This window comes from Ornithinibacter aureus (genome assembly GCF_009858245.1).
In the GTDB taxonomy this organism is placed as follows: Bacteria; Actinomycetota; Actinomycetes; order Actinomycetales; family Dermatophilaceae; genus Fodinibacter; species Fodinibacter aureus.
The window spans coordinates 1,375,609-1,600,405 of record NZ_VMSB01000001.1 but is presented as its reverse complement, the minus strand read 5'-3'; the positions used below and the strand labels follow the sequence as shown (position 1 = coordinate 1,600,405).

226 protein-coding genes, 1 tRNA gene and 4 pseudogenes (1 of these 231 cut by a window edge) are annotated in these 224,797 nt (G+C 70.5%); 146 read left to right on the top strand and 85 right to left on the bottom strand.

All coding sequences use genetic code 11. From position 1 onward, the window contains the following. Positions 1–35 precede the first annotated feature (35 nt). The 4 genes from rpsL (at position 36) to tuf (ending at position 4,433) form a co-directional block, all read left to right on the top strand. A complete protein-coding gene (gene rpsL / locus C8E84_RS07595) occupies positions 36–410 on the top strand; it encodes a 30S ribosomal protein S12 (RefSeq protein ID WP_159900938.1) in 375 nt (124 codons plus the stop codon). Beyond that, positions 410–880 (top strand): 30S ribosomal protein S7, encoded by a 471-nt coding sequence (gene rpsG, locus C8E84_RS07590; protein ID WP_159900936.1) that lies wholly within the window; start codon positions 410–412, stop codon positions 878–880. Before rpsL ends, rpsG begins: the two co-directional genes overlap by 1 nt. A gap of 122 nt (positions 881–1,002) precedes the next feature. Further along, positions 1,003–3,117: an elongation factor G gene (gene fusA / locus C8E84_RS07585; protein WP_159900934.1), complete on the top strand. Its 2,115-nt coding sequence runs from the start codon at positions 1,003–1,005 to the stop codon at positions 3,115–3,117. Positions 3,118–3,236: 119 nt separating this feature from the next. After that, a complete protein-coding gene (gene tuf, locus C8E84_RS07580; protein WP_159900932.1) occupies positions 3,237–4,433 on the top strand; it encodes an elongation factor Tu in 1,197 nt (398 codons plus the stop codon). A gap of 93 nt (positions 4,434–4,526) precedes the next feature. On the opposite strand, the gene C8E84_RS07575 is transcribed toward tuf, so the two are convergent. Beyond that, positions 4,527–5,126, bottom strand: coding sequence for a hypothetical protein (locus C8E84_RS07575; RefSeq protein ID WP_159900930.1), 600 nt, complete (start codon positions 5,124–5,126; stop codon positions 4,527–4,529). 506 nt (positions 5,127–5,632) lie between these two features. On the opposite strand from C8E84_RS07575, the gene rpsJ reads away from it, so the two are divergent. The 28 genes and pseudogenes from rpsJ to meaB all read left to right on the top strand — a co-directional run bounded on the left by rpsJ (position 5,633) and on the right by meaB (position 24,718). After that, positions 5,633–5,941 carry a 30S ribosomal protein S10 gene (gene rpsJ / locus C8E84_RS07570; RefSeq protein ID WP_012867945.1) on the top strand — a complete coding sequence of 103 codons (309 nt, stop codon included), beginning with the start codon at positions 5,633–5,635 and terminating at the stop codon, positions 5,939–5,941. A gap of 10 nt (positions 5,942–5,951) precedes the next feature. Then, on the top strand, positions 5,952–6,605 hold the full coding sequence (gene rplC, locus C8E84_RS07565) for a 50S ribosomal protein L3 (protein ID WP_159900928.1): 654 nt from the start codon (positions 5,952–5,954) through the stop codon (positions 6,603–6,605). A 5-nt stretch (positions 6,606–6,610) separates the two neighbouring features. After that, a pseudogene (gene rplD / locus C8E84_RS07560) lies at positions 6,611–7,195 on the top strand (50S ribosomal protein L4); the annotation flags it as partial. 212 nt (positions 7,196–7,407) lie between these two features. Then, positions 7,408–7,707, top strand: coding sequence for a 50S ribosomal protein L23 (gene rplW / locus C8E84_RS07555; RefSeq protein ID WP_159900926.1), 300 nt, complete (start codon positions 7,408–7,410; stop codon positions 7,705–7,707). Between the two features lie 18 nt (positions 7,708–7,725). Continuing rightward, positions 7,726–8,562 carry a 50S ribosomal protein L2 gene (gene rplB, locus C8E84_RS07550; protein WP_159900924.1) on the top strand — a complete coding sequence of 279 codons (837 nt, stop codon included), beginning with the start codon at positions 7,726–7,728 and terminating at the stop codon, positions 8,560–8,562. A 12-nt stretch (positions 8,563–8,574) separates the two neighbouring features. Continuing rightward, positions 8,575–8,856 (top strand): 30S ribosomal protein S19, encoded by a 282-nt coding sequence (rpsS, locus tag C8E84_RS07545; RefSeq protein WP_009775961.1) that lies wholly within the window; start codon positions 8,575–8,577, stop codon positions 8,854–8,856. Further along, entirely contained in the window at positions 8,856–9,254 is a 399-nt protein-coding gene (rplV, locus tag C8E84_RS07540) for a 50S ribosomal protein L22 (RefSeq protein ID WP_159900922.1), read from the top strand. The genes rpsS and rplV overlap by 1 nt, the downstream gene beginning before the upstream one ends. Next, complete coding sequence (gene rpsC, locus C8E84_RS07535) at positions 9,254–10,057, top strand: 30S ribosomal protein S3 (RefSeq protein WP_159900920.1); 804 nt, start codon at positions 9,254–9,256, stop codon at positions 10,055–10,057. Before rplV ends, rpsC begins: the two co-directional genes overlap by 1 nt. A gap of 2 nt (positions 10,058–10,059) precedes the next feature. After that, the gene (gene rplP, locus C8E84_RS07530; RefSeq protein ID WP_159900918.1) at positions 10,060–10,479 is read left to right on the top strand and encodes a 50S ribosomal protein L16; all 420 of its coding nucleotides are present in this window, start codon (positions 10,060–10,062) and stop codon (positions 10,477–10,479) included. Next, positions 10,479–10,691, top strand: a pseudogene (gene rpmC, locus C8E84_RS07525) (50S ribosomal protein L29); the annotation flags it as partial. The gene rplP and the pseudogene rpmC, both read left to right, overlap by 1 nt. A 47-nt stretch (positions 10,692–10,738) precedes the next feature. Next, positions 10,739–11,011: a 30S ribosomal protein S17 gene (gene rpsQ, locus C8E84_RS07520; RefSeq protein WP_159900914.1), complete on the top strand. Its 273-nt coding sequence runs from the start codon at positions 10,739–10,741 to the stop codon at positions 11,009–11,011. Next, positions 11,008–11,376, top strand: a complete 369-nt coding sequence (gene rplN, locus C8E84_RS07515) for a 50S ribosomal protein L14 (RefSeq protein WP_159900912.1) — start codon at positions 11,008–11,010, stop codon at positions 11,374–11,376. Before rpsQ ends, rplN begins: the two co-directional genes overlap by 4 nt. 3 nt (positions 11,377–11,379) lie before the next feature. Continuing rightward, positions 11,380–11,727, top strand: coding sequence for a 50S ribosomal protein L24 (gene rplX / locus C8E84_RS07510; RefSeq protein WP_159900910.1), 348 nt, complete (start codon positions 11,380–11,382; stop codon positions 11,725–11,727). 5 nt (positions 11,728–11,732) lie between these two features. Continuing rightward, complete coding sequence (gene rplE, locus C8E84_RS07505) at positions 11,733–12,293, top strand: 50S ribosomal protein L5 (RefSeq protein WP_159900908.1); 561 nt, start codon at positions 11,733–11,735, stop codon at positions 12,291–12,293. Positions 12,294–12,296: 3 nt separating this feature from the next. Beyond that, positions 12,297–12,482 (top strand): type Z 30S ribosomal protein S14, encoded by a 186-nt coding sequence (locus C8E84_RS07500; protein WP_145229691.1) that lies wholly within the window; start codon positions 12,297–12,299, stop codon positions 12,480–12,482. A gap of 142 nt (positions 12,483–12,624) precedes the next feature. Then, positions 12,625–13,023 (top strand): 30S ribosomal protein S8, encoded by a 399-nt coding sequence (gene rpsH, locus C8E84_RS07495; RefSeq protein ID WP_159900906.1) that lies wholly within the window; start codon positions 12,625–12,627, stop codon positions 13,021–13,023. Between the two features lie 11 nt (positions 13,024–13,034). Further along, entirely contained in the window at positions 13,035–13,571 is a 537-nt protein-coding gene (gene rplF, locus C8E84_RS07490; RefSeq protein ID WP_159900904.1) for a 50S ribosomal protein L6, read from the top strand. Between the two features lie 3 nt (positions 13,572–13,574). Continuing rightward, positions 13,575–13,949 (top strand): 50S ribosomal protein L18, encoded by a 375-nt coding sequence (rplR, locus tag C8E84_RS07485; protein ID WP_159900902.1) that lies wholly within the window; start codon positions 13,575–13,577, stop codon positions 13,947–13,949. Between the two features lie 43 nt (positions 13,950–13,992). Then, positions 13,993–14,643, top strand: coding sequence for a 30S ribosomal protein S5 (gene rpsE / locus C8E84_RS07480; protein WP_159900900.1), 651 nt, complete (start codon positions 13,993–13,995; stop codon positions 14,641–14,643). Further along, positions 14,643–14,825 carry a 50S ribosomal protein L30 gene (gene rpmD / locus C8E84_RS07475; RefSeq protein ID WP_035931789.1) on the top strand — a complete coding sequence of 61 codons (183 nt, stop codon included), beginning with the start codon at positions 14,643–14,645 and terminating at the stop codon, positions 14,823–14,825. The genes rpsE and rpmD overlap by 1 nt, the downstream gene beginning before the upstream one ends. A 2-nt stretch (positions 14,826–14,827) precedes the next feature. Then, on the top strand, positions 14,828–15,313 hold the full coding sequence (rplO, locus tag C8E84_RS07470; RefSeq protein ID WP_159900898.1) for a 50S ribosomal protein L15: 486 nt from the start codon (positions 14,828–14,830) through the stop codon (positions 15,311–15,313). Between the two features lie 171 nt (positions 15,314–15,484). Then, a complete protein-coding gene (gene secY / locus C8E84_RS07465) occupies positions 15,485–16,798 on the top strand; it encodes a preprotein translocase subunit SecY (protein ID WP_159900896.1) in 1,314 nt (437 codons plus the stop codon). After that, positions 16,798–17,358: an adenylate kinase gene (locus C8E84_RS07460; protein ID WP_159900894.1), complete on the top strand. Its 561-nt coding sequence runs from the start codon at positions 16,798–16,800 to the stop codon at positions 17,356–17,358. The genes secY and C8E84_RS07460 overlap by 1 nt, the downstream gene beginning before the upstream one ends. 606 nt (positions 17,359–17,964) lie before the next feature. Next, on the top strand, positions 17,965–18,471 hold the full coding sequence (locus C8E84_RS07455; RefSeq protein ID WP_159900892.1) for a hypothetical protein: 507 nt from the start codon (positions 17,965–17,967) through the stop codon (positions 18,469–18,471). A gap of 163 nt (positions 18,472–18,634) precedes the next feature. Further along, positions 18,635–19,489, top strand: coding sequence for a type I methionyl aminopeptidase (map, locus tag C8E84_RS07450; protein WP_159900890.1), 855 nt, complete (start codon positions 18,635–18,637; stop codon positions 19,487–19,489). Between the two features lie 186 nt (positions 19,490–19,675). Then, a complete protein-coding gene (locus C8E84_RS07445; protein WP_159900888.1) occupies positions 19,676–21,508 on the top strand; it encodes a methylmalonyl-CoA mutase family protein in 1,833 nt (610 codons plus the stop codon). Beyond that, positions 21,505–23,703, top strand: coding sequence for a methylmalonyl-CoA mutase (scpA, locus tag C8E84_RS07440; protein WP_159900886.1), 2,199 nt, complete (start codon positions 21,505–21,507; stop codon positions 23,701–23,703). The genes C8E84_RS07445 and scpA overlap by 4 nt, the downstream gene beginning before the upstream one ends. Before the next feature lie 10 nt (positions 23,704–23,713). Further along, entirely contained in the window at positions 23,714–24,718 is a 1,005-nt protein-coding gene (gene meaB, locus C8E84_RS07435; protein ID WP_159900884.1) for a methylmalonyl Co-A mutase-associated GTPase MeaB, read from the top strand. Between the two features lie 12 nt (positions 24,719–24,730). On the opposite strand, the gene C8E84_RS07430 is transcribed toward meaB, so the two are convergent. From C8E84_RS07430 to C8E84_RS07420, 3 genes are read right to left on the bottom strand one after another with little or no spacing between them, the layout of a single operon-like run. Then, on the bottom strand, positions 24,731–26,362 hold the full coding sequence (locus tag C8E84_RS07430) for a CPBP family glutamic-type intramembrane protease (RefSeq protein WP_159900882.1): 1,632 nt from the start codon (positions 26,360–26,362) through the stop codon (positions 24,731–24,733). A gap of 52 nt (positions 26,363–26,414) precedes the next feature. Next, positions 26,415–26,831: a type II toxin-antitoxin system VapC family toxin gene (locus C8E84_RS07425; protein WP_159900880.1), complete on the bottom strand. Its 417-nt coding sequence runs from the start codon at positions 26,829–26,831 to the stop codon at positions 26,415–26,417. Then, positions 26,828–27,100, bottom strand: a complete 273-nt coding sequence (locus C8E84_RS07420; RefSeq protein WP_159900878.1) for an antitoxin — start codon at positions 27,098–27,100, stop codon at positions 26,828–26,830. Before C8E84_RS07420 ends, C8E84_RS07425 begins: the two co-directional genes overlap by 4 nt. Positions 27,101–27,350: 250 nt before the next feature. On the opposite strand from C8E84_RS07420, the gene infA reads away from it, so the two are divergent. From infA to C8E84_RS07360, 12 genes are all read left to right on the top strand, one after another. After that, entirely contained in the window at positions 27,351–27,572 is a 222-nt protein-coding gene (infA, locus tag C8E84_RS07415) for a translation initiation factor IF-1 (RefSeq protein ID WP_159900876.1), read from the top strand. 31 nt (positions 27,573–27,603) lie between these two features. Further along, complete coding sequence (gene rpmJ / locus C8E84_RS07410) at positions 27,604–27,717, top strand: 50S ribosomal protein L36 (protein WP_006592630.1); 114 nt, start codon at positions 27,604–27,606, stop codon at positions 27,715–27,717. A 237-nt stretch (positions 27,718–27,954) separates the two neighbouring features. Next, positions 27,955–28,332 (top strand): 30S ribosomal protein S13, encoded by a 378-nt coding sequence (gene rpsM / locus C8E84_RS07405; RefSeq protein WP_159900874.1) that lies wholly within the window; start codon positions 27,955–27,957, stop codon positions 28,330–28,332. 92 nt (positions 28,333–28,424) lie between these two features. Next, on the top strand, positions 28,425–28,829 hold the full coding sequence (gene rpsK / locus C8E84_RS07400) for a 30S ribosomal protein S11 (RefSeq protein WP_159900872.1): 405 nt from the start codon (positions 28,425–28,427) through the stop codon (positions 28,827–28,829). Positions 28,830–28,864: 35 nt separating this feature from the next. After that, a complete protein-coding gene (rpsD, locus tag C8E84_RS07395; RefSeq protein ID WP_159900870.1) occupies positions 28,865–29,473 on the top strand; it encodes a 30S ribosomal protein S4 in 609 nt (202 codons plus the stop codon). Positions 29,474–29,656: 183 nt separating this feature from the next. Further along, positions 29,657–30,691 (top strand): DNA-directed RNA polymerase subunit alpha, encoded by a 1,035-nt coding sequence (locus C8E84_RS07390; RefSeq protein ID WP_159900861.1) that lies wholly within the window; start codon positions 29,657–29,659, stop codon positions 30,689–30,691. Between the two features lie 38 nt (positions 30,692–30,729). Continuing rightward, positions 30,730–31,482, top strand: a complete 753-nt coding sequence (gene rplQ / locus C8E84_RS07385) for a 50S ribosomal protein L17, sunset domain variant (protein WP_159900859.1) — start codon at positions 30,730–30,732, stop codon at positions 31,480–31,482. 213 nt (positions 31,483–31,695) lie between these two features. Further along, on the top strand, positions 31,696–32,562 hold the full coding sequence (truA, locus tag C8E84_RS07380) for a tRNA pseudouridine(38-40) synthase TruA (RefSeq protein ID WP_159904609.1): 867 nt from the start codon (positions 31,696–31,698) through the stop codon (positions 32,560–32,562). Next, a complete protein-coding gene (locus C8E84_RS07375; RefSeq protein ID WP_211675436.1) occupies positions 32,559–32,918 on the top strand; it encodes a hypothetical protein in 360 nt (119 codons plus the stop codon). The genes truA and C8E84_RS07375 overlap by 4 nt, the downstream gene beginning before the upstream one ends. Positions 32,919–32,951: 33 nt before the next feature. Continuing rightward, positions 32,952–34,646, top strand: coding sequence for an ABC-F family ATP-binding cassette domain-containing protein (locus C8E84_RS07370; RefSeq protein ID WP_159900857.1), 1,695 nt, complete (start codon positions 32,952–32,954; stop codon positions 34,644–34,646). A 61-nt stretch (positions 34,647–34,707) separates the two neighbouring features. Then, complete coding sequence (locus C8E84_RS07365; RefSeq protein ID WP_159900855.1) at positions 34,708–35,118, top strand: ester cyclase; 411 nt, start codon at positions 34,708–34,710, stop codon at positions 35,116–35,118. 179 nt (positions 35,119–35,297) lie between these two features. Beyond that, a complete protein-coding gene (locus C8E84_RS07360; RefSeq protein ID WP_159900853.1) occupies positions 35,298–38,426 on the top strand; it encodes a pullulanase X25 domain-containing protein in 3,129 nt (1,042 codons plus the stop codon). A gap of 108 nt (positions 38,427–38,534) precedes the next feature. Here C8E84_RS07360 and C8E84_RS07355 read toward each other — a convergent pair whose 3' ends face one another. The 3 genes from C8E84_RS07355 to C8E84_RS07345 are packed head-to-tail and all read right to left on the bottom strand — an operon-like array spanning position 38,535 to position 41,189. After that, positions 38,535–39,209 (bottom strand): LmeA family phospholipid-binding protein, encoded by a 675-nt coding sequence (locus C8E84_RS07355; protein ID WP_159900851.1) that lies wholly within the window; start codon positions 39,207–39,209, stop codon positions 38,535–38,537. A gap of 34 nt (positions 39,210–39,243) precedes the next feature. Further along, positions 39,244–40,548 (bottom strand): MFS transporter, encoded by a 1,305-nt coding sequence (locus C8E84_RS07350; protein ID WP_159900849.1) that lies wholly within the window; start codon positions 40,546–40,548, stop codon positions 39,244–39,246. Continuing rightward, the gene (locus C8E84_RS07345; protein ID WP_159900847.1) at positions 40,545–41,189 is read right to left on the bottom strand and encodes an ArsR/SmtB family transcription factor; all 645 of its coding nucleotides are present in this window, start codon (positions 41,187–41,189) and stop codon (positions 40,545–40,547) included. The genes C8E84_RS07350 and C8E84_RS07345 overlap by 4 nt, the downstream gene beginning before the upstream one ends. Before the next feature lie 260 nt (positions 41,190–41,449). Here C8E84_RS07345 and rplM point away from each other — a divergent pair, with 260 nt between their 5' ends. The 3 genes from rplM (at position 41,450) to glmM (ending at position 43,884) form a co-directional block, all read left to right on the top strand. Continuing rightward, complete coding sequence (rplM, locus tag C8E84_RS07340) at positions 41,450–41,893, top strand: 50S ribosomal protein L13 (protein WP_159900845.1); 444 nt, start codon at positions 41,450–41,452, stop codon at positions 41,891–41,893. Further along, positions 41,893–42,408, top strand: coding sequence for a 30S ribosomal protein S9 (rpsI, locus tag C8E84_RS07335; protein WP_159900843.1), 516 nt, complete (start codon positions 41,893–41,895; stop codon positions 42,406–42,408). The genes rplM and rpsI overlap by 1 nt, the downstream gene beginning before the upstream one ends. A gap of 126 nt (positions 42,409–42,534) precedes the next feature. Continuing rightward, a complete protein-coding gene (gene glmM / locus C8E84_RS07330; protein WP_159900841.1) occupies positions 42,535–43,884 on the top strand; it encodes a phosphoglucosamine mutase in 1,350 nt (449 codons plus the stop codon). 84 nt (positions 43,885–43,968) lie between these two features. Here glmM and C8E84_RS07325 read toward each other — a convergent pair whose 3' ends face one another. Genes C8E84_RS07325 through C8E84_RS07300 form a run of 6 tightly spaced genes read right to left on the bottom strand, consistent with a single transcriptional unit; the run spans position 43,969 to position 50,084 of the window. Beyond that, positions 43,969–45,357 carry a GH1 family beta-glucosidase gene (locus C8E84_RS07325; RefSeq protein ID WP_159900839.1) on the bottom strand — a complete coding sequence of 463 codons (1,389 nt, stop codon included), beginning with the start codon at positions 45,355–45,357 and terminating at the stop codon, positions 43,969–43,971. 11 nt (positions 45,358–45,368) lie between these two features. After that, positions 45,369–46,208 carry an MOSC domain-containing protein gene (locus C8E84_RS07320; protein ID WP_159900837.1) on the bottom strand — a complete coding sequence of 280 codons (840 nt, stop codon included), beginning with the start codon at positions 46,206–46,208 and terminating at the stop codon, positions 45,369–45,371. Beyond that, positions 46,205–46,891, bottom strand: coding sequence for a carbonic anhydrase (locus tag C8E84_RS07315; protein WP_159900835.1), 687 nt, complete (start codon positions 46,889–46,891; stop codon positions 46,205–46,207). Before C8E84_RS07315 ends, C8E84_RS07320 begins: the two co-directional genes overlap by 4 nt. Before the next feature lie 15 nt (positions 46,892–46,906). Further along, the gene (locus tag C8E84_RS07310; protein WP_159900833.1) at positions 46,907–47,404 is read right to left on the bottom strand and encodes a beta-class carbonic anhydrase; all 498 of its coding nucleotides are present in this window, start codon (positions 47,402–47,404) and stop codon (positions 46,907–46,909) included. Continuing rightward, on the bottom strand, positions 47,404–49,122 hold the full coding sequence (locus C8E84_RS07305; protein WP_159900831.1) for a fumarate hydratase: 1,719 nt from the start codon (positions 49,120–49,122) through the stop codon (positions 47,404–47,406). Before C8E84_RS07305 ends, C8E84_RS07310 begins: the two co-directional genes overlap by 1 nt. After that, on the bottom strand, positions 49,119–50,084 hold the full coding sequence (locus C8E84_RS07300; RefSeq protein WP_246196840.1) for a carbohydrate kinase family protein: 966 nt from the start codon (positions 50,082–50,084) through the stop codon (positions 49,119–49,121). Before C8E84_RS07300 ends, C8E84_RS07305 begins: the two co-directional genes overlap by 4 nt. A 90-nt stretch (positions 50,085–50,174) precedes the next feature. Here C8E84_RS07300 and C8E84_RS07295 point away from each other — a divergent pair, with 90 nt between their 5' ends. Continuing rightward, a complete protein-coding gene (locus C8E84_RS07295; protein ID WP_246196839.1) occupies positions 50,175–50,732 on the top strand; it encodes a DUF4245 domain-containing protein in 558 nt (185 codons plus the stop codon). 15 nt (positions 50,733–50,747) lie between these two features. Here C8E84_RS07295 and C8E84_RS07290 read toward each other — a convergent pair whose 3' ends face one another. Continuing rightward, the gene (locus C8E84_RS07290) at positions 50,748–51,005 is read right to left on the bottom strand and encodes an exodeoxyribonuclease VII small subunit (protein ID WP_159900829.1); all 258 of its coding nucleotides are present in this window, start codon (positions 51,003–51,005) and stop codon (positions 50,748–50,750) included. Positions 51,006–51,015: 10 nt separating this feature from the next. Then, positions 51,016–52,251 (bottom strand): exodeoxyribonuclease VII large subunit, encoded by a 1,236-nt coding sequence (gene xseA, locus C8E84_RS07285; RefSeq protein WP_159900827.1) that lies wholly within the window; start codon positions 52,249–52,251, stop codon positions 51,016–51,018. Between the two features lie 131 nt (positions 52,252–52,382). On the opposite strand from xseA, the gene C8E84_RS07280 reads away from it, so the two are divergent. Continuing rightward, positions 52,383–53,399, top strand: a complete 1,017-nt coding sequence (locus C8E84_RS07280; protein ID WP_159900825.1) for a 4-hydroxy-3-methylbut-2-enyl diphosphate reductase — start codon at positions 52,383–52,385, stop codon at positions 53,397–53,399. Between the two features lie 33 nt (positions 53,400–53,432). Further along, positions 53,433–55,793: an ATP-binding cassette domain-containing protein gene (locus C8E84_RS07275; RefSeq protein WP_159900823.1), complete on the top strand. Its 2,361-nt coding sequence runs from the start codon at positions 53,433–53,435 to the stop codon at positions 55,791–55,793. Here the strand turns inward: C8E84_RS07275 and C8E84_RS07270 are convergent. Beyond that, positions 55,756–56,955, bottom strand: a complete 1,200-nt coding sequence (locus C8E84_RS07270) for a DNA recombination protein RmuC (RefSeq protein ID WP_159900821.1) — start codon at positions 56,953–56,955, stop codon at positions 55,756–55,758. The genes C8E84_RS07275 and C8E84_RS07270 overlap by 38 nt on opposite strands. 53 nt (positions 56,956–57,008) lie before the next feature. On the opposite strand from C8E84_RS07270, the gene C8E84_RS07265 reads away from it, so the two are divergent. From C8E84_RS07265 to C8E84_RS07245, 5 genes are all read left to right on the top strand, one after another. Further along, complete coding sequence (locus C8E84_RS07265) at positions 57,009–58,016, top strand: serine hydrolase domain-containing protein (protein ID WP_159900819.1); 1,008 nt, start codon at positions 57,009–57,011, stop codon at positions 58,014–58,016. A gap of 9 nt (positions 58,017–58,025) precedes the next feature. Further along, positions 58,026–58,532 carry an NUDIX domain-containing protein gene (locus C8E84_RS07260; RefSeq protein ID WP_159900817.1) on the top strand — a complete coding sequence of 169 codons (507 nt, stop codon included), beginning with the start codon at positions 58,026–58,028 and terminating at the stop codon, positions 58,530–58,532. A gap of 157 nt (positions 58,533–58,689) precedes the next feature. Next, positions 58,690–59,775, top strand: coding sequence for a redox-regulated ATPase YchF (gene ychF / locus C8E84_RS07255; protein ID WP_159900815.1), 1,086 nt, complete (start codon positions 58,690–58,692; stop codon positions 59,773–59,775). Between the two features lie 278 nt (positions 59,776–60,053). Next, positions 60,054–60,299 (top strand): type II toxin-antitoxin system Phd/YefM family antitoxin, encoded by a 246-nt coding sequence (locus tag C8E84_RS07250; RefSeq protein WP_048548370.1) that lies wholly within the window; start codon positions 60,054–60,056, stop codon positions 60,297–60,299. Then, complete coding sequence (locus C8E84_RS07245) at positions 60,296–60,553, top strand: Txe/YoeB family addiction module toxin (RefSeq protein ID WP_048548373.1); 258 nt, start codon at positions 60,296–60,298, stop codon at positions 60,551–60,553. The genes C8E84_RS07250 and C8E84_RS07245 overlap by 4 nt, the downstream gene beginning before the upstream one ends. 568 nt (positions 60,554–61,121) lie before the next feature. Here the strand turns inward: C8E84_RS07245 and C8E84_RS18510 are convergent. Beyond that, positions 61,122–62,343, bottom strand: a pseudogene (locus C8E84_RS18510) (IS256 family transposase). Positions 62,344–62,657: 314 nt separating this feature from the next. Here C8E84_RS18510 and C8E84_RS07235 point away from each other — a divergent pair. Both C8E84_RS07235 and C8E84_RS07230 read left to right on the top strand, forming a co-directional pair. Next, complete coding sequence (locus C8E84_RS07235; protein WP_159900813.1) at positions 62,658–63,035, top strand: hypothetical protein; 378 nt, start codon at positions 62,658–62,660, stop codon at positions 63,033–63,035. A 270-nt stretch (positions 63,036–63,305) separates the two neighbouring features. Beyond that, positions 63,306–63,500, top strand: coding sequence for a hypothetical protein (locus C8E84_RS07230; protein ID WP_159900811.1), 195 nt, complete (start codon positions 63,306–63,308; stop codon positions 63,498–63,500). Between the two features lie 752 nt (positions 63,501–64,252). On the opposite strand, the gene C8E84_RS07225 is transcribed toward C8E84_RS07230, so the two are convergent. Both C8E84_RS07225 and C8E84_RS07220 read right to left on the bottom strand, forming a co-directional pair. Beyond that, a protein-coding gene (locus C8E84_RS07225) for an IS3 family transposase (protein WP_159899933.1) occupies positions 64,253–65,439 on the bottom strand; the annotation gives its coding sequence in 2 pieces (ribosomal slippage) (positions 64,253–65,152 and positions 65,155–65,439; 1,185 coding nt in all). A gap of 51 nt (positions 65,440–65,490) precedes the next feature. After that, positions 65,491–66,378 carry a chymotrypsin family serine protease gene (locus tag C8E84_RS07220; RefSeq protein WP_159900809.1) on the bottom strand — a complete coding sequence of 296 codons (888 nt, stop codon included), beginning with the start codon at positions 66,376–66,378 and terminating at the stop codon, positions 65,491–65,493. A 588-nt stretch (positions 66,379–66,966) separates the two neighbouring features. On the opposite strand from C8E84_RS07220, the gene C8E84_RS07215 reads away from it, so the two are divergent. Further along, complete coding sequence (locus C8E84_RS07215) at positions 66,967–68,076, top strand: IS110 family RNA-guided transposase (protein ID WP_246196838.1); 1,110 nt, start codon at positions 66,967–66,969, stop codon at positions 68,074–68,076. Between the two features lie 257 nt (positions 68,077–68,333). On the opposite strand, the gene C8E84_RS17795 is transcribed toward C8E84_RS07215, so the two are convergent. Then, the gene (locus C8E84_RS17795) at positions 68,334–68,876 is read right to left on the bottom strand and encodes an AAA family ATPase (RefSeq protein ID WP_211675432.1); all 543 of its coding nucleotides are present in this window, start codon (positions 68,874–68,876) and stop codon (positions 68,334–68,336) included. A gap of 14 nt (positions 68,877–68,890) precedes the next feature. Continuing rightward, positions 68,891–69,025: pseudogene (locus C8E84_RS18505) on the bottom strand (hypothetical protein); the annotation flags it as partial. A gap of 158 nt (positions 69,026–69,183) precedes the next feature. Between C8E84_RS18505 and C8E84_RS17790 the strand changes: the two are divergent. Continuing rightward, entirely contained in the window at positions 69,184–69,420 is a 237-nt protein-coding gene (locus C8E84_RS17790) for a hypothetical protein (protein ID WP_211675430.1), read from the top strand. A gap of 196 nt (positions 69,421–69,616) precedes the next feature. On the opposite strand, the gene C8E84_RS07205 is transcribed toward C8E84_RS17790, so the two are convergent. Genes C8E84_RS07205 through C8E84_RS07195 form a run of 3 tightly spaced genes read right to left on the bottom strand, consistent with a single transcriptional unit; the run spans position 69,617 to position 72,233 of the window. After that, positions 69,617–70,045: a VOC family protein gene (locus C8E84_RS07205; RefSeq protein ID WP_159900807.1), complete on the bottom strand. Its 429-nt coding sequence runs from the start codon at positions 70,043–70,045 to the stop codon at positions 69,617–69,619. 48 nt (positions 70,046–70,093) lie between these two features. Beyond that, positions 70,094–71,026 (bottom strand): cation diffusion facilitator family transporter, encoded by a 933-nt coding sequence (locus tag C8E84_RS07200; protein WP_159900805.1) that lies wholly within the window; start codon positions 71,024–71,026, stop codon positions 70,094–70,096. Between the two features lie 22 nt (positions 71,027–71,048). Further along, entirely contained in the window at positions 71,049–72,233 is a 1,185-nt protein-coding gene (locus C8E84_RS07195) for a threonine aldolase family protein (RefSeq protein WP_159900803.1), read from the bottom strand. Positions 72,234–72,318: 85 nt separating this feature from the next. Here C8E84_RS07195 and C8E84_RS07190 point away from each other — a divergent pair, with 85 nt between their 5' ends. Further along, positions 72,319–73,233, top strand: coding sequence for a universal stress protein (locus tag C8E84_RS07190; protein ID WP_159900801.1), 915 nt, complete (start codon positions 72,319–72,321; stop codon positions 73,231–73,233). Between the two features lie 29 nt (positions 73,234–73,262). Here the strand turns inward: C8E84_RS07190 and C8E84_RS07185 are convergent, their stop codons facing one another. Beyond that, positions 73,263–74,072, bottom strand: coding sequence for a PIG-L family deacetylase (locus C8E84_RS07185; RefSeq protein ID WP_211675428.1), 810 nt, complete (start codon positions 74,070–74,072; stop codon positions 73,263–73,265). A gap of 43 nt (positions 74,073–74,115) precedes the next feature. Here C8E84_RS07185 and C8E84_RS07180 point away from each other — a divergent pair, with 43 nt between their 5' ends. From C8E84_RS07180 to C8E84_RS07170, 3 genes are all read left to right on the top strand, one after another. Continuing rightward, positions 74,116–74,961, top strand: coding sequence for an NAD-dependent epimerase/dehydratase family protein (locus C8E84_RS07180; RefSeq protein ID WP_159900797.1), 846 nt, complete (start codon positions 74,116–74,118; stop codon positions 74,959–74,961). Between the two features lie 30 nt (positions 74,962–74,991). Continuing rightward, on the top strand, positions 74,992–77,142 hold the full coding sequence (gene malQ, locus C8E84_RS07175; protein ID WP_159900795.1) for a 4-alpha-glucanotransferase: 2,151 nt from the start codon (positions 74,992–74,994) through the stop codon (positions 77,140–77,142). Between the two features lie 85 nt (positions 77,143–77,227). Beyond that, positions 77,228–78,154: a hypothetical protein gene (locus tag C8E84_RS07170; RefSeq protein WP_159900793.1), complete on the top strand. Its 927-nt coding sequence runs from the start codon at positions 77,228–77,230 to the stop codon at positions 78,152–78,154. Positions 78,155–78,234: 80 nt separating this feature from the next. Here the strand turns inward: C8E84_RS07170 and C8E84_RS07165 are convergent, their stop codons facing one another. The 9 genes from C8E84_RS07165 to C8E84_RS07125 form a co-directional block, all read right to left on the bottom strand. Then, positions 78,235–79,587 carry a cyclic 2,3-diphosphoglycerate synthase gene (locus C8E84_RS07165; protein ID WP_159900791.1) on the bottom strand — a complete coding sequence of 451 codons (1,353 nt, stop codon included), beginning with the start codon at positions 79,585–79,587 and terminating at the stop codon, positions 78,235–78,237. An 82-nt stretch (positions 79,588–79,669) separates the two neighbouring features. Then, on the bottom strand, positions 79,670–80,407 hold the full coding sequence (locus C8E84_RS07160; protein ID WP_159900789.1) for a type 1 glutamine amidotransferase: 738 nt from the start codon (positions 80,405–80,407) through the stop codon (positions 79,670–79,672). Between the two features lie 6 nt (positions 80,408–80,413). Then, positions 80,414–81,142 carry a VIT1/CCC1 transporter family protein gene (locus C8E84_RS07155; RefSeq protein ID WP_159900787.1) on the bottom strand — a complete coding sequence of 243 codons (729 nt, stop codon included), beginning with the start codon at positions 81,140–81,142 and terminating at the stop codon, positions 80,414–80,416. Continuing rightward, the gene (locus tag C8E84_RS07150) at positions 81,135–81,443 is read right to left on the bottom strand and encodes a 4a-hydroxytetrahydrobiopterin dehydratase (protein WP_159900785.1); all 309 of its coding nucleotides are present in this window, start codon (positions 81,441–81,443) and stop codon (positions 81,135–81,137) included. The genes C8E84_RS07155 and C8E84_RS07150 overlap by 8 nt, the downstream gene beginning before the upstream one ends. A 75-nt stretch (positions 81,444–81,518) precedes the next feature. Further along, positions 81,519–82,685, bottom strand: coding sequence for an ABC transporter ATP-binding protein (locus tag C8E84_RS07145; protein WP_159900783.1), 1,167 nt, complete (start codon positions 82,683–82,685; stop codon positions 81,519–81,521). Positions 82,686–82,689: 4 nt separating this feature from the next. Next, entirely contained in the window at positions 82,690–83,700 is a 1,011-nt protein-coding gene (locus tag C8E84_RS07140) for an ABC transporter ATP-binding protein (protein WP_211675425.1), read from the bottom strand. 4 nt (positions 83,701–83,704) lie between these two features. Beyond that, the gene (locus C8E84_RS07135; protein ID WP_246196837.1) at positions 83,705–84,676 is read right to left on the bottom strand and encodes an ABC transporter permease; all 972 of its coding nucleotides are present in this window, start codon (positions 84,674–84,676) and stop codon (positions 83,705–83,707) included. Further along, positions 84,673–85,683: an ABC transporter permease gene (locus C8E84_RS07130; RefSeq protein WP_159900781.1), complete on the bottom strand. Its 1,011-nt coding sequence runs from the start codon at positions 85,681–85,683 to the stop codon at positions 84,673–84,675. Before C8E84_RS07130 ends, C8E84_RS07135 begins: the two co-directional genes overlap by 4 nt. Positions 85,684–85,788: 105 nt before the next feature. After that, positions 85,789–87,465, bottom strand: coding sequence for an ABC transporter substrate-binding protein (locus C8E84_RS07125; protein ID WP_159900779.1), 1,677 nt, complete (start codon positions 87,463–87,465; stop codon positions 85,789–85,791). A gap of 250 nt (positions 87,466–87,715) precedes the next feature. Between C8E84_RS07125 and typA the strand changes: the two genes are divergently transcribed. From typA to C8E84_RS07100, 5 genes are all read left to right on the top strand, one after another. Next, a complete protein-coding gene (gene typA / locus C8E84_RS07120; protein ID WP_159900777.1) occupies positions 87,716–89,611 on the top strand; it encodes a translational GTPase TypA in 1,896 nt (631 codons plus the stop codon). An 81-nt stretch (positions 89,612–89,692) separates the two neighbouring features. Then, positions 89,693–91,486: an ABC transporter substrate-binding protein gene (locus tag C8E84_RS07115; RefSeq protein ID WP_159900775.1), complete on the top strand. Its 1,794-nt coding sequence runs from the start codon at positions 89,693–89,695 to the stop codon at positions 91,484–91,486. Continuing rightward, positions 91,483–92,361, top strand: coding sequence for an N-acetyl-1-D-myo-inositol-2-amino-2-deoxy-alpha-D-glucopyranoside deacetylase (gene mshB / locus C8E84_RS07110; protein ID WP_246196836.1), 879 nt, complete (start codon positions 91,483–91,485; stop codon positions 92,359–92,361). Before C8E84_RS07115 ends, mshB begins: the two co-directional genes overlap by 4 nt. Then, positions 92,358–92,855, top strand: coding sequence for a flavin reductase family protein (locus C8E84_RS07105; protein ID WP_246196835.1), 498 nt, complete (start codon positions 92,358–92,360; stop codon positions 92,853–92,855). The genes mshB and C8E84_RS07105 overlap by 4 nt, the downstream gene beginning before the upstream one ends. Beyond that, a complete protein-coding gene (locus C8E84_RS07100; RefSeq protein ID WP_159900773.1) occupies positions 92,852–94,585 on the top strand; it encodes a VanW family protein in 1,734 nt (577 codons plus the stop codon). Before C8E84_RS07105 ends, C8E84_RS07100 begins: the two co-directional genes overlap by 4 nt. A gap of 18 nt (positions 94,586–94,603) precedes the next feature. Here C8E84_RS07100 and C8E84_RS07095 read toward each other — a convergent pair whose 3' ends face one another. After that, positions 94,604–95,635 (bottom strand): GNAT family N-acetyltransferase, encoded by a 1,032-nt coding sequence (locus C8E84_RS07095; RefSeq protein ID WP_159900771.1) that lies wholly within the window; start codon positions 95,633–95,635, stop codon positions 94,604–94,606. A gap of 21 nt (positions 95,636–95,656) precedes the next feature. Here C8E84_RS07095 and fdxA point away from each other — a divergent pair, with 21 nt between their 5' ends. The 3 genes from fdxA to C8E84_RS07080 all read left to right on the top strand — a co-directional run bounded on the left by fdxA (position 95,657) and on the right by C8E84_RS07080 (position 98,529). Next, a complete protein-coding gene (fdxA, locus tag C8E84_RS07090) occupies positions 95,657–95,983 on the top strand; it encodes a ferredoxin (RefSeq protein ID WP_159900769.1) in 327 nt (108 codons plus the stop codon). A 16-nt stretch (positions 95,984–95,999) separates the two neighbouring features. Further along, the gene (gene dapC, locus C8E84_RS07085) at positions 96,000–97,148 is read left to right on the top strand and encodes a succinyldiaminopimelate transaminase (protein WP_159900767.1); all 1,149 of its coding nucleotides are present in this window, start codon (positions 96,000–96,002) and stop codon (positions 97,146–97,148) included. A 94-nt stretch (positions 97,149–97,242) separates the two neighbouring features. After that, on the top strand, positions 97,243–98,529 hold the full coding sequence (locus C8E84_RS07080) for a citrate synthase (RefSeq protein WP_159900765.1): 1,287 nt from the start codon (positions 97,243–97,245) through the stop codon (positions 98,527–98,529). A gap of 21 nt (positions 98,530–98,550) precedes the next feature. Here C8E84_RS07080 and C8E84_RS07075 read toward each other — a convergent pair whose 3' ends face one another. Continuing rightward, the gene (locus C8E84_RS07075) at positions 98,551–99,045 is read right to left on the bottom strand and encodes an Lrp/AsnC family transcriptional regulator (protein WP_159900754.1); all 495 of its coding nucleotides are present in this window, start codon (positions 99,043–99,045) and stop codon (positions 98,551–98,553) included. An 89-nt stretch (positions 99,046–99,134) separates the two neighbouring features. On the opposite strand from C8E84_RS07075, the gene C8E84_RS07070 reads away from it, so the two are divergent. Continuing rightward, positions 99,135–100,340 carry a trans-sulfuration enzyme family protein gene (locus C8E84_RS07070; RefSeq protein WP_159900752.1) on the top strand — a complete coding sequence of 402 codons (1,206 nt, stop codon included), beginning with the start codon at positions 99,135–99,137 and terminating at the stop codon, positions 100,338–100,340. 44 nt (positions 100,341–100,384) lie between these two features. On the opposite strand, the gene C8E84_RS07065 is transcribed toward C8E84_RS07070, so the two are convergent. Beyond that, positions 100,385–101,275 carry a hypothetical protein gene (locus C8E84_RS07065; RefSeq protein ID WP_246196834.1) on the bottom strand — a complete coding sequence of 297 codons (891 nt, stop codon included), beginning with the start codon at positions 101,273–101,275 and terminating at the stop codon, positions 100,385–100,387. 21 nt (positions 101,276–101,296) lie between these two features. After that, positions 101,297–102,229, bottom strand: a complete 933-nt coding sequence (gene dapD / locus C8E84_RS07060) for a 2,3,4,5-tetrahydropyridine-2,6-dicarboxylate N-succinyltransferase (RefSeq protein WP_159900750.1) — start codon at positions 102,227–102,229, stop codon at positions 101,297–101,299. A gap of 55 nt (positions 102,230–102,284) precedes the next feature. Here dapD and dapE point away from each other — a divergent pair, with 55 nt between their 5' ends. From dapE to C8E84_RS07015, 9 genes are all read left to right on the top strand, one after another. After that, entirely contained in the window at positions 102,285–103,379 is a 1,095-nt protein-coding gene (gene dapE / locus C8E84_RS07055) for a succinyl-diaminopimelate desuccinylase (RefSeq protein WP_159900748.1), read from the top strand. Between the two features lie 95 nt (positions 103,380–103,474). Continuing rightward, the gene (locus C8E84_RS07050; RefSeq protein WP_170296304.1) at positions 103,475–104,179 is read left to right on the top strand and encodes an LOG family protein; all 705 of its coding nucleotides are present in this window, start codon (positions 103,475–103,477) and stop codon (positions 104,177–104,179) included. Positions 104,180–104,188: 9 nt separating this feature from the next. Then, positions 104,189–104,488 (top strand): DivIVA domain-containing protein, encoded by a 300-nt coding sequence (locus C8E84_RS07045; RefSeq protein ID WP_159900746.1) that lies wholly within the window; start codon positions 104,189–104,191, stop codon positions 104,486–104,488. A gap of 4 nt (positions 104,489–104,492) precedes the next feature. After that, positions 104,493–104,924, top strand: coding sequence for an SRPBCC family protein (locus tag C8E84_RS07040; RefSeq protein WP_159900744.1), 432 nt, complete (start codon positions 104,493–104,495; stop codon positions 104,922–104,924). Then, the gene (locus C8E84_RS07035; protein WP_159900742.1) at positions 104,921–106,957 is read left to right on the top strand and encodes a glycosyl transferase; all 2,037 of its coding nucleotides are present in this window, start codon (positions 104,921–104,923) and stop codon (positions 106,955–106,957) included. The genes C8E84_RS07040 and C8E84_RS07035 overlap by 4 nt, the downstream gene beginning before the upstream one ends. Beyond that, positions 106,944–108,239 carry a hypothetical protein gene (locus C8E84_RS07030; protein WP_246196833.1) on the top strand — a complete coding sequence of 432 codons (1,296 nt, stop codon included), beginning with the start codon at positions 106,944–106,946 and terminating at the stop codon, positions 108,237–108,239. Before C8E84_RS07035 ends, C8E84_RS07030 begins: the two co-directional genes overlap by 14 nt. Positions 108,240–108,374: 135 nt before the next feature. Beyond that, a complete protein-coding gene (locus C8E84_RS07025; RefSeq protein WP_159900740.1) occupies positions 108,375–108,548 on the top strand; it encodes a DUF3117 domain-containing protein in 174 nt (57 codons plus the stop codon). A gap of 91 nt (positions 108,549–108,639) precedes the next feature. Beyond that, positions 108,640–110,172: a leucyl aminopeptidase family protein gene (locus C8E84_RS07020; protein ID WP_246196832.1), complete on the top strand. Its 1,533-nt coding sequence runs from the start codon at positions 108,640–108,642 to the stop codon at positions 110,170–110,172. Beyond that, positions 110,169–110,525, top strand: coding sequence for a hypothetical protein (locus C8E84_RS07015; protein WP_159900738.1), 357 nt, complete (start codon positions 110,169–110,171; stop codon positions 110,523–110,525). The genes C8E84_RS07020 and C8E84_RS07015 overlap by 4 nt, the downstream gene beginning before the upstream one ends. Positions 110,526–110,534: 9 nt before the next feature. On the opposite strand, the gene C8E84_RS07010 is transcribed toward C8E84_RS07015, so the two are convergent. Then, complete coding sequence (locus C8E84_RS07010; protein ID WP_159900736.1) at positions 110,535–111,170, bottom strand: O-methyltransferase; 636 nt, start codon at positions 111,168–111,170, stop codon at positions 110,535–110,537. 137 nt (positions 111,171–111,307) lie between these two features. On the opposite strand from C8E84_RS07010, the gene sigE reads away from it, so the two are divergent. Genes sigE through C8E84_RS06990 form a run of 4 tightly spaced genes read left to right on the top strand, consistent with a single transcriptional unit; the run spans position 111,308 to position 114,407 of the window. Next, positions 111,308–111,931: an RNA polymerase sigma factor SigE gene (gene sigE / locus C8E84_RS07005; protein WP_246197052.1), complete on the top strand. Its 624-nt coding sequence runs from the start codon at positions 111,308–111,310 to the stop codon at positions 111,929–111,931. After that, positions 111,928–112,479 carry an anti-sigma factor gene (locus C8E84_RS07000; protein ID WP_159900732.1) on the top strand — a complete coding sequence of 184 codons (552 nt, stop codon included), beginning with the start codon at positions 111,928–111,930 and terminating at the stop codon, positions 112,477–112,479. The genes sigE and C8E84_RS07000 overlap by 4 nt, the downstream gene beginning before the upstream one ends. Beyond that, positions 112,476–113,864 (top strand): S1C family serine protease, encoded by a 1,389-nt coding sequence (locus tag C8E84_RS06995; RefSeq protein ID WP_159900730.1) that lies wholly within the window; start codon positions 112,476–112,478, stop codon positions 113,862–113,864. The genes C8E84_RS07000 and C8E84_RS06995 overlap by 4 nt, the downstream gene beginning before the upstream one ends. Before the next feature lie 48 nt (positions 113,865–113,912). Next, on the top strand, positions 113,913–114,407 hold the full coding sequence (locus C8E84_RS06990) for a twin-arginine translocase TatA/TatE family subunit (protein WP_159900728.1): 495 nt from the start codon (positions 113,913–113,915) through the stop codon (positions 114,405–114,407). Positions 114,408–114,433: 26 nt separating this feature from the next. On the opposite strand, the gene C8E84_RS06985 is transcribed toward C8E84_RS06990, so the two are convergent. From C8E84_RS06985 to C8E84_RS06970, 4 genes are read right to left on the bottom strand one after another with little or no spacing between them, the layout of a single operon-like run. Further along, positions 114,434–115,567 (bottom strand): Mrp/NBP35 family ATP-binding protein, encoded by a 1,134-nt coding sequence (locus C8E84_RS06985; RefSeq protein WP_159900726.1) that lies wholly within the window; start codon positions 115,565–115,567, stop codon positions 114,434–114,436. 10 nt (positions 115,568–115,577) lie between these two features. Continuing rightward, positions 115,578–116,126 carry a DUF1003 domain-containing protein gene (locus tag C8E84_RS06980; RefSeq protein WP_159900724.1) on the bottom strand — a complete coding sequence of 183 codons (549 nt, stop codon included), beginning with the start codon at positions 116,124–116,126 and terminating at the stop codon, positions 115,578–115,580. After that, a complete protein-coding gene (locus C8E84_RS06975) occupies positions 116,119–117,414 on the bottom strand; it encodes a magnesium transporter MgtE N-terminal domain-containing protein (protein ID WP_159900722.1) in 1,296 nt (431 codons plus the stop codon). Before C8E84_RS06975 ends, C8E84_RS06980 begins: the two co-directional genes overlap by 8 nt. Positions 117,415–117,451: 37 nt before the next feature. Continuing rightward, positions 117,452–118,027, bottom strand: a complete 576-nt coding sequence (locus tag C8E84_RS06970; protein WP_159900710.1) for a hypothetical protein — start codon at positions 118,025–118,027, stop codon at positions 117,452–117,454. Between the two features lie 93 nt (positions 118,028–118,120). Here C8E84_RS06970 and C8E84_RS06965 point away from each other — a divergent pair, with 93 nt between their 5' ends. The 3 genes from C8E84_RS06965 (at position 118,121) to C8E84_RS06955 (ending at position 121,191) form a co-directional block, all read left to right on the top strand. Further along, positions 118,121–119,206, top strand: coding sequence for an HpcH/HpaI aldolase/citrate lyase family protein (locus C8E84_RS06965; protein ID WP_159900708.1), 1,086 nt, complete (start codon positions 118,121–118,123; stop codon positions 119,204–119,206). After that, on the top strand, positions 119,203–120,075 hold the full coding sequence (locus C8E84_RS06960; RefSeq protein ID WP_159900706.1) for an HpcH/HpaI aldolase/citrate lyase family protein: 873 nt from the start codon (positions 119,203–119,205) through the stop codon (positions 120,073–120,075). The genes C8E84_RS06965 and C8E84_RS06960 overlap by 4 nt, the downstream gene beginning before the upstream one ends. Before the next feature lie 102 nt (positions 120,076–120,177). After that, positions 120,178–121,191, top strand: coding sequence for a L,D-transpeptidase family protein (locus tag C8E84_RS06955; protein ID WP_159900704.1), 1,014 nt, complete (start codon positions 120,178–120,180; stop codon positions 121,189–121,191). A gap of 15 nt (positions 121,192–121,206) precedes the next feature. On the opposite strand, the gene C8E84_RS06950 is transcribed toward C8E84_RS06955, so the two are convergent. The 3 genes from C8E84_RS06950 to C8E84_RS06940 all read right to left on the bottom strand — a co-directional run bounded on the left by C8E84_RS06950 (position 121,207) and on the right by C8E84_RS06940 (position 124,712). Next, entirely contained in the window at positions 121,207–122,256 is a 1,050-nt protein-coding gene (locus C8E84_RS06950) for a Gfo/Idh/MocA family protein (RefSeq protein ID WP_159900702.1), read from the bottom strand. A 28-nt stretch (positions 122,257–122,284) separates the two neighbouring features. Further along, positions 122,285–123,139 (bottom strand): serine protein kinase RIO, encoded by an 855-nt coding sequence (locus C8E84_RS06945; RefSeq protein ID WP_159900700.1) that lies wholly within the window; start codon positions 123,137–123,139, stop codon positions 122,285–122,287. Positions 123,140–123,323: 184 nt separating this feature from the next. Beyond that, positions 123,324–124,712 carry a cytochrome P450 gene (locus tag C8E84_RS06940; protein WP_159900698.1) on the bottom strand — a complete coding sequence of 463 codons (1,389 nt, stop codon included), beginning with the start codon at positions 124,710–124,712 and terminating at the stop codon, positions 123,324–123,326. Positions 124,713–124,860: 148 nt separating this feature from the next. Between C8E84_RS06940 and C8E84_RS06935 the strand changes: the two genes are divergently transcribed. Then, entirely contained in the window at positions 124,861–126,057 is a 1,197-nt protein-coding gene (locus C8E84_RS06935) for an acyl-CoA dehydrogenase family protein (RefSeq protein WP_159900688.1), read from the top strand. 9 nt (positions 126,058–126,066) lie between these two features. On the opposite strand, the gene C8E84_RS06930 is transcribed toward C8E84_RS06935, so the two are convergent. Then, positions 126,067–127,461 carry a D-alanyl-D-alanine carboxypeptidase family protein gene (locus C8E84_RS06930; protein WP_159900686.1) on the bottom strand — a complete coding sequence of 465 codons (1,395 nt, stop codon included), beginning with the start codon at positions 127,459–127,461 and terminating at the stop codon, positions 126,067–126,069. 336 nt (positions 127,462–127,797) lie between these two features. Here C8E84_RS06930 and C8E84_RS06925 point away from each other — a divergent pair, with 336 nt between their 5' ends. After that, positions 127,798–128,352, top strand: a complete 555-nt coding sequence (locus C8E84_RS06925; RefSeq protein WP_159900684.1) for a YflT domain-containing protein — start codon at positions 127,798–127,800, stop codon at positions 128,350–128,352. 9 nt (positions 128,353–128,361) lie between these two features. Continuing rightward, positions 128,362–129,102 (top strand): PIG-L deacetylase family protein, encoded by a 741-nt coding sequence (locus C8E84_RS06920; RefSeq protein WP_159900682.1) that lies wholly within the window; start codon positions 128,362–128,364, stop codon positions 129,100–129,102. 24 nt (positions 129,103–129,126) lie between these two features. Here the strand turns inward: C8E84_RS06920 and C8E84_RS06915 are convergent, their stop codons facing one another. Further along, entirely contained in the window at positions 129,127–130,629 is a 1,503-nt protein-coding gene (locus C8E84_RS06915; RefSeq protein ID WP_159900680.1) for an aminopeptidase P family protein, read from the bottom strand. A gap of 54 nt (positions 130,630–130,683) precedes the next feature. On the opposite strand from C8E84_RS06915, the gene C8E84_RS06910 reads away from it, so the two are divergent. Both C8E84_RS06910 and C8E84_RS06905 read left to right on the top strand, forming a co-directional pair. Next, positions 130,684–131,730 (top strand): DUF2332 domain-containing protein, encoded by a 1,047-nt coding sequence (locus C8E84_RS06910; protein ID WP_159900678.1) that lies wholly within the window; start codon positions 130,684–130,686, stop codon positions 131,728–131,730. Continuing rightward, positions 131,727–132,749 (top strand): serine hydrolase, encoded by a 1,023-nt coding sequence (locus tag C8E84_RS06905; RefSeq protein WP_159900676.1) that lies wholly within the window; start codon positions 131,727–131,729, stop codon positions 132,747–132,749. The genes C8E84_RS06910 and C8E84_RS06905 overlap by 4 nt, the downstream gene beginning before the upstream one ends. 1 nt (position 132,750) lies before the next feature. Here C8E84_RS06905 and glpK read toward each other — a convergent pair whose 3' ends face one another. Continuing rightward, a complete protein-coding gene (glpK, locus tag C8E84_RS06900; protein WP_159900674.1) occupies positions 132,751–134,268 on the bottom strand; it encodes a glycerol kinase GlpK in 1,518 nt (505 codons plus the stop codon). 277 nt (positions 134,269–134,545) lie between these two features. Here glpK and C8E84_RS06895 point away from each other — a divergent pair, with 277 nt between their 5' ends. From C8E84_RS06895 to C8E84_RS06875, 5 genes are all read left to right on the top strand, one after another. Then, positions 134,546–134,722 carry a hypothetical protein gene (locus tag C8E84_RS06895; RefSeq protein ID WP_159900663.1) on the top strand — a complete coding sequence of 59 codons (177 nt, stop codon included), beginning with the start codon at positions 134,546–134,548 and terminating at the stop codon, positions 134,720–134,722. Positions 134,723–134,732: 10 nt separating this feature from the next. Continuing rightward, positions 134,733–135,176, top strand: a complete 444-nt coding sequence (locus tag C8E84_RS06890; RefSeq protein WP_159900661.1) for a hypothetical protein — start codon at positions 134,733–134,735, stop codon at positions 135,174–135,176. Positions 135,177–135,226: 50 nt separating this feature from the next. After that, the gene (locus C8E84_RS06885; RefSeq protein WP_343041491.1) at positions 135,227–135,832 is read left to right on the top strand and encodes a MaoC family dehydratase; all 606 of its coding nucleotides are present in this window, start codon (positions 135,227–135,229) and stop codon (positions 135,830–135,832) included. A gap of 30 nt (positions 135,833–135,862) precedes the next feature. Next, positions 135,863–136,711, top strand: coding sequence for a PHP domain-containing protein (locus tag C8E84_RS06880; RefSeq protein WP_159900657.1), 849 nt, complete (start codon positions 135,863–135,865; stop codon positions 136,709–136,711). Between the two features lie 64 nt (positions 136,712–136,775). Next, positions 136,776–138,365, top strand: coding sequence for an IS1182 family transposase (locus C8E84_RS06875; protein WP_159900655.1), 1,590 nt, complete (start codon positions 136,776–136,778; stop codon positions 138,363–138,365). Between the two features lie 209 nt (positions 138,366–138,574). Here C8E84_RS06875 and C8E84_RS06870 read toward each other — a convergent pair whose 3' ends face one another. From C8E84_RS06870 to C8E84_RS06835, 8 genes are all read right to left on the bottom strand, one after another. Then, positions 138,575–139,534, bottom strand: a complete 960-nt coding sequence (locus C8E84_RS06870) for an electron transfer flavoprotein subunit alpha/FixB family protein (protein ID WP_159900653.1) — start codon at positions 139,532–139,534, stop codon at positions 138,575–138,577. Then, complete coding sequence (locus tag C8E84_RS06865; protein WP_159900651.1) at positions 139,531–140,304, bottom strand: electron transfer flavoprotein subunit beta/FixA family protein; 774 nt, start codon at positions 140,302–140,304, stop codon at positions 139,531–139,533. The genes C8E84_RS06870 and C8E84_RS06865 overlap by 4 nt, the downstream gene beginning before the upstream one ends. Continuing rightward, positions 140,301–142,817, bottom strand: a complete 2,517-nt coding sequence (locus C8E84_RS06860; protein WP_159900649.1) for a GcvT family protein — start codon at positions 142,815–142,817, stop codon at positions 140,301–140,303. The genes C8E84_RS06865 and C8E84_RS06860 overlap by 4 nt, the downstream gene beginning before the upstream one ends. Before the next feature lie 205 nt (positions 142,818–143,022). Next, positions 143,023–144,639 carry a BCCT family transporter gene (locus C8E84_RS06855; protein ID WP_159900647.1) on the bottom strand — a complete coding sequence of 539 codons (1,617 nt, stop codon included), beginning with the start codon at positions 144,637–144,639 and terminating at the stop codon, positions 143,023–143,025. 172 nt (positions 144,640–144,811) lie between these two features. Beyond that, complete coding sequence (gene betT, locus C8E84_RS06850; protein ID WP_159900645.1) at positions 144,812–146,845, bottom strand: choline BCCT transporter BetT; 2,034 nt, start codon at positions 146,843–146,845, stop codon at positions 144,812–144,814. A gap of 46 nt (positions 146,846–146,891) precedes the next feature. Next, positions 146,892–148,616, bottom strand: coding sequence for a choline dehydrogenase (gene betA, locus C8E84_RS06845; RefSeq protein WP_159904588.1), 1,725 nt, complete (start codon positions 148,614–148,616; stop codon positions 146,892–146,894). A gap of 8 nt (positions 148,617–148,624) precedes the next feature. Beyond that, positions 148,625–150,130, bottom strand: coding sequence for an aldehyde dehydrogenase family protein (locus C8E84_RS06840; protein WP_211675423.1), 1,506 nt, complete (start codon positions 150,128–150,130; stop codon positions 148,625–148,627). A 94-nt stretch (positions 150,131–150,224) separates the two neighbouring features. After that, the gene (locus C8E84_RS06835; protein ID WP_159900643.1) at positions 150,225–151,007 is read right to left on the bottom strand and encodes an IclR family transcriptional regulator; all 783 of its coding nucleotides are present in this window, start codon (positions 151,005–151,007) and stop codon (positions 150,225–150,227) included. A 47-nt stretch (positions 151,008–151,054) separates the two neighbouring features. On the opposite strand from C8E84_RS06835, the gene purU reads away from it, so the two are divergent. Further along, a complete protein-coding gene (gene purU / locus C8E84_RS06830) occupies positions 151,055–151,942 on the top strand; it encodes a formyltetrahydrofolate deformylase (protein ID WP_159900641.1) in 888 nt (295 codons plus the stop codon). Positions 151,943–151,993: 51 nt separating this feature from the next. Here purU and C8E84_RS18345 read toward each other — a convergent pair whose 3' ends face one another. After that, positions 151,994–152,128 (bottom strand): hypothetical protein, encoded by a 135-nt coding sequence (locus C8E84_RS18345; RefSeq protein WP_281348920.1) that lies wholly within the window; start codon positions 152,126–152,128, stop codon positions 151,994–151,996. 127 nt (positions 152,129–152,255) lie between these two features. Between C8E84_RS18345 and C8E84_RS06825 the strand changes: the two genes are divergently transcribed. After that, positions 152,256–152,690 (top strand): hypothetical protein, encoded by a 435-nt coding sequence (locus tag C8E84_RS06825; protein ID WP_159900639.1) that lies wholly within the window; start codon positions 152,256–152,258, stop codon positions 152,688–152,690. Positions 152,691–152,725: 35 nt separating this feature from the next. Here C8E84_RS06825 and C8E84_RS06820 read toward each other — a convergent pair whose 3' ends face one another. After that, positions 152,726–154,111: an L-serine ammonia-lyase gene (locus C8E84_RS06820; protein WP_159900637.1), complete on the bottom strand. Its 1,386-nt coding sequence runs from the start codon at positions 154,109–154,111 to the stop codon at positions 152,726–152,728. Between the two features lie 15 nt (positions 154,112–154,126). Then, on the bottom strand, positions 154,127–155,566 hold the full coding sequence (locus C8E84_RS06815) for a trimethylamine methyltransferase family protein (RefSeq protein WP_159900618.1): 1,440 nt from the start codon (positions 155,564–155,566) through the stop codon (positions 154,127–154,129). Positions 155,567–155,701: 135 nt separating this feature from the next. On the opposite strand from C8E84_RS06815, the gene C8E84_RS06810 reads away from it, so the two are divergent. Genes C8E84_RS06810 through C8E84_RS06785 form a run of 6 tightly spaced genes read left to right on the top strand, consistent with a single transcriptional unit; the run spans position 155,702 to position 161,852 of the window. Further along, positions 155,702–156,469, top strand: a complete 768-nt coding sequence (locus C8E84_RS06810) for an IclR family transcriptional regulator (protein ID WP_159900616.1) — start codon at positions 155,702–155,704, stop codon at positions 156,467–156,469. Further along, on the top strand, positions 156,466–157,131 hold the full coding sequence (locus tag C8E84_RS06805; protein ID WP_159900614.1) for a corrinoid protein: 666 nt from the start codon (positions 156,466–156,468) through the stop codon (positions 157,129–157,131). The genes C8E84_RS06810 and C8E84_RS06805 overlap by 4 nt, the downstream gene beginning before the upstream one ends. Further along, positions 157,128–158,042 (top strand): dihydropteroate synthase, encoded by a 915-nt coding sequence (locus C8E84_RS06800; RefSeq protein WP_159900612.1) that lies wholly within the window; start codon positions 157,128–157,130, stop codon positions 158,040–158,042. The genes C8E84_RS06805 and C8E84_RS06800 overlap by 4 nt, the downstream gene beginning before the upstream one ends. After that, on the top strand, positions 158,039–160,015 hold the full coding sequence (locus C8E84_RS06795; RefSeq protein ID WP_159900610.1) for an ASKHA domain-containing protein: 1,977 nt from the start codon (positions 158,039–158,041) through the stop codon (positions 160,013–160,015). The genes C8E84_RS06800 and C8E84_RS06795 overlap by 4 nt, the downstream gene beginning before the upstream one ends. Before the next feature lie 8 nt (positions 160,016–160,023). After that, positions 160,024–160,635 (top strand): DUF1638 domain-containing protein, encoded by a 612-nt coding sequence (locus C8E84_RS06790; protein ID WP_246196829.1) that lies wholly within the window; start codon positions 160,024–160,026, stop codon positions 160,633–160,635. Between the two features lie 41 nt (positions 160,636–160,676). After that, the gene (locus C8E84_RS06785; RefSeq protein ID WP_159900606.1) at positions 160,677–161,852 is read left to right on the top strand and encodes a DUF2207 family protein; all 1,176 of its coding nucleotides are present in this window, start codon (positions 160,677–160,679) and stop codon (positions 161,850–161,852) included. On the opposite strand, the gene C8E84_RS06780 is transcribed toward C8E84_RS06785, so the two are convergent. After that, positions 161,849–162,733, bottom strand: coding sequence for a homocysteine S-methyltransferase family protein (locus tag C8E84_RS06780; RefSeq protein ID WP_246196828.1), 885 nt, complete (start codon positions 162,731–162,733; stop codon positions 161,849–161,851). The two genes, C8E84_RS06785 and C8E84_RS06780, sit on opposite strands and share 4 nt — an antisense overlap. 43 nt (positions 162,734–162,776) lie before the next feature. Then, a complete protein-coding gene (locus C8E84_RS06775; RefSeq protein WP_159900604.1) occupies positions 162,777–163,640 on the bottom strand; it encodes a methylenetetrahydrofolate reductase in 864 nt (287 codons plus the stop codon). A gap of 80 nt (positions 163,641–163,720) precedes the next feature. Between C8E84_RS06775 and C8E84_RS06770 the strand changes: the two genes are divergently transcribed. Further along, positions 163,721–164,623, top strand: a complete 903-nt coding sequence (locus C8E84_RS06770; RefSeq protein ID WP_159900602.1) for a RecB family exonuclease — start codon at positions 163,721–163,723, stop codon at positions 164,621–164,623. Further along, positions 164,613–165,167 carry a GNAT family N-acetyltransferase gene (locus C8E84_RS06765; protein ID WP_159900600.1) on the top strand — a complete coding sequence of 185 codons (555 nt, stop codon included), beginning with the start codon at positions 164,613–164,615 and terminating at the stop codon, positions 165,165–165,167. The genes C8E84_RS06770 and C8E84_RS06765 overlap by 11 nt, the downstream gene beginning before the upstream one ends. On the opposite strand, the gene C8E84_RS06760 is transcribed toward C8E84_RS06765, so the two are convergent. Beyond that, on the bottom strand, positions 165,157–165,390 hold the full coding sequence (locus C8E84_RS06760; RefSeq protein WP_159900598.1) for a hypothetical protein: 234 nt from the start codon (positions 165,388–165,390) through the stop codon (positions 165,157–165,159). The two genes, C8E84_RS06765 and C8E84_RS06760, sit on opposite strands and share 11 nt — an antisense overlap. A 75-nt stretch (positions 165,391–165,465) precedes the next feature. On the opposite strand from C8E84_RS06760, the gene C8E84_RS06755 reads away from it, so the two are divergent. From C8E84_RS06755 to C8E84_RS06745, 3 genes are read left to right on the top strand one after another with little or no spacing between them, the layout of a single operon-like run. Next, complete coding sequence (locus C8E84_RS06755; RefSeq protein ID WP_159900596.1) at positions 165,466–166,383, top strand: LysR family transcriptional regulator; 918 nt, start codon at positions 165,466–165,468, stop codon at positions 166,381–166,383. Between the two features lie 42 nt (positions 166,384–166,425). After that, positions 166,426–167,199, top strand: coding sequence for a ParA family protein (locus C8E84_RS06750; protein ID WP_159900594.1), 774 nt, complete (start codon positions 166,426–166,428; stop codon positions 167,197–167,199). Positions 167,200–167,254: 55 nt separating this feature from the next. Next, on the top strand, positions 167,255–168,307 hold the full coding sequence (locus C8E84_RS06745; RefSeq protein WP_159900592.1) for an NAD(P)-dependent alcohol dehydrogenase: 1,053 nt from the start codon (positions 167,255–167,257) through the stop codon (positions 168,305–168,307). Between the two features lie 515 nt (positions 168,308–168,822). Here the strand turns inward: C8E84_RS06745 and C8E84_RS06740 are convergent. Continuing rightward, positions 168,823–170,361, bottom strand: coding sequence for a DEAD/DEAH box helicase (locus C8E84_RS06740; RefSeq protein WP_246196827.1), 1,539 nt, complete (start codon positions 170,359–170,361; stop codon positions 168,823–168,825). A 180-nt stretch (positions 170,362–170,541) separates the two neighbouring features. Here C8E84_RS06740 and C8E84_RS06735 point away from each other — a divergent pair, with 180 nt between their 5' ends. Continuing rightward, the gene (locus tag C8E84_RS06735) at positions 170,542–171,210 is read left to right on the top strand and encodes a ferritin-like fold-containing protein (RefSeq protein WP_159900588.1); all 669 of its coding nucleotides are present in this window, start codon (positions 170,542–170,544) and stop codon (positions 171,208–171,210) included. A gap of 88 nt (positions 171,211–171,298) precedes the next feature. Here C8E84_RS06735 and C8E84_RS06730 read toward each other — a convergent pair whose 3' ends face one another. The 3 genes from C8E84_RS06730 to C8E84_RS06720 all read right to left on the bottom strand — a co-directional run bounded on the left by C8E84_RS06730 (position 171,299) and on the right by C8E84_RS06720 (position 172,585). Further along, entirely contained in the window at positions 171,299–171,568 is a 270-nt protein-coding gene (locus C8E84_RS06730) for a GlsB/YeaQ/YmgE family stress response membrane protein (protein ID WP_159900586.1), read from the bottom strand. A gap of 48 nt (positions 171,569–171,616) precedes the next feature. Beyond that, entirely contained in the window at positions 171,617–171,838 is a 222-nt protein-coding gene (locus tag C8E84_RS06725) for a DUF3107 domain-containing protein (RefSeq protein WP_159900584.1), read from the bottom strand. Between the two features lie 126 nt (positions 171,839–171,964). Beyond that, entirely contained in the window at positions 171,965–172,585 is a 621-nt protein-coding gene (locus C8E84_RS06720) for a TetR/AcrR family transcriptional regulator (RefSeq protein WP_159900582.1), read from the bottom strand. A 94-nt stretch (positions 172,586–172,679) separates the two neighbouring features. On the opposite strand from C8E84_RS06720, the gene moeB reads away from it, so the two are divergent. From moeB to C8E84_RS06700, 4 genes are all read left to right on the top strand, one after another. Next, positions 172,680–173,852 carry a molybdopterin-synthase adenylyltransferase MoeB gene (gene moeB / locus C8E84_RS06715; protein ID WP_159900580.1) on the top strand — a complete coding sequence of 391 codons (1,173 nt, stop codon included), beginning with the start codon at positions 172,680–172,682 and terminating at the stop codon, positions 173,850–173,852. A 122-nt stretch (positions 173,853–173,974) separates the two neighbouring features. Continuing rightward, positions 173,975–174,637, top strand: a complete 663-nt coding sequence (locus C8E84_RS06710; RefSeq protein WP_159900578.1) for a dihydrofolate reductase family protein — start codon at positions 173,975–173,977, stop codon at positions 174,635–174,637. Between the two features lie 151 nt (positions 174,638–174,788). Then, positions 174,789–177,872: an ATP-dependent helicase gene (locus C8E84_RS06705; RefSeq protein WP_159900576.1), complete on the top strand. Its 3,084-nt coding sequence runs from the start codon at positions 174,789–174,791 to the stop codon at positions 177,870–177,872. Continuing rightward, positions 177,869–181,165 (top strand): ATP-dependent helicase, encoded by a 3,297-nt coding sequence (locus C8E84_RS06700; protein ID WP_159900574.1) that lies wholly within the window; start codon positions 177,869–177,871, stop codon positions 181,163–181,165. The genes C8E84_RS06705 and C8E84_RS06700 overlap by 4 nt, the downstream gene beginning before the upstream one ends. Here C8E84_RS06700 and C8E84_RS06695 read toward each other — a convergent pair. Beyond that, complete coding sequence (locus C8E84_RS06695; RefSeq protein WP_159900572.1) at positions 181,131–182,441, bottom strand: phosphotransferase; 1,311 nt, start codon at positions 182,439–182,441, stop codon at positions 181,131–181,133. The two genes, C8E84_RS06700 and C8E84_RS06695, sit on opposite strands and share 35 nt — an antisense overlap. A gap of 41 nt (positions 182,442–182,482) precedes the next feature. On the opposite strand from C8E84_RS06695, the gene nudC reads away from it, so the two are divergent. Next, complete coding sequence (nudC, locus tag C8E84_RS06690) at positions 182,483–183,436, top strand: NAD(+) diphosphatase (protein ID WP_246196826.1); 954 nt, start codon at positions 182,483–182,485, stop codon at positions 183,434–183,436. A 14-nt stretch (positions 183,437–183,450) separates the two neighbouring features. Here nudC and C8E84_RS06685 read toward each other — a convergent pair whose 3' ends face one another. Continuing rightward, on the bottom strand, positions 183,451–183,720 hold the full coding sequence (locus tag C8E84_RS06685; protein WP_159900568.1) for a mycoredoxin: 270 nt from the start codon (positions 183,718–183,720) through the stop codon (positions 183,451–183,453). A gap of 131 nt (positions 183,721–183,851) precedes the next feature. Between C8E84_RS06685 and C8E84_RS06680 the strand changes: the two genes are divergently transcribed. The 6 genes from C8E84_RS06680 to C8E84_RS06660 all read left to right on the top strand — a co-directional run bounded on the left by C8E84_RS06680 (position 183,852) and on the right by C8E84_RS06660 (position 188,067). Next, the gene (locus C8E84_RS06680) at positions 183,852–185,987 is read left to right on the top strand and encodes an ATP-dependent DNA helicase UvrD2 (protein ID WP_159900566.1); all 2,136 of its coding nucleotides are present in this window, start codon (positions 183,852–183,854) and stop codon (positions 185,985–185,987) included. Positions 185,988–186,144: 157 nt separating this feature from the next. Further along, positions 186,145–186,384, top strand: a complete 240-nt coding sequence (locus C8E84_RS06675; protein ID WP_159900564.1) for a hypothetical protein — start codon at positions 186,145–186,147, stop codon at positions 186,382–186,384. Between the two features lie 256 nt (positions 186,385–186,640). After that, entirely contained in the window at positions 186,641–186,925 is a 285-nt protein-coding gene (locus tag C8E84_RS06670; protein ID WP_159904582.1) for a WhiB family transcriptional regulator, read from the top strand. Between the two features lie 35 nt (positions 186,926–186,960). After that, on the top strand, positions 186,961–187,092 hold the full coding sequence (locus C8E84_RS18340) for a hypothetical protein (protein ID WP_281348919.1): 132 nt from the start codon (positions 186,961–186,963) through the stop codon (positions 187,090–187,092). 169 nt (positions 187,093–187,261) lie between these two features. Continuing rightward, a complete protein-coding gene (locus C8E84_RS06665; RefSeq protein ID WP_159900562.1) occupies positions 187,262–187,834 on the top strand; it encodes an HhH-GPD-type base excision DNA repair protein in 573 nt (190 codons plus the stop codon). A 5-nt stretch (positions 187,835–187,839) separates the two neighbouring features. After that, complete coding sequence (locus C8E84_RS06660; protein WP_159900560.1) at positions 187,840–188,067, top strand: hypothetical protein; 228 nt, start codon at positions 187,840–187,842, stop codon at positions 188,065–188,067. Between the two features lie 11 nt (positions 188,068–188,078). Here C8E84_RS06660 and C8E84_RS06655 read toward each other — a convergent pair whose 3' ends face one another. The 3 genes from C8E84_RS06655 to C8E84_RS17645 all read right to left on the bottom strand — a co-directional run bounded on the left by C8E84_RS06655 (position 188,079) and on the right by C8E84_RS17645 (position 190,406). After that, complete coding sequence (locus C8E84_RS06655) at positions 188,079–189,416, bottom strand: ABC1 kinase family protein (RefSeq protein ID WP_159900558.1); 1,338 nt, start codon at positions 189,414–189,416, stop codon at positions 188,079–188,081. After that, positions 189,413–190,024, bottom strand: a complete 612-nt coding sequence (locus C8E84_RS06650; protein ID WP_159900556.1) for a hypothetical protein — start codon at positions 190,022–190,024, stop codon at positions 189,413–189,415. Before C8E84_RS06650 ends, C8E84_RS06655 begins: the two co-directional genes overlap by 4 nt. Positions 190,025–190,244: 220 nt before the next feature. Next, positions 190,245–190,406 (bottom strand): DUF5679 domain-containing protein, encoded by a 162-nt coding sequence (locus C8E84_RS17645; RefSeq protein ID WP_170296269.1) that lies wholly within the window; start codon positions 190,404–190,406, stop codon positions 190,245–190,247. Positions 190,407–190,621: 215 nt separating this feature from the next. On the opposite strand from C8E84_RS17645, the gene C8E84_RS06645 reads away from it, so the two are divergent. Then, positions 190,622–191,185, top strand: a complete 564-nt coding sequence (locus C8E84_RS06645) for a M48 metallopeptidase family protein (protein ID WP_159900554.1) — start codon at positions 190,622–190,624, stop codon at positions 191,183–191,185. On the opposite strand, the gene C8E84_RS06640 is transcribed toward C8E84_RS06645, so the two are convergent. Both C8E84_RS06640 and C8E84_RS06635 read right to left on the bottom strand, forming a co-directional pair. Then, on the bottom strand, positions 191,153–191,719 hold the full coding sequence (locus tag C8E84_RS06640; protein WP_159900552.1) for an NUDIX hydrolase: 567 nt from the start codon (positions 191,717–191,719) through the stop codon (positions 191,153–191,155). The two genes, C8E84_RS06645 and C8E84_RS06640, sit on opposite strands and share 33 nt — an antisense overlap. After that, entirely contained in the window at positions 191,716–193,107 is a 1,392-nt protein-coding gene (locus C8E84_RS06635) for a zinc-dependent metalloprotease (protein WP_246196825.1), read from the bottom strand. The genes C8E84_RS06640 and C8E84_RS06635 overlap by 4 nt, the downstream gene beginning before the upstream one ends. 102 nt (positions 193,108–193,209) lie before the next feature. Between C8E84_RS06635 and C8E84_RS06630 the strand changes: the two genes are divergently transcribed. Then, on the top strand, positions 193,210–193,644 hold the full coding sequence (locus C8E84_RS06630; RefSeq protein ID WP_170296250.1) for a molybdenum cofactor biosynthesis protein MoaE: 435 nt from the start codon (positions 193,210–193,212) through the stop codon (positions 193,642–193,644). Continuing rightward, a complete protein-coding gene (locus tag C8E84_RS06625) occupies positions 193,641–194,711 on the top strand; it encodes a YlbL family protein (RefSeq protein ID WP_246196824.1) in 1,071 nt (356 codons plus the stop codon). Before C8E84_RS06630 ends, C8E84_RS06625 begins: the two co-directional genes overlap by 4 nt. Before the next feature lie 27 nt (positions 194,712–194,738). On the opposite strand, the gene C8E84_RS06620 is transcribed toward C8E84_RS06625, so the two are convergent. Further along, positions 194,739–195,311 carry a PPA1309 family protein gene (locus tag C8E84_RS06620; protein ID WP_425495949.1) on the bottom strand — a complete coding sequence of 191 codons (573 nt, stop codon included), beginning with the start codon at positions 195,309–195,311 and terminating at the stop codon, positions 194,739–194,741. A 99-nt stretch (positions 195,312–195,410) separates the two neighbouring features. On the opposite strand from C8E84_RS06620, the gene C8E84_RS06615 reads away from it, so the two are divergent. The 6 genes from C8E84_RS06615 to C8E84_RS06590 all read left to right on the top strand — a co-directional run bounded on the left by C8E84_RS06615 (position 195,411) and on the right by C8E84_RS06590 (position 203,649). Next, entirely contained in the window at positions 195,411–198,476 is a 3,066-nt protein-coding gene (locus C8E84_RS06615) for a UPF0182 family membrane protein (protein ID WP_425495948.1), read from the top strand. A gap of 125 nt (positions 198,477–198,601) precedes the next feature. Beyond that, a tRNA-Met gene (locus C8E84_RS06610) sits at positions 198,602–198,678 on the top strand. Positions 198,679–198,936: 258 nt separating this feature from the next. Further along, positions 198,937–200,334, top strand: coding sequence for an NAD(P)/FAD-dependent oxidoreductase (locus C8E84_RS06605; RefSeq protein ID WP_159900546.1), 1,398 nt, complete (start codon positions 198,937–198,939; stop codon positions 200,332–200,334). A gap of 87 nt (positions 200,335–200,421) precedes the next feature. Beyond that, positions 200,422–201,771, top strand: coding sequence for a M16 family metallopeptidase (locus tag C8E84_RS06600; protein WP_159900544.1), 1,350 nt, complete (start codon positions 200,422–200,424; stop codon positions 201,769–201,771). Beyond that, positions 201,768–203,117 (top strand): M16 family metallopeptidase, encoded by a 1,350-nt coding sequence (locus tag C8E84_RS06595; protein WP_159900542.1) that lies wholly within the window; start codon positions 201,768–201,770, stop codon positions 203,115–203,117. Before C8E84_RS06600 ends, C8E84_RS06595 begins: the two co-directional genes overlap by 4 nt. After that, positions 203,107–203,649, top strand: coding sequence for a methylated-DNA--[protein]-cysteine S-methyltransferase (locus C8E84_RS06590; RefSeq protein ID WP_246196822.1), 543 nt, complete (start codon positions 203,107–203,109; stop codon positions 203,647–203,649). The genes C8E84_RS06595 and C8E84_RS06590 overlap by 11 nt, the downstream gene beginning before the upstream one ends. Before the next feature lie 68 nt (positions 203,650–203,717). Here C8E84_RS06590 and hisN read toward each other — a convergent pair whose 3' ends face one another. Further along, a complete protein-coding gene (gene hisN, locus C8E84_RS06585; protein WP_159900540.1) occupies positions 203,718–204,503 on the bottom strand; it encodes a histidinol-phosphatase in 786 nt (261 codons plus the stop codon). Between the two features lie 280 nt (positions 204,504–204,783). Here hisN and C8E84_RS06580 point away from each other — a divergent pair, with 280 nt between their 5' ends. The 5 genes from C8E84_RS06580 to C8E84_RS06560 all read left to right on the top strand — a co-directional run bounded on the left by C8E84_RS06580 (position 204,784) and on the right by C8E84_RS06560 (position 210,697). Further along, positions 204,784–206,403: a peptide ABC transporter substrate-binding protein gene (locus C8E84_RS06580; RefSeq protein WP_246196821.1), complete on the top strand. Its 1,620-nt coding sequence runs from the start codon at positions 204,784–204,786 to the stop codon at positions 206,401–206,403. Positions 206,404–206,606: 203 nt separating this feature from the next. Further along, positions 206,607–207,536, top strand: a complete 930-nt coding sequence (locus tag C8E84_RS06575; RefSeq protein WP_159900537.1) for an ABC transporter permease — start codon at positions 206,607–206,609, stop codon at positions 207,534–207,536. Continuing rightward, positions 207,529–208,452, top strand: coding sequence for an ABC transporter permease (locus C8E84_RS06570; RefSeq protein ID WP_159900535.1), 924 nt, complete (start codon positions 207,529–207,531; stop codon positions 208,450–208,452). Before C8E84_RS06575 ends, C8E84_RS06570 begins: the two co-directional genes overlap by 8 nt. Before the next feature lie 15 nt (positions 208,453–208,467). Then, positions 208,468–209,496, top strand: coding sequence for an ABC transporter ATP-binding protein (locus C8E84_RS06565; protein ID WP_159900533.1), 1,029 nt, complete (start codon positions 208,468–208,470; stop codon positions 209,494–209,496). Further along, positions 209,489–210,697, top strand: a complete 1,209-nt coding sequence (locus tag C8E84_RS06560; RefSeq protein ID WP_159900531.1) for an ABC transporter ATP-binding protein — start codon at positions 209,489–209,491, stop codon at positions 210,695–210,697. The genes C8E84_RS06565 and C8E84_RS06560 overlap by 8 nt, the downstream gene beginning before the upstream one ends. Before the next feature lie 151 nt (positions 210,698–210,848). Here the strand turns inward: C8E84_RS06560 and rsgA are convergent, their stop codons facing one another. From rsgA to C8E84_RS06550, 3 genes are read right to left on the bottom strand one after another with little or no spacing between them, the layout of a single operon-like run. After that, entirely contained in the window at positions 210,849–211,874 is a 1,026-nt protein-coding gene (gene rsgA / locus C8E84_RS06555) for a ribosome small subunit-dependent GTPase A (protein WP_211675421.1), read from the bottom strand. Then, on the bottom strand, positions 211,874–213,166 hold the full coding sequence (gene aroA, locus C8E84_RS17785) for a 3-phosphoshikimate 1-carboxyvinyltransferase (RefSeq protein ID WP_211675419.1): 1,293 nt from the start codon (positions 213,164–213,166) through the stop codon (positions 211,874–211,876). The genes rsgA and aroA overlap by 1 nt, the downstream gene beginning before the upstream one ends. Further along, a complete protein-coding gene (locus C8E84_RS06550) occupies positions 213,153–213,695 on the bottom strand; it encodes a DoxX family protein (RefSeq protein WP_159900527.1) in 543 nt (180 codons plus the stop codon). Before C8E84_RS06550 ends, aroA begins: the two co-directional genes overlap by 14 nt. 82 nt (positions 213,696–213,777) lie before the next feature. Between C8E84_RS06550 and C8E84_RS06545 the strand changes: the two genes are divergently transcribed. The 4 genes from C8E84_RS06545 (at position 213,778) to rsrA (ending at position 216,303) form a co-directional block, all read left to right on the top strand. Next, the gene (locus tag C8E84_RS06545; protein WP_159900525.1) at positions 213,778–214,617 is read left to right on the top strand and encodes an SOS response-associated peptidase; all 840 of its coding nucleotides are present in this window, start codon (positions 213,778–213,780) and stop codon (positions 214,615–214,617) included. After that, positions 214,614–215,246 carry an alpha/beta hydrolase family protein gene (locus tag C8E84_RS06540; protein WP_159900523.1) on the top strand — a complete coding sequence of 211 codons (633 nt, stop codon included), beginning with the start codon at positions 214,614–214,616 and terminating at the stop codon, positions 215,244–215,246. Before C8E84_RS06545 ends, C8E84_RS06540 begins: the two co-directional genes overlap by 4 nt. A gap of 146 nt (positions 215,247–215,392) precedes the next feature. Further along, positions 215,393–216,028 (top strand): sigma-70 family RNA polymerase sigma factor, encoded by a 636-nt coding sequence (locus C8E84_RS06535; protein ID WP_159900521.1) that lies wholly within the window; start codon positions 215,393–215,395, stop codon positions 216,026–216,028. Then, complete coding sequence (gene rsrA / locus C8E84_RS06530; protein WP_159900519.1) at positions 216,025–216,303, top strand: mycothiol system anti-sigma-R factor; 279 nt, start codon at positions 216,025–216,027, stop codon at positions 216,301–216,303. Before C8E84_RS06535 ends, rsrA begins: the two co-directional genes overlap by 4 nt. Before the next feature lie 104 nt (positions 216,304–216,407). On the opposite strand, the gene C8E84_RS18500 is transcribed toward rsrA, so the two are convergent. Next, positions 216,408–216,482: a 50S ribosomal protein bL37 gene (locus tag C8E84_RS18500; protein ID WP_009775747.1), complete on the bottom strand. Its 75-nt coding sequence runs from the start codon at positions 216,480–216,482 to the stop codon at positions 216,408–216,410. 197 nt (positions 216,483–216,679) lie between these two features. Between C8E84_RS18500 and C8E84_RS06525 the strand changes: the two genes are divergently transcribed. The 4 genes from C8E84_RS06525 (at position 216,680) to manA (ending at position 220,767) form a co-directional block, all read left to right on the top strand. After that, a complete protein-coding gene (locus tag C8E84_RS06525) occupies positions 216,680–216,895 on the top strand; it encodes a hypothetical protein (RefSeq protein WP_159900517.1) in 216 nt (71 codons plus the stop codon). Between the two features lie 15 nt (positions 216,896–216,910). Further along, positions 216,911–218,200, top strand: a complete 1,290-nt coding sequence (locus C8E84_RS06520) for an HD-GYP domain-containing protein (RefSeq protein WP_159900515.1) — start codon at positions 216,911–216,913, stop codon at positions 218,198–218,200. Continuing rightward, positions 218,197–219,528 carry an HD-GYP domain-containing protein gene (locus C8E84_RS06515; protein ID WP_159900513.1) on the top strand — a complete coding sequence of 444 codons (1,332 nt, stop codon included), beginning with the start codon at positions 218,197–218,199 and terminating at the stop codon, positions 219,526–219,528. Before C8E84_RS06520 ends, C8E84_RS06515 begins: the two co-directional genes overlap by 4 nt. A gap of 78 nt (positions 219,529–219,606) precedes the next feature. Next, positions 219,607–220,767 carry a mannose-6-phosphate isomerase, class I gene (manA, locus tag C8E84_RS06510; RefSeq protein WP_159900511.1) on the top strand — a complete coding sequence of 387 codons (1,161 nt, stop codon included), beginning with the start codon at positions 219,607–219,609 and terminating at the stop codon, positions 220,765–220,767. An 81-nt stretch (positions 220,768–220,848) separates the two neighbouring features. On the opposite strand, the gene sodN is transcribed toward manA, so the two are convergent. Genes sodN through C8E84_RS06485 form a run of 5 tightly spaced genes read right to left on the bottom strand, consistent with a single transcriptional unit; the run spans position 220,849 to position 224,329 of the window. Continuing rightward, complete coding sequence (gene sodN / locus C8E84_RS06505; RefSeq protein ID WP_159900509.1) at positions 220,849–221,244, bottom strand: superoxide dismutase, Ni; 396 nt, start codon at positions 221,242–221,244, stop codon at positions 220,849–220,851. A 44-nt stretch (positions 221,245–221,288) separates the two neighbouring features. Continuing rightward, positions 221,289–221,609, bottom strand: coding sequence for a S24 family peptidase (locus tag C8E84_RS06500; RefSeq protein WP_159900507.1), 321 nt, complete (start codon positions 221,607–221,609; stop codon positions 221,289–221,291). Positions 221,610–221,623: 14 nt separating this feature from the next. Next, the gene (locus tag C8E84_RS06495) at positions 221,624–222,466 is read right to left on the bottom strand and encodes an amino acid ABC transporter ATP-binding protein (RefSeq protein ID WP_159900505.1); all 843 of its coding nucleotides are present in this window, start codon (positions 222,464–222,466) and stop codon (positions 221,624–221,626) included. Further along, the gene (locus C8E84_RS06490) at positions 222,466–223,410 is read right to left on the bottom strand and encodes an amino acid ABC transporter permease (RefSeq protein WP_159900503.1); all 945 of its coding nucleotides are present in this window, start codon (positions 223,408–223,410) and stop codon (positions 222,466–222,468) included. Before C8E84_RS06490 ends, C8E84_RS06495 begins: the two co-directional genes overlap by 1 nt. A 4-nt stretch (positions 223,411–223,414) precedes the next feature. Beyond that, positions 223,415–224,329, bottom strand: a complete 915-nt coding sequence (locus C8E84_RS06485; RefSeq protein WP_159900501.1) for an ABC transporter substrate-binding protein — start codon at positions 224,327–224,329, stop codon at positions 223,415–223,417. Positions 224,330–224,664: 335 nt separating this feature from the next. On the opposite strand from C8E84_RS06485, the gene C8E84_RS06480 reads away from it, so the two are divergent. Continuing rightward, positions 224,665–224,797, top strand: partial view of an NAD(P)-dependent malic enzyme gene (locus C8E84_RS06480; protein WP_159900499.1) — the beginning only. The gene runs 1,037 nt beyond the window's last position; only the first 133 of its 1,170 coding nucleotides appear in the window; the start codon lies at positions 224,665–224,667; its stop codon lies off the right edge, out of view.

The following is a 224,797-nucleotide window of genomic DNA, read 5'->3' as shown; positions in this document are numbered from 1 at the left end:
GTCGGGCATCGACGAAGACAAGCAAAGGATCCAGGTTGCCTACCATCAACCAGCTGGTGCGCAAGGGCCGGCAGGACAAGACCACCAAGGTCAAGACTCCTGCCCTCAAGGGCTCTCCGCAGCGCCGCGGTGTGTGCACGCGCGTGTACACCACCACCCCGAAGAAGCCGAACTCGGCCCTGCGCAAGGTCGCCCGTGTGCGCCTGACCAGTGGCATCGAGGTCACCGCCTACATCCCCGGCGTCGGCCACAACCTGCAGGAGCACTCGATGGTGCTCGTGCGTGGCGGCCGTGTGAGGGACCTCCCCGGCGTTCGCTACAAGATCATCCGTGGCGCCCTCGACACCCAGGGCGTGAAGAACCGTCAGCAGGCCCGCAGCCGCTACGGCGCGAAGAAGGGTAAGGCCTGATGCCTCGCAAGGGACCCGCTCCGAAGCGGCCGCTCGTCGTCGACCCGGTCTACCAGAGCCCGCTCGTGACGTCGCTCGTCAACAAGATCCTCCTCGACGGCAAGAAGTCGATCGCCGAGACCATCGTCTACGGCGCCCTCGAGGGCTGCCGCGAGAAGACCGGCACCGACCCCGTCCAGACCCTCAAGCGCGCGCTCGACAACATCAAGCCGACGCTCGAGGTCAAGTCCCGCCGCGTCGGTGGTGCGACCTACCAGGTGCCGATCGAGGTCAAGCCCAACCGGGCCACGACCCTGTCGCTGCGCTGGCTCGTCGGCTACTCGCGTCAGCGTCGTGAGAAGACGATGACCGAGCGCCTCATGAACGAGATCCTCGACGCCTCCAACGGTCTCGGTGCCGCAGTCAAGCGCCGCGAGGACACGCACAAGATGGCCGAGTCCAACAAGGCCTTCGCGCACTACCGCTGGTGACCACCTGCGTCCGGATGCCGTGAGCGTCACCTGACGCTCCCGGCATCCGGACGCCGCTGGCGCCACCGCCGCCAGCCCCACCAACCGCATCACCCCGCAGCGAACGAGACGAGAACACGAACGTGGCACAGGACGTCCTGACGGACCTCAAGAAGGTCCGCAACATCGGCATCATGGCGCACATCGACGCCGGCAAGACCACCGTCACCGAGCGCATCCTCTTCTACACCGGCGTCAACCGGAAGATGGGCGAGACGCACGACGGTGCCTCCACGACTGACTGGATGGAGCAGGAGAAGGAGCGCGGCATCACGATCACGTCTGCCGCCGTGACCTCCTTCTGGGAAGACCACCAGATCAACATCATCGACACCCCCGGGCACGTCGACTTCACCGTCGAGGTCGAGCGCTCGCTGCGCGTCCTCGACGGCGCCGTGGCCGTGTTCGACGGCAAGGAGGGCGTTGAGCCGCAGTCCGAGACGGTGTGGCGCCAGGCCGACAAGTACAACGTGCCGCGCATCTGCTTCGTCAACAAGATGGACAAGCTCGGTGCGGACTTCTACTTCACCGTCGACACGATCAAGGACCGCCTCGGCGCGGAGCCCCTCGTGCTCCAGCTGCCCATCGGTGCCGAGAACGACTTCATCGGTGTCATCGACCTCATCACCAAGCGCGCCCTCGTGTGGCCCGGTGACGCCAAGGGTGACGTGACCCTCGGTGCGAAGTACGAGGTCCAGGAGATCCCCGCCGACATGGTTCAGAAGGTGGAGGAGTACCGCCACCACCTCATCGAGCGCGTCGCCGAGGCCGACGACTCCCTCATGGAGAAGTACCTCGAGGGTGCCGAGCTGACCACCGAGGAGATCGTCGCCGGCATCCGTGCGCTGACCATCGCCTCCGAGGTCTACCCGGTCCTGTGCGGCTCGGCGTTCAAGAACCGTGGCGTGCAGCCCATGCTCGACGCGGTCCTGTCCTACCTGCCCTCGCCCCTCGACGTCCCCGCCATGGAGGGCCACGCCCCCGGCAACGACGAGGAGAAGGTCGTCCGCGAGCCCAGCAAGGACGAGCCGTTCTCGGCCCTGGCCTTCAAGGTCGCCTCGCACCCGTTCTTCGGCACGCTGACCTTCATCCGCGTGTACTCCGGACAGATCTCCGCCGGCACCCAGGTGCTGAACGCGACCAAGGTCAAGAAGGAGCGCATCGGCAAGCTCTTCCAGATGCACGCCAACAAGGAGAACCCCGTCGAGGGCGCTCTGGCCGGCCACATCTACGCGGCCATCGGCCTGAAGAACACGACCACCGGTGACACCCTGTGTGACATCGAGAAGCCGGTCGTGCTCGAGTCGATGACCTTCCCCGAGCCCGTCATCCAGGTGGCCATCGAGCCCAAGACCAAGGGTGACCAGGAGAAGCTCGGCACGGCCATCCAGAAGCTCGCCGAGGAGGACCCGACGTTCCAGGTCCACCTCGACGAGGACACCGGCCAGACGATCATCGCCGGCATGGGCGAGCTTCACCTCGACATCCTCGTGGACCGCATGCGTCGCGAGTTCAAGGTCGAGGCCAACGTCGGCAAGCCGCAGGTGGCCTACCGCGAGACGATCAAGCGCTCGATCGAGAAGTACGACTACACCCACAAGAAGCAGACGGGTGGGTCGGGCCAGTTCGCGAAGGTCCAGATCGCGCTCGAGCCGCTCGACACGGCCGAGGGTGAGCTCTACGAGTTCTCCAACAAGGTCACGGGCGGTCGCATCCCGCGCGAGTACATCCCCTCCGTCGACAACGGCATCCAGGACGCCATGCAGTACGGCGTGCTGGCCGGCTACCCGCTCGTCGGGATCAAGGCCACCCTGCTCGACGGCGCCTACCACGACGTCGACTCCTCGGAGATGGCGTTCAAGATCGCCGGCTCGATGGCACTTAAGGAGGCCGTGCGCAAGTGCGAGCCCGTGCTGCTCGAGCCGATGATGGCCGTCGAGGTGCGCACCCCGGAGGACTACATGGGTGACGTCATCGGTGACATCAACTCCCGCCGTGGCCACATCCAGGCCATGGAGGACATCAGTGGTGCCAAGGTCGTCCGCGGCCTGGTCCCGCTCTCCGAGATGTTCGGGTACGTCGGCGACCTGCGGTCCAAGACCCAGGGTCGGGCGAACTACTCGATGGAGTTCGACTCCTACGCCGAGGTCCCCAAGTCGGTGGCCGAGGAGATCATCAAGAAGACCCGGGGCGAGTGACCGCTAGACTGGTCGCTGGTCTCGGCTGAGAAGCCATCCCAACCAACCCCAAGTACGACGCCACGTCCTGCCCGGTCGTATCGGCGTTCAACTCACTCAAGTCCTGAGGAGGACATCAAGTGGCGAAGGCAAAGTTCGAGCGGACCAAGCCGCACGTCAACATCGGCACCATCGGTCACATCGACCACGGTAAGACGACGCTGACGGCTGCGATTTCCAAGGTTCTGCACGACAAGTACCCGGACCTGAACCCCCAGTTCGCGTTCGACGACATCGACAAGGCGCCCGAGGAGAAGCAGCGCGGTATCACGATCTCCATCGCGCACATCGAGTACCAGACCGAGGGTCGTCACTACGCGCACGTCGACTGCCCCGGTCACGCCGACTACGTGAAGAACATGATCACCGGTGCGGCCCAGATGGACGGTGCGATTCTCGTCGTCGCCGCCACCGACGGCCCGATGCCGCAGACGAAGGAGCACGTCCTCCTGGCCCGCCAGGTCGGCGTCCCCTATGTCGTGGTCGCGCTCAACAAGGCCGACATGGTCGACGACGAGGAGATCCTCGAGCTCGTCGAGATGGAGGTCCGCGAGCTGCTGTCCACCTACGAGTTCCCGGGCGACGACCTGCCGGTCGTCAAGGTCTCGGCCCTCAAGGCCCTCGAGGGCGACCCGGAGTGGGGCGCCACCGTGCTCGAGCTCATGGACGCCGTCGACGACTACATCCCCGAGCCGGTTCGTGAGACGGACAAGCCGTTCCTCATGCCCGTCGAGGACGTCTTCACGATCACCGGTCGTGGCACCGTCGTCACCGGTCGCATCGAGCGCGGCATCCTCAAGGTCAACGAGGAGGTCGAGATCGTCGGCATCCACGAGGGTCCCGCCACCAAGACCACGGCCACCGGCATCGAGATGTTCCGCAAGCTCCTCGACGAGGGTCGCGCGGGCGAGAACGTCGGTCTGCTCCTTCGTGGCATCAAGCGCGAGGACGTCGAGCGCGGCCAGGTCGTCGTCAAGCCCGGCTCGATCACCCCGCACACCGGCTTCGACGCCAACGTCTACATCCTGTCCAAGGACGAGGGTGGCCGTCACACGCCGTTCTACGACAACTACCGCCCGCAGTTCTACTTCCGCACCACGGACGTCACCGGTGTCGTGAAGCTGCCCGAGGGCACCGAGATGGTCATGCCCGGTGACAACACCGAGATGGCCGTCGAGCTCATCCAGCCGATCGCGATGGAGGAAGGCCTCAAGTTCGCGATCCGCGAGGGCGGCCGCACCGTCGGCGCCGGCCGCGTCACCAAGATCACCAAGTGACGCACGGGGGCTGCGCCCCCCGCTCGTAGCCTGAGCAACCGAAGGGCCCCGCACCGGACACGGTGCGGGGCCCTTCGGCCTCTGGTGGGGGAGTCAGCGGGGGCCGGAGCCACCCTGGAGGACACCGGCGTCGAACGCCTTGAGCACCGAGGCCTTGTCGGATGCCGTGAGGTCGCCGGCCGTGACCGCGGCGTCGAGGCGGGTGCTCAGGTCGGTCCGGCGCTGGGCCTGGTGAGCGGCCTTGACCTTCTCCAGCGCTGCCGTGACCTTGGCCTCGTCGACGCCGAGCTCCTTGGCCAGGGCGGTGGCGAACGCCGTCTGGCGTGCCGTGCGCTCGGCCTCGGTCGGCGGCGTCGGGGTCTCGCCCTGGGCAGGGGCGTCGGGGCGGGTGGCCTCGCGGGCGGCGTCGAGCGCCGCCGTCACCTTGGCCTCGTCCAGCCCGAGGGCGCTGGCGAGGGCTGCACCGTCCATGCCGCGACCGCCCTTGTGGCCGCCGCGATAGCCCGTGTCGTCCGTGCTGCTCGAGGTGGCCCCCTGGGTGGCCGCAGCAGCGCCGGAGCCGGTGGTGGACGAGCTGGTGCTGCTCGGGCTGGGGGTGGTCTCGGCCGAGGCGGTGGCGACACCGACTCCGGCGCCGATGGCGATCAGACCGCTCACGGCCGCGATCTTCAGGGAGGTGGGGGAGACGGGCATGGGGATGCTCCTTGGGGTCATCCGGCGGGCGGGGTGCCGACCGGTTCATGCCTCCCACCGTGCGGCCCGGTGCTGGCAGGGCGCTCAGCACCACCTGTCAGGCGCATGTGGGTCCCGCCGGCCAGTGCCCTCGGGCCGTTGCGCATCTCGCGACGCGCCATCAGCGCGAAGGTGCGCGGACGGCATCCGGTCGGTGGTGTATCGACCGATTTGGTCCGGCCCCATCCCCTCTGGCACACTTATCAGGTTGCTTGGCGTGCGAACGCGTCCCGTGAGGGTCACGCTCGCCCACCGCCGCGAGGTGACGCACCGCCGATCTCGGCGGGGCGGCTCGTGAGCGAAGTGCCAGGCCCCGGTTCCACCGGGACAGCCGAACCTCCGGACACATGCGGGAAACCGCCTGCGCCGGGCTGCGGAGCAAGGGCGACACGCCCGACCGCGGGGGTCGGAGGTCCACCGGAACCGCACTGAGACAGATGTAGGCGAGAGAGAGACGGGAACGTCAGATGGCGGGACAGAAGATCCGCATCCGCTTGAAGTCGTATGACCACGAGGTCATCGACAGCTCGGCGCGCAAGATCGTGGACACGGTCACCCGCGCCGGAGCGACCGTGGTCGGCCCCGTGCCGCTCCCGACGGAGAAGAACGTGTTCTGCGTCATCCGGTCGCCGCACAAGTACAAGGACAGCCGCGAGCACTTCGAGATGCGCACCCACAAGCGCCTCATCGACATCATCGACCCGACGCCCAAGGCCGTCGACTCGCTGATGCGTCTCGACCTCCCGGCTGACGTCAACATCGAGATCAAGCTCTGAGGCTGACGACATGACCACTTCCACCAAGACCCAGAAGGGTCTGCTGGGCACCAAGCTCGGCATGACCCAGGTGTGGGACGAGAACAACCGTCTCGTGCCCGTCACCGTGATCCAGGCCGGCCCGAACGTCGTGACCCAGGTCCGCGACGCCGAGACCGACGGCTATGCAGCCGTTCAGCTCGGCTACGGCGCGATCGACCCGCGCAAGGTCACCAAGCCGCTCACCGGCCACTTCGAGAAGGCCGGGGTCACCCCCCGCCGCCACGTCGTGGAGCTGCGCACCGCCGACGCGGGCGACTACAGCCTCGGCCAGGAGCTCGGCGCCGACACCTTCGAGGTCGGCCAGAGCGTCGACGTCACCGGCACGACCAAGGGCAAGGGCTTCGCGGGCGTCATGAAGCGTCACGGCTTCAAGGGCGTCTCGTCCTCGCACGGTTCGCACCGCAACCACCGCAAGCCCGGCTCGATCGGTGGGGCCTCCACGCCCGGCCGCGTCTTCAAGGGCATGCGCATGGCCGGCCGCATGGGCGGCGTGCGCCAGACCACCCAGAACATCACCGTCCACGCCGTGGACGCCGAGAAGGGCCTGCTGCTGCTCAAGGGTGCCGTCCCCGGCCCCCGCGGCGCCGTCGTTCTCGTGCGCTCGGCCGCGAAGGGGGCGTGACCCGCATGGCAACCAAGACGCTCACCGTCGACCTCCCCGCGGAGATCTTCGACGTGCAGACCAACGTCCCGCTCATCCACCAGGTCGTCGTCGGCCAGCTCGCGGCGGCCCGTCAGGGCACGCACGCCACGAAGACCCGGGCGGATGTGCGCGGTGGTGGCCGCAAGCCCTACAAGCAGAAGGGCACCGGCCGCGCCCGTCAGGGCTCGACCCGCGCACCGCAGTTCGCCGGTGGTGGCATCGTCCACGGCCCGCAGCCGCGTGACTACTCGCAGCGCACCCCCAAGAAGATGAAGGCCGCCGCCCTGCGCGGGGCTCTGTCGGACCGGGCGCGCCACGACCGCATCCACGTCGTCGAGTCGATCTCCAACGGGGACGTCCCCTCGGCCAAGGCTGCCGTCGAGCTGCTCGCTGGCCTGACGCTGCGCAAGAACGTGCTCGTCGTGCTCGACCGCAGCGACATCGTGTCGCTGAAGTCGGTGCGCAACATCGCCGACCTGCACGTGCTCGCCGTCGACCAGCTCAACACCTACGACGTGCTGTGCGCCGACGACGTCGTGTTCACCAAGGCCGCGTTCGACGCCCTCGTCGACCGCTTCCAGGGCAACACGCCGTCCGCGATCCAGGACACCGCGCCGGCCGAGGCCGTCGAGGTCCAGGACGACAAGCCGGCCAAGGCCAAGAAGGCCGACAAGGCCGACGCGGTCCAGGACGACAAGCCGGCCAAGGCCAAGAAGGCCGACAAGGCTGACAAGCCCGCGAAGGCCAAGAAGGCCGACAAGGCTGATGTGGAGGACGACAAGTGAGCCAGGGCAAGAACCCCCGCGACATCCTGATCGCGCCGGTGGTGTCCGAGAAGTCCTACGGGCTGCTCGACCAGGGCAAGTACACCTTCATCGTCGACCCGCGGTCGAACAAGACCGAGATCAAGATCGCCGTCGAGCAGATCTTCAACGTGAAGGTCGACTCGGTCCACACCATGAACCGCGTGGGCAAGGCCCGTCGTACGCGGTTCGGCATCGGCAAGCGCAAGGACACCAAGCGCGCGATCGTCACCCTCCGCGAGGGCTCGATCGACATCTTCGGCAGCGCCGGCGCCTGAGGAAGCTGAGGACAAACCATGGGTATCCGTAAGTACAAGCCGACGACGCCGGGGCGTCGCGGGTCGAGCGTGGCCGACTTCGTCGAGGTCACCCGCTCCACCCCCGAGAAGTCCCTCGTCCGTCCGCTCACCAAGACCGGTGGCCGCAACAACAACGGCCGCATCACCACCCGTCACATCGGTGGTGGCCACAAGCGTGCCTACCGCGTCATCGACTTCCGTCGCCACGACAAGGACGGCATCCCGGCGAAGGTCGCTCACATCGAGTACGACCCGAACCGCACCGCGCGGATCGCGCTCCTGCACTTCGCCGATGGCGAGAAGCGCTACATCCTGGCCCCCAAGGGCCTGGAGCAGGGCATGCAGATCGAGCACGGCCCGAGCGCCGACATCAAGCCCGGCAACAACCTGCCGCTGCGCAACATCCCGACCGGTACGGTCATCCACGCCGTCGAGCTGAAGCCCGGTGGCGGCGCGAAGATCGCCCGTTCGGCTGGTGTGCGCGTGCAGCTCGTCGCCAAGGACGGCCCCTACGCGCAGCTGCGCATGCCGTCCGGTGAGATCCGCAACGTCGACGTGCGCTGCCGCGCCACCGTCGGCGAGGTGGGCAACGCCGAGCAGTCGAACATCAACTGGGGCAAGGCTGGCCGCATGCGCTGGAAGGGCAAGCGCCCGACCGTCCGCGGTGTCGTGATGAACCCCGTCGACCACCCGCACGGTGGTGGCGAGGGCCGCACGTCCGGTGGTCGTCACCCCGTGTCCCCCTGGGGCAAGCCCGAGGGCCGCACCCGCCGCCCCGGCAAGCCCAGCGACAAGCTCATCGTTCGTCGCCGCCGTACTGGCAAGAAGCGCTGATAGGAGCCTGGAATGCCTCGTAGCCTGAAAAAGGGCCCCTTCATCGATGACCACCTTCAGAAGAAGGTGGATGTCCAGAACGAAGCGGGCACCAAGAACGTCATCAAGACCTGGTCGCGCCGGTCGGTCATCTCGCCCGACATGCTCGGCCACACCCTCGCCGTCCACGACGGCCGCAAGCACGTCCCGGTGTTCGTCACCGAGTCGATGGTCGGCCACAAGCTCGGCGAGTTCGCACCGACGCGCACCTTCAAGGGTCACGTCAAGGACGACAAGAAGGGGCGTCGTCGCTGATGGCCACCGAAACCACTGTCACCGAGGCTCGCGCTGTCGCGCGCCACGTCCGGGTGACCCCGCAGAAGGCCCGTCGGGTCATCGACCTCATCCGGGGCAAGCACGCCACGGATGCCGTGTCGGTCCTGAAGTTCGCGCCCCAGGGCGCGGCCGAGCCGATCCTCAAGGTCCTCGAGTCCGCGATCGCCAACGCCCGGTTCAAGGCTGACGCCGCGGCCGAGCGCTTCGACGAGCGTGACCTCATCATCGCCTCCGCGTTCATCGACGAGGGGCCCACCATGAAGCGTTTCCGTCCGCGGGCCCAGGGCCGCGCCGGTCGCATCAACAAGCGCACGAGCCACATCACCGTGGTCGTCGCTCCCAAGCCCGCCAAGGCCACGAACGGAGGCAATCGCTGATGGGACAGAAGGTCAACCCGCACGGCTTCCGTCTGGGCATCACAACCGAGCACCGCAGCCGCTGGTTCGCCGACTCCACCAAGGAGGGTCAGCGCTACCGCGACTACGTCAAGGAGGACGTGGCGATCCGCAAGCTCATGTCTGAGGGCATGGACCGCGCCGGCATCGCCCGCGTCGACATCGAGCGCACCCGTGACCGGGTTCGCGTCGACATCCACACCGCCCGTCCGGGCATCGTCATCGGTCGCCGTGGCGCCGAGGCCGACCGCATCCGCGGCGAGCTCGAGAAGCTCACCGGCAAGCAGGTGCAGCTCAACATCCTCGAGGTCAAGAACCCCGAGGTCGAGGCCCAGCTCGTCGCGCAGGGCATCGCCGAGCAGCTCAGCGCTCGCGTGTCGTTCCGTCGCGCCATGCGCAAGGGCATGCAGTCCGCCACCCGCGCCGGCGCCAAGGGCATCCGTGTCCAGGTGTCCGGTCGTCTCGGCGGCGCCGAGATGAGCCGCACCGAGTTCTACCGCGAAGGCCGTGTGCCCCTGCACACCCTGCGCGCGCAGATCGACTACGGCTTCTACGAGGCCAAGACCACCTTCGGCCGCATCGGCGTCAAGGTGTGGATCTACAAGGGCGACATGACGGCTCGTGAGCTCGCCGCCCAGCAGGCCACCGCACCCCGCCAGAACCGCGGCCCCCGTCGTGACGGCGCAGACCGTCCGGCCCGTGCCCGCCGCAGCGACGCCCCCGCCCCCGTGGCCGAGGCTCCCGCTGAGCAGGCTCCGGTTGCCGCGAGCACCGAGGAGTCCTGACCATGTTGATTCCCCGTCGAGTCAAGCACCGCAAGCAGCACCACCCGGGTCGCTCGGGCGCTGCCAAGGGTGGCACGACCATCGCATTCGGTGACTACGGCATCCAGGCTCTCGAGCCCGCCTACGTCACCAACCGTCAGATCGAGTCCGCGCGTATCGCGATGACCCGCTACATGAAGCGTGGCGGAAAGGTCTGGATCAACATCTACCCGGACCGTCCGCTCACGAAGAAGCCTGCCGAGACCCGCATGGGTTCCGGTAAGGGTTCGCCGGAGTGGTGGATCGCCAACGTCAAGCCGGGCCGTGTCATGTTCGAGGTCTCCGGTGTTTCCGAGGAGATCGCCCGCGAGGCCATGCGTCTCGCGATGCACAAGTTGCCGATGAAGTGTCGCTTCGTCCGGCGTGAGGGTGGTGACTTCTGATGGCAGTCGGTTCCCAGGACCTGACCTCCAAGGAGCTGCGGGGTCTCGAGGACGAGCGACTCGTCGACGAGCTGCGCAAGGCCAAGGAGGAGCTGTTCAACCTCCGCTTCCAGTCGGCCACGGGCCAGCTGGACAACCACGGTCGGCTGCGCGCCGTCCGCAAGGACATCGCCCGGATCTACACCGAGATGCGTGAGCGCGAGCTCGGCATCGGCGTGAAGGGTGACGCCAAGTGAGCGAGACGACGAAGGATGAGAACGTGACCGACACCCAGGGTGCGGACCGCAACGACCGCAAGACCCGTCAGGGCTACGTCGTGAGCGACAAGATGGACAAGACCGTCGTGGTCGAGGTCGAGGACCGCGTCAAGCACGCGCTCTACGGCAAGGTCATGCGGCGCTCGAGCAAGGTCAAGGCGCACGACGAGGCCAACGCCGCCGGCGTCGGTGACCGCGTCCTCATCATGGAGACCCGCCCGCTCAGCGCGACCAAGCGCTGGCGCGTGGTGGAGATTTTGGAGAAGGCCAAGTGATTCAGCAGGAGTCGCGACTGCGCGTCGCCGACAACACCGGTGCCAAGGAGATCCTGTGCATCCGTGTTCTCGGTGGCTCCGGTCGCCGGTATGCGGGAATCGGCGACACGATCGTCGCCACCGTCAAGGACGCGATCCCGGGCGGCAACGTCAAGAAGGGCGACGTCGTCAAGGCGGTCATCGTCCGCACGAAGAAGGAGCGTCGTCGTGCTGACGGCTCCTACATCAAGTTCGATGAGAACGCGGCAGTGATCCTCAAGAACGACGGTGACCCCCGGGGCACCCGCATCTTCGGCCCCGTCGGCCGTGAGCTGCGCGAGAAGAAGTTCATGAAGATCATCAGCCTCGCTCCGGAGGTGCTCTGAGCCATGGCGTCGATGAAGATCAAGAAGGGTGACACCGTCCAGGTGCTCACCGGCAAGGACAAGGGCGCCACGGGCAAGGTCATCGCGGTCAACCGTGAGACCAGCCGCGTGACGGTCGAGGGTGTCAACCGGGTCACCCGGCACACCAAGGCCGGCCAGTCCTCCCGGGGCAGCCGCACCGGTGGGCTCGTCGTCCAGGAAGCGCCCATCCACGTGAGCAACGTGGCGGTCGTGGACCCGTCCGACAAGAAGCCGACCCGGATCAAGACCCGCGTCGAGACCGTCGAGCGTGACGGCCGCCAGAAGGCGAGCCGTGTGCGCGTCGGCGTGCGCTCGGGCAAGGACCTGTGAGAGACATGGCAGACACCGCAACCAAGCCGCGCCTGAAGACGCGCTACCAGGACGAGATCAAGCCCGCCCTGCGTGAGCAGTTCGACTACTCGAACGTCATGCAGATCCCGGGTGTCGTCAAGGTCGTCGTCAACATGGGTGTCGGCGACGCCGCCAAGGACAGCAAGCTCATCGAGGGTGCCGTTCGCGACCTCACCGCCATCACCGGTCAGAAGCCGGTCGTGACCAAGGCTCGCAAGTCCATCGCCCAGTTCAAGCTGCGTGAGGGCATGCCGATCGGCGCGCACACCACGCTGCGTGGCGACCGCATGTGGGAGTTCCTCGACCGCCTCGTGAGCACGGCCCTGCCGCGCATCCGCGACTTCCGTGGCCTGTCGCCCAAGCAGTTCGACGGCCGTGGCAACTACACCTTCGGTCTGACCGAGCAGTCGATGTTCCACGAGATCGACCAGGACAAGATCGACCGCGTCCGCGGCATGGACATCACGGTCGTCACCACGGCGACGAACGACGACGAGGGACGTGCGCTGCTCAAGGCGCTCGGCTTCCCGTTCAAGGAGAACTGAGCAATGGCCAAGACTGCCCTCGTCAACAAGGCGAACAAGAAGCCGAAGTTCGCGGTTCGCGGCTACACCCGCTGCCAGCGCTGCGGCCGTCCGCACTCGGTCTACCGCAAGTTCGGCCTGTGCCGGATCTGCCTGCGGGAGATGGCCCACCGCGGCGAGCTCCCCGGCGTCACCAAGTCCAGCTGGTGAACCTCGGGATGCCGGCCGGTCACCGACCCGGCATCCCACCCGCCGCACCCACGCGGCATCCATGAACCACACCATCTACATCGCAGGTCCGCCCGGCCGCCTGGCCGGGAGGAAACCGTGATGAGGGAGGGCGGAAGCCCCAATGACCATGACCGACCCGATCGCGGACATGTTGACCCGCGTCCGTAACGCCAACTCGGCGCACAAGGACGCAGTCTCCATGCCGTTCTCGAAGCTCAAGAGCCACATCGCGGAGATCCTCGAGGCCGAGGGTTACATCGCCGGGTGGACCGTCGAGGACGCTGAGGTGGGCCAGACGCTCACCATCAACCTCAAGTACGGCCCCAACCGTGAGCGTTCCATCGCCGGTGTGCGCCGCGTCTCCAAGCCGGGCCTGCGCGTGTACGCCAAGTCCACCAACCTGCCGAAGGTTCTCGGTGGCCTGGGTGTCGCGATCATCTCGACGTCGTCCGGCCTGCTGACTGACCGTCAGGCCGCCAACAAGGGTGTGGGTGGGGAAGTCCTCGCCTACATCTGGTAAGGGGTACTGACATGTCACGCATCGGACGTCTCCCCGTCACCGTCCCCTCGGGTGTCGACATCGCCATCGATGGCCAGACCGTCAAGGTCAAGGGCCCCAAGGGCGAGCTCAGCCACGTGGTGGCCGAGCCGATCACCGTCGAGACCAACGACGGCGTTCTCGAGGTCAAGCGCCCCGACGACGCGCGCACGTCGCGCTCGCTGCACGGCCTGACCCGCTCGCTCATCAACAACATGGTGCTCGGCGTCACCGACGGCTACGAGAAGAAGCTGGAGATCCACGGCACCGGCTACCGCGTGCTGGCCAAGGGCTCCAACCTCGAGTTCGCCCTCGGCTACTCGCACTCGATCACCGTCGAGCCGCCCGCCGGCATCACCTTCGTGGTCGAGAACCAGACCCGGTTCTCGGTCCAGGGCATCGACAAGCAGCTCGTCGGCGAGGTCGCCGCGAACATCCGCAAGCTCCGCAAGCCCGACCCGTACAAGGGCAAGGGCGTCCGCTACGCGGGCGAGCAGATCCGCCGCAAGGTCGGAAAGGCTGGTAAGTAAGCCATGGCACTGATCGTCAAGCGCGCCAAGGGCAAGAGCGCCTCCCGCGCCCGTCGCCACTTCCGCGTCCGCAAGGTCGTCACCGGTACCACCGGGCGTCCCCGCCTCGTCGTGTCCCGCTCGTCGCGCCACGTCTTCGTCCAGGTCGTCGACGACACCGTGGGCAAGACGCTGGCCTCGGCCTCCACCATGGAGGCGGACCTGCGCTCCTTCGACGGTGACAAGACCGCCAAGGCCAAGAAGGTCGGTGAGCTCGTCGCCGAGCGCGCCAAGGCTGCCGGCGTCGAGGCCGTCGTCTTCGACCGTGGCGGCAACAAGTACCACGGTCGCGTCGCCGCCATCGCTGATGGCGCTCGCGAAGGCGGTCTGTCCCTGTGATCGCCACCCAGAACACCCCCGTTGTTGAGATGAGGAACATCTGATGCCAGGACCCCAGCGTCGAGGCACCGGCGGACCCGCAACCGCCGAGCGCGGCGGCCGCGAAGGTCGCGGTGGCCGTGAGGGCGGTCGCGGCGGTCGTGACGCCCGCGAGCCCGAGAAGAGCCAGTACATCGAGCGCGTCGTGACGATCAACCGCGTCGCCAAGGTCGTCAAGGGTGGTCGTCGCTTCAGCTTCACCGCGCTCGTCGTCGTCGGTGACGGTGACGGCACCGTCGGTGTCGGCTACGGCAAGGCCAAGGAAGTTCCCGCCGCGATCGCCAAGGGTGTCGAGGAGGCCAAGAAGGAGTTCTTCAAGGTCCCGCGCATCCAGGGCACCATCCCGCACCCCGTCCAGGGTGAGGCCGCTGCCGGTGTCGTCATGCTCCGTCCCGCCAGCCCCGGTACCGGTGTCATCGCCGGTGGTCCGGTGCGTGCGGTCCTGGAGTGCGCCGGCATCCACGACGTGCTGTCCAAGAGCCTCGGGTCGGACAACGCGATCAACATCGTCCACGCGGCGGTCGCGGCCCTGAAGGGTCTCGAGCGTCCGGAGCAGGTCGCGGCGCGCCGTGGCCTCCCGGTGGACCGAGTCGCCCCCGCGGCGATGCTGCGTGCTCAGGCCGCCGGCATCGCCGAGGCGAAGGCTGGTGCGTGATGGCCCGTCTCAAGGTGACCCAGACCCGTTCCGAGATCGGTGGCAAGCAGAACCAGCGTGACACGCTGCGCAGCCTCGGTCTGAAGCGCATCGGCGACGTCGTCGTCAAGGAGGACCGTCCCGAGATCCGCGGGATGGTCAAGACGGTGACCCACCTGGTCGCTGTCGAGGAGGTTGAGTGAACATGGCAGACACCAAGAAGGCCGCACAGGCCGCCGAGGGTGCCGCAGCGCTGAAGGTGCACCACCTTCGCCCCGCGCCGGGCACCAAGTCCGCCAAGATCCGCGTCGGTCGCGGTGAGGGTGGTCGTCGTGGCAAGACCGCCGGTCGCGGTACCAAGGGCACCAAGGCCCGGTACCAGGTGCCGGAGGGCTTCCAGGGTGGCACCACGCCGCTGCACATGCGGTTCCCGAAACTTCGCGGCTTCAAGAACCCGTTCCGCACCGAGTACCAGGTCGTGAACCTCGACAAGCTCAGCTCGCTGTTCCCCGAGGGTGGCGACGTGAGCATCGAGGACCTCGTGTCCAAGGGTGCCGTGCGCAACGGACAGCTCGTGAAGGTGCTCGGCAGCGGTGAGATCACCGTGGCCGTGAACGTCACGGCCGACGCGTTCTCCGCGAGCGCCAAGCAGAAGATCGAGGCGGCGGGCGGCTCGGCGACGACCGCCTGACCCTCTGCATTGACCGGATGCCGTAGGGCTGGGTCCCGGGACACCTCGGGAACCTGCTCTACGGCATCCGGCGTTCAAGCCCCGATACGCGCCGTGCCCTGTGCGGCGGGTATCTTGTGACGGATTGTTGACGACGCGGCCACCACACCAGGCTGCACTTCTGGAGGACCTGTGCTCACCGCTTTCGGCCGCGCGTTCAAGACGCCGGACCTGCGCAGGAAGATTCTGTTCACCCTGTCGATCATCACGCTGTACCGCCTCGGCGCGCACGTGCCGACCCCGGGTGTCAGCTACCCGCTCGTGCAGCAGTGCATCAGCGGCGCGGACAACAGCAACGGGCTGCTCGGCCTGGTCAACCTGTTCAGCGGCGGCGCGCTGTTGCAGTTGTCGATCTTCGCGCTCGGGATCATGCCGTACATCACGGCCAGCATCATCGTGCAGCTCTTGACGGTGGTGATCCCGCGGTTCGAGGCCCTGAAGAAGGAGGGCCAAGCGGGCCAGACGAAGATGACGCAGTACACGCGCTATCTGACCATCGCGTTGGCCGTGCTGCAGTCCTCGACGCTCATCACCTTCGCGCAGAACCCGGCCTCGCTGTTCAACAACCCGGCGTGCACGAACATCCTCAGCAACGACTCGGTCGTGACCATCCTCATCATGGTGCTGACCATGACGGCCGGTACCGGTGTCGTCATGTGGATGGGTGAGCTGATCACCGACAAGGGCATCGGCAACGGCATGTCCCTGCTGATCTTCACCTCCATCGCCGCCGGCTTCCCGGCCTCGCTGTGGGCCATCCAGCAGCGCTCCGGCTGGGACGTCTTCATCGGGATCATCCTCATGGGCTTCGTGGTCATCTCGCTCGTCGTGTTCGTCGAGCAGAGCCAGCGACGCATCCCCGTGCAGTACGCCAAGCGGATGGTGGGGCGTCGCGTCTACGGGGGCACCTCGACCTACATCCCGCTCAAGGTGAACATGGCCGGTGTCATCCCCGTCATCTTCGCCAGCTCGCTGATGTCCCTGCCCATGCTGCTGGCGCAGTTCAACCAGCGCGCCGACGGCAACAACGCCGGCTGGGTCGACTGGATCAACGCCAACCTCGTGACCGGTGACAAGCCCATGTACATGGCGCTCTACATCGGCCTCATCCTCTTCTTCACGTTCTTCTACGTGTCGATCACGTTCAACCCGACCGAAGTCGCCGACAACATGAAGAAGTACGGCGGCTTCATTCCAGGTATTCGCGCCGGGCGACCCACGGCCGAGTACCTCAGCTACGTCCTTACCCGGATCACGGTGCCGGGCGCGATCTACCTCGCGCTCATCTCGCTCATCCCGCTGATCGCGCTCGTCCTCGTCGATGCCAACCAGAACTTCCCCTTCGGTGGTACCTCCATCCTCATCATCGTGGGTGTCGGTCTGGAGACGGTGAAGCAGATCGAGGCCCAGCTCCAGCAGCGCCACTATGAAGGGTTCCTCCGCTGATGCGTCTTCTCATCCTCGGCCCTCCCGGTGCCGGCAAGGGCACCCAGGCGGCCCGGATCGCCGAGCACTTCGGCATTCCGGCGATCTCCACCGGTGACATCTTCCGGGCCAACATCAAGAACGAGACCGAGCTCGGGCTCCAGGTCAAGTCGATCCTGGCGTCGGGGGGCTTCGTCAGTGACGAGGTGACCAACGCGATCGTCGCCGACCGCCTGGCGCAGGACGACTGCCAGGCAGGCTTCCTGCTCGACGGTTACCCGCGCACGCTGCCGCAGGTGGCCGCGCTCGATGAGCTGCTGGCGTCCACGGGCCAGACGCTCGAGCACGTGCTCGAGCTGACCGTCGACGAGGATGCCGTGGTGCAGCGGCTTCTCAAGCGCGCCGCGGTCGAGGGCCGGGCCGACGACACCGAGGACGTCATCCGCGAGCGGATGGCCATCTACCACCGCGAGACCAAGCCGCTGTCGGACACCTTCCGTGAGCGCGGCGTCCTCGTCGAGGTCGACGGCATGGGCGAGGTCGACGAGGTCACGCAGCGGGTGCTGGCCGCCCTGGCCTGATCGGGCACCAGCCCCTCTCAGTCGAGAGTAAGCGAATCGCCGTGCGGCCTCCGGGCCGCACGGCGATTCGCCTACTCTCGACCCGGGCGGAGGCGAGGGCTGTGGAAAACTTCGGATGCCGTGTGGCGGCATCCGTGAGGCTGTCAGCACCATGCGAGCCTCCCCACTGCCGGACGGACTCGGGCCCGGGCCGTTCTCGACGGCTCAGTCCCGAGTGTTCGGCGTCGCGCCCTCGCGGCTCCGGCGCTTGGATCTCGTGCACCCGACGCACGGAGCGCACGCGCTGGTCAGTGCTGACTCGTTGGTGCAGCGGCTTGCCGCCTTCCAGGTGGCGATGCCCGATGGTCGTGCGTTCTCGCACCTCACGGCTGCGGTCCTGTGGGAATCCCGCTGCCCTTCACCATCGAACAGTGTGCAGGTGCGCTCGACGCGACGGTCGACGTGATCGCACGGACGGACGACGGCATGTCGACCCGGGATGGGGTCCGGGGCCACCGGGGGCTTGAACTCCGTGCGGTCGCGACGCCACACGGCACGGGCCTGACCGTCGTTGATCTCGCGGACACCTGGTGTGATCTCGGCGAGCTGCCCAGGGGGTCACTCTCCTTGACCGATCTCGTCGTCGCGGGGGACGCGGTGGTCGCGCAGCTGGACGCGAGGTTCTCCAAGCCGGTCGGTCGGACCATTCTGGAGCGGACGCTGAAGGGCCGGGTGCGTCCGCGCGGTGCCGTGGTCCTGCGTCAGGCCCTGGCCCTGGTCCGGCACCGCGTTCGGTCTCCGATGGAGAGCCGGGCCAGGCTCATGTTCGTCTTCGCGGGCTTCCCCGAGCCAGAGGTCAACGCGCCCTTGACGGACCTCCAGGGTGGTTGGCTCGCGGAAGGTGATCTCGTGTGGCGCGCGCAGCGAGTGGTCGGTGAGTACCAGGGCCGGGACCATGCCGACCCCGCACAGGCGAGCATCGACTCGTTCCGCCGCCAGCTGCTGGAGGACAACATGTGGCGAGTCAAGGACCTGTGGAGCGAGGACACCCGCCACGGCGCTCGTCGCCGGACCACGCTCCTGAGCTTCGCGAACGCGCTCGAGCTCGACCCGGCATCCCTCATTCTCGACTGACGGGTCCCTCCACCGTTCCAGCCCGGCCCCGACCGCTCAGTTCCGCCAGTCGAGAGTAGGCGAATCGCCGTGCAGGCAGAGCCGGTGACGGCGATTCGCCTACTCTCGACTGGTCGGGGGAGATGGTCGGGGGCGTGCCGAGGCCGCAGGTAGGGTTTCGCGCATGGGTCTTTTCAACCGTGACCGCTGCGAGGGCAAGAACCCCGAGCAGCTCGCCGGCATGCGCACCGCCGGTCTCCTCGTCGGCCGCACGCTCGAGGTGGTGGCCGCCGCGGTCCGCCCGGGCATGACGACGCTCGACCTCGACACGTTGGCCGAGACGCACATCCGCGACCACGGCGGCATCCCCAACTTCCAGCTCGTGCCCGGCTACCGCCACACCCTGTGCACGAGCGTCAACGACGAGATCGTCCACGGCATGCCTGGCTCGCGAGTGCTGAAGGAGGGTGACGTGCTCTCCATCGACTGCGGCGCCCAGGTTGGCCTATGGAACGGCGACGCCGCCATCAGCGTGATCGTCGGCGGTCGCGAGGCCGGCTCTGCCCAGGACCTCGCCCTCATCGACGACACCGAGACCTCACTGTGGGCCGGCATCGCCGCCCTGCGCGTCGGGCAGAGCCTGTACGCCGTCGGCGCCGCCGTCGAGGACAGTCTCACCGCCTCGGGGGAGGAGCGCGGCTGGGAGTACGGCATCGTCGAGGACTACGTGGGCCACGGCATCGGCACGTCGATGCACATGGACCCCAACGTCCCGAACTACCGGGTCTCGGGCAAGGGCCCGAAGGTCGTCGAGGGTACGACGATCTGCATCGAGCCGATGGTCACCCTCGGTGAGCAGGACAACCACGTGCTCGACGACCAGTGGACCGTCGCCACCAACGACCGGTCGCGCGCCGCCCACTGGGAGCACTCGATCGCCGCGACCTCCGCCGGGTTGTGCGTGCTCACCGCGATCGACGGTGGCGCGCAGCGACTGGCTGCCATGGGCGCACCGTTCGCCGCGATCGACCCCGCCTGACCGTCGCACGACCCCGCACGACCGGGCACTCGGCCCACCCACCCGGCCGTTCGCCGACGACTCGAACCCGCCGACCGCACACCCTCGCGGTGTGCCCGATCTCTCGCTGACCCCCCGCCGCGACGCCGTTAGGGTGGCGTGCGGGGCCCGTCTCGCGGCCCCGCCCACCGTCGGGAAGGGAGCACGATGTCGGATCCGTCCGCCGTGCCGAGCACCATCGATCTCGCCGCAGGCTTCCCCGAGCAGACCCGCGAGGACTGGCAGCGCATGGTCGCGGCCGTGCTGAACAAGGGACGCGCGCCCGACGCGCACCTCGACGGTGCCGCCGCCGAGCAGGCCCTGCGTCGCCACCTCGAGGGTGGGCTCGAGGTGGATGCCGTCTACCTGCGTGAGGATCGTGCACTCGGCGCACCCGGTCGGATGCCGTTCACGCGCGGTCGCGCGGTGCGCGACGCCTCCGCGCCCTGGGACGTCCGTCAGCGCCACGACGACCCCGACGTCGCCGTGACCCGGGCTGCCGTCCTCGACGACCTCGAGCACGGCGTGACCTCGGTCTGGCTGCACGTGGGGGACGACGGGGTCGCCGTCGCGGACCTGCCCGAGGCGCTCGCGGACGTGCGCCTCGACCTCGCCCCGGTCGTCGTGTCCTCGGTCACCCACCAGGTCGAGGCCGCCCAGGCCCTGCTCGACCACGTCGCAGACCGGTCCAGCGTCGGGGGCATCCTCGGCCTCGACCCGGTCGGCTCCGCCGCCCGCCTCGGCACCGCGCCCGATCTCGCCCCCTTGGCCGACCTCGTCCGGGCTGCTGCGGACCGCCCGGGCTGGCGCGCCGTCACCGTCGACGCCACGGTGCTGCACGACGCGGGCGCCACCGACGTCGACGCCCTCGCCGCGGCCGTCGCCACGGGTGTCGCGTACGTGCGTCACCTGGAGGCCGCCGGCATCACGCCCGCGCAGGCCTTCGACCAGATCGAGTTCCGCGTCGGGGCCAGCGCCGACCAGTTCCTGACCGCCGCGGCCCTGCGGGCCCTGCGCCGGGTGTGGGCCCGCGTCGGCGAGGCGAGTGGCGTCCCCGAGGCCGTCCGCGGTGCGCGCACCCACGCGGTTACGAGCCTGCGGATGTTCACCCGTGAGGACCCGTGGGTCAACGTCCTGCGCAGCACCCTCGCCACGTTCGGCGCCTCGATCGGTGGTGCCGACGCCATCACCGTGCTGCCGTTCGACACCGTGCTCGGCCTGCCCGAGCGCCTCGGCCGCCGACTCGCCCGCAACACCCAGATCCTGCTGGCCGACGAGGCCAACGTCGCCCGGGTCACCGACCCCGGGGGTGGGTCGTGGTACCTCGAGTCGCTCACCGACGACGTGGCCAGCGCCGTCTGGGCCCGCTTCCGACAGATCGAGGCCTCCGGTGGCGCGGTTCAGGCGCTCGCCGACGGCCTCTTCGCCTCCTGGGTCGCGGATGCCGTGGTGCAGCGCGACCGCGACCTCGCCACCCGGTCGCGTCCCCTCACGGGTGTCTCGATGTTCCCGCTGGTCGGGGAGGTCACCCCCGACCAGCGCCCCCGGGTGCATCTGCCCACCGCGGCAGGTGGGTTCGCCCCGCGACGCGACGCGACGGCATACGAGGCACTTCGTGACCGGGCCCGAGAGCTGGGCGGGCCTGCGGTCGTCGTCCACACCCTCGGCACCCGCCGGGACTTCGGTGCACGACAGGCGTTCGTCACCAACCTGCTCGCCGCCGGAGGGATATCCGCCGTGCAGGAGGGGGCGAAGGTCGCCATCCTGGCGTCCAGCCGTGCCGGTTACGCCGAGCACGGGGCGTCGGCGATCGAGGCGCTGCGTGCCGCCGGGGTCGACACCGTCCTCGTCGCAGGCCGGGCCAGCGAGCTCGGCGCCAGCGCGGGTGCCGTCGACGGCGAGGTGCACGACGGCATCGACGTCGTGGCATTCCTCTCCGACGTGCTCGACCGCCTCACCCCGCCACGTGATGCCGGCACCACCACGGAAGGTTCCCGATGAGCGCCGTCCCCGACTTCACCACCGTCGACCTCGGTGCGGCTGAGCCGACCGGGGGGACCGCGGCCGCCGCAGCCGACGACGCCCAGCCCTCGGGGGAGGTGTGGCTCACCCCGGAGCAGGTTCCGGTGAAGCCGCTCTACACCGAGGCCGACCTCGCCGGGCTCGACTTCCTCGACACCGTGCCGGGTGCACCGCCCTACCTGCGCGGCCCCTACCCGACGATGTACACGACGCAGCCGTGGACCATCCGCCAGTACGCCGGGTTCTCCACCGCCGAGGAGTCGAACGCGTTCTACCGGCGCAACCTCGCGGCCGGCCAGAAGGGCTTGTCCGTCGCCTTCGACCTGGCCACCCACCGCGGCTACGACTCCGACCACCCGCGGGTGACGGGAGACGTCGGCATGGCCGGGGTGGCGATCGACTCGATCTACGACATGCGCACCCTGTTCGACCGCATCCCGCTGGACCAGATGTCGGTGTCGATGACGATGAACGGGGCGGTCATCCCGATCCTCGCGCTGTTCGTCGTCGCCGCTGAGGAGCAGGGGGTGGCGCCCGAGCAGCTGACCGGGACCATCCAGAACGACATCCTCAAGGAGTTCATGGTCCGCAACACCTACATCTACCCGCCCGAGCCCTCGATGCGGATCATCAGCGACATCTTCGCGTTCACGAGCCAGAAGATGCCGCGGTTCAACTCGATCTCCATCTCCGGGTACCACATGCAGGAGGCCGGGGCCACGCAGGACCTCGAGCTGGCCTACACGCTGGCGGACGGGGTGGAGTACCTGCGCGCGGGCAAGGCCGTGGGCCTGGACGTCGACGTGTTCGCCCCCAGGCTGTCGTTCTTCTGGGCCATCGGCATGAACTTCTTCATGGAGGTGGCCAAGATGCGGGCCGCCCGCCTGCTGTGGGCGCGACTGGTCAAGGACCAGGGCGCCACCAACCCGAAGTCGCTCAGCCTGCGCACGCACAGCCAGACCTCGGGCTGGTCCCTGACGGCGCAGGACGTGTTCAACAACGTCGTGCGCACGTGCGTCGAGGCGATGGCCTCGACCCAGGGCCACACCCAGAGCCTGCACACCAACGCCCTCGACGAGGCCATCGCGTTGCCGACCGACTTCTCGGCGCGCATCGCCCGCAACACCCAGCTGGTGCTCCAGCAGGAGTCGGGCACGACCCGGGTCATCGACCCGTGGGCGGGGTCGGCCTACGTCGAGCGCCTCACCCACGACCTCGCGCGCCGCGCATGGGAGCACCTCGAGGAGGTCGAGGCGGCCGGTGGCATGGCGAAGGCGATCGAGGCCGGCATCCCGAAGATGCGCATCGAGGAGGCCGCGGCCCGCACCCAGGCGCGCATCGACTCGGGGCAGCAGCCGGTCATCGGCGTCAACCGCTACCCGGTCGACGAGGACGAGCCGATCGAGGTGCTCAAGGTCGACAACGCCGCCGTGCGGGCGAGCCAGGTCGCCAAGCTCGAGCGCCTGCGGGCTGAGCGCGACGAGGCCGCCACCCGCGCTGCGCTCGCGAGGATGACGGATGCCGCTCGCTCGGGTTCGGACGGCACGCTCGCCACGAACCTGCTCGCCCTCGCCATCGATGCTGCTCGCGCCAAGGCGACGGTGGGGGAGATGTCGGCGGCGATGGAGGAGGTGTTCGGCCGGTACACCGCGCAGATCCGGACGATCGGTGGCGTGTACAGCGCCGAGGCAGGTCAGGACGAGAGCGTGCTGCGTGCCCAGGCACTGGTCGAGGAGTTCGAGGCCGAGCAGGGCCGCCGCCCGCGCATCCTCGTCGCGAAGATGGGCCAGGACGGCCACGACCGCGGCCAGAAGGTCATCGCCACCGCCTTCGCCGACCTCGGGTTCGACGTCGACGTGGGCCCGCTGTTCCAGACGCCGGCCGAGGTCGCGCGCCAGGCCGTCGAGGCCGACGTGCACGTCGTCGGCGTCAGTTCGCTCGCGGCCGGACACCTCACGCTCGTTCCGGCGCTGCGCCACGAGCTCGACGCACTGGGCCGTGAGGACCTGATGATCGTCGTCGGCGGTGTCATCCCCACGCAGGACTTCGAGGCGCTGCGGGCATCCGGGGCGGACGCGATCTACCCGCCCGGCACGGTCATCAGCACGGCGGCGATCGACCTCATCGGCGACCTGCGCGAGCGGTTGGCGGCAGCCGAGTCCTCCGGCGCCTAGGCTCGCGGGCGTGCCCACTGCAGTCGACGTCGCCGCGCTCGCGGAGGCGGTCCGCTCGGGGTCGCGGGCGCACATCGCCCGGGCGATCACGCTGGTGGAGTCCACCCGTGCCGACCACCGCGAGGCCGCCGGCGCGCTGATCCGCGAGCTCACGGCATCCACCGGGTCGGCGGTTCGCGTCGGCATCAGCGGCGTACCCGGGGCCGGGAAGTCGACCTTCATCGACGCCATGGGATGCCGTCTGCTCGACCGCGGCAACCGCGTCGCCGTCGTCGCGGTCGACCCCTCGAGCCGCCGTACGGGCGGATCGATCCTCGGTGACCGCACGAGGATGGCGGCCTTCGCGTCACGCGAGGGCGCGTTCGTGCGGCCCAGCCCGTCGGGGCGCCACCTCGGCGGAGTGGCCCGGGCGACGCGCGAGTCGATGCTCGTGCTCGAGGCTGCCGGCTACGACGTCATCATCGTCGAGACGGTGGGGGTGGGGCAGAACGAGATCGCCGTCTCGGAGATGGTCGACACGTTCCTGCTGCTGACCCTGGCGCGGGCTGGCGACCAGTTGCAAGGCATCAAGCGCGGCATCCTCGAACTGGCCGACGTCATCGCCGTGAACAAGGCCGACGGCGACGGCGAGGGGCCGGCGCGGGTGGCCGCTCGCGAGCTCGCCGGGGCGATGCGACTGATGATGCCGGGCGCTGCCACTCGACGACCCCCGGTGCTGACCTGCTCGGCCCTGACCGGCGCCGGGCTCGACGAGGTGTGGGAGGCGGTGCTCGGGCACCGGGCCCACCTGGAGTCCGAAGGATCGCTGGAGGCGCGGCGCGCGCAGCAGCAGCAGGACTGGATGTGGGCGATGGTGGACGCCCACCTGCAGGACCTGGCGCGACAGACGCCGTCGGTTCACGCGCAGCGTGAGCAGATCGAGCAGGCCGTGCGCGCCGGCGACCTGAGCGCGGTCGACGGCGGTGCACGAATCCTCGAGCTCCTCACGGCCGACCTGCGAGTGGACCGGGACTGACTCGCTTCGCTCTCAGCCGCGAGCGGGAGTGAGCCACCCTGCGGGGGCGATGCCGCGACGCCGAGCGAGCCACACCAGCACCGCCGTCGTCGCCGCGGTGACGACGAGGTTGAGCACGGCCGAGACCGGCGAACCCTCGCTGGTCCCGTCGACGTAGGACTCCGCCAAGCCACCGAACAGCGACCCGGTGACCATGATGAGGATGTTGTTGATGACGTGGATGACGATGACGGCTTCGAGCCCGCCGGTGCGCCACGCCAGGTAGCAGCCGAAGAAGGCCAGCGACCCGAGCTCGAGCAGGATCCACGGGTCGAGCGACCCGTGCGCCAGGGCGAAGGCCGCCGTCGACAGCACGGTCGTGACGGCGAGGGCGACCACGGGGGAGCGGAACCACGACCCGATGCTCTGCACCAGCCCACCGCGGAAGGCGACCTCCTCCCCGGCAGCCTGCAGGGGGGTGGTGAGCAGGGTGACGGCGACGAGCCCGACCCACTGGTCGGCCCGGCCGAGGTTCTCCTGGCCGAAGATCACCCACGACGCCCCCAGATAGAGCGCCCAGATCGGCAGCACCACCGCTGTGCACCACATCGCCCACCCCCACCGGAAGCGGCCCGCCACCGAGAACACCCGACCTGGGCTGCGGCGGTGTCCCACCCACAGGGCCAGCATCGTCGCCGGGATCAGCAGGGCGAGGCCGAGGTTGCCGTAGAGGGTGCCCCACGGGTCGGTCGCCAGGTCATCGACGGTCAAGGGCATCGTCCACCCCGCCGCCCAGAAGACCGCCGTGAGCACGAGCCCCATGACGATCAGGCTGACGATGCCGACGAGGCCGGCCAGCAGGGGGCGCCACCAGCGGTGGCGCGGGCCGCGCATCTGGTGCACGTACGGGCGGGGCTCGGCCTCGGCCGCGGCGAGAGCGCGTTGCTGCCCGCTCACGGCGTCCGCCCACTCCCGCTCGCGCGCGTGCTGACGGGCGACGTCGACGAACGCGAACAGCAGGGGATGCGGCGAACGACCGGTGAGCGCGCCGATCTGCGGCTGGAACAACGAGAGGACGAAGAAGGGGTGGTTCCACAGGCTGAGCACCTCGACGGGTGCGTCGGGTGCGGTGGCCTCGACGACCCAGCCGTGCTGGGTGAGCGCCCGAACGGTCTCCTCGGTGGGCCCGTAGTCGCAGTAGTGCACGCCGACGAACGGCTGCCCGCCGACGAGGTTCGCGAAGCGGGTGCCGGGGACGGGAGTGACCGTGCGCTCCTGGCCCTGCAGGCTGCACGCGAGCGGAGCCACGGCGTTGGTCGCCCCGACGCCGTCGACCTCGGCATGGGTCGCGTGCCAGCCCAGCACGGTGCGGGAGAACTCGATGACCGCGTACTGCAACCCGCCGCACGTGCCGAGGAAGGGGATGCCGTGCTCACGCGCCCAGCGGATCGCTCGCAGCACTGCGGCGTCGTCGGCATAGGGGGAACCGGGAGCGAGCCAGACCCCGTCTAGCCCCATCTCGGCGAGGCGGTCGATGCGGGGGTCGGTCGTGCCGATCCAGACCGTCTCGACGTCGGGGCCGAGCACGGCCCTCGCGGCCTCGAGCTCCTGGTGGCTGGCGGAGGACGGGTTGAGGTCGCCGATGATGGCGATGCGCACACTCACCCGGTCACCCTATGCGTCACCGCCGCCGCGTCCTGAATGGTTGGCGTGCCCGTCAGGCAGCGACGTCGCGGGGGTGGACGCGGCGCAGACCGGGCACCTCGACGAAGCGGTCGTCGGTGGTGACGACGGCGTCGAACCCGGCGAGCAGGGCCGTCGCGGCGATGAACGCATCGCGACCGCGCGCTTGCGTGGAGGCCAACAGGTCCGTGGCCCGATCGAGAACGAGGTCGTCCATCGGGTGAACCACGCACAGGTCTCGGATCGCTCGAAGGTGGGCGACCGCCGGCGCGCGGGGACCCACACGCATCCTGTGGAAGACCACTTCCTGGAGGCACTCGGCGGCCGTGTGGATGGACAGGTGGCCGTTTGCCGCCCGTCGAAGCAGGGCCCGACAGGCTGATGTGTTCGGGTGCTCGCCCAGGGCAGTGAGGAAGACCGAGGTGTCCAGGAAGGCGAGGGGCGCGCTCATGTCTCGAGCATCTCCTCGATGTCCCGAGCACGGGCGTCGAGCATCTCGTCCCACGTCTCGCCGGGCCCGTCGCCGGTGTCGGCCGTGGCGAGCAGGAAACGGGCTGCCGCCGCCCGCCGGGCCCGGTCACGCTCCTCGTCGAAGTGCAGGTCGATGGCCGAGCGCACGATGTCGCCGACGGAGCGGCCGGTGCGCTTGGACTCCTCCGTCAACCGGGCGTGGCGCTCCTGGTCGATGAGGACGTGCAGGCGGCGCTCGAGAGTGGACATGGACCTACTGTAGACCTGCGCAGGGACATGTGCAGGTGCAGGTTTCCGCGACCAGAAGCGGACGTGGCGGGGGAGGCGAACGTGGACGGCATCCGGGCGATTTCGCCCTTGGGGCGCCCTTCCCGTAGTCTTGAGCGTCGGTCACGTGTGCGTTCGAGCATGGGTGCAAGCCTGCGAGAGCAGCACGAGGCCGATTTCCATGGGCGGTTCGACTCAACGAAAGAGTCGCCCAACGGCGGATTGAGAGGGTATGGCCAAGAAGGACGGCGTCATCGAGATCGAGGGAACGATCGTCGAAGCACTTCCGAACGCATCGTTTCGGGTTGAGCTCACGAACGGTCACAAGGTTCTCGCGCACATCTCAGGGAAGATGCGCCAGCACTACATCCGGATCCTCCCCGAGGACCGCGTGGTGGTGGAGCTCAGCCCCTACGACCTGACCCGCGGCCGCATCGTCTTCCGCTACCGCTAAATCCACACCTCGACAAGACAGCAAAGGCGACATGAAGGTTCAGCCGAGCGTCAAGAAGATCTGTGACAAGTGCAAGGTGATCCGCCGCAACGGCCGGGTCATGGTGATCTGCGAGAACCTGCGCCACAAGCAGCGCCAGGGCTGACGCACGTCACCCTGATCCTCAGCATCACCGCCTCGACAGAGGCCGCACGAGTCCCCGGACTTCGAGCACACGCACCACGATGAAGCACGCAGCACCCGACCCCCGCTGGGTCACCTGGAACTCGCAGGTGGGCACGGGATGTCACCCTCGGCCCGGAGGCCGAGGACCGGACCAGGATGGGCCGGACCGGTGGCTGCGCCAGACCTCCGGACACCCAGAAAAGGAAACCATCCTCAGATGGCACGTCTAGTTGGAGTGGACCTCCCGCGCGAGAAGCGCGTCGAGGTCGCACTGACCTACATCTTCGGAGTTGGTCGGACCAGCGCACAGAAGGCTCTCGCGGCCACCGGGGTCAACCCGAACACCCGCGTGAAGGACCTCGTTGACGAGGAGCTCGTCAAGCTGCGCGACTGGATCGACGACAACCTCAAGGTCGAAGGTGACCTGCGCCGTGAGGTGCAGTCGGACATCCGCCGCAAGGTGGAGATCGGGTCCTACGAGGGCCTGCGTCACCGTCGTGGGCTGCCCGTTCGCGGCCAGCGCACCAAGACCAACGCGCGTACCCGCAAGGGCCCCAAGCGCACCGTGGCCGGCAAGAAGAAGGCCGGTAAGTGACCTCCGGGGGCTCCGCCCCCGGAATCCCCCGGTACTGCGCCGAGCTCGCTGCGCTCGCGCCAAACCCGAAGACTTCGTAGGAAAGAGAGCACATGCCTCCCAAGGGCCGTACGGCGGGCGCCAAGAAGGTGCGCCGCAAGGAGAAGAAGAACGTCGCAGTGGGCCAGGCCCACATCAAGAGCACGTTCAACAACACGATCATCTCGATCACCGACCCCACCGGGGCCGTCATCGCCTGGGCCTCTGCCGGCCAGGTGGGCTTCAAGGGTTCGCGCAAGTCCACGCCGTATGCCGCGCAGACCGCGGCCGAGGCTGCCGCACGCCGCGCCATGGAGCACGGCATGCGCAAGGTGGACGTCTTCGTCAAGGGCCCGGGTTCCGGTCGTGAGACCGCCATCCGTTCCCTGACCGCTGCCGGCCTCGAGGTCGGTTCGATCCAGGACGTCACCCCGAGCCCGCACAACGGTGTTCGCCCGCCCAAGCGCCGCCGCGTCTGAGCGCCACGAGACTTCGCGAAAGGTAAGAGAGAGACATGGCCCGTTACACCGGACCCATCACCAAGAAGTCGCGCCGGCTCAAGACCGACCTCGTCGGCGGCGACAAGAACTTCGACCTGCGTCCCTTCCCGCCCGGCCAGCACGGCCGTCGCCGGATCCAGGAGAAGGAATACCTCACCCAGCTGCAGGAGAAGCAGAAGGCTCGCTTCACCTACGGCGTCATGGAGAAGCAGTTCCGCCGCTACTACAAGGAAGCGGCGAACCGCCCCGGCAAGACCGGTGAGAACATCCTGACGATCCTCGAGTCCCGTCTCGACAACGTCATCTACCGCGCGGGCCTGGCCCGCACCCGCCGCCAGGCGCGTCAGCTCGTGACGCACGGCCACTTCGAGGTCAACGGCGTGCGCGTCGACGTGCCCTCGTACCGGGTCGAGCAGTACGACATCATCACCGTGCGCAAGCAGTCGGTCGAGACGCTCCCCCTGCAGGTGGCGCGTGAGACCTACGGCGAGCGTCCCGTCCCGGCCTGGCTCCAGGTCGTCCCGGGCTCGCTGCAGATCCTCATCCACCAGCTGCCGACGCGGGCCCAGATCGACACGGTGCTCACCGAGCAGCTCATCGTCGAGTTCTACTCCAAGAACTAACCTCCAAGGGGCTCCGCCCCCCGGAATCCCCCCGCGCGCCGGATGCCGTCCGCTCACTGTGAGCGGGCGGCCCCGGTCGCAGGGGTGGCTGGCACACGGAAAGAGGTGTGCTGCGCCGCCGGGCCCTGAGCCCGGCATCACGAGGCGTCATATAGCGGTCGCCCGTGGGAAGGAAGAATCACCGTGCTCATCGCACAGCGTCCCGTCCTCTCCGAGGACGTCGTCTCCGAGAACCGGAGCCGTTTCGCCATCGAGCCCCTCGAGCCCGGCTTCGGCTACACGCTCGGCAACTCCCTGCGTCGCACCCTGCTCTCGAGCATCCCGGGTGCCGCGGTCACGAGCATCCGCATCGACGGTGTGCTCCACGAGTTCTCCACGATCCCCGGGGTCAAGGAGGACGTCACCGAGATCATCCTCAACGTCAAGGGCCTGGTCGTCTCCAGCGAGCACGACGAGCCCGTCGTGATGTACCTGCGCAAGCAGGGCGCAGGCGCCGTCACCGCAGCTGACATCGCGCCCCCGGCCGGTGTCGAGATCCACAACGCCGACCTGCACATCGCGACCCTGAACGACAAGGGCACCGTCGAGATGGAGCTCACCGTCGAGCGCGGTCGCGGCTACGTCTCGGCGCAGCAGAACAAGTCGGGCGACCAGGAGATCGGTCGTATCCCGATCGACTCCATCTACTCGCCGGTCCTGACCGTGACCTACAAGGTCGAGGCCACCCGTGTCGAGCAGCGCACCGACTTCGACCGCCTGGTCGTCGACGTCGAGACCAAGAACTCGATGGCTCCGCGCGACGCGCTCGCGTCCGCCGGCAAGACCCTCGTCGAGCTCTTCGGCCTGGCCCGTGAGCTCAACGTCGAGGCCGAGGGCATCGACATGGGCCCCTCGCCGACCGACGCCGCGCTCGCCGCCGACCTGGCCCTGCCGATCGAGGACCTCGACCTCACGGTGCGGTCCTACAACTGCCTCAAGCGTGAGGGCATCCACACCGTGGGTGAGCTCGTGGGGCGCAGCGAGGCCGACCTGCTCGACATCCGCAACTTCGGTGCGAAGTCGATCGACGAGGTCAAGGCCAAGCTCGACGGCATGGGCCTGGCCCTCAAGGACAGCCCCCCCGGATTCGACCCCAGCCTCATCGCCGACCGGTACGACGACTTCACCTTCGGTGAGGGCGAGGACGACGCGGCGTACGCCGAGGACGAGCAGCTCTGACCACGCCTTCCCCGGCGTACTGACCAAGGAGAACAGCAATGCCCACCCCCACCAAGGGTCCCCGTCTCGGAGGCGGTCCCGCTCACGAGCGGCTCATCCTCGCGAACCTCGCGACCTCGCTCTTCGAGCACGACTCCATCACCACGACCGAAGCCAAGGCCAAGCGCCTGCGCCCCCTCGCCGAGCGCCTCATCACCTTCGCCAAGCGTGGTGACCTCCACGCCCGTCGCCGGGTGATGACGGTCATCCGCGACAAGGGTGTCGTGCACCGTCTCTTCGTCGAGATCGGTCCCGACATGGCCGAGCGCAACGGCGGCTACACCCGCATCACCAAGATCGGCGCCCGCAAGGGTGACAACGCCCCCATGGCGGTCATCGAGCTCGTTCGCGAGCCCGTCGCCAAGAAGGCCACCGTCAAGGAGGCAGAGGCTGCCACCAAGCGTGCGGCCAAGGACTCCGCCAAGAAGGACGACGCCAAGAAGGCTGACTCCGCGAAGGCCGAGGACGTCGCCGAACTGACCCTCGACGACAACGCGACCGACACCCCGGCATCCGCGCCGGCGGCGGCCGTGTCCCTCCCCGAGGGCGCAGAGGCTGCAGGCGAGGACGGCACCGGCCCCGACGGCTACACCGTCAAGGGCAACGCCGACTCCGGGCTGTACCACGTCGAGGGTTCGCAGTGGTACGACCAGACGATCGCCGAGTTCTGGTTCAAGGACGCCGACGCCGCTGAGGCCGCTGGCTTCAAGCCGGCCGGTGGCGCCGACAAGCAGGACGTCGACGAGGCCTGATCGCCCTGATCGACCAGCCGGCGGTGACGCCGGATGCCGTGAACGGCCCTCTCCCACAGCGGGAGGGGGCCGTTCCGGTGTCCCTGACCTTTCCTGCAGGCGCCCGCTCGTAACAATCATCAGCGGCGTGTTGCCCGGCATCTCGCAGGAAAGGTCGGGAAGGGGTGGCGGGCGTCGTCCCGGCGCCACGCGGACTACGCTGGCGCGGTGACCCTGCGGATCCGGATCGACCTGTCCTACGACGGGACGGCGTTTTCCGGCTGGGCGGCCCAGCCGGGTCGGCGCACCGTGGAGGGGACGCTCGCCGAGGCGCTCACGACGATCCTGCGCAGCGCCGAGCCGGTGCGCCTCGTCGTCGCCGGACGCACGGATGCCGGGGTGCACGCGCGCGGCCAGGTCGCCCACGCGGACGTCGAGGAGGAGGTCTGGGATGCCGTCCGGGGGCGGTCCGCCCGCCCTGCGGAGGAGGCGGCCGCGAGCCGGCTGCGCGGCATCCTGCCCCCCGACATCGCGATCCGGAGCGTGACCCGCGCTCCCGACGGCTTCGATGCCCGGTTCTCCGCGCTACGCCGCCGCTACCTCTACCGGGTGTGGGACGACGCGGCTCGGATGGACCCGCTGCGACGCCACGACACCGTGCTCGTGCGCGGCCCGCTCGACGTGGAGCGCATGGACCGGGCCGCCGGGTCGCTGCTCGGCCTGCACGACTTCGCGGCCTTCTGTCGTCGCCGGGAGGGGGCGTCCACGGTTCGCACCCTGCTGGACTACCGGTGGGAGCGCGGTGCCGACGGTGTCATCGCCGGCTCGGTGGTGGCGGACGCCTTCTGCCACAGCATGGTGCGGGCGCTCGTCGGGGCCGTGGTTCCGGTGGGTGAGGGCCGGCTCGACGTCGGGGTGCCCGCCGCGGTGCTCGCCGGGGGAGCGCGAGACCCGCGGGTTCGGGTGATGCCCGCGCACGGGCTGTCCCTCGAGGAGGTGGTGTACCCCGCGGATGCCGACCTCGCCAGCCGCGCCGACATGGCACGATCACGTCGAGAACTGCCCGCGGAACAGCTCGAAGGACCCCCCGAAGCCCAATGACTCCGGCTGGACTCCCTCGGTGCCCCAGGCCGCACGTCACCGGTGGCAACCAGGAGGCGACCGCGGCCGGCATCTACGGAGTCATCGTCAGCTCGGCCGTCATGTCGGCCTCGCACGCGGACTCCGCCGGCAAGGTGATCGTGGCGGTCCTCATCACGCTGATGGTGTACTGGGGCGCTGAGCGGTACGCGCGCATCGTGGCCGAGCGCATCCACGAGGGGCACCGCCCCAGCTGGTCGACGGTGCGCCACCAGCTGACCCACGGCTGGGAGATCGTCACGGCATCCACCCTGCCGCTGCTGGTCCTGGCCGTCTTCACGGCGCGCTCGGCGCACCTGGCAGCGAAACTCGGGTGAGGCAGCGGCCTGCGTCGTGGACACTGGTCCCTCGTGGGCCATCTCGACGTGAACTCCGTGTGCTTCGCCCTCCCCGACGGGCGTGAACTGTTGCGTGACGTCACCTTCCGGGTGGGGGAGGGTGCCAAGGTCGCCCTGATCGGTCCGAACGGCACCGGGAAGACCACCCTGCTGCGCATCCTCGCCGGCGACCTCACGGCATCCGACGGGGCGGTGACGCGCAGCGGCGGTCTCGGGGTCATGCGGCAGTTCATCGGCAAGGTGCGCGACGACACCACCGTGCGTGACCTGCTCGTGTCGGTGGCCCCGGAGGCGGTTCGCCTCGCGGCCGCCGAGATCGACCGCACCGAGCTGATGATGATGGAGCGGGACTCCGAGGCCGACCAGCTCGCGTACGCGCAGGCGCTCGCCGACTGGGGTGACGTCGGTGGGTACGAGTGGGAGACCCACTGGGACGTGTGCACCGTGGCGGCCATCGGCACCGCGTTCGAGCGCGCCCAGTGGCGCAAGGTGTCGACGCTGTCGGGCGGGGAACAGAAGCGCCTCGTGCTCGAGTCGCTGCTGCGCGGGCCCGAGGAGGTGCTCGTGCTCGACGAGCCGGACAACTACCTTGACGTCCCGGCCAAGCGCTGGCTCGAGGAACGCCTCATCGAGTCGCCGAAGACCGTGCTGTTCGTCAGCCACGACCGTGAGCTGCTCGACCGGGTGGCGACGCGGATCGTGACCCTGGAGCCCAGCCACGGTGGCAACACCGTGTGGGTGCACCCCGGGCGGTTCACGACGTACGACCAGGCCCGGTCCGACCGCAACGACCGGCTCGATGAGCTGCTGCGGCGATGGGACGAGGAGCACGCGAAGATCAAGGCCCTCGTGCTGATGTACCGGCAGAAGGCGGCGTACAACGACGGGCTCGCTTCACGCCTGCAGGCCGCCGAGACCAGGCTGCGCAAGTTCGAGGAGGCCGGGCCGCCCGAGGCCGTGCCGCTGCGGCAGAAGGTCACCATGCGACTCACCGGTGGGCGCACCGCCAAGCGTGCGGTGGTGGTGACCGGGCTCGAACTTCGCGTTGACGGCGCGCAGCTCATGAAGCCCTTCGACGCCGAGATCTGGTTCGGTGAGCGCATCGGTGTTCTCGGGAGCAACGGCTCGGGGAAGTCGCACTTCCTGCGGCTCCTCGCGGCCGGCGGCAGCGACCCCGATCGCGAGCACGAGCCGGTGGGCGACATCCGCCCCGCCCCGGTGGAGCACGCCGGACGGGTGGTGCTCGGGTCCCGGGTGCGTCCCGGCTGGTTCGCCCAGACGCACGACCACGCCAGCCTGCACGGGCGCACCCTGCTCGAGATCCTCCACCGCGGGGACGAGCACCGGGCCGGGATGCCGCGTGAGGTCGCCGCACGCGCGTTGGACCGGTACGGCTTGGCAAAGGCGTCCGAGCAGACCTTCGAGACGTTGTCCGGTGGGCAGCAGGCGCGGTTGCAGATCCTGCTCCTCGAGCTCTCGGGGGCGACCCTGCTGCTGCTCGACGAGCCGACCGACAACCTCGACCTGCACTCGGCCGAGGCCCTCGAGGACGCCCTGGCCGCCTTCGAGGGCACCGTGCTGGCGGTCACTCACGATCGGTGGTTCGCGCGGGGGCTCGACCGGTTCCTCGTGTTCCGGTCCGACGGTCGCGTCGTCGCCAGCGACGAGCCGGTGTGGGACGAGGGGCGCGTCGGCAGAGCTCGCTGAGGGGCGGACCTCACACCGCCTCGCCCTTGTTGCCCCGTCAGGGCAGCGGGAGACCGCAGGTATGGACGCGCAGCTCAACAAGGCCCGCACGCTCGACGCGGTCAACGCCCTCAACCGCGCAGACCTCGACGGGTACCTCGCGATCTACGCCCCCGGGGCCGTGGTGCACGGGCTGCCCGATCACGTCACCCCGGATGTCGCGGGTCATCGCGAGGTACTGACGGAGATCCGCCGTGCCCTACCTGATGTGCAGGCCCTGGTGCAGGCCATCGTCGCGGAGGACGACCTGCTCGCCGTGCGGGTGCGGTACACGGGCACCCACCAGGGTGTGCTGCGGGGTGTCGCCCCGACCGGTCGCGCGCTCTCGTGGGAGGCGATGACCTTTCGCCGGTTCGACTCGCTCGGCCGGGTCGTCGAGCGCTGGATCATCGGTGACGACCTGGCGTTGCTGCGCCAGCTCGGCCTGATCTGAGCGGTGCCGACGCGCTCGAGGAGGCCCTGCCGTCCCACGCGAACACCAAGTGATGGTCAAGGAATCGTAAGTTCTGTGCCTCAGCCCTTCATGTGAAGCGTTTACGCAGCTAGTGTCCAGCGTGGATCAACGCCGTCCGTGCGCCCATGCCGTCGCGCGGTTCTGATGGAGGAGCACCGATGCCCGCACCCCGACGCCTGACTGCCGTCCTGATCGGTGGCGCGGTGGCGCTCACCCCAGCGCTCCTGACGGCCGTGCCCGCAGAGGCGGCCACGGCATCCGTCGCCCTGGTGGGCGACCTGCAGAGCGAGGTCGGGTGTCCGGACGACTGGGACCCTGCGTGCACCCAGAGCGAGCTGTCCCGTGTCGGCGACACCGACATCTACAAGGGCACCTTCGAGGTTCCGGAGGGTGACTTCAAGTTCAAGGTGGCCCTCAACGACGGATGGGACGAGAACTACGGTGCGGGTGGCACCTTCAACGGCGACAACATCCCGCTGCTGCTCGCCGGGCCGGCATCCATCGAGTTCACCTTCGACGACGCCACCAACATCGTCACCTTCGCCCCCGCGGACCTCGACGAGGACACCACGTCGGCGGATGCCGCGCTGGCCGAGGACTCGCTGCGCTCCGCCCTCACGCGCGAGCGCTTCTACTTCGTCATGGCAGACCGTTTCGCCAACGGCTCCACCGCCAACGACCAGGGCGGGCTCACGGGAGGGCCGCTGACGACCGGCTACGACCCGACCCACAAGGGCTTCTACCACGGTGGTGACCTCAAGGGCATCACCGAGAAGCTCGACTACATCAAGGGCATGGGCACCACCGCGATCTGGCTCACCCCCAGCTTCAAGAACAAGCCGGTTCAGGGCGCCCCCGGTCAGGAGAGCGCCGGCTACCACGGGTACTGGATCACCGACTTCACCCAGATCGACCCGCACCTCGGGACCAACGAGGACATGAAGGACCTCATCGACGCCGCGCACGCCAAGGGGATGAAGGTCTTCTTCGACATCATCACCAACCACACCGCCGACGTCATCGACTACGAGGAGAAGCAGTACACCTACCGCTCCAAGAAGGCGTACCCGTACGAGGATGCCGCCGGCGAGCCGTTCGACGACCGCGACCACGTGAGCAAGCCGGCCGCCGAGTGGCCCGAGCTCGATGCCGGATCCTTCCCGTACACCCCGTTCCTCGCCGAGGGGGACGAGGACGCCAAGACCCCGTCCTGGCTCAACGACCCGACGATGTACCACAACCGGGGCGACTCGACCTTCGCCGGTGAGTCCTCGACGTACGGCGACTTCATCGGCCTCGACGACCTGTTCACCGAGCGCCCCGAGGTCGTCGACGGCATGGGTGAGATCTACAAGACCTGGGTCGAGTTCGGGATCGACGGCTTCAGGATCGACACCGTGAAGCACGTCAACCTCGAGTTCTGGCAGCAGTTCGTGCCCGACATCCTCGGCGCGGCCGACCGCATCGGCAACGACGACTTCTTCGCCTTCGGTGAGGTCTACGACGGCAACCCCGCGGTGATGTCGGAGTACACGACCGCCGGCAAGCTGCAGGCCACGCTCGACTTCGGCTTCCAGCAGCAGGGTGTCGACTTCGCCAAGGGCAACCCGACCGACGTGCTGGGCGACTTCTTCGCCAAGGACGACTGGTACACCGACGCCGACAGCAACGCCTACCAGTTGCCGACCTTCCTCGGGAACCACGACATGGGCCGCGCCTCGATGTTCCTGGCACGCGACGGGCAGAGCGAGGCCGAGCACCTGGCACGCGTCAAGCTCGCCCAGTCGCTGATGTTCACCACGCGCGGCAACCCCGTGACCTACTACGGCGACGAGCAGGGCTTCGTCAGCACCGGTGGGGACCAGGCCGCTCGCGAGGACATGTTCGCCAGCCAGGTCGAGCTCTACAACACCGAGACCGTGCTCGGTGGCCCCGAGGGATCGAGGGACCGCTACGACACCAAGCACCCCCTCTACACCCACGTGAAGAAGCTCTCCCAGGTCAGGGCTGCGCACCCGGCGCTCGCGGACGGTGCCCAGATCGCTCGGTACGACACCGACGGCTCCGGCATCTTCGCGTTCTCCCGGATCGGCTCGGACACCAAGGGCAAGGGCAACGCAAGCAAGGGGAAGGGCAAGGGAGGCAAGGATGCCGGTCGCGTCGAGTACGTCGTCGCCGCGAACAACGGCACCACGCCCGCCACGGCATCCTTCCCGACCTGGACCAAGGGCAAGGGGGCGGTGTTCACCCCGCTGTTCGGCACCGACACGGCGGTCAAGCCGTCCGCTGACGGGACGGTCAAGGTCACGGTGCCGCCGCTCAGCGTCAGCGTGTGGCGTGCCAACAAGCCGATCAGCACCTCCGGCGCGGCCCCGACCGTCGAGGTCGTCCTGCCCGAGCGTGGGGTGAACGGCCGGTCCGAGATCAGGGCCGACGTCGAGGCGAGCACCTTCGCGCAGACGACGTTCCTGTGGCGCCAGCTGGGGGCGAAGCAGTGGCAGCCGCTCGGCACCGACGACAACGCACCGTTCCGCGTCTTCCACGACGTGTCCGCACTGCCGCTGTCCACGCCGCTGGAGTACCGGGCCGTCGTCAAGGATGCCGCGGGCCGGGTCGCCGGTGACTCCTCGTGGACGCAGGTCGTCGGTGCGCCCTCGCGCACGGTCCCCGAGAACGGTGACCCGGCAGCGAACCAGCCCGGCACCGTCGCGATCGCCGGGACGCTGAACTCCGAGATGGGGTGCCCGGCCGACTGGGAGCCGTGGTGTGACCAGGCCCAGATGAGCCTGGACGGCACGGACAAGATCTGGAAGAAGCAGGGGGTCACCCTGCCGGTCGGCCCGTACGCGTACAAGGCCGCTCTCGACCGCGCCTGGACCGAGAACTACGGCGAGGGTGGCGTGCGCGAGGGCGGCAACATCTCGATGGAGACGGCCGACGGCACGGCGTCGTTCTACTACGACCCGACCACCCACTGGGCCGTCTCGGACGAGGAGGACCCGATCATCACCGTGCCCGGGTCGTTCCAGTCAGAGCTCGGCTGCGGCGGGGACTGGAAGCCGGAGTGCATGCGGCCGTGGCTGCAGGACAAGGACGGCGACGGCATCTACGCGATCATCACGACGAAGATCCCGGCGGGCACGTGGGAGTTCAAGGTGGCGCACGGGTTGTCCTTCGACGAGAGCTACCCCGCGGACAACGTGAGCGTGACGGTCCCGGCGGACGGGGCGACGACGACGTTCGTCTACGACTCGGTCACCCACGAGGTGAGCGTCACGAGCGAGTGACGTGTACCCACATCGACCAATAGGTCACTCGGGGTACATGGCTGGCCGTTCCCCGCAGTGACCTATTGGTCGATTCCGGGACGGTGCACGTGGTCGGGCGGCTGTGACTCAGCGACCGATCGTGACGTCGCTGCCGGAGAGCGAGGCGTCGAACCCGGCCGGTGTGACAGTCACGTCGGTGAGGGCCAGCCCGTCCGGCACACCCGGCACGGGCTGGCGGATCGTCACGAGGCTGCGCGCCAACGAACTGAGGGCGCTGTCGAGGAAGTCCGGCCCGCCGAGGTCGACGGTGCGGGGCTCGATGAGCAGCTGACCGCCGTCGGCGACCACCGTTCCCTCAGCTCGCACCGTGAGGTCCCGGCCGAGGATGGTCACGGCGCGTTCGATGCCCGCGAGCCCGTCACCGGCGTCGTACAGCCGGACCCCGTCGCCGATCTGGGTGGCGACCGTGGCGAACGGCAGGGTGGCGTCGAGGTCGAGCCGCTCGGCGCGCAGGCCGCTCTCGGAGAACCGGACCCCGGACCCGGTGGCCACGACGTCGGTGAGCGTCGCATCGGCCGACACGACGTCGGAGCCGCGCAGGTCGACGGTGCCGAGCCACGTCTCGTCGGCGGTCAGGTCGGCGGGCGGCTGCGGCCCCGTGTCCGTCCCCGGGTCGGATGCCGTCGGGCTGGGCGCCGCGATCGGCTCGCCGTTGCCGGACCCGAGGGTGAGGAGCAGGACGACGAGGGCGAGGGCCATCGTGGCCAGGGTGGCGCCGACACCGAGCAGGAAGTGCTTCATGCCCACCAGCGTGACAGGCCGGCGGTGCCGCACGTCAGTGCGCCACCACACTGGTCTCCAGCGACGCCCTGCCGCGCTCCTGACGCCGGGCAGGGACGTAGCAGGCCACGCCGAGCAGGCTGATCGCGCCGGCGGTGACCATGGCGGTGCTGATGGACGCCCGGTCGGCGAGGGTGCCGACGAGGGGAGCGGCCACGGCGAAGGCGAGGAAGGCCATCATCGAGTTGATCGACAGCACGGTGGCGCGGTTGGCGGACGTCGCCTGCCGGTGGAGCAGCGCCGCGTGGGGCGGGCCGTTCATCCCGTGCATGGAGTAGGTGAACAGGTAGGCCGCGACCAGCGCGACCGGGCCGGCGACCAGCCCCATGACCACGGCCCCGAACGCATTGAGCACTCGCCCCACCATGGCCGCTCGGGCGACGCCGATGCGCCCTGACGTGACACCGGCCAGCCACGAGCCCACGGCGAACAGCCCCCACCCGGCGGCCGACACCGGCCCGACCAGGGCTCCCGCCCGCTCCGCGGAGCCGACGAGCTCCTCCAGGCGCAGCGGCATGAGCGACTCGAAGGTGATCATGCCGACCGACCAGAACACCTCGACGCCGACCAGGGCCAGCAGCACGCGGTTGGTGGCCAGCAGGCGCAACCCGCCCGCGATGACCACGGGGGTGGTGCGCGCCTCGGACAGTGCGTGCGACCACCGGGAGCGACCAGCCGCCGCAGGCGGGCGCTGCTCGGTCATCAACGCTGCGGCGGCAACGAGGTGAACCACCGTCAGGGCCGCGCTGACCCACGCCGCGGCATCGAGGGCGGAGACACCCGAGACGCCGAAGACCGTGCGCACCGGGTCCCACCAGATGAGTCCGCCGGAGGCGAGGGCACCCACGGCGATGGCCCCACCCAGCACCGAGCCCGCCCGGGAGAGCTGCCGGTCGACGTCGACCCCGGACATCGTGGCGTGCACGGCATCGACGAACCACGCCTCGAGCGGCCCGGAGTCCAGGGCGCGGAACGCCCCCGTGACCACGGCGGCCGCCACGAACCACCAGAACGACTGGGCGAGCGCGATCCCGACGGCGGCGACGACCCCGAGCGCCGCGGCGGCGAGGTACACCGGCCGCCGCCCCACGGCATCCGCGAAACCGCTCGTCGGCAGCTCGAGGGCAAAGGTCACGAGACCGCCGATGGCGAAGGACGACGCAGCCTGGGCGACGGTCAACCCGCGACCCGTCTGGAGCAGGATGATGATGCCGACGATGAACCCGACGGGCAGCCAGCGGGTCGTCGTCAGCAGGTAGAGCCGGCGCTCGGCCTCGCGAGGAGTGAGGACGGGGCTCACCGGGAGGGTGCCTTGTCGAGGTCCAGCGCGTAGGCGAAGAGGTAGACCGCGATCCGCTTGGCGTCGGGGTTGCCCTGTCCGACGCGCCGGTAGCGGCCGACGACCTCGCTGATCTCGTCACGCATCGCCTGGAGCTGGGGGGCGGTGAGCAGCACCATGTCGTCGCTGCTGCCGCAGGCGTCCTGCCAGTCGCCCGGCCAGCCGGGGGAGACGTCGACCCAGCGCTCGGCCTGCTCGCTGAAGTGCCGCACGTAGTCGCGGGCCAGCCAGTTCAGCGCCGTCTCGGAGTCCTCGTCGCCCTCGAAGTCGCTCGGGTAGTAGCTGTGGAAGTCGGTGGCGGCGCGCCACAGCCGACGCTTGCCCTCGCCCTCGCCGGTGTCGGCGACCAGGCCCACCGACTCCAGCTTGCGCAGGTGGTAGGACGTGGCGCCCGAGTTGGTGCCGAGGGTGGCGGCGAGGTCGGTGGCGGTTGCCGGCCCGCCGACCCGCAGCTGGGAGAGCAGGCGGGAGCGCAGGGGGTGGGCCAGGACGCGCAGGCTCGTGGCGTCGAGGCGGATGCCGGTGTGCGGCGCCGCGGGGTCGCCCACGTCGGGCGTGGAGGTGCGGTCCGAGGCTGGCTGCGGGGTCTTCGACGTGGGCATGCGTGCACAATACCTTTGCACATTCTGTTTGCACAACTGTCGTGCAGAATGGGTGTGTACCTGCGTTTGTGCAGGTCAGTGGCCTGCAGGTGGGGCCCGGCGGCGATTTGGGGCGTTGCCCGACCACCCGTAAACTTGATGACTGTTGTGCCGTGCGCCCTCGACCGGGGCACGTGAGGTTCCCTGGTGGGAGCACGCGGCATACGCCAGTTCCATCGGGGCGACCCTCGCCCCTGCCCCTTCTACGACCAGGACACCTGATGCGTACCTACACCCCCAAGCAGGGCGAGATCACGCGTGCGTGGCACATCATCGACGCGACCGACGTCGTGCTCGGCCGCCTCGCCAGCCAGACCGCGATCCTGCTGCGCGGCAAGCACAAGCCGACCTTCGCCCCCCACGTCGACGGTGGCGACTTCGTCATCATCATCAACGCCGAGAAGGTTGCCCTCACCGGCGCCAAGCTCGCGCAGAAGAAGGCCTACCACCACTCCGGTCACCCGGGCGGCCTGAAGAGCACGTCCTACACCGAGCTGCTCGCCAAGAGCCCGGAGAAGGCCGTCGAGAAGGCCGTTCGCGGCATGCTCCCCAAGAACACCCTCGGTCGCGCGCAGCTGAGCCACCTCAAGGTCTACCGCGGCGCCGAGCACCCCCACGCTGCCCAGCAGCCCCAGCCCTTCGAGCTCACCCAGGTGGCCCAGTGATGACCGAGAACTCCCAGATCGACGAGACCGCCGGCACCGACGTCAACGACGCCCCGGTCACCGAGTACACCTCCGAGTCCGACACCAACGTCGCGGGTGCCGAGCCCGTGGCTCGCCCGGCGGCCACCGTCCCCGGCGCGGCCACCGGTCGCCGCAAGCAGGCCGTCGCCCGCGTCCGGATCGTCCCGGGCACCGGCGAGTGGAAGATCAACGGTCGCACCCTCGAGGGGTACTTCCCGAACAAGGTCCACCAGCAGATCGTCAACGAGCCGCTGAAGGTCCTCGAGCTCGACGGCGCCTACGACGTCCTCGTGCGCGTGCACGGCGGTGGCCCCTCCGGCCAGGCCGGCGCGGTGCGCCTCGGCGTGGCCCGCTCGCTCAACGGCATCGACCCCGAGCTGAACCGCCCGGCCCTGAAGAAGGCCGGCTTCCTCTCGCGCGACGCCCGCGTCCCCGAGCGCAAGAAGGCCGGTCTCAAGAAGGCCCGCAAGGCGCCTCAGTACAGCAAGCGCTGATCCGGCGCGACGGCATCCGATCATCGGTGCCGTCCCCGCACCGAAGGCGGCACCATCTGGTGCCGCCTTCGGTGCGTTCGGGATAGATTCACGGCAGGTCTCCATCGGCGAAAGGCACCATCCAGCATGTCTCGGCTCTTCGGCACCGATGGGGTGCGCGGCCTGGCCAACGGTCCCGTCATCACCGCCGAGATGGCCCTGTCGATGTCGGTCGCGGCCGCCAGGGTCCTCGGCCAGGCCGGGGCGACGCCCGGCCACCGACCCAAGGCCGTCGTCGGGCGTGACCCGCGGGCCTCGGGGGAGTTCCTCGCCGCGGCGGTCGTCGCTGGTCTGGCCTCGGCCGGGGTGGACGTCTACAACGCCGGCGTCCTGCCGACCCCGGCCGTGGCCTACCTGACCGCCGACACCGGTGCCGACTTCGGGGTGATGCTCTCGGCGTCGCACAACGCGATGCCCGACAACGGCATCAAGTTCTTCGCCCGTGGTGGCCACAAGCTCCCCGACGACGTCGAGGACCGGATCGAGGCCGCGATGGGCGAGCGCTGGGCGCGCCCGATCGGGGCTGACGTCGGCCGGGTCGTTGCCATGCAGGAGGGCCACACCCGCTACATCGCCCACCTGTTGCGCGTGCTGCCCAACCAGCTCGACGGCCTCAAGGTCGTCATCGACGGCGCCCACGGTGCGGCCAGCATGGTCTCCCCGGAGATCTTCCGCCTGGCGGGTGCCGAGGTCATCGAGATCGGCACCGCCCCCGACGGGCTGAACATCAACGACGGCTACGGCTCGACCCACCTCGGCCCGCTCAAGGCCGCTGTCGTCGCCCACGGTGCGGACCTCGGCATCGCCCACGACGGGGATGCCGATCGCTGCCTTGCGGTGGACGCCGCCGGCGTCGAGGTCGACGGCGACCAGATCATGGGGATCCTGGCGGTCGACATGAAGGAGCGCGGCAAGCTCGCGCACGACACCCTCGTCGCGACCGTCATGAGCAACCTGGGGCTGCTCCAGGCGATGGAGCGTGAAGGCATCCGCGTGCTGCAGACCGGCGTCGGTGACCGGTACGTCCTCGAGGAGATGCGTGCCGGTGGCTACTCCCTCGGGGGTGAGCAGTCCGGGCACGTCATCATGCTCGACCACGGCACCACCGGTGACGGGGTGCTCACGGGCCTCATGCTCGCGGCCCGGATGGCCGCCACCGGTCGCACCATCGCCGACCTCGGCACGGTCATGACGCGCCTGCCGCAGGTGCTCGTCAACGTCCGGGGCGTCGACAAGAACCGGGTCGAGAGCGACGAGGGCCTTCAGGACGCCGTGCGTCAGGAGGAGACCGCCCTCGCGGGCTCCGGACGGGTGCTCCTGCGCAAGTCGGGCACCGAACCGCTCGTGCGCGTCATGGTCGAGGCGCCGACCCAGGACGAGGCGGATGCCGTGGCACACCGCCTCGCCGGCGTCGTGCGCGAGCGTCTCACCCTCTGAGGCCAGCCCTCACCTCACGCATCGCCGCGACTTCTTGCGCTCCAGCCACCCGGATCCGGGTGGCTGGAGCGCAAGAAGTCAGTTTCAGCGGTCGCCGCGCGTGCGAGCGTGCTCGTTCGCGATGATCTGCGCGTACTCCAGCCCGGAGTCCTTGATCGTGCGCTTCTGCGTGTCGTAGTCGACGTGGATGATCCCGAAGCGCTTGTCGTAGCCGTAGGCCCACTCGAAGTTGTCGAGCAGCGACCACGCGAAGTACCCGCGCACGTCGGTGCCGCCCTCGATGGCGTCTGCGACCGCGCCGAGGTGCTCGTGCAGGTAGTTGACCCGCTCGGGGTCGTGCACCGCGCCGTCGTCCGACACGGTGTCCTCCCAGGCGGAGCCGTTCTCGGTGATGTAGATCGGCAGGCCGCTCTCGCGCGCGGACCGCTCGATGATCAACTGGTGGCTCTTGGGCGACTGCTCCCATCCCATCGCGGTGAGCGGGCCCTGCGGCGCGAGTTCGATGACGCCGTCGCAGCCGGGCATGGGGTTGCTGCCGTCCTCGCCGTCGCGGGCGGCGCGCACCCGGGTGGGGAAGTAGTTGTTGACCCCGAGGTTGTCCAGCGGTGCCGAGATCGTCTCGAGGTCACCGTCCTGGATGAAGGCGTGGTCGGTGAGGTGAGCTGTGTCCTCGATCATGCCGTCGGGGTAGGCGCCGTGGAAGATCGGGCCGAAGAACAGACCGTTGAGGGCGTTGTCGGCGCGCCGCACGGCATCCGCATCATGCTCGTCACCGTTCTCGGGGCCCCACACGTACGTCGGGTTGAGGGTGATCGACGCCTCCCCGTCGGGGCACAGCTCGCGGATCACCGGCACCGCCGTGCCGTGCGCGAGCATGAGGTGGTGCGCGGCGATCATGCCCTCGAGGGTGTCGTGGTGGCCGGGGGCGTGGTTGCCGATGCTGTAGCTGAGGATCGAGGAGCACCACGGCTCGTTGAGGGTCGTCCAGTGCTTCACCCGGTCGCCGAGGGCGCCGACGCTCACGGCGGTGTACTCCTCGAACCATGCGGCGACATCGCGGTTGAGCCACCCACCGCGGTCGTCGAGGGCCTGCGGCAGGTCCCAGTGGTAGAGCGTCGCGACGGGACGGATGCCGTGGTCGAGCAGTCGGTCGACGAGCCGGTCGTAGAAGTCGATGCCGGGCTGGTTGACTGTGCCGGTGCCGGTGGGGAGCACGCGCGGCCACGCGATGGAGAAGCGGTAGACGTCCAGCCCGAGGTCGCTCATCAGTGCGACGTCCTCGTCGACGCGGTGGTAGTGGTCGCAGGCCGGGTCGCCGGTGTCCTTGTTCGCGACGTTGCCCTCGACCTCGCAGAACGTGTCCCAGATCGACGGCAGTCTCCCGTCCTCCGTGGTCGCCCCCTCGATCTGGAAGCTGGCGGTGGCGGCCCCCCACAGGAAGCCGTCGGGGAAGGTGCGCTCGAAGGACGTCATAACGGGTGAGATTACCGTCCCGGTGTGACCTCGTCGCCGACTCTGACCACCCCGCGGACCTGCGGGACGAGGTGCATCGCGAACCACGTCCTGCCGTCGCGGCGACGATGGCGCGCCAGGGTGCGGATCGGCTCGTGCCCGCGCTCCAGCGTCGTGGGGTCGATCGTCGTGAGGACACAGCGGTCGACCGCCTTGACCACCCGGAACGAGACGTCCCCGATGAGCACGCTGCGCCAGTGGTCCTCCTCGAACGCCTCGAGATCGCCGTCGACGACGAGGTTGGGACGGAAGCGATCGACGGCCATCGGATGCCGTGCCACGTCTTCGCGCTCGAGGGCGCCGTCGGTGACCCAGTCGTCGAGGCGGCGCAGGGATGCCGCCGACGCCAGGGTGACCGGGTAGCCGTCGGCGAAGGCGGTGGCCTCGCCGGGCAGGCCGTACTGCGGGTTCAGGGGGCGCGGGCGGTGCACGTGGACCAGGCGCAGCCCGTCGATGCCGAGCGCGGCCGTGAGCCAGGTGGTGGCCTCGGGCGGTGCGCAGACGGCATCCAGACTGCGCCCGTGCACGGTCACCGTGACCGGGTCTGCGTGCGGCTGGTCGACGTCGAGCGGCTCGACGTCCGGCGCGCGCAGCCGCAGGGGGACCGGCAGGCCGGGGTCGGTGGTGGCGGTCATGGCCCGGACGGTGAGCAGCGGTGCGTGCTCCCTCGCGGTGAGGCACTCGCCGGTGGGGTCGACGATCATCCAGCGACGGTCGTCGTGCAGGCCCCAGGGCTCGACCTGCGCCTGGTCGACGTGGCGGACGGCGGTGCTCTTGACGGGGTGCACGGCGACCCCGGTCACGGTGATCACGTCGGCCCGTTGCCGGGCGTGCTCACGCCCTCCCCGGGTGGCCCCGCCGGTGCACCGACGTCGCCGATGACCGTCACGATCTCGACGGCCCCGCCAGCGAGGCCGTACTCCGCGCCGACGATCGCGAGGTCGCCACGCTCGACGGCGTACCGGATGGCGCGGGAGCGCTCGACGAGCAGGCTGACGACGTGTCGCAGGTGGGCGCGGCCGACCTCACCCGGGGTCGGCTCCGCGGTGCCGGCCAGCAGGTAGCTCGGGGCGATGCGCTCGACCACGTCGCGAAGGAACCCCCCGGGCAGCTGGCGGGTCGCCACCGCTTCGAGGGTGGCCCGGATCGCCCCGCACGAGGTGTGGGACAGCACGACGATCAGGGGAGTGCCGAGCACCTCGACGCCGAACTCGAGCGAGCCGAGCACGCCGGGGTCGATGACGGTGCCCGCCGTGCGGACGACGAAGACGTCGCCCAGGCCTTGGTCGAAGATGATCTCCGCGGCGACGCGGGAGTCCGAGCAGCCGAACACCGTGGCGAAGGGGGTCTGGCCGGTCGCGAGCTCCTCGCGCAGCTGGACGCTCTGGTGCGGGTGGTCACTCGCACCGTCGACGAAGCGGTTGTTGCCGGCGACGAGTTCAGCCCACGCGTCGTGCGGGGTCCGCGGCCTGGGGTTTCCTCGAGCGGTCGTCATCGCGACGTCGAGCGCTCAGTCGACCTGGGTGAGCAGGCCCGTGTCGACGTCGTAGATGAAGCCGCCGACGAGCACCTCGTCGGCGACGAGCGGGTGCGACTTCACCCGCACGACGTCCGAGCGCAGCGCCGCCTCCTGGTCGTCGATGGTGTTGAAGCGGTGCCACGTCGCGTCGCGGCCCGCCGACTCACCCACGCGCCGCTGGATCTCGGCCTCGGTCGAGTTCGCCATCGCGCACCGGGTGTGCGGGATGACGAGCACCCGGTTCACCCCGAGCAGGTGCGTGGCGAGCACCAGTGCCTCGAGGGCCTGGTCGGTGACCCGGCCACCGGGGTTGCGGAAGATCTTGGCGTCGCCGGGCTTGAGCCCGATCATCCGCAGCGGGTCGATCCGGCTGTCCATGCAGGTGACGACGGCGACGCCGGCGTGCGCGACACCGTCGAAGCCGAGGATCGGGTTCTCCGCGGCGTACGCCCGGTTGGCCTCGAGCAGGTCATCAAAGGTGGAGGGCATCAGAGCAACCCCGTTCTCTTCTCGATGGTGAACGCCACCGGCTTGGTCACCGAGGCGAAGAAGTCATTGCCCTTGTCGTCGACGACGATGAAGGCCGGGAAGTCCTCGACCTCGATCTTCCAGATCGCCTCCATGCCGAGCTCGGGGTACTCGAGCACCTCGACGCTGCGGATGCAGTCCTGTGCCAGGCGCGCCGCCGGGCCGCCGATCGAGCCGAGGTAGAACCCGCCGTGGGCCTTGCAGGCGTCGGTCACCTGCTGGCTGCGGTTGCCCTTGGCCAGCATGACCATCGATCCACCGGCGGCCTGGAACTGGTCGACGTAGGAGTCCATCCGGCCTGCGGTGGTCGGCCCGAACGACCCGGACGGCATCCCCTCGGGGGTCTTGGCCGGGCCCGCGTAGTAGACCGGGTGGTTGCGCAGGTAGTCGGGCATCGGCTCACCGGCGTCGAGTCGTTCCTTGATCTTCGCGTGGGCGATGTCGCGGGCCACGACGAGCGGGCCGGTCAGGGACAGTCGCGTCTTGACCGGGTGCTTGGTGAGCTCGGCGAGGATGTCGACCATCGGCTGGTTGAGGTCGATGGCCACGACGGAGCCGGCACCCGTGGATGCCGCGCCGACGGCATCCGTGTCCTCCTCACCGGTGAGGGCGGCGTGGGTCTGGTCGGGCAGGAACCGGGCCGGGTCGGTCTCCAGCTGCTCGATGAACACGCCCTCGGGGGTGATCTTGCCGAGCACCTGACGGTCGGCCGAGCACGACACGGCGATGGCGATCGGCAGGGAGGCACCGTGGCGGGGCAGGCGCACCACCCGCACGTCGTGGCAGAAGTACTTGCCGCCGAACTGGGCACCGATGCCGAACTGTCGGGTCAGCTCGAGCACCTTCTCCTCGAGCTCGGTGTCGCGGAAGCCGTGGCCGGTGGCGGCGTCCCCGGCCTTCGGGAGGTGGTCGAGGTACTTGGCGCTCGCGTATTTCGCCGTCTTGAGGGCGAACTCGGCGCTCGTGCCGCCGATGACGATGGCCAGGTGGTACGGCGGGCACGCCGCGGTGCCGAGGCTGCGCAGCTTCTCGTCGAGGAAGCGCATCATCGCGTCGGGGTTGAGCACGGCCTTGGTCTCCTGGAACAGGAAGGACTTGTTGGCGCTGCCGCCACCCTTGGCCATGAAGAGGAACTTGTAGGTGGTCTCGTGCCCGGGGGCGGTGTCGGCGTAGAGCTCGATCTGGGCCGGCAGGTTGGAGCCGGTGTTGCGCTCGTCCCACGTCGTGACCGGCGCCATCTGGGAGTAGCGCAGGTTCAGCCGGGTGTAGGCGTCGTAGACCCCACGGCTCACGGCCTCCTCGTCGCGCCCGGGCGTCAGCACGTGCTGCCCGCGCTTGCCCATGACGATCGCCGTGCCGGTGTCCTGGCACATGGGCAGGATGCCGCCAGCGGCGATGTTCGCGTTCTTGAGCAGGTCGAGCGCGACGAACTTGTCGTTGTTGCTCGCCTCCGGGTCATCGAGGATGTTCGCCAACTGCTGCAGGTGCGCCGGTCGCAGGTAGTGCGCGATGTCGTGCATGGCGGTGTCGGTGAGAAGTCGCAGGGCCTCGGGCTCGACCTGGAGGAACGAGCGCCCGCCCGGCCCGTCGACGACCGACACGCCGTCGGTGGTGAGCAGCCGGTAGGGGGTCTCGTCGTCCCCGATGGGCAGTAGGTCCTCGTAGGCGAAGTCGGTCACGCCAGTTCCTCCCTGGTCGGGGCGTAGGCGCCCGCATGGGTCACGGTGATGCCGCTCGTCGCGAGCGCGCGGTCGATGGCAGGGCGCACGTCGGGCAGGCCCGCGTGCTTCAGGCGCTCACGGGCTGCGTCGTTGCCGAGCAGCCCGGCGTCGAGCAGGCCCGACACGAGGCCGGCCATGAAGGAGTCGCCTGCCCCGACGGTGTCGACGACGTCGTCGACGAGCGCGGGCAGGTGGTCGACGTCGCCGGTGCCGGCCCGCCACGTGACCCCGTCACCGCCGAGGGTCACGAGCGTCAGCGTCGAGCCCAGCCCGGCCCAGTGGGCCATCACCTCGGCCGGGGACTGCCCGGGGTAGAGCCAGTCGATGTCGTCCTCGGAGCACTTCACGACGTCACTGAGCGCGACGAGTTCCTCGATGCGGGGGCGGACCTCGTCGGGGCTGCCCATGATGCTCGGGCGCACGTTGGGGTCGTAGGACACCGTGCCGGTGGCGCGGATCGCGTGAACCGCGGCGGTCACCTCCTCGTCGCCGGGGCGCAGGGTGGTGCCGATGGACCCGATGTGCAGGTGACCGGCATCCGGCGGGAGCTCGACGGGGGCGAGGTCCCAGTGCAGGTCGAAGACGTAGCTGGCGGCGCCGGAGTCGTCGATCGTCGCCTCGGCCGTCGACGTGGGGTGGGTGTCGCTGATGCTCCCGGGGAGCAGGTGCACCCCACCGTCCTCGACGTGCTGGGCACAGCGGATGCCGCGATCGTCGGTGCCGACGAGCGTCGCGAACCAGGTGTCGTGGCCGAGCCGGGCCAGTCCCAGGGCGACGTTGGCCGGTGAGCCACCCACGTGTTCGGCCGTGGCGCCGTCGGGGGTGTGCACGACGTCGACGAGCAGTTCGCCGATGACGGCGACAGCTCGGCCGGGGTCGCGATCTGGTGTGCTCGGGTTCATGTCGTTCGTGGTGTCCATGACGTCCTGACGTGAGCGTGTGACGGCTGGACCAACCCTAGCGTCGAGGGTGATTCGGCGTCCCGGGCACCCTTCGGCGACGATAGGGGGGTGACCACGCCCGCGCCCGCCCGCAGCCGCTACTCGATGGGGTCTGCCAAGAACCTGGTGTACTCCCTCGCCGCGGTGCTCGCGATGGTCGCCGTGCTCGTGCTCATCGTCCCGCGGGTCAGCTCGGTCAGCGGGCCGCCGGTCGACGTCACGGCGACTGCCGTCGACGTGCGGGAGCGCACGGGCTGGCCGATCGTGCAGCCGGTGGGTCTGCCCGAGGGGTGGACGGCGACCTCTGCTCGCTACACCGTCACCACGGGTGGCTTCCCGACGTGGCACGCGGGGTACCAGACCCCCTCGGGCACCTATGTCGCGGTCGAGCAGACCCTTGATCCAAACCGGGAATGGATCGAGTCGCAGACCAACCGTGCGCCCAAGGTCGGCACCCTGGAGGCTGCGGGGCGCACGTGGACGATGTACGAGCGCGACACCAAGGTTCAGAACAGCCTCGTCGACGCCCCGGAGGATGAGGACGAGCTGACCACGCTCATCACCGGCACCGCGACGTTCGACGAGATGACGCAGTTCGTCGAGACCCTCCAGCCGGTCACTCCCTGAGCACCGACCCTCCGGTCACTCCTGGGCGGCGATCTTCGCCTCGGCGCGGTCCAGCCACGTCGCGCAGTGGGCGGCCAGGGCCTCGCCCCGCTGCCACAGGCCCATGCTCTCCTCGAGCCCGGACTGTCCGTTCTCGAGCCGGGCGACGATGTCGACGAGCTCGTCGCGCGCCTGCTCGTACGTCAGCCCCGCGATGTCGGCGTGCACGGCGGATGCCGTCGCCGCACCTGTTGATTCAGCAGCCTGCGGGTCCGCGTCAGCCTCGTTCGCCATGTCCGAAACCCTAGCCGTCGTGCCCGACAGGCTTGACCCCGAAGTCGCCGCGCGCGACGCGCACGCGCAGCAGCTCACCCACGACCACGGATGCCGGGTCGCTCACCACCGCGCCGTCGGCGTGCTGCACGATCGCGTAGCCGCGGTCGAGCGTCGACTGCGGCGACAGGGTGCGCACCTGCGTTCGCAGGTGCGTGGTGTGGTCGCGGGCCCGGTGCAGCTGGGCCTCCACGCGGCGGCGGCTGCGGTCACGAAGGGCCTCGACCACGGCCCGCTGGCTGCGCACGAACGCCCCCTTGTCGGTGAGGACGGGGCGGCTGCGCAGCTCGACCAGCCGTCGGCGTTCGTGGTGCAGTCGCGCAGTGAGGGCGCGGTGACCACGAGCGCGAGCTGCGGCGACCGCCGAGCGCTCGGCATCGGCATCCGGGACGATCGCCTTCGCGGCATCCGTGGGGGTGGACGCGCGGTGGTCGGCGACGAGGTCGAGCAGCGGGGTGTCGACGTCGTGGCCGATGGCGCTGACGACGGGAGTGACCGCAGCCGCGACGGCCCGAACCATGCTCTCGTTGCTGAACGGCAGGAGGTCCTCCACCCCGCCTCCGCCGCGGGCGATGACGATGACGTCGACCTCGGGGTGGGCGTCGAGTTCGGCCAGGGCCGCGCACACCTGCGACACGGCATCCGCGCCCTGCACCGCGACCTGACGGATCTCGAACACCGCGGAGGGCCAGCGGCGGCGGGCGTTCTCGACGACGTCACGCTCGGCGGCGCTCGCCCGCCCGCAGACCAGCCCGATGCGCCGGGGGAGGAAGGGCAGGGGCTTCTTGCGCTCGCGGTCGAACAGCCCCTCCTGGGCGAGGTGTCGCTTGAGGTACTCCAGGCGCGCGAGCAGCTCGCCGACGCCGACGGGGCGGATCTGGCGGGCGTCGAGCATGAGCGATCCGCGCTGGGCCCAGAACGTGGGCTTGGCCTGCAGGACGACGCGGGCGCCCTCGCCGAGTGGGGTCGGCATCGCGTCGAGGGCGTTGACGTGGATGGAGACCGACAGGCTCATGTCGACGTCGGGGTCGCGCAGCGTGAGGAAGGCGGTGCGGGCGCCGGGTCGGCGGTTGAGCTGGACGACCTGGCCCTCGACCCACAGGGTCGACATCTTCTCTACGTACTCCCCGATCTTCATCGAGAGCAGGCGCACCGGCCAGGGCTGCTCGGCCGTGGTGTCGGCGGCGCGCTCGGGCAGGGTGGTCATGGCGTCACCCTAGGGCCGGGGTCCGACGGTCCTCGCTCAGCAGGAGCCCGGCGCGGCGGCGGGGCGATGGCCACGAACCTGACGGACACGAGGATTCGGGGTCGTGGTGAGGGCGACCTACCATGGGTGGCATGGCTGACTCCGGCAAACGTGTGCTCCTCGCCGCCCCCCGTGGCTACTGCGCGGGGGTGGACCGGGCCGTGGTGACCGTCGAGAAGGCTCTCGACCTCTACGGCTCCCCGGTCTACGTCCGCAAGGAGATCGTGCACAACAAGCACGTCGTCACGACGCTGCAGAAGCGCGGTGCGATCTTCGTCGACGAGACCGACGAGGTGCCCGAGGGTGCGACCGTCGTGTTCTCCGCGCACGGGGTCGCCCCGGTGGTGCACGAGGAGGCTCGTGCCCTGTCGCTGCGCACCATCGACGCCACCTGCCCCCTGGTCACCAAGGTGCACCGCGAGGCCGTGCGCTTCGCCGACGAGGACTACGACATCCTCCTCATCGGCCACGAGGGCCACGAGGAGGTCATCGGAACCGCCGGTGAGGCCCCCGAGCACATCCAGCTCGTCGACGGCCCCGACGACGTCGACAACGTCACCGTTCGCGACCCCGACAAGGTCGTGTGGCTCTCGCAGACCACGCTCTCGGTCGACGAGACCATGGAGACGGTGCGCCGCCTTCGTGAGCGCTTCCCCAGCCTGCAGGACCCGCCGAGCGACGACATCTGCTACGCCACACAGAACCGTCAGCTCGCGGTGAAGCAGATGGCCGCCGACTGCGACCTCATGCTCGTCATCGGCTCGTGCAACTCCTCCAACTCGGTGCGTCTGGTCGAGGTGGCCCTCGAGCACGGGACGCCCGCCGGGCACCTGGTCGACTACGCCGACGAGATCGACGAGTCCTGGCTCGACGGGGTCTCGACGGTGGGGGTGACCTCTGGCGCCTCGGTGCCTGAGATCCTCGTGCGCGAGGTGCTCGAGTACCTCGCCGCTCGCGGCTACGGCGACGTGTCCCCGGTCGTCGCGGCGGAGGAGTCGATCATGTTCTCGCTGCCCGCCGAGATCCGGCGTGACCTCAAGGCAGCCGGCAAGGCCGACACGATGCGCCACGACGCGAGCTTCGCCGACAGCTCCTCCGGTTTGCACTGACGGGTGTCGCCGTCGGCGTCTAGCCTGACCGGCATGACCACGCCACACCCCGCTGACTCGCACGACCTGATCCGCGTGCTGGGTGCTCGCGAGAACAACCTCAAGGGCGTCAACGTCGAACTGCCAAAGCGCAGGCTCACGGTCTTCACCGGGGTGTCCGGGTCGGGGAAGAGCTCGCTGGTCTTCGCGACGATCGCCGCGGAGTCCAAGCGGATGATCAACGAGACCTACAGCGCCTTCCTCCAGGGGTTCATGCCGAGCTTGGCCCGCCCCGAGGTCGACCACCTGGAGGGGCTGACCACGGCGATCATCGTCGACCAGGAACGGATGGGTGCCAACCCACGCTCCACCGTGGGCACCGCTACCGACGCGAACGCCATGTTGCGCATCCTGTTCAGCCGCCTGGCCCAGCCGCACCTCGGCCCGCCCACGGCCTACTCGTTCAACGTCCCGACCCGCAAGGCGAGTGGCGTCATGTCCACCGACAAGGGTGGTCGGGTCGAGAAGAACGTCGTCAAGGAGGCGGTCTACCTCGGCGGCATGTGTCCGCGCTGCGAGGGCATGGGCCACGTCAGCGACATCGACCGCACGGCGCTGTACGACGACTCGAAGTCGCTGCGCGAGGGTGCGCTGACGGTGCCCGGCTACTCCATGGACGGCTGGTACGGCCGGCTGTTCGAGGGAATGGGCCTGCCGATGGACAAGCCCATCGCCGACTTCACCGCCAAGCAGCTCGACACGATGCTGTTCGCGCCGCCGACGAAGATCAAGGTCGAGGGAGTCAACCTCACCTTCGAGGGGATCATCCCGAAGATCCAGAAGTCGATGCTGTCCAAGGACCCGGAGGCGATGCAGCCCCACGTGCGGCGCTTCGTCGAGCGGGCCGTCACCTTCCAGGCCTGCCCGGAGTGCGGCGGCACCCGCCTCACCGCTGAGGCACGCGCCTCCCTGATCAACGGCAAGAGCATCGCCGATCTGTGCGCCATGCAGATCAACGACCTCGCCTCGTGGGTGCGCGACCTGGACGAGCCGTCGGTGGCGCCCCTGCTCACCGGGTTGCAGCACCTGCTCGACTCGTTCACCGAGATCGGCCTGGGCTACCTCTCCCTCGACCGCCCGGCCGGGACGCTCTCCGGTGGGGAGGCCCAGCGCACGAAGATGATCCGCCACCTGGGGTCCTCGCTCACCGACGTCACCTACGTCTTCGACGAGCCCACGGTCGGCCTGCACCCGCACGACATCGAGCGGATGAACACCCTGCTCCTGCAGCTGCGCGACAAGGGGAACACCGTGCTCGTCGTCGAGCACAAGCCCGAGACCATCGCCATCGCCGACCACGTCGTCGACCTCGGCCCGGGGGCGGGGTCGGGCGGCGGCTCGATCTGCTTCGAGGGGTCGGTCGACGGGCTGCGCGCCAGCGACACCATCACCGGGCGACACCTGGACGATCGGGCGACGCTGAAGCCGAGCGTGCGCGGGGCCACTGGCGCGGTCGAGGTCCGGGGGGCCTCGACCCACAACCTGCGGGGCGTGGACGTCGACATCCCCCTCGGGGTGCTGTGCGTCGTGACCGGTGTGGCCGGCTCGGGCAAGAGCTCGCTGATCCACGGCTCGGTCGCCAAGCGCGACGATGTCGTCGTCGTGGACCAGGGTGCGATCAAGGGGTCGCGGCGCAGCAACCCGGCCACGTACACCGGCCTGCTCGAGCCGATCCGCAAGGCCTTCGCCAAGGTGAACGGGGTCAAGCCGGCGCTGTTCAGCTCGAACTCCGAGGGGGCCTGCCCCACGTGCAACGGCGCGGGCGTCATCATCACCGACCTCGGGATCATGGCGACGATGGAGTCACCGTGTGAGGACTGCGAGGGCAAGCGCTTTCAGGCGTCGGTGCTCGAGTACACCCTCGGGGGAAAGAACATCGCCGAGGTGCTCGCCCTGTCGGTCGACGAGGCCGAGGTGTTCTTCGCCTCGGGCGAGGCCAAGACCCCGGCCGCGCACACGATCCTCGCGCGCCTGACCGATGTCGGTCTGGGCTACATCAGCCTCGGCCAGCCGCTCAGCACGTTGTCCGGAGGTGAGCGCCAGCGCCTGAAGTTGGCCGTGCAGATGGCCGACAAGGGCGAGATCTACGTGCTCGACGAGCCCACGACGGGGTTGCACCTGGCCGACGTCGGCAACCTGCTCGGGCTGCTTGACCGCCTCGTCGACTCGGGCAAGTCGGTCATCGTCATCGAGCACCACCAGGCCGTGATGGCGCACGCCGACTGGATCATCGACCTCGGCCCCGGGGCCGGTCACGACGGCGGCACGATCGTCTTCGAGGGCGCCCCGGCAGACCTCGTCGCCGCCCGCTCGACCCTTACCGGGAAGCACCTCGCGACCTACGTGGGTGCCTGAGCCCGACGTCGAGGTCGAGCAGCAGCTCGGGGCGCGCATCCTGGGCGGTGACGTCGTCGATGAGCTCTTGCGCGGTCAGCGGCCGGGGGGCGCTCTCCACCGGTGTGAGAACCGGTAGGTCGTCGTCGACGAGGTCGAGGTCGTTCATCCGGCGCGCGGTGACCATGACGCGGGACTCCAGGGCCCCGACCATCGCGTTGTAGGCCTCGACGCTGGACTGGAGGCTGCGCCCCACCTTGGCGGTGTGGGTGCCGAGCGTCGCGAGCCGCCGGTGCAGGTCGCGCCCGAGGTCGAGCAGTTCGCGGGCACTGGAGGACAGCGCGTCCTGTTGCCAGGTGAACGCCACCGTGCGCAGCAGGGCCATCAGCGCGCCCGGGCCGACGAGCACGACCCGCTGCGAGAGCGCCTGGTCGTGCAGGGACGGCTGGGCCGCGAGGGCGGCACCCAGCATGGCGTCGCTCGGCACGAAGCAGACCACCATCTCGGGGCCCTCGCGGAACGCTGACCAGTACTCCTTGGTGGCCAGGGCCGACACGTGCTTGGCCAGTGAGGCCGCGTGCTCGCGCAGCAGGTCGCCGCGCTCGTCATCGCCGAGGTCTTCGCCCTGGGCGTCGAGGAAGGCGTTCATCGGGGCCTTGGCGTCGACCACGAGGACCTTGTCACCGGGCAGGCGCACGACGACGTCGGGGCGCACGCCGCGGTCGTGGGCACTGACCGCGCTGACCTGCTCGTCGAAGTCGCAGCGCGCCAGCATCCCCGAGGCCTCGAGCACCCGGCGCAGCTGCACCTCACCCCATGCGCCGCGCACCGTCGAGGACCGCAGCGAGCCCGCCAGCGAGGCCGTCTGGCGGCCCAGGTGCTGGGTCTCATCCTCGACGCGGGCGAGCAGACCCCGGATGGCGCCGAACTGCTGCATCCGGTCGCGTTCGAGCGTGCCGACCTGGTGCTCGACCCGCACGAGTGCGTCCTTGAGAGGAGCGAGCAGGGCGGCGGTCTCGAGGTCCTCGGCGAGCGAGGTCTCGAGGTCGAGCACCCGTTCGCGCAACAGATCACGCTCGGTGACGACGGCGGCCGAGCGCGCGGCATCCACCAAGCGAGTCACGACGATCGTCACGGCGACCCCGACGACCAGCCCGAGCAGACCCCACACCCATGTGTTCATGCCACCGACTCTGGCACGGGGCACCGACAGGACGCGTGGACCGTTGGGCGGGCATGTCCGCGATCCGCACCTCCGGGGACGGCGCCCTGGCGGCCCGGGCCCTGCACCACCTCGGCCGACGCCACGACCGCTTCGTCGTCGCCAGGGTGCTGCACGGGCAGGTGCACATCGCCCAGGTCGGCCTCGAGCCGGGCGCCGAAGTCGAGATCGGGTCCGTCTCCAAGGCGGTGACCGGGCTGCTCTTCGACGACTCGCGACGGCGCGGCGAGACGAGCGACGACACTCCCCTCGGCGACCTCTTGCCCGTGGCGAAGACGCCGGTCGCCAGGGTCACGCTGGGCGAGCTCGCCACCCACCGTTCCGGACTGCCGCGCCTGGCCAAGGGCACGGCATCCGTGCGTGCCACGCTCGACCTCTGGCGACACGGCACCAATCCCTACGGGGAGACGCTCGAGGAGGTGCTGGAGGCGGCCCGCGCCACCCCCGTCGGACGCAAGCGGCCCTCGTACTCCAACCTCGGGTTCATGCTCCTCGGCCACTCCGTCGCGGCAGCCGCTGGCCTGACCTACGCAGAGCTGCTCCAGCAGCGGATCGCCGAACCGCTGGGGCTCCTGGCGACGACCGTGCCCGCGACGGCTGCCGAGCTGCGTCCGGCCGCCGTCACGGGCACGTCACGTCGAGGCACGGTGATGTCGCCGTGGGTGGGCGAGGCACTCGGCCCAGCGGGCGGCATCCGGTCCACGTCCGACGATCTCGGCCGTCTGGTCCGGGCGTTGCTCGACGGTTCGGCTCCCGGGATGGGCGCCCTCGAGCCGGTTCAGCGGCTCTCCGGCGGGGTGCGAATCGGAGCGGCGTGGCTGGTGCTCGAGCACCGTGGTGCCGTCGTCACGTGGCACAACGGTGGGACCGGCGGGTTCCGCAGCATCCTCGCGCTGAACCGGGATGCCGGAGCAGGGGTCGCGTTGGTGAGCGCCACGGCGCGGTCGGTGGACTCTGCGGGCTTCGCGCTGCTGGCCGAGTGCGTGGCGGCTGCCGACGGCACTGTCGCGGCTGACGGTTAGGGTCGGGTGATGGCACGCAGCGAGACCGAGTCCGAGCGCCTGAAGCGCATCGCGATCCTCAACGCCCGCCTCCCGCGGACCCGGGCCATCGCCCAAGGTGTGCTGCGCGACCCCAAGGGGCGCGTGCTGCTGTGCGAGCTCAGCTACAAGCGCGAGTGGGACCTGCCCGGCGGTGTCGTCGACCCGGGGGAGTCGCCGGCGACCTGCGTCGAGCGCGAGATCTTCGAGGAGCTCGGGCTCAGCGTGACGGTCGGGCGACTGCTCGCCGTCAACTGGCTCCCGCCGTGGCGCGGCTGGGACGACGCGCTGCTGTACCTGTTCGACCTGGGAGTCCACCACGCCGGTGAGCTCGACCCGGCACTGTACCTGCGGCGCGAGATCGCGGGCGCCCACTGGCGGAGCATCGCGGATGCCGCGGCGCACGTCGCGCCGTACACCGCACGCATGCTCGAGGTGGCCGCTGACGCCGAACACCCGCTCTACCTCGAGAACAGCGAACCCGGGAGGACCAGATGAAGATCCCCGACGACGAGAGCCGCCTGGCGCTCGCGTTCCTCGGCGCGCTCGTGTTGGTGAGCGCCGGCATCCTCGGCTGGATCGTGGTCTCCGCCTTCGCCGGGTAAGGGACGCCATGGACCGGGGCGGCGCCCAACCCGGCTAAACTCCTGTCCTCGTGGCACTCACCATCGGAATCGTCGGTCTCCCCAACGTCGGCAAGTCGACGATGTTCAACGCGCTGACGAAGAACAACGTCCTCGCCGCGAACTACCCGTTCGCGACCATCGACCCGAACATCGGGGTCGTCCCGCTGCCGGACGAGCGGCTCGCGCGGCTCGCCGAGATCTTCGGGTCGGAGAAGATCCTTCCGGCGACGGTGTCCTTCGTCGACATCGCCGGCATCGTGCGCGGCGCCTCCGAGGGGGAGGGGCTGGGAAACAAGTTCCTCGCCAACATCCGTGAGGCCGACGCGATCTGCCAGGTGGTGCGGGCCTTCGAGGACGGCGACGTCGTGCACGTCGACGGCAAGGTCTCGCCGACCTCGGACATCGAGACCATCCACACCGAGCTGATCCTCGCCGACCTCCAGACCTTGGAGAAGGCGGTGGCTCGCCTCGAGAAGGAGAGCCGGATCAAAAAGGAGTCGCGCCCGGCGTTCGAGAACGCGGTCGCCGCGCAGAAGGTTCTCGAGGCAGGGGAGACGCTGTTCGCGGCCGGTGAGAAGGCCGGTGTCGACCTTGATCTCGCTGCCGGGCTGGGGTTGCTCACCACCAAGCCGTTCATCTACGTGTTCAACCTCGACGAGGACCAGCTCGCCGACACCGACCTGCACGCCCGTCTGGGCGAGCTCGTGGCACCGGCCGACGCCGTGTTCCTCAACGCCAAGCTCGAGATGGACCTCATGGAGATGTCCGCCGAGGACGCCCTCGAGATGCTCCAGTCCTTCGGGGCGGAGGAGTCCGGTCTCGACCAGCTCGCTCGGGTCGGGTTCCACACCCTCGGGCTGCAGACCTACCTGACGGCCGGCCCCAAGGAGTCGCGGGCCTGGACGATCCACCAGGGCTGGACCGCCCCCCAGGCCGCAGGCGTCATCCACACCGACTTCCAGCGCGGCTTCATCAAGGCCGAGATCGTCTCGTTCGCCGATCTGGATGCCGCTGGCTCGATGGCCGCTGCTCGCGCGGCTGGGCGGGTGCGCATGGAGGGCAAGGACTACGTCATGGCCGACGGCGACGTGGTGGAGTTCCGCTTCAACGTCTGAATTGGCACGTTTGCGCAGGTCAGAGGGGGTGCGCCCTCTCCCAGTCCGCACACAGTCCGCAAGAAGTTTTCCGCGATGCGCTCGATCTGCGCGTCTGAGGGCCTATGTCCGGAGCCCGCTGCGGTCATGTGACCCACCTTCGACGTGACCCTTTGGGCGGCGGTACGCAGCAGGCCGGAAGGGCCGCAGACCCTTCCGGTCATGCCGAGTGTCGGACGTTGTCGGCACTGGCGGATCGTGACATACTGGTACAAGAAACCGTACCAGTAGGAGAGATCATGGCTGTCACCGCAAGCGAGGCACGGAAGAACTTGTTTCCTCTCATCGAGCAGGTCAACGAGGACCGCACTCCGATCGAGATCACCTCCCGCCGCGGTGACGCGGTGCTGATGTCTCGCGCGGACTATGACGCGCTCGAGGAGACGGCCCACTTGTTGCGGGTCCCGGCCAATGCCCGACACCTGCTCGAGAGCCTGCAGCAGGCACGGTCCGGGCAGCGGGACGAGCACGACATGGTGCGATGAGGCTGGTCTTCACACCGAACGGGTGGGCGGACTACACGTATTGGCTGGCCGCTGACCGGCAGATGCTGAAACGGATCAACCGACTCATCGATGACGCCCTGCGAGACCCGGTCGCCGGCATCGGGAAACCCGAGCCACTGCGACACATGCTGGCCGGGGCATGGTCGCGTCGGATCACCGAGGAACATCGGCTCGTCTACCTCGTCGACGGCGACGACCTGGTGATCCTCCAAGCCCGCTTCCACTACGTCTGACGAGTCGTCCGCTCCTGCCGCAGATCGGTGAAGTCGGCTCCGCGCCCTGCGATGATGCCCGCGTGAGTCGTGACGAGCTGCCTGTCGCGATTCGCGCCACATCGCTGAGGCGCGGGATGCCGTTCGGGCGGCGGCGGAAGTATGTCTGGGAGGCACGTCTACGCGACGGCACGTTGGAGCGCGATGTCGACATCGACCACGTTCTTCAGTGCGGAAGGTGCCCCGCCGATGGTTGGGCGACGCGGCACGCCGCCGAGCCGGCTTGCGGCACCGAGGGGCGCGGGCCTTGGATCGAGTACCCGACCGGATACCCGCTCGTGGACGACGGTCGGGACAGCCACTGACCTTCATTCACATGCCGCAGTGAGCGCGAGTACGCTCGGCTCTGTGATTGCCCGACCATGCTCACCCCGCCCTCCGTGGCGGGTGTTGGTCACGGATCGGAGTCACGATGGCTCACTCACCTCACCGTCAGCACAAGGGTTGCCAGCTCTGTAAGCCGCACAAGAACCGTCGTCTTGGTCGCGCCGGGCGGGGAGTGTGCAGAACTCTGTGTAACTGGCACTGGCTACTTCAGACCCAGGCGGTCGCCGTAGGTCATGCTCAGGGTGTTCAGGATGGCCTTCCAGCCGTTGATCCGGCCGGTCGGGTTGGGTCGGTTCTTCTGCCGTTCCAGCACGGTCAGGTAGAGCACCTTCAGCGCGGCGTCCTCGTCGGGGAAGTGGCCGCGTCGACGAGTCGCGGCACGGAACCTGGCGTTGAGGGACTCGATCCCGTTCGTGGTGTAGATCAGCTTGCGGACCTCGAGGGGGAAGTCCAGGAACGGGATGAACTCCTGCCAAGCGCGTCGCCACGAGGCGACCATGGCCGGGTACATGCTCTCCCAGTTGGCAGCGAACACCTCGAACGCCTCTTCCGCGGCCGGGACCGACGGCGCGGTGTAGATGAGCTTCAGGTCCGCCGTGATCGCCGACCAGTGCTTCTTGGAGGCGTACCGCAGGCTGTTGCGCACCAGATGCACCACGCACGTCTGCACGTCCGCGAGCGGCCAGGTGGCGCGGATCGCGTCCGGCAGGCCCCTTGAGGCCGTCGCAGCAGACGATGCACACGTCGAGGATGCCACGGTTTCGCAGATCGGTGAGCATGTTCATCGACTGCTTCGCGCCCTCCCCACCGGTGGGGCCGACCCACATCCCCAGCACGTCCCGCTCACCCTCGAGGGTGATGCCCATGGCCACGTACACCGGCCGGTTCCCGACGTTGCCGTCACGGACCTTGAGCACGATCGCATCGATCAACACCACCGGGCACACCGCGTCCAGCGGGCGTGACTGCCACGCCTTCTGGTCCCGCCCGACCTGCTCGGTCACCGCGGACACCAGCGACTTCGACACCTGCGTGTCATAGACCTGGGACAGGTGGTTGCCGATGTCGCCGGTGGTCATGCCCTTGGCGTACAAGCTGATGACGTTCTCGTCGAACCCGGACAGCCGGCGCTGATGCTTGGGCACGATCTGCGGTTCGAACGTGCCCGCACGATCACGCGGCACGGTGATCGTGACCGGCCCGACCTCGGTGCGGATCGTCTTCGGCGTCGTCCCGTTGCGGGAGTTGCCCAGGTTCCGCCCGACCGGGTCGTGCTTGTCGTAGCCCAGATGCTGGGCCATCTCGACCTCCAACGCCGACTGCAGCACCTGGCGAGTCAACGATGTCAACAGGCCGCCCTCGCCGGTCAACGCGATACCCCGGCCAGCGGCCTGGGCAACCAACAACTCAGCAAAGCCCCGCATCGACGCCGGGTCCAGCTCCAGCCCCGCGAAACCAGGCGCCGAAACCAACTCACCGGCACTGGCCGGGACCTGCTCCTCATGATCAGACATGACGTGATGCTCCTCCCTCCCACACCCACGGCGCGGGAGGCTCACGCCAGTGCCAGTTACACAAGGTTCTGCACAGACCCCTCAACTGCCGCGGATCGGTCGTGGATGCCTTTGGCGATGCCCGGTTTCGAAGTAGTGACATTTGGCTGAGCAGGTTCGCCGCCGAGCCTCCGAGGAGCAGGATGCAGCCACGGCCGTCAAGACTCCGAGGAGGGCGCAGACAGATGTGGACGAGCATGCGGCGCTGGGCACTTCCTATCGCCGGTGGGCTGCTGTTGATCCTGATCGCGTGGTGGTGGATCGACCTGACCCGTGGCGAACCGAAGCCGTTCGTGAAACCAGCCATCGTGGAAGGCCGCAACCTTCAGGTGAACTACACGGGTAGCTACTGCCAGGACGGCTCACGCTTGGACGTGGAAGAGCGCACCGACCAGGTGGTCGTCACGGTCTACGCATGGGAGTACCCAACGGGGTGTGACGATCGCGGAGTCCCCTACACACTCACAGCAACACTCTCGGACGACCTCGGGAGCAGGGCCGTGGTGGACGGTGCCTGCAAGGTGCCAAAGCTTCAGCGATACACCGACTGTCTTGAACGCTGACAGTGCGCGCAGCAACTGGCGGCAGCTTCCGAGCCGGAAGATGTCAAGCAGTCTGAGACAGGTGTCGTTACGCGGAACTGCTGCACGGATAGGTGACATGTTGGTCACGCGGCCTGGGTGGCCGGTGTGGTCATGATGGTCTCGTACTCGATGGGGGTCAACTAGCCGAGGCGGGCTTGGCGCCTGCGGCGGTGGTAGGTCGGGGAGACCAGTCTCGAACGGGCGCGGCAGCCGGACGAACCTCGCTGCGGGGCTCCGCACCTACTGCTCATGTCGCATGACGCCGACGACTTGCCAGGCGGCACCCGTGGCGCACCGCTGCGGCTCGTACTGGCCTTCGCTCAAGAATCCGCCAGCGAGTTCTACCTCATCGCCGGTGCGGATTGTCATGTCACCCGTTGGGTCGCGGATAACAGCTTCGGTGCCTGCTACTTCCGCGGTCCACTCGACAGGCCACAGAACTGAGTGGGTGGGCCCTCCGTCCTCCACGAGCTTTATACATCCGTCGCTCGCGAGCACCAAACTACCTGGAATAGCGCCGGACATGGCGCTTTGTCCGGGCCGCCACGTTGACCGGGCCAAGGGAGATGCGCTGGGTGACGACATTGTTGTGGTTTCCGAGCTCGAAGGGGCGCTCGTGGGAGTTCTCTGAGTGGACCCTTCCGTGCAGGCTGCGAGGGACGCCACCGCCAGCGCGACCGGGCTCCACCGCGCCACCCATCCCCATGTCATCTGACGTCAACTCTCACCAAAGCTGCAGATACGGAGTCCGAGTGAGCGTTGATTGCGGGCAGCGGACTAAAGTAGCTCACTCCGGTCCCGTCGTTGTCGATGCAGTTAGTCGCATCCCGCGGGGAGATCGTCCCGGAGATGAGACCGTAGGCCCACCGCGCCGAGCCCGCGATGTATGTCACCGGCCCGCCACTGTCTCCGCCACAAACGCGGGGCCCCTCTACGTGGGGGCGGCCACCGGTGGAGGGTGCCCGGGAGATGATGACGCCACACGTGGTTGTCGTGGCCGTGAACCAGCGGCCGCCGTAACACACAGTGTCACCGACGCTAATCGTGGCATCGGAACTCACGGCGTAGTTGATCTCGCCGGGCGCGGCCGGGGTTCGGTACACCCACCCAAACGTTCCCGCCAGCCAATATGGGTTGGAGTTGCGGATACGCACGTAGTCGGCTGGGACTGCTGCACGGATAGGTGACAGGTTGGGTCACGCGGCCTGGGTGGCCGGTGTGGTCATGATGGTCTCGTACTCGATGGGGGTCAACTTGCCGAGGCGGGCTTGGCGTCGTCGGCGGTGGTAGGTCCGTTCGGTCCAGGTGACGATGGCCAGCTTCAGCTGGTCGCGGGTGTCCCAGGTGTGGCGGTCCAGGACGTTCTTCTGCAGCAGGGCGAACCAGCTCTCCATGGCGGCGTTGTCCGCGCTCGAGCCGACCTGGCCCATGGATCCGAGCAGGTCGTGCCGGGACAGGGCGCGCAGGTATTTGCGGGACCGGAATTGGGACCCTCTGTCGCTGTGGACGATGCACCCGGCCACGTCGACGCCCGCTCGGGCGCGGGTGTCCACGGCGTGTTCCAACGCCTGCACGGCCAGGCGGGCCTTCATCCGCGAGCTGATGGAGTACCCGACGAGCCGGTTGGACCACACGTCCTTGACGGCGCACATGTACACCTTGCCCTCACGGGTGCGGTGCTCCGTGATGTCGGTCAGCCACAGCTGGTTCGGGCCGGTCGCGGTGAAGTCACGCTGGACGCGGTCATCGTGCGCCGGCGGGCCGGGCCGGCCCTTCTTCGAGCGCTTCTTCCCGAACACGCTCCACCACGCGTTGCCCGAGCAGATCGCCCACGCGGTGCGGTCGCACATGTCCTGCCCGGCGTCGCGGGCCTCGTCCGCGAGCAGCCGGTACCCGAACTCCGGGTCGTCACGGTGCGCGTCGAACAACGCGTTCGCGCGGTGCGCCGCGACCCAGTCGGCGTCGGTCACCGGGTTGGCCAGCCACCGGTAGTACGGCGCTCTGGCAAGGTTCAGCACCCGGCACGTCACCGTCACAGGAACCCTGATCGGGGTCTCCTGGGCGGCCAGCTCACGGACGAGCGGGTACATCATTTTCCCGGCAGGTTCGCCTGCGAGAGGTACGCCGCTGCGCGGCGTAGCACCTCGTTCTCTTGCTCGAGCAACCGGATCCGACGCTTGGCCTCGCGCAACTCACCAGAGTCGCTCACGGCCGTGGCGGGTTTGTTCCCGTCCTGCCGGTCAGCGATGGCGAGCCAGTTAGTCAGGCAGGATTCCGAGATCCCGAAATCGGTCGCGATCTCCTTCAACGTCGTCCCTGCCTCACGAGCGCGAGCCACCTCGATCACGTTCTGTCGGAACTCCTTGGGGTACGGCTTGGGCATGGTGCACATCCTCTCCCGTGGCACCCCACGGCACCACAGAGTCGTTGTCACCTATCCGTGCAGCAGTCCCGCTCCTCCAGAGTTCCGGGTGACGCGAGCCTGTCCGAACTCCTGCTCGCCATGGCCCCAAGTCGTGCTGTCGATCGTGGGGACACAATGGCCTGCCGAATACACCCAGCGGCTGCCGTCAGTCGCCCTCGTTGTGAACCCCAGAGTGCAGTAATCGGTCGAGTCAGTGCCTTGGAACCGTCCGATGTTGATCCCACCCCGCAGGGGTCTTCCGCAGCCGTATCGGTCGGTGCAGGCAGCCGGCTCGCCGCGATCGTAGGTTTTGACAATCTCCACCACGTAGCGGCCGTCACGTTCCAGCGCTTCACGGGCGTCTTCGTAGCGTGCGGGAAGCAGCACCACCACAGCATTAGAGCGATAGTCCAAGGTGACGCCGAAGTCTTCTTTGTCCATTGGCAGGTGCTCAGACAGCGCCGTGGATGCCGCTATTAGGTCGTGAGCGGACCAGCGGACGACTTGGGTGCGGGCGGTCATCGTCGACTCAGACGGGAGGCTGGATGCCAGCTCATCGACGGAGCGCTTGAGGAATCGCTCATCGCGCCCGAAGACCGTCAGAACGTTGCCCGGAAAGTCGAAATGGATACCACCGAACTCCGGGTCAGCAGACCACTTCTCAACTAGCTCATGGCGAACCTGGGCGGTCGAATAGCGCTCGTCCAAGTCTTTGTCGTCGAGCTCGGGCCAGTTGTGCTCATAGACCGGCTGGACCTGCTCGCGAACCTCGTCATGCTCCTTCAACAAGTCCTGCGTCGGCGCGGTCCCGGCCGGTACATCCGTGGCCATACCGGATACACCGGCGACCGCGATAGCCAGCACCCACTTCGAGATTGCCGTCCCTGCTCGCCGTCGCCATGAAATGCGTGATTTCATTGCCCCGCTCCTCCCCGTAGAATGACTAAAGGTAGGGAGTGCGGTAGGGCCAGTCAACCGAGGAATCTTAACGATTGATCCCGCGCCGCGATCGGCTCGCGGGTCGCCGGGCCCCCGAAGGCGACGCGGCGCTGTCAGCATCCCCGTTGCTTCAAAGGGCGTCTCGGTCCGGTCTGATGACGCTCACCGGCCATCGGTAGTGCCGCAATGCATGTCGGTGGGTTCGTCTGGTACCGAAGTCCAGCGGGCCAGGTGGCTGACAGCCTCTGAACGCGCCCCCACGAACGTCCGACATCGGCTACTGGTTTCATTGACGGCATGGCCGGTATCTGACGAGGCTCGGTCTAGGCGTCCGGGTTTGTCGCTCTCATTTCGGCTGCTCACCTCGGTGTGGCTCTCATTTGGCCTGCGCGTCCCCGGACGCCGCCAGAGCGGGAGAGGCTCAAGAGGGGTATGCCCTAGCTCGAAGTAGCGTTGCCCTCCCAGCTCGACAACCCCATCAGGTTCGAGTTCGGAGGACACCATGGACACGACATCGCGAGTCGTCATCGGGATGGACCCCACAAGCGCTCCGTCACGATCGAAGTCATGACCAGTGACGAATCCATCGTCGGCAAGGGCCGATTCGCAACCGACCGGGACGGTCATGCCGCGCTGCGACGGTACGTGCAGGCGTGGCCCGAGCGTGTGTGGGCGATCGAGGGATGTCAGGGCATCGGCAGGCACGTGGCCAACAGGCTCCTGGCCGAAGGCGAGCATGTCCTCGACGTCCCACCCAAGCTGTCCGCGCGGGCGCGGGTGTTCGCCACCGGCCAAGGCCGCAAGACCGACGCCACCGACGCACACTCCGTGGCCCTGGTCGGCACCCGGATGAGCGGCCTGCGCCCGGTGGTCAACGACGAGCAGCTGGCCGTGCTGCGGATCCTGGTCGACCGGCGACGGTCCCTGGGAGAGGAACACACCCGCAAGATGTCGCAGGTCCACCACCTGCTGCTCGGGCTGATCCCCGGCGGAGCGAAGAAGGACCTGTCCGCTGCCCAAGCCAAGAAGCTGCTCGCCACCGTCCGCCCACGCGACGCGGCGGGCAAGACCCGCCGCCGGGTCGCGGCCGAACTGATCACCGACCTAGAGCGGATCTATCAGCGCAAGAAGGCCGCGAACAAGGAGCTGACCGCTCTGGTCGCCGCCACCGGCACCACCCTCATGGACCTGACCGGGATCGGCCCCTCAGGCGCCGCCCGGCTACTCGTCGAAGTCGGTGACATCACCCGGTTCCCCGACAACAACCACTTCGGCTCCTGGACGGGCACCGCCCCCATCGACGCATCCTCCGGGGACAACGTGCGCCACCGCCTGTCCCGCGGTGGCAACCGTCAGATCAACCGCGTGCTGCACATCATGGCCACCGTCCAGCTGCGCAACCCCACCGAGGGCCGCGCCTACTTCGACCGCAGCAAAGCCCGCGGCAAGACCTCCAACGAGTCCATGCGCCTGCTCAAACGCCGACTCTCCGACATCGTGTACCGCACCATGGTCAACGACGCCGCCCGACACATGGCGACGGGCCCGGGAGGGCAACGGGGCAACGACTCTGACTCCAGCGCGGCCGGCTCACAGCCCCACACCAACTCTTCGGACAAGCCACTTCCCGGACCCGCCACCACCGATCCTAGAACCCCCCTCCCGGCCGCCTCTTGACACAGAGGGGAGCCATGTCCGTGAAACACGCCGCACCCGGCGTAGTCCTATCTGGGGCGCTACGACGCGCCACCGGTTCATGCCATGGGAGGCACTCTGACGTCCCAGGCAGGACTCATCCGCCTGTGCTCGTCTCATTCTCAGCGGGTCGCCCGGCGGGCTCGCCTAGGTCTGTCGGTTCGCGACGCGGAGGTCGGGGTCGTTGCGGCGCGTCGCGACCCGGTCGCCGACCGTGAGTGTCTCGCCGCGGCTGGTGGTCACCGTCGGGCGGCCTCCTGAGAGGGGATCGAGGTCCGTGCGCTGCGCGCGGATGGCCGCGTTGAGGTCGGCGACCTGTTCGCGGGTGTCGGCCATGACGAGGTCGCCGGCCGCACCGAGGCGCGCGAGCGCCGCTGTGCGCTCGACGTCGGAGCGGTGCACACGATCTGCCCGCGTGCGAGGAGGGCGTCGAACACCTCGTCGCTTCGGTAGCCCTCGCGCATCCGGAGGCTCAGGATGGCGTAGGCCTCGTCGGTGAATTGGCGCACGGTCTCGAGGGTCACGACCGCCGCCGGGTCCGCGTAGGCGACGGCGTGGTCGAGGACGCCGCCCCGGCCGACGGCCGCGAGCTGGTGGCGGTCCCCGATGAACGCGACCCGGGCGCCGGCTTCCTCGGCGAGGGTGAGGAGCGCACGGGCGGCGTCCTGGTCGAGCATCTCGGCCTCGTCGACCACGAGCAGGTCCCCGGTTCGAAGGGCTGCGGACTCGCAGGGTCCGGGGTCGGACTGCCGGGACCAGTGCCGTCGTCGTCCCAGCGCCACCCGTGTTGCTGGATCAGCCAGGCGGCGGAGTGTCCCTCGGCGCCGGTCTCACGCGCGGCGACGTCGGCGGCCTTCATCGTCGGGGTCACCACGATCAGTTGCCGACCGTGGTACGCCAGGTGCTGTCGGACCGAGCGCAGCACTGTGGTCTTGCCTGCTCCCCAGGGCTCCCTCGACGATCACGAGGGGCGCGGTGCTCGTCAGCGCGCCGACGGCGTCGTCGTTGACGGGCTGCTCCTGATGCGGGTCGAGGCTGTCGGAACGTTGCAGATTGGTGGAGTGATCGGCGCGTCGGGCGATCCGGGCGATGAAGCCCGACGCCACCGCACTGAAGGCCGGCGCGCACAAGGCGCTCGGTGCGTACGGCAGGACGGTGGGCGAGAGCCTCGACAAGGCGGTCGCCCACCTCCGAGATCGCCCAGCACGTCTCGACGAGTGCATCCGAGCACTCATGATCGACGTGCCCCGGGCAGTTGTCTGGCAGAACATCCGCAACTTGTCCGCTCGAGCCAAGAATATCGAAGGCCTTTCGGACCACCGCTGACAGTGACCTGATCACGCCGCTCCGTCCCAGAGGCCCTCCGCGAGGTCGTCACGGTCGTGACCGGCCCGTCGCTGCTTGACGCGCCGGACGGCCCCGGTGAGCACTTTCACGGCTTGCGCCACGTCACCTTTGCGGTCCGCGAGGACAACGGCATCCCCACAGCATGGCCCAGGCGGGTGACCTCGGCGGGAGGGCGTCAGCCGCTCATGGCGTTGCTGCCGTCGGACATGACGGCAGACATCAGCCCGAACAGGTTGCCGTCCGGGTCGAACAGGTAGCCGCCACGGCCGACGCCCTCCATGTCCTCCAGGGGTGAGGCCTCGCTCGCTCCCAGCGCCAGGGCCCGCGCGAAGACCTCGTCAACGCCGGTCTCGACCCCGACCACGATGTTGCACCCGTTGATGGGTGCCCCGGGCTCCGGTGCAGGGCCCTCCCGCTGGGTCAGCCCGCCGTTTATGCCGTGGCCGGGGGCGTCGACCCCAGCAGCACCCTCACCGGTGTCGATGACCCAGTACGGCACGTCGCCGAAGCGCGAGAACGACCAGCCGAACAGGTCACCGTAGAAGTCGATGAGGACCTGAGGCTCGCTCGCGTGGATCTCGAAGTGGACGACGAGGTGGGTCATGGCGCCTCCTTGGGGACGGAGCGGCGGACGCCGCCGGGAGCGGCCACGCTACTCGCGGGGGCGGTCCGCGGCATCCTCGTAGGATCGCGGATCCTCGATCGGCTCCAGGTGGCACACGACGTCGATGTCCGGGAACTCGGCATCCAGCGCAGTCGAGATGTCCTCGATGAGGTCGTGTCCGCGCTGCACCGACCAGGCGCCCGGCACGAGCAGGTCGAACTGCATGAACCGGCGGTGACCGGCCTCGCGGGTCATCAACCGGTGCCAGGTGACCTCGTGCGTGGTGAAGCGGCCCAGCACCGCCCGGATGGTGTCGTTGTCCTCCTTGGGCAGGGCGACGTCCATCAGACCCGCCGACGCGCTGCGGATCAACCGCCACCCGGTGACGAGGATGTTCAGCCCGACGGCGAACGCCACGACCGGGTCGAGCCGCTCCCACCCGGTGAGCGTGACGAGCAGCACCCCGACGACCACGCCGACCGAGGTCAACACGTCCGTCATCAGGTGCTTGCCGTCGGCCGTCAGCGTGATCGAACGGTGCTTGGCCCCCGCTCGCAGCAGCACCACCGCGACAAGGCCGTTGACCACCGATGCCACGACCGACACCGCGAGCCCGATCCCGACGTTCTCGAGCGGCCGCGGGTTGAGGAACCGCTCGATCGAGGTCGCGAGGATCACCGCGGCCGCGACGAAGATCATCAGCCCTTCGAGGGCCGCGGAGAAGTACTCGGCCTTGCTGTGCCCGAAGTGGTGGTTCTTGTCGGCCGGCATGATCGCCACCCGCAGCGCCACGAGCGCCACGATGGCGGCGACGAGGTTGACGACCGACTCCGCGGCATCCGAGAGGAGCCCGACCGACCCGGTGATCTGCCACGCGACGGTCTTCAGCGCGATGGTGAGCAGCGCCGCCGCGATCGCCAGCCACGCGAAGCGCGTCAGATCGACGGGCTCGGCGCGTTCGCGGGGGCTGGGGTGCGTCACGCAGCCATTGTGCTCCCAGCGCTCAGCGCCCGAAGACCCGCACCAGGGTGTCGACGATCTCCTCGACCTCCCACGTCATCGTCGCCGGCCCGACACCGAACTCGGTCCACGACCACCCGGGCACCTCGGATGCCGCCCACCGCGGCGTCAGGGCAACCTGCTCGCGCTCCATCGTGGTGACCCGACGCTCGTTGACGTCGTCGACGTCGCGCTCGACGTGGATGCGAAAGGCGGTCGTGTGCGGCGGGGACGGACTGACCCGGATGCCGTTGGCCTGAAGTCCCGCGGCGATCGTCACCGCGCGCTCGTGGTACTCCGCCATCCGCGGCAGCTCCCGATCCAGGCCGCGCAGTGCAGCGACGGCGTACGGCATCAGGGTGAACAGCGTTCCGCCCATCCGGGTGCGCCACCGTCGCGCCTCGGCGATCTGATCGACGGGCCCCGCGAGCGCGGCACCGGCCAGCCCGCCGAGGCCCTTGTAGAACGAGACGTAGACGCTGTCGGCCAGGTCGGCGATCTGCGCGGGGGAGTGCCCCAACGCGGGCGCGGACTCCCAGATGCGCGCCCCGTCGAGGTGCAGCGGTACGCCTCGCTCCCGGCACGCCTGGCTGAAGGCCACGAGGTCGTCCCAGCTGGGCAGGAGGAACCCGGCGTCGCGCAGGGGCAGCTCGAGCAGCGCGGCTCCCAGAGGGCCCGGGATCGCCGCGAGGTCATCGACCCCGGGAACGCTCGGCCCGTGGGTGAGATGCTCGAAACGGAAGCCGTGGAGCAGCCGGGGGCCGTCGTCCTCGCTGCTCAGCAGGTGCGACAGCGCCGGGATCGCCACGCGCCGCGATCCCCGGGCGTCGCACCACACCCGCAGCATCGACTGCTGCGCCATGACCCCGCTGGGGAAAGCCGCCACGGCCGGCTTGCCGAGCAGGTCGGCGAGCCGGGCCTCGAGCGCGGCCACCTGGCCGTGGTCGCCGTAGCGGTCCCACGCCCCGGCGTCGGCCCCCATGCCGGCCGCCACGTCGGCCCCGGCCTCGGCCCGGGCCCCCGTCCTCGCGCCCGGGTCCGCACCCAGGTCCGCGACCACGTCAGCGAGGTCACGCAGCTCGTCGGCGGGTGTGGGCGGCATCCGGCCGGTGAGCCAACGGGTCACCCCGGCCTCGGCGGCGCGCGCACGATCGGACGGTGACAGGGGCTGGGCGGGGTCGGTGGCCATGAAGCCATCCTGCCCGGCCCGGGTGTGGCCAACGCCTCGGGCTCAGACGGGTGCGCTCAGCCCCGGGGAGGAGGACGATGGAGGCATGGAGGACACAGTGGTCACCAGTTCCGTTCCTGCACCGTCCGGCGCCGTTCTCGCCGCCCTCGACGGCTCCCCGGCCGACGGGCCGCTCCTTGACTGGGCGGCTGACGAGGCCGCCCGGCTCGGCGCCCCGCTGCGGCTGGTCACGGCGGTCGACCCCGGCATCCAGCTCACGCCGTACGACGCCATCGTCACCGGTGCACCGAACCTGTCCGACCAGCTCGAGACCGACGCCCAGCGACTCCTCGAGGCAGCGGCCGAGCGTGCCGGTGCGCGCCACCCGGGGTTGCACGTCGCCACCTCGGCGCCGTGGGGGCCCGCGGCCGCCTCGATCGTGCGGATGGCCGAGGGTGCACGCCTCGTCGTCGTCGGGGCCCCGGCGCGTGCCCTGCTCGAACGCATCCTGCTGGGGTCCGTGGCCCTACCCGTCGTCGCCCACGCCCCGTGCCCCGTCGCCGTCATCCCGGCCGACACGGAGGTCATGCCGCCGCGATCCATCGTGGTCGGCGTGGACGGCAGCGAGCGCAGTGGCCGCGCGGTGGCGCTGGCCGCACAGATGGCTGCCGCCTCGGGTGCGGCGCTCACGGCCGTCATCGCGTGGCACCTCGAGGTCGTCGACGGCGTGGTCGTCACCGAACCCGGGACGCCGCGGTGGGATGCCGTGGAGCAGCGGTACGCGTCCCGCGCCCACCAGGTGGTCGACCCGGTCGCTGCGAGCCACCCCGACCTGGCGATCGACGTGCGCGTGGTGCACGCGACGGCGCCCGTGGCGCTGCACGACGTCGCCGAAGAGCTCGACGCCGACCGGGTCGTGGTCGGCAGCCGTGGGGTCGGCGGCTTCCGGGGGCTGCTCCTCGGATCGGTGAGCCGCCGCGTCATCGAGCAGGCCGGGCGCGTGGTCGTCGTCTCGCGCTGAACCCCGTCAGGGCGGCCGCGTCGAAAAGGTCAGGTCGGCTGCGCCGCGAACGGCCAGCCGTCGACCATGCCCGGCTCGCGGCCCGCCTCGACGTAGTGCTCGTGCCCGAAGAAGACGCTGAAGATCTCGGGCGGCATCGACAGCATCATCCCGACGTCGCTCGTCTGGCTCGCGTGCGCCTGGAGGGCCGCACGGCGCTGGTCGAGCCGATCACGGACGTCGACCCGCCAGTGGATCGCGGACTCCGGTTCGCCGAGCGGGTTGCCGTCGTCCATCGGTTGGTCCGGGTCGAACACGTCGTCCTCCGACGCGCCCGCGGCCCGTGCCCCCTCGGCGAGGCGCCGCATGGCGTCACGGTTCATCGTCGACTCCAGCACCCGAGGCCGTCGTGCTGCCAGGGCCGCGGCGGCGTGCAGCACCTCGTGGACGCGCACGTGGTCCGGGTGGCCGTAGCCGCCGTGCCAGTCGTAGCCGACGACGACGTCGGCGTCCTCCTCGTCGAGGATGGCGGCGAACCGTGCGGCGGCCTCCTCGAGCGGGGCGGCCACGAAGGCCCCGTCGTGGGAGTTCTGCTCCCAGCCGGTCATGCCCGAGTCGGCGTAGCCGAGCCACTCGACGCGGTGCAGCCCGATCGCCGCAGCGGAGGCCGCCGCCTCGACCCGGCGGCGGTCGACCACGCTCTCGCCGGGGGCGAGGTCGTCCGGGACCTCGCCGTGGTCACCGTTGGTCGCGAAGACGACGACGACGCGGCTGCCCTCGGCGACGGCGCGAGCCATCGAGCCGGAGGTCTGCGAGGCCTCGTCGTCGGGGTGGGCATGGAGGAAGACGATGGTGTGCACCGGGACAGTGTGCACAAGATCGCGACCGCCTACTCTCCATTCCATGCGCATCGCGGTCACCGGAGGATCCGGCAAGCTCGGTCGGCACGTCGTGGAGCACCTGCGGGGCTGCGGCCACGACGTCGTCGTGCTCGACACCCACGGGCAGCGGTGGAGCGGGTGGTTGGCCGTCGACCTCACCGACTACGGCCAGGTCGTCGACGCCCTCAGTGGGGTGCGCGGTGAACAACCACCGGTGGATGCCCTGGTGCACCTGGCCGCGATCCCGGCTCCCGGCCTGCACACTGACGTGGCGACCTTCCGCAACAACATGCTGACCACCTTCAACGTCCTGCACGCCGCCACCCGCCTCGGCATCGACAAGGTCGTCATGGCCTCGAGCGAGACGGTGCTCGGCCTGCCGTTCGACACCCCGCCGCCGTACATCCCCGTCGACGAGGAGTACCCGGCTCGTCCCGAGTCCGTCTACTCCCTCGGCAAGCACCTCGAGGAGACGATGGCCATCGAGCTGTGTCGCTGGCACCCGCAGCTCTCGGTCACCGCGCTGCGCTTCTCGAACGTCATGGACGTCGAGGACTACGCCCAGTTCCCGTCCTTCGACGCCGATGCCGCGCTGCGCCGCTGGAACCTCTGGGGCTACATCGACGGTCGCGACGGCGCCCAGGCCGTGGAGAAGTCGTTGGCGTACACCGTGCCGGGCTTCGACTGCTTCATCATCGCCTCGCCCGACACCGTGATGAGCCGCAGCAACGCAGACCTGGTCGCCGAGCAGTTCCCGGGTGTCGAGGTCCGCGGCGACCTCGGGGAGCACGACACCCTGCTCTCGATCGACAAGGCGCGACGGGTGCTCGGCTACGACCCGCAGCACTCGTGGCGTGGCGAGGTCTGAGCGACCCGCCCGGCTTGGCAGGATGGGGCCATGGACCCCGTCGCCCCGTCACCCCGACTCGTCGAGCTCGCCCACGCCCACGGCGTCGCGACGGAGTACTGGGACTGGCAGGGCCAGCACGTCACGGTGACGGCGCCGGCGATCACCGCCGTGCTCACTGCGCTCGGAGTCGACAGCGACGGCGACGAGCAGGTCGAACGGGCGCTGGCCGAGGTCGACCTCGCCCCGTGGCGGCGCACCCTCCCGGCCACCGTGGTGGCCCGTGAGGGGTGGACCCCCTGGGTCTTCGCCCACGTGCCAGCCGGCACCGGCATCCGCCTCACGGTCCACCTCGAGGACGGCTCGGTGCGCGACGTGCGTCAGGTCGACCGGTGGGTGCCGGACCGCGAGGTCGACGGCGTCGCCGTCGGTGAGGCAACCTTCGAGCTTCCGGGTGACCTGCCGCTCGGGTGGCACCGCATCGTCGCCGACGTGGATGCCGACCCGATCGACCCCCGCACCGTCGAGGCCACGCTCGTGGTCACCCCCCACCGGCTCGAGCTGCCCCCTGCCCTGGCGCAGGGGCGCGTCGTGGGGCTGGCGGCGCAGCTGTACCAGGTGCGCTCGGCCGACTCCTGGGGGGTGGGGGACCTCGGCGACCTCGGTGAGCTGGCCGCCTGGGCCGCCACCGAGCACGACGCCGACTTCGTGCTCATCAACCCCCTGCACGCCGCGCAGCCGGTGGCGCCGATGGAGCCCTCGCCCTACCTGCCGACCACGCGGCGCTTCGTCAACCCCCTCTACCTGAGGGTCGCGGACGTGCCCGAGACCGCCGACCTCGACGACGCGGCATCCGCCAAGGTCGCCGCGTTCGGCGCGGTGGCGGCGGCGCTGAACTCCGTCGACCGGATCAACCGGGATGACGCCTGGGCCGCGAAGCGCGAGGCCCTGTGGATCGTGTTCAGTGCCGGCCGCACGGCGGAGCGCGACCAGGCATTCGCCGACTTCTGTGCGCGCGAGGGCAGCGGCCTCACGACCTTCGCCACGTGGTGCGCCATCGCCGACGAGCACGGTCTGCCGTGGACGACCTGGCCCGCCGAGCTCCAGGACCCGGACTCCGTCGCGGTCGCCCTGTACCGCGAGGACCACCTCGAGGCCGTGACCTTCCACCAGTGGCTGCAGTGGCAGCTCGAGGAGCAGCTGGCCGGCGCCCAGCGCACCGCCCAGGATGCCGGGATGCCGCTCGGCATCGTGCACGACCTCGCCGTGGGGGTGCACCCGGTCGGGGCCGACGTCTGGGGCCTCGGGGACGCCCTCGCCACCGGGGTCACCGTCGGCGCCCCGCCCGACCAGTTCAACCAGCTCGGTCAGGACTGGAGCCAGCCACCGTGGCGCCCCGACCGCCTCGCGGACCTGGGCTACGGCCCGTTCCGCGACATGGTGCGCACCGTGCTGCGTGACTCCGGCGGCATCCGGGTCGACCACATCATCGGCCTGTTCCGGCTCTGGTGGATCCCCGCGGGCGGCACCCCCGCTGACGGCACCTACGTGCACTACGACCACGAGGCGCTGCTCGGCATCCTCGTGCTGGAGGCGCAGCGGGCCGGGGCCGTCGTCATCGGTGAGGACCTCGGCGTCGTCGCGCCGCACGTGCGCGACTACATGAGCGAGCGGGGGCTGATCGGCACCTCGATCCTGTGGTTCGAGTGGGAGGGCGATCGGCCCAAGCCGCCCGAGCACTACCGCGACCTGTGCATGTCGACCGTGACGACGCACGACCTGCCGCCGTCAGCGGGATACCTGCTGCTCGAGCACATCGCGATCCGCGAGTCACTGAGGCTGTTGACCCGCCCGGTCAAGGAGGAGCGCGCGATCGAGGAGGCGTCCATCGCCCGGCTGCGCGACGCCTGCATCGAGCGCGGGTTGCTCTCGCCGGATGCCGTGGATGACGTCGACGCGGTCGTCGCCGCCCTGCACCGGTGGATGGCGCTCACGCCGAGCCGCATGGTCGCCGTGGCGCTCGCGGACGTGGTGGGGGACCGGCGGGCGATCAACCAGCCGGGGACCAGCGATGAGTACCCGAACTGGCAGGTGCCGCTCGCCGGACCCGACGGGGAGGTCGTCTCGCTCGAGGGCGTGCGCACGTCACGTCTGGCGGGGCCCCTGTTCCGTGCCCTGCACGGCAGTTCGGGCCACGACTGACCGCAGCCGCTCACTCGACCGGGCCGGGGCCTGCGCCTGTGGGTAAGTCGCGGGCGGCTGAGCCAGTTCCCGGCACCCTTGGGCCGTGGGGGGTCTACAGCTGCCACGGTCGCTGGCCTCTCGCCCCTTCACGGTGGTGCAGGGGCGGGAGGCCGGGCTGCGGCTGTCTGAACTGCGCTCGCGCAGCTTGTCCGCGCCGACCTGGGGAGTTCGGGCGGCGTCCGCCCCTACGACAGTGCGCGAGCGGGCGGTCGCCTTCGCCGTCGGGATGCCCGAGGACGCCGCCTTCTCCCACGTCAGTGCCGCGCAGCTGCTTCACCTCCCCCTGCCGAGTGCGCTCGAGCCGCAGGTCCTGCTCGACGTCACCCGCCCCACGTCGATGGCGCAGGTTCGCAGGGCCGGGTGCCGGGGACACCGGGGTCTCGAGCGGCGGGAGGTGCTGGACCTCGACGGGCTGCGCGTCGTGGGGCCGGCGGACACGTGGTGTGACCTCGGTGAGCTCTCCGCTGCCGAGTTCGGGGTCGACGACCTGGTCATCGTCGGGGACGTCGTCGTGAACCGGCTCGCACCGGGTGGCCTCGCGACCCTGCGTGCTGCCCTGGAGTCGAGAAATCGACCGCGGGGCAAGGCCCGGCTCACCGAGGCGCTGACGCTGGTTCGGGTTGGCTCGCGCTCGCCGATGGAGACCCGGTCGCGGCTGATGTTCCACCGGGCGGGCTTTCCCGAGCCGGCCCTGAACGCCGCCGTCTTCGACTCCCGGGGTGGATGGCTGCTCGAAGGTGACCTCGTGTGGCACCAGCAACGGGTGATCGGGGAGTACCAGGGGGTCGACCACGCCTCCCGCAAGCGCCGCAGCACCGACAGCTTTCGCACCGGGCTCGCCGGGGACGAGGACTACACCGTCATCGAGATCTACGCCGAGGACGTCTACGGCCGCGCCCGCCGCTGCACCCTGCTCCGTCGCTTCGCCCGAGCGATGGACCTCGACCCCACCACGCTGCAGATCGAGTGAGCGCAACACGCCGGGCCCGCCGAATCGCGAGCGGCGTGTTGCGCTCACTCGACTGCTGGGCTCGCGACGGCATCGCACCCTCAGCGGCCGAGGGCCCTGCGCAGCGCCGCCTGGAGCCGTCCGGGCGCCTGCTCGCGCAACGAGTACCGGGCCCGCACGAGCGGGACGTCGACGGTGAGCACCCGGGTCAGGTCGATGGGCGTGCCCGACACGACCGCGTCGACGACACCGGCGTCGACCATGGCGCGGATCGTGGCCTCGAGGTCGCGGGTCTGGCCCTGGCCGTAGCCCATGGCCGGCAGGATGCCGCGCGCGTTGGGGTAGCGCTCGTACGTGTCCGCCAACGCGCCCACCGCGAACGGCGTCGGGTCGACGATCGCGGACGCCCCGGCATCCCTCGCGCCGACCACGCCGGCCCCGAAGGACATCGACCCGTGCGTGAGGGTGGGGCCGTCCTCGACGACGACGACCCGTCGCCCGGTGACCGCTGCCGGGTCGTCCAGGGTCACCGGGCTGTCGCAGCGCAGGACCTCTGCCCCGGGGTTCAGCGCCTGCACCGACGCCTCGACGGCGGCGATGTCCTCGGCGGTCGCGGAGTCGCACTTCGCGATGATGACCAGGTCGGCCATCCGCACGTTGGCCTCACCCGGGTGGTAGGCGGCCTCGTCGCCTGGCCGTAGCGGGTCGGCGAGCACGATGTGCAGGTCGGGGACGTAGAACGGCAGGTCGTTGTTGCCGCCGTCCCACAGCACGACGTCCGCCTCGGCCTCTGCCTCGCGCAGGATGGCGCCGTAGTCGACGCCGGCGTAGACGACGACCCCGGCGTCGATGTGCGGCTCGTACTCCTCGCGCTCCTCGATCGTGCAGTCGTGCCGCACGAGGTCCTCGGGGGTCTCGAAGCGCTGGCAGGCCTGCGCAGCGAGGTCGCCGTACGGCATCGGGTGGCGGACCGCCACGACCCGCAGCCCCATCGACTGCACCAGGGTGGCGACGTGGCGGGTGGTCTGGCTCTTGCCCACCCCGGTTCGCACCGCGGTCACGGCGATGACCGGGCGACGCGAACGCAGGGTCGTGCGGTGGGCCCCCGGCACGACGAAGTCGGCACCGGCGGCGACCACGCGCGATGCGAGGTGCATGACCTGGGTGTGCGCCAGGTCGGAGTACGCGAGCACGACGGTGTCCACCCGCTCACGGGCGATGAGCGACTCCAGGCCGGACTCGTCGACGATCGGGATGCCGTGGGGATAGAGGGGCCCGGCGAGCGCGGGTGGGTAGGTGCGGCCGTCGATGTCGGGAATCTGCGTCGCCGTGAACGCGACGACCTCACAGCGGGGTTCGTCGCGGTACAGGACGTTGAAGTCGTGGAAGTCGCGTCCCGCGGCACCCAGGATGAGGATGCGTTCGCGAGGGTCCGCCGAGGTCGAGGTGCTCATGGCGTGCTCCGTCACGGCTGGGTCGACCGCGGGGTGCGGGACCCGCCGATGCCGACGTTACTCCGGTGCGGCAGTCGCGCACTCAGGACGTGACGGGAGAGGCAGGCACGCCCGAGGGTGCGGGGAGCAGGGCGGCGAAGCGCTGCGCGAACACCCGCCAGGTGCTCTGGAGGTGCTCACGGGCCGCTGTCACCCGCGCGAGCAGGGCTTCTTGCTCTGCCGTGATGCCGTCGGGGGAGTCCCAGCGCAGCCACGCGGCAAACACGTCGGGCGAGGTTTCCGGGTGGAACTGCACCCCCCAGGCGCTCGGCCCGAAGCGCAGGGCCTGGGGCCGCCCGTCGGGGAGGGTGGCGAGCACGCTGGCACCCTCCGGCACCTCGAGCACGACGTCGTCGTTGTAGTGCACCGCCAGCGCGCCGTCGACCCCCGCGAGCAGCGGGTCGCTCGCCCCCTCATCCGTGAGGGCCACCGGGACGACACCGGTGGTGCGGCCCGACGGGCTGCGACCCACCGACCCACCGAGGGCCACCGAGGCCAGTTGGTGCCCCAGGCACACCCCGAGGGTGGGGACCTCGCGCGCCACGGCATCCGCGAGGAGGGCGCGGGTGGGGGCCAGCCACGGTGCGACGGCGTCGTCGCAGGCGCCCATCGCCCCGCCGAGGACGACGAGGCCGTCGTGGTCACCGACGGTGTCCGGCACGACCTCACCGAGGTGGCCGCGGACCACGGTCAGCCCCAGTCCGAGGTCGTTCCACCACTGCCCGAGCCAGGCCGCCGGGGCGTCGTTCTCGTGCTGGATCACGAGCAGTCGAGGGCTCATGGCGGGTCAGCCTAGCTGCGTGCCGACCAGTGCTCCGATGCCGTACGTGACCGCCATCGCGAGCAGGCCCCCGGCGACCACGCGCACCGTCGCGCGACGGGCGTCGGCATCGCCGAGGCGGGCGCTGACCCAGCCCGTGGCGGCCAGCGCGAGCACGACGGCCGCGACGGTGACGGGCACCCTCCACGGCAGGGGCGGCAGCAGGATGGCCAGCAGGGGGAGCAGTGCCCCCAGGGTGAAGGCGAGCATCGACGCCCAGGCCGCCTGCCACGGGTTGGCGTGCTGGGTCGGGTCGATCCCCAGCTCGGCCTCGGCGTGGGCGCCCAGGGCGTCGTGGGCGGTCAGCTGTTCGGCCACCTGGCGGGCCAGGTCGGGGGTCAGGCCCTTGGCGGCATAGATGCCGGCCAGCTCGGCCAGCTCGGCCTCGGGCTCCTCGTCGAGCTCGCGGATCTCCTTGGCGATCAGGGCCTTCTCGGTGTCGCGCTGCGTGCTCACCGAGACGTACTCGCCGACGGCCATGCTCATCGCCCCGGCGGCGAGCCCGGCCATCCCCGCGGTGAACACCGCGCCCCGGTCGGTGGTCGCCGCGGCCACGCCGATGACCAGGCCAGCGGTGGACACGATGCCGTCGTTGGCGCCGAGGACGCCCGCCCGCAACGCGTTGAGCCGGCCGGCGATCGACCCGTCGTGGGCCTCGAGGTGCTCGGGTGCCGTGCCCGGCGAGGTGTCAGTCACGAGCGGTTGCCCCCTGGGACGCCGCGGCCGCCGAGATCCGGTGGGCCAGCTCGATGTCGAGCTGGGTCAGGCCTCTGGCGTCGTGGGTGGTCAACAACCAGTGCGTGGTGCGCCAGCGGATGTCGATGTCCGGGTGGTGGTTCATCTGCTCGGCCTCGTCGGCTGCTGCCTCGACGAGCCGGATCGCCGCGGGGAAGTCGGGTGCCTCGAACGTGGCGACCAGGCTCTCGTCGCGGCGGGACCACCCGGGCAGCCCGGCGAGCTGGGTGTCGACCTCGTCAGCGGAAAGGAGTCGGCTCATGGGGCCATTGTGGACCCGGCGACGGATGCCGTCCGCGCGGGGTGCGCGGACGGTATCCGATGTGCGCCGGGCAGGTCAGATGACCTCGGTCACGGATGCCGGGCCGGTGAAGGTGTCGTCGTCGAGGGCCCCGGCGTCGCCGCCACCCGGAGTGACGTACACCGGTGACACGTCGTGGGGGCGGATCTCCCCGCTGGCGATCTGCTCGACCCAGTGACAGGCCACCCGGTGGCTGGGGTCGACACCGTCGACCTGCACCACGCGCAGCATCGGCCGCTCGTCGGCGCACTTGGTCTCCTGGCGCCACGGGCAGCGCGTGTGGAACCGGCAGCCCGGGGGTGGGTTGGACGGCGAGGGCAGGTCGCCCGTCAGCAGGATCTGCTCACGGGTGTCCTCGACGCTCGGATCGGGCACCGGCACGGCCGACAGCAGCGCGCGCGTGTAGGGGTGCAGGGGCTGGGCGTAGAGGTCGTCGGCGCTGGCCTCCTCGACGAGCCCGCCGAGGTACATGACCCCGATCCGGTCGCTGATGTGTCGCACGACGGCGAGGTCGTGCGCGACGACGAGGTAGGTGAGGTCGAACTCGTCCTGGAGCTCCTCGAGCAGGTTGATGACCTGGGCCTGCACCGAGACGTCGAGGGCGCTCACCGGCTCGTCGGCGACGATGAGCTTGGGCTCGACCGACAGCGCCCGGGCGATGCCGATGCGCTGACGCTGACCACCGGAGAACTCGTGCGGGTACTTGGTCAGGGCAGCCGCAGGCAGGCCGACGGCCGCGAGCAGTTCGCGCAGCCGCTTCTTCGTGCTCGCCCCGTCGGTGTCCAGGCCGTGGGCGCGCATGCCCTCGACGAGCAGCGACTCCACCGACTGGCGGGGGTCCAGGCTGCTCATCGGGTCCTGGAAGACCATCTGGATGTCCTTGCGCCGCCGACGCAGCTCCTCCCCGCGCAGGGAGGCGATGTCGGTGCCGTCGAGGATGACGCTGCCCTCGGTGGGCGGTTCGAGGTTGAGGATCGCCTTGCCGAGGGTGGACTTGCCGCAGCCGGACTCGCCGACGAGGCCGTAGGTCTCGCCGCGTCGGATCTGCAGGTCGACGCCGTCGACGGCGTAGACGTGGCCGACGACCTTGTCGAAGATGACGCCCCGCTTGATGGGGAAGTGCACCTTGACGCCGCGGACGTCGACGAGGACGTCGCGTTCGTTGCCGGAGGGTGGGGTTGCCTGGGTCGTCGTGTCGGTCATCACGTCACCTCACGGGGTTGTGGCAGCGCAGGGACCGGCGGCCGGTCTCGTCCAGCACCGGGGTGGTGTGGACGCAGGCGTCGACCGGCTGAGAGCACCGCGGCGCGAACGCACAGGCGTTGTCCCACGGCAGGTTGTCCGCCACCGACCCGGGGATCGGCGTCAGCTTCTCGCCGCGCGGGGCGTCGAGGCGGGGGATGGAGGCCAGCAGTCCGTTGGTGTACGGATGCCGGGGGTCGGCGAAGAGTTCGTGACGCTCACCGCGCTCGACGATGCGGCCGGCATACAGGACGTTGACCTCGTCGCAGAGGCCGGCGACGACACCGAGGTCGTGGGTGATCATCACGAGCGCGGTGCCGGTGTCCTGGACGAGTTCCTTGAGCAGCGCGAGGATCTGCGCCTGGATCGTCACGTCCAGGGCCGTCGTCGGCTCGTCGGCGATGAGCAGCCGTGGGGCACACGCGACCGCCATGGCGATGAGCGCCCGCTGCCGCATGCCCCCACTCATCTGGTGGGGGTAGTCCTTCAGCCGACGGTCCGGGTCGGGGATGCCGACCTTCTTGAGCAGGTCGCGGGCCACCGGCGTCGCGGCCTTGCGGGACATGCTGCGGTGCCGCTCGAGCACCTCGGTGACCTGCAGCCCCACCGGGACGACGGGGTTCAGGGACGACAGCGGATCCTGGAAGATCATCGCGATGTCGCGTCCGCGGCGTTCGCGCTTGGCCTTCTCGTCCAGGGCCAGCAGGTTGACGCCCTCGAAGGAGGCCTCGCCCTCGACGACGTTGCCCCGCTTGGGGAGCAGGCCCATGATCGCGAGCGAGGTCACCGACTTGCCGCAGCCGGACTCACCGACGAGGCCGACCGTCTGACCGGGGCGCACGTCGAAGCTCACGCCGTCGACGGCCTTGAACGGCTTCTCGCCGCGGCGGGTGAACGTCACCCGCAGATCACGCACCGACAGCAGCGGCGCGTCACCGCGAGTGGTCGTGGGGGGAGGGGATGCCGTGGCGGTCACCTCGTCACCTCCTGCTCTTGGGGTCGAGGGCCTCACGCAACGACTCGCCCATCAGGGTGAAGCCGAGGGCGACGAAGACGATGCACAGGGCGGGGTAGATGGCCAGGTGCGGGTAGTCCTGGATGTACTGCTGAGCCTGGCCGAGCATCTGGCCCCATTCGGGCTTGGCGTCGTCGGGGTTGCCGAGACCGAGGAAGGACAGCGCGGCCGCGTCGATGATGGAGGTGGCGAGCACCAGGGTCGACTGCACGATGACCGGCCCGAGTGAGTTGGGCACCATGTGGCGGAAGATGATCGCGCTGCGCTTGACGCCGAGGGCCCGGGCTGCGAGCACGTGGTCGCTGGACCGCTGGGCCAGCATCGAGCCACGCAGCAGTCTGGCGAAGATCGGGATCTGCACCACCGCGATGGCGATGATGACCGTCCACTGGCTGGGCTGGCGCGCCAGTGCCGCGATGGAGACGGCGAGCAGGAGCGAGGGGATCGAGAGCATGACGTCGACCGCGCGCATGACGAACGAGTCGACCGCGCCGCCGAAGGCACCGGCGAGGATCCCGAGGATGAGACCACCCAACAGACCCAGCAGGGTTGCTGCGACGCCGACGAGCAGGGTCTGGCGGCTGCCGACGATGAGGCGGGAGAGCAGGTCTCGACCCCGGTCGTCCCCACCGAGGGGGAACCCGGCCTGCGGCCCCGGGATGGGGTTGGACTGCCGGCTGACCTGGTCGATGAGCAGGCGGGCGTCGGGGTCGTGCGGCGCGATCCACGGCGCGATGATCGCGACGAGGATGAACAGGCCGGTGATGGCGGCACCCAGCAGGAACACCGGGTCGCGGCGAAGGCGTCGCCACGCGCTCGCGATGAGGGAGACGCCGGGGGCCTCGTCGACGGTGCCGGCGTCGTCGACGACCACGCTCGAGGCCGCGAGGTCGTCGATCCGCTGCTTGCGGGCGTTCATCGGGTTGCGGGGGCTCATCGGGCACGCACCCTCGGGTCGATGATCGCGTAGGAGATGTCGACGATCAGGTTCACCAGGACGTAGATCGTCGCGGTGGCGAGGATGAGCACCTGGAGCACTGCGTAGTCGCGCTGGGTGAAGGCCTGCGCGAGGGTGGAGCCGATGCCGCCGAAGTTGAACACCGTCTCGGTGAGCACGGCGCCGGCGAGCAGGCCACCGGTCTGCAGGCCGATCGTCGTGACGACGGGGAGCAGCGCGTTGCGCATGACGTGGCGGGCCCGGATGACCTGGGCGGTCAGGCCCTTGGCCTCGGCGGTGCGCACGTAGTCCTCGTCGAGGACGTCGAGCACGGACGCGCGGGTGATCCGGAAGATGACGGCGAACGGGATGGTCGCGAGGGCGATCGCGGGGAGGACGAGGTGGCGCAGGGCGTCGGCGGAGCAGTCGAACTCCCGGGTCAGCACACCGTCGAGCACGAAGAAGTTGGTCACCCGGGTGCAGCCCAGAGCGGCATCCTGACGGCCTGAGACGGGGAAGGTCTGGGTCTCGATGGCGAACCAGTACTTGAGGAGGAAGGCGAGGAAGAAGACGGGGACGGCGACCCCGATGAGCGAGAGCACCACGGCGCCGTTGTCGATGCTCGACCCGTGCCGCTTGGCCGCCACGTAGCCCAGTGGGATGGCGAACACGATGGCGATCGCCATGGCGATGATGCTGAGTTCGATGGTTGCCGGAAGGCGGGTGAAGAAGATCTCGAGCGCATCACGCCCGGGAAGCACGGCCGTCGAGGCGCCGAAGTCGCCCTGGGCCGCCCGCTGGAGGAACTTCAGGTACTGCACGTACACCGGTTGGTCGAGGCCGAACGCCTTCTCCAGCGCCGCCCGTGACTCGTCCGTGGCGCGCTCGCCGAGGATGGCGGACACCGGACCGCCGGGGAGGGATCGCAGCCACAGGAAGAGCAGCAGCGAGAGCACGAACACCACCCCGACCATCTGGATGAGCCGTCTGATGATGAATCTCGCCAACGGGTGCTCCTTGGTGCTCCGGTGAGACAGCGGTGGCCGCCTCGGACCCTAGTGGTTCGAGGCGGCCACCGCACGGGATGAACGACTGATTTCAGTCGCCCTGGCTCACTTGCTGCTGACCGTGACCTGGTCGAACATCTCGGCGGTCAGCGGGCTCGCGACGAGACCCTCGACCTTCGAGCTGACGACGAGCGCCGGCGGCGAGTGGCTGATCGGCAGGCCGGGGATGTACTCCTCGGCGATCTGCTTGTTGATCAGCTCGTAGGCGGCCTTGCGCTCGGCCTCGTCGACGATCGCGTCCGCGGCCTTGAGGTCCTCGGACAGCTTCTTGCCCCACGGGTGGGCGCTGGTCTGGAAGTCGTTCTGCTCGTAGTTGGAGAAGAACGTGCCCAGGAAGTTGTCCGCGGCGTTGTAGTCACCGGTCCAGCCGAGCAGCCACGCGTCGTAGTTGCCCGCGCTGGCGTCGTCCAGGTAGCCACCGTTCCACGGCTTGCTGACGACCTCGACCTTGACGCCGACGGCCTCGAGGTCCTTCTTGAAGGCGTCGTGGATCTTCTGCGGGTCCGGCATGTACGGACGCGAGACCTCGGTCGGGAAGGCGAACTGCAGGGTCATGCCCTCGGCGCCGGCCTCCTTGAGCAGGGTCTTGGCCTTCTCCGGGTCGTAGGCGTTGGGCTGCAACGAGGTGTTGTAGCCGGAGACGGCCTCGGGCATGAACTGGCTCGCGGCCAGCGCACCCTCGGGCAGCTGGGTCTTGACCATCTGGTCACGGTTGATCGCGTGGGAGAGGGCCTGGCGGACCTTGAGGTCCTTCAGCACGGGGTTCTTCTTCGCGTTCAGACCCATGTAGAGGATGTTGAAGGCCGGGCGCACCTCGACGGTGTTGCCCTCGTCCTCGAGACCCTTCCAGTCCACCGGGTTGGGCAGGTCGTACCCGTCGATCGAGCCGGCCTGCAGCTCCTGGCGGCGGGTGCTCTCGTCGGGGATGATCTTGAAGACGAGCTTGGCCGTCTTCGGCTTCTCGCCGTAGTACATGTCGTTGGCGACGAGCGTGACCGTCTTGTTGGCCTCGTCGTACTTGTCGAGCTTGTACGGGCCGATGCCGACGGGAGCCATGACGTAGGGCGGGTAGGTGAAGCCCTCGCCCGCTGCCTGGACGTTCCCGGCATCCCCGGAGGCCATGGCCTTGGGGGACTGCATCGAGAACGAGTCGAGCGACAGGATCGTCGGGAAGCTCGAGGTCGCGCGGGTGATGTTGATGACCGCGGTGGACTCGTCCTTGGCCTCGCACGACTTGTACAGCGAGCCCTCGGGCTTGTCACTGAACGAGCCGAAGAAGTAGCCCCAGTACTCGGCTGCGGTCTGCGCCGCACCCTTGGACTCGAACATGCGGGTGAAGTTGGCGCACACGGCCTCGGCGTTGAACGGCTCGCCGTCGGAGAACTTCACGCCCTGCTTGAGCTTGAACTCCCAGGTCAGGCCGTCTGCGGAGGGGGTCCAGCTCTCGGCGAGCTCGGGCTGCACGTCCGCGGTGCCGGGCTTGACGCCCAGGAGGCCCTGGTGCATCTGGCGGGTGACCCGGAACGTCTCACCGTCGGTGGCGAAGAACGGGTCGAACAACTTGGGGGCGCCGGCGGCGCCGAACGTGAACGTGTCCTTGAACTCGCCGCTGGCCGTGCCGGTGTCCGTGGACTCCGACTCACGGTCTGACTGGGCGCAGCCGGTCACGGTGAGGGCGGCCGCTGTCAACAGGACAACTGGCACCTTCCGCTTGAGCTTCATCGATCAACCTCGCTTGGGGTTATGCGAACCTCGGGTCGCCCGGGTGGGCGGTCGAGTTTGGGCCCGGCAGGCGAGGTGATGAGTCTCCCCACCCTCCGTGCCGGTGACCATAACGGCAAAAACAGCCCGTGGACCCGTGTCGCGCCAGTGGTTATCCAAGTGAGACCTGATCTGCGCGCAGATCCTGCACCAGACCTCGCGCATTACACCCGATTCGGTTGGGGGCGCAATACCTGAGAGACTGGTGGGTATGCCTGTATCCCGTCGCGCTGATCTCCGTAACGTCGCCATCGTCGCCCACGTCGACCACGGAAAGACCACCCTGGTCGACAAGATGCTCTGGCAGTCGGGGGCCTTCGGTGAACACGACCACATCGCCGACCGTGCGATGGACAGCGGTGACCTCGAGCGCGAGAAGGGCATCACCATCCTCGCGAAGAACACCGCCGTGCACTACGCAGGCAAGGCCGCGCTCGACGCCGGGCTCACCGACGGCATGACGATCAACATCATCGACACCCCCGGTCACGCCGACTTCGGCGGCGAGGTCGAGCGTGGCCTGTCGATGGTCGACGGTGTCGTACTGCTCGTCGACGCCAGCGAGGGCCCGCTGCCCCAGACCCGCTTCGTGCTGCGCAAGGCGCTCGCCCTGAAGATGCCGGTCGTCCTGTGCATCAACAAGGTCGACCGCCCCGACGCCCGCATCTCCGAGGTCGTCGACGAGGTCTACGAGCTCTTCATGGACCTCATGGTCGACGCCGAGCACCACCAGGACCAGCTCGAGTTCCCCATCGTGTACGCCTCGGCCAAGGCCGGTCGCGCGTCCATGAACCGCCCGGCCGACGGTGGCCTGCCCGACGGCGACGACCTCGAGCCGTTGTTCCGCACGATCATCGAGACGATCCCGGCCCCGTCCTACGACTCCGACGCGCCGCTGCAGGCGCACGTCACCAACCTCGACGCGTCGAACTTCCTGGGCCGACTCGCCCTGCTGCGCGTGCACAACGGCACCATCCGCAAGGGCCAGCAGGTCGCGTGGTGCCGCCGTGACGGTTCGGTCGAGAAGGTCAAGATCACCGAGCTGCTGATGACCGACGCCCTCGAGCGCAAGCCGGCCGAGAGCGCCGGTCCCGGCGACATCATCGCTGTCGCCGGCATCCCCGAGATCACCATCGGCGAGACCCTGGCCGACGTCGACGACCCGCGACCCCTGCCGCTCATCACCGTCGACGAGCCGGCCATCTCCATGACGATCGGGATCAACACCAGCCCCATGGCCGGCCGCGTCAAGGGCGCCAAGGTCACGGCCCGCCTCGTCAAGGACCGCCTCGACCGCGAGCTCATCGGCAACGTCTCGATGCGCATCCTGCCGACCGAGCGTCCGGACGCCTGGGAGGTCCAGGGTCGTGGTGAGCTCGCGCTCGCGATCCTCGTCGAGCAGATGCGCCGGGAGGGCTACGAGCTCACCGTCGGCAAGCCGGTCGTCGTGACCCGCGTCATCGACGGCAAGGTCCACGAGCCGATGGAGCGCGTCACCATCGACACCCCCGAGGAGTACCTCGGCCCCATCACGCAGCTCCTCGCCGCCCGCAAGGGCCGCATGGAGCAGATGACCAACCACGGCACCGGGTGGGTCCGGATGGAGTACCTCGTGCCCTCGCGCGGTCTCATCGGCTTCCGCACCCAGTTCCTCACCGACACCCGCGGCACCGGCATCGCCCACCACGTCTTCGAGGGCTACGAGCCCTGGGTCGGCGAGATCTCCACCCGGATCAGCGGTTCGCTCGTCGCCGACCGCTCCGGCCCGGCGACCGCCTACGCGATGATGAACCTCCAGGAGCGCGGCACCCTCTTCATCGCCCCGACGACGGAGGTCTACGAGGGCATGATCGTCGGCGAGAACTCCCGCGTGGACGACATGGACGTCAACATCACCAAGGAGAAGAAGCTCACCAACGTGCGCTCCGCCGGTGCTGACGTCCTCGAGCGGCTCGCCCCGCCGCGGGCGCTCTCCCTCGAGCAGTCGCTGGAGTTCTGCCGCGAGGACGAGTGCGTCGAGGTCACCCCGGAGGCCGTGCGCATCCGCAAGGTCGAGCTCGACCAGACGCTGCGCGCCCGCGCTGCCGCCCGCGCGAGGAAGAGCTGACCGAACATGTCCGCGAATGACGGCGGAGCGCAGGAACCGAGACGCACGCGTGCCGAGCGGCACGCGCAACGGCGACTTCGGATGCCGATCGCTCACCGGCACGCCGGCCTCGCGGCCGTCGTGCTCGGCACCCTGGTCGTGGCGGCCCTGGTCGTGGCCGGGGTGTTCGTCCTGCGCGATGAGCCCACGGTCGACCCGGATCGGGCGACGGCGACCTCTGCCGTCGGTGAGCGGGTCACGAGTGACGGCGGCACGATCCGGGCGCTCGCCCTGGGGCCGGTGCTCACCTGGGACCCGCAACGGCTGGCCTCGCGCGACGACATCGCGTTCGCCGGTCGGGTGTTCGCCCGCTCGCTGACGGCCTACGCACCCAACGTCGACCCCGACGCCCAGGATCGGCTCGTCGGCGACCTCGCGACCGACACCGGCACGGCCAGCGCCGACCTGAAGACCTGGTCCTTCACCCTGCGAGAGGGCATCCTCTGGCAGGACGGCACCGCTGTGACCTGTGCAGACGTCGCCTACGGCATCTCCCGCAGCTTCGCCAGCAAGGACCTGCCGGGTGGCTCCACGGATGCCCTGGCCGTCCTCGCCATCCCGAGGCAGGCCAACGGCACGAGCACGTATGCCGGGCCCTACGCCACGGGCCCGACCGTGGCCGCGGGGCAGGCGGCGTTCGACAAGGCCGTCTCGTGCGTCGGGCAGAAGATCACGTTCACGCTCAGCACCCCGCTCGGCGACTTCAACGAACTCGTGAGCCAGCCGGCCTTCGGGCCGGTCAAGAAGTCCGTCGACAAGGGCCCCGAGGGCGTGTACGAGGTCTTCTCCGCGGGCCCCTACATGCTGGAGAAGCCGTGGGTTGCCGGCCAGGGCGGCACGTTCGTGCGCAACCCGCACTGGGCCAGGTCAGCCGATCCGGTGCGCCGGGCCCACCCCGATCGCATCGAGTACCTCGAGGGCATGGACATCCAGGCCATCACCCAGCAGGTGATGGCGGACACCGACGGTGGGCGCACCTCGGTCTCCCTGGGCTCGGCCCCACCGGCCATCCAGCAGAACATCACCGCAGTCCAGAGCCTGCGCGAGCGGTCGGTGAATCCGCGAACGGGGGTCGTCGACTACCTGGTGCCCAACACCAGGAGCGCGGTCTTCAAGGACCCCTTGGCCCGCCAGGCGCTCGCCGCCGCGACCAACCGCGAGGCCTACGTGACGGCGATCGGCGGGCCGACGGCGGCGGACCCAGCACGTTCGCTCATCCCGCGCTCCCTCGCGGCTGCGCACGAAGGTGACCCCGTGGGCGCGGGCAATCGCGGCGACGCCGCCACGGCCAAGGCGCTGCTCGCCCAGGCCAAGCAGACCGAGCCGGTGCCGTTCACCGTGGCCTACCGCAGCAGCGCCACCGCGGACAAGGCGATGGCAGCCCTGGTCGCAGGCTGGCGGCTGGCTGGGTTCGAGCCCACGACCAGGCCCATCACCGATGACTACTTCACCGCCATCAGCGATCCCAGGATCGCTGGTGAGGTCGACGTCTTCTGGAGCAACTGGGCTCCGGCGTGGCCGTCCGCATCCACGATCCTGCCGCCGCTGTTCGACAGCGCGATCAACCTCACGGCGTCCGGGCCCGGGCGCGACTACGGCTACTGGAACGACCCCACGCTGAACACCCGGATGGCGCAGATCCAGCAGATCGACGACCGGGCCGAGCGTGAGGCGGCATGGGCAGTCGTCGACCAGTCCCTGCTCGAGCAGGGGGCCTACATCGGCCTGGCCGAGCGACGCGCGCTGTACGTCGCGGGGTCGGACGTCCGCAACCTGTCGGCCAACACCATCTCCGGGGGCGTCGTCGAGTTCGCGGACATCGCGGTGGCCCAGTGAGAGGTCTTCTCGACGACGTGACGATCCGCGGGCAGCGCCCCCGGCTGCTGTTCGTGCACGCCCACCCGGATGACGAGACCCTCGCGACCGGAGTGGCACTGGCCCACCACGTGGCACGCGGCGACGAGGTCCACGTCCTCACGTGCACGCTCGGCGAGGAGGGTGAGGTCATCCCGGCACCCCTGGCGCACCTCGAGGGTGCAGCGGGTGATCCGCTGGCGGACCACCGCAGAGGTGAGCTCGCTGCGGCCATGCGCTCCCTCGGCGTCGTCCACCACCTGCTCGGCGCGACCTCCGGCGATGACCGTCCCACCTGGCGTGACTCGGGCATGGCAGGATCCGCTGCCGCCGAGCACCCGCGCGCCTGGGCCGGCGCCGACCTCGACGAGGCGGCCGCCGCGGTCCGGGCCGTCATCGAGCAGGTGTGCCCCGACGTCGTCGTGACCTACGACGCGACCGGTGGCTACGGGCACCCCGACCACGTGCGCACCCACGACGCGACGGTGCGCGCGATCGCAGGCATGACCGTGCGCCCCGCCCTCTACGTCACGCTGACCCCGCAGTCCTGGGTCCTGGAGGACCGCGAGTGGTTGGCGGAGCACGTGCCGCAGGATCGCGGACTCATCGTGCCCGGGCCGCACGCCCCGTTCGCCACCTCGGTCGTCCCGGATGCCGTGGTGACCCACGTGGTGCTCGACCCCTCCGTCGTCGCGGCCCAGAGCCGGGCCCTGCGCTGCCACGAGACCCAGGTCGTCGTCGGTGACGGCTGGTACGCCCTGTCCAACCACGTCGTGTCCCGTCTCGCGGGACGCGAGGGCTACGGTCGGTTCGATCCCTTGACCGCGCAGCTCCTCGAGCAGGAGGAATCACCGTGAGCGAGCACGACCTCGATCCCGCCCAGTTCCGCCTGGCGATGGGCCGCCTCGCGTCCGGCGTCACGGTGCTCACGACGACGACGGACGGCCACGACCATGCCATGACCGCCGACACCCTCACCTCCGTGTCGCTCGACCCGATCCTGGTGCTCGTCTGCGTCGAGAACGAGACCCGGTGGCTGGCGGCGGTCGAGCAGGCCGGGGTCTTCGGCGTCAGCGTCCTCTCGGCCGAGCAGCGAGCGCTGGCGCAGTGGTTCGCCACGCCCGGTCGCCCGCTGCACGGGCAGCTCGACCGGGCCCCGCACCGCCGGGGTCCGCACACGAACATGGCGCTGCTCGACGGCGCGCTCATGCACCTCGAGTGCCGCGTCACCGCCAGCCACCCGGCCGGTGATCACCTGATCGTCGTCGCCGAGGTCCTGTCCATCACCTTGCCGGACGACGTGGGGCCAGCCCTGGTCCACTTCCGCGGAAGCTACGGGAGCATCGCATGACCGACCTGTTCGCGCACTCCCCTTCGTCAGATGCCGCGGGGGGCGCCCAGCCGAGGGCCCGGCGCCGGTGGCCCTTCCTGGTCGGCGGTGCCCTCGTGGCGCTCGTGGCCGCCTACGTGGCTGCGGCCGTGGTCCTCGGCGACCGCGTGCCCCGGGGCACGACGGTCGCGGGGGTCGAGGTGGGCGGAAAGGACGTCGAGGGCGCTCGTGACGCCCTGACTGCGGCCCTCGCCGACGCCGGCACCACACCGGTCACCCTGACCTCACCCGTGGGCGAGGTCGCCATCACGCCTGCCGATCTCGGTGTGGGCGTCGACATCGACGCCACGGTCACCTCGCTCGTGGGCTTCTCCCTCGCACCGGCCGACGTGTGGCGCAACCTCTTCGGCGGTGGCGAGGAGAACCCCGTCGTCACCGTCGACGACGCCGTGTTCACCACGGCGGTGGACCAGGCCCGTTCCGAACTGGACGCGGAACCGGTCGAGGGCTCGATCTCCGTCGCCGGTGGCAAGGTCGCCCTCAAGGAACCGACCACGGGCTCCGAGACCGACGTCGCGGGCACGGTGGCCGCCGTCAAGCGCTGGTGGCCGACGCAGAGCACCATCACGGTGGCTGCCCGAAGCGTGGAACCCAAGGTCTCCGCGCAGGAGCTCACCCGGGTCAAGACCGAGTTCGCCGACGTCGCAGTGTCCGGCCCCGTGACCGTGAAGGCGGGGGAGAAGTCCTTCACCCTCACCCCGAAGGCCTTTGCTCCGGCCATCGTCCTGGCGGCCGACGACTCGGGCGTCATCAGCCCCAAGGCCGACCTCAAGAAGTTGTCCGCGATCGTGCACGCCGCAGCGAAGAAGGCGGGCGCCGAGGTGGAGGCCAAGGACGCCGTCGTGACCTTCTCCGGCAGCACGCCCAAGGTGACCCCGGACGTTCCCGGTCTCGCCCTCGACGACGCGTCGGTCCAGACCGAGGTGTGGAAGGCGATCACGACGCCCACCCGTACGGCCACCGTCGCCACCAAGACCGTCGCGCCGAAGTTCACGACCGCGATCGCCAAGGCCACCCTGCCGAAGGAGAAGATCTCCTCCTTCACCACGTACTACCCGGCAGGGCAGCCGCGCGTGACGAACATCAAGGTCGCGTCGCGAGTCCTCAACGGGACCTACATCCCGCCGGGGGGCCAGTTCAGCATGAACGCCATCCTCGGCAAGCGCACCCCTGACAAGGGCTACGTGAAGGCAGGCATCATCAGCGGTGGACGCTCGGCGAGCGCCTACGGCGGCGGCATCTCGCAGGTGTCCACGACGATCTTCAACGCCGCGTTCTTCTCGGGCATGGAACTCGACGCCTGGACCCCGCACTACTACTACATCTCGCGCTACCCCGAAGGTCGGGAGGCCACGATCTCGTGGCCCGACCTGCACAACAAGTTCACGAACACCACCGACGGCGGCGTGCGGATGGAGGTCATCGCGACCAACTCCTCGATCACGGTGAACTTCTGGGGCACCAAGAAGTACGACGTGACCGCGACCAAGAGCGACCGCTTCGACTTCGTGCAGCCTCGCAAGTACACCGACGACAGCCCTGACTGCATCGACCAGAGCCCGGTCCCCGGCTTCAAGGTCACCGTCGGCCGGATCATCAAGGAGAAGGGCAAGGTCGTGAAGACCGAGAAGTTCACGACGAACTACCGCCCCGAGGACGACGTCACCTGCACCAACCCCAGGCCGTCCTGACGGCCAGCCGCCCTCGGCTCAGCCCGGCGGTCGCGTGAGGTTGACGTACTCGTGGTGCCGGTCGAACCCGCGCTGCCCGTAGACCGCCAGGGCCGGGTCGTTGTCGGAGTCGGTCTGCAGGTGCAAGGACGCGACGCCGGCATCGTCGGCGGCCCGGGCGAGGGCCGTCAGCATCGCGTCGGCGATCCCGCGGCGGCGCATCGTCGGCTCGACCCACATGGCGGCGATGCCACCCCAGGCCGACGCCAGTCCCAGGCGACCGATCCCGACGACCCGCCCCCCGGCATCCCGCGTGGTCGCGAACACCTGGTCGGGTGAGCCGGTGAGCACGGCCCGGGCCGCGTGGTCGTCCACGGCGCGGTAGGTGCGGTAGGCGGCGAACCAGTCGTCGGTGAGGTCACGTCCCACCGCGACTTCTTGCACTCCAGCCACCTGATGCACACCGCGCCGGGGTGGCTGGAGTGCAATCAGTCGGGTGGAGGCGGTGAGCGTCACGGTGGCGACCCGGCCGCGGTACCCGCGGCGCAGCGCCTCGGCGCCCACGAGGTCGGATGCCGGGTCGAACCCCACGGGGCCGGCGATCGTGAGGTTGGCGGGCAGGTCACGGGCCGCGTACCAGCGTTCGACGGCATCGAGCGCATCCGGCAGCGGCAGACCGGGGGAGCCGGCGGTGACGACCGAGTTGGCTCGCTGGGTGAACCCGCGGGAGGCGCGCAGCACCCAGTCGCCGAGCCGCTCGGTCTCCATGGCGGGCCAGGCGCCGACCATGACGCGTTGCAGGTCCTCGATCGACAGCGCACGGTGGGGGCTGCCCCGGCGCGACGGGGTCGGCGGGATCTCCTTGAGGGCGGTGACGAGGCTGCGTGGCACGGTGACCACGCCCCGACGCGTGCGGACCACGAGGCTCGCGGCATCCGTCTCGACGAGGTCGCCGACGACGTCGGTGAGGGTCGCCCCGGTGCGCGGGTCCACCTCAGGAAGGCGGTACCGCACCACGACGCGAGCCCCGACCCGGGGCTCACGATCGGGCAGTTCGACACGCTCGTCCATGGCCCGCATAGTATGGGCGCCATGACGTACGTGATCGCGCAGCCCTGTGTCGACCTCAAGGACAAGGCCTGCATCGAGGAGTGTCCCGTCGACTGCATCTACGAGGGTGAGCGCAGCCTCTACATCCACCCCGACGAGTGCGTCGACTGCGGTGCGTGCGAGCCGGTCTGCCCCGTCGAGGCGATCTACTACGAGGACGACGTCCCCGAGCAGTGGGCCGAGTACTACAAGGCCAACGTCGAGTTCTTCGACGACCTGGGCAGCCCCGGTGGGGCCGCCAAGCTCGGCATGATCGCCAAGGACCACCCGATCATCTCCGCGCTGCCCCCGCAGGAGCACGACGAGTAGGTCGCGGCCACCGCCGGTGCTCTCGCTCCCCGACTTTCCCTGGGACTCGCTCGCTGCGACCAAGCAGCGGGCGAGTGCCTTTTGCGACCCCGCCATCGACGGCCCGGCCGGCTCCGGCCTGGTCGACCTGTCGGTGGGCACGCCCGTCGACCCCACTCCCACCGTGGTCCGCGACGCCCTCGCTGCCGCCTCCGATGCCCACGGCTACCCGCTCACCTGGGGCACTCCTGACCTGCGCGAAGCCGTGGCCGCGTGGTTCGCGGCCCGTCGCGGGGTGCCCGACGTCGACCCTGCGGGGGTGCTTCCGACGATCGGGTCGAAGGAGCTCGTCGCCTGGCTGCCCTTGCTCATGGGCATCGGGGCAGGCGACGTCGTGGCCTTCCCGCGGGTGGCGTACCCGACCTACGACGTGGGCGCCCGGCTCGCGGGGGCCACACCGGTGGCGGTCGACGCCCTCACGGCCCTGGGCCCGCTGACGGCGGCAACCACGCCGAAGCTGCTGTGGCTCAACACCCCCGGCAACCCGACCGGCAAGGTGCTCGGCATCGAGCACCTGGCGAAGGTGGTGTCCTGGGCCCGCGAGCACGGGGTCGTGGTCGCCTCCGACGAGTGCTACGCGGAGCTCGACTGGCGCCCGCGCGCGCAGGGGTCGCGCGAGCCGCCGACCACGCCGTCGATCCTCGACCCACGCGTGACGGGTGGGTCCCACGAGGGGCTGCTGTGCGTCTACTCGCTGTCGAAGCAGTCGAACCTCGCGGGCTACCGCGGGGCCTTCGTGGCGGGTGACCCCGCCCTGGTCGGGCGGCTCCTCGAGGTCCGCAAGCACGCCGGGCTGATCGTGCCCTGGCCCGTGCAGCGCGCCATGCTCGCAGCCCTGTCCGACGCCGACCACGTCGTGGCGCAGAAGCAGCGCTACGCCGCTCGTCGGGCCGCGCTCCTGCCGGCCGTCGAGTCCTTCGGCCTGCGGGTCGACGACTCCGAGGCCGGGTTGTACCTGTGGGCGAGTGCGGGGGAGGACTGCCGGGTGAGCATCGAGCGGCTGGCCGAGCGCGGCATCCTCGCCGCCCCCGGTGACTTCTACGGCCCTGCCGGACGACAGCACGTCCGCATCGCCCTCACGGCGACCGATGAGCGCATCGAGGCCGCCGTTCGTCGCCTCGGGTGACCTCCCGGGACAAGGCAGACGGGCGTGCGGTTTCTGCTCCTGCTCCCGGACTGTAGGGTCGAATGGTTCCCTGCCCCTCGTGAAGGACGACGACATGACTGATGGCGCCACCCTGTCCGCTGCTGGCAAGCAGCTCGACCTGTCCCTCGTACGGGCCACTGAAGGCAACGGCGGGTATGACATCTCGTCCTTGCTCAAGGAGACCGGGAACGTCACGCTGGACGGTGGTTTCACCAACACGGCCAGCTGCACCAGCGCCATCACCTACATCGACGGCGACGCCGGCATCCTGCGCTACCGCGGGTACCCGATCGAGCAGCTCGCCAAGCAGTCGACCTTCATCGAGACCTCCTACCTGCTGATCTACGGCGAGCTGCCCACGCCGACCCAGCTCGCCGAGTTCGAGGGCCGGATCAGCCAGCACACGATGCTCCACGAAGACCTCAAGGGCTTCTTCCAGGGCTTCCCGCGCGACGCGCACCCCATGCCGGTGCTCTCCTCGGCGGTCTCCGCCCTGTCGACCTTCTACCAGGACAGCCTCGACCCGTTCGACAAGGAGCAGGTCGAGATCTCGACGATCCGCCTGCTGGCCAAGCTGCCGACGATCGCGGCCTACGCCTACAAGAAGTCGATCGGGCAGCCGTTCCTCTACCCGGACAACAACCTCTCGCTCGTCGAGAACTTCCTGCGGATGACCTTCGGGGTCCCGGCCACGGACTACGAGATCGACCCCGACCTCGTGCGGGCCGTCGACCTGCTGCTGGTGCTGCACGCCGACCACGAGCAGAACTGCTCGACCTCCACGGTGCGCCTCGTCGGCTCCTCGCAGGCCAACCTCTTCGCCTCGGTCTCGGCCGGGATCAACGCGCTGTTCGGCCCGCTGCACGGCGGTGCCAACCAGGCCGTGCTCGAGATGCTCGAGCGCATCGAGAAGGCCGACTTCTCCACCGACGAGTTCATGACGAAGGTCAAGAACAAGGAGGACGGCGTCCGCCTCATGGGCTTCGGCCATCGGGTCTACAAGAACTACGACCCCCGCGCCGCGATCATCAAGGACACCGCGCACGAGATCCTCGCCAAGACGGCGGGCGGTGACCACCTGCTCGAGATCGCCATGCGCCTCGAGGAGATCGCGCTGGCCGACGACTACTTCATCGAGCGCAAGCTCTACCCGAACGTCGACTTCTACACGGGCCTGATCTACAAGTCGATGGGCTTCCCCACGCGCATGTTCACGGTGCTGTTCGCGCTGGGCCGCCTGCCCGGCTGGATCGCCCAGTGGCGCGAGATGATCGAGGACCCGACGACCAAGATCGGGCGGCCGCGCCAGGTCTACGTCGGCGAGGGCGAGCGCAACTACGTGCCGGTCTCCGAGCGCTGACCGACCGCTGGCCGGTCGCTCTCACCCGAGCGGCCGGCGGCCGCGCACCCGCTCGAAGATCAGGCTCGTCTGGGCGTGAGCCACCCCCTCGACGGAGGTGAGGTGGTCCAGGACGAGGTCGCGCAGGTCGTTGGCGGTGGCGCCGCTGATGTGCACCAGGAAGTCGTCGGCCCCGGCGACGTGGTAGGCGGCGACGACCCCGGGGATGGACGCCACCCGGTCGCGAAAGGAGTCCATCGACTCCCGGGCGTGACCGGTGAAGCGCAGCGCCACCATCGCCTCGATCGGCCGACCGAGCGCGGCGAGGTCGATCTCTGCGCGGATCGCGAGCACGACCCCGGCATCGCGCAGGACCTTCACCCGTCCGGCGCACGTGGACTCCGCGATGCCCACCCGCCGCGCCAGCTCGGCGTTCGGCATCCGCCCGTCCGTGGACAGCAGCTCGACCAGGGCTCGGTCGACGTCGTCGAGTGGGCGGCGAGGAATCCGAGGGTCGGTGGTCGATGGAGAGGCCATGCACCAAAGAATCCCCGACTCAAGCACCCTCTGTCGAGGATTCCTCGGAAGTGTTGCGCCTGATTCGGTGAAAGCCCCACCATCGAGCCATGGAGCCCGTCACCGTCGCAGTCCACGCCGGCCGTGAGGACCTCGCCGCTCTCGGCGCGCACGTCCCACCCGTCGACCAGTCGAGCACGTATCCGCTCCCGAGCGTCGAGCTGGGCGGTGACGCCTACGAGCGGATGGCCACCGGTGGTCGCCCGCTCAAGGACGACTCGTTGGTGTACCAGCGACTGTGGAACCCCAACGTCGACCGGTTCGAGCTGGCGCTTGCCCAGCTCGAGGGGGCGCCCGCCGGGGTGGCCTTCGCCTCGGGGATGGCTGCGATCACTGCCTGCCTGCTCGCGACCGCCGCAGCCGGCCGCCCCCACGTCGTCGCGGTGCGACCGCTGTACGGCGGTACGGACCACCTGCTGGCCACCGGGCTGCTCGGCACCCGGGTGACCTGGGCGAGGGCTGAGGAGGTGGATGCCGCGATCCGCCCCGACACCGGTCTCGTCATCGTCGAGACCCCGGCCAACCCCTCCCTGGACCTCGTCGACATCGCCGACGTCGTCGCCAGGGCAGGCGCCGTCCCGGTGCTCGTCGACAACACCTTCGCGACCCCCGTTCTGCAACAGCCCCTGGCTCACGGTGCCGCGCTCAGCGTCCACTCGGCCACCAAGTTCATCGGTGGTCACGGGGACCTGCTCGGGGGCGTCGTGGCGACCGATGAGGAGTGGGCCGTGAGGCTGCGCCGGGTCCGGGCCCTCACCGGTGGCCTGTTGTCAGCCCAGTCGGCCTACCTCCTGCACCGCGGGCTGCAGACGCTGCCGGTGCGTGTGCTCGCCCAGCAGGAGAACGCGACCGTCGTCGCGCAGTGGCTCCAGGGCCGGCCCGAGGTCGAGCGGGTGCTGCACCCCAGCCTGCCGCAGTGCGACCCGGCAGGACTCGTGGGGCGGCAGATGAGCGGCCCCGGATCGGTCCTGTCGTTCGCGCTGCGTGGCGGGTACGCCGCAGCAGCCGCGGTCGCCGACACCTGTCGCCTGGTCACCCACGCGGTCTCACTGGGCGGGGTCGACACCCTCATCCAGCACCCGGCCGCCCTGACCCACCGACCGGTCGCGCCGGAGGCCCGGCCCGACTCGGGGCTCCTGCGCCTGTCCGTCGGCCTGGAGAGCCCGCAGGACGTCATCGCTGACCTCGCCCGCGCGCTCGCGGTGGTGCACGAACACATCCCCGTCGTCGAGCGAGAGCTCAGCCTCGCCACCTGAGCAGACCCGGGGCGCTCCAGGCGCTCGTGCGCCTGGACGACGGGTCAGGTGAGGTGGATCGTGACCGCGGGAGCATCAGCAGAGGGCGCCTCGCCGGTGCGCCACTCGCGGGCCGCGTCTCCCATGCCCCGTTGCCACTCGCGGTCGCCGACGACGACGCGCACCGCGCCGGTGTCGACCGCCCGGGCCACCCCCCACGAGCCGACCGCCCAGGCGAGGTCCTCGTCGTCGGTGCTCAGCGTGACCGTGTCACCGTCGACGTCGGCCGTGACGCCGAAGTCCTGCTCGATGAGGTCTGCGACGGCGCGTGGATCTCCCGGTGCTGCCGGGTCCTCGAGGGTGCACACCATCCCGGCGTGGGTCTGGCCGGACAGCACGGATGCCGTGGCCCGCGCCTGCGCCTCGTGCTGGGCGTAGGCCTTTCCGGCGGCCGAGCGCTGCACCTCCTGGGCGGCGTCGGTGATCTCCATGTCCGTGTAGTTCTCGACCTTCACCAGCGCGTCGTAGAACTTGTTCGTCGAGTACTCCGGGTTGAGGATCTGCTCGGGTGTGCCCCACCCCTGTGAGGGCCGCTGCTGGAACAGGCCCAGCGAGTCACGGTCGCCATAGGTGATGTTGCGGACCTTGGACTCCTGCATGGCCGTGGCGATCGCGATGGTGGCCGCCCGTGGAGGCAGGTCGCGCTTGATCGCGATGGCGGTGATGGCGGCTGCGTTGCTCGCCTGGTCGGGCGCCCACTGGAAGGTCGAACCGGCCGCGGTCACCTCGCACTGCTCGGGCGCCCACAACGTGCGCAGGTAGCCGACGGCGGCGTATCCCCCGACGGCGACGACCCCGAGCATCGCGAGCACCACGAGGGCGCCGAGGCGTCGACGGGCCGGCGAGCGGGGCTCGTGTTCGGCAAGGGTGATGGCGCCCTTGGCGGTGCGGGGCATGGGGGAGGAGTCCTTCAGGTGTCAGTCGTTGGCGTGCAGCGCCGAGTTCAGCACGATGCCGTGCCCGTCACGCGGCCGGGCCTGCACCGCGCCCGTCACCGAGTTGCGCAGGAAGAGCAGGTTGCTCTGGCCCGACAGCTCGCTGGCCTTGGTGACGCTCCCGTCGGGGAGCGAGACCTTCGTGCCTGCGGTGACGTAGAGCCCGGCCTCGACCACGCAGTCGTCACCGAGTGCGATGCCGAGCCCGGACTCGGCTCCGAGCAGACAACGCTCACCGATGCTCACGCGTTCCGTGCCACCCCCGGACAAGGTGCCCATGGTCGACGCGCCGCCACCGATGTCTGACCCGTCGCCGACGACCACTCCCTGGCTGATCCGGCCCTCCACCATCGAGGTCCCGAGGGTGCCGGCGTTGAAGTTGACGAAGCCCTCGTGCATGACGGTGGTGCCGCTCGCGAGGTGGGCGCCCAGACGCACGCGGTCGGCATCCGCGATCCGCACGCCGGAGGGCACGACGTAGTCGGTCATCCGGGGGAACTTGTCGACGCCGAACACCTGCACGGGGCCGCGCGCGAGCAGGCGCGCCCGGGTCAGCTCGAAGCCGTCGACGGCGCAGGGACCCTGCGACGTCCACACGACGTTGGTGAGCACCCCGAAGAGCCCGTCGAGGTTGATGCTGTTGGGTGCGCACAGCCGGTGGGAGAGCAGGTGCAGGCGCAGCCAACCGTCCGGTGCGTCCGCCGGGGGCGCGTCGAGGTCGATGCTCACCAACCGCAGCTCGCGACGAACGCCGCGCACGGCATCCGGCACCGCGAGGGCCTCCAGACCGGCCGGGGCCGCGAGCTCACCGGCGCCGCCGGGCTCACCCAGGGCAGGGGCCGGGTACCAGGCGTCCAGCACCGTCGCGTCGTCGGTGAGGGTGATCAGGGCGTGACCCCAGGCGGTGCGTGTCATGCGACCAGCCTACGGTGGCGGACGGACACGCCCGTGCGGTGATTACGCTGGCGCCATGCCGCTCACACCCCTTGCGCTCGACCTGACCGACGACGTCACCTCGCTCACCGCCGCCGTCTGCGACATCGAGTCGGTGAGCCTGGACGAGCGCGCCCTCGCGGATGCCGTCGAGGCCGCCCTGCACCTGCTGCCCCACCTCGACGTGACCCGCGTCGGCAACACGGTCGTCGCCCGCACCGACCTCGGCCGGGCCGAGCGGGTCGTGCTCGCCGGCCACATCGACACCGTGCCCCTCACCGTCGAGCCGGCCAACCTGCCCACCCGACGCGTGCAGGGTCAGGGCGGCGAGGTGCTCTGGGGGCGTGGGACGGTCGACATGAAGGGTGGTGTCGCCGTCATGCTGCGCATCGCCCACGAGGTGCGTGAGCCCAGCCGGGACCTCACCTTCGTCTTCTACGAGGCCGAGGAGATCGACTCGATCCACAACGGTCTGCTCCTGGTGCAGCAGCAGGCTCCTGAGCTGCTCGCCGACGCCGACTTCGCGGTGCTGCTCGAGCCGACCGACGCCCGCATCGAGGGCGGCTGCAAGGGCACGCTGCGCGCCGAGGTGAGCACCAAGGGCATCGCGGCGCACTCGGCCCGGCCCTGGAAGGGGCACAACGCCATCCACGACGCCGCCGAGGTGCTCGCGCGCCTCGCGGCCTACGAGCCGGTCACCCGCGTCGTCGACGAGCTCGAGTTCCGAGAGGCCCTCGGCGCCGTGCTCATCTCCGGCGGCACGGCCACCAACGTCATCCCCGACCGGTGCGTGGTCACGGTCAACTACCGCTACGCGCCCTCGCTCACCGAGCAGGATGCCGAGGCGCACGTTCGCGAGGTGTTCTCCGGTTTCGACGTGGTCGTGGTCGACAACGCCGCAGGTGCCCGCCCGGGGCTGCACCTGCCGGCGGCCAAGGCGTTCGTGGAGGCGCTGGGCCTCACGGTCGAGGCCAAGCAGGGCTGGACCGACGTCGCCCGCTTCTCCGCCCTCGGCGTGCCGGCCGTGAACTTCGGGCCGGGCGACCCCAACCTCGCCCACATGGACGACGAGCAGTGCCCGGTCGAGCAGTACACCGCCTGTGAGCAGGCCCTGCTGCGCTGGCTCGCCTGACGAGGGGGGCGAGGGGGGCCGCATACAGTGGCGCCGTGGACCCGACCCCGACGCAGCCCAGTCCCCACCGCGACTACCACCAGGGTTCGGTGGTCATGCGCCGCTCCAAGGTGCCCGGGTCGACGACCGACCAACGGCTGCTCGACAGTCGCGGCTCCGCCGACTGGGTGCACACCGACCCGTGGCGGGTCATGCGCATCCAGTCCGAGTTCGTCACCGGCTTCGGCGCCCTGGCCGAGCTCGGCCCGGCCGTCAGCGTGTTCGGCTCGGCCCGCACCAAGCCCCACGACCCGGTCTACGAGCTCGGATGCCGCGTGGGCGCCGCCCTCGTGGATGCCGGCTACGCCGTCATCACCGGCGGCGGGCCGGGTGCGATGGAGGCCGCCAACAAGGGCGCCCTCGACGCCGGTGGCACGTCCGTGGGGCTCGGCATCGAGCTGCCGTTCGAGGCCGGCCTCAACGAGTTCGTCGACCTCGGGGTGAACTTTCGCTACTTCTTCGCCCGCAAGACGATGTTCGTGAAGTACGCGCAGGGTTTCATCGTGCTCCCCGGAGGGTTCGGCACGCTCGACGAGCTGTTCGAGGCGGTGACGCTCGTGCAGACGCAGAAGGTCACCAGCTTCCCGATCGTCCTGCTCGGCCGGGACTACTGGGGTGGCCTGCTCGACTGGCTGCGCGACACCGCCGCCGCGCGCGGCACGATCAGTGCCGGCGACCTCGACCTGCTGACCCTCACCGACGACGTCGACGAGGCGGTGGGCGCCATCATCGCCGCCGACGCGTCGGCGCGGCGCTCGTAGGATCGGGGCGTGGTTGCTCTCTTCGTCCTCGGACTCGTCGCCGTCGCGCTCGTCCTGGTCGTGCTCGGCGTGGCCACGGGGCGGGTGCCCGCCGATCCGTTGGTCGCTGCGGTCTCGACGACCCCGGAGACGGGGCTCCCCGAGGTGCCGACCGCGAGCGACGTGGATGCCGTGCGGTTCGACACCGAGGTGCGCGGCTACCGCATCGACGACGTCGACACCCGCCTGGACGTCCTGCACGAGACGCTCGCGCAACGCGAGGCCGAGCTCGCGCGACTGCTCGACGAGAACCGGTCGGGAGGTCAGTGAGCCGATGGCCTGCACCATCACCCGCCGGACGCCGCTGGCGCCCGCTGTCGCCTTTGCCGCCCTCACCGACCTGGCCGAGCACACCGAGCACGTCCCCCTGACCGACGTCGAGGTGCCCGACCGGGGCTTGTCCCTCGGCGCCGAGGTCATCGCCTGGACCCGCCTCGGGCCGATTGCCGTCGCCGACCGCATGCTCGTGACGGCACTGGAACCGGGGCACCGCCTGCGGCTGGTGAAGACCGGGCGGTTCCTGCACGGCTGGGCCGACATCACGGTCCGTCCGGACCCGCAGCGGCCCGGTGGCTCGTCGATCGTGTGGGCGGAGGAGCTGTGGCTGCCCGGGCTGAAGACGCTCACGAGGCCCATCGGCGACCGCCTCGCCGCCGTGCTGTTCGCCAGGGTCGTCGACGGGGTCCTCGCCCGGGCCGCGGCATGACCGCTCCGCTCGACGACGAGCTGCGACCACAGCTGAGGGGGTACCGGCGCGAACAGGTCGACGAGGTCATCCGGATCCTCGAGGGCCGGGTCGCCGCGCACGATCGAGCCATCGCGCACCTGCGGGGCGCGGCCCAGGTCTCGACGCTCGGGGATCCGGTCGTGGCTCCGGAGTCTCCCGAGACGTCCGTGCCGGCCACGGCGCTCACCGCCGACGACGACTCCCAGCCCGTCGCCAGCCGGGCAGGGCGGGCTGGTCGGGCTGGGCACACCAAGCGCGACCGGGCGACGACGGAGCCGCCCCCCGTGCCGTGGCGGCGTTCGGACCTCGCCGCCCCGGCGGTCTACCTCCTGCTGGCCGTGTGGTTGCTCTCCGGCCTCGTCGCCGACCTGCGCAGCGGCTACCTGTCCCAGGGCGTGCAGGACCAGCAGGCCTTCGAGTGGTACTTCGGGGCCACCGCCCACAACCTCGTCACGTTCTCCAACCCCCTGTTCACCGACCTCCAGAACTTCCCCGACGGCGTCAACCTCATGGCCAACGCCTCCGTGCTCGGGCTCGGCATCCCGCTGGCGCCCCTGACCCTGCTCGCCGGCCCGTCGGCCACGTTCGTGCTCGTCGAGGTGCTGGGACTGGCGCTCACGGCATCCGCCTGGTTCTGGCTGTTCCGTTGTCGCCTCGCGGTTCACCCCCTGCTCGCGGCCATCGGCGCCGGTTTCGTCGGCTTCGCACCGGGGATGATCTCGCACGCCAACGGCCACCCGAACTTCGTCGCCCAGTTCCTCGTGCCGCTCATCGTCGACCGGGTCATCCGCCTCGCGCAGGGCGGGCGCCCACGACGCGACGCGGTGGTCCTCGGCCTGCTCGCCGCTTGGCAGGTGTTCATCGGCGAGGAGGTGCTGCTCCTCACGGCCATCGGCCTGGCGATCGCCGCACCGGTGATGCTCGCCCACCACCGCGAGGTGCTGCGCCCGCTCGCGCGCGGCCTGGCCCTCGGCGCCGCCGTCTGCCTGGCCATCGTCGCGGTGCCGCTGTGGTGGCAGTTCGCCGGCCCGCGCAGCTACACCTCCATCTGGCACCCCCCTGGCGGCAACGACCTCGCGCAGCTGTGGGGGCGGGCCACGCGCACCGTGGGCGCGGACGTGTGGGCGTCGGCCGCGCTGTCGATGAACCGCACCGAGGAGAACTCCTTCTTCGGAATCCCCCTGCTGCTCGCCGCGGTCGCGGTCGTCATCGCCCTCTGGCGGCGCCCGGTCGTGCAGGCGCTCGGTGTCGTCGTGGTGCTCTCCTGCTGGTTCTCCCTCGGTGAGGAGGTCGTCGTCAACGGACGACCCACCGGCATCCCCGCACCCGGTCTGCTGTTCGAGCACGTCCCGATCCTGGAGAACGTGCTCCCGACCCGCTTCGCCCTGATTGCGGTGCCGGCGCTGGGTGCCCTGCTCGCGATCGGCGCCGAGGAGGTGCGGCGTGCGGTCGGCCGGTCCTCGGCGAGCCCGGGCGCCGCCCTGGCGGCCGCCGCAGGTGCCGCGGGCATCATCCTGCTTCCTGTCCTCCCGACGCCGCTCGTCGTCGACCAGCGCGCTCCGATGCCGCAGTTCTTCGTCGACGCGTCGTGGAAGGACTGGGTCGACGAGGGCGGGTCCGTCCTCGCGGCGCCGGCACCCTGGGTCGGTGACACCCGGGCCCTGGAGTGGCAGGCACAGGCCCGGTGGGGGTTCCCCGTCGTGGCCGGGTACTTCGTCGGGCCGGACACCACCCCCGAACGAGGGGGCCAGTACGGCGCCACCCCGACGGGACTGACGCAGTGGATGGCGGCGATCGCCGAGGCGGACCAGCCGTCGCTGGCAACCCCCGAGCAGGTCGAGGAGTTCACCACCAACCTGCGGCAGGGCCGGGTCGACGCCATCGTGCTCCCGCAGGGCCGGCCGGCCGAGGGGGCCCTGCTGGCCTCGCTCACCAGTGCCTTCGGCGAGCCCGTGACGACCGGTGGGGTCCACGTCTGGGACGTCCGGAGCGTGACCGATGGCGCTGGTTGACCGGTCCCCGGCGCAGCCCGTGCGGCCGAGCCTGTTGACCTCGGAGGGCAGGCACGCCCTCGGTGCGCGTGCCCTGAACCACCCGGTACGCACCATCCTCGCCGTCTATGCCGCCTCCCGCCTCGTGGCGCTGCTCGCGCTCTGGGTCGCGGCCACCTGGTTCCAGACCCCGGCCGGCGTGGGCCACGACAACCCCGGCCTCGGCGACATGTTCGGGCTGTGGGACGGCGTCTGGTACCAGCGGATCGCACAGGAGGGCTACCCCGTCCCGCTGCCGGTCGACGCCGACACCGGTCGCGTCACGTACAGCGCCTGGGCGTTCTACCCGCTCTACCCCTACCTCGTGAAGCTCCTCATGGTGACGGGGATGCCGTTCACCGTCGCCGGGGTGGTGCTCAACGTCGTCCTCGGCGGGATCGCCGCCCTGCTCATCTGGGCGGTCCTGCGCTCGGGTGAGCACGCTGACCGTCAGCCCCAGCGCGACCGGCTGGCCCTCGTGGCCGCCGGCCTCTGGTGCTTCTATCCGACGACCGCCGTCATGCTCAAGCCGTACACCGAGGCCCTGGCCGTCGCGCTGGTTGCCGGGGCACTGCTCCTGCTCATCCGGCGCAGCTACCTCCTCGTGGCGCTGGTCGCCATCCCCTTGGGGTTTGCCCGGGGAGTCGCCCCCGCGCTCGGTGTGGCCGTCCTCATCCACCTCGTGGTGCGCTGGCGCGAGGACGGGGCGGCCGGCATCCCCCCGCTCCACGGTCAGCGGTGGCGAGCCCTCGTCATGCTCGCGGCGGTCGGGGCGAGCGGCGTGGCCTGGCCCGTCGTGGCCGCGGTGGCCACGGGGGTCCCGACGGCGTTCTTCGACGTGCAGGCGGCGTGGGGCCAACGCCCCGACAAGGGCCCGTTCGTGCTCTGGGTGGAGTGGGCCTGGCAGGGCAAGGGCGTCGCGGGAGTCGTCGTGCTCGTCGCCCTGCTCGGCACGTACGTGGCCCTCGTGCTCGGCCGCCACGGCCGGTGGATCTGCATCGAGGCCCGCGCCTGGGCGCTCGCCTACCCGCTGTACCTGTTCGCGGTCGTGCGCCCCATCACGAGCATGTGGCGCTTCCTCCTCCTGGACTTCCCGCTGGCCGCCCTGGTGGCCTCGGTGGCGATGCGCACGGCGAACGGCGAGAGCGTCGTGCCCCACTGGCGCCGACGGGTCGCGGTCGTCCTCGTCGTCGTCGTCGCCGGGCTCTTCTGGTGGACCGCGGCCCTGCTCGTCTACACCCCGTGGGGCTCCTTCCCGCCGTGACGGACCGCCGTGCGATGAGCCGGATTTCGTCACGCCGCACCGCTGCGGGATAATGGACCAGCATTCCGGCCCTCCGGCGTCGGACACCACGCGGCACGCACCAGACGGCGCCGCGGCGAGGAAGGGATTTGATCCATGGCGGCAATGAAGCCGAGGACGGGCGACGGCCCGCTCGAGGTCACCAAGGAAGGTCGTGGCATCGTCCTTCGCATGCCTCTGGAGGGTGGGGGGCGACTCGTCGTCGAGATGACTCCCGACGAGGTGCGCGCCCTGGGCGCCGCGATCGACAACTGCGAAGGTCTGGCGTGACCCACGCCTGACACCTCCACGCCGAGGCCCCCACCGAGACCGGTGGGGGCCTCGGCGCGTGTCGGGCCGGCCCGCTCGGTAGGGTCGAACGGTGCCCCGAGTCGACGTCCTGCGCCACCCCGCCACCTCCTCGTGGAGCGTGCTGCCCGACCTCGGGGCGGCCCTCGCGGCCACGTCCGGTGGGAGCGACCCGGAGGGCACCGCCCTCGTCGCGGTCGTCGGCGCCGATGACGCCCTCAGCGACACGGGCGCCCGCACCGCCCTGGCGGCGCTCGGCGTCACCGCCGATGACGTCCTCGCGACGTTCGAGCCCAGCACCAGCGCCGGGGCACTGACGACCATTCCCCTGGCTCCCGGTGCGCACGCCGTGCGCCGCGTGCTCCTCGTGGGCGTCGACGACGGCTCGGATGCCGCGTGGCGCAGTGCCGGGGCCGCCATCGGTCGCGCGACCCGTGGCCGCTCTCGGGTGCTGCACGCCGTGGCGGGGGATGCCGGTGGGCAGGCCCTCGTGGCCTACGTCGAGGCCGCCGTGCTCGCCTCGTGGTCGTCTCCCCGCTGGACCCGCAAGGGGCCCACGGTGGTGACGCACCCGGCATCCGAGGCCGTGGTCACCGGCACCGAGGAGGCCGCGACCGTCGCAGCGGCCGTGGCCCGGGCACGGGCTCAGCTGCTCGCCCGAGGCCTGTCGATGACGCCGTCGAACACCAAGAACCCGGCCTGGTTGGCCCGGCAGGCCAGGGCCGTGGCGAAGCAGAGCCACCTCGACGTGCGGGTGTGGGACGAGCGCCAGCTCGCGCGGGAGGGCTTCGGTGGCCTGATCGCCGTGGGGTCGGGGTCGGCCACGCCGCCTCGCCTCGTCCAGCTCGACCACGTCCCGGACGGCGCCACCGCTGCGACCCCACGTGTCGTGCTGGTGGGCAAGGGCATCACGTTCGACACCGGTGGCCTCCAGGTCAAACCGGTCGACGGCATGGTCGGGATGAAGACCGACATGTCCGGAGCGGCCATCGTCCTGGCCGTCGTGGCCGCCTGCCACGAGCTCGGGGTCGCGGTGCGGGTCACCGGTCTGCTCGCCCTGGCCGAGAACGCCGTCGACGGGGCCTCGTACCGGCCGGGGGACGTCGTGACCCAGTACGGCGGTCGCACCGTCGAGATCGGCAACACCGACGCGGAGGGCCGCATCGTGCTCGCCGACGCACTCGCCTACGCCGATGCCGCACTCGATCCCACGGTCCTGGTCGACGTCGCGACCCTCACCGGTGCCGCGCGCATCGCGCTGGGGCGAACCATCGCACCGGTCTTCGCCACCGACGCGGCCCTGGGCGCCGCGCTCGAGGCCGCCGGGGCGACGACTGGTGAGACGCTGTGGCCGATGCCCCTCGCGCAGACCTACCGTCGAGCCCTCGACTCCGACGTCGCCGACGTCGCCCACATCGCTCCTGGCGTGGGTGGCGGTGCGGTGACTGCGGCCCTGTTCCTTCGGGAGTTCGTCGGGGATCGCCTGTGGGCGCACCTCGACATCGCAGGCACCGGCCGCTCGGACGTCGACGCCGGCACCTCCGCCAAGGGGGCCACCGGTTTCGGGACACGACTGCTGCTGCGGTGGCTGGAGGAGATGGCATGAACGCCGGTTACGGGCTGACCGTCCGCTGGTCGCTGGAAGACGCCCCGGCGGATGCCGCCGAGCAGCTGCGCGAGTACGTCGTCGGCACCTCCATCGCCCGGTTCATGTTCCTCGACGGCCTCGCCTTCAAGGTGTGGCGCATGCGCGAGGGTGAGTGGTTCGAGGGCACCTACGTCTTCGACTCCGAGCAGGACCGCACGGTGTTCCGCGAGAGCTTCGAGCCCGGCGCCGCCACGGCACCGGGCAGCGTGATGATCGGCTCCGCGCCGATCGCCATCGAGGACTGGGAGGTCGTCGCGATCGCCGAGGGCCCCGCCGGGTTCCGCCGTGGGGCGGGCCCCGAGGTCAGCTGAGCGCTCGCCTCAGCGCTTGACGGCGACGAGCAGCCCGTCACTCACCGGCAGCAGGGTCGTCGTGAGCTGGTCGTTGTCGCGCAGCGCCTTGCCGAGGTCGCGCAGGGTGCTCGTCGTCGCGTCGCGAGCTGCGGGGTCGGCCACCTGGTCGTGCCAGAGCATGTTGTCCATCGCGAGCACTCCACCCGGTCGCAGCAGCCGGATCGCGTGCTCGACGTACGTGGGGTAACCGCTCTTGTCGGCGTCGATGACGACCAGGTCGTAGGCGCCGTCGGTCATCCGGGGCAGCACCTCGGCGGCGTCCCCGGTGATGACGCGGGTGCGCTGGTGGGCGTAGCCGGCCTCCGCGTAGGCCTCGCGGGCGGCTCGCTGGTGCTCGGCGGAGGAGTCGATGGTCGTGAGGACCCCGTCGTCGGGCATGCCGGAGAGCAGCCACAGGCCCGACGTGCCGGCCCCCGTGCCGATCTCGACGACGTGCCGCGCCTGGACAGCGGCCGCGACGACGCGCAGCATCGCCCCGGCGCCCGTGCCGACCGGGGAAGCGTCGCCGAACTCCAGACCGCGCCGTCGGGCGTTCTCGATGACCTCCGGCTCGGTCACGAACTCCTCGGTGTACGTCCAGCTGGCGGGCCTCAGGGTGCTCATGGCCCAACCCTATGGCCCGGGGCGTGGTCGCAGGAGCCGACGCACGTTCCCAGCGTTTGTTCAGGGAATCCGGGAACAATTGTCGGACTGGACGCGTATCGATGGGTGACATGAGCAGCTCGGTGAGGGAAGAGACGATGACGACGACGGATGCCGTGCGGACCGGCGACCTGCCGGCTGCCGGTTGGGTGCCCCCGACGTGGCAGGAGGTCGTCGAGCAGCACTCCGCACGGGTGTACCGGCTCGCGTACCGCCTGACGGGGAACGTCCACGACGCCGAGGACCTCACCCAGGACGTGTTCGTCCGGGTGTTCCGGTCGCTGCACACCTACCAGCCCGGCACGTTCGAGGGCTGGCTGCACCGCATCACGACCAACGTCTTCCTCGACAAGATGCGTCGCAAGCAGCGGATCCGCTTCGACGCCCTCTCCGACGAGTCGGCCGCCCGCCTCGAGGGGCGCGGCCCCGGCCCCGAGCAGGCCTACCACGACGCCCACTTCGACGACGACGTGCAGCGTGCCCTCGACGCACTCTCCCCGGACTTCCGGGCCGCTGTCGTGCTGTGCGACATCGAGGGGCTGTCGTACGAGGAGGTCGCCGCGACCTTGGGCATCAAGCTCGGCACCGTGCGCTCGCGCATCCACCGAGGCCGCGCCCAGCTGCGCGAGTCGTTGGCCCACCGTGCACCGCAGCCGACCACGAGCGCCCCCACGAGGAGCACGGGCCGGATCATCCGTCGACCCGCCGCGGGGGTCGTATGACCCACTCCGCCCGGGTGCAGTGCCTCGACGACGAGCTCACCGAGTACGCCGCCGGGCGCCTTCCCCTGAACCGCCAGTGGGCGTGGGACCGGCACCTCGTGACCTGTCAGGTCTGCGGCCACGCCGTCGACCAGGAGCGTCGGCTGCGCAGCGCCCTGGCCGGAGCCCCGACCATGCCGGGGGACCTGCGCACCACCCTGCTCGCGCTCGGCAGCACGATGGCTGCTGACATGCCCCGCACGAGCACCCCGCCGAGCCCTGCGCCCGACCCCCTGCGGCTGCTCGCTCCCGGTGCTCCGCCCTGCCACCGCAGCCCGCTGCGCGCCACGGTGATCGCCGCTGCGGCCGCCGGGATCTCCGCAGCCGCCGCCTGGAGCCTGACCATGGTTCCCGCACCCGGCACCGGTCGGCCTGCCCTGGCCACCGTGACCCCCCTCGTGGCAGCGACGGCCACGCCCACGCGCGCCGCCACGGCGGCCGTGAGCAACGGGTTCAGCCAGGGGGTCGTCCTCACCAGGACCGGCCAGCAGGCAGAATCGACCCCATGACGAGTGAGCGCGAGCCGGGCCGCGACGACTGGCGCCCCTGGGACCAGGCGAGCACCTCTGACGAGGTGACCCAAGAGGTGCCCCAACAGCAGCCGGAGCCTGCGTGGGCTGCGCTGCCGGCTCCGTCCGCGCAGGGGGCGGCCCCTGCCGCCGCCCAACAGGCCTTCGCGACCCAGCAGGGCCCCACGACGCACCCGGCGCCGACCACCCAGCTCTCGCCGTGGGGTGCCCCGGTTGCTCCGGCTCCGGCTGCTCCGCCCGAGGCGCCCGCCCCTGCGCGCCGCGGGCCGGGCTGGGGGGCTCTGATCGGGGTGTCGCTCGCCGTCGCGCTCGTCTCCGGTCTCCTCGGTGGCCTGCTCGGCGCGGCGCTGACCGACGGGGAGTCCTTCGGCTCCACGGGATCAGCGGCCGGTTCGGCCCCGAGCGTGGGTGCGGGGGCCACGACCCGCCCGGACGGTTCCGTCGCCAACATCGCCGCTCGCACGACCCCGAGTGTCGTCACCCTGCGGGTCGAGGGTGGCGGCGGCACCGGCACCGGCTCCGGCTGGGTGTACGACGAGCGTGGTCACATCGTCACGAACAACCACGTCGTCGCGAGCGCAGCCGACGGTGGGGAGATCACGGTGGTGCTGGCCAACGGTCAGCAGGTGCCGGCCACGATCGTCGGTCGCGACGCGTCGTACGACCTCGCCGTCGTCAAGGTCGACCGCACCGATCTCGACCCGCTCGAGCTGGGTCGCTCGGCGGACGTGGTCGTCGGTGACCAGGTCATCGCCGTCGGTGCCCCGCTCGGCCTGGACTCCACCGTGACCTCGGGCATCGTCAGCGCCCTCAACCGGCCGGTCACACCCGGCGCGGCCGATGACCAGGCGTTCATCAACGCCATCCAGACCGACGCCGCCATCAACCCGGGCAACTCCGGTGGGCCCCTGCTCGACATGCAGGGCCGGGTCATCGGGGTCAACTCCGCCATCGCCCGGGCGCCGGGGTCGGAGATCAGCGGCCAGAGCGGCAACATCGGCGTCGGCTTCGCCATCCCGAGTGATCAGGTGGCCACCACGGTCGAGCAGCTGATCACGACCGGCAAGGCCGTGCACCCCATCATCGGCGTGTTCCTCGACTCGACCTACGACGGCGAGGGCGTGCGCATCGCCGACGAGGGCCCCTCCGGGCAGCCCGCGGTTGCACCGGACGGCCCCGCGGACGAGGCCGGGCTGCGGGCCGGTGACGTCGTCATCGCCTTCGAGGGCAGGCCCGTCTCCGACGACGGTGAACTGGTCGTCCTGATCCGCTCTCGGACCGTGGGTGACTCGGTGACGCTGACCATCATGCGCGGCGGGGCCCAGAGGGATGTCACCATGGTCCTTCAGGGTTCGGCTGACTGACGCGCCCACGGCGCGGAAGCGGTCCAGGAAAGAGACGGGTGGTGCTCGGTGTCCGGGGTCAATGGCTGGGAGGTCGTGCTCGTCGCGCTCATCGCCGTCTTCATCCTCGGACCTGATCGGTTGCCCGAGTACGCCGCGAAGCTCGCGCGCGGCATCCGCAAGGCGCGGGTCATGGCGGAGGGCGCCAAGGTCCAGCTCAAGGACCAGCTCGGCCCCGAGTACGAGGACATCAACTGGCGCCAGTACGACCCTCGTCAGTACGACCCCCGCCGGATCGTCAAGGAAGCCCTGCTCGACCCGCTCGACGACGCGGTGGCGCCGGTGCGCGACCAGATCGGATCCGTGCGGGCGGCAGGCAAGGGGCTCACGGGTGGTTCAGCGGCTGCCGGTGCGGCAGCGGCCGGGGGCGCGGTCGCAGCCTCCGCCACGGCATCCGCGGGAGGTGGGGCGCCTGTGGTCGAGGAACCCTACATCTCCACGCGGGCCACGCCGCTGGAGTGGGACCCGGCACGCCCGACGCCGTACGACGTCGACGCCACCTGACCGACCGGGTCAGGGGCCGGTCGGCGTCAGCGGCCGGCCGGGGTGAGTCCGAGCGATCGGCCCGCCAACCCGCGCGAGCGCGTGGCCAGGCCACGCGCGATGCCCCGCAGGGCAACGGCTGCCGGGCTGTCCGGGGAACCCAGGACGACCGGCATCCCCTCGTCGGCGCCGATGCGCAGGCGGGTGTCGAGCGGGATCTGGCCCAGGAGCTTGACCTCGGAGCCGATCGCGCGCGTCAGTGACTCGGCAACCTCCTGGCCGCCGCCGGACCCGAAGATCTCCTGACGGGTGCCGTCGGGAAGCTCGAGCCAGCTCATGTTCTCGATGACCCCCGCGACGCGCTGGTGGGTCTGCAGCGCGATGGCGCCGGCCCGCTCGGCCACCTCGGCAGCGGCCTGCTGTGGGGTGGTGACGACGAGGATCTCGGCTCCCGGGATGAGCTGGGCCGTGGAGATCGCGATGTCGCCCGTGCCCGGCGGCAGGTCGAGGAGCAGGACGTCGAGGTCGCCCCAGAAGACGTCGGCCAGGAACTGCTGGAGTGCCCGGTGCAGCATCGGTCCGCGCCAGACCACCGGCTGGTTGCCGGGCACGAACATGCCGATGGAGATGACCTTCACGTCGTGCGAGAGCGGCGGCAGGATCATGTCGTCGACCTGGGTCGGGCGCCCTTCGACCCCGAGCATGCGCGGGATCGAGAAGCCGTAGATGTCGGCGTCGACGACCCCGACCCGCAGGCCCTGGTCGGCCAGGGCGGCCGCGAGGTTGGCCGTGACCGAGGACTTGCCGACGCCGCCCTTGCCGGACGCGACGGCATACACCCTCGTCAGCGACCCGGCCTTGGCGAAGGGGACCTCACGCTCGGCGACGCCGCCGCGCAGCATCGTCTTCAGCTCGGCTCGCTGCTCGTCGCTCATCACCCCGAGGGTCACGGTGACGCCGGTGACCCCCTCGACCTTCTCCAGGGCCGCGGTGGTGTCGCGGGTCAGGGTGTCCTTGAGCGGACAGGCGGCGACGGTGAGCAGGATGGTGACGGCGACGTGGCCGGACTCGTCGGCCGACACGCTCTCGACCATGCCGAGCTCGGTGACCGGCTTGCGGATCTCGGGGTCGATGACCGTCTCGAGGGCAGCGTGCAGTGCGTCGGGGGTGACGGGGGACATGGCCCCCAGTCTAGGTCGGCGAACCGGGGGAGCGGACGGGGGCCTCGTCGGGCTCGGGCGCGCGGGTGACCACCAGGCCGCGTTCCTCCATCTCGTCGAGGAGGTCACGCAGCTCGCCGCGCACGAAGTCGCGGGTGGCCTGGTCACGCATCGCGATCCGCAGGGCCGCGACCTCGCGGGTGAGGAACTCGGTGTCGGCGAGGTTGCGCTCGTCGCGGCTGCGGTCCTGTTCGAGGGCGAAGCGGTCGCGGTCGGCCTGACGGTTCTGGGCGAGCAGGATCAACGGCGCGGCGTACGAGGCCTGCAGGCTGAGCATGAGCGTGAGGAAGATGAACGGGTACTTGTCGAACCGCTGGGATGGCGGGGCGAGGACGTTCCAGCCCACCCAGATCAGCACGAACAGGGTCATGCCGATGAGGAAGTAGGGCGTGCCCATGTAGCGGGCGAACTTCTCCGAGACGACCCCGAAGGCCTCCTCGGTGAACACCGAGGGCACGGTGAACCGGCGGCCCCCCTCTCGGGGCTGGTCGATGCGGGGTCGCCGCTCGCGCTCAGCCACGGGTGGCCCCCTCGGGCGTCACGCTGTCGTGCCGGTCCTCGCGCCAGTCGTCGGGGAGGATGTGGTCGAGCACGTCGTCGACGGTGACAGCGCCGAGCAGGTGACCCTCGGCGTCGACGACGGGCACCCCGACCAGGTCGTAGGTCGCGAGCATGCGGGTCACCTGGCCCAAGGTGGCGTCGGGGGGCAGGGGCTCGACGTCCTTGTCGAGGATGCCGCCCACCGGGTTGTGCGGGGGCTCGCGCAGGAGGCGTTGGATGTGGACCATGCCGAGGTAGCGACCCGTGGGGGTCTCCAGCGGCGAGCGGCAGACGAAGACCGTGCAGGCCAGGGCGGTGGACAGCTCCTGGCGTCGCACGACGGCCAGGGCCTCGGCGATGGACGCCTCGGGCCCGAGGATCACCGGCTCGGTCGTCATGAGCCCACCGGCGGTGTTCTCGTCGTAGGTCAGCAGGCGTCGCAGGTCGGCGGCCTCGTCGGCGTCCATGCGTTCGAGGAGCTCTTCCTGACGGTCCTTGGGCAGCTCGGCGAGGAGGTCGGCGGCGTCGTCGGGCTCCATCGCCTCGAGGACGTCGGCTGCGCGGTCCACCCGCAGGCCGGCGATGATCTCGACCTGGTCGTCCTCGGGGAGCTCCTCGATGACGTCGGCGAGCCGCTCGTCGCTGAGCTCTGCGGCGACCTCGGCCCGGCGCTGCGGGGTGAGGTCGTGGATGACCTCGGCGAGGTCTGCGGGCTTGAGGTCCTCGTAGGCCTCGACGAGCCGAGCCGCGCTCTGGGCACTGCTCGACGTGCGCAGCCCCACGACGTCCTCGATCGCCACGAGCCGGGTCTCGCCCCGTCGGCGGGCCAGCCGCCCGAGACCGCCGCGGGGGGCGCCGGTGCGCACGAACGCGCGCGCCACGCTCCAGCCCCGGGAGCCGTGCTGCTCGATGCCGATGTCCTCGACGGTGGCCGCGAGCAGCCCACCCTCCTCGGTGCGCACCTCGACGGGGCGCTCGAACAGCTCGGCGACCACGAGGGTCTCGTTCCCGCGCTGCTCGAACCGGCGCATGTTGACCAGTCCGGTGGTGATCACCTGACCGCCCTCGACGGAGGTGACCCGGGTCATCGGCACGAACACCCGTCGTCGGCCGGCGACCTCGACGACGAGCCCGATGACGCGCGGACGGGTCCGCGCGACGTTGAACGTCACGACGACGTCGCGCACCCGGCCGACCTGGTCACCGAGGGGGTCGAAGACGTTCAACTCGGTCAGGCGGCCGACGAAGGCGCGGGTCGGCGTGCTCACGGGCACAGGCTATCGGGGTGGGCAGGTGCCGAGGCGGTCAGGCAGGAAAGGTGTTGCGGCGGGCACCGGCCCGGCCGCGCCAGTGCCACGGACGCCACCGCGCAGTGGTCCCGGGCCCGGGCGGGACCGGTGTGCTGCCGGAGTCGGTCGGGTAGGCCCCGGGCCCGTCGACGAGCCGGCCGTGGGGAGTGAGCACGTGGATGGTGCACCCCTGCGCCCACCGCTGCGCGACGTCTCCCACCGCGTTGAGGCGCTCGGGTCGCAGGACCTGCACCGCGGCATCCCACTCCTCCTCGTCCGCGGGGGTGAGTTCGCGCGACGTCGCGCGAACACTGAGCAGGAGCCCACCGCTGTCCTTGCTGCGCAGCACCAGTTCCACCTCGTCGGGCAGCCACGGCAGGCTCTGCTCGCCGGGTCCGGACACGACGTATGCCGCCGGACCGGTGCCGCGCTCGTCGCCGTCGTCGTGCCACACGTGCCAGACCGGGTGCGTACCGGCGCCGGGCACGCGGACCCAGAGCAGGCCCGACTTGCTCGCAGCCTCGTGGATCAGCCGGGTGACGTTGGTGGTCGGGGCACCCGGCGTGACCTGCGTGGAAGCGTCATCCGTCACACCGTGAACTCTCTCACAACGCCCTGTCGCGCGGCGCTGCTAGCGTGCCCCGGCAGACCTGCTTCTCGCCGACCTCGTGGACAAGGGACCCGCATGCGCAGCGCCAAGGACTTCTTCACGCCCCTCGCGGTGGGCGCCCCCGCACCCGTGCGGGAGGTGCCGGCGCGGCCCAGCCGGATGATCCACTTCTTCGACCCGAGCAACCCGCGGATGGCCGCCAAGGTGCCCCAGCTCGTCGGGACGGTCGACGTGCTGCTCGGCAACCTCGAGGATGCCGTGAAGGCGGAGAACAAGGATGCCGCTCGCGCAGGCCTGGTGGAGATCGCCCGCGCCACGGACTTCGGCGAGCACACCCAGCTGTGGACGCGGATCAACTCGCTGGACTCACCGTGGGTGCTCGACGACCTGACGACGTTGGTCACCGAGGTGGGCGATCGGCTCGACGTCATCATGGTGCCCAAGGTCCAGGGCCCGGAGGACATCCACTACGTCGACCGGCTGCTGGCCCAGCTCGAGGCGAAGGCGGGGCTCACCCGCCCGATCCTCGTCCACGCGATCCTCGAGACGGCCCGCGGTGTGGCGAACGTCGAGGCGATCGCCGGTGCCAGCCCCCGGATGCAGGGCATCAGCCTCGGCCCGGCCGACCTCGCGGCCGACCGCCGGATGAAGACGACCCGCGTCGGTGGCGGGCACCCCGGTTACCTCGTGCGTGTCGATCCCGTCGACGGGGACATCACCGGCGCGCGTCCCACCTTCCAGCAGGACCTCTGGCACTACACGATCGCCCGGATGGTCGACGCCTGCGCGATGCACGGGATCTTCCCCTACTACGGCCCCTTCGGGGACATCGCGGACGTCGTCGCCTGCGAGGACCAGTTCCGCAACGCCTTCCTCCTCGGCTGCGTCGGCACCTGGACCCTGCACCCCGCGCAGATCGCCATCGCCAAGACCGTGTTCAGCCCGAGCGCGCAGGACGTCGCTCACGCGCGGCGGGTCAAGGAGGCGATGGGTGACGGAACGGGGGCGGTCATGCTCGACGGGAAGATGGAGGACGACGCCAGCCTGAAGCAGTGCCTGGTCATCCTCGAGCTCGCCGACCGGCTCTCGGCCAATGATCCCGGGCTCGCCGAGCTCTACGCCGGTGCCACGAGAACGACGGATGCCGGGGCGAACGCATGAGCACCGCGACGGGCTACCGTCCGCGCCGCTCGGTGCTCTACATGCCGAGCAGCAACGAGCGTGCCCTGGAGAAGGCCAAGACCCTTCCGGTGGACGGGCTCATCCTCGACCTCGAGGACGCAGTGGCCCCTGACCACAAGACCACGGCTCGCGACAACGCCTGCGCGGCCGCGCGCTCGGGTGAGTACGGTCAGCGCGAGGTGACGATCCGGATCAACGCGAGCGGCACCCAGTGGCACGACGACGACCTGGCCGCCGCCTGCGCCGCCGGCCCCGACGGGATCGTCGTCCCCAAGGTCGACTCGGCGCAGGAGGTGCTCGGCCTCGTGGCCGCCATGGAGCGCCACGGCGCACCGGAGCACACCCGGCTGTGGGCCATGATCGAGAGCCCCGCGGCGGTGCTCTGCGTGGGCGAGATCGCTGCCTCATCACCCCGGCTCGCTGCCCTGGTGATCGGCACCAACGACCTCGTCAAGGAACTCGGGGCCCGGCACGTGCCCGGACGCCAGCCACTCCTGACCTCGCTGTCACTCGCCCTGCTGGCCGCCCGCCGGTCGGGGGTCGCGATCCTCGACGGTGTCTACAACGACGTCACCGACCTCGACGGGTTCGTCGCGGAGTGCCGCCAGGGCGCCGACATGGGCTTCGACGGCAAGACGCTCATCCACCCCGGCCAGGTCGGGCCGTGCAACGAGGTCTTCGCGCCGTCCCCGGCCGAGATCGAGGACGCGCACGCCCTCGTGGCCGCCTGGGATGCCGGTGCCGGCAGCGGTGTCGTCACGCACCGAGGGCGCATGGTCGAGCACCTGCACGTCGAGATCGCACGCCAGGTCATCGCGACCGCGCAGGCCATCTCCGACCGCGGCTGAGGCGGGCACGCACCGCCGCGCCAGTCCCCAATCCTCCCGCTGCGCCCTCGCGTGAGGGATGATGGCCCCGTTGGTCGGTTCGACACGTCTGGAGTTTCGCTGATGCCTGGTCCCCTGAGCGTTCGCGCCGCGACGCCCGCTCTGGCCCTCGCGGGTGCGCTCGTCCTCGGGGGATGTGCGGGGTTGGACGCGTCGTGGTCCTCCGACGCAGCCGCACCGCAGCCGGCCACGACCAGCTCGGCACCGCCATCGGTCGGCACGGGCACGCCCTCGCCGTCCGTGTCCAGCGCCGCCCCGTCGGCGAGCGCGACTGCGGCATCCAGCCCGGCACCCACGGCGTCACAGAGCTCCACAGCGTCACAGGGCCCCGCGTCCACCACCCCCTCGCCGACCACCAGTGCGGCCCCCACGTCCTCCGCGCCGAGCCCGACGAAGGCGCCGTCGCCCAAGCCCTCGACGAAGCCGTCGCCCAAGCCGTCCGCGAAGCCCAGTGCCTCCCCGTCGCCGACGGCCAAGCCCCGCACCACCTTGCGGCTCGGCGATCGCGGGCCCAAGGTGCTGGCCACCCAGCAGCGACTCAGCGAGCTCGGCTACTGGCTCGGCACTCCGGACGGCCGTTTCGGTTCCCTCACCCAGCAGGCGGTCTACGCCCTGCAGAAGGCTGCCGGCCTCTCGCGTGACGGTTCGGTCGGTCCCAAGACCGCCAAGGCGCTCGCGGACGGCATCCGACCGCGGGCGACGCTGTCCGGCAACGGCGTCGAGATCGTGCTCGACCGCCAGCTGCTGCTCGTCGTGCGCGGTGGCACGGTGAAGACCATTCTGAACACCTCGACCGGCAACCGTGAGAGGTACACCTCCACGTCGGGCAACCCCGCCGTCGCCATCACGCCGAAGGGCACCTTCAAGGTCTACCGCGGGGTCGACGGTCCGTTGACCAACTCGCTGGGGGAGCTGTGGCGACCTCGCTTCTTCCACAAGGGCATTGCCGTCCACGGCTCGCCGAACATCCCGCCGTGGCCGGCCTCGCACGGGTGCGCCCGGCTGAGCAACGCGGCGATCAACATGATCTGGGACAAGAACCTCATGCCCATCGGGAGCACGGTCGTCGTGCGCTGACACCCCGGTGAGGCGTCACTCGCCGGGGTAGACGACCCCGACCTGACGACGGGTCTCGTCCATGGTGGCCAGGACGCGACGGGTGGCGTCCCACGGCATCGACCACGTCTGCGTGCGCCCGGCTGCCAGGGCCCGGGCGAACTCCGCGGCCTGGTAGCGGAACCCGTGGTCGAGGACCGGTGCGACGAACTCGTCGAGGACGGTGTCGTCCGGCGCCACGAGGCGCACGCGGCTGTCGACCGCGTAGAACACGCCGGAGACCTCGAGCCGCGCGGCCGTGCCGACCACGCGCGCGGGGCACGCGGTGGCAGCGGCCATCGAGCACCACAGCCGGGCGAGCTCCCCGGCGGGCCCACGCCCGTCGATGGTCGTCGTGGCGTCCACCCCGAGGTCGGTGAGGACGCCGCGGGCCGTCACGTCGGTGAGGCTCCCGAGCACGTGGTCGGCGAAGGAGACGGGGTAGACACCGAGATCGAGCAGGGCCCCCCCGGCGAGCTCGGGCTGCGAGAGGCGAGCCGGGCCGTCCGGGTACAGCAGCTGGCCGTGGTCGGCCTCGACGACCACGACGTCACCCAGCGTGCCGGCGGTGACCGTGCGGGCGATCACGTCGTAGTGCGGCAGGTAGCGGCTCCACATCGCCTCGGCCGCGAGCAGGCCACCCACCTCGGCGGCCTCGAAGACGTCCTCGGCCTCGCGCAGGCTGCGGGTGAACGCCTTCTCGATGAGGACGGGCTTGCCGGCCCTCAGGGCGAGCAGGGCGTGATCGCGGTGCTCGCTGTGCGGGCTGGCGACGTACACGGCATCCACGTCGGGGTCGGCGACGAGGTCGGCGTAGGAGCCGTGAGCGCGCTCGACCCCGTGGCGCTGCGCGAACTCCTGGGCTCGCTCCAGGGACCTCGACCCGCACGCGACGACGCGCGACCGCGTCCCGGTGGCCACGGCATCCGCGAAGGTGTTGGCGATGCCGCCCGGGGCGAGCACGCCCCAGCGGATCGCGGGGGCGTCCATGGGGTCGGGAACCGTTGACGCGGCGAGGACGGCGGTGGCTGCGGGGGCGGACGACATGCGGCTGATCGTATGCCGTCCGCCCACCTCAGAAGCGGGTCGTCGCCTCGGCCACGAGGTCGCCGACGAACTGGCCGGCGTCGACGTCCAGGCCGCGCCGGGTGAACCACGTCGCCATCGTCGTCGCGTCGCGGGCCAGGAAGTCGAAGCCCTGCGGGTTGCCGATGACGTCGACGATTTGCGGCCAGTCGATGATGACGAGTCGCTCGTCGTGCAGCAGCACGTTGTACGGCGACAGGTCGCCGTGGGCCCACCCGTGGTGCGCGAGCGTGAGCATGGCGCTGCGCAGCTGCTCGAACAGGTCGGCGAGCAGCTCTGCGCCGGGCCTGCTCGCCACGAGTCTGGGGGCGGCCACCGGCGTCGGGCCGGTGACGTCCCCGATGAACTCCATGAGCATCTCGGTCTCGTCGAGCTGCACGGGGTAGGGCACCGGCAGGCCGAGGTCCCAGAGACTGCCGAGCGCGCTGAACTCGGCCGCGGCCCACTGTCCCGAGATGAGCTGCTTGCCGAACTCGGTGCGGGTGGCCATGGCGCGCATCTCGCGGCTCTTGCGCACCCGCCGGCCCTCCAGGTAGCCGGCGTCGCGGTGGAAGAGCCGGTGCTCGCCGCTGCGGTAGCGCTTGGCGGCCATGGTGCTGCGGCGCTCGGTGCCGGGAACCCAGCGGCGCAGCACGTGCACGTCGGCTTCCTTGCCGGTCTTCAGCACGCCGAGGTCGGCCTCGACGGCGCCGAGGTCGGTGATCACCCAGTGCGGTCGCGGTTTCGGCCCGTGGGTCGCGCCGTCCCAGGTGGACCAGCGCTCGCCCTCGGTGGGGGCGTCAGGTGAGGTGTCGGTGGCGAAGAGCTCCTGCTTCGCCGGCAGGTGGAAGGGCTGGTGTGCCACGGGGGTGCTCCTGATCGAGAGAGGAAGGGAGGGGCTCGGTGTGGGCCCGGACAGTCATCGACATGTCGGCCTCCTTCTCGGGTCGTTCAGGTCTTGGTGCGGCACGACGGCGGATGCCGTTCGCTCACCACCCAGCGTGCCGCACGGGTGGGTGCGGCCGCCATCGGATATTCGCGGCGAGGACTCAGGCGATGCGGGTGATCGTGGCGAGGATCGGCTCGGTGGGCACGAGGGTGATGGCCGCGCTCACCCGTGGACGGCGTGCCGTCGTCGCAGGGGTGACCCGGTGCTCACGCAGGATCAACGCCAACGCCAGCACGGCCTCGACCATCGAGAAATGCTGTCCGATGCAGGCCCGCGGACCGCCACCGAACGGCATCCACGCGTAGCGGTGGGCAGGGGCGGGGCGAGTCCCGTCCCCGGTGAAGCGCGACGGGTCGTAGACGAGTGGGTCCACCCAGAGGTCGGGGTGCCGGTGGATCGTCCACGGCACGACGACGACGTTCGTGCCTCGGGTGACGCGGTGGCCCATGATCTCGTCGTCCTGCAGGGTGAGGCGGCCGAGCATCGGCGCCGAGGGGTAGAGCCGCATCGCCTCCTTGAGCGCGGCCGTCGTGCACGGAAGGTTGGCGGCCGTCGTGGCCGTGGGACGAGAGTTCCCGAGCACCGCGCGGACCTCGGACCGAACGGCGCCCTGGACGTCCTGGTGCTGGCCGAGCAGGTGCAGTGCGAAGGTCAGGGCCGTCGAGGTGGTCTCGTGTCCGGCGAGGAGGAAGACGAGCACCTGCGCGCGCACCTCGTCGTCGCTGAGCGGACCGTTCGCGTCGTGAGCCGTCAGCAGCCGCCCCAGGAGGTCGCTCGCGGTCTCCGGGCCCTCACGGCGAGCCGTGATGAGGCGATCGCAGACCGCCAGCAGGTCAGCGCGGGCCGCACGCCCCCGCCGGACGGTCCTGGTGGGGATGGCACGGGGCAGTGCCACGGGCCCGAGCCCGCGGCGGACGATGGTTTCGGACAAGGAGGGAAACGATCGGCGGACGTGGGGCACCGCGTCCGAGGCGGACTCGCCGAAGAGCGCGCGCAGCACCACCTGGAGGGTGAGGTGCTGCATGTGGTCCGAGAGGTCGAGCGTGACCGGAGCACCGGCATCCCAGCCGGAGATGAACGCCTCGATCTCCTCGACCATGAGATCGGCGTAGCCGTGGACCGCCTCCTTGGTGAACGCCGGTTGCAGCATGGTCCTCTGACGGGTCCACTCGTCCCCTTCGGCGGCGAGCAGCCCGGGCCCGAGCCAGTAGGCGATCTCCTCGTACACCCGGTCGCGTTTGGCGTAGGTGCGCCACGAACTGCCGGACAGCACCCGTGCCGCGGCATCGGGGTGGTGCAGCCACCACACCTCCCGATCAGCGCCGCGTGGGCCCAGGACCATCCGCACGATGTCGCCGTGCTCGCGCCATGTCGACTCTGCGAACTCCACCGGGTTGCGACGCAGGGCCAGTGCGGGTCTGAGGCGGCCCCCGGTGATCGGCAGGGTGCCCGGACCGTGGGAGTCGTGGACGCGGGTCAGGGCAGTCATCACCCCATGATGACCGGAGGCCCTTTACTTGTCATGACAACCATTGGACGAGGTGGGGGGACTCACACCCCGACGGTGGTCAGGTGTCGGCCGTGCGGCGGCATACTCGGTGGGCAGACCCATCCCGAGCCAAAGGCGGCGATCACGCATGTCCCGACTCCAGACCACGGACGGACTCTCCGAGGAACAGCACGAGCTCATCAAGCTCGTGCGCGAGTTCGTCGAGGAGCAGATCCTGCCCGTCGCCACCGAGCTGGAGCACCGCGACGAGTACCCGACGGACATCGTCGAGGGCATGAAGGAGATGGGCATCTTCGGGCTGATGATCCCGGAGGAGTACGGCGGGCTGGGCGAGTCGCTGCTGACCTACGCGCTCGTCGTCGAGGAGATCGCGCGGGGCTGGATGTCGGTGAGCGGCATCATCAACACGCACTTCATCGTCGCCTACCTGATCCTCCAGCACGGCACCGAGGAGCAGAAGCAGCGCTACCTGCCCCGCATGGCGACCGGCGAGGTCCGCGGAGCGTTCTCGATGTCCGAGCCCGGGCTGGGGTCCGACGTCGCCGCGATCCGCACTAAGGCCGTGCGCGAGGGTGAGGAGTGGATCGTCACCGGCCAGAAGATGTGGCTGACCAATGGCGGGTCCTCGAACCTCGTCGCCGTGCTCGTGCGGACCGATCTCGGCGAGAGCGAGAGCCCCTACAAGAACATGAGCACCTTCCTCATCGAGAAGGAGTCCGGCTTCGGGGAGACCGCCCAGGGCGTCACCGTGCCGGGCAAGATCGAGAAGATGGGCTACAAGGGCGTCGACACGACCGAGCTGATCTTCGAGGGCCACCGCACGAGCGATGCGCAGCTGCTCGGCGGGGTGCCGGGCAAGGGCTTCTACCAGATGATGGACGGCGTCGAGGTGGGCCGCGTGAACGTCGCAGCCCGGGCCTGTGGGCTGTCGCGCCGGGCGTTCGAGCTCGGCATCGCCTACAGCCAGCAGCGCGAGACCTTCGGCAAGAAGATCGCCGAGCACCAGGGGATCCTCTTCCGTCTGGCCGACATGGCCACCAAGGTCGAGGCCAGCCACCAGATGATGGTCAAGGCCGCCAAGCTCAAGGATGCCGGGGAGCGCAACGACCTCGAGGCGGGCATGGCGAAGTACCTGGCCTCGGAGAACTGCGCCGACGTCGTCGAGCAGTCCTTCCGCATCCACGGTGGGTACGGCTACTCCAAGGAGTACGAGATCGAGCGGCTCTACCGCGAAGCGCCGATGCTGCTCATCGGTGAGGGCACGGCCGAGATCCAGAAGATGATCATCGGGCGCCGTCTGCTCGAGGACTACAAGGCCCGCTGAGCGGATCGGTCAGTAGGTGGGGGCGGCCGGCTGTCCGAGGAACTGCTCGTAGGTGCGCCACCCGCCCTCGGTGTAGGCCGCGGCGAAGGGCTTTCCGACGTACCTGAAGTGCCACGGCTCGAACCCGACGCCGGTCACCGGGGTCTGTCCCTTCTCGTAGCGCAGCAGGAACCCGTGGCGCCAGGCGTTCCTGGCCAGCCACACCCCTTGGGGGGTCTCGTCGATGCAGTCGTTGATGGTGCAGTTCGAGCGTCCGATGGGCAGCAGGTCCACCGTCAACCCGGTCTGGTGCTCGCTGAAGCCTGCGCGCAGGTACCAGCGGTCTGTCCAGGCGCGGCCGCGGCGGGCAAGGTTCTTCGCGTACAGCGCCTCCTGGGTCTCGAAGGAGCGGTAGGCCGTGTCGATGCCGATCACGCCGGCGCCCTCCTCGACCGAGGCTGCGGCCATGGCCGCCAAGGCCTTCGCGGCATCCGGACGCAGCTGGTGACCGTCGGCGTGCGGCATGGCGGGCACGGTCAGGTCAGTTGGTTCGAAGCTCATGGGGGAGAGCGGGTTCTGCTTGTTGACCAGCACCCACGAACTCGTGGGATCGGTGAGGCTGCGGCACCCTTGGAAGCTGTCGACGCTGCTGCGGATCGACTGCTCACCGCCGACGATGGTGACCGTCGCAACCGTCGGGGCCAACGCGGCATCCCTGCTCGCTGCGGGCAGGCAGTGGGGCGCCGTCGCGACCAGGGTTGCGCCTGAGGCCGCGGCCAGGGCTGCACCCGTGAACGCCTCGACCGCGCGGCCGGCCCGAATCACCACCACCTCGGAGACCGGTCGGGCGGCAACGGGCCGGGTGTCGTCGTCTGCCCCGACGGTCACCAGGTCGGCGCCGAGCACCTGCGCCACGGACTCGTCCGCGGCGGTCGGGGTAGTGGATCCCTCGTCGGTCAGCAGCAGTGGGACCCCGTCGGCGGCCGCGGCCACGGATGCCGTGGCGAGCGTCGTGGTCGAACCCCCCTCGGCGACCCTGACCTCGGCCGCGGTGGTGAAGGCCGCCCGGGTGATGTCCCTGGCCGCCCCGGCGGCATCGTCCCGGTCGACCCGGACCACGCGTGTGGTGAGGCGAGCGGCGGCGGAGGCCACGGCATCCGAGATCGTCCTGATGCCTCCCACGAGCACGATCTCGTCGGGAGCCATCCGCTGCACCTGTGTCGCCAGCGGGGCGGGCAGCCGGTGCGCGGGTGTCAGCAGGACGACGCCACCGCGGGCGGTGGCCGCGGGAATGGCCGCCCAGCCGAGGTCGAGGGCATCGTCGGCGACGAGGTAGACCACCGGGGTGGGCCGGTCCGCCGGGGCAATGGCGCGGCTGGCCGCGACCGCCAGGGCGGGTCGGTCCTTGCCCGTCACGCGCGTCACCTCGGGGAGGGTGCCGCTGGCGCGGGGTGTCAGGGTCGGCGAGGGTGTCGGGGTCGGTGAGGGGGGCGCCGGGGAGGGAGAGATCTGCGCCGCCGCCGAGGGCGCGGCGGTCGCGCTCGCAGCGGGTGCTGCCCCGTCGTCCTGGTGCAGGAGCAGGGTTGCTCCGCCCCCCGCGACGACGACGGTCAGGACCGCTGCGCCCGCAGCCCGGACACCACGCGGGCGGACTGAACCCGGGTCGGACCGGGACGACCAGGGCAGGGGCACCACCCCAGCATCCCCGAACGGGCGGTCCCGTGCGCAGTCAGGGGCGCGGACCGGGGGATAATGGGTGACATGACCAGCCAGCCCATGCGCCCCGGCCTGCGGGCCGCCCTGTCGTTGCAGTACCCGATGTCGCTGGGCCTGTACGACTCCTACGAGGAGGCCCAGAAGGCGGTCGACTACCTCTCCGACAACGAGTTCCCCGTCCAGGACCTGCTCATCGTCGGCACCGACCTCAAGCAGCTCGAGCGGGTCACCGGGCGCCTCACCCGGGGCAGGGTCTTCGGGGCGGGCGCCCTGTCCGGTGCGTGGTTGGGCCTGTTCGTCGGGACGATCTTCGCGCTGTTCGACCCGAGCGGGTTCAACATCCTCAACGTCGTCAGCACGGTCGCCTTCGGTGCCCTCTTCGGCATGGTCTGGGCGGCCGTGGGGTACCGCCTGACCCGTGGTGAGCGGGACTTCACCTCCGTCAGCCAGGTCGTGGCGGCCAAGTACGAGGTGCTCTGCGAGCACAAGCACGTGCAACGCGGCCGCGAGCTGCTCACCGAGATGGACCCGATGCGTGCCGCCATGCAGGAGGTTCGTCGGGCACAGGAAGCCGAGCGGGCTCGCACCGACGGGGCGTAGTTTTGCCCCATGACTGACGCGCGCCCCCACCTCGAGCCGTTCGAGGGCGAATTCGCCCGTGTCCTGTGCGTCGTCGCCCACCCGGACGACATCGAGTACGGCACGGCCGCGGCCGTCCACCGGTGGGTCGCCGAGGGCGCGAGCGTGAGCTACTTCCTGCTCACCCGCGGCGAGGCCGGCATCGACACGATGCACCCGGACGAGGCCGCGGTGGTCCGCGAGGCCGAGGAGCGGGAGAGTGCCCGGCGCGTCGGCGTCGAGGTCGTGGAGTTCGGCGGGCTCCCCGACGGGGCGATCGAGTACGGGGTCGCCCTGCGCTGCGCCATCGCCCGCGCCATCCGGCGGGAGCGCCCCGATCTCGTCGTCACCGGCACGTGGGACGAGCGGTTCGGCACCGGCATGGTCAACCAGGCAGACCACCGCGCCGTCGGGCTGGCCACCTTGGATGCCGTCGCGGATGCCGGCAACCGGTGGTTGCACACCTCCCTCGCCGACGAAGGGCTCGAGCCGTGGGGGGGTGTCAAGGCGCTGGCGGTGGCCGCCAGCAACACCCCGACCCACTTCGTGGACGTCTCGGGTGAGCACTTCGAGGCCGCCGTGCACTCACTGGAGGCCCACGCGGCCTACAACGACGCCCTCCCCGAGGAGTTCCCCAAGCCTCGGGAGCTCCTGCAGATGATCCTCGGCGGTGGAGGCCAGGCGGTCGGTGTCGAGCACGCGGCCCTGTTCGACGTCATCCGCCGGGGCTGAGGCGCGGGCGGCGGCGCTCGACCGTCAGGGACGCAGGCGCGCGATCCAGGCCTCGACGTCGGCGGAGGTGCGCGGCATCCCCGCCGAGAGGTTCTCGCAGCCGTCCTGCGTGACGAGGACGTCGTCCTCGATGCGCACGCCGGTGCCGCGGAACCGCTCGGGTGCGAGCAGGTCGTCGGCCTTGAAGTACAGGCCCGGCTCGACGGTGAGCACCATGCCCGGGCGAAGCTCGGCGTCCATGTACTCCTCACGCGTCGCGAGGGCACAGTCGTGCACGTCGAGGCCCAGGTGGTGCGAGGTGCCGTGCACCATCCAGCGGCGGTGGTACTGCCCGTGCTCCTTGTCCAGGGTGTCCTCGACCGAGACGCCATCGGGGAGCAGCCCCCACGCGTGCAGGTGTTCGGCGATGACGCGGATCGCGGCCGCGTGGACGTCGGAGAACGTGTTGCCGGGCTTGACCGCGGCGATGCCGGCCTCCTGGGCGGCGTACACGGCGTCGTAGATCTCGCGCTGGGCGTCGGTGAACGTCCCGGAGACCGGGAAGGTGCGGGTGACGTCAGCCGTGAACAGCGAGTCGACCTCGACGCCGGCGTCGATGAGCACGAGGTCGCCCTCGCGGACCTCACCGGTGTTCTTGATCCAGTGCAGCGTGTTCGCGTGGTCTCCGGCCGCGCAGATGCTGTCGTAGCCGACGCCGTTGCCGCGGTGGCGAGCGTGCAGCGCGAAGGTGCCCTCGAGCCACCGCTCACCCCGACCTGCCTCGGCCGCCACGGCGAGCTGGGAGACCATTGCGTCGAAGCCGTGGTGCGTCGCGGCGACCGCGGCGCGCATCTGCTCGATCTCGTAGTCGTCCTTGCACATCCGCAGGTGCGAGATGTCGTGGGCGAGCGCGTCGTCGCTCTCCTTCAGGCCCTCCTGCTCCGCTCCGTTCTCGACGCGGGCGGCATCCAGCCGTGCCGTGAGAGCGAGGTCGGCGTCGCGCACGACGCGCACGGTGATCTCACCGGCATCCTTGGATGCCGCCGCGGCGAACTCGTCGACGTGGCGGGCCGTCAGGCCCAGCTCGAGCTCGATGTCGGCGATGGAGGGCCGGGCGCCGACCCAGAACTCTCCGTAGCGCGAGTCGGCGAAGAACTCGTCGCTGTCGCGGTCGGCGAGGGGCCGGAAGTACAGGACCGCGTCGTGACCGCCGTCGGTGCCGTCGGCGCCGATCACGGGATCGAGGACGAGGACGGCATCGGGCTCACGGTCGGCGCCGAGCCCGGTGAGCCAGGCGAAGGCCGTGTGCGGACGGAAGACGTAGTCGCAGTCGTTGCTGCGCACCTTCAGGCCACCGGCCGGGATGATCAGCCGCTGGCGGGGGTACGCGGCGCTGACCAGTGCCCGGTGTGCTGCAGCCGGGGCCGCCGCGGGGCTCGGCCCGGTCACGGTGGGGCGCCGTGGTGCCCACCCGTCACGCACGAAGGCCCGGAACTCATCGGTCGTCGCCCGGGCGCGGTTGTCTGCCTGCTGCTGTTCCTCGCTCACCCGGCCATGCTCCCACGGCCGGGTCGCGCCGTGTTCTCGTCGTAGCCTGCTGCCATGGGTCAGGACGTCGGCGGGGTCGCGGGTGGGACGCTCGCCGACCGCTTCCGCGCGCACTTCGGCCCTGAGGACCACCTCTACGCGGCGCTCCTCGCACGGATGGCCGACGACTGGGAGGCCGGCGGAGTCACCCGCGAGATCTTCGACGGCTGGCAGGACGCACCGGCGCAGCTGATGCCGCACCTGCGGATGCTCGCCGGGCTCTTCAGGATCGTCCTGCGGGGCGAGGCCCCGCAGCTCGAGGGGTTCTACCCCGCGCTGGGTGGCGCCCTCGACCCCCGCGACGCGTGGGATGCCGTGCGGCCGGCGCTGCAGGCGCACCGTGACGAGCTGCGCTCCAGCCTGGACGTGGCCCCGCAGACCAACGAACCGGCCCGCACCCTGGCCCTGCTCGTCGGGGTGTCCGAGGCGTTGCGCCGACGCGGGCTGCACCGGGTCCGGCTCCTCGAACCCGGTGCCTCCGGAGGTCTCGGGCTGCTCGTGGACCGCTACCGCTTCGTCGGTGAGGGGTGGTCGGCGGGCCCGGTCGACGCGGGCCTGGTGGTGCCGGACTGCGGTGCACCGGGGTTCCGGCCGGAGACCTTCGAGGTCGTCGACCGCCGGGGGTGCGATCTGGCCCCGGTCGACACGGCGGCGGCCGAGGGGGGCGTCTACCTGACCTCCTTCGTGTGGCCGTGGCAGCGTGAGCGCCACGCACGACTCGCGGCGGCTCTCGCGGTCGCGAGGGAGCACCCTGTCGTGGTCGACCGGGCTCCGGCCTCGCAGTGGGTGGCCGAGCGGCTCGCCGAACCGGTGCCCGACGGCGTCCTCACGGTGGTGTGGCACTCCGTCACCCGGATGTACTGGCCTGCCGATGAGACCGCCGCCGTGCAGGACGCGGTCCGGGCGGCGCGAGGGCGGATGCCGCTCGCCCACGTCGCGTTCGAGCACGACTGGGCGGCGGCCGCGGGGAGCGGAACGCCCGGGCTTCCCCGGGTCGAGCTCGACGGGGAGGTCCTGGGCGTCGGGGACCACCACGGCCCGCCCGTACGCTTGTCCCGATGACGTCACCGCCCAGGCCCCACGACCCGCGACGGGTCGACCTCCGGCGACCGCGACGGCCCTCGCCCGAGGTCATCGCCCGGCGCCGGCTCGTCGTCGGTGGGGGCGCGCTCCTCGGGGTGGGGGCGCTGGGCCTCGGGGTTCGCGAGCTGTTCAGTGACGACGCCGCTGCATCCCCGGCGATGCAGACGACGACTGGGCCGACCACCGCACCAGGGTCGACCGGCGAACCCTCCGGTGCCACGGCATCCCCCTCGCCCAGCCCGACGGCGGGCGCCTCAGGCGTTCCCGAGGGCCAGGCCTCGCCGGTGGAGGCGCCGAAACTCGCCAACCGGCTCGAGGAGTACCTGTCGGGGCGCAGCGGGCGACTGGGCCTGGAGATCGTGGACCTGCGCCGCGGGCAGAGCTTTCGCCACGAGGCGAGCGAGGGGTTCTGCTACAGCACCATCAAGGTGCTGGTGCTCACCACGGTGCTCCGCCAGGCGCAGGAGGCCGGTGAAGAGCTCACCGAGCGCGAGCGCGACCTCGCGAGGCGGATGATCACCCGCAGCGACAACGGGGCGACCGAGACCCTGCTCGCCCAGGTGGGGCGCGATGAGGTCGAGCGGGTCGCCGGGCTCGTCGGGATGACGAAGACCCAGATCGACTCGGGGTGGTGGGGCTTCTGGCGAACCGTCCCCGGAGACCTGTCGCTCATGGTGGATGCCGTGTTGTCCTCTGATCGGGTGCTCGACGGGGGCCGTCGCACGATCGCCCGGATGCTCATGGCCGATGTGGTGCCCCAGCAGCGGTGGGGCGCCTTCGCCCCGGAGTCGCGACGCGTGCACGTGGCGGCCAAGAACGGCTGGGGACCCCTGCCCGACGGCTATCGCCTGAACTCGACAGGGTGGGTGAGTGGCGCGGACCGGGAGTACGTGCTGAGCATCCTGTCGCGAAGCACTGCCGGGTTCAGCCACGGTCGGCGCACCATCAACGAGGTCGCCGACATCTGTCATCGGGCGATGGCAGACGGCCTCGCCTGAGTCACTCTACGTCGACCCAGCCCAGGGTCCGCTCGACCGCCTTGCGCCACCCGGCGTAGCCGTCGCGCCGCTGCGCGTCGGTCCACTGAGGTTCCCACCGCTGCGCCTGGGCCCAGTTGGCACGCAGTTCGTCGGTGCCCGACCAGAACCCGGTCGCGAGCCCCGCAGCGTAGGCGGCACCGAGGGCCGTGGTCTCCGGCACGACCGGCTTGGACACCGGCACACCGAGGATGTTGGCCTGCAGCTGCATGCACAGGTTGTTGGCGGTGATGCCCCCGTCGACCTTGAGGGTGGTGAGGGTGACCCCGGAGTCGGCGGCCATCGCGTCGACGACGTCGCGAGACTGGTAGCAGATCGCCTCGAGGGTGGCTCTTGCCACGTGGGCGTTGGTGTTGAAGCGTGACAGGCCCACGATGGCGCCGCGCGCATCGCTTCGCCAGTAGGGGGCGAACAGCCCACTGAACGCCGGGACGAAGTAGACCCCGCCGGTGTCCGGCACGGATGCCGCGAGGGGCTCGACCTCGGAGGCGCCGGAGATGATGCCGAGCTGGTCGCGCAGCCACTGCACGGCGCTGCCGGTCACCGCGATCGACCCCTCGAGGGCGTACACCGGCTTGGCGTCGCCGAAGCGGTAGGCCACCGTGCTCAGCAGGCCGTTGCTGCTGCGCACGAGTTCCTCGCCGGTGTTGAGCAGCAGGAAGTTGCCGGTGCCGTAGGTGTTCTTGGCTTCGCCCGGCGCGAAGCACACCTGACCGACGGTCGCCGCCTGCTGGTCGCCGAGGACGCCGGTGATCCGCACCCCGGCCGCGCCACTGCGGTCCACGGTCGTCATCCCGTAGGCGGTGGCGTCGCTGCTGCTGTGGATGGTCGGCAGCATCGCCCGGGGGATGCCGAAGAAGCCGAGCAGCTCGTCGTCCCAGTCCAGGGTCGTCAGGTCCATGAGCATGGTGCGGCTGGCGTTCGTGACGTCGGTGGCGTGGATGCCGCCGTCCGGCCCGCCGGTGAGGTTCCACACGACCCAGGTGTCGGGCGTGCCGAAGAGGGCGTCGCCCCGCTCGGCGGCGGCGCGCAGGCCCTCGACGTTCTCGAGCAGCCACTGCACCTTGCCCGCGGAGAAGTAAGTCGCTGGGGGCAGACCGGCCTTGCGCCGGATGACGTCCCCACGCCCATCGGCATCCAGTGCCTTGGCGATCGAGTCGGTGCGGGTGTCCTGCCAGACGACGGCGTTGTAGTAGGGGCGACCCGTCCGGCGATCCCAGATGATGGCGGTCTCGCGCTGGTTGGTCACCCCGATCGCGGCGAGGTCGCTCGTGGCCAGGCCGGCAGTGGTCAGGGCGCTGCCGATGACGGCCTGCGTGCGCTCCCAGATCTCCAGGGGGTTGTGTTCGACCCACCCGGCGCGGGGGAGGACCTGCTCGTGCTCGAGCTGGTGGCTCGCCACCGGCATCCCGTCGTGGTCGAAGACGATGAACCGCGTGCTCGTCGTGCCCTGGTCGATTGCGCCGACGAAGTCAGTCATGGGTTGCTGGCACTTCCTTGTGGTCCTCGCCCTGGTGCCCGGTGCGGCGAATCTGCGCACGGGGCAAAGTCGTTCAGGAATCGTGCCACGGACCGCCGAGATCTTGTTACGTTTTCACGGCTGTTGTCTTGTGTGCGCGGGGGAAGCCGGCCCAGAGGGCCGGGGTCGCGCCACCCTAGGGAGGGATCGTCGTGAAGAGTGCTGTCCGTTGGCGTGCGTCCGTCCAGGGAGGGCTGGCCGCCGTGGCCCTGGGCTTCGCCCTGGTGGGCTGGACGCCATGAGTGCCCAGGCTGCCGAGTGCGTGAGCTCGCCCGTGACCGACCCCATCTCGGTGGTGGTCACTCCGGACACCGAGGCGACGTCCTGGGACTTCATCGAGCTGGCGTTGTCGGGGACGATCGCCGACGGGCACTGTGGGGGTGATTCCTTCACCATCGACCTGCCCCCGGGCTGACACCGCTCAGGTGCCCATGACGGTCACCGCCTGCTCGGCCACGTCGCTCACCGCCACCGTGGCATCGACCGCCGCGGGTCAGGTCTTCCAACTTCCGGTCTTCGCCGACGCCACGGGCACTGGCCCGTGGACCGACGAGGGGACGGTCGTGACCCAGGGCGAGACCGAGCCCGTGGACGCCACCGCCTACCGCTACGGCGGCGGTGGCAGCGGCACGGGCGAGACGCCGAGCACGTCACCCACGCCGACGCCGACGGTGTCGGAGTCGCCGTCGTCCTCACAGTCGCCGTCCCCGTCCCCGTCCGCGTCTCCGACGAAGCCGGTCTCCGTGCTGGCTCGGACCGGCGTCGAGCTGACCGCGATCGCGGCCCTGGGCGCTGCCCTGCTGGTGGCCGGCTTCCTGCTGGTCATCGGGTCGCGGATGGCCTCGCGCACCGCGCCGCGCCGACACTGACGATCCCCGCGACCGAGCACGACGTGTGAGGCAACGCACGCGGCACACCCATGGGGTGTGCCGCGTGCACGCTGGGAGGATGGCAGCCCAAGCCCGCCAGCAGGTCAAGGAGTGACGTCGTGCAGTTCGGTCGCAGCTACGAGGAGTTCGAGGTCGGTGCCACCTACAAGCACTGGCCCGGCAAGACGGTCACCGAGTACGACGACCACCTGTTCTGCCTGCTCACGATGAACCACCACCCCCTGCACCTGGACACCAACTACGCGCAGGAGACCACGCAGTTCGGTCAGAACGTCGTCGTCGGCAACTACGTGTACTCGATCCTGCTCGGCATGTCGGTGCCAGACATCAGCGGCAAGGCGATCGCCAACCTCGAGATCGAGAGCCTGCGCCACGTGGCGCCGACGTTCCACGGCGACACCCTCTACGGCGAGACCACCGTGCTCGACAAGTGGGAGAGCACGAGCAAGGACGACCGCGGCGTGGTGCACGTCGAGACCATCGGCTACAAGCAGGACGGCACGATCGTGTGCATCTTCCGGCGCAAGGTCATGGTGCCCAAGGAGAACTACCTACAGGAGCGCGGCGGCGAACAGCCCGGCCGCCCCACACCGGTCCCGGACAAGAACTGGCCGGGACCGGTGTCCCCCGCCTGAGCGGGCTCAGGAGACCTCTACGCTGGTTCGGTGCTCATCGACCTCCACACCCACTCCATCGCGAGCGACGGCACCGAGCCGCCCGCGGTCGTCGTGGGGCAGGCGGTCGCTGCCGGGCTGGACGTCGTGGCGCTCACCGACCACGACACGACGCTGGGCTGGGACGAGGCGACGGCTGCGGCGCGGCGCCACGGCATCCGGCTGGTTCCCGGCATCGAGGTCTCGTGCAGCCGACGTCACCAGAGCATCCACCTGCTCGCCTTCCTGCCCGACCCGACGCACCCCGACCTCGTTGCCGAGCTCGAACGGGCCCGGCACAGCCGCGACACCAGGCTCGACGCGATGGTCGCGAAGATGGCGGCCGACGGCATCCCGGTCACGATCGAGCAGGTCCGTTCGCAGGTGGAACCCGGTGCCACTCCCGGCCGCCCGCACATCGCCGACGCGCTCGTGGCCTCCGGGGTCGTCGGGCACCGCGATGAGGCGTTCGCGCGCTGGCTGGGTGGACGCAGCCCCTACTACGTGGAGCACTACGCTCCCGACCCGGTGCGAGCCGTCGAGATCGTGCGCGCGGCTGGTGGCGTGCCCGTCATCGCCCACCCGCGCTCGGTGAACCGGGGCCGGGTCGTCGCCGACGTGCTCATCGAGGAGATGGCCGCAGCGGGACTGGCAGGGATCGAGGTGGACCACCGCGACCACCCCGCGGATGCCGTGGCGCACCTCGCGGACCTCGCGCGGGCGCTCGGGTTGGTCATCACCGGGTCCAGCGACTACCACGGCACCGGCAAGCTCAACCGGATCGGCGAGCACACGACGTCACCGGCTGCCCTGGAGGTCATCGAGGCCCTGGGCACGGGGACGCCCGTCGTGACCCCCTAGGAGACTGCTGAAGAATCCGCGTGGCGGGGGGCCGGGTTGACCTTGGGCTGGGATCGTTGGGGTCATGCAGGGTGAGGCTGACCGGCAGCGTGATCTGCTGGATGTGGAGTCGTTGGCGGGGCATCTGTTGCCGGCTGGGAGCGTGTTCGCGTTCTTGGCTGAGCACCGCGATGCGTTGTTCCCGCCGGAGCTGTTCACGGACTTGTTCCCCTCGGGGCGGGGCCGCCCCTCGATCCCGCCCGAGGTCATCGCGTCGGTGTTGGTGTTGCAGTCGCTGCACGGGTACTCCGACCGTGAGGCGGTTGACGCGCTCACGTTCGACCTGCGGTGGAAAGCGGCGTGCGGGTACGCGGTCGACGCGTCCGGGTTCCACCCCTCGACGTTGACGTACTGGCGTAAGCAGCTCGCGGCCAGTGAGCGTCCGCAGCGGATCTTCGAGGTGGTGCGTGAGGTCATCACCGCCACAGGAGTCCTGGCCGGCAAGACGCGGCGAGCGTTGGACTCCACCGTGCTCGACGACGCGGTCGCCCGTCAGGACACGGTCACCCAGCTGATCGCGTCGATCCGCCGGGTCACCCGTGAGGTCGACGGTGCCCCGACGCTGGTGTCCGCACACTGCACCCGGTTGGCCGTGGTCACGGGCCAGGACTACACGGCCACGGGCAAGCCGCGGATCGCGTGGGACGACCACGACGCGCGTGAGGACCTGGTCACTGCCCTGGTCAACGACGCCGCGGCGTTGCTGGGCGCGCTCGACACCGACGCCATCGAGGCGGCGGGCGGGAAGCCAGCCGAGGCCATCGCGCTGCTGGCGCTGGTCGCCGGGCAGGACGTGGAACCCGCGCAAGGCTCCGACGGCACCGACGGGCGGTGGCGGATCGCCCGCAAGACCGCACCGGACCGGGTGATCTCCACGGTGGACCCCGACGCCCGGCACGCGCACAAGACGCGGCAGCGTCGCCAGGACGGGTTCAAGGCCCACGTCGTCATCGAGCCCGACACCGGGCTGATGACCAAGGTCGCACTGACCAAGACCAACGGGAGTCAAAACTCCGACGCCGCGGTCGGCGCCGACCTGGTCACCACCGACCCCACCCTGGCCGACGCCACCGACGTGCAGGTCCTGGGTGACTCCGCCTACGCCTCGGGGCCGATGCTCGCCACCCTCGCCGGGCGCAATTGGGAGCCGGTCGTCAAACCCTGGCCGTCGCGGCCCGCGGTCGAGGATGGTTTCACCTTGGACGACTTCACCCACGACAGCGCGGCCGCCACGTTGACCTGCCCGGCCGGGATCACCCGGCGGGTCAGCACTAAAGGCACCGCCACCTTTGGTGCTGCCTGCAGTAGCTGCCCGCTACGTGCCAGATGCACCACCGCCGCAACCGGCCGCAAAGTCAGCCTCGGCGAGCACCATCAGCTCCAACGCGAGCACCGGGCACGCGCTGAGCATCCCGACTTCCAAGCCGTGTACCGCCAGCATCGGCCGATGGTCGAACGCTCCATCGCGTGGCTTACCCGCGGCAACCGGCGCGTGCCCTACCGCGGCGTGGTCAAGAACAACGCCTGGCTGCATCACCGCTCCGCCGCGCTCAACCTGCGCCGCCTTCTCGCGCTCGGGCTGACCCACCAGGACGGGGCCTGGGCGCTGACCTGAAGAAGGGGGCCACGGCCCTTGACAGGCCCCACGCACCGGGCGCAAGGTCGATACGACGGGCAGGACGAACTCGTTGTCGCGCCTTGAGCGCTGACTTTCCATTGCGGCACAGACCGCCTTGAGGTGTCCTGCCCGTCCTCACGAGGAAACCGTCACTCGCACACCGCCTTGTTCAGCAGTCTCCTAGACCACCAGGAACCGCGGGGAGGTCAGGCGAGCTCGTCGAGCACCGCGGGCAGCACCTCGTGCATGTCACCGATGACGGCGTAGTTCGCCTTGGTGACCATCGGGGCGTCGGGGTCGGTGTTGACGGCGATGATCGTCTTGCTCGACGCGCAGCCGGCCCAGTGCTGGATGGCGCCCGAGATGCCGCACGCGATGTAGAGGTCCGGCGCGATCCGCGAACCGGTCTGGCCGACCTGCTCGTGGTGCGGGCGCCAGCCCAAGGACGTGACGACCCGCGAGACGCCGACCGCGCCGCCGAGGCGGTTGGCCAAGGCCTCGACCCCGCCGAAACCCTCGGGCCCACCGGCCCCACGCCCGCCGCCGACGACGACCCGCGCGGCGGTGAGGCCGGTGGCGTCGCCGGTCTCACGGGCCTCGGTGCGCACCACCTGGGCGCGCAGGTCCTTGGGGTCGACGGTGATCGCGAGGGGAGTGACCGTCGCAGCGCCGGGGGAGGGGGCTGCCACCGGCTCGACCGCATGACCGGCCATCGTCATCAGGCGGACCCGGCTGTCGACGGTCGCCCGTTCGAGGGCGGCGCCGCCGACGACCTGCCGCTGGACCACGAGCGGGCTCAGCGACTCGACGGAGACGACGTTCGCGGCCATGCGCAGGTTGCGGCGGGCCGCGACGTGCGCCAGCACCTCGTTGCCGCGGCCCGTACCCGGGGCCACGACGAGGTCGGCCCGGGCTGCTCGGCCGGCTGCCTCGACGACGGCGGCCCACGCGGCTGCGGCGTATCCCCGCTCGAGTGCCGGGTCCTGCGCCGTGTGGATCGCGACGACACCGGCCTCGGCGCAGTCGGCGACGACACCCGGTGCGGGTGTGCCGACGACGACGGCGTGCAGGTCGCCGGCACCCAGGTCACGGGCGAAGGTCAGCGCCTCGCGTGACACCAGTGACGCGGACCCTCCCTCGACCTCGATCAGCACGAGAACACTCATCGCGACACCACTCCCAGTTCGCGCAGGACGGAGACGAGGGCGGGCGCGGCGGCGGCACCCTCACCGATGACGGTCACCTGGCTCGGCGGCGCCTCGGGCACCGTGAGCACCTGACGGCCGGACCCGGCGGCAGACCCTGTCCAGGCCACGGTCTCGACGGGGGCCTTCTTGGCGCGCATGCGCCCCATGACGCTCGGGTACTTCGGCGCGACGCCGCCCTCGAGCACGGTGACCACCGCGGGTAGGTCGACCTCGAACACCTCGGTGCCGTCCGGGCCCTCTCCGCGCAACGTGGCGCGGCCGTCACTGACCTCGACCTGCTGGATGCCCGCGGCGACGGGTCGGTCGAGCAGGTAGGCCAGGCGGACACCCACCTGGAAGTCGCCGGTGTCGGCGGCGTCGTTGCCGAGCAGGACGAGGTCGTAGGTGGTCCCCGCCTCAGCGCGGGCGCGCACCGCCTGGGCGATGGCGTCGGCGACGTCGGCCGGGCCGAGCAGGTCGGCGTCGGCCTCGACGAGGATGCCGTCGGTGGCGCCGACCGCGATGCCCGCACGGATCTGCTCGATGCTGTCCTCGGAACCCACCGACAGCACGGTGACCGTGCCGTCGGAGCCCTCGGTGAGCTGCACCGCGAGCGCCACCGCGGACTCCTCGTGGGCGCTCGTGGTGTACCCGGCGTAGCGGCCGTCGACACGCAGGCCGTCGTCGGTGAGCACGACCTCACCGGTGGGGTCGGGCGCGCGCTTGACGCAGACGAGGACGTTGGTCACGCGAGCCCCCGGATGCGGTTGTTCTCCGGGTCGAACAGGGGCGTCGCGTCCGCGGCGGCCACCGTGACCGGGTAGAGCTCCTCCATGTATGAGACGGCGAGCTCGGTGCCGACGACGGCCTGCTCGGGTGGCAGGAAGGCCATGAGCAGGTGCTTGCCCAGGCTCGGGGCCGAGCCCGCGGACGTCACGTAGGGGTGGTGGCCGTGGCCGTCGGTGAGGATGCCGCCGTCGCGGGTGAGGATCGGCTCGCCGCCGAGCATGTAGCGCTTCACGCCACTGGCGGAGGTGTGGTCATCGACGGTCAGGGTGCACAGCACTGCCTTGGGGGCTTGCTGAGCCTGGGCGATGACGGCGTCCTTGCCGACGAAGTCCTGGTCCTTCCACTTCGCGCGCGACATGCCGGTCTCCATGAGGGTGCGCTCGCTGTCGAGCTCGGCACCGTAGGCGCGGTAGCCCTTCTCGAGGCGGCCGGTCGTGCCGTAGACACCGATGCCGACGGGGACCATGCCGAGCGGCGTGCCGACCTCGAGCAGGCGCTCCCACAGGGCGGCGCCGGCTTCCATCGGCGTGTACAGCTCCCAGCCGTACTCACCGACGTAGGAGATCCGCGACGCGAGGACGTGCAGCGAGCCGACCTCGATCTCACGGCACGTGCCGAACGGGAAGCCCTGGTGCGACATGTCGGAGTCGGTGATGGCGGAGACGATCTCGCGGGCCTTGGGGCCCCAGATGCCGATGGTCGTCCAGCTCGACGTGAGGTCGACGACGACGGCGCCCTCCGGCATCCGGTCACTGAACCACTTCTTGTCGGCCATGCCGTGGGCGCCACCGGTGACCACGCGGAAGTGGTCGTGGGCCAGGCGCATGACCGTGAGGTCGGAGCGGAAGCCACCGGTCTCGTCGAGCACCGGGGTGTAGACGACGCGGCCGATCCTCACGTCGGCCTGGGCGACGATGATGTTCTGCACCGCGGCCAGCGCCTGGGGACCGATGACGTCGAAGATGACGAAGGCCGACAGGTCGACCAGGCCGGCGGTCTCGCGCATCTGGAGGTGCTCGGCGTTGATGATCGGCGACCACCAGCGCGAGTCCCACTCGTTCTCGCGGGGCATGCACGCGTCGCCGAACTTCTCGACGAGCCCGGCGTTGGACTCGTACCAGAACGGGCGCTCCCAGCCGGCCGTCTCGTAGAACACCGCGCCGAGCTCGCGCTCGGACGCGTGCATGGGGGCCAGCCGGATGTTGCGGTTGCTCTCGTACTGCTCGCCGGGGTGCACGATGCCGTAGGTCTTGATGAACGACTCGGAGGTGCGCGCCTTGACGTGCGCCCGGGTCTTCTGGTGCGGGTGGAAGCGCGCGATGTCAGAGTGGCCGAGGTCGATCTCGGGGTTGCCGTGCGTCATCCACTCGGCGACGGCGCGGGCGGTGCCCGGACCCTCCTTGATCCACACGGCGGCCGCGGACCACAGGCCCTTGACCTCGGGCGTCTCGCCGAGGATCGGGTAGCCGTCGGGGGTCAGCGAGAGCAGCCCGTTGATGGCGTAGCGGATCTCGGCGCGCTCGTCGCCCAGGAGCTCGGGCATGAGCTCGAGGGCCTGCTCGAGCTGCGGGTCGAAGTCGTCCTCGGTGAACGGCAGCTCGGTGGGGGAGAGCTTGCTCTGCTCGATGGAGGGGATGTCCTCGGGGTCCCAGAGGATGGCGCGGTGGGCGTAGGAGCCGACCTCCATGTCCGAGCCGTGCTGACGCTCGTAGCAGAAGGTGTCCATGTCGCGAACGATCGGGTAGCTGATCTCACCGGGACGCTCGGTGAGCACCTCGCACGGGCCGACCGAGATCATCTGGTGCACCGCGGGGGTGAGGGGGATGCGGGCGCCGGCCATGCGGGCGATCTTCGGGCTCCAGACACCGCAGGCGATGACGACCGTCTCCGCCTCGATGCGACCCTGGGTGGTCTCGACCGCGCGGATGCGACCCTCGACCACCTCGATGCCGGTGACCTCGACGTTCGGGACGGTCGTCAGGGCGCCCTTCTCGACGGCGCGCTCGCGCATGATCGTGCCGGCGCGCAGGCTGTCGACGACGCCGACGGTCGGGAACCAGGCGGCACCGATGATGACGTTCGGGTCGAGGAAGGGGACCTTCTCGACGACCTGCTCGGGGGTGACCAGCTCGGCGGGGATGCCCCAGGCCTTCGCGCTGCTCATCCGGCGGCGCAGTTCCTCCATGCGCTCCTGCGTGCGTGCGACCTCGTAGCCGCCGGACTCGGTGAAGACGCCCAGCTCCTTGTACTGGCGCACCGAGTCCAGCGTGATGTCGGCGAACTCGCGTGAGTGGTCGACCGGGAAGATGAAGTTGCTCGCGTGACCCGTGGAGCCACCGGGGTTGGGCAGCGGGCCCTTGTCGAGCTGGACGATGTCGGTCCAGCCGAGCTCGGCCAGGTGGTAGGCGAGCGAGTTCCCGACGATGCCGGCGCCGATGATGACGCAGCGGGCGGAAGAAGGAAGGGAGGCCATCCGTGGGAATCCTTTCTGACGGCATCCGGGGTGCGTATGACGCAACCTGACGCTCGATGTGCAACGCGGTCACCAGTGTGGCAGATCACAGGGGGTGTGCCAACACCTCACGCAGCCGCGCCGCCCGAGTGCCGGGTGGCGGACTCGGGCGGCGCGGTGGTGCGGCTGAGGTCGAGCGGGGTCGACCGCAGGGGATGCCGTCGGCTCAGCTGCCGCTGCGGGTGCCGTCGCCGTGCTTGGTCGCGACGACCACCTTGCGCAGCGGGTCACGCAGGGTGGACTCGAAGGTCTCCTCGCGCAGTGACTTCCACAGCGAGACGCACAAGCCGATCAGCACGATGAGGAACGGGAAGCCGATGATGATGACCCCGGTCTGCAGGGCCGACAACCCGTCGGCGAACAGCAGCACCGTCGCTACCGCACCGGTCGCGACACCCCAGAAGACGACCAGCCCGCGCTTGGGCTCCTCGGCGCCGTTCTCGCTGAGCATCCCCATGACGATGGAGGCCGAGTCGGCCCCGGTGATGAAGAAGATCGCGATCAGGAAGACCGCGAGCACGACCGTGACCGAGGACAGGGGGAACGAGCGCAGGGTGTCGAACAGCGTGCTCTCCAGGCCCGACTCGACGAGGGCCGCCATGTCCTTGCCCTCGTTCAGCTGCAGGTCGAAGGCGGCGCCACCGAGGATCGAGAACCAGACGAAGGAGACCAGGGACGGAACCGCGATGACGAAGACGACGAACTGGCGGATCGTGCGGCCCTTGGAGATGCGGGCGATGAACATGCCGACGAAGGGGGTCCAGGAGACCCACCAGGCCCAGTAGAAGATCGTCCAGCCGTTGAGCCACTCGCTGCCACCGAAGACCCCGGTGCGGAAGCTCATGGTCGGCAGGTGCGTGAGGTAGCCGCCGATCGACTCGGTGAACGTCGAGAGGATGAAGACGGTCGGGCCGACGACGAACAGGAAGAACACGAGCAGTCCGGCGGCGATCGCGTTGGCGTTGGACAGCCACTTGATGCCCTTGTCGACGCCACTGACCGCGGAGATGACGAAGCACAGGGTCAGCACGGCGATGACCAGTGCTGCCGCGGTGGTGCCGTACCCCTCGTTGTCGAACACGTTGGCGAGACCGCCGGTGATCTGCAGGGCGCCCAGACCGAGCGAGGTCGCCGAGCCGAACAGGGTCGCGAGGATTGCCAGGATGTCGATCCCGCGGCCGGCTGGGCCGTCGACCCGGTCACCGAGCAGGGGACGGAAGGCGGCGCTGATGAGGTTGCCGTTGCCCTTGCGGTAGGCGAAGTAGGCGATGGCCAGACCGATCACGGCATACATCGACCACGGGTGGAATCCCCAGTGGAAGAACGTGTACTCCATGGCCAGGTGGGCGGCTTCCTCGCTCCCGGGTTCGGCCATGCCCATCGGTGGGGTGTTGAGGTGGGTGAGCGGCTCGGCGACGCCGTAGAACATCAGACCGATGCCCATGCCCGTCGCGAACATCATCGACACCCACGAGAAGGTCGAGAACTCCGGCACCGAGTCGTCGGCGCCGAGCTTGATGTTGCCGTAGCGGGTCGCCGCGAGGAAGACGCTGAACAGCAGGAACGCACCGCTGGTGAGGACGAAGAACCAGCCGAAGTTCGTCGTGATCCACGACAGGGCAGTGCCTCCCGTCTCCCCGAACCCTTCGCTGTCGAGTGAGCCGTAGAGGAGGAAGACCAGGGCCAGGCCCGCGGCAACTCCGAAGACGACCTTGTCCACCCCCTGCCGCCGTCTGCCGTTGCCGTGCTGATCCACGCGTTCGGTGCTCAAGGTGTCTGCCATGAACTCTCCCTCGGTCGTGGTTGCTCACCTCGCAACCTGTCGCGTCCTCCGCAACTGGCATCGAGTGTGACCCCGGTCACCCGGCCCGTCAACCGTTGGGGTCCCGACACGCCGGATGCCGGGGCGCCACGCGTCGTGGCACCCCGGCATCCGGCCCCTCCTGTCCGGTGGGTCAGCCCTTGGTGGAGCTGCCCAGACGGAGGAACTGGAGGTGTTGTTCGTAGTTGTCCAGACAGTCGTGGATGATCTGCCCTCGGCTGTAGCCCATGACGTCGTAGTCCTGACCGCCGGCTTCGAGGTGCACCTCGAGGCGGGCATGGGTGTCGCGGGCCTGGATCATCCGTCCGCCGTACGTGGGGACGGGCCCCTCGGTCAGGACCACCCGGTAGATGAACGGCTCGTCCTCGGACAGCGTGCGCAGGGTGACGGCTGACTGCGCGGCGCCCTCGGGGCCGACCAAATCCGACGAGACCTCGGAATCCACACCGAGTCGTCCGAGTTCCTCGGCAACCTCGTCCAGGGCTGGCCGCACGACGCCCTCGAGATGCGTCTGGGCGTCCGCTCGATCCACGAAGTTGGTCAGCCGAGCCAACCTGGTCTTCCACAGGGATGCCGGTTGGGCGTCGCCGTCACTGCCGCGAGCGGACAGCTTCGCCGACATGGTGTGGGCCCCACTGTCGACCCGGCGACCCTCGCGCCGCAGGGCCTTGAGGAGGCCGAGCATCACGAGGACCAGGACGAAGGCGAAGGGTAGGCCGAAGATGATCGTCGCGTACTGCAGGGCCACGATTCCGCCCACGATGAGCATCGCGATCGTGAGCAGGCCGGTCACGGCTGCCCACAGGATGCGCTGCCACGCAGCGGCGTCCTCGGACCCGGTCTCCAGCCGGCTGCACAGGTTGGCCATGACGAGCGCACCGGAGTCGGCCGAGGTGACGTAGAAGAGCAGACCGACGAAGACGGCGAGGGCGATGACGACGTTGGCCGCCGGGTACCCCTTGAGGAGCTCGTAGAACCCGGCTCCGGTGAAGTCCTGGGCGAGGGTCGCGAACTCGGCGTCCCCGCCGCGGATCCGCTCGATGGTGGCGTTGCCGAAGATCGAGATCCACATGACGATGTAGAGGAACGGGATGATCATCGTGCCGGCGACGAACTGGCGGATCGTGCGCCCGCGCGAGATGCGCGCAAGGAACAGCCCGACGAACGACGCCCAGGCAACCCACCAGGCCCAGAAGAACAGGGTCCAGGAGCTCATCCACTCGGCGTTGTCGATGAACGGGAAGGTCTCCATCGTCTTGGCCGGGAAGGAGCGGGCGAAGTCGCCGACGTTGGCGACGACGGCGTTGAGGATGAAGCTCGTGTTGCCGGTGGCGAGGATCCAGCCGGCCAGCCCGAGGGCCAGGAGGACGTTGAGCTGGGAGAGGAACCGGATGCCCTTGTCGACCCCGGTCGTCGCCGACACGGCAGCCATGATGACGGCGAGCGCGGCGAGGGCGATCTGCGCGCCGGTGCCGACCGAGACCCCGAACAACAGGTTCAGGCCGACGTTGAGGAAGACGACGCCGATTCCGAGCGAGGTGGCGACGCCGAAGATCGTGCCGAGCACAGCCGCCGTGTCGACCGCGTGGCCGATGGGCCCTTCGATGCGGCGACCGAGGATCGGCTGGAGCGCCGAACGGACGGCCAGAGGTAGCCCCATGCGGTGACAGAAATACCCCAGGGCTATTCCCATGAGGGCATACATGCCCCACCCGGTGATGCCGTAGTGGAACAGCGTCCACACCGTCGCGTCACGGGCAGCCTCGACGGTCTCGGCCTCGAGGACGGGAGGAGCCATGTACTGGCTGGCCGGCTCGACGACGGAGTAGAACATGACGTCGGTGCCGATACCCGCCGCGAACAACATCGAGGCCCAGGCGAAGGTGGAGAACTCGGGGCGCGAGTGGTCCGGGCCCAACCGGATGTGGCCGTACCGCGACACCCCGAGGTAGAGCACGAAGACCAGGACGGCGGTCGCGAGCAGGACGTAGAACCAGCCGAACCACTCGGTGACCCAGGCCGTCACCGACCCGAGGGCGCTCTCGGCAGAGGTAGGGGCAGCCAGTGCCCAGATCGCCATGACGAGCACGCCGATCAGGGAGGCAGCGAAGACGGGAACACGGACCGGCGGTCCGGCCACGGCGCGGGCTCGAGCGTCGTTGCTCATGAGACCTCCAGGGATTGTCGCGGTGGGGATGCCCGTGAGTGGGGACTCAGGTGGCCTTCGTGGGGGCGTGGAGCGGGCTGCCCGCGCGGTGGTTGTACCACGGCGCGTCGGACGGCGGGAGGGGGGTGTTTCCCGCGATGAGGTCAGCCGCCTTCTCGGCGAGCATGATGACCGGGGCGTAGATGTTGCCGTTGGTCACGTAGGGCATGGCGCTGGCGTCGACGACCCGCAGGCCCTGGGTGCCGTGCACCGCCATGGTGAGCGGGTCGAGCACGGACATGTCATCGACGCCCATGCGAGCGGTGCAGCTCGGGTGCAGGGCGGTCTCGGCGTCCTTGCGGACCCAGTCGAGGATCTCCTCGTCGGTCTCGACGCTCGGGCCGGGAGAGATCTCACCGTCGTTGAACGGGTCCATCGCGCTCTGCCCGAGGATGTGGCGGGCGACGCGGATCGATTCGACCCACTCGCGACGATCCTGGTCGGTGGACAGGTAGTTGAAGCGCATCGCCGGCTTGTCCATCGGGTTGGTGCTCGTGATCTTGATGGTGCCGCGGGCGTCGGAGTACATCGGGCCGATGTGCACCTGGTAGCCGTGGCCCTTGATCGGGCTCGACCCGTCGTAGCGGATGGCGATCGGCAGGAAGTGGAACATCAGGTTGGGGTAGTCGACGTCGTCGTTGCTGCGCACGAAGCCACCACCCTCGAAGTGGTTGGTCGCGCCCAGGCCCTTGCGGAAGAAGAGCCAGTCGGCGGCCAGCTTGGGCCGGTTGTGGTACTTCAGCCCCGGTGCGATGGACACCGGTTGCTTGCTCGCGTACTGGATGTAGACCTCGAGGTGGTCCTGGAGGTGCTCGCCGACCCCCTTGACGTCGGCCACCGGCGTGATGCCGAGTGCCTTGAGCTCGTCGGCGTTGCCGACCCCGGACAGCTGGAGCAGCTGCGGGGTGTTGATCGCGCCACCGCAGAGCACGACCTCGCCCGCCCGGACGGTGTGGGTGGCTCCGAGCTGGGTGTACTCGACCCCGACCGCCCGGGTGCCCTCGAAGAGGATCCGGGTGGTCATGGCCAGGGTGCGCACGTGCAGGTTCGGACGGTTCATGACCGGGTGCAGATAGGCGCGGGCCGCGGACCACCGACGGCCGCGGTTGATGTTGCGGTCGAACTTCGCGAAGCCCTCCTGCCGGTAGCCGTTGACGTCATCGGTGAGGGGATATCCCGCCTCGACGGCCGCGGCGAAGAAGGCACCGAACAGCGGGTTGGTGGCGGGTCCACGTTCCAGGATGAGCGGGCCGCTGCCACCGCGCCACTCGTCGGCGCCGGCGCGGCAGGTCTCCATCTTCTTGAAGTAGGGCAGGCAGTGGGCGAAGTCCCAGGACTCCATGCCCGGGTCGGCGGCCCAGCGCTCGTAGTCCATCGGGTTGCCCCGCTGGAAGATCATCCCGTTGATCGAGCTCGACCCACCGAGCACCTTGCCGCGGGCGTGGTAGATCCGACGGCCGTTCATGTGCGGCTCGGGCTCGGACTCGTACTTCCAGTCGTAGAACCGGCTGCCGATGGGGAACGGCAGCGCCGCCGGCATGTGGATGAACGGGTCGATCTTCAGGTCGGCCCGGCCGGCCTCGAGGACCAGCACCGAGGTCCCGGCGTCGGCCGACAACCGGTTGGCGATGACGCACCCGGCGCTGCCGCCGCCGACGACGACGACGTCGACCCGGTCCGGTGCCGCACCCAGCGTCGTCCTGGCCAGCGCCTCACTGGCGCGATCCGGCATCCGAAGTTTCATGTCCACCATCCTGAGGGGGCGGGCGCGGTGTTGCGCCACACGTGTTTGGTCTCCTGGTACTCCTCGAGGCCGAGCTCACCGAGCTCACGCCCGATGCCGGACTGCTTGTAGCCGCCCCACTCCGCCTGGGCGACGTAGGGGTGGTAGTCGTTGATCCAGACCGTGCCCATCCGCAGGCGGCGGGCGATGCGGTCGGCCCGGGACTGGTCGGTGGTCCAGATGGCGCCCGCGAGCCCGAAGATCGAGTCGTTCGCCAGCGTGACCGCCTCGTCCTCGGTGGTGAAGGTCTCGACGGTCAGCACCGGCCCGAACGACTCCTCCTGCACGATGCTCATGTCGCTGCGGCACCGGTCGAACACGGTGGGCGGGAAGTAGTAGCCGTCAGCGAGGTCACCCTCGGTCGCGCGCTCGCCACCCAGGCGCAGCCGGGCGCCCTCGGCGATCCCCGTGGCGACGTAGGCCTCCACCTTGCGCAGGTGGGCCTCGCTCGTCAGCGGCCCGGTCTGGGCCGCGTCGTCGAACGGGCCGCCGAGCCGGATGCCGCGGGCGCGCGCGATGATCTCGTCGACGAACTCCTCGGCGATGGACTCCTCGACGATCAGCCGCGCCCCGGCGGAGCAGACCTGGCCGGAGTGCAGGAAGACCGCGGTCATCGCGTTGTCGAGGGCTGCCTCGCGATCGGCGTCGGCGAAGACGATGTTGGGGTTCTTGCCGCCGAGTTCCAGCGCCACCCGCTTGACCGTCGGTGCGGCCGCCGCCATGAGGTGTCGCCCGACAGCCAGGCTGCCGGTGAACGAGACCAGGTCGACGCGGGGGTCGCTGGACAGCGGCCCGCCGCAGCCGGCGCCGGTGCCGAGCACGAGGTTCGCGACTCCTGCGGGCACGCCGGCCTCGTCGAGGATGCGGATCAGGTGCACGCTGGAGTGCGGGGTGATCTCGCTGGGCTTGAGCACGAAGGTGTCGCCGGCCGCGAGTGCCGGGGCGACCTTCCAGCTGGCCTGCAGGAGGGGGTAGTTCCACGGCGTGATGAGGGCACACACGCCGATCGGTTCCTTGCGGATCGTGCTCTCGACACCCTCGCGCCCGACGTCGGCGACGCGACCGGCATCGGATGCCGTGGACGCGACCTTCGCGTAGTGGCGAAAGACCGAGACGACGTCCGCGACGTCGTACTCGGCCTCGACGTAGCGCTTGCCGGTGTCGAGCGCCTCGGCGCGGGCGATCTGCGCCGAGTCGCGCTCGAGGAGGTCGGCGACCCGGGAGAGCACCTCGCCCCGTGCCGACGTCGGCATGGTCGGCCACTCGCCGTCGTCGAAGGCGGCGCGGGCTGCGGCGATGGCGGCGAGGGTGTCGACCTCGCTGGCCTCGGCGACGGTGGCGACGAACGAGCCGTCTGCGGGGCAGCGGATGTCGCGTGTTGCGCCGTCCGCAGCCGGTCGCCATTGACCGTCGATGAACAGCTCCGCCACGGCACCTCCCACTGGTTGCACCACGTGCAACATCGATGTGATGTGCGCAACACAATGGTGCAGGCGCGGGCACCGGTCAAGCGGCGGCCATTCAGCGGTGTCGCGACGCGCTGCCCGCTGAGTGCGCTCAGCGCTCCGGCGGAACGTGTGCCAAGAGGCCGCTGATCTCGGTCGTGGCGGTGCGCACGAGGGGCACGATCTCGGCGATCCGGTCTTCGTCGAAGCGGAAGGAGGGGCCGGACACGCTGACGGAGGCGACGACGTCACCGTGCGCGTCCCGCACGGGAGCTGCCACCGCCGTCAGGCCGACGTCGAGTTCGTCGGTGGCGATGGCGAAGCCCTGCTCCCGCACGAGGGCGAGTTCACTGTCCAGCCGCGTCCGGTCGGTGACGGTCGACGGCGTGTAGGCGATGAGCTCGCCGAGCACGCGCGTCAGGTCCGCGCCCTCGAACTCGCTGACCAGGACCTTGCCGTTGCTCGTCGCGTGGATGGGGATGTGCTGCCCGACCCAGTTGTAGGACGACAGCGTCGACGTGCCCGACACCTGGTCGACGTAGAGCACCGCTCCGCCGGCCAGCACGGCGAGGTTGACCGTCTCCCCGGTCTCCGCGGCCAGCCGCCTGCACACGGGCCTCGCCTCCTGGGTGAGGTCGAGTCGTGCGGTCGTGGCCCCGGCCAGCTTCAGCACCCCGACACCCAGCCGGTAGGCACCGCGTTCCTCGACCTGCTCGACGAGCCGCCGCCGTTCGAGTGCTGCGACGAGCCGACTGGCCGTCGACTTGTGGACCCCGAGGTCGCGCGCCAGCTGGGTGACACCCGCCGTGCCGTGCACTGCGAGGAGTTCGAGGATCGTGACCGCGCGGTCGACCGACTGCACGGTGCCCGACGGTGATCGGCTTGTGGTGCGCATGGCGGAACAGTATCGGGGGGTTCGGCTCGGCCGTCTAGCGTGGGGCCATGACCAGCACCCCCGCCACCACTGCGGCCGCCCCGACCACGGATGCCGTTCTCGTCCTGTCCTGCCCCGATCAGCGCGGCATCGTCGCCGCAGTGTCGGCGCTGCTGTTCGACCACGGTGCGAACATCGAGGAGTCGCAGCAGTTCGACGACGTGCGCACCGACCAGTTCTTCATGCGGATCCGCTTCTCGGTCTCCGCCGGGGGCCCGGACGTCGGGCGCTGGCGCGAGCTCTTCGCCGACGTCGCCGCGCGCTTCGACATGCAGTGGCAGATTCGCGGCGTCGCCGACCCCTACCGTGCCCTGATCATGGTCAGCCGTTTCGGGCACTGCCTCAACGACCTGCTCTTCCGCTGGCGTTCCGGTGCGCTGACGATGGACATCCCGGCGGTGGTGTCCAACCACCGCGACCTCGAACCACTCGTGACGTCGTACGGCATCCCGTTCCACCACGTCCCGGTCACGGCGGACACCAAGGCGCAGGCGGAGGCGCGCCTGCGCGACATCGTCGCCGAGCACGACGTCGACCTCGTCGTGCTGGCCCGCTACATGCAGGTGCTCTCCGACGACCTGTCACGTGACCTGTCCGGCCGGGTCATCAACATCCACCACTCGTTCCTGCCCTCGTTCAAGGGCGCCAAGCCCTACCACCAGGCGTTCGCGCGGGGCGTCAAACTCGTCGGGGCGACGGCCCACTACGTGACGGCGGACCTCGACGAGGGGCCGATCATCGACCAGGACGTCGTGCGCGTGGACCACCGGATGGCCGCCGAGGACCTCGTTCGTGCCGGCGAGGAGGTCGAGTCACGTGTGCTGGCGCGCGCAGTGCGCTGGCACTGCGAGTCGCGGGTGCTGCTCAACGGCGACCGGACGGTCGTCTTCAGCTGACGCGCACGCCGTCGGGCCGGAGCCCGACTCCTCGACCGGGGCCGGAAGGTCTCAGGCGTGGCGGTGCGGCAGGTGCAGGTGCAGCCGCACGTGCCGTAGGTGGCGACGCCGTCGCGGCCGCGGGGTGACCGGGGTGCGCTCGACGGACGTGGGGGTCAGGGATGCGGCGATGCCGGGCGTGATCATGTGCATGTCCCTCAGGAGGACGGCGGGGCTTGTTTGATACCGGCGGGTGGGCGGTATCCATCCAAGGCCGAGGAACTGACCTGTGGACAACTCGGAGCGGTCATCGAGAGTTGGCAGGGTGGTGCCCATGAGCTTCCACGACCTTCCCGAGAACTGGCGCGACCTCCCCCTCGACACTCCCGGCCTGGCGGCAGACGTCGCCGATCTGGTCGTGGGGGATGAGGATCGATCCAACGGCTGCGTCGGTCTGATCCTGGTGGGGCCCGACCGTCGGATGACGCAGCCGTGCCTCGTCAACGACGTCGACGAAGCGGTGGAGCCCCAGGAGTTCTTACCTTTCCTCACCCAGGTGTGCGGCATGGTCGCGGACACCGACGGCTCGCTGATCTTCGTGCGCGGCCGCCCGGGTTCGGCCCTGCTCACCGACGTCGACCGACGTTGGCACCAGATGGCCATCAACGCCTGCCGGGATGGTGGCGGCACGCTCCTTGGTGCCTTCCTCGCCACCGACTCAGGAGTTCGGGCATTTCCGCAGGCATGGACCGGTGTGCGCGCATCGTGATGGGTCGTGGGAGCCATGCGGCCCCGGAATCGAGCTCAGCACTCGATCACGTTGACGGCCAGGCCGCCGCGCGAGGTCTCCTTGTACTTGACCTTCATGTCGCGCCCGGTGTCGCGCATCGTCTTGATCGCCCTGTCCAGCGAGACGACCTGACGGCCGGTGCCGCGCAGCGCGATCCGGGCGGCGGTGATCGCCTTGACCGACGCCACCGCGTTGCGCTCGATGCACGGGATCTGCACGAGCCCGCCCACGGGGTCGCAGGTGAGCCCCAGGTTGTGCTCGATGCCGATCTCGGCAGCGTTCTCGACCTGGTCGGGGGTCCCGCCGAGCACCTCGGCCAGGGCGCCGGCCGCCATCGAGCAGGCCGAGCCGACCTCGCCCTGGCAGCCGACCTCCGCGCCCGAGATCGACGCGTTCTCCTTGTAGAGGCTGCCGATCGCGGCGGCGGTGAGCAGGAAGCTCACGACGCCGTCGTCGTCGGCGCCGGGCACGAAGCGGGTGTAGTAGTGCAAGACCGCGGGGATGATGCCGGCTGCGCCGTTGGTCGGGGCCGTCACGATGCGACCCCCGGAGGCGTTCTCCTCGTTGACGGCCAGGGCGTACAGCGTCACCCAGTCCATCGCGGCCAAGGGGTCACCCGGGTGCTCGGTGCGCAGCTGCCGGGCCAGCCGAGGAGCGCGGCGCTGCACCTTCAGGCCGCCGGGAAGCACACCCTCGGCACGGCATCCGTTGTCGACGCACTCCTGCATGACCTGCCACAGGTGCAGCAGGCCCTCGCGGACCTCCGCCTCGGTGCGCCACGAGAGCTCGTTGGCGAGCATCACCCCGCTGATCGGCAGGCCGGTCTCGGCGCAGCGGGCGAGCAGCTCGTCGCCGGTGGTGAACGGGTACCGCACGGGCGTGTGGTCGGGCACGATCTTGTTCTCGCCCACCTCGTCCTCGTCCAGGACGAAGCCGCCGCCGACGGAGTAGTACTCCCGCTGGCGCAGCGGTGCCTCGTCCTCGGCGGGCTCGGCGCTCGCGTACGCCGCGAACCGCATGCCGTTGGCGTGGAAGGGCAGCGTGGCGCGACGGTGCAGCACCACGTCGTCGGCGACGTCGCAGCGGATGCCGTGCTCGCCCGCCAGTTGCAGGATGCCGTCACGCACCACCGCGTCCAGGCGCGCGTCGGCGCCGCGCGGGTCGGTGTGCTCGGGCTGCTCACCCTCCAGGCCCAGGACCACGGCCTTGACCGACCCGTGGCCGTGGCCGGTGGCGCCGAGCGAGCCGAACAGCTCGGCGCGCACCCGAGCGACCCGGGGGAGCAGGCCGTCGGCACGCAGGCCCTCGGCGAAGGTGTGCGCGGCGCGCATCGGGCCCACCGTGTGGGAGCTCGACGGGCCGATGCCCACCGAGAAGAGGTCGAACGCGCTGATGGCCATGGCCCAGAGCCTGCCTCAGTCGCCGAGCTCCCGGCGGCGCCGGGTCACGAAAGCCTCGAGCTCGGAGCGGATGCCGTCGTCGAGCGCCGGCTGCTCGTACTTCTCGAGGCGCTGGCGCCAGATGCCGGCGGCGCGGGTCGCGGTGTCCTGGGCGCCATTGCGCATCCAGCGCTCGTAGTTGTCCGAGGAGTTGAGGAAGGGGCGGTAGAAGCAGGTGCGGAAGCGCTCCATGGTGTGCATCGAGCCCAGGAAGTGGCCACCGTGGCCGACTTCCTGGTGGGCGTCGAACGCCAGCGAGCCGGGGTCGATCTCCAGCGGGGTGAACTCGTGCTGGAGCATCTCGACGATCTGGCAGTCGATGACGAACTTCTCGAAGCCCGCGACCAGGCCACCCTCGAGCCAGCCCGCGGTGTGCATGACCCAGTTGGTGCCGGCGAGGAACGTCGGCATGAGGGTCATCAGGGCCTCGTAGCCGGCCTGCGCGTCAGGAACCTGGGACGAGGTCAGCCCGCCACCGGAACGGAACGGCAGGTTGAAGTGGCGCGCGATCTGCCCGGTGCACAGCAGCCCGATGCCGGACTCCGGGGTGCCGAAGGTCGGCGAGCCCGACTGCATGTCGATGTTGGACAGGAACGAGCCGAAGATCACCGGGCACCCGGGGCGGATGAGCTGGGCGAGGGCGATGCCGGACAGGGCCTCGGCCATCTGCTGCACCAGGGCGGCGGGAATCGTCACGGGGGACATCGCACCCATGAGGATGAACGGGGTGAGGACCACCGGCTGCGCGGCGGCGCAGTACTCGAACAGGGCGTCGAGCATGCGGTCGTCCCAGCGCAGGGGCGAGTTGCAGTTGATCAGGCTGATGGATGCCGGGCGGGCCTCGATCGCCTCGCGGCCGCCGAAGAGGATCTCCGACATCGCGATGACGTCGCGGGCGTTCTCGCCGGAGACGACGTTGCCCATGAACACCTTGTCGGTGAGCGTCATGAGGGACAGCGTCATGTCGAGGTGGCGCGAGTCGAGGGGGGCGTCGTTGGGCTCGCAGACCACGCCGCCGGCTGAGTCGAGCACCGAGAAGGACTGCGAGAGCTTCGCGAAGTTGCGGTAGTCCTCGAGCGTGCCGTCGCGGCGGACGTCACCCTCCCTCACGAAGGGAGGCCCGTAGACCGCGCCGAACGCCATCGAGTCGCCACCGATGTGGATGCTGCGCTCGGCGTTGCGGGCATGCACGTCGAACTCGCGCGGGGCCTTGGCGACCTGCTCGAGCACGAACTCGGGGTCGAGGAAGACGGTGTTCTCCTCGACGCGCTGGCCCGCGGCCCGGAACAGGTCAAGGGCCCGGTCGCTCATGAACTCGACGCCGATCTCGGTCACGAGTCGACGCCACCCGGCATCCAACTGGGCGAGGGCATCGGCCGAGAGGATCTCGTAGCGCGGCATGCGGTTGGTGAACATCGGGCGTGCCTTTCGGTGGCGATCGACATTGACGGTGAGCCTGCTCACATCCTAGCCTCATCATGTGGGACTCTGGTTCCACATCGTGAGTCAGATGTCCGGGCGGGCCCGGACCCGAGCAGGAGAGGACGTCGCGTGGCCACACCAGCCGTGGGTACTGGAACCCAGTCGATCGATCGCGCCGCCGACCTGCTCGCCCGCGTGGTCCGCGCGCCCTCCCCGGTCACCTTCACCGAGCTCGCCGAGGTCACCGGCCTCGCTCGCTCGACGACCTCCCGGCTGCTGTCCGCGCTCGAGCGGGCCGACCTGCTGGCGCGCGACGAGCGCGCACGCTGGATCCCGGGTGCCCTCTTCGACCACTACGCCGCCCGGCGCTCCGACGACGCCCACCTCGTCGAGGCCGCGGATTCCACGATGCGGGCGCTGGGGGACCTGACCGGCGAGACCGTCAACCTCGGCGTGCCACGTCGCGGCACGGTCGTCCAGGTCGCCCAGGTCGACTCTTTGTACTACCTGGGCTCACGGGACTGGGTCGGCACCGACGTTCCCGCCCACTGCTCGGCCCTGGGCCTGGTGCTCTACGCGTACGGCGCGCTGCCCGCACCCTCCGGTCAGCTCGACGCCCTGACTCCCGCCTCCCTCACGACCGGGGCGGACCTCAAGGCCCGGCTCCCCGGCATCCGGCACGACGGCTTCGCGACCACCGTCGACGAGCTCGAACCGGGGCTCACCGGGGTGGCGGCGCCGATCCGGCTCGGCGGCACGGTCGTCGCGGCCCTCGGGATCTCCGGCCCCACCTCTCGTCTCGCGGCGGACCTCAGGTCCACCGGGACCCTCGTCGCGGCACATGCCAAGGCGCTCTCGAACCGACTCGATCACCACCACCAGGAAGGCGCAGCATGACTCCCGACGAAATCCTCCAAGGGCTCTATGACCAGACCCTCGTCGGCAACGGCCCTGCCGTGCTCGACCTCACCCACAAGGCGCTCGACGGCGGCATGGAGCCGGGGACGATGCTCTTCGACGCCCTGATCCCTGCGCTGGAAGAGGTTGGGGCGCGCTTCGAGCGCGGTGACTTCTTCGTGCCCGAGATGCTCATCGCCGGGCGCGCGATGGCCGGGTCGATGGAGGTGCTGCGGCCGCTGCTCGCCGAGACCGGCGTCGAGACGATCGGCAAGTTTCTCATGGGCACCGTCAAGGGGGACGTGCACGACATCGGCAAGAACCTCGTCAACATCATGCTGGAGGGCGCCGGCTTCGAAGTCATCGACCTCGGGGTGCAGGTGGCCCCGGAGAAGTTCGTCTCCGCCATCGAGGAGCACCAGCCCGACATCGTCGGCTTCTCCGCCTTCCTCACCACGACCATGCCGATGTTCAAGGCGAACATCAACGCCCTCCAGAAGGCGGGGCTGCGCGACTCGGTCATCGTCATGGTCGGCGGCGCCCCCGTCACCCAGGAGTACGCGGATGCCGTGGGCGCCGACGGCTACGCCTCGGATGCCTCCGCGACCGTCAAGCGCGCGAAGGCCCTGCTCGAGGCGCGTCGGACGAAGGTGCCCGCATGAGCGCGCCCCTGCGTCGGACCGTGCTGCGCTCGGCCAGCAAGGAGGTCGTCATCGCGGCCGACCAGCCGTTCTGCGTCATCGGCGAGCGGATCAACCCCACGGGTCGCCCGGTGTTCCAGGAGGCGCTGCGCGAGGGTGACCTGTCCATCATCGAGAAGGACGTCGCCGCCCAGGTGGCCGGGGGGGCCAACGTCCTCGACATCAACATGGGGGTTCCCCTCACCGACGAGGCCGACCTGCTCGTGCGGGCCATCCAGCTCGTCCAGCAGGTCACCGACCTGCCGATCTGCATCGACTCCTCGGTCGTGGAGGCCCTCGAGGCCGGGCTGGTCGCCTACCAGGGCCGCGCCCTGGTCAACTCGGTGACCGCCGAGGACGAGCGCCTCGAGGCCATCCTGCCGCTGGTCAAGAAGTACGACGCCGCGATCGTCGCGCTTCCCAACGACGAGCACGAGATCCCGATGGAGCACCAGCGGCGCCTCGAGCTCACGGAGAAGATCGTCCGGGTCGCCACGCAGGAGTACGGCATCGCCATCGACGACATCGTCATCGACCCGCTGGCCATGCCGATCGGCGCCGACCCCACGGTCGGTCGCGAGACGCTCCTGACGATCCGCGGCATCGTGGAGCAGTGGGGCCTGAACACCACCTGCGGTGCCTCGAACGTCAGCTTCGGGATGCCGGGTCGTCACGCGATCAACGGCGCCTGGCTCTCGCTCGCCATGTCCGCCGGCATGACCAGCGCGATCATGGACGCCCGCACGCCGCACGTCGTCGACGCCGTGCGCGCCAGCGACCTGCTGCTCGGCAACGACGAGTGGGGCTCGGCGTGGATCACCACCCACCGGGCACGCCAGGCCGCCGAGGCCGCAGCCGCGGAGGCGGCCGCGGCAGCCACCGCTTCGGCGTGAGCGACGAACGAGGCCCCGGATCCCCGTTCGACGACGTCGTCGACGGCCTGCGCCGCGAAGGCCTGCTCGAACCCCCGCCGTCCGCGGCGGGGCCGGGGGCCGGGGAGTCGCACGAGGGCACCGGCCGGGTGCAGCTGACGTTCGAGCCTGCCGGGCGCACCTTCCGGGTTCCCCCGGGGGTGTCGGTGTTCGACGCCGCCTCGTGGAACGGCATCGCCATCGACTCCACGTGCGGAGGCCACGGCACCTGCCGCAAGTGCCTCGTGCGGGTGAGCTCGGGGTCGGCGCCGGTCACCCGGCACGACCGGCGCACCTTCTCCGAGGACCAGATCGCCGACGGCTGGCGCCTGGCGTGCCTGGTCAGGGCGACGCACGACCTCGGCCTCGAGGTGCCGCCGCTCGTCACCCGCCCCAAGGCGTCGACGGTCGGCGTCGGGCGACAGGTCATCCTGCGGCCGGGGGTCCAGAAGCGGTACGTCGAGCTGACCGACCCGACGCTGGCAGACCAGCGCACCGACCTCCAGCGTCTGCGGGACGCGGTCGACGACCTCACCCTCAACCCCGACCTGCACGCCCTGCGGCGCCTGCCCACCGTGCTGCGCCAGAGCGACTTCAAGGTCACCGCCGTCACCGTCGACGAGGTGCTGATCGACGTCGAGCCCGGGGACACCACGGGGTCGCGCCACGCCATCGCCTACGACCTCGGGACGACGACCGTCGTCGCCACGCTGCTCGACCTCGAGACCGGCACCCCGGTGGCGGTGGCCTCGATGCTCAACAAGCAACAGCCTTTCGGCGGTGACGTCATCACCCGGATCAGCGCGACGATGATGGACCCGGACGCGCTCGGCAGGCTCACCCAGCTGGCGCGCCAGACCCTCTCCGAGCTCGCGCAGGAAGTGCTCGACGAGGGTGGCATCTCGCCGCAGAGCGTCTACGAGGTGGCGCTGGCGGGCAACGCGACGATGACCGCGCTGCTGCTCGGCATCGACCCGGAACCGCTGGGGGTGGCACCGTTCATCCAGGTCAGCGCCGACTGGCCGGTGCTGCACGCCAGCGACCTCGGCATCGACGTGCACCCCGGAGCCCGCGCGACGATCTTCCCGGCGCTCGGGGCCTATGTCGGTGGCGACATCGTGGCGGGCATGCTCGCCAGTGGTCTCGACCGCGACAAGCGGGTGCGGCTGTTCATCGACGTCGGCACCAACTGCGAGATCGCCCTCAGCGACGGTGAACGGATCGTCACGACGGCCGCCCCGGCAGGGCCGGCCTTCGAGGGCGGTGCCATCCGCTGTGGCATGCGGGCCGCCGACGGGGCCATCGAGGTCATCACCCTCAACGCGGGTGCGTCCGGCGACGACGAGGCGGTCACACTCGGCGTCATCGGCGACGCGGAACCCCGCGGCATCTGCGGTTCGGGCCTGGTCGATGCCGTGGCCGAGCTCGTGCGCGTGGGCCTGCTCGACGAGTCGGGTCGCCTCATCAGCGACGAGGCCGCCGCCGCCTCGGTGCCGGCGCTGGCCGGTCGGCTGGCCACCGTCGGGGACGGCGAGCGGGTGTTCATCCTGCACCGCCCGACTCCCGATGCGCCGACGGTCGAGTGCGTCTACCTCTCGCAGCGCGACGTGCGCGAGCTGCAGTTCGCCAAGGCCGCGATCTCGACGGGGTGGACCCTGCTCCTCGAAGAGCTCGGCGTGTCCCCACGGGACGTGCAGCAGGTGCTGCTCGCCGGGTCGTTCGGCTCCTACCTGTCACCGTCGTCGGCCGTGCGGATCGGTCTGGTGCCCAAGCTGCCCGTGCTGCGCATCGTCTCGGCGGGCAACGTCGCCGGTGAGGGCGCGAAGATGGTGTTGCTGTCGGCGCGTGAGCGGGCCGGCGCCGACGCGATGCTCGCTGAAGTCGCGTACATCGAGCTCTCGGACCGGCCTGACTTCAACGACCGCTTCATCGACCAGCTCGCGTTCCCCGTCTGAGCATGGGCGTGCCGTCTGGGCGGGTCGCGCTCGTCGCGTGCGGGGCCATCGCCCAACCCGCGGCGGATGCCGTGGCGCGCCGCGCGTGGCCCGTCGACGTCCACCCCCTGCCGCCCTTGCTCCACAACCGGCCCGAGCGCATCGCGGATGCCGTCGAGGCCCTGGTCCTCCAGCTGCGGGGGCGCTACGACCGGGTGGTCGTGGGCTACGCCGACTGCGGCACCTACGGAGCGTTGGATGCCGTCTGCGAACGGCTGCACGTCGACCGCCTTCCGGGGTTGCACTGTTACGACCTCTTCGCCGGGTCGGACGTGGTGAGCCGGCTCTCGGAGGACGAGCCGGGCACCTACCTGCTCACCGACTTCCTCGTGAAGTCGTTCGCGCGCGCGGTGATCCAGGAACTCGGCCTCGACCGGCATCCCGAACTGCGCGATGACTACTTCCGCCACTACACCCGGGTCGTGTGGCTGGTGCAGACCGCTGACCCGGTGGAGCGCGCCGAGCTGCGCACCCTGGCGCAGGCCGCGGCCGACCGCATCGGGCTGCCGCTCCAGGTGCGGCGCACGGGCGAGAGCGGCCTCGAGCGCGCCCTCGCCTCCCTCCTTCCCGACCTCTCCTGACCGACCTGCACATCAGGGGCGGGTCGTCTAGGGTCGTGCAGGTGCTCGAGGGACTGACTCCTGCGAGCCTCGTCGGGGGACTGGTGCCCTTCGTCGTGGCCGCGCTGACTCTGCTCGTCTTCCGGTGGCGGCGGCGTGACGAGGTGTTCGTCAACCTCACGCCCGGCGAAGTCCCGGGGCTCGGTGAAGCCGGTGAGAGCGCCCGAGTGCGCCGCGGCGTGGAGTACTCGGGCGCCGTGGCTCCCCGCTTCCACCAGCCCGAGCACTCGACCCCGGCCCTGTCGGGCACGGTGATCGACGGCGTGGTGCACGGGCGTGACCTCGCCGCCACCCTCGTGGACCTGGCCCTGCGCGGGCACGTGCTCCTCGCGCGCGAGGGCAAGGACTGGCGGGTCACCAGGGCTGACGTGACGGGAGACCCGCTCGCCCCCCACGAGGTGGCGCTTCTCGACGCCGTGCTCGGTGGCGCGACCTCGGTGCTGCTCGGCGACCTGCGACGGGCCGAGGTCGTGGCGCGCTGGCGGGCCGCCGAGGTGGCGGTCTACCGGGCTGTGGTCGACCGGGGCTGGTACACCCGGCATCCGCGCTCGCGCAACGGGCGGCTCGCTGCGCTGGGGGTGCTCCTCGTGGTGGCATCGGCCGTGGCAGGCGTGGTCTCCGGACTGGCGGACGACCACCTGCGATGGGCCCCTCTGGGAGTGGGGCTCGGCCTCGGCGGCGCCTTGCTGCTGTGGCGCGGGCGCGGACGCACTCCGCGCACGGCCACGGGGTCCGCAGCGCGAATCCAGGCCCTGGGCTACGAGCGCTACCTCGCCACCGCTGAGGCCGGCCAGCTGCGGCACGAGGAGCTCGCCGGCGAGGTGCGCGCCATGTTGCCCTACGCCGTTGCCTTCGGGGTCGCGGGCCACGTCGCCGCCGTCCTGGGTGATGCCCTGCGTGCCGCGCAGGTCGCGGCGGGCGCCCAGGCCGCGCTCGACATCGTCGTCGACGCCGCCATCGACCCCGGCGTGTGGGACCTCGTGTCGGGGCTGGTCGACCTCGCCGACCTGGACGTGAGCGGGCTCGGCGACCTCGTGCCGGAGGACGCCTTCGAGGCCCTGGTCGAGGGGGTCGAGGGGCTCGGCGACGCCCTGGGCCACCTGGCCGGCGCCGTCGGTGGCATCCTGCCCACCGACGGCTGCGGCGACGGCTGCGGCGAGGGGTGCCTGGACTTCTAGCGGCCCGCCAGGGCGGCGGCCATCTCGCCGATGTGCTCGGGTGAGGATCCGCAGCACGCTCCGATGACGTCGATGCCGAGGTCGCGCAGTTCGACCGCGTGCTCCCCCATGGCCTCGGGGCCGACGGTGTACACGAACTTGTCACCCTCGAGCGCGGGCAGTCCGGCGTTCGACTGGGCCACGAGGAGCAGCCCCTCGGGGCGGGCCGCCACGAGCTGCTCGGCGATGGTGCGCATCTCGTCGGGCCCGCGGCCGCAGTTGGCCCCGACGGCGTCGGCGCCCGCGGCCGCTAGCGCCGCCACGGCGGCGGCCGGTGAGACGCCCATCATGGTGCGCAGGTTCGTGTCGAAGGACATCGTCACGACGACCGGCAGGTCGGGTGCGACCTCGCGCGCGGCCGCCACGGCGGCGCTCGCCTCGCCGAGGTCACTCATCGTCTCGATCAGGATGAGGTCGGCGCCACCGGCGGCCAGCCCGCGCACCTGCTCGGCGAACAGCGCGGTCGCCTGCTGCGCGGTCAGGGTTCCGAGCGGCTCGAGCAGCTCACCCGTCGGGCCGATGTCGCCGGCCACGAGCACCGCGTGCCGGTCTGCGACCTCCCGCGCGATGGCAGCCCCCGCCCGGTTGACCTCCTCCGCCCGGCCGGACAGGCCGTGGGCGGCGAGACGGGGCTCGGTGGCGCCGAAGGTGTTGGTGGTGATGATGACGGCACCCGCGGCGGCGTACTCGTCGTGAAGCCTCGCCACGGCATCCGGGTTGTCGACGTTCCACGACTCCGCGCACTCGCCCGCAGGGAGCCCACGCTCCTGCAGCAACCAGCCGTATCCGCCGTCGAAGATGGCCGGGCGGTCAGCGAGCAGGGTCAGCAGTCGATTCGTCACCAAGGAAGGGTACGCAGCGCGGATGCCGTGCCCCGCCGCCGTCTCATCGGGCGCGGGTTCGGGCGCTCACCGCTTCGTCGAGCATGCGCTGGCGCCAGGTCTCGATGACCTCGACCTGGTTGAAGGTGAAGACGTGCAGCCCCTCGACCCGCAGGGCCGGATTGCTCGACAGGGCGGCGACCCGGCTGACGAAGCGGTCGGTGGAGAACCCGGGCGACGCGATGCGGGCGAAGATCGACTTCTGCTTGCGCAGGAACCGCAGTGACTCACCCACTCCGATCTTCGTCGCCATGCCGAGCAGCTTCGTGCGCTCGACGGGCCCGGGGACACCGACGAGCAGGGGGAGGGTGACCCCGCGGCGGCGCACGCGTTCGATCCAGGTTGCGAGGTGCTCGGCGTCGAAGGTCATGTTCGACACGATGTGGGTGGCGTAGTGCCGCTTTTCCCACATGGCCTGGACCGTGACGTCGTCGTCGATGGTCGGGTGCGACTCGGGGTAGCCGGTGATCCCGATGTGGCTGAAGCTGTGGCCGATCTCCTCGAGGTCGCGCAGCAGGTCGACGGCGCCGTGGTACGCACCGGCCGGCGGGTCGGCGTCACCAGCAGGCACGAAGATCCCCGAGATGTCGTGCTCCTTGAGGCGGGCGACGATGTCGACGAGCTCGTCGCGGCCGCTGACCATGCGGGCTGCCACGTGCGGCACCACCCGGTAGCCGCTGTCGGCGAGCGACGTGGCGAGGTCGAACGTGGCGCCCAGGCCCTTGCCCGGCGCCGCCGTGACGGTGAGCGGCACCGTGAGGGGCAGGTGGGCCCGCACCTTGTCCGCAATCGTCGCGGTGGGCATGACCTCGTAGCGGGCACCCTCGAGGAGGCGGGTCAGGGCCACCGTTGGCAATTCGTTGCTCATCATGCAACCTGTCTCGTCATACGCACCGGATGTCGCTTCAGCGTAGAGGGCGTCAGTGCTCGGCGCTAGCGTTGCCGAGCATGGATCCGGGGACCGAGGTGACGACGGCGGCGGCGCATCAGGGCGCCCTGCCGCTCACGGGCGTGCCCACACCGCTCTATGCCGCCAGCCCGAGCAAGCTCCTGGCGTTCCTGGACTGCCCTCGCCGCTACCGGTTGCAGTACCTCGACCGGCCGTCCCCGCCGCGTCGGCCGCAACGTGCCCACACCTCGCTCGGCAACGCCGTCCACAACGCGTTGCGCGACTGGTGGGACCTCCCGGTCAGGACCCCGGATGCCGGGGCCGCCCTCGTCGACCGCGCCTGGATCGACGTCGGGTTCCGTGACACCGAGCAGTCCCGGGCCTGGCGCGAGCGGATGCGTGCCGCGGTGGCGGCGTACCTGGAGTCGGTCGACCCGCACACTCCTCCCACCGGGATCGAGCGCACGGTGTCCTTCGTCAGCGGCGACCTGCGCCTGACCGGGCGCATCGACCGCCTCGACGACCGCGACGGTGAGCTGGTCGTCGTCGACTACAAGACCTCACGGGTGCCGTCCACCGACGACGACGCGCGCACGTCGCTGGCTCTGGGCCTGTATGCCGCCGCGGTGTGGAAGATGTTCCGGCGCCGCACGCTGCGCGTCGAGCTGCACCACGTGCCGTCCGGCACGGTGGCCTCGCACGTCCACACGCCCGAGTCGCTGACCCGCAAGGTCGAGCAGGCCCGCTCGGTCGCCCGCGACGCCCAGCGGGCCGACCTCGACTTCGCCGACAAGGGTCAGGACAGCGAGGCGTTCCCACCCCGCCCGGGGCCGCTGTGCGGGTGGTGTGACCTGCGGGCGCACTGCCCCGAAGGCCAGGCGGCCGCCCCCGAGAAGGCGCCCTGGGCCGCGCTCGAGGAGCCGGCCCCGGCTGGTGGGTGGGTGACGCGCGATGACGCGTGACCGGCATCCGGCTGTCAGGGGCACAGAGCGCCTCGTGCTGCGCCAGTGGCGGGAGGGTGATCTCGAACCGTTCGCCAGGCTCAATGCCGACCCCGATGTCATGCGCCACTTCCCATCCTTGCTGAGTCGCGAGCAGTCCGACGCCATGGTCGACCGACTCAGCGGCCACATCGAGGCCGAAGGGTGGGGGATGTGGGCGGTTGAACGCCGCGACACGGGGGAGTTCATCGGGTTCACCGGCTTGGCGGTGCCCCGGCAGGACCTGCCGTTCCAGCCCTGCGTGGAGGTGGGCTGGCGCCTGGCCCGCGATGCATGGGGCCATGGGTACGCGAGCGAGGCGGCACGCGAGGCGCTGCGGGTGGGGTTCGACGAGCTCGGCCTCACCGAGATCGTCGCGTTCACGGCCGTGGCGAACTCGCGGTCACGGGCGGTGATGGAGCGGTTGGGGATGGTACGCGACGCGGCCGAGGACTTCGACCACCCCGCGGTGGACGTGGGGCACCCGGTGCGCCGCCACGTCCTCTATCGAAGCGTCAGGCCGTGAACGTGCGACGCTGGTGGTAGGTACGCAGGTTGTCCATGAGCACGTCGCGAATCATCTCGGCCTCGGGGGTGTCGTGCGAGTCCACGGAGGCGAGGAGGTCCTCGATGTCGGAGGGGGTGCGGTAGCTGGCCAGGTCGGCGCGCAGAGCGGCCTCGGCGGCGCGGGCCTCGCGGCGCTCGCGAAGCTCGTCCTTGACGGTGGTCCACAGGGTTGAGGTGTTCATGTATCCAGTGTCGCCACCGACAAGCAATGCGTCCAATGAAATCCAGACATACGAACCATGCGATATGGTCATGTAATGGACACTGACGCCCTGCGATGGTTCCAGCTCGTGGCCGACGGTTACACCGTGACCGAGGTCAGCGAGGTCTTCGGCGTGAGCCAACCCGGGGTCTCCCGAGCACTGGCCCGCCTCGAGAAGGAGGTTGGCACGCCGCTGCTGCGCCGATCCGGCCGGGTGCTGCGGATGACCCACGCCGGGGTGGCCTTCAAGCGGCACGTCGACTCCCTCGTCAATGACCTCGACGACGGGCTCGCCGCGGTCAGCGAGCTCGTCGACCCCGAGGCCGGGGTGGTGACGCTCGCGTTCCCGCTCAGCCTGGGGTCCTGGCTCGTCCCGCGCCTCATCACCGACTTCCGCCGTGAGCACCCGCGGGTGAAGTTCGTGCTCCTGCGCACGGCCGTCGGGGAGAGTGGCCGCGTCTCCCAGCACCTCGCGACCCGCTCAGCCGATGTCGAGCTCACCACGCACCGCGTCCACGGGCCCGACGTCGAGTGGCGGCGCGTGCTCGTCGAGCCCTTGGTCCTTGCCGTCGGGCTCGCCCACCCGCTCGCGTCCCGCGACGAGGTGTCGCTGAGCGAGGTCGCCTCCGAGCCGTTCATCATGCGTCGGGCCCCCTCGGGCATGCGGGGCCAGACCCTCGACCTCTGCCACGCCGCTGGGTTCGAGCCCGAGGTCGAGCTCGAGGCCGACGACCTGCTCACCGTGCGCGGCCTCGTCGCGGCCGGTCTCGGCGTGGCCGTCGTGCCGGCCATGGGGTTGCCGGCTCCCACGACGTTCGCCCGCAGCCGCCTGCTGCCCATCGTGGATGCCGGGGCGCACCGTGAGGTGGGTGTGGCCTGGGTTCGCGGCCGCCCTCTGCTGCCCTCGGGGGAGGCCTTCCGGCACTTCGTGCTCGCGGACGGGGCGATGGACGCTCACGCCCACCACGAGTGACACAATCGGGCCACTGCCCGCGGACCCCGGAAAGGCTTCCCGATGGCGCCCAAGCGCAAGGCCACGATCATCGCCCTGGCGAACCAGAAGGGCGGAGTGGCCAAGACCACGTCCGTCGCCTCCCTCGGTGCGGCGTTCGCCGAGCAGGGTCGGCGGGTCCTCCTCGTCGACCTCGACCCCCAGGCCTGCCTGACCTTCAGCCTCGGGGTCGACCCCGACACCGTCGAGTCCTCGGTGCACGACGTGCTCGTCGGCGGTGTCGAGGTCGCCGACGTCATCGTGCACTGCGAGGAGGGCATCGACCTCGTGCCGAGCACGATCGACCTCGCGGGAGCCGAAGCCGTGCTGCTCTCGCGCCCGGCCCGCGAGTACGTGCTGCAGTCGGCGCTGGACGCCGTGCGGCGCGACTACGACATCATCCTGCTCGACTGCTCGCCGAGCCTGGGCGTGCTGACGCTCAACGCGCTCACCGCGGCCCAGGGCCTGATCATCCCCATGCCGTGCGAGATGCTCGGTCACCGTGGGGTCGGCCAACTGCTCGACACCGTGCGCGACGTCAAGCGCATCCTCAACAAGAAGCTCAAGGTCATCGGCATCCTCCCGACGTTGTTCGACGGTCGCAGCAACCACGCGCGCGAGGTGCTCGACGACGTCGGTGAGCGGTACGGCATCCCCGTGCTGTCACCCCCGATCCCCAAGACCGTGCGGTTCGCGGAGGCCCCGGCCGTGGGTCGCTCCATCCTCTCGACCTCGCGCACGTCCAAGGGGGCCAAGGCCTACCGGGAGGTCGCGACGTCCCTGCTGGCAGCGATCTGAGCACGCACCGGCTCGCACCGGAATAAGCAGGGTGCGTCGGACGTACTGTGCTGACATGCCCACGACGACACCTGCCCTCATCGCCGACTCCGCGACCTCCGGCTTCCGCCAGGGAACCATCGAGCGTCGCGACCTGCGCCCCGACGACATCCGCATCGCCATCGCGTACGCCGGCATCTGCCACTCCGACATCCACACCGTGCGCGAGGAGTGGGGCCCGGCGCACTTCCCGCTGACCGTCGGCCACGAGATCGCCGGCACGGTGCTCGAGGTGGGCGCCGAGGTGACCCGGCACTGCGTCGGGGACCGGGTCGGCGTCGGCTGCCTCGTCGACTCCTGCGGTGAGTGCGAGCCGTGCAAGGACGGCATGGAGATGTTCTGCACGAAGCCCGCCGTGGGCACCTACAACGCCAAGGGCTACGACGGCGAGTGGACGATGGGCGGCTACGCCCAGGAGGTCGTCGTGAGCGAGCGCATGGTGCTGCGCATCCCCGACGCCCTCGAGCTCGACGTCGCCGCGCCGCTGCTCTGCGCCGGCATCACCACCTACTCCCCGCTGCGTCGCTGGGGCGCGGGCACGGGCCGATCGGTCGCGGTCGTCGGTGTCGGCGGCCTGGGACACATGGGGGTGAAGATCGCTGCGGCGATGGGCGCCTCCGTCACGACCATCTCGCGCTCGGACGCGAAGGCGGCGGATGCCGTGGCGCTGGGTGCGCGTGCCCACATCGCCACGAGTGACCCGGACGCGATGCGCGCGGCCAAGGGCACGTTCGACATCGTGCTCAACACGGTGAGCGCGGACATCCCGATCGCCGACTACGTGCGACTGCTCAAGCCCAACGGTGTCGTCGTCAACGTCGGGCTCCCGCCGTCGCCGTACTCGATCTCCCCGGGCTCGCTCATCGGCGGCAACAAGGCCGTGGCCGGATCCTCGATCGGCGGGATCGCCGAGACCCAGGAGATGCTCGACTTCTGCGCCGAGCACGGCATCGCCGCGACGATCGAGGTCGTGTCGGCGGCCGACGTCAACGAGGTCTGGGACCGTGTGGTCGACGGTGACGTTCGCTACCGGGCCGTCATCGACACGAGCACCATCACCCCGGCCTGACGCTCCTTCGTCGGTCTGCACGACATCGGGGTGATCACCCCGATGTCGGCGCAGCAGGGGGGAGGCCTGCTCCACGTCTCGCTCGTCGTAGAGGGGCAACGCCGGACGGTGTCGGGAGATCCCCGCCTGGTTGGCGTACCCCGCGTCCTCCTCCTGGATGCGAGCGCTGTCGCGCAGCACGATCGCCGCGAGCTCAGCCGTCTGGTCCGTGCAGATGACCGGCGCCGCCAGGCCGTCGCGAACCAGCCTCGGGAGGTAGCCGCAGTGGTCGAGGTGCGCGTGGGGAGCACCCGAGAGGCTGCGGTCTCGACGAGGAAGCGGCTGCCGGTGACGGTGCCGGCAGCCCCCCAGAACGTCAACGTGGGGCTGCTCACGCCTCCATCGTCCTCCCCGCGTGGGTCCGGGGACAGTGGTGCCGAGGGACTGGTTCCTCACACCGCCTCGCGACCCGGGCGCGGCGCACCCGAAGACGAAGGGCCGCACCGGATGCCGGTGCGGCCCTTCGTGGTCAGGCTCTAGCTGGCGGTCGTGCCCGAGGCACTGCTGCCGCTGCCACCACTGGTGCGGCGACGGTTGCGGGTGCGGCGGGGACGGCCGGCGCCCTCCGCGGGTGCGTCACCGTCACGCGACGACGGGCGAGCGGCATCCGATCGACGGTCACCGCCGCGGCCGCGGCCCTCACGGTCGTTGCCACGGCCGCCGGAAGGGCCGCGACGACCGGCGCCCTTGCCGGTCTCGCCGAGGTCCTCGAGGGTCTCGGCGCCGAGGCCGGCGCGGGTCTGCTGGGCGCGTGGGAGGCGGCCCTTGCTGCCCTCGGGGATGTCGAGGTCGGTGAACAGGTGCGGTGAGCTGGAGTAGGTCTCCTGCGGCTCGGGCATGCCGAGGTCGAGCACCTTGTTGATCATCGCCCAGCGGTGCAGGTCGTCCCAGTCGACGAACGTCACGGCGATGCCGGTGTTGCCCGCACGTGCCGTGCGGCCGATGCGGTGCAGGTAGGTCTTCTCGTCCTCGGGGCACTGGTAGTTGATGACGTGGGTGACGTTCTCGACGTCGATGCCGCGTGCAGCGACGTCGGTGGCGACGAGGATGTCGACCTTGCCGTTGCGAAAGGCCCGCAGCGCCTGCTCGCGGGCGCCCTGACCGAGGTCGCCGTGGATGGCGGCGGCGGCGAAACCGCGGTCGGCCAGCTCGTCGGCCACCTTGGCTGCGGTGCGCTTGGTGCGGCTGAAGACGATGGTCAGGCCGCGGTCCTTGGCCTGGAGCATGCGGGCCAGCATCTCGACCTTGTCCATGGCGTGCGCACGGTAGACGAACTGCTCGACGGCCTTGACCGTGTGCGCGTTCTCCTGGTCGTCGCCCATGGCGCGGATGTGCGTCGGCTGGCTCATGTAGCGCCGAGCCAGGGCCACGACGGCGCCGGGCATGGTGGCGGAGAAGAGCATCGTCTGGCGGGCGGCCGGGGTGAGCGAGAGCAGCTTCTCGACATCGGGCAGGAAGCCCAGGTCGAGCATCTCGTCGGCCTCGTCGAGGACGACGATGCGGGCGTGGCCGAGGTCTAGGTGACCCTGCTTCGCGAGGTCGATGAGCCGACCGGGGGTGCCGACGACGACCTCGACACCGCGCTGGAGCGCTTCGACCTGCGGCTCGTAGGCGCGACCGCCGTAGACGGTGAGCACGCGGATGCCGCGCTTCTTGCCGGCGCGCTCGAGGTCGCTGGCGACCTGCACGGCGAGCTCGCGGGTCGGGGCCACGGCGAGCGCCTGGGGCTTGCCGGCCGCGGGCATCGAGGCGAAGGCCTCGTCGCGCGGGGACACGACGCGGTTGAGCATGGGGATGCCGAAGCCGAGGGTCTTGCCGGTGCCCGTCTTCGCCTGGCCGATGATGTCGTGCCCGGACAGTGCCACCGGCAGGGTCATCGCCTGGATGGGGAAGGGGCTCGTGATGTTGTGCTCGGCGAGCGCCTCGACGATCTCGGGGTGGATCGGGAAGTCGGAGAAGGAGGGGGCGGGCGCGGCCTGCGCCTCAGGAGCCGTGGTGCTGGTGACGTCGGTCAACGGGGTGATCTCTTCCGGTCGGCGGGCGCGGGCGCGCCCACGCAAGGCTGCGGGCCGATCGGAGGTCTTCGGGGAGCGGGCCGCGCCGGCAGGGCCGGGCTCTCGCCACGTCAGGGAAACAGTCTTCGTGCCGACCGGGCACCGTGGACAGCGGCCACTCTACCGTTAGGCTCGCGATTCATGGAGCACATGTCGACCGAGGACCCCGCCTACACCGCTGCCGTGTCCGACCTGCTGGGCGTCCTGGCCTACGGCGAGCTCACCGCGTTCATCCGCATGGCGGTCGACTCCGACCTCGCGCCGACGTTGACGCTGAAGTCGTCGATGGCCGGCCTCGCACACACCGAGTACGTGCAGTACTCGCAGCTCATCGAGCACATGGGTGCTCGCGGGATCGACGCCGAGGCCGCGATGGCGCCCTTCGTGACGCCGTTCGCGGCCTACCACGAGCGCACGAAGCCCCGGGACTGGATCGAGGGGCTCGTCAAGGCCTTCGTCGGCGACGGCATCGCCAAGGACTTCTACCGCGAGATGAGCGCCTTCGTCGATGACGAGACCCGCGCCGTCATGGGCCTGGCGCTCGACGACGAGGGGCAGGCGGACTTCGTCGTCGGCGTCGTGCGCGACACCCTGAAAACCGACCGCACGGCCGCCGGACGGCTGTCGCTGTGGGGCCGGCGCCTGCTCGGGGAGGCGCTGTCGCAGGCTCAGGCCGTGGCCGTCGAACGCGACGCCATGTCCGCGCTGCTCGTCGGCGGAGGCGTTGACCTGGCCGAGGTGGGGCAGATGTTCGCCCGGCTGACGGAGAACCACCAGAAGCGGATGGCCCTGATGGGCCTCACGGCCTGACCCCTTCGCGCACACCCCGCACTCATTGCACGAGAGCCACCCGGATCCGGGTGGCTCTCGTGCAATGAGTCGCGGTGGTGCGGGGCGGTCAGGCCTTCTTGGCGGTGACCTTCTCGTAGCCGATGACGAGGGCTGCGGCCGCAGCGATGGAGATGAACCAGCGGATCCAGTCGATGCCGCGGGTGGGGCCGCCGCCGAGGGCTTCCCACACGGCGGAGCCGATCAGGGCCCCGGCCACGCCGAGCGCCACGGTGAGCAGTGCGCTGACCTGCTGCTTGCCGGGCAGGGCGAGGCGGGCCAGCATGCCGATGACGGCTCCAAAGATGATCGTGCCGATGATGGCGCCGAGGGTTCCCATGGCAGATGCCTTTCGATCAGGGGGTACTGGGGCGGGTGGTGGACGGGCTCAGGGGGTGAACCCGACGCGGGCCTTGTCGGAGTCGCCGACCTGGATCCAGCCGATGACCGTGCCGGGGACGAACACCGAGCGACCGCGGGAGTCGGTGAGACGCAGCACCCCGCCGTCGGCGAGTGCCTTCTCCACGGCCGCGGTGACCTCGGCGGTGGGTGAGTCGGTCTCGATCGTCAGCTCGCGGGCGACGTTCTGGACACCGATGGTGACCTCCACGGGCGCACACCTTCCTTCAGGGTTGGGGTGCGGCATCACCGCACCACTGTCTGGATCAGGCTAACCCGCGTGGGCGGGGAGCCATTCCGGCATCCGCCGTGGGCGAACACCGGTGGTGAACTCGACTCAGGCCTCGACCTTGGGGAACGACCCCAGACCGCGCCACGCGAGGGCACTGATCATCCGGGCGGCCTCGCCCTCGGGGACGTCGCCGCCCTGGGCCAGCCAGTGACGCGCGGCGACCTGCGCCATGCCGGCCAGCGCCGACCCCAGGAGCAGGGCCCGCTCGTCGTCGGCGCCGGTGTCCTCGGCGATGACCTCGGCGATGGCCTCCGCGCAGTTCATCTCGACGGCATCCAACCGGGCCCGCACCTGAGGCACGCTCGTGAGGTCGGACTCGAAGACCATGCGGAACGCCGCACCGGCGCTCGTCACGAACTGGAAGTACGCCGCGACGGTGCGCTCGACGCGAACCTCGTTGTCACCGCCGACCTCCAAGGCAGCCCGCACCAGCGACTCGAGGGTGTCGCAGTGCTTGTCGAGCAGGGCCAGGTAGAGGTCGAGCTTGCCCGGGAAGTGTTGGTAGAGAACCGGCTTGGAGACGCCGGCACGGTCGGCGATCTCGTCCATGGCGGCCGCGTGGTAGCCGGACTGCACGAACACGGCCTGCGCGGCGTCGAGCAGCTGCGCGCGGCGCTCGCTGCGCGGCATCCGCTGACCGCGGGTGGGCATGGGGGTGCTGGTCATCGAGGTCCTTCGCTCCGGGCGTGAGGTCAGCATCCTACGGACGAGTAACGCGGTCCACCGGGACGGCCCGCAGGCTGGTTGTTACCCTCGCGCCATGTCGCACCCCCCGCTCGTGCCCCCGGGACCCGAGCTCACCGTGCAGGAGCGCACGCGCTATGCCCGACACCTCCTCCTGCCCGACCTCGGCAGCGACGGCCAGCGCCGCCTGCGCGCCGCTCGCGTGCTCGTCGTCGGAGCCGGGGGCCTGGGCTCACCGGCGCTGCTCTACCTCGCCGCAGCGGGTGTCAGCACCATCGGGATCGTCGACGACGACGTCGTCGACCTCACCAACCTCCAGCGCCAGGTCGTGCACGGGGTGGACGACGTCGGGCGGGCGAAGACGGAATCCGCGGCCGAGTCGGTGCGCGCCATCAGCCCGACCACGGTGGTCATCGAGCACACGTCCCGCCTCGACGAGAGCACTGCCCTGGCCGTGGTCGCCGACTACGACCTCGTGCTCGACGGCGCCGACAACTTCCCCACGCGCTACCTCGTCGGCGACGCGTGCGCGCGCCTCGGCATCCCCCACGTCTGGGGGTCGGTGTTCCGCTTCGACGGTCAGGTGTCGGTCTGGTGGGCGGGCGAGGGGCCCTGTTACGCCTGCGTGTTCCCCGCGCAACCGCCGCCGGATGCCGTGCCGTCGTGTGCCGTCGGCGGCGTCCTCGGGGCGGTGTGCGCGAGCGTGGGGTCGGTGATGGCCACCGAGGCGGTCAAGCTCATCACCGGGATGGGTGAGCCGCTCGTCGGGCGACTGCTCGTGCACGACGCCCTCGGCCAGACCTGGGACGCGCTGCCCGTCGCGGCTGACCCCGGATGCCGGGTGTGCGGCTCGGGTGCGGACGTGACCCGCCCGCTCGGGTGGGCGACCGGCATCCGGCCTGATGATGCGGATGCCGGGGCCTCCCACCCTGAACGGCCCAGCATCAGCGTGGTTCGGCTGCGCGATGAGCTGGATGCCGGTGCCGTCGTGGTCGACGTCCGCGAGGCGGGGGAGCGCGAGATCGTCGCCCTGGCGCAGGCCGTGTGGGTGCCGATCGGTGACCTGCGGGCCGGGGCAGGGGTGTCGGGTGTCGATGCGGGGGATCGGGTGTACGTGCACTGCAAGTCGGGCGGTCGGTCGGCAGAGGCGGTGGACCTGCTGCGAGCGCGCGGGGTGGATGCCGTGAACGTCGAGGGCGGCATCCTCGCCTGGGTGCGCGAGGTCGATCCCCACCTGCCGACCTACTGACCCGCAGGGCCCCGCACTTTCTCGCCCGAGGCTGCAACCTTCACCTTCGCACCACTTCTTTACTGGTGTCGACCTGAACCTTCCGGGGTGAACCTCGGCCCGGATGCGCGAGACTGACCCGCATGACCACGGGCGATCCGCGGCCGCAGGTGCTGCGGGTACAGAACTTCATGCTCTCCACCGACGGGTTCGGTACCGGTGAGGGCCAGAGCGTCGAGCGACCCTTCGGGCACGCAGACCCGGCCGAGCTGGCCTCGTGGGCCGGGGCGACGGCACATTGGCCCGGCCGCACCGACCCCGGCGGGACTCGTGGTCTCGACGACTACTTCACCCGGGACTTCCACAACAACATCGGCGCCGAGATCATGGGCCGCGGCAAGTTCGGACCGCAGCAGGGGCCGTGGGAGGACCTTCAGTGGCAGGGCTGGTGGGGTGAAGAGCCGCCGTTCCGCACTCCGGTGTTCGTGCTGACCCACCACGTGCGGCCGAGCATCACACTGTCGGACACCACGTTTCACTTCATCGACGCCGACCCGAATGAGGCCCTGCGGCAGGCGAAGGTCGCGGCTGACGGCAAGGACGTGCGCCTCGGCGGCGGGGTGAAGACGGTGCGGGCCTTCCTCGAGGCCGACCTCGTCGACACGATGCATGTCGCGGTCGCCCCGGTCGAGATCGGGCGGGGCGGGCGCCTGTGGGAGTCACCTGACGAGCTGGACGACCGTTTCCACCACGAGGTCGTCCCCAGCCCGAGCGGCGTGGTCCACCACCTGTTATGGCGCCGCTGACGAGCCGGGTACTGGCGGGCTGGTCGTTCGGACCAGACGAGTGAGCGCAACATGCCGCGGTGACCGAGGCGTGCACGGCGTGTTGCGCTCACTCGACCGGTGAAGGGCTGCCGGCGGCTCGGGTGTCGGCGGGGCGTGGTGGAATCCCGGGGTGCTCGTCCTTCGCCGCCCCGACCTCGCCGAGGCCGCTGCCACCGTGCTCGACAGCGCCCAGCAGGCTGCGGTCGAGCACCGGGCTGCCGTCGTGCGGGTGCTCGGGGCGCCCGGCACCGGCAAGTCCACGGTGGCCGTCGAGCGCATCGCGGCGGCTGTCGCGCAGGGGCTGACCGCCGACCAGTGCCTGCTGCTCGCCCCGACCCGACGTGCAGCAGCGCGCCTTCGGGATGCCGTCACGGCTCGCCTCGGCGGCACCACGACCACTCCCTTGGCGCGCTCGCACCAGTCCTACGGGTTCGGCCTGCTCCGGCAGGCGGCCGCGCTCGCCGGCGACCCGACCCCGCGACTGCTGAGCGGCCCCGAGCAGGACGTGATCCTCGGCGAGCTGCTCGCCGGCCATGCCGACGGCACGGCACCGGCGCCGCAGTGGCCCGCCGAGCTCCACCTCGCCCTGCCGACCCGTACCTTCCGCCGCGAGCTGCGTGACCTGCTCATGCGTGCCGTCGAGCTCGGCCTCGAGCCCGAGGCGCTCGCGGCCCTCGGACACGAGCACGGTCGCGGCGAGTGGGTGGCCGCGGCCCACGTCCTGCGCGAGTACGACGAGGTGACCGCGTTGTCCGCGGCCGGGGCCTTCGACCCGGCGTGGATCCTCGGCGCCGCCGCCGACCTCGTCGTGGACGACCCCACCTCCTTGCCCCCGAACCTGCGCCTCGTCGTCGTCGACGACGCCCATGAGCTGACCCCGCCGGGGCTGCGGCTGGTTCAGGAGACGATCGCCGCCAGCGCCGCCCGGCTGGTGCTCATCGGCGACCCGGACGCCGCCACCGAGACCTTCCGCGGAGCAGACCCGCGCCTGTTCCTCACCGCCTGGCCGCAGGCGGACACGCTCACCCTCGGCACCTGCCACCGTTCAGGAGCACCGCTTCGCGCCGCGGCCTCCCGGGTCGTCGGGCACGTCGGCGTCGTCGGCGGGGCGGCCCATCGGGCCGTTGACCCCGCCCCACGCGACGGACGCGTCGAGGCGCACCTCGTGCGCACGGCATCCCAGGAGGCCGGGTACGTCGCGGGTCGCCTGCGCACCGCGCACCTCATCGACGGCGTGCCGTGGTCACGCATGGCCGTCATCGTGCGCGGCGGGTCCCGCACGGCCACCCTGCGCCGCGTGCTGCGCAGTTCCGGCGTGCCGGTCGACACGACCACCGCTGACCTCCCCGTGGCCGACGAGGCCGCCGTGCGGCCCTTCCTCACCCTGCTGACCTGGGCGCTCGAGGTGATCGCCGGTGGCGAGCACCTCGACCCCGCGCAGGTCGTCGACACCCTCACCTCCCCGGTCGGTGGGGCGGATGCCGTGTCGCTGCGGCGGCTGCGCCGCTCGCTGCGGCGCCTCGAGCTCGACAGCGGCGGTGGCCGACCGAGCGACGTCCTGCTCGCCGAGGCCGTGCTCGCGCCGGGGGCCCTCGACCACGTCGGCCCCGAGGGTCAGCCCGCCCGCCGAGTGCACCGGGTGCTGGCCGCCGCGGTCGAGGCCCTGCGCGACGGGGACGGGGTCGAGGTCGTGCTGTGGCGGATGTGGTCGGCGAGCGGGCTGGCCCAGCCGTGGCGCGATGCCGCCCTCGCGGGTGGCTCGGCGGGTGGGCGCGCCGATCGTGACCTCGACGCCGTGCTCGGGCTCTTCGATGCCGCCGCCCGCTTCGTCGACCGACTCCCCGGTGCCTCCCCGGCTGACTTCCTCGATCACGTGCTCGGTCAGGACGTCGCCGGCGACAGCCTCGTCGCGAGGGCCCCCGCAGGTGAGTCGGTCGCCCTGCTCACGCCCGCGGCATCCGCCGGTCGCGAGTGGGACCTCGTCGTCGTGGCCGGGGTCCAGGAGGGGGTATGGCCCGACCTGCGGTTGCGCGGCTCGTTGCTCGGCTCGACCGACCTCGTCGACCTGCTCGCCGGCCGAGGGGATGACCCCCGGGCGGCGCGGGCGCAGGTGCGTCACGACGAGACCCGGCTCTTTCACGTCGCCGTCACCCGGGCCCGTACGCACCTCGTCGTCACCGCCGTGCGCGGGGAGGACGAGCAGCCCTCACCCTTCCTCGACGTCATCGACCCGCTGCCCCACCCGCGCACCTTCACCGACGTCCCGCGCCCGCTGACCCTCGCGGGCCTGGTCGGTGAACTGCGCCGTGAGGTCGCCGGGGAGGACCCGGCCCGCCGAGGCGCCGCGGTCACGACCCTGGCTCGACTCGCCAGCCACCACGTGCCCGGTGCCGACCCCGCGCAGTGGTGGGCGCTGCGCGACGTCAGCGACACCCGCCCGCGCCGTGCCCCGGATGCGCCGGTCGTGATCTCACCCTCGGCCATCGACCCGTTCATCCGGTGTCGACTGCAATGGGTGCTGCGGGCCGCGGGCGGCGACGGGCCCTCGATGGGCGCGCAGGACATCGGCACGCTCGTGCACGACGTCGCCCACGAGCTCGGCGACACCGACGCGGCGACCTACGCGGCGCAGGTCGAGGCGCGGTGGGGTCGGCTCGGGCTCGCCCCGGGCTGGCTCAGCCGTCGCAGCCTGGCCCAGGCGACCGCGATGACCGACCGGCTGGCGCGCTACATCACCGAATCGGATGCCGTCGGTTGGCGCCGGGCGGCCTCCGAGGCCCGCATCGAGGCAGTGATCGGACGGGCCCGCATCACCGGTCGGGTCGACCGTGTCGAGGTGTCGCCCACCGGTCAGGTGCGCATCGTCGACCTCAAGACCGGGGCCAGCAAGCCGACGGTCGCCGAGGTGTCCCGGCACGGTCAGCTCGGTGCCTACCAGCTCGCGGTGCAGCACGGGGCCCTGCCCGAGGTCGGCACAGAGCCGGGCGGGGCAGCGCTGCTCCACCTGGGCAAGGCCGCGAATCTCACCACCACCGTGCAGGTCCAGCAGCCGCTCGACGCCGACGACGACCCGCAGTGGGCCCACGACCTCGTCGAGCAGGTGGCGCACGAGATGTCCGGCGCCGTCTTCTCCGCCACCCCCGGGACGAAGCAGTGCGGCACCTGCCAGGTCAAGGACTCCTGCCCGGCCCTGGCCGAGGGGAGGCGGCTGTGACGGCGCCGCGGTGGAGTGCCGTCGCGCTCGCGCACGCGCTGGGTCAGCACACCCCGACGCCGGAGCAGACCGCCGTCATCGAGGCCCCGTTGCGCCCCCTGCTCGTCGTCGCCGGAGCGGGCTCGGGCAAGACCGAGACGATGGCGGCACGGGTGGTGTGGCTGGTCGCCAACAACCTCGTGCGCCCCGATGAGGTGCTGGGGTTGACCTTCACCCGCAAGGCCGCCGGCGAGCTGTCGGAGCGGCTCTCCGCGCGCCTGACCACCCTGCGCGAGGCCGGCATCTGGGTGCCGCAGGAGGAGGACGGCGCCGCCGTGCTCGACGACGCCCCGACGGTGTCGACCTATCACGCCTATGCGGGCCGGATCGTGCGCGAGCACGGCGTCCGCCTCGGGGTGGAGGCCGAGAGCCGTCTGCTCAGCGAGGCCGCCGCCTGGCAGGTGGCCCACGAGGCGGTCGTCGCCTACGACGGGCCCATGGACGGGGTCGAGAAGGCGGAGTCGACCGTGACGACCGCGGTGGTCGACCTCGCCGGTGAGATGGCTGAGCACCTCGTCGACGTGGATGCCGTGGCCGCGCACCTCGACGAGGTGGTCGCCGCCCTCGAGGCCATCCCACGGGGTGAGGCCTCGACGAAGAAGGCCTTCCCCAAGGAGGTCAAGGACACCATCGCCGTGCTGCGCGAGCGGCGCGCGATCCTGCCGCTGATCACGCACTTCCAGGCCCTCAAGCGCGCGCGCGACAGCATGGACTTTGCCGACCAGGTGCAGCTCGCCGCGCGCGTCGCGATGACGGTGCCGCAGGTCGGGGCCGGCGAGCGGTCCCGGTTCCGCGCAGTGCTGCTCGATGAGTTCCAGGACACCTCCGAGGCCCAGCTCCAGCTGCTGCGGTCGCTGTTCGTCGCTCCCGGCGCGGCGGTGCCGGTCACCGCCGTCGGCGACCCCCACCAGTCGATCTACGGCTGGCGTGGCGCGAGCTCGACGACGCTGCACCGCTTCCGGGTCGACTTCGTCGACGATGCCGGCTCGACGCAGGTGCTCCCGCTGTCGACGAGCTGGCGCAACGACCAGGCGGTGCTCGACGTCGCGAACCACGTCGCGCAGCCGCTGACGCGGGCGACGTCGGTGCCGGTACGCCGGCTCGGAGCCCGCGCGGAGGCCGGCCCCGGGCACGTCGCGACGGCCCGGTTGTCGACGCTGGAGGGCGAGGCCGCGCACGTCGCCGACTGGGTGCGGGCCCGGCTCCGTCGGCCGGGGCGCACGACAGCGGCCGTGCTGTGCCGCAAACGCTCCCAGTTCGACCCGGTCATCGAGGCGTTGGAGGAGCGCGACATCCCCTACGAGGTCGTGGGTCTCGGTGGGTTGCTGCACACGCCGGAGGTCGCTGACCTCGTCGCCCTGCTCTGGGTCGTGCAGGACCCGAGTCGTGGTGACCGGTTGATGCGCCTGCTGACGGGGCCGTCGTGCCGCCTCGGTGCGGCCGACCTCGACGGTCTCGGTGCCTGGGCCCGAGAGCGGCAGCGCACCGGCCGGGACCGGCGGCGCACCGACCTCGCGCGCGACGCCAGCGAGCAGGCCAGCATCGTCGAGGCACTCGATGACCTGCCCCCCGCCACCTGGGTCGGGCCGGAGGGTCAGTCGCTGTCGCCCACGGCCCTCACCCGACTCGAGGGCCTCGGCGCCACCGTGCGGCACCTGCGCGCCCTCACCGGCCTGGGCCTGGCCGAGCTGGCCGCCGAGGCGGAGGTGGCTCTCGGTCTCGACATCGAGGTGCTGGCCCGCACCACCTGGAGCCCGGGCGCCGCCCGTGCCCACCTCGACGCCTTTGCCGACGTCGCGGCGACCTTCGCCGCCAGCGCGGACCGCTCGACCCTCGGCGGGTTCCTCACGTGGCTCGACGCGGCCGTCGACGAGGAGCGCGGCCTCGACCTGGGCTGGGTCGAGGCACGCCCCGATGCCGTGCAGGTGATGACCGTGCATGCGGCCAAGGGGCTGGAGTGGGACGTCGTGGCCGTCCCGGGGCTCGTGGAGTCGTCGTTCCCGGCCCACTCCGGCACCTCGACGACCGTCAAGGACGGCTCGTGGAACCACTCGACCCCCACGGACAAGGGCTGGCTGGCGGGCCTCGCGACCCTTCCCTACGACCTGCGCGGTGACGCCGACGGCCTGCCCTGCTTCTCCTGGCGCGGCCCGCACACCTGGGACTCCATCGCCGGTGCCTCCGGTGAGTACCACCGCTTCAGGGGCGCGGTGGCGGCCCACGGCATCCTCGAGGAACGGCGGCTGGCGTACGTCGCCTTTACCCGTGCGCGTCACGACCTGCTGCTGACCAGCCACGTATGGGGCACGGCCGGCACCCCGCGGCTGACGTCCCGCTTCCTGCTCGAGGTGCGTGAACAGGGGCTCGCGCCGGCGTCCGGCCCGTGGGTCGACCTGCCGCCGGTTGATCCCAAGCCGCAGAACCCGCGAACGGCCGAGCAGGTGAACGTCGCCTGGCCGACGCAGGACCACGTGGCCCGCAGGCAGGCACTGCTCGAGCCCGCACGAGCCATCGCGGATGCCGTGGCCACCCTCTCGCAGGAACCGGACGGTTCCCGGGTGGCCGTGCCCTCCTCGCCGTGGGACGACGAGGTGAGCATCCTGCTCGCCGAGCGGGCTGCACGCGGTCGCGGCGCTGACGTGGACGTCGTCCTGCCCGCGCACCTGTCAACCTCGGCCCTCGTCGCGCTCGCCGAGGACGCCACTCGCTTCACCCTCGACCTGCGGCGCCCCATGCCGACCCCGCCGGCCCTGTCGGCGCGCCGTGGGACGACCTTCCACGCCTGGGTCGAGGAGCACTACGCCCGGGCAGCGTTCGTCGACATCGACGAGCTGCCGGGGTCGGCCGACGACGGAGCCGTCGACGACGACCTCGCCGCGCTGCGGGCCAGCTTCAGCGCGAGCGAGTGGGCTGATCGCACCCCGGTCGAGGTCGAGACGAGCGTCGAGACCGTGCTCGACGGCATCGCCGTGCGCGGCCGCATCGACGCCGTCTTCGAGGATGTCGGCGACGACGGACAGCCCTCGTGGGTCGTCGTCGACTGGAAGACCGGGGCGGCGCCGAGCGGAGCCCGGGCGTCAGCGCGAACGCTTCAGCTCGCGGCCTACCGCATCGCGTGGGCGCGAGTGCGCGGGGTGCCGATCGAGCGGGTGCGCGGCGCGTTCTTCCACGCCGCGACCGGTGAGACGACCTGGCCGGACCTGCCGGGGGTCGACGAGATCACTGCGGTGCTGAGCGCTGCCCGTCCGGGCTGACCTCGTCTGAGCTGGTCTCGTCCGAGCGGGGCTCGTCAGGGCTGGGCTCTTCGGAGGCGGGATCGGCGTCGGGCTCGTCGTCGGTCTCGGCCGAAGCGGCATCCTCGGTCGGCGCGTCGTCGGCCGGCGCGTGGTCCTCGGCGGGGTCCAGCTCGAGCCACGCCGGGACGTCGTCGCCCTCGGCAACGGAAACGGCGACGGGAACGGCGACCGGGTCGTCACGGTCCGTCTCCACGAGCCCGGGCAGTTCCTCGTCGTCATCGTCGACGACGAGTGCCGGCGGTGGGGTCGGGCGCGTCCGGATGCCGATCGGCGCCAAGGAGGTCCGGCGGTAGTCGTCGGGTTCCTCGCCGGCGTGGACGGCGTCGTCGAGGCGACGAAGCTGGGTCGTCAGCACCTCGACGGCACCGGCGTCCTTGCGGGACAGGGCGGTCATGAGGGTGCCGAGCAGGCCGAGTTCGGCGACGAGGCGGGCGCGCACGATGAGGTTGGTGTCGGGGCGTTCCACCCGGGCGTGGGCGTAGGCCTCGAGCACGGTCTCGACGGCCTCGGGGCTCGCGTCCGCGACGAGGGGGGCGAAGTCGTCGGCAGGGTCGGCGACCTTGGCGTCCTCCCAGCCGGTCAGGGCTCGGATGGTGCCCGTCGACGCGTCGGAGTCGTCGGTGAACACGGCCAGCACCTGGTCGCCGGTGAGGTCCCCGTGCGTCGCGGTCGGCGCGAACCGCCAGAGGGTGACGTCCTCGAGGGCCTTCTCCCACCGGGTCAACAGCGTCGTCGGCACGCGCCCGGTCTCGGCGGCCCGGTCGAGCTCGGCGAGACGGCGGCTGCGGTAGGCGTCGGCGTCGTACGACGGCAGGCCCGCCTCGTCGTAGATGGCCGGGTCGGTGTTGTGCAGGGCGGCGATGGCCCGGCCCAGCTCAGCGGCCAGGCCGGGGCCGGCCGGCAACTCGGCGAAGTCGAGGTTGTGCCCGGGCAGGTACGGGTATACGGCGGCCCGCCCGCCCTCGGCGAGGGCGACGAAGCCCTTCGGAGCAGGAACCGCGAACGGCAGCCGTCGGCCGAGCAGGGCCAGCAGGGCGATGGTGCGGTCCATCTCGGCACCCGCGACGTCGCTGCGGGGTACCCGCACGACCCATCTGCGGTGCTCGGTGTCCTGGATGAACGCGACGTCGAAGGACTGGTCCGGAGTGCTCGACAGGGCCTCCACGCTCACCGGGTCGAGCCCGGAGACCGCGGCGCTGGCGAGAGCGGCGAGATAGGCGGGGCTGCGGTCCACGGCCCCACGGTATGCGCTCGACCCCCCATAGGCTGGGACGCGTGCCCGACCGTGCCGCGATCCTGCCCGACCTCGCCCTCAGCCGGTCCGTCCTCGACCGTCGCGGCGACCTGCGGGCTGACCCGTCCCTGCTGACCCGGCTGTTGGCCGACGGCGACACCCGCGTGCTGCGACTGGTCGGTGACCGGGCCGCCGTCATCGCCGGTGGCCGCGCCGCTGACGGCACCGACGAGGTGACCCGGGTGGTGTTCGACGCGCCGACCCCGCACGACCTCGACCGGCTGGGCCTCTACCTCGGGGATGCCGGGGGAGTCTCGTACGTCGGCGTCGTCGCCGACGACCTCACGGCATCCATCGAGGGCGACGAGGCGTGGCGCACGCTGCGCCAGGTCGGTGCCACCCTGGCCGACCTCGACGCGCACGCGCTCGTGACCACGCTGGCGCTCGCGAACTGGCACCGCACCCACACCCACTGCCCGCGCTGCGGCACGCCGACCGAACCGGTGCTGGCCGGGTGGATCCGGCGGTGCCCGGCGGACTCCAGCGATCACTACCCGCGCACCGACATGGCGGTCATCATGGCGGTCGTGGATGCCGACGACCGGTTGCTGCTCGCGCGGGGCCGGGGGTTTCGGGGCAACGGGATGTCGGTGCTGGCTGGGTTCGTCGAGCCGGGTGAGAGCCTCGCGGCGGCCGTGGCCCGTGAGGTCCTCGAGGAGGTCGGGGTGGCCGTCACCGACGTCACCTACCTCGGCGACCAGCCCTGGCCGTTCCCGTCGTCACTGATGCTCGGGTTCACCGCGCGCGCTCTCGACACCGACCTGCACCTGCAGGCGGAGGAGATCGAGGCCGCGCGATGGTTCACCCGCGACGACCTCGTGGCGGCGCTCGCGGACGGCTCGGTCGTCATCTCGGGGCGGTTGTCGATCTCGCGGCGGATCATCGAGCACTGGTTCGGCGGGCCGCTCGACTCACCGGAGCTCCCCCTGCGCTGACCGGATGCCGGGGGTCAGGTGAGGCGGGACCGCACCTGCGCGATGGTCGGGTTGGTCGCGGCGCTGCCGTCGGCGAAGAGCAGGGTCGGCACCGTCTGGTTCCCGCCGTTGACCGACATGACGAACTCGGCGGTGCCGGGTTCGTGCTCGATGTCGACCTCGGTGAAGGAGATGCCCTCGCGCTCCATCTGCGACTTCAGGCGGCGGCAGTAGCCGCACCAGGTCGTCGTGAACATCGTGACGGTGCCCGGCGCGGGCAGGTGGGTGACGGCGGCGTCGCTCATCGTGGTCCTTCGGTGGTGAACGGGTGGGCTCGGTGGTGGTGAACGTCGCACCGCAGCCGATCCTTCCCGGTTCTCGCGGCGGTCCCCGCCGATCCCGGCCTCGTCGGTGGCCCCACCTAGGATCAGGGGCGATGAGCAGCCTGCCAGTGCACCCCGGAGCCGACGCGGTCCTCGATGCACTCGACCCCGAGCAGCGCGAGGTCGCGGCCCACCCGAGCGGCCCGATGTGCGTGCTCGCGGGCGCCGGCACGGGCAAGACCCGGGCCATCACCCACCGCATCGCGTACGGGGTGCTGTCCGGGGTGTACCAAGCCCAGCGGGTGCTGGCCGTCACCTTCACGGCCCGGGCCGCTGGTGAGATGCGCACCCGCCTTCGTGACCTCGGGGTGGGCGGGGTCCAGGCCCGTACCTTCCACGCGGCATCCCTGCGCCAGCTGCACTACTTCTGGCCCCAGGCGATCGGAGGAGCGTCGCCGGAGGTGATGCCGCACAAGGCCAGCGCCGTCGCCGAGGCCGGTTCCCGCCTGCGGTTGCGCCTTGACGGCCCCGCCATCCGCGACCTGTCCTCGGAGATCGAGTGGTCGAAGGTGTCGCTGCTGACTCCCGACTCCTACGCGGCAGCGGCCAGCGCAGCGCGACGTGAGCCCCCGGCCGGTCTGGACGCCACGGCGATGGCCCGGCTCATCGCGGCCTATGAGGAGGTCAAGACCGACCGCGGCGTCATCGACTTCGAGGACGTCCTGCTCCTCATGGTGGGCATCCTGCGCGAGCACGAGGAAGTGGCCCGGGCGGTGCGCAACCAGTACCGGCACTTCGTCGTCGACGAGTACCAGGACGTCAACCGCCTCCAGCAGACCCTGCTCGACCTGTGGCTGGGGGAGCGGCGAGACATCTGCGTCGTCGGGGACCCGGCGCAGACGATCTACTCCTTCACCGGCGCCTCGCCCCAGCACCTGCTCTCGTTCCGCACCCGCCACCCCGACGCCCGCACCGTCGAGCTCGTGCGCAACTACCGCTCCACCCCGCAGGTGGTCACCCTCGCCAACCTCGTCCTGCGCGGCCCGGGAGGGCAGCGCCGATCCGGCTCGGTCGAGCTGCGGGCGCAGCGCGCCGACGGGCCCGTGCCCGAGCTCGTCGTGGCCGACAACGACCCCGACGAGGCGGCGGCGGTCGCGACGCGCATCGCGTCGTTGCTGGATGCCGGGCACCCACCCTCGGAGGTGGCCGTGCTCTTTCGCACCAACGGCCAGAGCGAGGCCTTCGAGTCGGCCCTGGCCGAGCGCGGCATCCCCTACCTCGTGCGTGGCGGCGAACGCTTCTTCTCCCGCAAGGAGGTGCGCGACGCCGTGGTGCTCATGCGGGGCGCGGCGCGCTCCGACGACGGGTCGGTGCCGCTGCCCGACCTTGCCCGTGACGTGCTGCTCGGGGCCGGCTGGTCCCGGGAGGCGCCCACGAGCGGGGGAGCGGCCCGTGAGCGCTGGGAGTCGCTCGCCGCGCTCGCCGGTCTTGCCGACGACGTCTTCGCGACCGACCCACAGGCGCGGATGCCGGCCCTCGTGCGTGAGCTCGAGGAACGGGCCGCGGCCAGCCACGCGCCGACGGTGCAGGGGGTGACCCTGGCGTCCTTCCACGCCGCCAAGGGGCTCGAGTGGGACACGGTGTTCCTCGTCGGCTGCTCCGACGGGTTGCTCCCGATCACCATGGCCGACACCCCGGAGGCCGTCGAGGAGGAGCGGCGCCTGCTCTACGTCGGTGTCACCCGAGCCCGCGAGCGACTCGTGCTGTCCTACGCAGGGGCCCGCACCCCCGGGGCGAAGGCGACGCGACGCCCCTCCCGGTTCCTCGACGGCACATCGAGCGTGCTCGGCGACGGTGCCCGGTCGCAGGCTCGGCGACGCAAGGCGCCCGGAACGGGTGGCGGGTCCGGTGGCGGCAAGGGCAAGCCGGCGGTCCGCTCGACGTGCCGCGCGTGCGGTGCTGATCTGGGGACGGCGCGCGAACGGACCATCGGACGGTGCTCGACCTGCCCGCCCACGATGGACGAGCGGCTCTTCGAGGCCCTGCGCGAGTGGCGCCTTGACACCGCCCGGGAGGCTGATGTCCCTGCCTTCGTCGTGTTCACCGACGCGACGCTGACCGCGATCGCCGAGAAGGTGCCGCGGGACGTCGCCGCGTTGTCGCGGATCACCGGCGTCGGACCGGCCAAGCTCGAGCGCTACGGAGCCGCCGTGCTGAGCCTTCTCGAAGAATTTTCTGAAGCCCAATAGCCCTGTGCGGCAATACTTTTCGACTTGGTGGCGGCTGCTTCACGCGTGGCCTGTCGATAAATGCGTTGCCCTGGCTGGGAGGGCTCACCTAACCTGACACGCGTGCGCCCGGTCGGGTGTACGCACACCGCGAGTTCAGTGAGGAGGGTTGGCCCTGATGGAGACGACGATGACCAAGGACCTGACGATGAACGCTGTCCGCGAGATCTGCGCGCGTCCCTGGCGCAGCGCCAACACCGCTCACGCAGGCACCTTCGGCTCCGACCAGGGGCGCACTGTGTCCTACGCCGGCAGCGCCACCCGTGACGACAAGGTCGTCGCCGGTGTGTTCGCCGTCCTGGGCAACGCCCCCGCCGAGCCGTTCGGGTACCCCCGCCTTGAGGCCCCACCTGTCTGACATCTGACGACAGGTCACCTCAAGGCCGCGGAACCCACACGGGATCCGCGGCCTTCGTCATTCCCGCTGACACCACTCACGCCCGCTGGCACCACTCGCAACCACCCACACCCAGACCACACCCGAGGCCACCGCCATGACCACCACCGCAGATCGGATCGACACCGATCGCCCCACGACCCCGCGCCACACCCGGCGCACCGAGACGACGACGAGCCGCACCCGGCCCGTCGACCAAGGAGGTGACACCCCGAAGATGCTGACCCAGTTGCTCGACCTGCACGAGGCGTCCGACGCCCTCGGCGAAGCCATCCCCTGCCGGGAGAACGACGCCGAGCTGTGGTTCGCCGACACCCCCGACGGCGTCGAGTTCGCCAAGGCCCTCTGCGGCACCTGCCCGGCTCGGGACGTGTGCCTCTCCGGGGCGCTCGACCGGCGTGAGCCGTGGGGTGTCTGGGGCGGAGAGCTCTTCGTCCAGGGCGCCATCGTCGCCCGCAAGCGTCCTCGCGGACGCCCCCGCAAGACCGACGTCGCCGCCTGAGGCGACCAGTCACCCTCGACCACCAGGAGATTTCGATGTACTTCCGACGCATGCAGCGCATCCGTCGCACCGCGCACCAGCGCCGCGTCCACGAGGCGCAGCGTCAGGTGCAGGCCGCGGCCGAGCGCGAGCAGCTGCGGGCGGTCATCCACAGCCACGTGCGATGACCTCCCAGTCCACCCACCCATCCCGACACCAGGTCGAGGTGATACCGCGCGGATTCGCGGGCGGTGTCACCTCGACCTCGGCGGCCCCGGCGGCCGCGTCGGTCCCGCCACTGGCCGGGCCCGACTTCTGGCGCGCGGTCGGCGTCGAGGTGCTGGCTAGGCTGTCGTCATGGCTTCGCTGACGATCGCCCAGGACCCGAGCGCCGACCGCGTCCTCTCGCAGGACCCGTTCGCCCTGCTCACCGGCATGCTGCTCGACCAGCAGTTCCCCATGGAACGCGCCTTCGCCGGCCCCGCCAAGGTGCTCGAGCGGTTCGGCACCCTCGAGCCGGCCGCGATCGCCGCCGCGGACCCCGAACCCTTCGCCGACCTGTGCGCGACCCCGCCGGCCGTGCACCGCTACGGCCGCTCGATGGCCGGGCGCATCCAGGCCCTCGCCGTCGTCGTGCGCGACGAGTACGCCGGCGACGCCTCGACCATCTGGAGCACCGCGACGACCGGCACGGACCTGTTCGCGCGGCTCAAGGCGCTGCCCGGATTCGGCGAGCAGAAGGCCAAGATCTTCACCGCGCTGCTCGGCAAGCAGCTCGCCGTGCGCCCTGACGGCTGGCAGGAGGTGTGCGGCGCCTACGCCGAGCCGGGCTCCTTCCGCTCGGTGGCCGACGTCGTCGATGCCGAGTCGCTGCAGAAGGTGCGCGACTTCAAGAAGGCCGCCAAGGCGGCCGCCAGGGCCGGGGCCTGAGCCCGATGGCTGGGCACGACGACACCGCACCGACGGCGGATGCCGGCCGGCCGGCATCCGACATCGTCTGTACGTCGTGCGGCGCCACCCCCGACGGCGCCGAGGCGCTCTCCCTGGCCCGGATCACCTGGGCCCGGGGAGTCGAGAACGGGCGAGACACCTGGACCTGCGAGCAGTGCAGTCGCCGGTTCCTGCGCAGCATCGAGGGCAAGCTCGACTCGTCCTGGTGGTGAGGCGGGTCTGCTCAGCTGGGCGAGGGGGGCAGCCGTGACTCGTCGATGCCGGACAGGTGCGCGCAGACGAGTTCGCGCAGCGGCACGGTGCCGCCGATCTGGCTGAGCACACCGATGCCGCCGAGCCACACCCGGTGGATGAGCAGGTACTCCGGCGGCAGGTTGAGCTTGAGGCCGATGAGGAACTGAGGGCGGCGGGGGTCCTGCAAGGTGGCCGCGGCACCGCGCAGCCACTCGCGGGTCGGCGTGAACTGGTCGTGCAGGAGGGGTTCCACCAGGGGTGTGAGGTACTCGAGCAACGCGTCGGGGTCGATGTCGATGCCCTTGCGGATGAAACCCTCCCGGCGCAGCACGGCCTCCAAGGCCACGGCGTCACCAGCCAGGGCCTCGGTGAGCACCCGGCCCAGCGACGACGGCAGGCCGTGCGGCAACCGGTTGACGGCACCGAAGTCGAACACCGCGAGCCGGCCGTCGTCGGTGATCCGGAAGTTGCCGGGGTGGGGGTCGGCGTGCAGCATGCGAGCCCGGTTCGGGGCGCGCAGGAGGAACTCGAGGTAGAGGGTCGCGGCCTCGTCGCGCTCCTGCGGGGTGCCGTTCGCGATGACGCTGGCGAGGGGGGTGCCGTCGATCCACTCGGTGACGATGACGTGGGTGGAGTCGACCAGCACCTCGGGGATCAGGACGTCCTCGTCGCCGCGGAAGGCGTTGGCGAAGTGCCGCTGGTTGCGCGCCTCGAGGTGGTAGTCGAGCTCTTCGCTCATGCGGGCCTTGAGCTCGGCCATGATCGGCTTGATGTCGATGCCGGGCACCCACGACCCGGCCATCCGGGCCACCCGCGAGATCTGGTTGAGGTCGGAGAGCAGGGCCTCGGCTGCCCCCGGGTACTGGATCTTGACGGCGACCTCGCGGCCGTCGCGCCAGACCCCCTTGTGCACCTGGCCGATGGAGGCAGCCGCGGCGGGGACGTCGTCGAACTCGACGAGCTTGGTGCTGGCCCAGCGGGGGCCGAGCTCGCGGGCGAGGATCTCGTGCACCCGGTCGGCACCCATCGGCGGGCCGGACTCCTGGAGCTTGGTCAGCGTGGCCCGGTACGGGCCGGCCAGCTCCTCGGGCATCGCGGCCTCCATGACCGACAGGGCCTGGCCGAACTTCATCGCACCGCCCTTGAGCTGCCCGAGCACGGAGAACAGCTGCTCGGCCGTTCGGGCCTGCAGCTCGGCGGCGACGGCCTCCGCCGGTCGCCCACCGACCCGCTTGCCCACGCCCATGGCTACCCGGCCGGCGTGCCCCAGGGGCAGCCCGACGAGCTTGGCGGTGCGGGCGATGGAGCTCCGCGGGATGTCGGTCACCCCGCCATTCTCACCCGCGCACACCCACAGTCGGCACGCACGTTCCACAGACGATGGGTCAGGCTCACATCGGCGAGGCCGATCTCGGTCGAGATCCCGCCCAGTGACACGTCTCCTCGCAGGGTCGTGAGGACGATGACGGTGGCCACCGCGCAGGCCAGGACCACCGTGCCCGACGGCGTGTCGGATGCCGGGTGGCCGGGCCGGATGCCGTCGGCACCGGGTCGTCGAGCGGCCCCCTGAGTGCGTGCTGACGAGCCGCCCGAGGCGTCGCCCCAGGCGTCGGCGCAGCAGCGCAGGCACGCCGTGCTGCCCGGGAGGACGAGCGGGCCCACGACGACCCGGCCGGCACCGACCACCAGCGGCAGGTGCGGGGTACCGCGGGCCTGCCACGGGGTGCCCGCCCAGCGAGGGGGGCGATCACGGGCGACGATCACGACCGCCGCCGGTGCCGGCTCGCCCTGGGCCAGCGCGAGCTCGGCCCCGTCCGCGGCGTGTGCGCCCCCGACGACCGGCACCTCGCAGCGGCGCAACTGCGCCACGAGCTCGTCCGCGAAGAGGCCGGTTCCGTCGACGACGACGTGCCCGGCCCGCGACCGTCCCTGCATCTCCACCCCCGACCTGACCCCAGTGACCCCGACCGGTGTCACCCCGATCGGTGCCACCCCGACCGGTTTCATCCCGATCGCCGGTGCCATCCTGCCCTGCCCCGGCGGCCGAAAACCGTCGTCCACAGGCTGTTCGTCCCGTAGCCCTGCCCGAGCGCGACCCAGCGACAGCACGCGGCCCCGGTCCCACCGGGGACCGGGGCCGCGTGCGGAGGTTCGCTCAGGCCTTGCCGAGGATGCGGTTGAGGTTGGTGCCACAGACCGGGCACACACCCTTTGCCATCCGGCGGCCGTTCTCGGAGACGACGACCTTGCCCTCGGCCTCGCGCTTCTCCTTGCACTTCACGCAGTAGAACTCGCCCTTGTAGGTCTCGTCAGCCATGAGTCTCTCCTTGTCGTCGACACCCGGCTGGGGCAGCCGCGTCGATCAGGTGTGGGTGCCGCGCAGGCGGCAGGGTGGCTCAAACCCTAGCCACGAGGCCGCCGCGGATCAGGCGGACGCGCGGGACCCGCCATGGGTGGGCCGCCACTCCCGCACCGCACACCACTTCGGCACCACCCGCCCCACCGAGGGCACACCGGGCCTAGTCTGCTGGGGTGAGCAGGGAGGACGTCGAGGTCCGCCGCAGTCGCCGCCGGCGCCGCACGGTCAGTGCGTATCGCGAGGGCGAGCGCACTGTCGTGCTCATCCCGGCATCCTTCAGCGCCGCCGAGGAGGAGCGGTGGGTGACCCGGATGCTGACCCGGCTCACCGCCGGCGACCGCCGCCGGGCGCGCGGTGACGACGAGCTCCAGGCCCGGGCGGCGCACCTGTCGCAGAAGTACCTCGGCGGGCACGCGCGGCCCACGAGCGTGCGCTGGGTCTCGACCATGGGCCGCCGGTGGGCCTCGTGCACGCCGGGCGAGGGCACCATCCGGGTCTCCGACCGCCTGCGCGACGTGCCGAACCACGTGCTGGACTACGTGCTGCTCCACGAGTTGGCGCACCTGCTCGTGCCGGGTCACGGACCGGCCTTCTGGCGCCTGCTCGCGTCCTACCCCAAGCTCGACCGGGCCCGGGGGTTCCTCGACGGCTTCGCGCACGCCGAAGGGTTGGCCCCCGGTCCCGACGAGAACCCGGTCGAGGGGTCAGCCGGCGTCGAGGGCACGCAACCCGAGTGAGACCAGGGGCGAGAGCTCGGCGCGGGTGTCGGCGGGCAGGGCGGCGATCGGCCACCAGCGCACGTCGAGTGACTCCTCGCTGACCACCCCCGCCGCCCCGTCAGGCGCGAGCGCGACGTAGCGCACGTCGAGGTGCTCGCGGCAGTGGCCGAAGGCGCCGACGAGTTCGTGCCGGTCGAGCTGGACGGGGTCGGGCAAGGGCTCGAGCGCACCGATGCCGGACTCCTCGCGCGCCTCGCGCCGTGCCGCCTGCCACACCGATGCGTCACCGGCCTCGAGGTGCCCACCGAACTGGAACCAGGCCCTGGCCTTGCGGTGGTGCGTCAGCAGAACCCGCTCGTGGGCTGCATCGACGACCAGGCACGAGGCCGTGAGGTGCGCGGGTGGGCCCGCCTTGGCGACGCCGTCGGGGTGGGCGGCCAGGTGGGCGAGGTACTCCTCGCGCAGCCGAGCCTGCCCGGCATCCGGTGCCGTCCACCGCGTGAGGAGGGCGACGGCATCCTCACGCAGGTGAGCGAAGCCGGCATCGCTCACGCGGGGTCCTCGCCGCGCAGCAGGGCGTCCAGCGCTGCGTCCATGTCGTCGGTCGTCGGCGTGGACGTGCGTTCGACGTACCCGAGCGGGTCGTCGAGGTCGGCGGCAGAGGGGGCGAGGTCGGGGTGGCGCCACGCGGCATCGCGCGTCGTGGCGTCGCCGGAGTCCTCGAGGGCGGAGAACAGGTTCGCGGCGTCGCGCAGCCGCCGGGGGCGCAGCTCGAGCCCGACGAGCGCCTCGAAGGCCTTCTCGGCCGGGCCGCTCGTCGCCCGGCGCCGGCGCACGGCCTCCCCGAGCGCGTCGGCCTGGGGCAGGTGCTCGCGGGTGGCGCGATCGGTGACGACGTCGACCCAGCCCTCGACCAGGGCCAGCCAGGTCTCGAGGCGGGTCAGGGCGGCCTGTTGCGCGGGGGAGGGCTGCGGGGCGAACATCCGCCCCTGGAGGGCCTGTTGCACGGCCTCGGGGTTGGAGGGGTCGATGGAGCGCACGGCCTCCTCGATGGCGTTGGTGTCGATGGAGATGTCCGCCGCGTAGTCGCGCACCGCGGCCAGCAGCGCAGGGCCCAGCCACGGCACGGCACCGAAGAGCCGCACCCGGGCCACCTCGCGCACCGCGAGGTAGAGCCGTGCCTGCGGCTCGTCGACCTCGAGGCCCTGGGCGAACGTGCGCAGCGCGCTCGGCATGAGGGCGACGGTGGGGGCGGGAACGAGGGGGAGTGACACCTCGCAGCCGGTCAGCACCTCACCCGCGAGGGTGCCCGTGCCCTGCCCGAGCTGCATGGAGAACATCGAGCCGTGCATGCGACGCAGCATCGGCCCGGCCTGGTCGAGCATGCCTGCGGGGATGCCGCCCGGCAGCCCCGGGATGCTGGCGTCGCCGAGGTTCTCGAGGGTGCCCAGCTGCTCGAGCTGCGACCCGAGGGCGGTCGTCACGGCCTCGGTGACTCCGGCGGCGATGGGCTCGACGAGGTCGGTCCAGACCGGCATCGTCGACTCGACCCACTCCGCCGCGCTCCAGGCGACGCCGTGCAGGCCGGGCGTCGTGAGGTCGGTGACCGCGTCGAGCCAGAGCCCGGCGACCTGGACGGCGTCGGCGGCCTCGCGCTGGTCGGTGCTCGTCGCGATCGTGTCGCCCTGGGCCGAGACCGTCTTGCGGGCGATGTCGGTGGCGAGCGTCGCATTGACGGCGTGCTCGCTCTCGGGGGCGGAGAACATCGCCTGGACCTGGCCCATGACCATCGCGAGCATCTGTGGGTCGACCTTGTCCAGGCCCATGCCCTGCATCATCGAGGTGAGCTGCGGGTCCAGGGGCGCACCACCGGTGAGGTCCCGCAGCAGCTTCTCGATCTCGGGGGGCAGTGCGGAGGCGTCGTCGGCGGGGTCGTTCACGCGGGGCTCCTGGCATTCGGGTGAGAGGATGTCGTCTCGAGACAAGCCAACCACGATCCGGCCCAGATGGTTCCCGCCGGTCACCGCTGCCGAGGAGCACCATTGACGATCGACCCTGACCCGGTCGCCCTCGTCGCCCTGCGCGACCAGCCGTTGTCCGTCGACGAGGTGCTCGATGCCGTCCGGCATCCGAGCTGCGGCGGCATCGCCCTCTTCGTCGGCGTCGTGCGCGACCACGACCACGGTGCGGCCGTGACGTCGCTGGACTACGAAGCCCACCCGAGCGCCCTCGACACGCTGAACCGCGTCTGCGCCGACGTGCTCGCCCGGTCGCAGGCTCGGCGGGTCGCGGCGGTGCACCGCACGGGGTCGCTGGCCATCGGTGACCTGGCGGTCGTCGTCGCGGCGTCAGCCCCGCACCGCGGACAGGCCTTCGATGCCTGCCGAGACCTGATCGACACGCTCAAGGCGCAGACCCCGATCTGGAAGCACCAGAGCCTTCAGGACGGCTCGACCGAGTGGGTGGGCCTTCCGTGATCCAACCGGAGCGCCCGGGGATGCGGCCCGGGAGGGTGTCGGCCGCCCTGCTGTTCGGCTCGTTCCTCGTCATCGCCGTGGCCGCCGCCCTCACCTTCGTCGGGCTGCCCTACGTCGTCATGTCACCCGGTCCGGCGACCAACATCCTCGGCGAGAACGACGGCAAGCCCCTGCTCACGGTCGACGGCGCGCAGACCTACCCGACGAGCGGCTCGCTGGACTTCACCACCGTGAGCGTGACCGGTGGGCCTGGGGCCAAGGTCACCGTGTACGACGTCCTCGGCGCCCGCCTCTCGGGGTCGGACGAGGTGCGGCCCGTCGAGCAGGTGTTCCCGCCCGAGGCCAGCCAGGAGCAGGTCGAGCAGGAGGGCGCTGCCGAGATGGCGAACTCGCAGAGCGTGGCGACCGCGACGGCCCTGCGGGCCCTCGGGCGTGACGTCAAACAGACCGTCACCATCGGTGAGGTGCTCGAGGACGGCCCGTCCACGGGGGTGTTCGAGGTTGGTGACGTCCTGGTGAGCGTCGACGGCGACCCCGCGACGTCGTCGGATGCCGTGCGCGCCGCCGTTCAGCGGCACCAGCCCGGTGAGACCTTGCCCGTCGTCATCGAGCGTGGTGGCAGCGAGCGCACGGTCACGGCGCGCACCGCCGAGGCCGGCGGCCGTACCGTCATCGGGGTCGGGTTGCAGATGGACTACGACCTGCCGGTCGACGTCACGCTGAACACCGGGCGGGTCGGCGGGCCGTCGGCCGGGCTGATGTTCAGCCTGGCGATCTACGACGTGCTCACCCCCGGCGAGCTCACCGGCGGCAAGAACATCGCCGGAACCGGCACGATGCAGGACGACGGGAGCGTCGGCCCCATCGGCGGCATCCGCCAGAAGCTCGTCGGCGCCCAGCGGGCCGGGGCCAGCTACTTCCTCGCGCCCGCCGACAACTGCGACGAGGTGGTCGGTCACGTACCCGACGGGCTCGAGGTGCTCAAGGTCGCCACCTTCGACGACGGGCTGGCCGCGGCGAACGGCATCGCCAAGGGTTCTGTCGAAGGTTTGCCCACCTGCGGCTGACCGCGCCGATGCGCCGCGACCCCTCGACTACGGCGTGAGGGTGGCCCGCAGCGCGTGGACCAGACCCGGGGCGATGTTCTCACCGAGGGCGACGCGGTCGTCGGTGTCGTGGGCCCGCTGACGCAGCAGGCACCGGGCAGCTCCGTCACGGGTCACGGCGACGAGCAGGCGGACGTCGGCCCGGTCGGGGTGATCGGCGATGGCCTGCAGGGCTGCGGCGTCGGCGCTCGGCAGGTCGCGCTCGGCCTCGGGCGGCACGACGATGCGCTCGACGGCCAGGGCGCAGCCCAGCACCTGATCGGGCCAGGCGATCTGGGCGAGGAGGTCCTCGAGACCGTCTCCGCTCGGCAGGTCCTCCTGCTCGACCGCGCTGAGGGCGCCGGCCACGGCGTCGTGGGAGGCCAGCCCCTGGGCCAGCTGGGGCTCGTGGGCGAGCAGGTCGGCGGTCGGGACGAGCGCGAACAGCCGCACGGGCTGGTCCCAGCCGCCCTTGGCCACGTGTCGCTCGGTGTCCAGTGCGGCCAGGGTGAGCGGGTCGGTCACGGGCTGGGACACAGCGGGGGTGGGCTCGGCGGGTGCGGGCTCGGTGGGGGAGGTCACCGCACCATGGTGCCTGATGGAACCTCCAGCAGGCCGGGGTACGTTGTCGGTCCAGCGTCGGCGCGGGACAACCCTGCGCGATGAGGACAAGGGAGAGCAGTGAGTCGCTCGGAGTGGTTCGACGGGCCTTCGGGCCCTGGTGATGGTTCGCCGCCCCCGCGGGGTGTCCCCGGTGACGAAGGGGGGGCCGGTCGCCCTGCGGCCACCGCGACGCGCAAGCGGCGTGGTCCCCTCGGCCCGACCCTTGCAGTGCTGGCAGTGCTCGCGCTCCTCGGAGGGATCGCCGCTGACGTCCTCACCGACGTCTGGTGGTACGACTCCGTCGGGTTCCGCGGCGTCTTCGTCAAGGAGATCGCGGTCAAGGCGGGCCTGTTCATCGGGGCCGGGCTGCTGACCGGTGCCGCTGTCGCGCTCAGTCTCGTCGCCGCCTACCGCACCCGTCCGCTGTACATCCCCATGACCCAGGCGCAGCAGGTGCTCGAGCAGTACCGACAGGCCATCGAGCCGCTGCGCCGCCTCGCCGTGTGGACCATCCCCATCATCCTCGGCGTGCTCGCCGGGTCGGGGGCCATGGGCTCCTGGCGCACCCTGCTGCTCTGGCTGAACCGCGAGCCGTTCGGCATCGAGGACCCCCAGTTCGGCATGGACGTCGGCTTCTTCGTCTTCACCCTCCCGTGGCTGCGCTTCGTCGTGAGCTTCATCACGGTGGTGCTGGCCCTGGCCTTCGTGGCGGGCGCGTTCACCCACTACGTCTACGGGGGTCTGCAACTGCCCGGGCGCGGGCCGACCACGCGCGCGGCCTACGTGCACCTCGGCATCCTCGGTGCCCTCATCGCCCTGACCCGGGCCGCCTCGTACTGGCTCGATCGCTACACGTTGGCGACCCAGAAGGGCAGCCTGCTCACCGGCATCACCTACACCGACGACAACGCGGTGCTGCCGACCAAGGCGATCCTCGCGGTCGCCGCGCTCATGTGCGCCGTCTTCTTCCTTGCGGCGATCTGGAGCCGCAGCTGGCGGCTGCCGCTCACGGGTGTCGCCCTGCTCGTCGTCACGGCAGTCGTGGCGGGTGGCGTCTACCCCGCGCTGATCCAGAGCCTGCGCGTCAAGCCCTCGGAGAAGTCCCTCGAGGCGCCCTACCTCGAACGCAACATCACGGCGACGCGCACGGCGTTCGGCCTCGACCGAGTCAAGCGCATCCCGAACCCGGCGCCGGAGGCGACCGAGGACAAGGACGTCCTGCGCACCGCCGCAAACGACATCCCGGGCGTCCGGATCATCGACCCCAACGTCGTCGCCCCCACCTTCCGCCAGCTCGAGGGCCAGCGCGACTACTACGCGTTCCCCGACACCCTGGACGTCGACCGGTACACGATCAACGACCAGACCCGCGACGCCGTCGTCGCCGTGCGCGAGATCAACCTCAACGGCCTGCCCGACAACCAGCGCAACTGGCTCAACGACCACACCGTCTACACCCACGGTTACGGCTTCTACGCCGCCTACGGCAACCAGCGCACCGCCGAGGGTGACCCCGTGTTCTTCGAGGGCGGCGGGCGCAGCTCGCTCGGTGAGTACGAGCCGCGCATCTACTTCGGGGAGCTCTCGCCGACGTACTCCGTCGTCGGTGCCCCCGAGGGTGACTCGCCGCGCGAGTTCGACTACCCCGCGGGCAGTGACGGTGACGTCGCCGTCAACAACACCTACGAGGGTGCCGGGGGGGTCGAGATCGGGTCGCTCGTGCGCCGCCTGGCGTACGCCGTGAAGTACCGCGAGGCCAACTTCCTGCTCTCCGACGCGGTCAACAGCGAGTCGCGCATCCTCGACCACCGCACGCCCACCGAGCGGGTCGAGCGGGTCGCCCCGTGGCTGCGTCTGGACGGCAACGTCTACCCGGCGGTCGTCGAGGGTCGCATCCAGTGGATCGTCGACGGCTTCACCACCTCCGCCAGCTACCCCAACTCACGGCTCATCGAGCTCGCTGACGCGACGTCGGATGCCGTGACGCAGCGGTCCTCGGTCGTCACCGTGGGTGCCGGGCAGGTCAACTACGTGCGCAACGCGGTCAAGGCGACCGTCGACGCCCACGACGGCAGCGTGAAGCTGTACGGCTGGGACACCAAGGACCCGATGCTCAAGGCGTGGAGCAAGGCGTTCCCCGGGTCGGTGCGGCCGCTGTCGGAGATCTCCGGTGACCTGATGTCGCACATCCGCTACCCGCAGGACCTCGTCAAGGTGCAGCGCGAGCTGCTCAACGAGTACCACGTGACCAACCCGGGTGACTTCTACTCCAACTCCGACAAGTGGCGCGTCCCGCGTGACCCGTCGCAGACCTCCCAGGACCAGCCGGTGGTCTTCCAGTCCATCGCGATGCCGGGGGAGGACGAGGCGGCCTTCTCGATCACGACCCCGTTCGTGCCCGCGAGCAACAACGAGGCGGGCCGCGAGATCCTGCGTGGTCTGCTGGCCGTCGATGCCGACGCGGGGTCCGAGGCCGGCAAGCCGGCGGAGGACTACGGGTCGCTGCGCCTGCTCGAGTACGGCTCGGCGACGCCGGCCGGCCCCGGTCAGGTGCTCAACCAGATCCAGAACTCGCCGGTGCGTTCGCAGAACGCCGCCGAGCAGCTGTCGCTGGCGCAGTACATCACCAACAATTCCGGTGGTGGCAAGACGCTGACCTTCGGCAACCTGCTGACCTTCCCGCTCGAGGGCCGGATGTTCTACGTCCAGCCGATCTACGTGCAGGCGGCAGCGGGTTCCGGCTCGTTCCCCCAGAACAAGATCACCGTCGCCGTCTACGGCACCACCGTCGCCTGGGGTGACACCCTCGAACAGGCCGTGAGTGGGTTGTTCGGTGCCGGTGACGGCAGCGAGACGCCGACGACTCCGACGACGCCGACCGACCCCGGCACGGACACACCCACCCCGCCGGATCCCGGTCAGCCGACCGGGTCGGCCGCAGCGCAGCTCACCGCGGCGCTGGCCGAGATGCAGGCGGCGTACACGGCCGGGCAGGAGGCGCTGAAGTCCGGTGACTTCACGGCCTACGACCAGGCTCAGAAGCGTCTCGACGCAGCCCTGAAGAGGGCGGCCGCGCTGGCGCCGCAGCTCAACCCCGACGGAGCGGGAGCGACCCCGAGCCCGTCACCGTCGCCCACCGGCTGATTCCCAGCCTCGACCCTGATCGGCGCCGCCCTGAGACTGCTCAGGGCGGCGCCGATTTGGTGGGACGCCGCGCGTCACGTACGGTTCTTTCTACCGAGCACGCCTGTTCGCAGGTGTGCACCCGACGCGGGGTGGAGCAGCTCGGTAGCTCGCCGGGCTCATAACCCGGAGGTCGCAGGTTCAAATCCTGCCCCCGCTACCAGATGTCAGGCGCGGAACCTCACGGTTCCGCGCCTGTCTGCGTAGATGGGGTTGAGCGATGCAGTTCGGGTTGAGCGAGGAGAATCGGCACGCGCGTACGGGGGTGGGGGGCGAGTCGTGCGACCTCGATGCGCCGCTGGTCACAAGGGTGGATGCGAGTGCTGAGCCCCGCGACACGTGCTGCTCGCTCATCGTCGGTGACCTGCGCCACGTTGCCTGATAACGGCATACCCACGCCGGATGCCGTGTTGACCCCCGCGTGAGTACTCCCCACCGCGTCGTCGTCATCGGTTCCGGCTTCGGAGGTCTCTTCGGTACCCAGGCGCTCAAGCGCCGGGACGACGTCGAGATCACCCTGATCGCCCAGACCACCCACCACCTGTTCCAGCCGCTGCTCTACCAGGTCGCGACCGGCATCCTGTCCGAGGGGGAGATCGCGCCCAGCACCCGTGAGGTGCTGGCCCGGCAGAAGAACGCCCGCGTCCTGCTCGGCACGGTGACCCGCATCGACCTGCACGATCGCACGGTCACCTCGCACGTGCTGGACCGCGAGCTCGTGACCCCCTATGACACCCTGCTCGTCGCGGCGGGGGCCGGTCAGTCGTACTTCGGCAACGACCACTTCGCCCGCCACGCCCCCGGCATGAAGTCCATCGACGACGCCCTCGAGCTGCGCGGCCGCATCTTCGGGGCGTTCGAGCTGGCCGAGCTTGCCGAGACTCCCGCCGAGGCGCAGCGGGCGATGACCTTCGTCGTCGTCGGTGCCGGCCCGACCGGGGTCGAGATGGCGGGGCAGATCGCCGAGCTGGCGCACCGCACCCTGCGCAGGGAGTTCCGCAGTATCGACCCACGCAACTCGCGGATCATCCTCGTCGACGCCGCCCCGACCGTGCTGCCGAGCTTCGGCGAACGCCTCGGCGGGGCCGCCAAGCGCCGCCTCGAGGGCATGGGCGTCGACGTGCGCCCCGGCACGATGGTCACCGACGTCGACGCGGCCGGTATCACCGTGCGCGAGGCCGACGGCACCTCCACCCGGATCGAGGCCCTGACCAAGGTGTGGGCCGCCGGAGTCCAGGCGAGCTCGCTGGGTCAGCAGCTCGCCCTGCAGACCGGCGCCGACCTCGACCGGGCGGGGCGGATCAAGGTGCTTCCCGACCTCACCCTCCCCGGGCACCCCGAGGTCTTCGTCGTCGGCGACATGATCTCGCTCGACAACCTCCCGGGTGTCGCCCAGGTCGCGATCCAGGGCTCGCGCTTCGCGGCCAAGCAGGTCAAGCGGCGCCTGGACGGCAAGGAGCCCGAGCCCGCGTTCCGGTACTTCGACAAGGGGTCGATGGCGACGATCTCACGGTTCAGTGCGGTCGCCTCGATCGGCAAGTTCCGATTCTCGGGCTTCTTCGCCTGGCTGCTGTGGCTTGCCATCCACCTCGTCTACATCATCGGGTTCAAGCACCGCGTCACGACGCTGCTGCACTGGACCGTCAGCTTCCTCGGCCGCGGTCGGGCCGAGCGAGTGGCCACCGAGCAACAGGTCTTCGCCCGCCGGGCCTTGGACGCCATGCCGGAGGACGAGCAGCCCTCGATCCCGACCAATCCCGCGGACACGCACGTGGCCGGAGTGGCCGAGATCGAGGAGCAGCACCGAGCCTCGGCCTGACCCGACCCGACCACACGGTGAGCCGGATGCCGGAGGTGCGCCCGGGCATCCGGCTCGCCGTCGTTCGTGGGCACGTAGGGTGACGCCATGCCGCTGGACTACCCGATCCACCGCCGCACGCTGCCCAACGGGCTGCGCGTCGTGGTGAGCCCCGACCACACCGTCCCGAACGTCACGGTCAACCTGTGGGTGGGGGTGGGGTCGCGCCACGAGTCGCCCGGTCGCACCGGCTTCGCCCACCTCTTCGAGCACCTGATGTTCCAGGGATCGAAGAACGTGCCGAGCGGTGAGCACTTCGAGGCGCTCATGGCCCAGGGCGGCCGGTTGAACGCGACGACCTGGTTCGACCGCACGAACTACTTCGAGACCGTGCCGAAGGGGGCCGTCGAACTGGCCCTGTGGCTGGAGGCCGACCGGCACGGGCACCTGCTTGACGCCGTGACCCAGGAGAACCTGGACAACCAGCGCGACGTGGTCAAGGAGGAGAAGCGCCAGCGCTATGACAACCAGCCCTACGGCAACGCCCTGATCGACGTCTACGCCGCGACCTTCCCCGAGGGCCACCCCTACCACCACCCGACCATCGGGTCGATGGAGGACCTCGACGCCGCGAGCCTGGCCGACGTGCACGCGTTCTTCCGGGCGCACTACGGGCCGGACAACACGGTGCTCACGCTGTGCGGTGACATCACGCCCGAGCAGGGGTTCGAGCTCGTCGAGCGCCACTTCGGGCCGTTGCCGGCCAGCGCGGAGCCGCGCCGGGAGAACCACCCGCAGCTCGGGCCGCTGGCCCAGCCGGTGCGGGTCGAGCGGCGCGAGAGCGTGCCCAACGACCGGCTGCACATCGCGTTCCGCCTGCCCGTCGACGAGACCGAAGAGTTCCTCGCGGCGGCCGTGGCGCTCGACGCCATCGGCGGGCTCAGCACGTCGCGGCTCGTTCGTCGTCTCGTGCGGCGCGAGCAGATCGCCCTGGGCGCCCACGCCACCGCGTGGGGGTTCGTCGACGGCGCGTCCCTCGGGTTCGTCGTGCTCGACGTCGCGCCCGGGCAGGACCCGGATGCCGTCGAAGCCGCCTTCGTCGAGGAGCTGACCGCATTCCTCGCCAGCGGGCCGACGGCCGTCGAGCTCGAGGCGTCCCTGGCGCAGTCCGAGCGGTCGTGGCTGTCGGCGCTGGCCAGCCAGGAGGAGCGGGCCGACGCCATCAGCCACCACCTGCTGCTCCACGACGACCCCGAGGTCGTCAACACCCACCTCGACCGGCTACAGGAGGTGACCGCCGAGCAGGTGCTCGCCGCGGCGCGCCGCTGGCTGCAGCCGCAGAGCCGCGCCGTCGTCGCCTACCTGTCAGCCCCGGCTGACGATGACGCTGTCGGCGACGATGCCGAAGACTCTGCCGGCGACTCGGATGCCGGTGCGAACGAGGAGGAGGTCGCGTGAGCACCGCCCGACCGCAGGTGACCCCGCCCCAACCGTGGGCCTTCCCCGTTCCGACCGAACACGTGCTCACCAACGGGGTGCGGGTGCTCCTGCACGACCTGCCCGGTCAGTACGTGCTCTCGTTGCGGGTCGTCGTTCCGTTGGCGGTGTCCGCCGAGCCCGCCGGCAAGCAGGGCATCGCCTCGATGACTGCGCGCCTGCTCGACGAGGGCACGGCGTCCCTGACGTCCGACGAGTTCGCCGAGCTCATGGAGCGCCACGGCATGGTGCTCGGTGCCGGGGTCTCCGACGGCGGCCTGCTCGTCGACGTCGACGTCTCGCAGCGCCACCTCGCCACCGCCGCCGGCCTGCTCACCCAGGCCCTGGCCGCACCGGCCTTCCCCGAGGACGAGGTGCGCCGCATCCTGCGCAACCGGCTCGCCGAGATCGAGCAGGAGCGGGCCTCCTCGGCGCACCGCGCCGGCAAGGAGTTCGCCCGCACCCTGTGGGACCCGACCGACCGGGCGAGCCTCCCCACGGGTGGCACCCCGGAGTCGATCGGTGCGCTCACCCGCGACGACCTCATCGAGTTCCACGCCACCCACGTCGGGCCGGCCGGGGCCACCGTGGTGCTCGCCGGCGACCTCACCGACGTCGACGCTCTGGCGGTGCTCGAGGCGACCCTCGGCACGTGGTCGGCGCCGCGCCACCAGCCAGCGCCACGGCCGGTGCCCCCGGTTCCCGCGGCGGATGCCGCCCGCGTCGTCGTCGTGGATCGTCCTGGCTCGGTGCAGACCGAGATCGTCGTCGGTCGCCCCGGCCCCGACCGCTCCACCTCCCACGGGTGGGCCCCGCACCCCGTGTTGTCGTTCATCCTCGGTGGATCGCCGAGCGCCCGGATCGACGCGGTCCTGCGCGAGGAGAAGGGGTACACCTACGGCATCCGCTCGACCTTCAGACCACGGGTGGCCGGCGGCACGTTCGTGACGTCGGGATCGGTGCGCTCGGAGGTCACGGGCGAGTCGGTCGAGATCCTGCTCGGCATCCTCGACGGTGCGCGCGACGGGTTCACCGACGCCGAACTGCGCACCGGGGTCGACTACGTCGCCATGACCGCCCCCGGCCGCTACGCCACAGCGGATGCCGTGGCCGACGAGAGCGCGACGCTCGCCCTCGAGGGTCTTCCCGGCGACTTCACGACGCGCAACCTGCGCGCGGTCAACGCCCTGACCCTGGATGACCTCGACGCCGCGTACGGCCGGGTCGTCACGGGGGAGTGGACCGTGGTTCTCGTCGGTGACGCCGCCCAGATCGTGCCGCAGCTGGACGGTCGGGTCACCGGGGCGGTGACCACGGTTGACCTCTGACGTCGAGCCCGACGCGGGGGCATCCGATGCTGGGGTCTCTCGCTCGATGGTGATGGCCTCACCGATCGGGCGTCTCGAGCTCGTCGAAGCGCGAGGTGCGCTCACCGGCATCCGGTTCGACGCGCCAGCGGACGGCACCGCCGGCCACGAGCGCGGCGGGTCGCCGGTCCTCACGGCGGCACATCGGCAGCTCAGCGAGTACTTCGAGGGCCGCCGCCGGGAGTTCGACCTGCCGCTTCGCCCGGCAGGGACCGACTTCCAGCGGCGGGTGTGGGACGTGCTCGCGACGCTGCCGTGGGGAGCCACGACGACCTACGGAGAGATCGCCAACCGGTTGGGGCTGCCGCCGGGTGCGTCGAGGGCTGTGGGGGCGGCCAACGGGGCCAACCCGATCCCCATCGTGCTGCCCTGCCACCGGGTCATCGGCTCGAACGGCACGCTCACCGGGTACGCGGGCGGGGTGGAGCGCAAGGCGATGCTGCTGCGCCTCGAGGGTGTGGCCAGCGAGGCCGACCAGGCCTTCCTCTTCTAGCGACTTCTTGCACTCCAGCCACCTGCGGGCAGGGCCTCATCAGGTGGCTGGCGTGCAATCAGTGCAGGTCAGGGGAGGCCGATGCGGCGCAGGACCTCGTCGTGCAGGATGCCGTTGGTCGCCACCGCGTTGTCGCCGAACGGGCCGTCGACCCCGGCCAGTGAGGTGAAACGCCCACCGGCCTCGGTGACGATCGGCACCAGGGCTGCCATGTCGTGCAGGCCGAGCTCGGGTTCGGCGGCGATGTCGACGGAGCCCTCGGCGAGGAGCATGTAGGACCAGAAGTCGCCGAACGCGCGCTCCCGCCAGCACTCGCGGGCGAGGTCGAGCACCTCGCGCTCGCGGTCGACGTCGGCCCACGAGGTCCAGCTCGAGCAGGAGATGGAGGCGTCCTCGATCCGTGAAACCGACGAGACGTGGATGCGCTTGGCCGAGGTCAGGCTCTTGCCCGCCCAGGCGCCCGAGCCCAGGGCCGCCCACCAGCGCCGGCCCAGCGCGGGCGCGGCCACCAGGCCGATGACCGGGACCCCGTCGTCGACGAGGGCGATGAGGGTCGCCCACACCGGCACGCCGCGTACGTAGTTGTGCGTGCCGTCGATCGGGTCGACGATCCACTGGCGGGCGCTGGTGCCGGTGGGGTCGAACTCCTCACCGATGACCGCGTCGCGAGGTCTGGTGCGCGCCAGCTGGCCCCGGATGAGCTCCTCGGCGTCGCGATCGGCGTCGCTGACCAGGGTCAGGTCCGGCTTGGACTCCACCCGCAGGTCCTCGGCCCGAAACCGTGCCGTCGTGACCCGCTCCACGGCATCCGCGAGGACGTGGGCGAGTCGAAGATCGTCGTCGTAGGCGCGCACGAGGCCCAACCTAGCGGCCGCGGCCGAAGATTCTTCGGCCCCGCACCGATCTGGTAGCGCTTCGGTCACAATCCCATCTCGGCCGCACCTAATGCTTCCGTTGAGGGAATGGATGGGCTTCTATGGTGAGCGCACGCTTTCTGAAGAGAGCGCGCACTGGTGGGAGACACCCGATCGGGGGCTCTCATCAACGATGGCCATCCGACACCGGGTGGCGACACCACTTTCACGTAGGAGGACACCCATGCGAGGAACCACTCGCACGGTCGCGGTTGCGGCAATGTCTGCAGTCGCCCTGCTCGCCGCTGGTTGCGGTAGCGGCGGCAGCGAGCCGGAGGCCACGACGGAAGCCAAGACGGGCGGCGAGATCACCGTTCGCGGCTGCAACCCGGAGAACCCGCTCGTTCCGAGCAACACGACGGAGACCTGTGGCGGCAACGTCATTGACGCCGTGTTCTCCAAGCTCGTCCACTACAACGCCGAGACCGCGAAGCCCGAGATGGAGATCGCCGAGTCGATCGAGACGACCGACAACCAGAACTTCACTGTCAAGCTCAAGAGCGGCTGGAAGTTCCACGACGGCACCGACATCAAGGCCAAGAACTTCGTCGACGCGTGGAACTACGCCGCGTACGGCCCCAACGCCCAGAGCTCCGGCTACTTCATGGAGCCGATCGAGGGCTTCGGCGACACCCAGTGCGCCGGCACCGCGAACCCCGACGACCCGTGCGAGGGCTTCACGCCCAAGTCCGAGACCCTGAGCGGCCTCGCCGTCGTCGACGACACCACCTTCACGATCAAGACCACGGAGAAGGTTGCCAACCTTCCCGTGCGCCTCGGCTACTCGGCCTTCGCCCCGCTCCCGGACGCGTTCTTCGCGGACCCGGCCGCCTTCGGCGACAAGCCGATCGGCTCCGGCCCCTACAAGCTGGACTCCTGGACCAAGGAGCAGTCGATCGAGCTGTCCAAGTTCGCCGACTACGCCGGTGACTTCGGCGGCAAGGTCGACAAGATCTCGTTCAAGATCTACCAGGACGCCGACTCGGCCTACAACGACGTCCTCGCCAACAACCTCGACATCACTGACGAGATCCCGGCGAGCGCCCTGATCGACGACAAGTACAAGACCGACCTGCCCGACCGCAACGCGCAGAAGGAGACCGGCGTCATCCAGACGGTCACCGTCGCACCGGTCAAGGTCGACCCGGACCTCGCCGACCCGAAGCTGCGCCAGGCGATCTCGATGGCGATCGACCGCGAGACCATCATCAAGCAGATCTTCAACAACACCCGCGTGCCGGCCACCGGCTGGGTGTCCCCGGTCGTCGACGGCTACAAGGCCGACGTCTGCGGTGAGTACTGCGTCTACGACGCCGCCAAGGCCAAGGCCCTGTACGACGAGGCCGGCGGCTTCAAGGGTGACAAGATCACGTTGTCCTACAACGCTGACGCCGCTCACAAGGAGTGGACCGAGGCGACCTGCAACAGCATCAAGCAGGCGCTCGGCGTCGAGTGCGTCGCCACCGGCGTCGTCGACTTCGCCACCTTCCGCACCGAGATCGGTGAGCGCAAGATGAAGGGCCTGTTCCGCACGGGCTGGCAGATGGACTACCCGTCGATCGAGAACTTCCTGGCCCCGATCTTCGCGACCGGTTCCTCCTCGAACGATGGCGACTACTCCAACCCGGCCTTCGACAAGCTCCTCACCGAGGCCGCTGCCGAGACCGACGCCGCCGCGTCCAACGCCAAGTACCAGGAGGCCGAGGCGCTGCTCACCCAGGACATGCCCTCCATCCCCATGTGGTACGGCAAGACCACGATGGGCTGGTCGGACAAGGTCACCGGTGTGAAGATCACCGCCTTCGGGACGATCGACTTCTCCTCGGTCTCCGTGAAGTGATGTAGCCGGGCCAACTGGTCCGACACCGAACACCATCGTCGGCCTGCCAGCACCTGTTGGCAGGCCGACGGTTGTGTCGGCAGCGATGGTCGGTGGCGCCCCGGGTATCCGCCCGCCTCGCCGTGGGCTAGGTTCATCCCCGGGTACATCCGAGACGACGCCGTCCGGTCTGACACAGACGGCTCTAGACGCAAGGAGGTGACGTGGGCACCTACATCATTCGTCGACTGCTGCAGATGATCCCGGTGATCCTGGGAGCGACGTTCCTCATCTTCACGATGGTCTTCGCCCTTCCCGGCGACCCGCTGGCCGGCAAGTGCGGGGAGCGGCCCTGCCCCCCCGCATACGCAGCGGAGTTCCGCGAGCGCTACAACCTCAACGACCCGCTACCGGTCCAGTACGCCAAGTACGTGGCCAACCTCGCCCAGGGTGACCTCGGCGAGACGAGCAACGGCATCCCCGTTCTCGACCAGCTGAAGGCCCGCTATCCCGTCACGGCGAAGCTCGCGCTCATGGCCATCGCGTTCGAGGCGATCATCGGCATCTTCGTCGGTGTGCTGACAGGTATCCGAAAAGGTGGCTTCCTCGACAATCTGGTCCTCATCTCCACCCTGGTCGTCATCTCGATCCCCGTGTTCGTCATCGGTGGTGTCAGCCAGTACTTCGTGGGAGTGAAGCTGGGGTGGTTCCCGGTGACCGTGACATCGGCGAACCCCTCGTTCTACGAGCTGATGCTGCCGGCCATGGTCCTGGGGTCGCTGTCGCTGGCCTACGTGTCCCGCCTGATGCGCACGAGCCTTGTCGAGAACCTGCGCGCCGACTACCTGCGCACGGCGGTGGCCAAGGGCCTCACGCGCCGGCGCGCCGTTGGTCTCCACGCGCTCCGCAACTCCATGATCCCTGTCATCACCTTCATCGGCTTCGACTTCGGCGCCCTGCTCGGTGGTGCGATCGTCACCGAGGCCATCTTCAACATCCCCGGCATCGGCGGTTACCTCTTCCGCTCGATCCGGGCCCGTGACGGCGCGTCCGTCGTCGGCACGGTCACCGTGCTCGTCATCGTGTACCTGTTCGTCAACCTGCTCGTGGACCTGCTCTACGGCCTGCTCGACCCGAGGATCAGCCATGACTGAAGCTGCTGTCGTCGTCTCCGAGACCGTCGCCCCCGGCGGGTCGTCGGACGAGAACCGCTCGCTCGCGTCGGACGCCTGGCGCTCGCTGCGCAAGAACCCGATCTTCTGGGCTTCCGCCGTGCTCATCACCATCTTCGTGACGATGGCGATCTTCCCGGGGCTGTTCACGAGCACCGACCCTCGAGATGCCGTCCTTGCCGAGTCCCGGTCCCGGCCCGGTGACGGCACGTGGTTCGGCCGCGACATCCAGGGCTACGACATCTACGCCCGATGCATCTACGGTGCGCGGGCCTCGATCCTCGTCGGGGTGCTCACGACCGTCATCACCGTCGGGGTCGGCGGCTTCATCGGGATCATGTCCGGTTACCTGGGCGGCGCGTGGGATGCCGTGATGTCGCGCATCGGTGACATCTTCTTCGCCATCCCCCTGCTGCTCGGCGCCATCATCTTCCTGGTCTCGCTGCCCGACTTCTTCAACGCCAACACCTTCCTGAGCGCGCTCAAGGTGTCCCTGGCGCTGGCGGTCCTCGGCTGGCCGAGCATGGCTCGCCTGATGCGCAGCAGCGTCATCCAGGTCAAGCCGAACGACTACGTGCAGGCGGCCCGTGCCCTCGGTGCGAGCCCCTCGCGGATCGTGCGTTCGCACATCCTGCCGAACTCGGTGGCACCGCTGATCGTCGTCGCGACGATCGCGCTCGGTGGCTACATCGCCGCCGAGGCGACGCTGTCGTTCCTCGGCATCGGCCTGCAGGCGCCCGCCGTCTCGTGGGGCATCGACATCAGTGCCGCGCTGGTGGGCCTGCGCACGACCCCGCACATGTTGTTCTTCCCCAGTCTCTTCCTGTCGCTGGCCGTGCTCGGCTTCATCCTCCTCGGAGATGCCGTGCGCGATGCCCTCGACCCGAAGAACCGTTGAGCCGTCGGAGGCCCCATGACCACCACTCAGGACACCAGGAGCTCGAGCAGCTACACCCCGACAGACGGGCTGCTGCTCGAGGTCGAGGACCTCCATGTCGAGTTCCACACCCCCGACGGCATCGCGACCGCCATCAACGGCGTCAGCTTCGAACTGCGCCAGGGCGAGTCGCTCGCCATCCTCGGCGAGTCCGGGTCGGGCAAGTCCGTGACGGCGCAGGCCATCATGGGCATCCTCGACATGCCACCGGCCGTCATCCCGAAGGGCCACATCCGCTACTGCGGTCAGGACCTGCTGACGATGCCCGAGGAGCAGCGGCGCAAGACCCGCGGCCCCGAGGTCTCGATGATCTTCCAGGACGCCCTGTCCTCGTTGAACCCCGTCTTCCCGGTGGGGTGGCAGATCGCCGAGATGTTCCGGGTCCACCGCGGCCTGAACAAGAGCGACGCTCTCGAGAAGGCCATCGGCCTCATGGAGCGGGTCTCGATCCCGGCGGCGCGCGAGCGGGTCAAGGCCTATCCGCACCAGTTCTCGGGGGGTATGCGTCAGCGCATCATGATCGCGATGGCCATCGCCCTCGACCCCGCGGTGCTGATCGCTGACGAGCCGACCACGGCTCTCGACGTCACGGTGCAGGCCCAGATCATGGCCCTGCTCCAGGAGCTGCAGGAAGAGCGCCACATGGGCCTCATCCTCATCACCCACGACCTGGGTGTCGTGGCCGATGTCGCCGACCGCATCGCGGTCATGTACGCCGGGCGCCTGGTCGAGACCGCTGACGTGCACGAGCTCTACGCCGCGCCGGCACACCCGTACACCAAGGGCCTGCTCGACTCGATCCCGCGACTGGACCAGAAGGGCCAGACCCTCGCGGCCATCGGCGGGCTGCCGCCCAACCTGCTGCGCATCCCGCCGGGCTGCCCCTTCAACCCCCGCTGCCACCTGGCGCGCGACCTGTGTCGCACCGACCTCCCGGCTCTGCGCGAGGTCACCCCGGGTCGTTTCTCCGCCTGCCACTACGCCGAGGAGGTCGTCAATGCCTGAAGTCATTCTCAGCGCGCAGGACCTGGTCAAGCACTACCCGATCAAGAAGGGTGTTCTTCGGCGCACCGTCGGTCAGGTCAAGGCCGTCGACGGCGTGAGCTTCGACCTGCACCAGGGCGAGACCCTGGGCATCGTCGGCGAGTCCGGGTGCGGCAAGTCGACCCTCGGCCGGTTGCTCATGCGGCTCGAGGAACCGACGTCGGGCAAGGTGATCTTCGGCGGCGACGACTGGAGTGCCGCCACCGGCCGTGATCTGCGCCGGATGCGACGCGACATCCAGATCGTCTTCCAGGACCCGTACACCTCGCTCAACCCCCGGATGACCGTCGGCGACATCGTCGGCGAGCCCTTCGAGATCCACCCCGACGTCGTCCCCAAGGGCGGGCGCCGCAAGCGGGTTCAGGAGCTGCTCGACCTCGTGGGCCTGAACCCCGAGCACATCAACCGGTACCCACACCAGTTCTCCGGCGGTCAGCGCCAGCGCATCGGCATCGCCCGAGGCATCGCGCTCAACCCCAAGGTGCTCGTCTGCGACGAACCGGTCTCGGCTCTCGACGTCTCGGTGCAGGCGCAGGTCGTCAACCTCATGGAGAAGCTCCAGGACGAGCTCGGCCTGGCCTATGTGTTCATCGCCCACGACCTGTCGGTGGTGCGGCACATCTCGGACCGGGTCGGCGTCATGTACCTCGGCCGGATGGCAGAGCTCGGCGAGGAGGACGAGGTCTACACCCGTCCGACTCACCCGTACACCCAAGCACTGCTCTCCGCGGTGCCGGTTCCCGATCCGACCCTGCGCGGCAAGCGCGAGCAGATCGTGCTCGTCGGCGACGTGCCGTCGCCGGCGAACCCCCCGTCCGGATGCCGTTTCCACACCCGCTGCTGGAAGGCCCAGGACCGCTGCAGGACCGAGGAACCTCAGCTCGAGCAGCGCCCGGACGGGGTCGGGGTGCATCATTCCGCGTGTCACTTCGCCGAGCCGCGGGTCATCGTCGAGACCGTCGACGTCTCTGGCGTCGTGCCCGACGAGCGGTTCGCGTCCACCGACGTGCACGACACCGACATCGCCGGTGACGCACCGGCCGATCTCCAGCAGATGATCGATCGGTCCGAGGCGTCCTCGGGTGACCAGGCGTATGCCCCGCAGGACACCACTCGCCTCATCGACGAGCAGCGCGGGGACCACCGCCCTCCGACCGCCTAACCCCCAGGCACCCGACTTCGTGCGACTTGTGCGCGCGGATGCGCCGCGGAGAGCGCGATCTGCGCACTTAAGTCGCACGAAGTCGGGAGTGTGTCGTGGCTGGTGGCTGGTGGCTGGTGGCTGGTGGCTGGGGTGCTAGAAGTCGGGGTTGTCAGTCGGTGGTGGGGGCTGAACGGGCCCGCAGCAACCGGCGCAGCGAGTCCAGCCGCGCGGCACCGGCCGGCCCGGCATCCCCGCTGGCGACCCAGGCGTCGAGGCCGCACTCGGGCTCGTCGTGGGTGCACCCCCGCGGGCACCTGGCCGTGCCCGGCTCGAGGTCGGCGAAGTGGTGCACGATGCGGCTCAGGTCGACGTGGGCCAACCCGAAGGAACGCACCCCGGGCGTGTCGATGACCCACCCGTCGTCGTCGGGTAGCGCGAGCGCGACGGCCGAGGAGGAGGTGTGCCGCCCTCGACCGGTCACGTCGTTGACCACACCTGTCGCCCGCAGGGCCTGCGGCACGAGCGCGTTGACGAGCGTGGACTTGCCGACGCCGGAGTGACCGACGAGCACGCTGACCCGCCCCGACAACGCCTCACGCAGCGCGTCGAGACCGTCGGTGCCGACGTCGCGGCGGGCGGTGACGACGTGCCGCACCGACAGCGGTGCGTACTGGTCCAGGAAGGGGCCCGGATCGGTCAGGTCCGCCTTGGTGAGGACGAGAAGTGGCTCCATGCCGGCGTCGTAGGCGGCGACGAGGCAACGATCGATGAGGCGGGGCCTCGGCTCCGGGTTGGCCAGCGCGGAGACGACGACGAGCTGGTCGGCGTTGGCGACGAGCACCCGCTCGACGGGGTCGGTGTCGTCAGCCGTACGGCGCAGGACGGTCTCGCGGGGCTGGACCCGCACGATCCGGGCGAGGCTGCCCTCAGCCCCGCTGGTGTCGCCGACGACGTCGACGCGGTCGCCGACGACGATGCCCTTGCGGCCGAGTTCCCGCGCGCGCATGGCCATGACGACGTGCCGATCGCTGCCGTCGCCGACGAGCGTGGTGTAGCGGCCACGGTCGACGGTGATGACCTGACCGGGCACGGCGTCCTCGTGGGCCGGGCGGTCCTTGCTGCGCGGTCGTGAGCCCCTGCGGTTGGGGCGAATCCGCACGTCGGACTCGTCGTAGTCCCGCGAGGAGCGCGCCATCACCGCTCCGCCGTGGCCCGCTCGGACAGCATGCACTCCCACAGCGTCGTGAACTCGGGCATCGTCTTCGCGACGGTGCCGACGTCCTCGACGACGACACCCGGCACGACGAGCCCGAGCACGGCCCCGGCCATCACCATGCGGTGGTCGGCGTAGGTGTGGAACCGGCCTGCGCGCAGCGGAGCCGGGGTGATCCTCAGCCCGTCCTCGGTCTCGACGACCTGCGCTCCGAGCGCGGTCAGCTCGGTGCGCAGCGCCGCGAGCCGGTCGGTCTCGTGGCCCCGGATGTGCGCGACACCGCGGATGACGCTCGGCGCCTGCGCCAGCGCACACAGCGCCGCCACCACCGGGGTCAGCTCGCTCGAGTCGTGCAGGTCGACGTCGATGCCGGCGATCCCGTCGCCTGCCGTGACGGTCAGGCCGCCCCGGTCGAGCACGACCTCGGCCCCCATCATGTCGAGGACGTCACGCAGGAAGTCGCCACCCTGGGTCGTGTACTGCGGCCAGCCGGGCACGTGGACCCGGCCGCCGGTGACGAGGGCCGCCGCGAGGAACTGGGCCGCGTTCGACAGGTCGGGCTCGACCTGGACGTCGAGCGCGTTGATCTCACTGGGCTCGACCCGCCAGGTGTGCACCTCGCCGTCGTCGACGACGACCCCGGCGTCGCGCAACGTCTCGACCGTCATCTCGATGTGCGGCAGGCTCGGCAGGGCCTTGCCGTCGTGGTGCACGGTGACGCCCTCGTCGAAGCGGGCCGAGGACAGCAGCAGCCCGGAGACGAACTGCGAGGACGCCGAGGCGTCCAGGGTCACGGAGCCACCGGGCACCCGGCCCCGCCCGTTCACGGTGAACGGCAGGCTGCCGGTGCCGCCGTCGTCGAGGTCGACGCCGAGGGCTCGCAACGCGCCGATCACCGGGGCCATCGGCCGCTGGCGGGCGTGGGGGTCACCGTCGAAACGAACCGGCCCGGACGCGAGACCGGCAAGCGGGGGGACGAAGCGCATGACGTTGCCGGCGAGGCCGCAGTCGACCTGGCCACCACCGCGCACCGGGCCGGGAGTGACGATCCAGTCGCCGCCGGGGACGTCCTCGATCTCGGCGCCGAGCGTGCGCAAGGCCCCGGCCATGAGCAGCGTGTCGCGCGAACGCAACGGTGCCCGCAGGCGTGACGCGTCGTTCGCGAGGGCAGCCAGCACGAGGTAGCGGTTGGTGAGGGACTTGCTGCCGGGGAGGACGACGCGCGCGTCAACCGGCCCGTCAGCGCTCGGCGCGGCCCAATCAGCTGAGGGCATGCTGAGCCTGGACCGCCTTCAACTTCGTCTCGCGAGCCGCGGCACGTGCCGCGTGGCGGGCTTCGCGGCGCGTGGTGCGCACCGCCCGGTGGGCGCTGTCGCTCGCGAGGTGGGCCCGATAGGCCAGCCCGGGCTTGCCCTCGGTGTCGACGGCCGCAAGGAGCAGGCCGCCGAGCAGGCCGAGGTTCTTCAGGAACTGCACCTTCTGACGCTCGCGCACCTCGGGGTCCTGCTCCTTCCAGAACGCGTGTGCCGCAACTGTGGTCGGCACCAGGGTCACGGCGAGCACGCTCGAGGCCACGCGCGGGAGGTGCCCCGTCGCCAGCAGCGCGCCAGCGCCGACCATGGCCATCCCGTTCGCGCGGATGAGCAGTTCGGGGTCGTCAGGCAGCCCTGCGCGGGGGCCGACCTTCGCCAGCAGCGGGCCGGCGGTCTTCGCCTTCGCCGCGGGGTGCTTGAACTGGTCGATGCCGCCGGCGACGAAGATGGCGGCGAGCAGGGGTCTGGCGACTCGACGAACGAGTGTCATGGGGTCTCCGGTCGGTTCCGTCGATTGAGGACGTGCTCTTCCTACGGTAGTTCCTCCCGAAGCCCCTGCGTAGATTGGGCGTATGTGTGGTCGTTATGCCGCGACAGCCAATCCGGACGAGCTCGTGCTCGAGTTCGAGGTCGACGACGACCGCACGGGGGAGCCCACGCGCAGCATCCTCGTCTCCCCGCAGGAACCGCCCCCCGGGCGACCCGACCACAACGTCGCCCCGACCAAGCAGGCCCCCGTGGTGCTGGAACGTCCACCGCGCGATGACCGGGACGCTCCAGCGGTTCGCCAGCTGAGGTTGCTCACGTGGGGGTTGGTCCCCAGCTGGGCCAAGGACACCCGTGGCGGTGCCCGGATGATCAACGCCCGGGTCGAGTCCGTGGCCGAGAAACCGTCGTTCGCCAAGGCCCTCGCGACGAGGCGTGCACTGGTCCCGGCACGGGGGTGGTACGAGTGGCAGGTCTCGCCGACCGCCCTGGACGCCAAGGGCAAACCCCGCAAGCAGCCGTTCTTCACCGCGCGGGTCGACGGCGCCAGCGTCGCCATGGCGGGGCTCTACGAGTTCTGGCGCGACCGCTCGGTGGCCGACCCCGACGACCCGATGGCCTGGCTCACGACCTTCACGGTGATCACCGGGCCCGCAGAGCCGGGTCTCGACCGGATCCATGACCGAGCCCCCATCGTCCTCGACCCACGCCACTGGGACGCCTGGCTCGATCCCGCGACGGGGGCTGCCGAGGTCATGGGCCTGCTCGAGCCGTCACCGCCGGGCCGTTTCACCGCCTGGCCGGTGTCACCCGCCGTGAGCAGCAACCGGTCCAACGGCGCGCACCTGCTCGACCCGCTGCCCGAGGACCAGCTCGTCGGCGTGGTCGATCCCGTGACGGGTGAGGTCATCGGGGCGCCGCGATGACCCGCCGAGAGAGGACCGCGATCGTAGAGACCCCCGACGGGCCCGCGCGCGCCACCGTGACCCAGCCCGACGGCATCCCGCTCGGCCTGCTCGTCCTCGGGCACGGTGCCGGCGGGCTGCGCTGGACCGACGACGTGACCGTGAGCAGGGATGCTGCGGCGGATGCCGGGTGGGCGGTCGCGCTCGTCGACCAACCGTGGCGCGTGGCCGGGCGGCGCATCGGGGGCCGGCCGGCATCCCTGGACCGCGCCTGGCTCGCGGTGCTCCCGACCCTGCACGCTCACCGCCCGAGCGGGGGACCTCTCGTCGTCGGGGGGCGCAGCGCAGGAGCCCGGGTCGCCTGCCGCACGGCTGCCGAGGTCAAGGCAGACGCGGTGCTGGCGCTGTCGTTCCCGCTGCACCCGCCCGGTCGTCCCGAGCGCTCGCGAGGTGAGGAACTGCGTGAACCGGGCCGGCACGGCATCCCCGTTCACGTGGTCCAGGGGGCGAGCGACGCGTTCGGAACACCCGAGGAGGTGCGCGAGATACTCACGGGAGCAGCCGTGCACGAGGTTCCGGGCACCCATTCTCTCGAACGCTCCGCGGCCCTTGTCGCACGGGCGGTGACCTCCGCCCTGTCGCGGTGCTGACCTCCGCGCTCAGGCATCCCGGGGGAATGTCGCGCGGGGAGGTGGTGTTGACCGACCTGTTCCGACGTTCGCCCTCCGAAAGGTTCGACACCGTGCTCGTCCTCGACACCACGGCCCCGCGCCGGGCCCGGATAGGCTGGGAAGTGATGACCACTCCAACCACGCCCGTCGACGAGAGCCCTGCCGAGCCGATCGACGTCGCCACCGAGTCCACGGCAGAGCGTCAGGCCCGCTTCGAGCGTGAGGCCCTGCCGCTCCTCGACCAGTTGTACGCCGCAGCGATGCGCACCACCCGCAACCCGGCGGATGCCGAGGACCTCCTCCAGGAGACCTACGCCAAGGCGTACGCCGCCTTCCACCAGTACCAGCCGGGAACCAACCTCAAGGCGTGGATGTACCGCATCCTCACCAACACCTACATCAACACCTACCGCAAGAAGCAGCGCGAGCCGTTGCAGTCCGACGCGGCCGAGGTGGAGGACTACCAGCTGGCGCGGGCAGAGTCGCACACCGGCACCGGGCTGAAGTCCGCGGAGACCCAGGCGCTGGAGCACCTTCCTGACTCCGAGGTCAAGCGGGCCCTGCAGGAGCTCCCGGACGACTTCCGGATGGCCGTGTACCTCGCCGACGTCGAGGGCTTCGCCTACAAGGAGATCGCAGAGATCATGGGCACGCCCATCGGCACCGTGATGTCCCGTCTGCACCGTGGCCGCCGTCAGCTGCGTGCGCTGCTCACCGACTACGCCCGCGAGCGTGGCTTCGGGACCCAGGAGGAGTCATGACCCTTGACGCCAACGACACCCATGTCGGCCACGGTGACTGCTCCGAGGTCCTGCACCGGATCTTCGAGTACCTCGACGGCGAGATGAGCGCCGACGACGTTCGGCGGGTCGCCGCTCACCTCGGTGAGTGCCAGCCCTGTCTGGCCGAGCACGACCTCGACGTGGCCCTCAAGCAGGTGGTGCGGCGCTCGTGCCAGGGGGAGACCGCGCCCATGGCCGTCAGGACCCAGATCATGGCCCGCATCACCATGATCCAGGTGGAGAACGAGCGCTGACCGCAGCCAGGACGGGGCCACGCGCCACGAACGGGCCACCCACGACGCAGAACACCCGGCATGCCAGATGGCGTGCCGGGTGTTTCGTCGTGCGGTGCGTGCGCTCAGGCGTTGGGCTTGCGGCCGTGGTTGGCCTTGTTGCCCTTGCGCGAGCGACGCTTGCGGGCGCGCTTGCTCATCAGGCTGCCTTTCGTCGGGGGAGTCGATACGCGTGACTGCCGCGAAGGGCAGCAACGTTCACGAATGATTGTCGCACATCGGTGGCAACAGGAGACCCGACGTCCGTCCCGGTCGTGGGACACTCGAGGTTCAGGGCGCCTGTGGAACGGGGAGGGGCGCTGGATGAGAGGACGGGCGCTGGATGAGAGGACATGTCATGACCCGAATTCGAACGGTGTTCGCTGCCGCAGCGCTGGCCGCGATGGCCCTGGGCGCACCGGCGGTGGCGCATGCGTCGCAGGACGTCCCGGGCGAGCCCGCCGTCGTGGTGAGTGCGGAGGCCGACGAGCTGGTGGTGGTCGTGGACCTGGTGGTCCCGGAGGTCGGGAACGGTGAGGCCGAGACGGGGCTCGGCTGGGGCTGGGGCGGCTGAACCCAGCGTGTGCTGATGTCGACGACTGGCTCTGCGGGGCATCGCCCCACCGTCGGACGAGTCGTGCGTCCGTCAGCGGTCAGCGTCTTCGTTGCCGTCGTCTTCACTGCAGGGCTTGGTGCCACGGCCGCGGCCATCCGCATCGACGGCCTCGTCATCGACGTGGCACTGGCCGTCCTGGTCGTCCTCGCCGTGCTCACGTGGTGGCAGGGGAGCATCGGGCTCACGACGAACAGCGTCAGCCTGTCGTTCTCCAGCATCGTGCTCGTGGCCTCCATGGCCCTCGTGGGACCCGCGGGGGCGGGCATCGTCGGGATCCTCGTGGGCCCGCTCCAGAGGGGCAAGCAGCCGTGGCGGGCTCGCCTGTTCAACACTGGCATGTTCGCCCTGCTGGGGGTGTTCGGGGCCGTCGTGTACCGGGCTGCGGGTGGGGTGGTGGGGGGTGCGGGCCTGCCGGGTCCGTGGGAGATCGTTCGGGCCGTCGGCTTCCCGATCCTCGTCGCCGATGTCGTCCAGGCGCTTGCGAACCTGCTGCTCATCGCCGCAGTCGTCAGGCTTGCCCAAGGGGTGCCGGTCCGCACCCAGATCTGGCGCATGCTGGTCACGAGCGGGCCCAACCAACTCGGGTACGGCGTCATCGCGTTCATCCTCGTGGTCCTCTGGGAACCGGTGGGGCTCGGCCCGGCTGGCGTCGTCCTCGTGCTTCCACCTCTGCTCGTGGCGCGGTGGGCCTTCGCCCAGTACAGCGAGGAGGTCAAGGGTCATGAGCGGGCGCTGGGGGTTCTGGTCGGTGCGGTGGAGTCCAAGGCCCCGCACCTCACGGGGCACAGTGCCCGGGTGGCCCAGCTCAGCGTCCACATGGCCGAGTCCCTCGGACTGCGTCCTGCGGTGGTTGCCGACATCCGGGCTGCGGGGATGCTGCACGACCTGGGCCTGACGACGCTGCCGACGGCGACGGTGCGCCGCGAGTCGATCGGTGCCGGAGCCTCGCTGCGCGACTACCCGCAGCGAGGAGCTCGCCTGGTGCAGGAGGTCAGCTTCCTCGCGGGGTCGGTGGATGCTGTGGCCCACCACCGCGAGGCTCTGGGCTCCGGCGCCGAGGGAGCGGCCCTGGGCTTGGCCGCGCTGGTCGTCGGGCTCGCCGATGAGTACGACCTTCTGACCGAGGTCGGTACCCCTGACGGCCGGGTGCTCACCCATGACGAGGCCATGGCGATCCTGCGAGCCCGTTCCCCGAGGGACCACGACCTGCTGCCGGCCCTCGAGCAGGCGCTCGTGCGCAGGGCAAACGTGGGTGGCGCATGAGTGTCCTGCGTCCGCTCCTCGAGCGACCCAGAGCAGCAGCCCTCCTCACCCTGGGTATCCTCACGATCGCTGCAGCGGTCACGACGTCACTCGGCAGCGCTGGCTGGGCATCGGGCGTGCACTACCGGACGATTGCGGTGTTCGTCGTCGCCCTCGTGGCCGGAGAGCTGGTGCGTCTGCGGATGCCGAGCAGGAGGGAAGCCGCGCCGCTCGCCTCGGCATCGGCGCTGGCACTCGCGTTCGTCGGGGACATCGCGGGCGAGCCGACCTTCGACGTGCCCTCCGGAGTCGTCGTGCTGATCGTGGCGACGGGTCTGGTCCTCGCGGCGGTGGTGCGCAGGACCTTCGGTCGTGTCGTGCGGGTCGACCAGATGGCTGCCCGCCTCGTCGGCGTCGGTGTAGCCGCCTGGTTGGCGCGGGCAGCGAGCCCGTGGGGGCTGCCGCTGTGGGAACTCGACGACGGTGAGCAGGTGCCCCTCCCGGTCGTGGCTGCCGGCCTCCTCGTCATTGCCGCCGTCGGCCTCACCGTCGAGATCGGTCTGTCGTCCGCGGTGCGCTCGGAACGTCAGCGCACGGCCTGGACCTCCGCACTGCGCGACGAGGTCGGAGAGGTGGCCCCGCTGACCTATGCGGTCATCACCACGGGCCCGATGGTGGCGCTCATGGCACCGCAGCTGGGCCTGCTCGCCCTCCCCGTCGCGCTGTTCCCCCTCGCCATCACGTACGTCGCCGTGGACCGGGCCTCGAGGAACCGGGAGATCTACCGACAGACGATCGCCATCCTCTCGGTTCTCACCGAGGCGGGTGGGTACACCCCGTCGGGGCACGCTGAGCGGGTCGCGCTGTCCAGCGTACGGATGGGCCGGGTGCTCGGCCTGTCAGGTCGTGAGCTGCGGGACGTCGAATACGCGGCACTCCTGCATGACCTGGGCCAGATCTCGTTGACCGAGCCCATACCCGGGGGTGCCACGGTGCTGGCTGCACCGAGTGACCAGCTGGAGATCTCCAGCGAAGGCGCTCGGATCATCCGTCGGGCTTCAGGGCTGGAGGACATCGCCTCGATCGTCGAGTCGGTGCCCACCCCGTACCGGCGGGTGCGCGAACTCGGCGAGGACGTCGCTCTCGGGAGCCGGATCATCAAGGTGGCCAACGCCTATGACGACCTCACCCAGGGGGACTCGGGAGCCTCGGCCATCGACGCCGCGCTCGAGCGGATCCAGCTGGGTCTGGGGTACGAATACGACCCCGAGGTCGTGACGGCGCTTGCCGTGGTGACGTCGGCCACTGCCCCCGGCCGGTCTGGGCCCGGGGCCCGTGAATCGCGTTAGCATCTGAGGTCGCTCGTCCCCCGCCTCGGCACGTGCCCGCCGAGCTGGCCCACACACCCACCCGAGAGCTGCCCTGCCGTGGATCGCCTGACGCCCGTCGTCTTCTCCGACGCGTGGGGATCGCACGTCTCGATCGCCAGCCTGCAAGGGCGTGACATCCCGAGCCCGGAACCGGAGTCCGAACTGTGGATGGGTGCCCACGAGGGCGGCCCGAGCGGCACCGATCGCCCGGGCAACCCAGACCTCGCCGCCGTCATCGCCGCCGATGCCGTCAAGGAGCTGGGGGCTGACTGCATCGATCGGTTCGGCCCTCGGCTGCCGTTCCTGCTCAAGGTGCTTGCGCCAGGGCGTGCCATCTCGATCCAAGCCCACCCCACCGCCGAACAGGCGTGCTCCGAGCGCGCCCGGACCAGCGACGCCGTCTACGTCGACGACTGGGCCAAACCCGAGCTGCTGCTGGCGCTGGCCCCCTTCGAGGTGTTCGTCGGCATGCGCAGCTTCGACGAGGTCGTCGACCTGGCTCGGCGCCTGGACGTCGACCGGTTCACGACGATCGTCGAGCAGGCGTCGGCGGCGGCGGACCCGGTGCACGAGACGCTGGCCCTCGTGCTCGCGACCCCGGCGGAGCACGTCGACGAGTTCGCACGATCGGTCGTCGCCGCCTGTGTCCGGCTCGAGTCGTCGGGAGATGACCTCGGGCACGCGGCCGCCGCCATCGTCGGGGTTGCCGAGGAACACCCCGACGACATCGGCCTCGTCGTCCTGTTGCTCATGCACTACCGCGTGCTCGAGCCGGGGGAGTACGTCGACGTGGCGGCCGGAGTGCTGCACTCGTACGTGCGAGGGCTCGGGATCGAGGTGCTCGCGAACTCCGACAACGTGGTGCGCGCTGGGCTGACCAGCAAGGAGGTCAACGTCGCTGAGCTCCTGCGGATCGTCGACCCGCGCGCCGGAGGCATCGCCGGTCGCGGACGCACGGTGGAGCCTGGCCTCGAGGTCTTCGACAGCGCGTCGGACCGGTTCGTGCTCTACCGGGTGACGCCCGGGCGTGTCCTGCCCGGTGGCCGGGGCCCTCGCATCGCGTTCTGCCTGCGGGGTGCGGTCACCCTTCGCTCGGGCTCCCGGGTGCTCGACCTGGGTGATGCCGAGTCGGCATTCCTGCCCGCCGGTGAGGGAGCGGTCGCTCTCGAGGGCGCCGGCGAGGTCTACGTGGCAAGCGTTCCGCCCCCGTCGTCCTGACCCCTGCTGCAGCAAACCGCTCGGCACACCCGACGGGGGCGTGCCGAGCGGCTGCTGGCAGAAACGTCAGAAGGCCGAGATTCAGGCCTTCTTGGTCTCCCAGAAGATCGTGGCGATCTCGTCGATCTTGGCGAGCAGCTCGTCGGCCTTCGCCGCGTCGAGCTCGCCCTTGGTGCCGGAGGCGCCAGCAAGCTTGGTGGCCTCGTTGACCAGGGTGTGCAGCTCGGGGTACTTCTCGAAGTGCGGGGGCTTGAAGTAGTCGGTCCACAGCACCCACAGGTGGTGCTTGACCAGTTCGGAGCGCTGCTCCTTGATGACGATCGCACGGGTGCGGAAGTCGGGGTCGTCGTTGTCGGCGACCTTGGCGATGATCGCCTTGATCGACTCGGCCTCGATGCGGGCCTGAGCGGGGTCGTACACGCCACAGGGCAGGTCGCAGTGGGCGGAGACATCGGTGATGCGGAACAGCGACAGCATGGTCTCTCTCCTGAGGATGTGGGGATCTCGCGGTCCCCATCAACCTACCTCAGCGGCCGCCACACACGACCGACGACGACGGCGACGATGTCCTCGCTCGCGAGTGAACCGACGTCGAAGGACGTCAGCCCCTGGGCAGCGTTGTCGGAGTCGATCCACCACCGGGTCGAATCGTCCGGGTCGGGGCCGGTGATCCGCTTGACCGACAGCGGTCTCGGGGTGCCAGCGGAGTCCGGGGGCAGCCGGACGACGGCGACCTGACCGGGGCGCGGATGCCGCCCACGCACCACGAGCAGGACGTCACCTTCGCGGTGGGTGGGCAGCATCGAGACCCCCCGTACCCGCACGAGGGCGGGCAGCGGCATCAGCGACCGGGGTCTCACCGCTGTGCGATGGGGTCCTGGGCGGCGGCGTGTGCGGCCTCCTCCTGGCGCATGCGGGACAGGAAGGCCCGGGTGCGGGCGTGCTGGGGGTTGCCGATGACCTCCGACGGGGGGCCCTGTTCGACGACGACGCCGGCGTCCATGAAGACGACGCGATCGGCGACCTCGCGGGCGAAGCCCATCTCGTGGGTGACGACGATCATCGTCATACCGCCTTCGGCCAGGTCACGCATGACCTTGAGCACCTCACCGACGAGTTCGGGGTCGAGCGCGCTCGTCGGCTCGTCGAAGAGCATGAGCTTGGGGTCCATCGCCAGGGCCCGCGCGATCGCCACTCGCTGCTGCTGCCCGCCGGACAGCTGCGACGGGTAGGCGGCCGGCTTGTCGGACAGCCCCACCTGCTCGAGCAGTTCCAGGGCACGAGCCGTCGCCTCGGCCTTGCTGACGCCCTTGACCTGGGTGGGGGCCTCGATGATGTTCTCGAGCACCGTCTTGTGCGGGAACAGGTTGAACCGCTGGAAGCACATCCCGATCTCGCGGCGCTGTCCCGCGATCTGCTTGTCGGTGAGGTGGTGCAGCACCCCGCCGCGGTCCTCGTAGCCCATGAGGTCGCCGTCGACCCAGATGCGGCCGCCGTCGATGGTCTCGAGCTGGTTGATGCAGCGCAGGAACGTGGTCTTGCCCGACCCCGACGGGCCGAGGAGCACGACCACCTCGCCGCGGGCGACGTCCATGTCGATGCCCTTGAGCACCTCGTTGCCGTGGAACGCCTTGGTGACGTTGACGGCGTGGACGAGCGGTGCGGCATCCGAGCCGGTTCGGGCCGTGGAGTCGGCCATCAGTGGTCCGCCCCGATCTTGGTGAGCTTGGCCTGGGTCTTCTTGGGGACTGCTCCGAAGCCACGGCCGTAGTAGCGCTCGAGGCGGGACTGGCCGACCATGAGGATCGAGCAGACGATGAGGTACCAGATGGTCGCCGCGACGATGCCGGGCATGATCTGGAAGCTGCGCTGGCCGAACTGGTAGCTCTGGTAGAACAGCTCGACGATGACGGGGACCGCTGCGAGCAGTGAGGTGTCCTTGACCATGGCGATGGTCTCGTTGCCGGTGGGTGGCACGATGACCCGCATCGCCTGGGGCAGCACGACGCGGCGCATCGTCTTGCCGGGGGGCATGCCGAGCGCCTGGGCGGCCTCGGTCTGGCCCTTGTCGACCGACAGGATGCCGGCGCGGGCGATCTCGGCCATGTATGCGGCCTCGGACAGACCCAGGCCGAGGATGCCGACCCAGATGGTGCTCGAGATGCTGTTGTAGTCGAGCTGGAAGAACGTCAGACCACCCTCGATGCCCAGGGCGTTGCCGATCTGCTGACCGAACGGCACCCCGATGTCGAACACGGGGTAGAGGAAGCCGATGCCGGTGCCGAGGAGCACGAGCAGGACGTAGCGGGGGATGGCCCGGAAGAACCAGGTGTAGACGAACGCGACCCCGCGCAGTACCGGGTTGGTCGACAGTCTCATGACGGCGAGCACGACCCCGAGCCCGATGCCGAGGATCATCGCCCCGACCGTGCCGAAGATGGTGCCCTTCCACAGGCCCTCGATGACGGGGCTCTGCTGCATGATCTCGAACGCGAAGGGGAAGTTCCACTTCTCGTTCGTGAGGAACGAGCTGGCCATCATGGCGGCGAGCACCGCGATGACGGCCATGGCCACCCACCGCCAGGGGTGCCGGACCGGCCGGGCCTCGATGCGGCCCGGCCGGTCCTGCGTGGTCGACGTCATGACGTCAGGAGACCGTCGGGTTCACGGCGAAGTCGTTGATCGCGCCGCCCTCGGTCTTCCACTTGGTCAGGATCTCGAGGTACGTGCCCTCGGACTCCAGCTGCTTGAGCGCCTCGACGATGGCCTCACCGAACGCGGTGTCCTCCTTCTTGAGGACGTAGCCGTACGGGGCCGAGTCGTACTGCTCGCCGAGCAGTTCGAGCTGCCCACCGGTCAGGTCGACCGCGGCGATGGCCGGCGGGAGGTCGACGAGCATAGCGTCGGCCTTGCCCGACTGAACGCTGGCGGTCACCTTGGCCTGGTCGGCGTCGACGAGGACGTTGATCTCCGGCTTGCCGGCATCCGTGCACGCCTTCTGGCGGGCGGGCAGGTCGACGTCGGCCTGCACGGTGCCCTTCTGCACGGCCACGGTCTTGCCGCACGCGTCGTCGGGGTTGATGGCCTTCGGGTTGCCCTTCTGGGTCACCCACTGGGTGCCGGCCTTGAAGTAGCTGACCATCGTGGCCTGCGCCATGCGCTTGTTGTTCACCGTGAAGCTCGAGACACCGACGTCGTACTTGCCGCTCTGGACGCCGAGGATGATCGCGTCGAAGGCGGAGGGGACCCACTCGGTCTTGACCCCGAACTTGGCCATGACCGCGTCGAAGAGGTCGACGTCCATGCCGATGACGGTCTTGCCGTCGGCGTCGAGGAACTCGTTGGGCTGGTAGGTGGCGTCGGTGCCGATCTTGATGACGCCGGCGCTCTTGATGCTCTCGGGGAGCTTGGCGACCAGGGCCTCGTCGACGGTCGGGGCGCTCGTCGAGGCTTCGGGAGTGGCGCTCGCGTCACCCTCGGAGAGGGAGTCGGAACCACAGGCGGTCAGGGCGAGGGCGGTCGAGGCGACGGCGGCCAGGGCCAGCGCGCGGGTGCGGAACATGTGCGTCCTTTCACGGGGGCGTGCCGCAGGGGTGCGACGCGGCACGGGGGTACGAGGGCGATCCTGCCACCGCCGGGCCCTGCGCACGTCACGCCTGGGTAACAACATGGGCAACGGATTCCGTGGTCCGCGGACGCGACGGGGGTCACACCGTGGACCCTGTGCTGGACCCGGCGAGCGTGTCATGATGGCGCGCAGCGCAGCCACCCCCGCGCCCTGCGAGCCGTTCGGAACCTCACCCCTTCCCCGGATGCCGCGCCGCCCGCCGTCGTCGTGGGCGCTTCCACCCCCCGCGCGTCTGCTGCTGACGCGTCGCCCCGAAGGAGCTGCCTCTCATGGCTGCGTCGCCCCTCGTCCCTTTCGTCGACCCGGAGAGCCCGGTCTTTCGTGCTCACGAGGGCGGCAAGCTCGGGGTACACGCGACCAAGCCGTTGCGCGACCGGGACGACCTCTCGCTGCTCTACACGC

Excerpts from the sequence above, each read along its gene's own strand:
- rpsG (WP_159900936.1), top strand. The coding sequence starts at position 410 with ATGCCTCGCAAGGGACCCGCTCCGAAGCGGCCGCTCGTCGTCGACCCG.
- C8E84_RS07575 (WP_159900930.1), bottom strand. The coding sequence starts at position 5,126 with ATGCCCGTCTCCCCCACCTCCCTGAAGATCGCGGCCGTGAGCGGTCTG.
- rpsJ (WP_012867945.1), top strand. The coding sequence starts at position 5,633 with ATGGCGGGACAGAAGATCCGCATCCGCTTGAAGTCGTATGACCACGAG.
- rplC (WP_159900928.1), top strand. The coding sequence starts at position 5,952 with ATGACCACTTCCACCAAGACCCAGAAGGGTCTGCTGGGCACCAAGCTC.
- rplB (WP_159900924.1), top strand. The coding sequence starts at position 7,726 with ATGGGTATCCGTAAGTACAAGCCGACGACGCCGGGGCGTCGCGGGTCG.
- rpsS (WP_009775961.1), top strand. The coding sequence starts at position 8,575 with ATGCCTCGTAGCCTGAAAAAGGGCCCCTTCATCGATGACCACCTTCAG.
- rplV (WP_159900922.1), top strand. The coding sequence starts at position 8,856 with ATGGCCACCGAAACCACTGTCACCGAGGCTCGCGCTGTCGCGCGCCAC.
- rpsC (WP_159900920.1), top strand. The coding sequence starts at position 9,254 with ATGGGACAGAAGGTCAACCCGCACGGCTTCCGTCTGGGCATCACAACC.
- rplP (WP_159900918.1), top strand. The coding sequence starts at position 10,060 with ATGTTGATTCCCCGTCGAGTCAAGCACCGCAAGCAGCACCACCCGGGT.
- rplX (WP_159900910.1), top strand. The coding sequence starts at position 11,380 with ATGGCGTCGATGAAGATCAAGAAGGGTGACACCGTCCAGGTGCTCACC.
- rplE (WP_159900908.1), top strand. The coding sequence starts at position 11,733 with ATGGCAGACACCGCAACCAAGCCGCGCCTGAAGACGCGCTACCAGGAC.
- C8E84_RS07500 (WP_145229691.1), top strand. The coding sequence starts at position 12,297 with ATGGCCAAGACTGCCCTCGTCAACAAGGCGAACAAGAAGCCGAAGTTC.
- rpsH (WP_159900906.1), top strand. The coding sequence starts at position 12,625 with ATGACCATGACCGACCCGATCGCGGACATGTTGACCCGCGTCCGTAAC.
- rplF (WP_159900904.1), top strand. The coding sequence starts at position 13,035 with ATGTCACGCATCGGACGTCTCCCCGTCACCGTCCCCTCGGGTGTCGAC.
- rplR (WP_159900902.1), top strand. The coding sequence starts at position 13,575 with ATGGCACTGATCGTCAAGCGCGCCAAGGGCAAGAGCGCCTCCCGCGCC.
- rpsE (WP_159900900.1), top strand. The coding sequence starts at position 13,993 with ATGCCAGGACCCCAGCGTCGAGGCACCGGCGGACCCGCAACCGCCGAG.
- rpmD (WP_035931789.1), top strand. The coding sequence starts at position 14,643 with ATGGCCCGTCTCAAGGTGACCCAGACCCGTTCCGAGATCGGTGGCAAG.
- rplO (WP_159900898.1), top strand. The coding sequence starts at position 14,828 with ATGGCAGACACCAAGAAGGCCGCACAGGCCGCCGAGGGTGCCGCAGCG.
- C8E84_RS07460 (WP_159900894.1), top strand. The coding sequence starts at position 16,798 with ATGCGTCTTCTCATCCTCGGCCCTCCCGGTGCCGGCAAGGGCACCCAG.
- map (WP_159900890.1), top strand. The coding sequence starts at position 18,635 with ATGGGTCTTTTCAACCGTGACCGCTGCGAGGGCAAGAACCCCGAGCAG.
- C8E84_RS07445 (WP_159900888.1), top strand. The coding sequence starts at position 19,676 with ATGTCGGATCCGTCCGCCGTGCCGAGCACCATCGATCTCGCCGCAGGC.
- scpA (WP_159900886.1), top strand. The coding sequence starts at position 21,505 with ATGAGCGCCGTCCCCGACTTCACCACCGTCGACCTCGGTGCGGCTGAG.
- C8E84_RS07425 (WP_159900880.1), bottom strand. The coding sequence starts at position 26,831 with ATGAGCGCGCCCCTCGCCTTCCTGGACACCTCGGTCTTCCTCACTGCC.
- C8E84_RS07420 (WP_159900878.1), bottom strand. The coding sequence starts at position 27,100 with ATGTCCACTCTCGAGCGCCGCCTGCACGTCCTCATCGACCAGGAGCGC.
- infA (WP_159900876.1), top strand. The coding sequence starts at position 27,351 with ATGGCCAAGAAGGACGGCGTCATCGAGATCGAGGGAACGATCGTCGAA.
- rpmJ (WP_006592630.1), top strand. The coding sequence starts at position 27,604 with ATGAAGGTTCAGCCGAGCGTCAAGAAGATCTGTGACAAGTGCAAGGTG.
- rpsM (WP_159900874.1), top strand. The coding sequence starts at position 27,955 with ATGGCACGTCTAGTTGGAGTGGACCTCCCGCGCGAGAAGCGCGTCGAG.
- rpsK (WP_159900872.1), top strand. The coding sequence starts at position 28,425 with ATGCCTCCCAAGGGCCGTACGGCGGGCGCCAAGAAGGTGCGCCGCAAG.
- rpsD (WP_159900870.1), top strand. The coding sequence starts at position 28,865 with ATGGCCCGTTACACCGGACCCATCACCAAGAAGTCGCGCCGGCTCAAG.
- rplQ (WP_159900859.1), top strand. The coding sequence starts at position 30,730 with ATGCCCACCCCCACCAAGGGTCCCCGTCTCGGAGGCGGTCCCGCTCAC.
- C8E84_RS07375 (WP_211675436.1), top strand. The coding sequence starts at position 32,559 with ATGACTCCGGCTGGACTCCCTCGGTGCCCCAGGCCGCACGTCACCGGT.
- C8E84_RS07365 (WP_159900855.1), top strand. The coding sequence starts at position 34,708 with ATGGACGCGCAGCTCAACAAGGCCCGCACGCTCGACGCGGTCAACGCC.
- C8E84_RS07360 (WP_159900853.1), top strand. The coding sequence starts at position 35,298 with ATGCCCGCACCCCGACGCCTGACTGCCGTCCTGATCGGTGGCGCGGTG.
- C8E84_RS07355 (WP_159900851.1), bottom strand. The coding sequence starts at position 39,209 with ATGAAGCACTTCCTGCTCGGTGTCGGCGCCACCCTGGCCACGATGGCC.
- C8E84_RS07345 (WP_159900847.1), bottom strand. The coding sequence starts at position 41,189 with ATGCCCACGTCGAAGACCCCGCAGCCAGCCTCGGACCGCACCTCCACG.
- rplM (WP_159900845.1), top strand. The coding sequence starts at position 41,450 with ATGCGTACCTACACCCCCAAGCAGGGCGAGATCACGCGTGCGTGGCAC.
- rpsI (WP_159900843.1), top strand. The coding sequence starts at position 41,893 with ATGACCGAGAACTCCCAGATCGACGAGACCGCCGGCACCGACGTCAAC.
- glmM (WP_159900841.1), top strand. The coding sequence starts at position 42,535 with ATGTCTCGGCTCTTCGGCACCGATGGGGTGCGCGGCCTGGCCAACGGT.
- C8E84_RS07325 (WP_159900839.1), bottom strand. The coding sequence starts at position 45,357 with ATGACGTCCTTCGAGCGCACCTTCCCCGACGGCTTCCTGTGGGGGGCC.
- C8E84_RS07315 (WP_159900835.1), bottom strand. The coding sequence starts at position 46,891 with ATGACGACCGCTCGAGGAAACCCCAGGCCGCGGACCCCGCACGACGCG.
- C8E84_RS07310 (WP_159900833.1), bottom strand. The coding sequence starts at position 47,404 with ATGCCCTCCACCTTTGATGACCTGCTCGAGGCCAACCGGGCGTACGCC.
- C8E84_RS07300 (WP_246196840.1), bottom strand. The coding sequence starts at position 50,084 with ATGGACACCACGAACGACATGAACCCGAGCACACCAGATCGCGACCCC.
- C8E84_RS07290 (WP_159900829.1), bottom strand. The coding sequence starts at position 51,005 with ATGGCGAACGAGGCTGACGCGGACCCGCAGGCTGCTGAATCAACAGGT.
- xseA (WP_159900827.1), bottom strand. The coding sequence starts at position 52,251 with ATGACCACCCTGCCCGAGCGCGCCGCCGACACCACGGCCGAGCAGCCC.
- C8E84_RS07280 (WP_159900825.1), top strand. The coding sequence starts at position 52,383 with ATGGCTGACTCCGGCAAACGTGTGCTCCTCGCCGCCCCCCGTGGCTAC.
- C8E84_RS07275 (WP_159900823.1), top strand. The coding sequence starts at position 53,433 with ATGACCACGCCACACCCCGCTGACTCGCACGACCTGATCCGCGTGCTG.
- C8E84_RS07270 (WP_159900821.1), bottom strand. The coding sequence starts at position 56,955 with ATGAACACATGGGTGTGGGGTCTGCTCGGGCTGGTCGTCGGGGTCGCC.
- C8E84_RS07265 (WP_159900819.1), top strand. The coding sequence starts at position 57,009 with ATGTCCGCGATCCGCACCTCCGGGGACGGCGCCCTGGCGGCCCGGGCC.
- C8E84_RS07260 (WP_159900817.1), top strand. The coding sequence starts at position 58,026 with ATGGCACGCAGCGAGACCGAGTCCGAGCGCCTGAAGCGCATCGCGATC.
- C8E84_RS07250 (WP_048548370.1), top strand. The coding sequence starts at position 60,054 with ATGGCTGTCACCGCAAGCGAGGCACGGAAGAACTTGTTTCCTCTCATC.
- C8E84_RS07245 (WP_048548373.1), top strand. The coding sequence starts at position 60,296 with ATGAGGCTGGTCTTCACACCGAACGGGTGGGCGGACTACACGTATTGG.
- C8E84_RS07235 (WP_159900813.1), top strand. The coding sequence starts at position 62,658 with ATGTGGACGAGCATGCGGCGCTGGGCACTTCCTATCGCCGGTGGGCTG.
- C8E84_RS07230 (WP_159900811.1), top strand. The coding sequence starts at position 63,306 with ATGTCGCATGACGCCGACGACTTGCCAGGCGGCACCCGTGGCGCACCG.
- C8E84_RS07220 (WP_159900809.1), bottom strand. The coding sequence starts at position 66,378 with ATGAAATCACGCATTTCATGGCGACGGCGAGCAGGGACGGCAATCTCG.
- C8E84_RS07215 (WP_246196838.1), top strand. The coding sequence starts at position 66,967 with ATGACCAGTGACGAATCCATCGTCGGCAAGGGCCGATTCGCAACCGAC.
- C8E84_RS17790 (WP_211675430.1), top strand. The coding sequence starts at position 69,184 with ATGAAGCCCGACGCCACCGCACTGAAGGCCGGCGCGCACAAGGCGCTC.
- C8E84_RS07205 (WP_159900807.1), bottom strand. The coding sequence starts at position 70,045 with ATGACCCACCTCGTCGTCCACTTCGAGATCCACGCGAGCGAGCCTCAG.
- C8E84_RS07195 (WP_159900803.1), bottom strand. The coding sequence starts at position 72,233 with ATGGCCACCGACCCCGCCCAGCCCCTGTCACCGTCCGATCGTGCGCGC.
- C8E84_RS07190 (WP_159900801.1), top strand. The coding sequence starts at position 72,319 with ATGGAGGACACAGTGGTCACCAGTTCCGTTCCTGCACCGTCCGGCGCC.
- C8E84_RS07180 (WP_159900797.1), top strand. The coding sequence starts at position 74,116 with ATGCGCATCGCGGTCACCGGAGGATCCGGCAAGCTCGGTCGGCACGTC.
- malQ (WP_159900795.1), top strand. The coding sequence starts at position 74,992 with ATGGACCCCGTCGCCCCGTCACCCCGACTCGTCGAGCTCGCCCACGCC.
- C8E84_RS07165 (WP_159900791.1), bottom strand. The coding sequence starts at position 79,587 with ATGAGCACCTCGACCTCGGCGGACCCTCGCGAACGCATCCTCATCCTG.
- C8E84_RS07160 (WP_159900789.1), bottom strand. The coding sequence starts at position 80,407 with ATGAGCCCTCGACTGCTCGTGATCCAGCACGAGAACGACGCCCCGGCG.
- C8E84_RS07150 (WP_159900785.1), bottom strand. The coding sequence starts at position 81,443 with ATGAGCCGACTCCTTTCCGCTGACGAGGTCGACACCCAGCTCGCCGGG.
- C8E84_RS07145 (WP_159900783.1), bottom strand. The coding sequence starts at position 82,685 with ATGACCGACACGACGACCCAGGCAACCCCACCCTCCGGCAACGAACGC.
- C8E84_RS07135 (WP_246196837.1), bottom strand. The coding sequence starts at position 84,676 with ATGAGCCCCCGCAACCCGATGAACGCCCGCAAGCAGCGGATCGACGAC.
- C8E84_RS07125 (WP_159900779.1), bottom strand. The coding sequence starts at position 87,465 with ATGAAGCTCAAGCGGAAGGTGCCAGTTGTCCTGTTGACAGCGGCCGCC.
- typA (WP_159900777.1), top strand. The coding sequence starts at position 87,716 with ATGCCTGTATCCCGTCGCGCTGATCTCCGTAACGTCGCCATCGTCGCC.
- C8E84_RS07115 (WP_159900775.1), top strand. The coding sequence starts at position 89,693 with ATGCCGATCGCTCACCGGCACGCCGGCCTCGCGGCCGTCGTGCTCGGC.
- C8E84_RS07100 (WP_159900773.1), top strand. The coding sequence starts at position 92,852 with ATGACCGACCTGTTCGCGCACTCCCCTTCGTCAGATGCCGCGGGGGGC.
- C8E84_RS07095 (WP_159900771.1), bottom strand. The coding sequence starts at position 95,635 with ATGGACGAGCGTGTCGAACTGCCCGATCGTGAGCCCCGGGTCGGGGCT.
- fdxA (WP_159900769.1), top strand. The coding sequence starts at position 95,657 with ATGACGTACGTGATCGCGCAGCCCTGTGTCGACCTCAAGGACAAGGCC.
- C8E84_RS07080 (WP_159900765.1), top strand. The coding sequence starts at position 97,243 with ATGACTGATGGCGCCACCCTGTCCGCTGCTGGCAAGCAGCTCGACCTG.
- C8E84_RS07075 (WP_159900754.1), bottom strand. The coding sequence starts at position 99,045 with ATGGCCTCTCCATCGACCACCGACCCTCGGATTCCTCGCCGCCCACTC.
- C8E84_RS07070 (WP_159900752.1), top strand. The coding sequence starts at position 99,135 with ATGGAGCCCGTCACCGTCGCAGTCCACGCCGGCCGTGAGGACCTCGCC.
- C8E84_RS07065 (WP_246196834.1), bottom strand. The coding sequence starts at position 101,275 with ATGCCCCGCACCGCCAAGGGCGCCATCACCCTTGCCGAACACGAGCCC.
- dapD (WP_159900750.1), bottom strand. The coding sequence starts at position 102,229 with ATGACACGCACCGCCTGGGGTCACGCCCTGATCACCCTCACCGACGAC.
- dapE (WP_159900748.1), top strand. The coding sequence starts at position 102,285 with ATGCCGCTCACACCCCTTGCGCTCGACCTGACCGACGACGTCACCTCG.
- C8E84_RS07050 (WP_170296304.1), top strand. The coding sequence starts at position 103,475 with ATGCGCCGCTCCAAGGTGCCCGGGTCGACGACCGACCAACGGCTGCTC.
- C8E84_RS07040 (WP_159900744.1), top strand. The coding sequence starts at position 104,493 with ATGGCCTGCACCATCACCCGCCGGACGCCGCTGGCGCCCGCTGTCGCC.
- C8E84_RS07035 (WP_159900742.1), top strand. The coding sequence starts at position 104,921 with ATGACCGCTCCGCTCGACGACGAGCTGCGACCACAGCTGAGGGGGTAC.
- C8E84_RS07030 (WP_246196833.1), top strand. The coding sequence starts at position 106,944 with ATGGCGCTGGTTGACCGGTCCCCGGCGCAGCCCGTGCGGCCGAGCCTG.
- C8E84_RS07025 (WP_159900740.1), top strand. The coding sequence starts at position 108,375 with ATGGCGGCAATGAAGCCGAGGACGGGCGACGGCCCGCTCGAGGTCACC.
- C8E84_RS07015 (WP_159900738.1), top strand. The coding sequence starts at position 110,169 with ATGAACGCCGGTTACGGGCTGACCGTCCGCTGGTCGCTGGAAGACGCC.
- C8E84_RS07010 (WP_159900736.1), bottom strand. The coding sequence starts at position 111,170 with ATGAGCACCCTGAGGCCCGCCAGCTGGACGTACACCGAGGAGTTCGTG.
- sigE (WP_246197052.1), top strand. The coding sequence starts at position 111,308 with ATGACGACGACGGATGCCGTGCGGACCGGCGACCTGCCGGCTGCCGGT.
- C8E84_RS07000 (WP_159900732.1), top strand. The coding sequence starts at position 111,928 with ATGACCCACTCCGCCCGGGTGCAGTGCCTCGACGACGAGCTCACCGAG.
- C8E84_RS06995 (WP_159900730.1), top strand. The coding sequence starts at position 112,476 with ATGACGAGTGAGCGCGAGCCGGGCCGCGACGACTGGCGCCCCTGGGAC.
- C8E84_RS06985 (WP_159900726.1), bottom strand. The coding sequence starts at position 115,567 with ATGTCCCCCGTCACCCCCGACGCACTGCACGCTGCCCTCGAGACGGTC.
- C8E84_RS06965 (WP_159900708.1), top strand. The coding sequence starts at position 118,121 with ATGCGCAGCGCCAAGGACTTCTTCACGCCCCTCGCGGTGGGCGCCCCC.
- C8E84_RS06960 (WP_159900706.1), top strand. The coding sequence starts at position 119,203 with ATGAGCACCGCGACGGGCTACCGTCCGCGCCGCTCGGTGCTCTACATG.
- C8E84_RS06955 (WP_159900704.1), top strand. The coding sequence starts at position 120,178 with ATGCCTGGTCCCCTGAGCGTTCGCGCCGCGACGCCCGCTCTGGCCCTC.
- C8E84_RS06950 (WP_159900702.1), bottom strand. The coding sequence starts at position 122,256 with ATGTCGTCCGCCCCCGCAGCCACCGCCGTCCTCGCCGCGTCAACGGTT.
- C8E84_RS06940 (WP_159900698.1), bottom strand. The coding sequence starts at position 124,712 with ATGACTGCCCTGACCCGCGTCCACGACTCCCACGGTCCGGGCACCCTG.
- C8E84_RS06935 (WP_159900688.1), top strand. The coding sequence starts at position 124,861 with ATGTCCCGACTCCAGACCACGGACGGACTCTCCGAGGAACAGCACGAG.
- C8E84_RS06925 (WP_159900684.1), top strand. The coding sequence starts at position 127,798 with ATGACCAGCCAGCCCATGCGCCCCGGCCTGCGGGCCGCCCTGTCGTTG.
- C8E84_RS06920 (WP_159900682.1), top strand. The coding sequence starts at position 128,362 with ATGACTGACGCGCGCCCCCACCTCGAGCCGTTCGAGGGCGAATTCGCC.
- C8E84_RS06910 (WP_159900678.1), top strand. The coding sequence starts at position 130,684 with ATGGGTCAGGACGTCGGCGGGGTCGCGGGTGGGACGCTCGCCGACCGC.
- C8E84_RS06905 (WP_159900676.1), top strand. The coding sequence starts at position 131,727 with ATGACGTCACCGCCCAGGCCCCACGACCCGCGACGGGTCGACCTCCGG.
- glpK (WP_159900674.1), bottom strand. The coding sequence starts at position 134,268 with ATGACTGACTTCGTCGGCGCAATCGACCAGGGCACGACGAGCACGCGG.
- C8E84_RS06895 (WP_159900663.1), top strand. The coding sequence starts at position 134,546 with ATGAGTGCCCAGGCTGCCGAGTGCGTGAGCTCGCCCGTGACCGACCCC.
- C8E84_RS06885 (WP_343041491.1), top strand. The coding sequence starts at position 135,227 with ATGGGGTGTGCCGCGTGCACGCTGGGAGGATGGCAGCCCAAGCCCGCC.
- C8E84_RS06875 (WP_159900655.1), top strand. The coding sequence starts at position 136,776 with ATGCAGGGTGAGGCTGACCGGCAGCGTGATCTGCTGGATGTGGAGTCG.
- C8E84_RS06870 (WP_159900653.1), bottom strand. The coding sequence starts at position 139,534 with ATGAGTGTTCTCGTGCTGATCGAGGTCGAGGGAGGGTCCGCGTCACTG.
- C8E84_RS06860 (WP_159900649.1), bottom strand. The coding sequence starts at position 142,817 with ATGGCCTCCCTTCCTTCTTCCGCCCGCTGCGTCATCATCGGCGCCGGC.
- C8E84_RS06855 (WP_159900647.1), bottom strand. The coding sequence starts at position 144,639 with ATGGCAGACACCTTGAGCACCGAACGCGTGGATCAGCACGGCAACGGC.
- betT (WP_159900645.1), bottom strand. The coding sequence starts at position 146,845 with ATGAGCAACGACGCTCGAGCCCGCGCCGTGGCCGGACCGCCGGTCCGT.
- betA (WP_159904588.1), bottom strand. The coding sequence starts at position 148,616 with ATGCCGGATCGCGCCAGTGAGGCGCTGGCCAGGACGACGCTGGGTGCG.
- C8E84_RS06840 (WP_211675423.1), bottom strand. The coding sequence starts at position 150,130 with ATGTTGCACGTGGTGCAACCAGTGGGAGGTGCCGTGGCGGAGCTGTTC.
- C8E84_RS06835 (WP_159900643.1), bottom strand. The coding sequence starts at position 151,007 with ATGCGCACCACAAGCCGATCACCGTCGGGCACCGTGCAGTCGGTCGAC.
- purU (WP_159900641.1), top strand. The coding sequence starts at position 151,055 with ATGACCAGCACCCCCGCCACCACTGCGGCCGCCCCGACCACGGATGCC.
- C8E84_RS18345 (WP_281348920.1), bottom strand. The coding sequence starts at position 152,128 with ATGATCACGCCCGGCATCGCCGCATCCCTGACCCCCACGTCCGTCGAG.
- C8E84_RS06825 (WP_159900639.1), top strand. The coding sequence starts at position 152,256 with ATGAGCTTCCACGACCTTCCCGAGAACTGGCGCGACCTCCCCCTCGAC.
- C8E84_RS06820 (WP_159900637.1), bottom strand. The coding sequence starts at position 154,111 with ATGGCCATCAGCGCGTTCGACCTCTTCTCGGTGGGCATCGGCCCGTCG.
- C8E84_RS06815 (WP_159900618.1), bottom strand. The coding sequence starts at position 155,566 with ATGTTCACCAACCGCATGCCGCGCTACGAGATCCTCTCGGCCGATGCC.
- C8E84_RS06805 (WP_159900614.1), top strand. The coding sequence starts at position 156,466 with ATGACTCCCGACGAAATCCTCCAAGGGCTCTATGACCAGACCCTCGTC.
- C8E84_RS06800 (WP_159900612.1), top strand. The coding sequence starts at position 157,128 with ATGAGCGCGCCCCTGCGTCGGACCGTGCTGCGCTCGGCCAGCAAGGAG.
- C8E84_RS06775 (WP_159900604.1), bottom strand. The coding sequence starts at position 163,640 with ATGAGCAACGAATTGCCAACGGTGGCCCTGACCCGCCTCCTCGAGGGT.
- C8E84_RS06770 (WP_159900602.1), top strand. The coding sequence starts at position 163,721 with ATGGATCCGGGGACCGAGGTGACGACGGCGGCGGCGCATCAGGGCGCC.
- C8E84_RS06765 (WP_159900600.1), top strand. The coding sequence starts at position 164,613 with ATGACGCGTGACCGGCATCCGGCTGTCAGGGGCACAGAGCGCCTCGTG.
- C8E84_RS06760 (WP_159900598.1), bottom strand. The coding sequence starts at position 165,390 with ATGAACACCTCAACCCTGTGGACCACCGTCAAGGACGAGCTTCGCGAG.
- C8E84_RS06755 (WP_159900596.1), top strand. The coding sequence starts at position 165,466 with ATGGACACTGACGCCCTGCGATGGTTCCAGCTCGTGGCCGACGGTTAC.
- C8E84_RS06750 (WP_159900594.1), top strand. The coding sequence starts at position 166,426 with ATGGCGCCCAAGCGCAAGGCCACGATCATCGCCCTGGCGAACCAGAAG.
- C8E84_RS06745 (WP_159900592.1), top strand. The coding sequence starts at position 167,255 with ATGCCCACGACGACACCTGCCCTCATCGCCGACTCCGCGACCTCCGGC.
- C8E84_RS06735 (WP_159900588.1), top strand. The coding sequence starts at position 170,542 with ATGGAGCACATGTCGACCGAGGACCCCGCCTACACCGCTGCCGTGTCC.
- C8E84_RS06730 (WP_159900586.1), bottom strand. The coding sequence starts at position 171,568 with ATGGGAACCCTCGGCGCCATCATCGGCACGATCATCTTTGGAGCCGTC.
- C8E84_RS06720 (WP_159900582.1), bottom strand. The coding sequence starts at position 172,585 with ATGACCAGCACCCCCATGCCCACCCGCGGTCAGCGGATGCCGCGCAGC.
- moeB (WP_159900580.1), top strand. The coding sequence starts at position 172,680 with ATGTCGCACCCCCCGCTCGTGCCCCCGGGACCCGAGCTCACCGTGCAG.
- C8E84_RS06710 (WP_159900578.1), top strand. The coding sequence starts at position 173,975 with ATGACCACGGGCGATCCGCGGCCGCAGGTGCTGCGGGTACAGAACTTC.
- C8E84_RS06685 (WP_159900568.1), bottom strand. The coding sequence starts at position 183,720 with ATGAGCGACGCCGCCGTCACCCACCTGCCCGCGCCGGGCACCGTCACG.
- C8E84_RS06680 (WP_159900566.1), top strand. The coding sequence starts at position 183,852 with ATGAGCAGCCTGCCAGTGCACCCCGGAGCCGACGCGGTCCTCGATGCA.
- C8E84_RS06675 (WP_159900564.1), top strand. The coding sequence starts at position 186,145 with ATGGAGACGACGATGACCAAGGACCTGACGATGAACGCTGTCCGCGAG.
- C8E84_RS06670 (WP_159904582.1), top strand. The coding sequence starts at position 186,641 with ATGCTGACCCAGTTGCTCGACCTGCACGAGGCGTCCGACGCCCTCGGC.
- C8E84_RS18340 (WP_281348919.1), top strand. The coding sequence starts at position 186,961 with ATGTACTTCCGACGCATGCAGCGCATCCGTCGCACCGCGCACCAGCGC.
- C8E84_RS06665 (WP_159900562.1), top strand. The coding sequence starts at position 187,262 with ATGGCTTCGCTGACGATCGCCCAGGACCCGAGCGCCGACCGCGTCCTC.
- C8E84_RS06660 (WP_159900560.1), top strand. The coding sequence starts at position 187,840 with ATGGCTGGGCACGACGACACCGCACCGACGGCGGATGCCGGCCGGCCG.
- C8E84_RS06650 (WP_159900556.1), bottom strand. The coding sequence starts at position 190,024 with ATGCAGGGACGGTCGCGGGCCGGGCACGTCGTCGTCGACGGAACCGGC.
- C8E84_RS17645 (WP_170296269.1), bottom strand. The coding sequence starts at position 190,406 with ATGGCTGACGAGACCTACAAGGGCGAGTTCTACTGCGTGAAGTGCAAG.
- C8E84_RS06600 (WP_159900544.1), top strand. The coding sequence starts at position 200,422 with ATGCCGCTGGACTACCCGATCCACCGCCGCACGCTGCCCAACGGGCTG.
- C8E84_RS06580 (WP_246196821.1), top strand. The coding sequence starts at position 204,784 with ATGTCTGCAGTCGCCCTGCTCGCCGCTGGTTGCGGTAGCGGCGGCAGC.
- C8E84_RS06570 (WP_159900535.1), top strand. The coding sequence starts at position 207,529 with ATGACTGAAGCTGCTGTCGTCGTCTCCGAGACCGTCGCCCCCGGCGGG.
- C8E84_RS06565 (WP_159900533.1), top strand. The coding sequence starts at position 208,468 with ATGACCACCACTCAGGACACCAGGAGCTCGAGCAGCTACACCCCGACA.
- C8E84_RS06560 (WP_159900531.1), top strand. The coding sequence starts at position 209,489 with ATGCCTGAAGTCATTCTCAGCGCGCAGGACCTGGTCAAGCACTACCCG.
- rsgA (WP_211675421.1), bottom strand. The coding sequence starts at position 211,874 with ATGGCGCGCTCCTCGCGGGACTACGACGAGTCCGACGTGCGGATTCGC.
- aroA (WP_211675419.1), bottom strand. The coding sequence starts at position 213,166 with ATGCCCTCAGCTGATTGGGCCGCGCCGAGCGCTGACGGGCCGGTTGAC.
- C8E84_RS06550 (WP_159900527.1), bottom strand. The coding sequence starts at position 213,695 with ATGACACTCGTTCGTCGAGTCGCCAGACCCCTGCTCGCCGCCATCTTC.
- C8E84_RS06545 (WP_159900525.1), top strand. The coding sequence starts at position 213,778 with ATGTGTGGTCGTTATGCCGCGACAGCCAATCCGGACGAGCTCGTGCTC.
- C8E84_RS06540 (WP_159900523.1), top strand. The coding sequence starts at position 214,614 with ATGACCCGCCGAGAGAGGACCGCGATCGTAGAGACCCCCGACGGGCCC.
- C8E84_RS06535 (WP_159900521.1), top strand. The coding sequence starts at position 215,393 with ATGACCACTCCAACCACGCCCGTCGACGAGAGCCCTGCCGAGCCGATC.
- rsrA (WP_159900519.1), top strand. The coding sequence starts at position 216,025 with ATGACCCTTGACGCCAACGACACCCATGTCGGCCACGGTGACTGCTCC.
- C8E84_RS06525 (WP_159900517.1), top strand. The coding sequence starts at position 216,680 with ATGACCCGAATTCGAACGGTGTTCGCTGCCGCAGCGCTGGCCGCGATG.
- C8E84_RS06520 (WP_159900515.1), top strand. The coding sequence starts at position 216,911 with ATGTCGACGACTGGCTCTGCGGGGCATCGCCCCACCGTCGGACGAGTC.
- C8E84_RS06515 (WP_159900513.1), top strand. The coding sequence starts at position 218,197 with ATGAGTGTCCTGCGTCCGCTCCTCGAGCGACCCAGAGCAGCAGCCCTC.
- sodN (WP_159900509.1), bottom strand. The coding sequence starts at position 221,244 with ATGCTGTCGCTGTTCCGCATCACCGATGTCTCCGCCCACTGCGACCTG.
- C8E84_RS06500 (WP_159900507.1), bottom strand. The coding sequence starts at position 221,609 with ATGCCGCTGCCCGCCCTCGTGCGGGTACGGGGGGTCTCGATGCTGCCC.
- C8E84_RS06495 (WP_159900505.1), bottom strand. The coding sequence starts at position 222,466 with ATGGCCGACTCCACGGCCCGAACCGGCTCGGATGCCGCACCGCTCGTC.
- C8E84_RS06490 (WP_159900503.1), bottom strand. The coding sequence starts at position 223,410 with ATGACGTCGACCACGCAGGACCGGCCGGGCCGCATCGAGGCCCGGCCG.
- C8E84_RS06485 (WP_159900501.1), bottom strand. The coding sequence starts at position 224,329 with ATGTTCCGCACCCGCGCGCTGGCCCTGGCCGCCGTCGCCTCGACCGCC.